Annotated in this window: 226 protein-coding genes, 5 tRNA genes and 2 riboswitches (1 of these 233 running past the window's edge); of the genes, 132 read left to right on the forward strand and 99 right to left on the reverse strand. The window is 60.8% G+C overall.

Going from position 1 to position 222,518, the window contains the following annotated elements; all coding sequences use genetic code 11:
* The first annotated feature begins 16 nt into the window (after positions 1-16).
* Positions 17-93, forward strand: a tRNA-Met gene (locus tag ACTRWK_RS06220).
* A gap of 224 nt (positions 94-317) precedes the next feature.
* On the opposite strand, the gene ACTRWK_RS06225 is transcribed toward ACTRWK_RS06220, so the two are convergent.
* The gene (locus tag ACTRWK_RS06225) at positions 318-1,454 is read right to left on the reverse strand and encodes a Hint domain-containing protein (protein ID WP_037942903.1); all 1,137 of its coding nucleotides are present in this window, start codon (positions 1,452-1,454) and stop codon (positions 318-320) included.
* 456 nt (positions 1,455-1,910) lie between these two features.
* On the opposite strand from ACTRWK_RS06225, the gene ACTRWK_RS06230 reads away from it, so the two are divergent.
* The 12 genes from ACTRWK_RS06230 (at position 1,911) to ACTRWK_RS06285 (ending at position 10,723) form a co-directional block, all read left to right on the forward strand.
* Positions 1,911-3,098: a tyrosine-type recombinase/integrase gene (locus tag ACTRWK_RS06230; RefSeq protein WP_462843829.1), complete on the forward strand. Its 1,188-nt coding sequence runs from the start codon at positions 1,911-1,913 to the stop codon at positions 3,096-3,098.
* 73 nt (positions 3,099-3,171) lie between these two features.
* The gene (locus ACTRWK_RS06235) at positions 3,172-3,360 is read left to right on the forward strand and encodes a helix-turn-helix transcriptional regulator (RefSeq protein ID WP_462843830.1); all 189 of its coding nucleotides are present in this window, start codon (positions 3,172-3,174) and stop codon (positions 3,358-3,360) included.
* Positions 3,357-3,905, forward strand: a complete 549-nt coding sequence (locus tag ACTRWK_RS06240; protein ID WP_462843831.1) for a hypothetical protein — start codon at positions 3,357-3,359, stop codon at positions 3,903-3,905. The genes ACTRWK_RS06235 and ACTRWK_RS06240 overlap by 4 nt, the downstream gene beginning before the upstream one ends.
* Positions 3,906-4,308: 403 nt before the next feature.
* Positions 4,309-4,647 (forward strand): hypothetical protein, encoded by a 339-nt coding sequence (locus tag ACTRWK_RS06245; protein ID WP_340246579.1) that lies wholly within the window; start codon positions 4,309-4,311, stop codon positions 4,645-4,647.
* 100 nt (positions 4,648-4,747) lie between these two features.
* Positions 4,748-5,188, forward strand: coding sequence for a hypothetical protein (locus tag ACTRWK_RS06250; protein WP_462843832.1), 441 nt, complete (start codon positions 4,748-4,750; stop codon positions 5,186-5,188).
* Positions 5,188-6,366 carry an AAA family ATPase gene (locus ACTRWK_RS06255; RefSeq protein ID WP_462843833.1) on the forward strand — a complete coding sequence of 393 codons (1,179 nt, stop codon included), beginning with the start codon at positions 5,188-5,190 and terminating at the stop codon, positions 6,364-6,366. The genes ACTRWK_RS06250 and ACTRWK_RS06255 overlap by 1 nt, the downstream gene beginning before the upstream one ends.
* Positions 6,367-6,553: 187 nt before the next feature.
* Positions 6,554-7,000 (forward strand): DUF5681 domain-containing protein, encoded by a 447-nt coding sequence (locus ACTRWK_RS06260; RefSeq protein WP_462843834.1) that lies wholly within the window; start codon positions 6,554-6,556, stop codon positions 6,998-7,000.
* Positions 6,997-7,248 carry a hypothetical protein gene (locus ACTRWK_RS06265; RefSeq protein WP_462843835.1) on the forward strand — a complete coding sequence of 84 codons (252 nt, stop codon included), beginning with the start codon at positions 6,997-6,999 and terminating at the stop codon, positions 7,246-7,248. Before ACTRWK_RS06260 ends, ACTRWK_RS06265 begins: the two co-directional genes overlap by 4 nt.
* Positions 7,249-7,280: 32 nt before the next feature.
* Positions 7,281-7,691, forward strand: coding sequence for a hypothetical protein (locus tag ACTRWK_RS06270; protein ID WP_462843836.1), 411 nt, complete (start codon positions 7,281-7,283; stop codon positions 7,689-7,691).
* Between the two features lie 31 nt (positions 7,692-7,722).
* Positions 7,723-9,375, forward strand: a complete 1,653-nt coding sequence (locus tag ACTRWK_RS06275; protein ID WP_462843837.1) for a hypothetical protein — start codon at positions 7,723-7,725, stop codon at positions 9,373-9,375.
* A 191-nt stretch (positions 9,376-9,566) separates the two neighbouring features.
* Positions 9,567-9,839 (forward strand): hypothetical protein, encoded by a 273-nt coding sequence (locus ACTRWK_RS06280; RefSeq protein WP_340246590.1) that lies wholly within the window; start codon positions 9,567-9,569, stop codon positions 9,837-9,839.
* A gap of 293 nt (positions 9,840-10,132) precedes the next feature.
* On the forward strand, positions 10,133-10,723 hold the full coding sequence (locus ACTRWK_RS06285) for an NAD(P)H-dependent oxidoreductase (protein ID WP_184584153.1): 591 nt from the start codon (positions 10,133-10,135) through the stop codon (positions 10,721-10,723).
* A 189-nt stretch (positions 10,724-10,912) separates the two neighbouring features.
* On the opposite strand, the gene ACTRWK_RS06290 is transcribed toward ACTRWK_RS06285, so the two are convergent.
* Positions 10,913-11,206, reverse strand: coding sequence for a helix-turn-helix domain-containing protein (locus ACTRWK_RS06290; protein ID WP_221227990.1), 294 nt, complete (start codon positions 11,204-11,206; stop codon positions 10,913-10,915).
* A gap of 35 nt (positions 11,207-11,241) precedes the next feature.
* On the opposite strand from ACTRWK_RS06290, the gene ACTRWK_RS06295 reads away from it, so the two are divergent.
* The 5 genes from ACTRWK_RS06295 to ACTRWK_RS06315 all read left to right on the forward strand — a co-directional run bounded on the left by ACTRWK_RS06295 (position 11,242) and on the right by ACTRWK_RS06315 (position 14,241).
* On the forward strand, positions 11,242-11,607 hold the full coding sequence (locus ACTRWK_RS06295) for a hypothetical protein (protein WP_462843838.1): 366 nt from the start codon (positions 11,242-11,244) through the stop codon (positions 11,605-11,607).
* A 137-nt stretch (positions 11,608-11,744) separates the two neighbouring features.
* Positions 11,745-11,963, forward strand: coding sequence for a hypothetical protein (locus tag ACTRWK_RS06300; RefSeq protein WP_462843839.1), 219 nt, complete (start codon positions 11,745-11,747; stop codon positions 11,961-11,963).
* The gene (locus tag ACTRWK_RS06305; RefSeq protein ID WP_462843840.1) at positions 11,960-12,511 is read left to right on the forward strand and encodes a hypothetical protein; all 552 of its coding nucleotides are present in this window, start codon (positions 11,960-11,962) and stop codon (positions 12,509-12,511) included. The genes ACTRWK_RS06300 and ACTRWK_RS06305 overlap by 4 nt, the downstream gene beginning before the upstream one ends.
* A 367-nt stretch (positions 12,512-12,878) precedes the next feature.
* Positions 12,879-13,097 carry a hypothetical protein gene (locus tag ACTRWK_RS06310; protein WP_462843841.1) on the forward strand — a complete coding sequence of 73 codons (219 nt, stop codon included), beginning with the start codon at positions 12,879-12,881 and terminating at the stop codon, positions 13,095-13,097.
* Between the two features lie 235 nt (positions 13,098-13,332).
* On the forward strand, positions 13,333-14,241 hold the full coding sequence (locus ACTRWK_RS06315) for an SDH family Clp fold serine proteinase (RefSeq protein ID WP_462843842.1): 909 nt from the start codon (positions 13,333-13,335) through the stop codon (positions 14,239-14,241).
* 545 nt (positions 14,242-14,786) lie between these two features.
* Here the strand turns inward: ACTRWK_RS06315 and ACTRWK_RS06320 are convergent.
* Both ACTRWK_RS06320 and ACTRWK_RS06325 read right to left on the reverse strand, forming a co-directional pair.
* On the reverse strand, positions 14,787-15,254 hold the full coding sequence (locus tag ACTRWK_RS06320; protein ID WP_462843843.1) for a Panacea domain-containing protein: 468 nt from the start codon (positions 15,252-15,254) through the stop codon (positions 14,787-14,789).
* A gap of 345 nt (positions 15,255-15,599) precedes the next feature.
* Positions 15,600-15,685, reverse strand: a tRNA-Leu gene (locus tag ACTRWK_RS06325).
* A 214-nt stretch (positions 15,686-15,899) separates the two neighbouring features.
* Between ACTRWK_RS06325 and ACTRWK_RS06330 the strand changes: the two genes are divergently transcribed.
* A complete protein-coding gene (locus ACTRWK_RS06330; RefSeq protein ID WP_184584167.1) occupies positions 15,900-16,883 on the forward strand; it encodes a complex I NDUFA9 subunit family protein in 984 nt (327 codons plus the stop codon).
* Positions 16,884-16,938: 55 nt separating this feature from the next.
* Here ACTRWK_RS06330 and ACTRWK_RS06335 read toward each other — a convergent pair whose 3' ends face one another.
* Positions 16,939-17,742, reverse strand: coding sequence for an undecaprenyl-diphosphate phosphatase (locus ACTRWK_RS06335; RefSeq protein ID WP_168593232.1), 804 nt, complete (start codon positions 17,740-17,742; stop codon positions 16,939-16,941).
* 229 nt (positions 17,743-17,971) lie between these two features.
* Between ACTRWK_RS06335 and ACTRWK_RS06340 the strand changes: the two genes are divergently transcribed.
* The 7 genes from ACTRWK_RS06340 to ACTRWK_RS06370 all read left to right on the forward strand — a co-directional run bounded on the left by ACTRWK_RS06340 (position 17,972) and on the right by ACTRWK_RS06370 (position 29,450).
* Positions 17,972-19,405 (forward strand): NAD(P)-dependent oxidoreductase, encoded by a 1,434-nt coding sequence (locus ACTRWK_RS06340; protein ID WP_037954057.1) that lies wholly within the window; start codon positions 17,972-17,974, stop codon positions 19,403-19,405.
* A 57-nt stretch (positions 19,406-19,462) separates the two neighbouring features.
* The gene (gene gltB, locus ACTRWK_RS06345) at positions 19,463-23,995 is read left to right on the forward strand and encodes a glutamate synthase large subunit (RefSeq protein WP_132997426.1); all 4,533 of its coding nucleotides are present in this window, start codon (positions 19,463-19,465) and stop codon (positions 23,993-23,995) included.
* 99 nt (positions 23,996-24,094) lie between these two features.
* Complete coding sequence (locus ACTRWK_RS06350) at positions 24,095-24,808, forward strand: SGNH/GDSL hydrolase family protein (protein ID WP_037942913.1); 714 nt, start codon at positions 24,095-24,097, stop codon at positions 24,806-24,808.
* A 27-nt stretch (positions 24,809-24,835) separates the two neighbouring features.
* Positions 24,836-25,582 carry a monofunctional biosynthetic peptidoglycan transglycosylase gene (mtgA, locus tag ACTRWK_RS06355; RefSeq protein ID WP_037942915.1) on the forward strand — a complete coding sequence of 249 codons (747 nt, stop codon included), beginning with the start codon at positions 24,836-24,838 and terminating at the stop codon, positions 25,580-25,582.
* Between the two features lie 60 nt (positions 25,583-25,642).
* Positions 25,643-26,308 (forward strand): FtsZ-binding protein FzlA, encoded by a 666-nt coding sequence (gene fzlA / locus ACTRWK_RS06360; RefSeq protein ID WP_005850934.1) that lies wholly within the window; start codon positions 25,643-25,645, stop codon positions 26,306-26,308.
* A gap of 15 nt (positions 26,309-26,323) precedes the next feature.
* On the forward strand, positions 26,324-27,382 hold the full coding sequence (queG, locus tag ACTRWK_RS06365) for a tRNA epoxyqueuosine(34) reductase QueG (protein WP_289081502.1): 1,059 nt from the start codon (positions 26,324-26,326) through the stop codon (positions 27,380-27,382).
* Between the two features lie 61 nt (positions 27,383-27,443).
* Entirely contained in the window at positions 27,444-29,450 is a 2,007-nt protein-coding gene (locus tag ACTRWK_RS06370) for a hydantoinase/oxoprolinase family protein (protein ID WP_289081503.1), read from the forward strand.
* Between the two features lie 51 nt (positions 29,451-29,501).
* Here the strand turns inward: ACTRWK_RS06370 and msrA are convergent, their stop codons facing one another.
* From msrA to ade, 6 genes are all read right to left on the reverse strand, one after another.
* Positions 29,502-30,011: a peptide-methionine (S)-S-oxide reductase MsrA gene (gene msrA, locus ACTRWK_RS06375; RefSeq protein ID WP_037942922.1), complete on the reverse strand. Its 510-nt coding sequence runs from the start codon at positions 30,009-30,011 to the stop codon at positions 29,502-29,504.
* Positions 30,008-30,457 (reverse strand): peptide-methionine (R)-S-oxide reductase MsrB, encoded by a 450-nt coding sequence (gene msrB, locus ACTRWK_RS06380; RefSeq protein ID WP_037954063.1) that lies wholly within the window; start codon positions 30,455-30,457, stop codon positions 30,008-30,010. The genes msrA and msrB overlap by 4 nt, the downstream gene beginning before the upstream one ends.
* A gap of 120 nt (positions 30,458-30,577) precedes the next feature.
* Positions 30,578-31,447: a DMT family transporter gene (locus ACTRWK_RS06385; RefSeq protein WP_037942925.1), complete on the reverse strand. Its 870-nt coding sequence runs from the start codon at positions 31,445-31,447 to the stop codon at positions 30,578-30,580.
* Between the two features lie 144 nt (positions 31,448-31,591).
* Complete coding sequence (locus tag ACTRWK_RS06390) at positions 31,592-31,882, reverse strand: HU family DNA-binding protein (protein WP_235183739.1); 291 nt, start codon at positions 31,880-31,882, stop codon at positions 31,592-31,594.
* A 129-nt stretch (positions 31,883-32,011) separates the two neighbouring features.
* On the reverse strand, positions 32,012-33,475 hold the full coding sequence (locus ACTRWK_RS06395; protein ID WP_005850943.1) for an AMP nucleosidase: 1,464 nt from the start codon (positions 33,473-33,475) through the stop codon (positions 32,012-32,014).
* On the reverse strand, positions 33,472-35,274 hold the full coding sequence (gene ade / locus ACTRWK_RS06400) for an adenine deaminase (RefSeq protein WP_289081504.1): 1,803 nt from the start codon (positions 35,272-35,274) through the stop codon (positions 33,472-33,474). Before ade ends, ACTRWK_RS06395 begins: the two co-directional genes overlap by 4 nt.
* 121 nt (positions 35,275-35,395) lie before the next feature.
* On the opposite strand from ade, the gene ACTRWK_RS06405 reads away from it, so the two are divergent.
* From ACTRWK_RS06405 to ACTRWK_RS06415, 3 genes are read left to right on the forward strand one after another with little or no spacing between them, the layout of a single operon-like run.
* Positions 35,396-36,661 carry a glycosyltransferase family 4 protein gene (locus tag ACTRWK_RS06405; protein ID WP_289081505.1) on the forward strand — a complete coding sequence of 422 codons (1,266 nt, stop codon included), beginning with the start codon at positions 35,396-35,398 and terminating at the stop codon, positions 36,659-36,661.
* Between the two features lie 12 nt (positions 36,662-36,673).
* Positions 36,674-37,528 carry an SDR family oxidoreductase gene (locus ACTRWK_RS06410; protein WP_009825799.1) on the forward strand — a complete coding sequence of 285 codons (855 nt, stop codon included), beginning with the start codon at positions 36,674-36,676 and terminating at the stop codon, positions 37,526-37,528.
* Between the two features lie 14 nt (positions 37,529-37,542).
* Positions 37,543-38,127: an exopolysaccharide biosynthesis protein gene (locus ACTRWK_RS06415; protein WP_005850947.1), complete on the forward strand. Its 585-nt coding sequence runs from the start codon at positions 37,543-37,545 to the stop codon at positions 38,125-38,127.
* Here the strand turns inward: ACTRWK_RS06415 and ACTRWK_RS06420 are convergent, their stop codons facing one another.
* From ACTRWK_RS06420 to thiB, 3 genes are read right to left on the reverse strand one after another with little or no spacing between them, the layout of a single operon-like run.
* Positions 38,128-38,820 carry a thiamine ABC transporter ATP-binding protein gene (locus ACTRWK_RS06420; protein WP_289081506.1) on the reverse strand — a complete coding sequence of 231 codons (693 nt, stop codon included), beginning with the start codon at positions 38,818-38,820 and terminating at the stop codon, positions 38,128-38,130.
* Positions 38,807-40,363 (reverse strand): thiamine/thiamine pyrophosphate ABC transporter permease ThiP, encoded by a 1,557-nt coding sequence (locus tag ACTRWK_RS06425; RefSeq protein ID WP_289081507.1) that lies wholly within the window; start codon positions 40,361-40,363, stop codon positions 38,807-38,809. The genes ACTRWK_RS06420 and ACTRWK_RS06425 overlap by 14 nt, the downstream gene beginning before the upstream one ends.
* Positions 40,339-41,316: a thiamine ABC transporter substrate binding subunit gene (thiB, locus tag ACTRWK_RS06430; RefSeq protein WP_289081508.1), complete on the reverse strand. Its 978-nt coding sequence runs from the start codon at positions 41,314-41,316 to the stop codon at positions 40,339-40,341. Before thiB ends, ACTRWK_RS06425 begins: the two co-directional genes overlap by 25 nt.
* Before the next feature lie 34 nt (positions 41,317-41,350).
* A riboswitch (TPP riboswitch) is annotated at positions 41,351-41,450 on the reverse strand.
* A gap of 92 nt (positions 41,451-41,542) precedes the next feature.
* Between thiB and aroC the strand changes: the two genes are divergently transcribed.
* The 3 genes from aroC (at position 41,543) to ACTRWK_RS06445 (ending at position 44,781) form a co-directional block, all read left to right on the forward strand.
* Positions 41,543-42,643: a chorismate synthase gene (gene aroC / locus ACTRWK_RS06435; RefSeq protein ID WP_005850951.1), complete on the forward strand. Its 1,101-nt coding sequence runs from the start codon at positions 41,543-41,545 to the stop codon at positions 42,641-42,643.
* Positions 42,644-42,744: 101 nt separating this feature from the next.
* Positions 42,745-43,722 (forward strand): DMT family transporter, encoded by a 978-nt coding sequence (locus tag ACTRWK_RS06440; RefSeq protein WP_037942940.1) that lies wholly within the window; start codon positions 42,745-42,747, stop codon positions 43,720-43,722.
* Between the two features lie 111 nt (positions 43,723-43,833).
* A complete protein-coding gene (locus tag ACTRWK_RS06445; RefSeq protein ID WP_037942942.1) occupies positions 43,834-44,781 on the forward strand; it encodes a cyclase family protein in 948 nt (315 codons plus the stop codon).
* Between the two features lie 82 nt (positions 44,782-44,863).
* On the opposite strand, the gene ACTRWK_RS06450 is transcribed toward ACTRWK_RS06445, so the two are convergent.
* Complete coding sequence (locus tag ACTRWK_RS06450) at positions 44,864-45,733, reverse strand: branched-chain amino acid aminotransferase (RefSeq protein ID WP_005850954.1); 870 nt, start codon at positions 45,731-45,733, stop codon at positions 44,864-44,866.
* Between the two features lie 160 nt (positions 45,734-45,893).
* Here ACTRWK_RS06450 and ACTRWK_RS06455 point away from each other — a divergent pair, with 160 nt between their 5' ends.
* The 5 genes from ACTRWK_RS06455 (at position 45,894) to dxs (ending at position 50,319) form a co-directional block, all read left to right on the forward strand.
* Positions 45,894-46,406, forward strand: a complete 513-nt coding sequence (locus ACTRWK_RS06455; RefSeq protein ID WP_005850955.1) for a MarR family winged helix-turn-helix transcriptional regulator — start codon at positions 45,894-45,896, stop codon at positions 46,404-46,406.
* Positions 46,403-47,104 (forward strand): response regulator, encoded by a 702-nt coding sequence (locus tag ACTRWK_RS06460; RefSeq protein ID WP_064216272.1) that lies wholly within the window; start codon positions 46,403-46,405, stop codon positions 47,102-47,104. Before ACTRWK_RS06455 ends, ACTRWK_RS06460 begins: the two co-directional genes overlap by 4 nt.
* Before the next feature lie 135 nt (positions 47,105-47,239).
* Positions 47,240-47,482: an exodeoxyribonuclease VII small subunit gene (locus ACTRWK_RS06465; protein ID WP_005850957.1), complete on the forward strand. Its 243-nt coding sequence runs from the start codon at positions 47,240-47,242 to the stop codon at positions 47,480-47,482.
* Positions 47,436-48,374 carry a polyprenyl synthetase family protein gene (locus ACTRWK_RS06470; RefSeq protein ID WP_051577597.1) on the forward strand — a complete coding sequence of 313 codons (939 nt, stop codon included), beginning with the start codon at positions 47,436-47,438 and terminating at the stop codon, positions 48,372-48,374. The genes ACTRWK_RS06465 and ACTRWK_RS06470 overlap by 47 nt, the downstream gene beginning before the upstream one ends.
* A 16-nt stretch (positions 48,375-48,390) precedes the next feature.
* Positions 48,391-50,319 carry a 1-deoxy-D-xylulose-5-phosphate synthase gene (gene dxs / locus ACTRWK_RS06475; protein ID WP_009825808.1) on the forward strand — a complete coding sequence of 643 codons (1,929 nt, stop codon included), beginning with the start codon at positions 48,391-48,393 and terminating at the stop codon, positions 50,317-50,319.
* A gap of 27 nt (positions 50,320-50,346) precedes the next feature.
* Here the strand turns inward: dxs and ACTRWK_RS06480 are convergent, their stop codons facing one another.
* A complete protein-coding gene (locus ACTRWK_RS06480) occupies positions 50,347-50,781 on the reverse strand; it encodes a 6,7-dimethyl-8-ribityllumazine synthase (protein WP_005850960.1) in 435 nt (144 codons plus the stop codon).
* 80 nt (positions 50,782-50,861) lie between these two features.
* Positions 50,862-51,020, reverse strand: a riboswitch (FMN riboswitch).
* A 66-nt stretch (positions 51,021-51,086) separates the two neighbouring features.
* Here ACTRWK_RS06480 and ACTRWK_RS06485 point away from each other — a divergent pair.
* The 5 genes from ACTRWK_RS06485 (at position 51,087) to ACTRWK_RS06505 (ending at position 55,337) form a co-directional block, all read left to right on the forward strand.
* On the forward strand, positions 51,087-51,710 hold the full coding sequence (locus tag ACTRWK_RS06485) for an FMN-binding negative transcriptional regulator (RefSeq protein WP_289081510.1): 624 nt from the start codon (positions 51,087-51,089) through the stop codon (positions 51,708-51,710).
* A 68-nt stretch (positions 51,711-51,778) separates the two neighbouring features.
* Positions 51,779-52,390, forward strand: coding sequence for a glutathione S-transferase (locus tag ACTRWK_RS06490; protein ID WP_037944875.1), 612 nt, complete (start codon positions 51,779-51,781; stop codon positions 52,388-52,390).
* Positions 52,391-52,566: 176 nt separating this feature from the next.
* Entirely contained in the window at positions 52,567-53,127 is a 561-nt protein-coding gene (gene petA / locus ACTRWK_RS06495) for a ubiquinol-cytochrome c reductase iron-sulfur subunit (RefSeq protein ID WP_037942947.1), read from the forward strand.
* 12 nt (positions 53,128-53,139) lie between these two features.
* Entirely contained in the window at positions 53,140-54,483 is a 1,344-nt protein-coding gene (gene petB, locus ACTRWK_RS06500) for a cytochrome b (protein WP_005850964.1), read from the forward strand.
* A gap of 5 nt (positions 54,484-54,488) precedes the next feature.
* Complete coding sequence (locus tag ACTRWK_RS06505; protein WP_037942948.1) at positions 54,489-55,337, forward strand: cytochrome c1; 849 nt, start codon at positions 54,489-54,491, stop codon at positions 55,335-55,337.
* A gap of 132 nt (positions 55,338-55,469) precedes the next feature.
* Here the strand turns inward: ACTRWK_RS06505 and ACTRWK_RS06510 are convergent, their stop codons facing one another.
* Genes ACTRWK_RS06510 through dapF form a run of 3 tightly spaced genes read right to left on the reverse strand, consistent with a single transcriptional unit; the run spans position 55,470 to position 58,051 of the window.
* Positions 55,470-55,829, reverse strand: coding sequence for a putative quinol monooxygenase (locus ACTRWK_RS06510; protein ID WP_005850966.1), 360 nt, complete (start codon positions 55,827-55,829; stop codon positions 55,470-55,472).
* A gap of 60 nt (positions 55,830-55,889) precedes the next feature.
* A complete protein-coding gene (gene mtaB, locus ACTRWK_RS06515) occupies positions 55,890-57,146 on the reverse strand; it encodes a tRNA (N(6)-L-threonylcarbamoyladenosine(37)-C(2))-methylthiotransferase MtaB (protein WP_132997444.1) in 1,257 nt (418 codons plus the stop codon).
* The gene (gene dapF, locus ACTRWK_RS06520; protein WP_462843876.1) at positions 57,143-58,051 is read right to left on the reverse strand and encodes a diaminopimelate epimerase; all 909 of its coding nucleotides are present in this window, start codon (positions 58,049-58,051) and stop codon (positions 57,143-57,145) included. Before dapF ends, mtaB begins: the two co-directional genes overlap by 4 nt.
* A 104-nt stretch (positions 58,052-58,155) precedes the next feature.
* Between dapF and ACTRWK_RS06525 the strand changes: the two genes are divergently transcribed.
* Positions 58,156-58,231 (forward strand) — tRNA-Lys (locus ACTRWK_RS06525).
* Between the two features lie 81 nt (positions 58,232-58,312).
* On the opposite strand, the gene ACTRWK_RS06530 is transcribed toward ACTRWK_RS06525, so the two are convergent.
* The 9 genes from ACTRWK_RS06530 to ACTRWK_RS06570 form a co-directional block, all read right to left on the reverse strand.
* Entirely contained in the window at positions 58,313-59,083 is a 771-nt protein-coding gene (locus ACTRWK_RS06530) for a LamB/YcsF family protein (protein ID WP_037942952.1), read from the reverse strand.
* The gene (locus tag ACTRWK_RS06535; RefSeq protein ID WP_037942953.1) at positions 59,084-60,112 is read right to left on the reverse strand and encodes a 5-oxoprolinase subunit C family protein; all 1,029 of its coding nucleotides are present in this window, start codon (positions 60,110-60,112) and stop codon (positions 59,084-59,086) included.
* Positions 60,109-60,846, reverse strand: a complete 738-nt coding sequence (locus tag ACTRWK_RS06540; RefSeq protein WP_005850971.1) for a 5-oxoprolinase subunit B family protein — start codon at positions 60,844-60,846, stop codon at positions 60,109-60,111. Before ACTRWK_RS06540 ends, ACTRWK_RS06535 begins: the two co-directional genes overlap by 4 nt.
* On the reverse strand, positions 60,843-62,153 hold the full coding sequence (locus tag ACTRWK_RS06545) for a TRAP transporter large permease (RefSeq protein ID WP_009825820.1): 1,311 nt from the start codon (positions 62,151-62,153) through the stop codon (positions 60,843-60,845). The genes ACTRWK_RS06540 and ACTRWK_RS06545 overlap by 4 nt, the downstream gene beginning before the upstream one ends.
* Before the next feature lie 4 nt (positions 62,154-62,157).
* The gene (locus ACTRWK_RS06550; RefSeq protein WP_005850973.1) at positions 62,158-62,682 is read right to left on the reverse strand and encodes a TRAP transporter small permease; all 525 of its coding nucleotides are present in this window, start codon (positions 62,680-62,682) and stop codon (positions 62,158-62,160) included.
* Between the two features lie 73 nt (positions 62,683-62,755).
* Positions 62,756-63,745, reverse strand: a complete 990-nt coding sequence (locus ACTRWK_RS06555; protein WP_037942954.1) for a TRAP transporter substrate-binding protein — start codon at positions 63,743-63,745, stop codon at positions 62,756-62,758.
* 39 nt (positions 63,746-63,784) lie between these two features.
* A complete protein-coding gene (locus tag ACTRWK_RS06560) occupies positions 63,785-65,029 on the reverse strand; it encodes an NAD(P)/FAD-dependent oxidoreductase (RefSeq protein ID WP_037942955.1) in 1,245 nt (414 codons plus the stop codon).
* Between the two features lie 164 nt (positions 65,030-65,193).
* On the reverse strand, positions 65,194-66,399 hold the full coding sequence (locus tag ACTRWK_RS06565; protein WP_462843844.1) for a winged helix-turn-helix domain-containing protein: 1,206 nt from the start codon (positions 66,397-66,399) through the stop codon (positions 65,194-65,196).
* Positions 66,396-67,433, reverse strand: a complete 1,038-nt coding sequence (locus ACTRWK_RS06570; RefSeq protein WP_132997449.1) for a LacI family DNA-binding transcriptional regulator — start codon at positions 67,431-67,433, stop codon at positions 66,396-66,398. The genes ACTRWK_RS06565 and ACTRWK_RS06570 overlap by 4 nt, the downstream gene beginning before the upstream one ends.
* 156 nt (positions 67,434-67,589) lie before the next feature.
* Here ACTRWK_RS06570 and ACTRWK_RS06575 point away from each other — a divergent pair.
* Positions 67,590-67,666, forward strand: a tRNA-Arg gene (locus tag ACTRWK_RS06575).
* A 253-nt stretch (positions 67,667-67,919) separates the two neighbouring features.
* Here the strand turns inward: ACTRWK_RS06575 and ACTRWK_RS06580 are convergent.
* Complete coding sequence (locus ACTRWK_RS06580; protein WP_462843845.1) at positions 67,920-68,990, reverse strand: alcohol dehydrogenase family protein; 1,071 nt, start codon at positions 68,988-68,990, stop codon at positions 67,920-67,922.
* An 81-nt stretch (positions 68,991-69,071) separates the two neighbouring features.
* Here ACTRWK_RS06580 and ACTRWK_RS06585 point away from each other — a divergent pair, with 81 nt between their 5' ends.
* The 17 genes from ACTRWK_RS06585 to ACTRWK_RS06665 all read left to right on the forward strand — a co-directional run bounded on the left by ACTRWK_RS06585 (position 69,072) and on the right by ACTRWK_RS06665 (position 92,301).
* Positions 69,072-69,584, forward strand: a complete 513-nt coding sequence (locus ACTRWK_RS06585; protein WP_289084193.1) for a TetR/AcrR family transcriptional regulator — start codon at positions 69,072-69,074, stop codon at positions 69,582-69,584.
* Positions 69,585-69,831: 247 nt separating this feature from the next.
* Positions 69,832-70,416 (forward strand): ANTAR domain-containing response regulator, encoded by a 585-nt coding sequence (locus ACTRWK_RS06590; RefSeq protein WP_407474219.1) that lies wholly within the window; start codon positions 69,832-69,834, stop codon positions 70,414-70,416.
* The gene (locus tag ACTRWK_RS06595) at positions 70,413-71,558 is read left to right on the forward strand and encodes an ABC transporter substrate-binding protein (protein WP_462843846.1); all 1,146 of its coding nucleotides are present in this window, start codon (positions 70,413-70,415) and stop codon (positions 71,556-71,558) included. The genes ACTRWK_RS06590 and ACTRWK_RS06595 overlap by 4 nt, the downstream gene beginning before the upstream one ends.
* Positions 71,559-71,807: 249 nt before the next feature.
* A complete protein-coding gene (locus ACTRWK_RS06600; RefSeq protein ID WP_037942965.1) occupies positions 71,808-73,178 on the forward strand; it encodes a CmpA/NrtA family ABC transporter substrate-binding protein in 1,371 nt (456 codons plus the stop codon).
* Between the two features lie 85 nt (positions 73,179-73,263).
* Entirely contained in the window at positions 73,264-74,337 is a 1,074-nt protein-coding gene (locus ACTRWK_RS06605; protein ID WP_289081514.1) for an ABC transporter permease, read from the forward strand.
* Between the two features lie 5 nt (positions 74,338-74,342).
* Positions 74,343-76,028, forward strand: coding sequence for an ABC transporter ATP-binding protein (locus tag ACTRWK_RS06610; RefSeq protein ID WP_289081515.1), 1,686 nt, complete (start codon positions 74,343-74,345; stop codon positions 76,026-76,028).
* Between the two features lie 4 nt (positions 76,029-76,032).
* Positions 76,033-78,459: a nitrite reductase large subunit NirB gene (gene nirB / locus ACTRWK_RS06615; RefSeq protein ID WP_289081516.1), complete on the forward strand. Its 2,427-nt coding sequence runs from the start codon at positions 76,033-76,035 to the stop codon at positions 78,457-78,459.
* Positions 78,456-78,791, forward strand: coding sequence for a nitrite reductase small subunit NirD (gene nirD, locus ACTRWK_RS06620; protein ID WP_289081517.1), 336 nt, complete (start codon positions 78,456-78,458; stop codon positions 78,789-78,791). The genes nirB and nirD overlap by 4 nt, the downstream gene beginning before the upstream one ends.
* A complete protein-coding gene (locus ACTRWK_RS06625) occupies positions 78,788-81,364 on the forward strand; it encodes a nitrate reductase (RefSeq protein ID WP_289081518.1) in 2,577 nt (858 codons plus the stop codon). Before nirD ends, ACTRWK_RS06625 begins: the two co-directional genes overlap by 4 nt.
* Positions 81,361-82,296 carry a glycosyl transferase family protein gene (locus ACTRWK_RS06630; protein ID WP_289081519.1) on the forward strand — a complete coding sequence of 312 codons (936 nt, stop codon included), beginning with the start codon at positions 81,361-81,363 and terminating at the stop codon, positions 82,294-82,296. Before ACTRWK_RS06625 ends, ACTRWK_RS06630 begins: the two co-directional genes overlap by 4 nt.
* A complete protein-coding gene (gene cysG, locus ACTRWK_RS06635; protein ID WP_289081520.1) occupies positions 82,293-83,711 on the forward strand; it encodes a siroheme synthase CysG in 1,419 nt (472 codons plus the stop codon). Before ACTRWK_RS06630 ends, cysG begins: the two co-directional genes overlap by 4 nt.
* A gap of 102 nt (positions 83,712-83,813) precedes the next feature.
* Positions 83,814-84,716, forward strand: a complete 903-nt coding sequence (locus tag ACTRWK_RS06640; protein ID WP_289081521.1) for a helix-turn-helix domain-containing protein — start codon at positions 83,814-83,816, stop codon at positions 84,714-84,716.
* Between the two features lie 102 nt (positions 84,717-84,818).
* Positions 84,819-86,957: a TonB-dependent siderophore receptor gene (locus ACTRWK_RS06645; RefSeq protein ID WP_289081522.1), complete on the forward strand. Its 2,139-nt coding sequence runs from the start codon at positions 84,819-84,821 to the stop codon at positions 86,955-86,957.
* Positions 86,958-87,010: 53 nt separating this feature from the next.
* A complete protein-coding gene (locus ACTRWK_RS06650) occupies positions 87,011-87,832 on the forward strand; it encodes an ABC transporter substrate-binding protein (RefSeq protein ID WP_243251051.1) in 822 nt (273 codons plus the stop codon).
* On the forward strand, positions 87,829-89,811 hold the full coding sequence (fhuB, locus tag ACTRWK_RS06655; protein WP_289081523.1) for a Fe(3+)-hydroxamate ABC transporter permease FhuB: 1,983 nt from the start codon (positions 87,829-87,831) through the stop codon (positions 89,809-89,811). Before ACTRWK_RS06650 ends, fhuB begins: the two co-directional genes overlap by 4 nt.
* Positions 89,808-90,572, forward strand: a complete 765-nt coding sequence (locus ACTRWK_RS06660) for an ABC transporter ATP-binding protein (protein ID WP_289081524.1) — start codon at positions 89,808-89,810, stop codon at positions 90,570-90,572. Before fhuB ends, ACTRWK_RS06660 begins: the two co-directional genes overlap by 4 nt.
* A 31-nt stretch (positions 90,573-90,603) precedes the next feature.
* The gene (locus tag ACTRWK_RS06665; RefSeq protein WP_288960802.1) at positions 90,604-92,301 is read left to right on the forward strand and encodes an ABC transporter ATP-binding protein; all 1,698 of its coding nucleotides are present in this window, start codon (positions 90,604-90,606) and stop codon (positions 92,299-92,301) included.
* Positions 92,302-92,359: 58 nt separating this feature from the next.
* Here ACTRWK_RS06665 and ACTRWK_RS06670 read toward each other — a convergent pair whose 3' ends face one another.
* The 4 genes from ACTRWK_RS06670 to ACTRWK_RS06685 form a co-directional block, all read right to left on the reverse strand.
* Entirely contained in the window at positions 92,360-93,718 is a 1,359-nt protein-coding gene (locus tag ACTRWK_RS06670; protein ID WP_289081525.1) for a histidine kinase dimerization/phospho-acceptor domain-containing protein, read from the reverse strand.
* The gene (locus ACTRWK_RS06675) at positions 93,715-94,371 is read right to left on the reverse strand and encodes a response regulator transcription factor (RefSeq protein WP_037942989.1); all 657 of its coding nucleotides are present in this window, start codon (positions 94,369-94,371) and stop codon (positions 93,715-93,717) included. Before ACTRWK_RS06675 ends, ACTRWK_RS06670 begins: the two co-directional genes overlap by 4 nt.
* A gap of 112 nt (positions 94,372-94,483) precedes the next feature.
* A complete protein-coding gene (locus ACTRWK_RS06680; protein ID WP_009825846.1) occupies positions 94,484-94,885 on the reverse strand; it encodes a diacylglycerol kinase in 402 nt (133 codons plus the stop codon).
* Positions 94,882-96,480, reverse strand: a complete 1,599-nt coding sequence (locus ACTRWK_RS06685; protein ID WP_289081527.1) for a phosphoethanolamine transferase — start codon at positions 96,478-96,480, stop codon at positions 94,882-94,884. The genes ACTRWK_RS06680 and ACTRWK_RS06685 overlap by 4 nt, the downstream gene beginning before the upstream one ends.
* Positions 96,481-96,644: 164 nt before the next feature.
* Here ACTRWK_RS06685 and ACTRWK_RS06690 point away from each other — a divergent pair, with 164 nt between their 5' ends.
* Positions 96,645-97,277 (forward strand): DUF998 domain-containing protein, encoded by a 633-nt coding sequence (locus ACTRWK_RS06690; RefSeq protein WP_289081550.1) that lies wholly within the window; start codon positions 96,645-96,647, stop codon positions 97,275-97,277.
* Between the two features lie 117 nt (positions 97,278-97,394).
* Here the strand turns inward: ACTRWK_RS06690 and leuB are convergent, their stop codons facing one another.
* From leuB to ACTRWK_RS06720, 6 genes are all read right to left on the reverse strand, one after another.
* Positions 97,395-98,501 (reverse strand): 3-isopropylmalate dehydrogenase, encoded by a 1,107-nt coding sequence (gene leuB / locus ACTRWK_RS06695; protein WP_009825849.1) that lies wholly within the window; start codon positions 98,499-98,501, stop codon positions 97,395-97,397.
* A 65-nt stretch (positions 98,502-98,566) separates the two neighbouring features.
* On the reverse strand, positions 98,567-99,511 hold the full coding sequence (locus tag ACTRWK_RS06700; protein ID WP_289081528.1) for an endonuclease/exonuclease/phosphatase family protein: 945 nt from the start codon (positions 99,509-99,511) through the stop codon (positions 98,567-98,569).
* A gap of 32 nt (positions 99,512-99,543) precedes the next feature.
* Positions 99,544-100,389: a hypothetical protein gene (locus tag ACTRWK_RS06705; protein WP_005851026.1), complete on the reverse strand. Its 846-nt coding sequence runs from the start codon at positions 100,387-100,389 to the stop codon at positions 99,544-99,546.
* Positions 100,390-100,711: 322 nt separating this feature from the next.
* Complete coding sequence (gene leuD / locus ACTRWK_RS06710; protein WP_005851028.1) at positions 100,712-101,317, reverse strand: 3-isopropylmalate dehydratase small subunit; 606 nt, start codon at positions 101,315-101,317, stop codon at positions 100,712-100,714.
* 30 nt (positions 101,318-101,347) lie between these two features.
* Positions 101,348-102,757, reverse strand: coding sequence for a 3-isopropylmalate dehydratase large subunit (gene leuC / locus ACTRWK_RS06715; protein WP_037942994.1), 1,410 nt, complete (start codon positions 102,755-102,757; stop codon positions 101,348-101,350).
* A gap of 76 nt (positions 102,758-102,833) precedes the next feature.
* On the reverse strand, positions 102,834-102,932 hold the full coding sequence (locus tag ACTRWK_RS06720; protein ID WP_289081529.1) for an isopropylmalate isomerase: 99 nt from the start codon (positions 102,930-102,932) through the stop codon (positions 102,834-102,836).
* A 185-nt stretch (positions 102,933-103,117) separates the two neighbouring features.
* On the opposite strand from ACTRWK_RS06720, the gene ACTRWK_RS06725 reads away from it, so the two are divergent.
* The 3 genes from ACTRWK_RS06725 to rlmH all read left to right on the forward strand — a co-directional run bounded on the left by ACTRWK_RS06725 (position 103,118) and on the right by rlmH (position 105,813).
* Positions 103,118-104,473: a mechanosensitive ion channel family protein gene (locus tag ACTRWK_RS06725; protein WP_005851033.1), complete on the forward strand. Its 1,356-nt coding sequence runs from the start codon at positions 103,118-103,120 to the stop codon at positions 104,471-104,473.
* A gap of 479 nt (positions 104,474-104,952) precedes the next feature.
* Positions 104,953-105,321 (forward strand): ribosome silencing factor, encoded by a 369-nt coding sequence (gene rsfS, locus ACTRWK_RS06730; protein WP_005851034.1) that lies wholly within the window; start codon positions 104,953-104,955, stop codon positions 105,319-105,321.
* A 21-nt stretch (positions 105,322-105,342) separates the two neighbouring features.
* On the forward strand, positions 105,343-105,813 hold the full coding sequence (rlmH, locus tag ACTRWK_RS06735) for a 23S rRNA (pseudouridine(1915)-N(3))-methyltransferase RlmH (RefSeq protein WP_037964714.1): 471 nt from the start codon (positions 105,343-105,345) through the stop codon (positions 105,811-105,813).
* A 35-nt stretch (positions 105,814-105,848) separates the two neighbouring features.
* Here rlmH and ACTRWK_RS06740 read toward each other — a convergent pair whose 3' ends face one another.
* Positions 105,849-106,205, reverse strand: a complete 357-nt coding sequence (locus ACTRWK_RS06740; protein WP_064216286.1) for a hypothetical protein — start codon at positions 106,203-106,205, stop codon at positions 105,849-105,851.
* A 33-nt stretch (positions 106,206-106,238) separates the two neighbouring features.
* On the reverse strand, positions 106,239-106,940 hold the full coding sequence (locus ACTRWK_RS06745; RefSeq protein WP_037944882.1) for a DUF599 domain-containing protein: 702 nt from the start codon (positions 106,938-106,940) through the stop codon (positions 106,239-106,241).
* Between the two features lie 81 nt (positions 106,941-107,021).
* Between ACTRWK_RS06745 and ACTRWK_RS06750 the strand changes: the two genes are divergently transcribed.
* The 7 genes from ACTRWK_RS06750 (at position 107,022) to ACTRWK_RS06780 (ending at position 114,329) form a co-directional block, all read left to right on the forward strand.
* A complete protein-coding gene (locus tag ACTRWK_RS06750; RefSeq protein WP_005851041.1) occupies positions 107,022-108,470 on the forward strand; it encodes an FAD-linked oxidase C-terminal domain-containing protein in 1,449 nt (482 codons plus the stop codon).
* A 60-nt stretch (positions 108,471-108,530) separates the two neighbouring features.
* Entirely contained in the window at positions 108,531-109,649 is a 1,119-nt protein-coding gene (locus ACTRWK_RS06755) for an FAD-binding protein (protein WP_289081530.1), read from the forward strand.
* Complete coding sequence (locus ACTRWK_RS06760) at positions 109,646-110,011, forward strand: hypothetical protein (protein ID WP_184583358.1); 366 nt, start codon at positions 109,646-109,648, stop codon at positions 110,009-110,011. Before ACTRWK_RS06755 ends, ACTRWK_RS06760 begins: the two co-directional genes overlap by 4 nt.
* A gap of 45 nt (positions 110,012-110,056) precedes the next feature.
* Entirely contained in the window at positions 110,057-111,448 is a 1,392-nt protein-coding gene (gene glcF, locus ACTRWK_RS06765) for a glycolate oxidase subunit GlcF (RefSeq protein WP_289081531.1), read from the forward strand.
* Positions 111,449-111,554: 106 nt separating this feature from the next.
* Positions 111,555-112,343, forward strand: a complete 789-nt coding sequence (locus ACTRWK_RS06770) for a trypsin-like serine peptidase (protein WP_462843877.1) — start codon at positions 111,555-111,557, stop codon at positions 112,341-112,343.
* 157 nt (positions 112,344-112,500) lie between these two features.
* Positions 112,501-112,971: an Hsp20 family protein gene (locus tag ACTRWK_RS06775; RefSeq protein WP_005851048.1), complete on the forward strand. Its 471-nt coding sequence runs from the start codon at positions 112,501-112,503 to the stop codon at positions 112,969-112,971.
* 137 nt (positions 112,972-113,108) lie between these two features.
* Positions 113,109-114,329: an aminotransferase-like domain-containing protein gene (locus tag ACTRWK_RS06780; RefSeq protein ID WP_462843847.1), complete on the forward strand. Its 1,221-nt coding sequence runs from the start codon at positions 113,109-113,111 to the stop codon at positions 114,327-114,329.
* 60 nt (positions 114,330-114,389) lie between these two features.
* On the opposite strand, the gene ACTRWK_RS06785 is transcribed toward ACTRWK_RS06780, so the two are convergent.
* On the reverse strand, positions 114,390-115,865 hold the full coding sequence (locus ACTRWK_RS06785) for an NAD-dependent succinate-semialdehyde dehydrogenase (protein ID WP_037964723.1): 1,476 nt from the start codon (positions 115,863-115,865) through the stop codon (positions 114,390-114,392).
* Between the two features lie 94 nt (positions 115,866-115,959).
* On the opposite strand from ACTRWK_RS06785, the gene ACTRWK_RS06790 reads away from it, so the two are divergent.
* From ACTRWK_RS06790 to ACTRWK_RS06810, 5 genes are all read left to right on the forward strand, one after another.
* On the forward strand, positions 115,960-116,751 hold the full coding sequence (locus tag ACTRWK_RS06790) for an alpha/beta hydrolase (protein ID WP_180828596.1): 792 nt from the start codon (positions 115,960-115,962) through the stop codon (positions 116,749-116,751).
* 120 nt (positions 116,752-116,871) lie between these two features.
* Entirely contained in the window at positions 116,872-118,095 is a 1,224-nt protein-coding gene (locus ACTRWK_RS06795) for an aminopeptidase P family protein (protein ID WP_037943009.1), read from the forward strand.
* A 215-nt stretch (positions 118,096-118,310) separates the two neighbouring features.
* On the forward strand, positions 118,311-119,396 hold the full coding sequence (locus ACTRWK_RS06800; RefSeq protein ID WP_462843848.1) for a histidine kinase dimerization/phosphoacceptor domain -containing protein: 1,086 nt from the start codon (positions 118,311-118,313) through the stop codon (positions 119,394-119,396).
* Positions 119,397-119,431: 35 nt separating this feature from the next.
* Complete coding sequence (locus ACTRWK_RS06805; protein WP_037943013.1) at positions 119,432-119,698, forward strand: hypothetical protein; 267 nt, start codon at positions 119,432-119,434, stop codon at positions 119,696-119,698.
* Positions 119,699-119,710: 12 nt separating this feature from the next.
* Positions 119,711-120,337 (forward strand): DUF1523 family protein, encoded by a 627-nt coding sequence (locus tag ACTRWK_RS06810; protein ID WP_005851059.1) that lies wholly within the window; start codon positions 119,711-119,713, stop codon positions 120,335-120,337.
* A 54-nt stretch (positions 120,338-120,391) separates the two neighbouring features.
* On the opposite strand, the gene ACTRWK_RS06815 is transcribed toward ACTRWK_RS06810, so the two are convergent.
* Positions 120,392-120,772, reverse strand: coding sequence for a histidine triad nucleotide-binding protein (locus tag ACTRWK_RS06815; protein WP_260004627.1), 381 nt, complete (start codon positions 120,770-120,772; stop codon positions 120,392-120,394).
* Between the two features lie 9 nt (positions 120,773-120,781).
* A complete protein-coding gene (locus ACTRWK_RS06820; RefSeq protein ID WP_037964727.1) occupies positions 120,782-122,359 on the reverse strand; it encodes a DUF5928 domain-containing protein in 1,578 nt (525 codons plus the stop codon).
* A 159-nt stretch (positions 122,360-122,518) separates the two neighbouring features.
* Here ACTRWK_RS06820 and ACTRWK_RS06825 point away from each other — a divergent pair, with 159 nt between their 5' ends.
* From ACTRWK_RS06825 to ACTRWK_RS06840, 4 genes are all read left to right on the forward strand, one after another.
* The gene (locus ACTRWK_RS06825) at positions 122,519-123,337 is read left to right on the forward strand and encodes a sulfotransferase family protein (RefSeq protein ID WP_037943017.1); all 819 of its coding nucleotides are present in this window, start codon (positions 122,519-122,521) and stop codon (positions 123,335-123,337) included.
* A 94-nt stretch (positions 123,338-123,431) separates the two neighbouring features.
* Entirely contained in the window at positions 123,432-123,920 is a 489-nt protein-coding gene (smpB, locus tag ACTRWK_RS06830; protein ID WP_009825868.1) for an SsrA-binding protein SmpB, read from the forward strand.
* A 143-nt stretch (positions 123,921-124,063) separates the two neighbouring features.
* On the forward strand, positions 124,064-124,918 hold the full coding sequence (gene sseA, locus ACTRWK_RS06835) for a 3-mercaptopyruvate sulfurtransferase (RefSeq protein ID WP_009825869.1): 855 nt from the start codon (positions 124,064-124,066) through the stop codon (positions 124,916-124,918).
* A complete protein-coding gene (locus ACTRWK_RS06840) occupies positions 124,918-126,102 on the forward strand; it encodes an amino acid aminotransferase (RefSeq protein ID WP_037943020.1) in 1,185 nt (394 codons plus the stop codon). Before sseA ends, ACTRWK_RS06840 begins: the two co-directional genes overlap by 1 nt.
* A gap of 163 nt (positions 126,103-126,265) precedes the next feature.
* Here ACTRWK_RS06840 and ACTRWK_RS06845 read toward each other — a convergent pair whose 3' ends face one another.
* The gene (locus ACTRWK_RS06845) at positions 126,266-127,567 is read right to left on the reverse strand and encodes an ammonium transporter (RefSeq protein WP_005851078.1); all 1,302 of its coding nucleotides are present in this window, start codon (positions 127,565-127,567) and stop codon (positions 126,266-126,268) included.
* A gap of 25 nt (positions 127,568-127,592) precedes the next feature.
* Positions 127,593-127,931, reverse strand: a complete 339-nt coding sequence (locus ACTRWK_RS06850; RefSeq protein ID WP_005851080.1) for a P-II family nitrogen regulator — start codon at positions 127,929-127,931, stop codon at positions 127,593-127,595.
* A gap of 256 nt (positions 127,932-128,187) precedes the next feature.
* Here ACTRWK_RS06850 and ACTRWK_RS06855 point away from each other — a divergent pair, with 256 nt between their 5' ends.
* The gene (locus ACTRWK_RS06855; RefSeq protein WP_180828601.1) at positions 128,188-130,359 is read left to right on the forward strand and encodes a transglycosylase domain-containing protein; all 2,172 of its coding nucleotides are present in this window, start codon (positions 128,188-128,190) and stop codon (positions 130,357-130,359) included.
* Positions 130,360-130,493: 134 nt separating this feature from the next.
* On the opposite strand, the gene ACTRWK_RS06860 is transcribed toward ACTRWK_RS06855, so the two are convergent.
* The 3 genes from ACTRWK_RS06860 to ACTRWK_RS06870 all read right to left on the reverse strand — a co-directional run bounded on the left by ACTRWK_RS06860 (position 130,494) and on the right by ACTRWK_RS06870 (position 133,258).
* On the reverse strand, positions 130,494-131,348 hold the full coding sequence (locus tag ACTRWK_RS06860) for a DUF481 domain-containing protein (protein WP_005851082.1): 855 nt from the start codon (positions 131,346-131,348) through the stop codon (positions 130,494-130,496).
* A 156-nt stretch (positions 131,349-131,504) separates the two neighbouring features.
* A complete protein-coding gene (locus ACTRWK_RS06865; protein WP_289081534.1) occupies positions 131,505-132,404 on the reverse strand; it encodes a LysR family transcriptional regulator in 900 nt (299 codons plus the stop codon).
* Between the two features lie 104 nt (positions 132,405-132,508).
* A complete protein-coding gene (locus ACTRWK_RS06870) occupies positions 132,509-133,258 on the reverse strand; it encodes an MlaA family lipoprotein (protein ID WP_289079599.1) in 750 nt (249 codons plus the stop codon).
* 189 nt (positions 133,259-133,447) lie between these two features.
* On the opposite strand from ACTRWK_RS06870, the gene ACTRWK_RS06875 reads away from it, so the two are divergent.
* The 4 genes from ACTRWK_RS06875 to ACTRWK_RS06890 are packed head-to-tail and all read left to right on the forward strand — an operon-like array spanning position 133,448 to position 136,210.
* On the forward strand, positions 133,448-133,906 hold the full coding sequence (locus ACTRWK_RS06875; RefSeq protein ID WP_009825875.1) for a RidA family protein: 459 nt from the start codon (positions 133,448-133,450) through the stop codon (positions 133,904-133,906).
* Entirely contained in the window at positions 133,903-134,664 is a 762-nt protein-coding gene (locus tag ACTRWK_RS06880) for a glycerophosphodiester phosphodiesterase family protein (RefSeq protein ID WP_289081535.1), read from the forward strand. Before ACTRWK_RS06875 ends, ACTRWK_RS06880 begins: the two co-directional genes overlap by 4 nt.
* Before the next feature lie 50 nt (positions 134,665-134,714).
* The gene (locus tag ACTRWK_RS06885) at positions 134,715-135,902 is read left to right on the forward strand and encodes a GNAT family N-acetyltransferase (protein ID WP_289081536.1); all 1,188 of its coding nucleotides are present in this window, start codon (positions 134,715-134,717) and stop codon (positions 135,900-135,902) included.
* Complete coding sequence (locus ACTRWK_RS06890) at positions 135,899-136,210, forward strand: 4a-hydroxytetrahydrobiopterin dehydratase (RefSeq protein ID WP_260004645.1); 312 nt, start codon at positions 135,899-135,901, stop codon at positions 136,208-136,210. The genes ACTRWK_RS06885 and ACTRWK_RS06890 overlap by 4 nt, the downstream gene beginning before the upstream one ends.
* 87 nt (positions 136,211-136,297) lie before the next feature.
* Here ACTRWK_RS06890 and ACTRWK_RS06895 read toward each other — a convergent pair whose 3' ends face one another.
* Entirely contained in the window at positions 136,298-136,786 is a 489-nt protein-coding gene (locus ACTRWK_RS06895) for a peroxiredoxin (protein ID WP_005851093.1), read from the reverse strand.
* A 92-nt stretch (positions 136,787-136,878) separates the two neighbouring features.
* On the opposite strand from ACTRWK_RS06895, the gene ACTRWK_RS06900 reads away from it, so the two are divergent.
* The 4 genes from ACTRWK_RS06900 (at position 136,879) to pssA (ending at position 140,149) form a co-directional block, all read left to right on the forward strand.
* Complete coding sequence (locus ACTRWK_RS06900) at positions 136,879-138,087, forward strand: NAD(P)/FAD-dependent oxidoreductase (RefSeq protein ID WP_289081537.1); 1,209 nt, start codon at positions 136,879-136,881, stop codon at positions 138,085-138,087.
* Positions 138,084-138,635 carry a 16S rRNA (guanine(966)-N(2))-methyltransferase RsmD gene (gene rsmD, locus ACTRWK_RS06905; protein ID WP_462843849.1) on the forward strand — a complete coding sequence of 184 codons (552 nt, stop codon included), beginning with the start codon at positions 138,084-138,086 and terminating at the stop codon, positions 138,633-138,635. Before ACTRWK_RS06900 ends, rsmD begins: the two co-directional genes overlap by 4 nt.
* 91 nt (positions 138,636-138,726) lie before the next feature.
* On the forward strand, positions 138,727-139,386 hold the full coding sequence (locus ACTRWK_RS06910; RefSeq protein ID WP_174226618.1) for a phosphatidylserine decarboxylase: 660 nt from the start codon (positions 138,727-138,729) through the stop codon (positions 139,384-139,386).
* Between the two features lies 1 nt (position 139,387).
* On the forward strand, positions 139,388-140,149 hold the full coding sequence (pssA, locus tag ACTRWK_RS06915; RefSeq protein ID WP_037943030.1) for a CDP-diacylglycerol--serine O-phosphatidyltransferase: 762 nt from the start codon (positions 139,388-139,390) through the stop codon (positions 140,147-140,149).
* 3 nt (positions 140,150-140,152) lie between these two features.
* On the opposite strand, the gene map is transcribed toward pssA, so the two are convergent.
* Positions 140,153-140,968: a type I methionyl aminopeptidase gene (gene map / locus ACTRWK_RS06920; protein WP_037944888.1), complete on the reverse strand. Its 816-nt coding sequence runs from the start codon at positions 140,966-140,968 to the stop codon at positions 140,153-140,155.
* A gap of 34 nt (positions 140,969-141,002) precedes the next feature.
* On the reverse strand, positions 141,003-141,740 hold the full coding sequence (gene sfsA, locus ACTRWK_RS06925) for a DNA/RNA nuclease SfsA (protein WP_289081538.1): 738 nt from the start codon (positions 141,738-141,740) through the stop codon (positions 141,003-141,005).
* 46 nt (positions 141,741-141,786) lie between these two features.
* Between sfsA and ACTRWK_RS06930 the strand changes: the two genes are divergently transcribed.
* Genes ACTRWK_RS06930 through ACTRWK_RS06945 form a run of 4 tightly spaced genes read left to right on the forward strand, consistent with a single transcriptional unit; the run spans position 141,787 to position 144,745 of the window.
* On the forward strand, positions 141,787-142,506 hold the full coding sequence (locus tag ACTRWK_RS06930; protein ID WP_132997486.1) for a competence/damage-inducible protein A: 720 nt from the start codon (positions 141,787-141,789) through the stop codon (positions 142,504-142,506).
* A complete protein-coding gene (locus ACTRWK_RS06935) occupies positions 142,503-143,213 on the forward strand; it encodes a GNAT family N-acetyltransferase (protein ID WP_289081539.1) in 711 nt (236 codons plus the stop codon). Before ACTRWK_RS06930 ends, ACTRWK_RS06935 begins: the two co-directional genes overlap by 4 nt.
* Positions 143,214-143,225: 12 nt before the next feature.
* Entirely contained in the window at positions 143,226-143,795 is a 570-nt protein-coding gene (locus ACTRWK_RS06940; protein ID WP_037943036.1) for a peroxidase-related enzyme, read from the forward strand.
* Entirely contained in the window at positions 143,792-144,745 is a 954-nt protein-coding gene (locus ACTRWK_RS06945) for an OmpA family protein (RefSeq protein WP_289081540.1), read from the forward strand. Before ACTRWK_RS06940 ends, ACTRWK_RS06945 begins: the two co-directional genes overlap by 4 nt.
* Positions 144,746-144,836: 91 nt before the next feature.
* On the opposite strand, the gene ACTRWK_RS06950 is transcribed toward ACTRWK_RS06945, so the two are convergent.
* The 3 genes from ACTRWK_RS06950 to ACTRWK_RS06960 all read right to left on the reverse strand — a co-directional run bounded on the left by ACTRWK_RS06950 (position 144,837) and on the right by ACTRWK_RS06960 (position 148,982).
* Positions 144,837-145,742, reverse strand: a complete 906-nt coding sequence (locus tag ACTRWK_RS06950) for a LysR family transcriptional regulator (protein ID WP_005851116.1) — start codon at positions 145,740-145,742, stop codon at positions 144,837-144,839.
* Between the two features lie 136 nt (positions 145,743-145,878).
* Positions 145,879-146,820: a zinc transporter ZntB gene (locus ACTRWK_RS06955; RefSeq protein WP_009825887.1), complete on the reverse strand. Its 942-nt coding sequence runs from the start codon at positions 146,818-146,820 to the stop codon at positions 145,879-145,881.
* Positions 146,821-146,954: 134 nt separating this feature from the next.
* Positions 146,955-148,982 carry an NADPH-dependent 2,4-dienoyl-CoA reductase gene (locus tag ACTRWK_RS06960; RefSeq protein ID WP_289081541.1) on the reverse strand — a complete coding sequence of 676 codons (2,028 nt, stop codon included), beginning with the start codon at positions 148,980-148,982 and terminating at the stop codon, positions 146,955-146,957.
* Between the two features lie 167 nt (positions 148,983-149,149).
* Here ACTRWK_RS06960 and ACTRWK_RS06965 point away from each other — a divergent pair, with 167 nt between their 5' ends.
* Together ACTRWK_RS06965 and purU are read left to right on the forward strand one after the other, a co-directional pair.
* Positions 149,150-149,641 carry an RNA pyrophosphohydrolase gene (locus ACTRWK_RS06965; RefSeq protein WP_005851121.1) on the forward strand — a complete coding sequence of 164 codons (492 nt, stop codon included), beginning with the start codon at positions 149,150-149,152 and terminating at the stop codon, positions 149,639-149,641.
* A gap of 211 nt (positions 149,642-149,852) precedes the next feature.
* On the forward strand, positions 149,853-150,737 hold the full coding sequence (purU, locus tag ACTRWK_RS06970) for a formyltetrahydrofolate deformylase (protein WP_005851123.1): 885 nt from the start codon (positions 149,853-149,855) through the stop codon (positions 150,735-150,737).
* Between the two features lie 12 nt (positions 150,738-150,749).
* Here the strand turns inward: purU and ACTRWK_RS06975 are convergent, their stop codons facing one another.
* The 3 genes from ACTRWK_RS06975 to nth are packed head-to-tail and all read right to left on the reverse strand — an operon-like array spanning position 150,750 to position 152,970.
* Positions 150,750-151,340 (reverse strand): GNAT family N-acetyltransferase, encoded by a 591-nt coding sequence (locus tag ACTRWK_RS06975; protein ID WP_037943042.1) that lies wholly within the window; start codon positions 151,338-151,340, stop codon positions 150,750-150,752.
* Positions 151,340-152,329, reverse strand: a complete 990-nt coding sequence (locus ACTRWK_RS06980) for an adenosine kinase (RefSeq protein WP_037943043.1) — start codon at positions 152,327-152,329, stop codon at positions 151,340-151,342. The genes ACTRWK_RS06975 and ACTRWK_RS06980 overlap by 1 nt, the downstream gene beginning before the upstream one ends.
* The gene (gene nth / locus ACTRWK_RS06985; protein ID WP_037943046.1) at positions 152,326-152,970 is read right to left on the reverse strand and encodes an endonuclease III; all 645 of its coding nucleotides are present in this window, start codon (positions 152,968-152,970) and stop codon (positions 152,326-152,328) included. Before nth ends, ACTRWK_RS06980 begins: the two co-directional genes overlap by 4 nt.
* Before the next feature lie 140 nt (positions 152,971-153,110).
* Here nth and ACTRWK_RS06990 point away from each other — a divergent pair, with 140 nt between their 5' ends.
* Positions 153,111-154,004 (forward strand): bifunctional helix-turn-helix domain-containing protein/methylated-DNA--[protein]-cysteine S-methyltransferase, encoded by an 894-nt coding sequence (locus ACTRWK_RS06990; protein ID WP_289081542.1) that lies wholly within the window; start codon positions 153,111-153,113, stop codon positions 154,002-154,004.
* A gap of 126 nt (positions 154,005-154,130) precedes the next feature.
* Positions 154,131-154,799 carry an OmpA family protein gene (locus tag ACTRWK_RS06995; protein ID WP_005851133.1) on the forward strand — a complete coding sequence of 223 codons (669 nt, stop codon included), beginning with the start codon at positions 154,131-154,133 and terminating at the stop codon, positions 154,797-154,799.
* Between the two features lie 94 nt (positions 154,800-154,893).
* Here the strand turns inward: ACTRWK_RS06995 and ACTRWK_RS07000 are convergent, their stop codons facing one another.
* Positions 154,894-155,925: an NAD(P)/FAD-dependent oxidoreductase gene (locus tag ACTRWK_RS07000; protein ID WP_289081543.1), complete on the reverse strand. Its 1,032-nt coding sequence runs from the start codon at positions 155,923-155,925 to the stop codon at positions 154,894-154,896.
* Between the two features lie 59 nt (positions 155,926-155,984).
* Here ACTRWK_RS07000 and mnmC2 point away from each other — a divergent pair, with 59 nt between their 5' ends.
* Both mnmC2 and ACTRWK_RS07010 read left to right on the forward strand, forming a co-directional pair.
* Positions 155,985-156,656: a tRNA (5-methylaminomethyl-2-thiouridine)(34)-methyltransferase MnmC2 gene (mnmC2, locus tag ACTRWK_RS07005; RefSeq protein WP_037943053.1), complete on the forward strand. Its 672-nt coding sequence runs from the start codon at positions 155,985-155,987 to the stop codon at positions 156,654-156,656.
* Entirely contained in the window at positions 156,653-157,561 is a 909-nt protein-coding gene (locus tag ACTRWK_RS07010; protein WP_051577598.1) for a DMT family transporter, read from the forward strand. Before mnmC2 ends, ACTRWK_RS07010 begins: the two co-directional genes overlap by 4 nt.
* Here the strand turns inward: ACTRWK_RS07010 and ACTRWK_RS07015 are convergent.
* Positions 157,517-159,490 (reverse strand): lytic transglycosylase domain-containing protein, encoded by a 1,974-nt coding sequence (locus tag ACTRWK_RS07015; protein ID WP_081858765.1) that lies wholly within the window; start codon positions 159,488-159,490, stop codon positions 157,517-157,519. The two genes, ACTRWK_RS07010 and ACTRWK_RS07015, sit on opposite strands and share 45 nt — an antisense overlap.
* A 119-nt stretch (positions 159,491-159,609) precedes the next feature.
* On the opposite strand from ACTRWK_RS07015, the gene dapA reads away from it, so the two are divergent.
* Positions 159,610-160,485, forward strand: a complete 876-nt coding sequence (gene dapA, locus ACTRWK_RS07020; RefSeq protein ID WP_289081544.1) for a 4-hydroxy-tetrahydrodipicolinate synthase — start codon at positions 159,610-159,612, stop codon at positions 160,483-160,485.
* Positions 160,486-160,633: 148 nt separating this feature from the next.
* Here dapA and ACTRWK_RS07025 read toward each other — a convergent pair whose 3' ends face one another.
* From ACTRWK_RS07025 to ACTRWK_RS07105, 17 genes are all read right to left on the reverse strand, one after another.
* The gene (locus ACTRWK_RS07025) at positions 160,634-160,891 is read right to left on the reverse strand and encodes a glycine zipper 2TM domain-containing protein (RefSeq protein WP_037944890.1); all 258 of its coding nucleotides are present in this window, start codon (positions 160,889-160,891) and stop codon (positions 160,634-160,636) included.
* A 96-nt stretch (positions 160,892-160,987) separates the two neighbouring features.
* Positions 160,988-162,385, reverse strand: a complete 1,398-nt coding sequence (locus tag ACTRWK_RS07030) for an aminotransferase family protein (RefSeq protein ID WP_009825899.1) — start codon at positions 162,383-162,385, stop codon at positions 160,988-160,990.
* A 272-nt stretch (positions 162,386-162,657) separates the two neighbouring features.
* Positions 162,658-164,853: a DEAD/DEAH box helicase gene (locus ACTRWK_RS07035; RefSeq protein ID WP_037964758.1), complete on the reverse strand. Its 2,196-nt coding sequence runs from the start codon at positions 164,851-164,853 to the stop codon at positions 162,658-162,660.
* Between the two features lie 164 nt (positions 164,854-165,017).
* Complete coding sequence (locus ACTRWK_RS07040) at positions 165,018-166,586, reverse strand: gamma-glutamyltransferase (RefSeq protein WP_289081545.1); 1,569 nt, start codon at positions 166,584-166,586, stop codon at positions 165,018-165,020.
* Between the two features lie 85 nt (positions 166,587-166,671).
* Entirely contained in the window at positions 166,672-167,292 is a 621-nt protein-coding gene (locus ACTRWK_RS07045) for a CHAP domain-containing protein (RefSeq protein WP_462843850.1), read from the reverse strand.
* Positions 167,293-167,424: 132 nt separating this feature from the next.
* Positions 167,425-168,054, reverse strand: coding sequence for an urease accessory protein UreG (gene ureG / locus ACTRWK_RS07050; RefSeq protein WP_462843851.1), 630 nt, complete (start codon positions 168,052-168,054; stop codon positions 167,425-167,427).
* Positions 168,051-168,686: an urease accessory protein UreF gene (locus ACTRWK_RS07055; protein WP_462843852.1), complete on the reverse strand. Its 636-nt coding sequence runs from the start codon at positions 168,684-168,686 to the stop codon at positions 168,051-168,053. The genes ureG and ACTRWK_RS07055 overlap by 4 nt, the downstream gene beginning before the upstream one ends.
* A gap of 12 nt (positions 168,687-168,698) precedes the next feature.
* Positions 168,699-169,151, reverse strand: coding sequence for an urease accessory protein UreE (locus ACTRWK_RS07060; RefSeq protein ID WP_005851160.1), 453 nt, complete (start codon positions 169,149-169,151; stop codon positions 168,699-168,701).
* 9 nt (positions 169,152-169,160) lie between these two features.
* Entirely contained in the window at positions 169,161-170,870 is a 1,710-nt protein-coding gene (ureC, locus tag ACTRWK_RS07065) for an urease subunit alpha (protein WP_009825906.1), read from the reverse strand.
* Positions 170,871-170,894: 24 nt separating this feature from the next.
* A complete protein-coding gene (locus ACTRWK_RS07070; RefSeq protein WP_260004689.1) occupies positions 170,895-171,200 on the reverse strand; it encodes an urease subunit beta in 306 nt (101 codons plus the stop codon).
* Positions 171,197-171,382: a hypothetical protein gene (locus tag ACTRWK_RS07075; protein WP_005851166.1), complete on the reverse strand. Its 186-nt coding sequence runs from the start codon at positions 171,380-171,382 to the stop codon at positions 171,197-171,199. The genes ACTRWK_RS07070 and ACTRWK_RS07075 overlap by 4 nt, the downstream gene beginning before the upstream one ends.
* A 27-nt stretch (positions 171,383-171,409) precedes the next feature.
* A complete protein-coding gene (locus tag ACTRWK_RS07080; RefSeq protein ID WP_037943068.1) occupies positions 171,410-171,712 on the reverse strand; it encodes an urease subunit gamma in 303 nt (100 codons plus the stop codon).
* A 1-nt stretch (position 171,713) separates the two neighbouring features.
* The gene (locus ACTRWK_RS07085; protein WP_037943071.1) at positions 171,714-172,586 is read right to left on the reverse strand and encodes an urease accessory protein UreD; all 873 of its coding nucleotides are present in this window, start codon (positions 172,584-172,586) and stop codon (positions 171,714-171,716) included.
* Between the two features lie 153 nt (positions 172,587-172,739).
* Positions 172,740-174,053, reverse strand: coding sequence for a TRAP transporter large permease (locus ACTRWK_RS07090; RefSeq protein WP_005851171.1), 1,314 nt, complete (start codon positions 174,051-174,053; stop codon positions 172,740-172,742).
* Positions 174,050-174,616 (reverse strand): TRAP transporter small permease subunit, encoded by a 567-nt coding sequence (locus ACTRWK_RS07095; RefSeq protein ID WP_037943073.1) that lies wholly within the window; start codon positions 174,614-174,616, stop codon positions 174,050-174,052. Before ACTRWK_RS07095 ends, ACTRWK_RS07090 begins: the two co-directional genes overlap by 4 nt.
* A gap of 112 nt (positions 174,617-174,728) precedes the next feature.
* On the reverse strand, positions 174,729-175,766 hold the full coding sequence (locus ACTRWK_RS07100; RefSeq protein ID WP_037943075.1) for a TRAP transporter substrate-binding protein: 1,038 nt from the start codon (positions 175,764-175,766) through the stop codon (positions 174,729-174,731).
* A gap of 196 nt (positions 175,767-175,962) precedes the next feature.
* Entirely contained in the window at positions 175,963-176,817 is an 855-nt protein-coding gene (locus ACTRWK_RS07105; RefSeq protein WP_005851175.1) for a helix-turn-helix domain-containing protein, read from the reverse strand.
* 93 nt (positions 176,818-176,910) lie between these two features.
* Between ACTRWK_RS07105 and pobA the strand changes: the two genes are divergently transcribed.
* Positions 176,911-178,080, forward strand: coding sequence for a 4-hydroxybenzoate 3-monooxygenase (gene pobA, locus ACTRWK_RS07110; protein WP_289082210.1), 1,170 nt, complete (start codon positions 176,911-176,913; stop codon positions 178,078-178,080).
* A gap of 101 nt (positions 178,081-178,181) precedes the next feature.
* On the opposite strand, the gene ACTRWK_RS07115 is transcribed toward pobA, so the two are convergent.
* Positions 178,182-179,162, reverse strand: a complete 981-nt coding sequence (locus ACTRWK_RS07115; protein WP_462843853.1) for a zinc-binding dehydrogenase — start codon at positions 179,160-179,162, stop codon at positions 178,182-178,184.
* 20 nt (positions 179,163-179,182) lie between these two features.
* The gene (locus tag ACTRWK_RS07120) at positions 179,183-179,776 is read right to left on the reverse strand and encodes a TetR/AcrR family transcriptional regulator (RefSeq protein WP_462843854.1); all 594 of its coding nucleotides are present in this window, start codon (positions 179,774-179,776) and stop codon (positions 179,183-179,185) included.
* A 121-nt stretch (positions 179,777-179,897) separates the two neighbouring features.
* Here ACTRWK_RS07120 and ACTRWK_RS07125 point away from each other — a divergent pair, with 121 nt between their 5' ends.
* A complete protein-coding gene (locus tag ACTRWK_RS07125) occupies positions 179,898-180,152 on the forward strand; it encodes a hypothetical protein (RefSeq protein WP_184583300.1) in 255 nt (84 codons plus the stop codon).
* A gap of 148 nt (positions 180,153-180,300) precedes the next feature.
* Here ACTRWK_RS07125 and ACTRWK_RS07130 read toward each other — a convergent pair.
* Positions 180,301-180,376: transfer RNA gene (locus tag ACTRWK_RS07130), tRNA-Ala, on the reverse strand.
* Between the two features lie 116 nt (positions 180,377-180,492).
* On the reverse strand, positions 180,493-180,819 hold the full coding sequence (locus ACTRWK_RS07135) for a TIGR02300 family protein (RefSeq protein ID WP_005851186.1): 327 nt from the start codon (positions 180,817-180,819) through the stop codon (positions 180,493-180,495).
* Between the two features lie 112 nt (positions 180,820-180,931).
* Between ACTRWK_RS07135 and ACTRWK_RS07140 the strand changes: the two genes are divergently transcribed.
* On the forward strand, positions 180,932-181,630 hold the full coding sequence (locus tag ACTRWK_RS07140) for a M48 family metallopeptidase (protein WP_132997508.1): 699 nt from the start codon (positions 180,932-180,934) through the stop codon (positions 181,628-181,630).
* 55 nt (positions 181,631-181,685) lie between these two features.
* A complete protein-coding gene (locus ACTRWK_RS07145) occupies positions 181,686-182,336 on the forward strand; it encodes a GntR family transcriptional regulator (RefSeq protein ID WP_005851189.1) in 651 nt (216 codons plus the stop codon).
* Positions 182,337-182,357: 21 nt separating this feature from the next.
* Here ACTRWK_RS07145 and ACTRWK_RS07150 read toward each other — a convergent pair whose 3' ends face one another.
* From ACTRWK_RS07150 to ACTRWK_RS07160, 3 genes are all read right to left on the reverse strand, one after another.
* Positions 182,358-183,320 carry an acetyl-CoA carboxylase carboxyltransferase subunit alpha gene (locus tag ACTRWK_RS07150; protein WP_005851191.1) on the reverse strand — a complete coding sequence of 321 codons (963 nt, stop codon included), beginning with the start codon at positions 183,318-183,320 and terminating at the stop codon, positions 182,358-182,360.
* A gap of 64 nt (positions 183,321-183,384) precedes the next feature.
* Positions 183,385-184,014 carry a LysE family translocator gene (locus ACTRWK_RS07155; protein WP_289084191.1) on the reverse strand — a complete coding sequence of 210 codons (630 nt, stop codon included), beginning with the start codon at positions 184,012-184,014 and terminating at the stop codon, positions 183,385-183,387.
* A 74-nt stretch (positions 184,015-184,088) separates the two neighbouring features.
* Positions 184,089-185,048, reverse strand: a complete 960-nt coding sequence (locus ACTRWK_RS07160; RefSeq protein ID WP_037943086.1) for an L-malyl-CoA/beta-methylmalyl-CoA lyase — start codon at positions 185,046-185,048, stop codon at positions 184,089-184,091.
* 249 nt (positions 185,049-185,297) lie between these two features.
* On the opposite strand from ACTRWK_RS07160, the gene dgcN reads away from it, so the two are divergent.
* From dgcN to ACTRWK_RS07175, 3 genes are read left to right on the forward strand one after another with little or no spacing between them, the layout of a single operon-like run.
* Positions 185,298-186,299 carry an N-acetyltransferase DgcN gene (gene dgcN / locus ACTRWK_RS07165; RefSeq protein ID WP_180828630.1) on the forward strand — a complete coding sequence of 334 codons (1,002 nt, stop codon included), beginning with the start codon at positions 185,298-185,300 and terminating at the stop codon, positions 186,297-186,299.
* Positions 186,300-186,344: 45 nt separating this feature from the next.
* A complete protein-coding gene (dgcA, locus tag ACTRWK_RS07170; RefSeq protein ID WP_289084190.1) occupies positions 186,345-187,310 on the forward strand; it encodes an N-acetyl-D-Glu racemase DgcA in 966 nt (321 codons plus the stop codon).
* A gap of 3 nt (positions 187,311-187,313) precedes the next feature.
* On the forward strand, positions 187,314-188,174 hold the full coding sequence (locus ACTRWK_RS07175; protein WP_005851201.1) for a D-amino-acid transaminase: 861 nt from the start codon (positions 187,314-187,316) through the stop codon (positions 188,172-188,174).
* A gap of 31 nt (positions 188,175-188,205) precedes the next feature.
* On the opposite strand, the gene ACTRWK_RS07180 is transcribed toward ACTRWK_RS07175, so the two are convergent.
* Positions 188,206-188,520 carry a DUF1244 domain-containing protein gene (locus ACTRWK_RS07180; RefSeq protein ID WP_009825922.1) on the reverse strand — a complete coding sequence of 105 codons (315 nt, stop codon included), beginning with the start codon at positions 188,518-188,520 and terminating at the stop codon, positions 188,206-188,208.
* Between the two features lie 280 nt (positions 188,521-188,800).
* On the opposite strand from ACTRWK_RS07180, the gene pyk reads away from it, so the two are divergent.
* The 4 genes from pyk to rplT all read left to right on the forward strand — a co-directional run bounded on the left by pyk (position 188,801) and on the right by rplT (position 191,231).
* Positions 188,801-190,246, forward strand: coding sequence for a pyruvate kinase (gene pyk, locus ACTRWK_RS07185; RefSeq protein ID WP_037943093.1), 1,446 nt, complete (start codon positions 188,801-188,803; stop codon positions 190,244-190,246).
* Between the two features lie 44 nt (positions 190,247-190,290).
* Positions 190,291-190,518, forward strand: coding sequence for a hypothetical protein (locus tag ACTRWK_RS07190; protein ID WP_005851207.1), 228 nt, complete (start codon positions 190,291-190,293; stop codon positions 190,516-190,518).
* Between the two features lie 131 nt (positions 190,519-190,649).
* Entirely contained in the window at positions 190,650-190,850 is a 201-nt protein-coding gene (gene rpmI, locus ACTRWK_RS07195) for a 50S ribosomal protein L35 (RefSeq protein ID WP_005851209.1), read from the forward strand.
* Between the two features lie 15 nt (positions 190,851-190,865).
* Positions 190,866-191,231, forward strand: coding sequence for a 50S ribosomal protein L20 (gene rplT, locus ACTRWK_RS07200; protein ID WP_005851211.1), 366 nt, complete (start codon positions 190,866-190,868; stop codon positions 191,229-191,231).
* A gap of 72 nt (positions 191,232-191,303) precedes the next feature.
* Here the strand turns inward: rplT and ACTRWK_RS07205 are convergent, their stop codons facing one another.
* Positions 191,304-192,527 carry a YbfB/YjiJ family MFS transporter gene (locus ACTRWK_RS07205; RefSeq protein ID WP_289080366.1) on the reverse strand — a complete coding sequence of 408 codons (1,224 nt, stop codon included), beginning with the start codon at positions 192,525-192,527 and terminating at the stop codon, positions 191,304-191,306.
* 138 nt (positions 192,528-192,665) lie between these two features.
* Here ACTRWK_RS07205 and pheS point away from each other — a divergent pair, with 138 nt between their 5' ends.
* The 6 genes from pheS (at position 192,666) to mscL (ending at position 198,486) form a co-directional block, all read left to right on the forward strand.
* Positions 192,666-193,739, forward strand: a complete 1,074-nt coding sequence (gene pheS, locus ACTRWK_RS07210; protein ID WP_037954562.1) for a phenylalanine--tRNA ligase subunit alpha — start codon at positions 192,666-192,668, stop codon at positions 193,737-193,739.
* A gap of 65 nt (positions 193,740-193,804) precedes the next feature.
* Positions 193,805-194,086: a YrhK family protein gene (locus ACTRWK_RS07215; RefSeq protein ID WP_260004718.1), complete on the forward strand. Its 282-nt coding sequence runs from the start codon at positions 193,805-193,807 to the stop codon at positions 194,084-194,086.
* Positions 194,087-194,094: 8 nt separating this feature from the next.
* Complete coding sequence (locus tag ACTRWK_RS07220; protein ID WP_289081828.1) at positions 194,095-194,946, forward strand: CE1 family esterase; 852 nt, start codon at positions 194,095-194,097, stop codon at positions 194,944-194,946.
* A gap of 83 nt (positions 194,947-195,029) precedes the next feature.
* Positions 195,030-197,429, forward strand: a complete 2,400-nt coding sequence (gene pheT / locus ACTRWK_RS07225) for a phenylalanine--tRNA ligase subunit beta (protein ID WP_289081827.1) — start codon at positions 195,030-195,032, stop codon at positions 197,427-197,429.
* 16 nt (positions 197,430-197,445) lie between these two features.
* Positions 197,446-197,895 carry a YtoQ family protein gene (locus ACTRWK_RS07230; RefSeq protein WP_009825928.1) on the forward strand — a complete coding sequence of 150 codons (450 nt, stop codon included), beginning with the start codon at positions 197,446-197,448 and terminating at the stop codon, positions 197,893-197,895.
* Between the two features lie 159 nt (positions 197,896-198,054).
* Positions 198,055-198,486: a large conductance mechanosensitive channel protein MscL gene (gene mscL / locus ACTRWK_RS07235; RefSeq protein WP_005851224.1), complete on the forward strand. Its 432-nt coding sequence runs from the start codon at positions 198,055-198,057 to the stop codon at positions 198,484-198,486.
* A 72-nt stretch (positions 198,487-198,558) separates the two neighbouring features.
* On the opposite strand, the gene ald is transcribed toward mscL, so the two are convergent.
* Positions 198,559-199,677: an alanine dehydrogenase gene (gene ald / locus ACTRWK_RS07240; RefSeq protein ID WP_132997517.1), complete on the reverse strand. Its 1,119-nt coding sequence runs from the start codon at positions 199,675-199,677 to the stop codon at positions 198,559-198,561.
* Positions 199,678-199,818: 141 nt separating this feature from the next.
* Between ald and ACTRWK_RS07245 the strand changes: the two genes are divergently transcribed.
* Entirely contained in the window at positions 199,819-200,280 is a 462-nt protein-coding gene (locus tag ACTRWK_RS07245) for an Lrp/AsnC family transcriptional regulator (RefSeq protein ID WP_005851227.1), read from the forward strand.
* On the opposite strand, the gene trhA is transcribed toward ACTRWK_RS07245, so the two are convergent.
* Positions 200,277-200,927 carry a PAQR family membrane homeostasis protein TrhA gene (gene trhA, locus ACTRWK_RS07250; protein WP_009825931.1) on the reverse strand — a complete coding sequence of 217 codons (651 nt, stop codon included), beginning with the start codon at positions 200,925-200,927 and terminating at the stop codon, positions 200,277-200,279. The genes ACTRWK_RS07245 and trhA overlap by 4 nt on opposite strands.
* 155 nt (positions 200,928-201,082) lie before the next feature.
* The gene (gene rpsU, locus ACTRWK_RS07255; RefSeq protein ID WP_005851231.1) at positions 201,083-201,289 is read right to left on the reverse strand and encodes a 30S ribosomal protein S21; all 207 of its coding nucleotides are present in this window, start codon (positions 201,287-201,289) and stop codon (positions 201,083-201,085) included.
* A gap of 115 nt (positions 201,290-201,404) precedes the next feature.
* On the opposite strand from rpsU, the gene ACTRWK_RS07260 reads away from it, so the two are divergent.
* The 4 genes from ACTRWK_RS07260 (at position 201,405) to ACTRWK_RS07275 (ending at position 204,578) form a co-directional block, all read left to right on the forward strand.
* Positions 201,405-202,103: a COQ9 family protein gene (locus tag ACTRWK_RS07260; RefSeq protein ID WP_289081825.1), complete on the forward strand. Its 699-nt coding sequence runs from the start codon at positions 201,405-201,407 to the stop codon at positions 202,101-202,103.
* Between the two features lie 84 nt (positions 202,104-202,187).
* Positions 202,188-202,913 carry an energy-coupling factor ABC transporter ATP-binding protein gene (locus ACTRWK_RS07265; RefSeq protein WP_037943104.1) on the forward strand — a complete coding sequence of 242 codons (726 nt, stop codon included), beginning with the start codon at positions 202,188-202,190 and terminating at the stop codon, positions 202,911-202,913.
* Positions 202,888-203,484, forward strand: a complete 597-nt coding sequence (locus ACTRWK_RS07270; protein ID WP_462843855.1) for a CbiQ family ECF transporter T component — start codon at positions 202,888-202,890, stop codon at positions 203,482-203,484. The genes ACTRWK_RS07265 and ACTRWK_RS07270 overlap by 26 nt, the downstream gene beginning before the upstream one ends.
* 101 nt (positions 203,485-203,585) lie before the next feature.
* A complete protein-coding gene (locus tag ACTRWK_RS07275) occupies positions 203,586-204,578 on the forward strand; it encodes an NAD(P)H-quinone oxidoreductase (RefSeq protein ID WP_184583287.1) in 993 nt (330 codons plus the stop codon).
* A gap of 67 nt (positions 204,579-204,645) precedes the next feature.
* Here ACTRWK_RS07275 and ACTRWK_RS07280 read toward each other — a convergent pair whose 3' ends face one another.
* The gene (locus tag ACTRWK_RS07280) at positions 204,646-207,198 is read right to left on the reverse strand and encodes a hybrid sensor histidine kinase/response regulator (RefSeq protein ID WP_289081824.1); all 2,553 of its coding nucleotides are present in this window, start codon (positions 207,196-207,198) and stop codon (positions 204,646-204,648) included.
* Positions 207,199-207,216: 18 nt separating this feature from the next.
* The gene (locus ACTRWK_RS07285) at positions 207,217-207,696 is read right to left on the reverse strand and encodes a putative pterin-binding protein (RefSeq protein WP_009825937.1); all 480 of its coding nucleotides are present in this window, start codon (positions 207,694-207,696) and stop codon (positions 207,217-207,219) included.
* A 213-nt stretch (positions 207,697-207,909) separates the two neighbouring features.
* On the opposite strand from ACTRWK_RS07285, the gene ACTRWK_RS07290 reads away from it, so the two are divergent.
* Complete coding sequence (locus tag ACTRWK_RS07290) at positions 207,910-208,530, forward strand: response regulator transcription factor (RefSeq protein WP_005851242.1); 621 nt, start codon at positions 207,910-207,912, stop codon at positions 208,528-208,530.
* Here the strand turns inward: ACTRWK_RS07290 and ACTRWK_RS07295 are convergent.
* Entirely contained in the window at positions 208,523-209,167 is a 645-nt protein-coding gene (locus tag ACTRWK_RS07295) for a ribonuclease T2 (protein WP_289081822.1), read from the reverse strand. The genes ACTRWK_RS07290 and ACTRWK_RS07295 overlap by 8 nt on opposite strands.
* Positions 209,168-209,295: 128 nt before the next feature.
* Here ACTRWK_RS07295 and ACTRWK_RS07300 point away from each other — a divergent pair, with 128 nt between their 5' ends.
* From ACTRWK_RS07300 to aspS, 4 genes are all read left to right on the forward strand, one after another.
* A complete protein-coding gene (locus ACTRWK_RS07300; RefSeq protein WP_037943117.1) occupies positions 209,296-210,057 on the forward strand; it encodes a DUF1013 domain-containing protein in 762 nt (253 codons plus the stop codon).
* Positions 210,058-210,271: 214 nt separating this feature from the next.
* Positions 210,272-211,270 (forward strand): endonuclease/exonuclease/phosphatase family protein, encoded by a 999-nt coding sequence (locus tag ACTRWK_RS07305; RefSeq protein ID WP_278374861.1) that lies wholly within the window; start codon positions 210,272-210,274, stop codon positions 211,268-211,270.
* Positions 211,271-211,516: 246 nt separating this feature from the next.
* Positions 211,517-212,695: a type III PLP-dependent enzyme gene (locus tag ACTRWK_RS07310; RefSeq protein WP_005851249.1), complete on the forward strand. Its 1,179-nt coding sequence runs from the start codon at positions 211,517-211,519 to the stop codon at positions 212,693-212,695.
* Positions 212,696-212,888: 193 nt separating this feature from the next.
* The gene (gene aspS / locus ACTRWK_RS07315; RefSeq protein WP_289081821.1) at positions 212,889-214,739 is read left to right on the forward strand and encodes an aspartate--tRNA ligase; all 1,851 of its coding nucleotides are present in this window, start codon (positions 212,889-212,891) and stop codon (positions 214,737-214,739) included.
* 127 nt (positions 214,740-214,866) lie between these two features.
* Here aspS and ACTRWK_RS07320 read toward each other — a convergent pair whose 3' ends face one another.
* Positions 214,867-215,028 (reverse strand): hypothetical protein, encoded by a 162-nt coding sequence (locus tag ACTRWK_RS07320; protein WP_260004746.1) that lies wholly within the window; start codon positions 215,026-215,028, stop codon positions 214,867-214,869.
* Between the two features lie 165 nt (positions 215,029-215,193).
* Between ACTRWK_RS07320 and ACTRWK_RS07325 the strand changes: the two genes are divergently transcribed.
* Positions 215,194-215,919, forward strand: a complete 726-nt coding sequence (locus ACTRWK_RS07325; RefSeq protein WP_132997524.1) for a GNAT family N-acetyltransferase — start codon at positions 215,194-215,196, stop codon at positions 215,917-215,919.
* 7 nt (positions 215,920-215,926) lie between these two features.
* On the opposite strand, the gene ACTRWK_RS07330 is transcribed toward ACTRWK_RS07325, so the two are convergent.
* Complete coding sequence (locus ACTRWK_RS07330; protein ID WP_005851256.1) at positions 215,927-216,646, reverse strand: response regulator; 720 nt, start codon at positions 216,644-216,646, stop codon at positions 215,927-215,929.
* Between the two features lie 134 nt (positions 216,647-216,780).
* Between ACTRWK_RS07330 and mce the strand changes: the two genes are divergently transcribed.
* Entirely contained in the window at positions 216,781-217,185 is a 405-nt protein-coding gene (gene mce, locus ACTRWK_RS07335) for a methylmalonyl-CoA epimerase (RefSeq protein ID WP_005851258.1), read from the forward strand.
* A gap of 2 nt (positions 217,186-217,187) precedes the next feature.
* Positions 217,188-217,481, forward strand: coding sequence for a DUF1467 family protein (locus ACTRWK_RS07340; RefSeq protein ID WP_289081819.1), 294 nt, complete (start codon positions 217,188-217,190; stop codon positions 217,479-217,481).
* Here ACTRWK_RS07340 and ACTRWK_RS07345 read toward each other — a convergent pair.
* From ACTRWK_RS07345 to trpS, 4 genes are all read right to left on the reverse strand, one after another.
* Positions 217,414-218,148: an EI24 domain-containing protein gene (locus tag ACTRWK_RS07345; protein WP_289081818.1), complete on the reverse strand. Its 735-nt coding sequence runs from the start codon at positions 218,146-218,148 to the stop codon at positions 217,414-217,416. The two genes, ACTRWK_RS07340 and ACTRWK_RS07345, sit on opposite strands and share 68 nt — an antisense overlap.
* Positions 218,139-218,711 (reverse strand): nitroreductase family protein, encoded by a 573-nt coding sequence (locus tag ACTRWK_RS07350; protein ID WP_289081817.1) that lies wholly within the window; start codon positions 218,709-218,711, stop codon positions 218,139-218,141. The genes ACTRWK_RS07345 and ACTRWK_RS07350 overlap by 10 nt, the downstream gene beginning before the upstream one ends.
* Positions 218,712-218,722: 11 nt before the next feature.
* Positions 218,723-219,829 (reverse strand): class II histone deacetylase, encoded by a 1,107-nt coding sequence (locus ACTRWK_RS07355; RefSeq protein ID WP_289081816.1) that lies wholly within the window; start codon positions 219,827-219,829, stop codon positions 218,723-218,725.
* Positions 219,830-219,966: 137 nt separating this feature from the next.
* On the reverse strand, positions 219,967-220,983 hold the full coding sequence (trpS, locus tag ACTRWK_RS07360; RefSeq protein ID WP_005851266.1) for a tryptophan--tRNA ligase: 1,017 nt from the start codon (positions 220,981-220,983) through the stop codon (positions 219,967-219,969).
* 75 nt (positions 220,984-221,058) lie between these two features.
* Between trpS and ACTRWK_RS07365 the strand changes: the two genes are divergently transcribed.
* On the forward strand, positions 221,059-221,745 hold the full coding sequence (locus ACTRWK_RS07365; protein ID WP_037943134.1) for a rhomboid family intramembrane serine protease: 687 nt from the start codon (positions 221,059-221,061) through the stop codon (positions 221,743-221,745).
* 87 nt (positions 221,746-221,832) lie between these two features.
* Here the strand turns inward: ACTRWK_RS07365 and murJ are convergent, their stop codons facing one another.
* Positions 221,833-222,518, reverse strand: partial view of a murein biosynthesis integral membrane protein MurJ gene (gene murJ / locus ACTRWK_RS07370; RefSeq protein WP_074636055.1) — the 3' portion only. It continues 907 nt past the right edge of the window; only the last 686 of its 1,593 coding nucleotides appear in the window; its start codon lies beyond the right edge, outside the window — the gene reads right to left on this strand; the stop codon is at positions 221,833-221,835.

The raw sequence follows: 222,518 nt of genomic DNA on the forward strand, positions 1-222,518 counted from the left end.
TAACATTGGCACCCGGCGCGGGATGGAGCAGCCCGGTAGCTCGTCAGGCTCATAACCTGAAGGTCGTAGGTTCAAATCCTACTCCCGCAACCAGATTTAAAGAACTTTAACTAGCACCAACCGCTGGCATCGCCTGCGGGCCTTTTGGCGTTTTGAGCCAACGTGATGGTGCGACGGGTGACCTGATAGGAACGCAGGCCCCACGACCTGTACCTGAATTTTCGGAAGTGGGATGCTTCGGAAACACGAAAATTCGCGCAGAGACACCTCAGCGAGAGCGCAAACTGTAACCGCGCCACTCCATAAACCAACCCGCCCTAGAACCGAAGTAGGCGTGCTTCATGGCGTTTCAGCGTGTTACGCGCGGCGTTGTAATGCTTAATCCCGATCTGCTCTGAAAGCGCGGGGAACAGGGCCAGGATCTCGTCGCGTTGCGCTTGGCCGATGCTTTGAAGTGTTTCTACTCCCGGCTGAAAGCTTTCTGTCCATGCCCCGTCTGACAGCACAAGCTGATGGCTTTCGAACATCAGGTGCACGTATTGTACAGAAGATGGCGTGAACGTCCGGATCGTGTCACCATTCACCAAGTGCTTTGCGGCGACGAGGACCTCGTCCTGACCAAAATGTAGCATCGATCGCGCATCGGAAAGCAATATTCGGTGGTTGGGTGAAACGATAAGGTCCCGTTCCGGCGTTCCAGCGCCGAGAGCGCCCGCCGTGATCAAAACGGGACGCAGGTGTGGATAGACGACCAGCTCCGCCGCTGTCAGCTGACGTGCACCGACCCAAGAGACTTTCTGCATTCCGTGGTCGCGTGTGATGACAGCGTCACCGGCTTTCAAGTGCTCTACAGGGGTTTCGCCTTTTGCAGTGGCGATCAGGCTGCCCGCGGTGAAACATGGGACGGTATTCCCGACATAGAACTTGCCGTTGCCATCCTCCAACGTACCGGATGCGATGGAGCCGTCGCCGTCAAAATCCTGATCCGTATTGCGGTCGATCTTGAGTGTGCCGATATTGTCGCCCGCTTTGGTACCTGGTGCCACCAGTAGATTCCCAAATGTCGGCGCGCTTGGGTCGTTGGCACCGCTTTCAGTGCGGGGCACCAGAACGTTGGCGTTGAACCGCACGTAGGTGTCGCCAAGTCCGCTGACATCGCTTTGGATATTCGCCGATTGGCCGGGGTTCATCGGAACGTAATTATATTGGACGATGCCGGCGTTATAGTCGGCAGCACTGGCATAGACCTTGATCCCGATGAAGGACGAGCCCCCGTCAAGTTCACCGTCTGCCGTTTCATTCTGTGTGATGAATTCGATGATGGCATCGTCAGCGAAGGGCTGGCTGCCACCGGAAAGTGTCATCTGACCAGCGCCGTCTTGGCCTGCGCTGGAGTTTGTGGACACAGCGGGATTATTGATAACATCGATACCAAACGCAAAAAAGCTCGCCATGTCTTTACCCTCTGGTGGCCTGTGGGTCGGTCAAATGATCCGGACCGGCCTAGTTTATAGTAATTTCTGCAAACTCATTAGCGATAAGTGGCGACAAATCGACTTAACTTTTGACATATCACATGGATGTGAAGCGGGCCTGACGCCAGTGGGGCGTCTTTATTGGCGCTGTCGATGGTGGCGGGTATGCCGCAGATGCGATGCTGATTTGAAAGGGCAGTTCGATGGGCAGGGACAACGATCGCCAAGGCAGCACTAGGTAGCAGTGAAACAAAACAGCGACTTATCGGGGATAAGTGGTGCCCAGGAGAGGCCCCGAACTAACGTGTCATCTAGTGTCAGCCTATATCATCATAATCGTAACCGGTTGTTTTTAAGTCATTTGATTGTGTCATGGTATATCATCCGGTCCCAAACCATGCTACATATAGGGGTGGATTAAAAGGTGGATGAAAAATGCCAGCGCTTCATAAGCTCTCATCAGCGAAGGTAAGAACCGCCCCACCCGGAAAGTACTCAGACGGTGGGGGGCTTTGGCTCGTTAAGCGGGTTGATGGCGGGGCGCAGTGGGTGCTGCGGCTGACTGTTCATGGACGGCGTCGTGAGATGGGGATCGGAAGCCTTCAAGCCGTCACCCTTAAAGAAGCGAGGGTAGCTGCTGAGAAGTGGCGTGCGGTAGTCCGTGATGGCAAAGACCCGATAAAGGAGCGCGACCGCCAAAAGCGATTGGCCGCAAGGGGTGACCATACCTTGACGTCAGTTGCTGTAGAGGCATTCGAGGCTCGTAAGGCTCAATTAAAAGGTGATGGGAAAGCAGGCCGCTGGTTTTCCCCGCTCGAACTGCACGTCCTTCCCAAAATCGGCAAAGTTCCTGTGGAGGAAGTCGATCAGCAGGATATCAAGAACACCCTCGAACCTATCTGGCACGAAAAAGCAGAGACGGCACGAAAAGCCATGAACCGGCTGAATATCGTCTTAGGTCACGCGGCAGCGATGGGCCTCAATGTGGATTTACAGGCAACCACAAAAGCGAAAGCACTGCTTGGAAAGACACGTCACAAGCCCAAGAATATCCCTTACATGCCGTGGCCTGAGGTGCCCAACTTCTATGCCAGCTTGGAGGAGCATACCCCGACGCAGCTGGCATTGCGGTTACTCATCCTGACGGTCACGCGGTCTTATTCCATTCGATTTTGTCATTTCGACCAAATTCAAGGTGACGTTTGGACTGTACCGAAAGCGAACATGAAGGGGCAAGAAGGGGTGGCTACTGACTTCCGCGTTCCGTTATCTCGTGAAGCCTTGTCAGTGATCGAATTGGCGAAGCCCTTGGCTCGTGACGGCTTCTTGTTTCCCGGGGAGCGAAAGGGCGTCATTTCCGATGCTGCGATGCTCAGCCATTTGAATAGACAAAAGATAGAAGCGCGTCCTCATGGCTTCCGGTCCAGCTTTAAGACATGGTGCGATGAAACAACCGACATACCTGAGGCAATCGTGGAAACCTCACTGGCACATGTGGTCGGAAACGAAGTTGAGCGCTCCTATAGAAGAACGGACTTTTTAGAGCGCCGTCGGCCTCTGTTGGCACGATGGGCAGATCACGTGACGGGTAAGAACGCGAGCGAGGTGATAAAAATTGCCTGATTCCCGTACCTTAAATCTTGTTGAAACCATGTGCTGCTACGAATGGAATCATTCATTAAACAAAGAGATAAAGATGACTGATAAAATTCTACGCTGCCAAGACGTTCAGGAGGTGACAGGTCTAAGCAGGTCCACGATTTACCGTATGATGAACCGGGATGACTTCCCGAAGGCCACCAAGCTGGGCATTCGGGCCATTGGCTGGCGGCAGAGCGCTGTGCATAGCTGGATTGAGGGGCGAACGTCAGGGGGAATGCAGTGAGGCTTGAAGAAAATGAAACGCGGTTCTTAAGGCAATTGCGCGCAAGAATGGTCCAGTTCTGCGAAAGAGTTTCAGCTGGGAAATTGCCGGCAGCCTACGCTAGCTTCGAGTTACTTTCGGCTCTGTATTCGGCCAAGGAGATTGAACAGAAGAAGCTATCCGAGACCTTTCCATCACAAAACTGGAGAGATGACACGGTCGAAGTGCCTCGGGCGCTTTTAGCGCCGCTCGCGCAGGGGTGGCTTAGACACCGAGAGGGTGAAGTTGATTTGTCAGCAGCTTTTGAGCTAGCCGCATCAAGCAAAGGCAAGAAGCCTTCTGTAAAGGCCGAGCTCACGCGCGAACGGGACATACGCCTTTCAAACATGGTCGTTATAGAGCTAATCGAGGCGGAGCTTAGTGGCTCTACTATTAGCGTGGACGCAGCCTGCGCTACGGTACAGGAGAAACTGGAAGCTGCGGTAGGTTACAGGGTTATCGAGAGAGCATACCGGACCTACGGCTATGAAGCGAAAAAGGCTGTGCACAAGGCAATTTCCGAATAGAGCCAAAACGTGCCGACCTTTTGGCATAAGCCTTTAATTTCATTAATTAAAGTTACGACATACTGTCAGCCTATCGCAAACAAGCCGAGGGCCAACAGATGCAACCCACCGACCCCCTTATCCGTGATCGCGAAGCCGCTGCAATGATTGGCGCGTCAGTGTCTACTTTTTGGCGACGCGTCCAAGAAGGCATGATCTCCCGCCCAATTAAGATTGGCGGTATGAGCCGCTGGCGTCAGAGCGAGATTGAAGCAGTTATCGCAAGGGCCGAAGCGGCCCGTTCCCAAGCCGCCTAAAAGAAAACCCCAGCCGTACGAGGACGAGCCGGGGCGAAATTTCTTTTCAGCGGTGAACAAGAGATAGCGCGTTTGGCCCGTCCTTTCAACAAGAAAGGAAAACGGCAATGACCAACCAATTTAACTCCGAGCCAAAACCACGATGGATTCTCTCGGCAGCTGATCTGCCCGAAGCCCGTGGGCGCGCCCGATATAGGGTGACTGATACCGACGGGAGAGCCGCAGAGGTCGTGCTGGATAAACGAAAGCGCCAGGTAGTGGACGCGCTACTTGCTGGCGAATTGTACTGCGCTTCGACCGTGCGCATTGGCGATATTGTATTTCGGCTGAAAGAGGACAATCGCCTCCACGCAGAGACGAAAACACTGTCGAACGGTCGCAAGTACTACACCCTTCAAGGCAAGGTCCAGTTCTTGGGTTCAGTCAGCAAGGAGGGTGTATGCTGATGGCCCTTAAAATCCAAGTTGCCCGTCTACAGCGCCTCTATGGCTTGACCTCAGCCCAAGCTCGCCTCGTGGCTGGCTTGCACTACGGGGAGGGCGTGTAATGAACGGGTTGCATATTCCCGCGAACGACCAGGGCCAAAGCGCCTCGGTCAACCGTATGGCCTACCGTATCGAAAGAGTATCCCGGTCTCTGGGCTACTGCTTGCAGCTGGATGACACCGACGCATGGCTTGGCCTTTCCACAATCCTGCGTGCCCAACTCAGCACGACTGAGCGCTCAGCTTTGGCTTACGTCGCGTTGAAGGCATTGCCGCTACAGCAGTCACAGCTTGTCGCTGAGGCTGTTCTTCGAGGTCCGATACCAACGGCAGCAGGCCAACCCATCGCACCGCTGTTCAACCAGATGGACGAAGCCGCATTCTGGGCTGATATGACGGACGCGGACGAGCGAGAGGCGTATTGCCTCGCCAGCTTCAAGGCGATGACATTCGAGCGCCAGTCTGCCTTCCTCGACTTCGTACAGGGGAGGCAAGCGGCTTGATGCGCGATTTCTCCAGTATGGCAGTGCAATTGGATCAACACCGAGCGGAGCATCCGACCGGCACCCACCGCTTGCCAACTGCTTTCAAATGGCAAGACCCGAACTGTCTGCCGCGCCGCCCGTGGGTCTATGGGCGGAACCTTCTACGCAAACAGGTCGCGGTGACCGTCGCGCCCGGTGGGGTCGGCAAGTCATCTCTGACCATTGTGGAAGGGCTGGCAATGGTTTCTGAGCGCGAACTACTTGGTGAGTGGACCGCCACGGGATTAAACGTTTGGCTCTACAATCTCGAAGATCCTCGCGACGAGATGAACCTGCGCATCACAGCGGCCATGCAGCATCACAACGTCCAACCGGGCGAAGTGGAGGGTCGTCTGTTCGTCGATACTGGCCGAGAACGTGAACTTTGCACTGCTGTACAGACCCGTGACGGCGTTGTGATCGTGAAGCCTGAGATTGACGAACTGGCGCGGGAGATCACTGAACGCCAGATTGACGTACTGATTGTTGACCCTTTCGTCTCATCCCATCAGGCGGGCGAGAATGACAACGTCGCCATCGACCTCATTGCCAAGGAATGGGCGCGGCTTGCGGATCGTTGCAACTGCGCCATTGAACTGGTTCACCATACCCGCAAGACCAACGGTATAGAGGCTACCACTGAGGACAGCAGGGGCGGTTCGGCACTCTTAGCTGCTGCGCGGTCTGGTCGAGTTCTTAACCGAATGACAGCGGACGAGAGAGAGCAGGCAGGTATCTTGCCTGGCGACCTTACCACATATTTCACCGTGACCCGTGATAAGTCCAACCTCGCTCCTGTGGGAAAGCGCACATGGCGGCGCATGGTCTCTGTCGAATTGGCCAACGGTGAGAGCGTCGGCGTTGCTGAGGCTTGGGAGTGGCCGGATACCTTCGATGGATTCACCAGCAAAGACCTGTTGGCAGTGCAACATGCCATCGATGGAAAGCACCCGCGCTACTCGGATCAGGCAGGCAAAGAATGGGCCGGCGTGATCGTTGCAGAGGTTCTGTGTCTTGATGCCACAAAGGACAAGCGCCGTATCAAGAAGATGATTGAGGCTTGGCTGCAATCTGGGGCGCTTATCAAGCTGTCGGTTATTGATGGAAGCAGACGTCCTCGCCCCTGCTTGGAGGTAGGCGAATGGGCAACCGAGTGACCTGCTCCACCACCCCTGAAAACGTAGTGGAGCAAGGTGGAGCAAACACCCCCCTAAACCACTGCTCCACCACCCCTCCCCCTAAAGGGGGGGAGGGTGGTGGTGGAGCGGCTAGTGGTCTCCCTGAAGTGGTGGAGCAGGTTAGTAGGTTCAGGGCCCTCAACCGTTCTCAGAAAAGGTATGCAAGATGAGCAAGAGCAACGACCGTAAAAACGGGTCAAAAACGGAGGGGCGCAATCCAGACGGCACGTTTGCATCCGGAAACCCCGGCAGGCCACGAGGTGCGCGCCACAAGGTCACGCAGGCTATTGAGGCAATGCTAGAGGGCCAGCAGGAGGCGTTGACGCAAGCGGTCATAGACAAGGCGCTGGAAGGCGATGTGACAGCTCTACGCCTCTGCCTCGACCGCATAGCACCTGCCCGTAAAGATGCGCCGGTTTCGTTTGCCATGCCAGAGATTGAAACGGCAGAGGACGCAGCAAAGGCCGCGCGAGCCATCCTTAAAGCAATTGCAGAGGGTGACGTCACTCCACTTGAGGCAGCGAGTGTCATGGCCGTGGTCGAGCAGTTCCGCCGCACGCTGGAAACCACAGAAATTGAGCGCCGCATCGCGGCTTTGGAGGCAGGCAAATGACACTATCGAACCGCTTAAAGAAAATCGAAACGGTCGCTGGCTTGAACCCAGCTGCGCCACCAAACTGCATCTATCTCTGTGCAATGTCCCAAGACCCGCAAGGGCTGCCCGATCCGCAGGTAGCAATGCTTATGCGAGGCAAGTTGCACGATGATGTTACTCGCCATCCCGGTGAGAGCGCCGACGCCTTTAAAGCGAGGGTCGAAGAACGCTTCGTTTCCGAAGCCGATCCCGCCTTCAGTCTTTAATCACCTCCACACCCAGAAAGGGCACCGCCACCATGTTTCAAAGAAATAAAGGTCCCGGATTTTTCAACCTCGATATTGATCCGAACAGCACCCCGGAAATGCTGGACAACCAACGCGCGCTAATAACGTCGCTGATGGGAGGCATGGGGCGGGCACAAAGCACCGGTGAAGGGCTCGGACAACTCGCCACAGGTATCGTCGCCGGTATCCAAAGGCGAAAGATGAATGAGTTTCAAGGAGGCAAGCACGAAGAGGCGAACGACCTCTTTAGCCGAATCTCGAATAGTTTCTCAAACCCACCGCAGCAGCCACTTAGCCTCTTTGACTTTGGTCAAAACAGCCAAGTGGCATCGCCTAGTAACCCTGAGAAAAAGCGTGACCCGAACAAGGTAAAGGGTCCCTTCCCGGGCTTCTTTGGCGGTGGATGGGGCCGCAAGCAATGAGCAAGCAATCGCACAGCAGAAAGATAGCAAAATGAATGACCAATTGTCAGAAAGACGAACTGAATTGCGACGCCGCCAGCTTATGGCTCGTCAGGAAATGGCGAAAAGGAGCCAAGCCGGAATGACTGATATGGATTTGATCGGGATCGCAGAAGCCGAAGCGATGGCATCGCAAGGAGGGGAAATTGATATGAATACACCCGAGAAGGCCAGACTTCGTGCTGAATTACGCCGCAGGCGGGCCCGGGACCAGCAGCCCCAAACAAACCTGCAGGAACAGACCATGAGCGGCGTCAATGAAGGCATCGCTGGAATGCTCGGTGCTCCGGTTGATATGGCCACCAAAGTTGTGAACGGCATGTTCTCCAAGCCAAAGTATGCGCCCGAGATGGTTCCTGGGCCCAACGGGATGCCCGTCCCCAGTCCCGATGCGCAAATTGAACAAGGTCCGCAAATTCAAAGCCCAGTTGGTGGCAGTGATACATTTCTGAACCTTTTGTCCCCAACAATATCGGACGTAGCCCCCCAGAATGTGGCTCAACGCTATGGCCGTCGGATTGGGCAAGAAGGGGGCGCAATGGTGATCCCCGGCGGCGTAGCAATGCGTGCAGCAAAATCGCCCCTTATGCTCGGAGCTGCAGAAGCGGCGAGTGCTGCGGGGTCTGGCATCGCGGGACAAACATCGCAAGAGGTATCCCCAGGTAATGCCGTAGCGGATACTATCGCATCTATGGCTGGTGGACTATCACCCGTTGGCATGGCGCGCAGTTTGCGGCCTAGCGCTCAGCCACCGACGATAGATGAGCTTAAAGCGCGCCAGAGCGCTGCTTACGGTGCAGTTGAAGCATCTCCTGCGCAGTTAACACCCGAAGCCACCCAGCGCCTACAGGCGGTCGTTTCTGACCGCTCTTCTCGTGACGGGATGGACCCCTACCTTGCTCCTAAGGCATCGCGCACCGCGGATAAGATCAAACAGATGATGACACCCCGCATTGCGGAAGTTGAAAAGTCTCGTCGCCTCGTCGGACGAGATGTTGCCGGCGCGCTAGATCCGACTGAAAGCGGCATCGGAATGGGCATGAAAGAAGAAATCACGCGCTACCTCGATAATATCAGTCCGCAGGACGTCACTGGGGGAGACCCTACGGCTGCGGTTGCATCGCTGCGGGAAGGTCGAGACATGACGCGGCGCATCAAGAAAAGTGAGGATATTGATCAGCGGATGTACAAAGCTGAAAACCGCGCCGCCACAAGCGGTACGGGCGGCAATGAGATCAACGCGATCCGCCAGAACATTCGACAAATCCTAGATGATCCCCGAAAGAAGCGTAACTACAGCGCAGAAGAAATCAAAGCCATGGAAAGCATCGTTCGCGGTACACCAACACAGAATGCACTGCGAATGTTTGGGCGGTTCTCACCTACGTCAGGAACGCTTCCCGCAATGGCTGGTGGGGGGATGCTTGCCGGCGCAGCGAGTTCAGCAAATCCACTCCTAGCGATACCGTCACTTGCGGCGATGGCTGCAAAAGGTGGAGCTGAACTATCGACAAAACGCGCTGTCTCCGATTTGGGCAGCATGATCCGGAACGGTGGCCCCATGCCTAAGAAGCAGACTAGTCAGGACGAGAAACGCGCAATGATTTCTTCTTTGCTCGCCCAGACTGCCGCACAGCCACAATAGCGTAGATCCATGATGCGCCGATGCAGCCAGCCAAATAGGGCCAAGCCGCAGGCCATAGCAGACCGGCAACGACGGCCAATAAGCCGCCGATGCCGGCGATCAATTCGATGTTCCAATATCTCATGAATACGGTCCTCATCATCTTTCACTAGCATGGGGTGCCTCAACCTCCAAAGCAAGGACAAGCCTCAATGCGATATGAAGGCCAAGAACCATTTCAGCGCCCAATGCGCCCCGACCGCGTCGAGATGATCCGTCAGACTGCGATGGCCGTGGCTCGTGATGAAGTAGGGCAAAAGCTCGCTAACAAGTCCGAGAGCTTCGATGATTACGTGAGTTGCATCACATGGACGGTTTACGGCGCGCTGGCAGAGCAATGGCCAGATACGATGATAGCTGAGTTGCAAGCCGGGCTAACCGAAGCGGAACAAGTGTGCCGATCAGAGTTCGAGCGTTGCCGGTGACCGTTTTCTAACGGGGAATAGCGGTATGCTCGCTGCTGTTAATTCAGCGGAAATTCAGGGTTGTAGACACGTCTGTAAAAATTGAGGCTTAGCAGCGTTGGGCGTGCACAACCATACAATGGGTCAATGAATTTCCGGTATTAGTGGTATTCGAACTGCACTACGGTACACAAGATTTGCGAACACTATTGGCCCCTAGTAGCTGTCTGACAGAGCCCCCCCCAAATTAAGTGCGCGGAACAATTTGGATCACCTTTCAGTTTTCAAAGAGATGACTGCGAAAGGGAACCCTCATGACGCCTAAGATCACAGTTCTATTTTATTCGACTTATGGCACCAATCACGGTGTCGCACTTGAAGCTGCCCGCGCTGCCGAAGCTGCGGGTGCCGAGGTAAGGTTGCGTCGGTGCAAAGAAACGGCTCCAATCGAGGTGGTCAATGGGCAAGATGCTTGGCGGGATCAGCTCAAAAAGTTGGAAGACATACCGGAAGTCACGCCGGATGATATGGAATGGGCAGACGGATATTTCATCTCTGTGCCAACTCGGTTCGGGGTGCCAGCCAGCCAGTTCCGCGCGTTCGTGGATACTCTGGGGCCACTATGGCAGAATGGCGCTCTAGCAAACAAAACTATCACCGCGACCACATCCGCACAAAATCCGCAGGGTGGGCAGGAAATGACGATTCAGTCGGTCTATACGACTGCGATGCACTGGGGGGCGATCATTGTGCCACCAGGCTACGCCGATCCAATTAAGTTTGAGGACGGGGGAAACCCTTATGGATACTCCTGCACACCTGGTGAGCTGAGCGAGACCGGGAAGAAATCTGTGGCCTTCCAAGCAGAAAGACTTGTGAAGTTCACTAAGAAACTGATGGGATAAGCAAGAACTGACATTGCCCTCAGTTATTGATGCGTAACACATTTCTCGCATCTCGTTAGAAAAACACCGGAGAAAAGTATCGAAACATTGGAGAGAATTAGCTTCCAATGTTGTGTTACACTCCTCCGGTGTTGATGTACTCATTTAGGGAGTAACGGGTAGAGATGGCCCTAAATCGCAATCGGCATCCTAAACCTCTCTGCCGATGGCTACGCCGAGACCCGTAGCGACCTCCCCACTTGCCATAAATTGGATGCCATGACTTTCGAACGCTTTGCGGATCGCGTCATGCGTATCGGCGTATCCAGCCAGAGGGCCGTCCCTGCTCTCTAACCGTTGAATGGTTGGGTAGCTTACTCCGCTCACTTCAGCGAGCTTTTTCGCTGACCACTTCAGCAGTGCCCTTGCCGCTCGAACTTGCTCACCTGTCATGTACTTACCTAACTTGATAGAAAATCTATTGACTTTGTTTGCGGTCAACATTATAGTATTTCTATCAACTACGAAAGGCAACCGCCATGACAATCGCAGCACCCTACGACCGCAAGGCCATTATGACCGCAGCTTGGGAAATCGTTCGTAAGGCCAACGTGGCACTATACGGCTTTCGAGTGATCATGCGTCGGGCGCTGAAGGCTGCTTGGGCGAATGCAAAGCATCGCCGCACTATGGAGGCGCTGCGGGAAAAGCAGGAGCAAGCTTCTCCCCAAGTGTCTCGCATCCAAGAGTCAATCGCAGCCCTCGAAGGTAAAGAGCGCTGGGCACAAACAGACTATGCTCGAATTGGCGTGCTGCGTGCAGCTTTAAGGGCCGCCCAACAAAACGGCCAGGTACGTCAGACTGTGCCTGCTTCTCCTGATCGACGGGTTTCGCAAGCAGCGTAACTTTCCGCATCGCCAATAATCCGACGTTTTCTTCTAACACACTGGATGCGGTGGTTTGTCAAAGCAGACAGCACCCTGCTCAAGCAAGACATGTGCGGGCGACACCGCCATCTGAACTTAAATGAAAGGACTACATCATGACCACGAAGGAACTAAAAACCCGCCAAGATATGCAGGATGCTGCGACGGTACTGCACGGCTTGCTGCAAGGATTGGAAATCTTGATCGATCAGACAACGGAATCCAGCCACCTGCATAACGCGATTTACACTCTCTGCGGCCAATCCGTGAAAGCCGCTGATGTTCTCGCTAGTGCGCTTGACAGCACAAATTTTGAACGCGGAGCCGACGCATGACACGTTCAATTTTGGATACCGATTTGCCTGACACGCCAGACAGCCGCTTGGTGACAGGCATTAACCGTCTTTATTCATTGGCCCGCGTTGGAATGGCAGCAAGCGATACCGCTATTTCTGTGGATCTGCAGAAGGCTGGGTATACCGAACTATTCGGGACAATGGGATGTATTGCCGAAGGTATGTTCGACGACATGGAAAAGCTGGAAAAAGCAGCGGGTGTTGAGCAGTTCTACACTGATCCTGATCAGAAAATTGCCAGCCGCCTCGCTCACTGGAAAGCTCTAAGGGTCAGCATTTCAAAAATTGAAGGTGACGACGATGCTGGCGAGTTTGCTGCGTTAGAAAATGAGATAGAGGCCGTGGGCGCAGAGATTGCGAATGGCTGCCCGTCCTCCCATAGCGACGCCGCAGCAATGCTTGAGTGGGCCGAAATCGATAGCGCCGGTGCCATTCAATGCGAACAATACACTCAGGCACGCCGAGCGGTTGCTGACTATCTGCGCAAGCGCGCCGAATACGTCGCCGCTAAGCCACGCGAAAGCTGACCTGAAGTTTGAACCATACACATTCGCCCGCGCTTCAATCACGAGGCGCGGGCTTCGCGGTGGGGGCCGTAATGGAGACTCAGAAAAAATGAACTGCTATGCCACTAACAGAAACTGGTCTGACAGGTTCTTGCCTGAAATAAAGCAGCTAATCGGCGGGCATCTCTTGGAAACCTCCCCAGATCCGTTTGACCACATGGAAGCCACTGACCTAATGATGCTGGATGCCCGCGACATGCGCGTAGCAGCCCGCGTGCGTCGTCCTGGCTATGCTCGCCGGTACCCCCACCAGTTCACAGTCCGCTCCGCTGTGGCGTCGGGTAGGCAGACTGAGCTTTCCAAAATTGTGAATGGCAACGGCGATTGGATGTTCTATGGGCACTCGAACGCACAACAGACTGGTTTGGAAGCGTGGTGGCTGATCGACTTGCGGGCCTTCCGTGCTGCGCTGATCCGCAACCGAGTGAACTCTCCGCAGATTGTGATGGGCGACCAGCGCAATGCGGATGGGACGCGGTTCAAATGGTTTGACGTCCGGAGCTTCCCTGCGGAACCACCGCTTGTAGTCGCAAGTTCTACCACGTAGGAGCCGAAGTTGGGGATTCCCAGTGGAATCGGTCCATGCTAGGGTGATTCGATAATTAATGGGAGCGAACCAATGACCAGTCTCGCGCGTAAGTTTCAAGAGTTTCAAGCTAACGAAAACTTGCATGCTTTTCAGTATAATAGCGCTGTAGCGCGCCTGGAGACGCAAGATCCATCGGTTGCATATCCTGTTATGGCCCCAAGCCATACTGAGTACCACACAGGGATACCGCAGAATGCCGAACTGGCAAATTATTCAGAACGAGATTAATGCAAACCAAAGTGCCTTTAGCTCCATTGCGCAAAATTCAGTAAAGAGCGTTAGGCAGAAGTATTTAAGCGAACTACATCAGCACACTGGTCGAAACGTGATCGGATACTACTCTGGATTTCTGTCTAAGGGTGGTATTGCTGGCTCCGAGGTGACGGCGGACGACAAGAATGGCTTCATGTTGGCTATCCATGAGATGGATCGCTCAAAGGGGCTGGATCTGATTGTTCACTCCCAAGGTGGCAGTATTGGTGCGGCCGAGAGTATCGTAGATTACCTGAGAAAAATGTTCGGTAACGATATTCGGGCGTTGGTTCCCGGCGTGGCTATGTCTGCGGGGACCATGATTGCTTTGTGCTGCAAGAGTGTCATGCTTGCAAAGCATTCGAACTTGGGGCCGATAGACCCCCAAATTAATGGTGTTCCTGCCCTGGGTGTAATTGAGGGGTTCAAGCGCGCATTTGAGGAAATCAAAGAAGACCCTCTTAAGGCGCATATTTGGGCCCCTATCATTTCGAAATACTCTCCTAGCTACCTGTCTGACTGTGAGAACGCGGTGAAGTGGTCTCGGCAATTTGTTGAGCGGGAGCTGCAAGCCTGCATGTTTCACGGTGAAGCCGACGCAGAGGCAAAAGCTACATTTATTGTGGACGCTCTCAGCGACTATGAGAGAAACAAGCGTCACGAGCGCCCGATACATATCGAGGAATGTCTTGATCTCGGTATTAAGGTTGAAAAAATCGAGGATGATAAGCAGTTTCAAGACCTACTTCTTTCGGTCCATCACTGCTACATGCATGCTCTATCTAATACTAGCGCGTTCAAAATTATCGAAAATCACCTTGCAATAGGCTTTACGAAGACTGCGGCTTGATTTGTTAAAATTTGTGCTAGTCAGCATAATTTAGCATGCATGCCCGTTGGGATGTCTTCGGCCAGTTGGAGGCTAATGCTGGATTATTCTATCCTGCATCCTTACTGCTGCTATGCTTTTGTATAAAACAAATTTGTTAAGAATAGACATTATGGTTGCAGTCTAACCAGATGACGTGAAAGCAGTCGTCTATCAAAATTCCCATAACGCGACCATGTTTGCTTTTGCTTACGGAAAACTGATAGGGTGTATAGCTCTCATACTGTTCGTTGAGCTGGCTAAACCCATTCGGTTTTGTGGTCTTTGTCCAGTCAATTGGATGGCTGCGAACAGACTTTCCGCGAGCGCTAGTGAATTCGCTTGCGGTCCACTGCGAAAGACTTTGGAGGCGCTCCATCAGAGAGCGCGTGTAGCCGGCAGGAAAGTTCTCGGGGCAAACGTCTGAGTCTGTTCCGTCGAACAGCCTGAACGAAAAGCTAAGGTTGCGCGTCGGACCTTGTGAGGTTCTAACCCCTGAAGAGCCTTTCTTGCTGATCTGACTTTTTTTAATCTTCGGCAAGGCTTCGGTAGAACTTTCTAGTGGTGGATTTCTTTATGTAGGTGTTTGACGGCGCGTGGTCGGGTGTGCCTGCTCGCGCCTCGATCCAAGGTAGTTCTCTATGGGTCATGCTCTCTAAGGCGACGGCCGTTTCAGATCCAAAGACGTCAATAATCTCATCTAGAAACTCTTGGATTATCTTCAGCAGTTTCGGTTTCCGAATCTCTTCCATGATAGGTCGCCACTGATAGTCGCGGAAACGTTGGTACTGAGATGGGGCAACTGGCCCATGGACCCAAGCCTGAAATTTCTCAGAGATTAGCTCGTCATCGTGCAAAGCCATGTGCCATGCATCCGAGTAGAACATCAGCTTTTGCAGCTTGAGAGGGGTAAGTATTTCTCCGCGCTCACGGCTCTCTGCTATGAGATAGTCTGCGAGTTGATGTGAGGTGATATTTGCGGGCGTTTCTACCATTGGTCTGACTCCTGTAGGCTTTTCCTACGTGCTGTATCCATTACATTCAACATACAAGATATGGGCCAATCACGTCCTTCATTGGGAAACAATAGCATTGAAAGCGCTAGGTGTGCCAACCAATCCAGCCATCCAGTGATGTTGGTCTGCTCAGAAAACTTGATCCAAAAGTTGTCAGCGCGCATTCATTGCGCCCCGTTATTATTGGTTTCCCCGCGAATGTGCCAGAGGCTTAACGCCACCTATGTCAACTGGTAGCTTAAGACGTGGGGTGGATAGCAGGGTGGACTGAAGTGAGGTTTTCACCGACTTCTTAATAAAAATCAATAACATACTGCGGATAAGTGGTGCCCAGGAGAGGACTCGAACCTCCACACCGTTGCCAGTACTAGCACCTGAAGCTAGCGCGTCTACCATTCCGCCACCTGGGCACAGGGGGGTTGTGAGGGAGCGTTTATTGTTGTGGGGCGGGGGTGTCAATTGGATTCTCGCAACAAAATGAAACGGCGTGAAAATAAATCCGGAAAACCGAGGTTTGGTGCGGTGGGTCGGGCTTTCGAGGCGATCTCTGCCGGAATTGCTGCTTGTTCCCGAGGGGGGCTGGATGTATCTGTAGCGCTAGATTTTCTGGTCAGGGGTATCATCATGGCAAAGCTGGTCACGGTTTACGGCGGCTCCGGGTTTGTGGGGCGGTATATCGTTCGTCGCATGGCGTTGGCGGGATGGCGTGTGCGCGTCGCGGTGCGTCGCCCGAACGAGGCGCTGTTTGTGCGCACCTACGGCACCGTCGGCCAGGTCGAACCGGTCTTTTGCAACATCCGTGATGACGCGTCGGTACGCGATGCGCTGCAGGGCGCTGATGCGGTGGTGAACTGCGTCGGTATTCTGGCCGAGGCGGGGAAAAACACCTTTGACGCCATTCAGGCCGACGGGGCAGAACGCATTGCGCGCTTGGCCGCCGCCGAAGGGATCGCGCGTTTGGTGCAAATCTCTGCCATCGGGGCGGATGCCGAGGCGGATAGCGAATATTCCCAGACCAAGGCGATGGGGGAGGCCGGTGTGCTCCAGCATATGCCGCAGGCTGTTATCCTGCGCCCCTCGATCGTGTTCGGCCCCGAGGATGACTTCTTTAACCGTTTCGCCGGTATGACGCGGATCAGCCCCGCGATCCCTGCTGTGGGGGCGGATACGCTGTTCCAGCCCGTCTATGTAGATGACGTGGCCCACGCGGCGGAGCTTGCGGTGACAGGCAAGGCCCCTGCCGGTATTTACGAATTGGGTGGCCCCGAGGTCGAAAGCTTTCGCGGCCTGATGCAGCGTATGCTTGACGTGGTGAACCGTCGCCGCATGGTTGTCGCCTTGCCGACTTTCGTGGCGAAGGTGATCGCCTTTGGCCTTGATGTGTTGCAATCGGTGACGCTCGGCCTGGTCAAGAACAACACGCTGACCCGTGATCAGGTCAAGAACCTGGCGCATGATAATGTCGTGGGCGAGGGGGCGCAGGGCTTTGATGCTTTGGGGATCAGCCCCGTGTCCATGGGCTCCGTCCTGCCCGAGTACCTGTGGCGGTTCCGCCCCTCGGGCCAGTATGACGAGATCAAGCAATCCGCGAAGAACCTGCGGACCTAACGATTTCGATGTCGAATTTGGAAAGGCCCTGCCGGCGACGGCGGGGCCTTTTGCGTTAGCTGTAGGCGTATACCAAAAGCGCTGTCCCCAGCAGGATGCGATAGATGACGTAGGGGGTGAAATTCACGCTGCGCAACAGGCGCATCATCAGGACCAGTGCCGCCAGTGCGGCAACAAAGGCAAAGCCCGCAGCGATCGACGCGTCGCGCGCGAGTTGCGCGTCGGCTTGCCCGATCACATCCAGTGACAAAAGCGCGCCAGAGGCGAGGATCGTGGGAATCGACATCAACATGGACAGCGTTGCGGCGCTGGCGCGGTCGTAGCCCAGTTTGCGGGCGGCGGTGATGGTGATGCCCGACCGCGACGTGCCGGGGATCAGCGCAAGCGCCTGCGCCAGTCCCATCCAGACGGCACCTTTGACATCCCAGTCGCCAGTATCCCGATCGCTGCGTCCCGTGTGATCAGCCCAATAAAGCACGATACCGAAAAGCAGCATGGTCCAGCCGATCACCGCGACAGAGCGGAGCATTTCGTCAATCCCCAGCAATTTGATCACCAGCCCGGCGACCAGCACCGGAAGTGTTGCGAGGATCAGCAGGGCGGCCAGCCTAGCGCCGGGGGTGTCCATCTTGCCGCGCAGCAGGCGACCAAGCCCGATGGTGGCTTCTGCGACCTCGGACCGGAAATAGAGCACGACCGCGAGAAGCGTGCCCACATGCACCGCGACATCAATCGCAAGCCCCTGATCCGGCCCGCCGGTCAGCGTGGGCAGCAGGATCAAATGACCCGAGGAAGAGACGGGCAGAAACTCTGTCAGACCCTGAATGATTGCGACAAGCAGCAGTTGGAACAGGGTCATAAGGGGGCCGGCCTTTGGGTCATTTGCGATGCCACAGGCGTATAACTTTGGGGGGCTGGAAGGGAAGTCCGTTGTTGGGTCCGAATCGGACATAAATATATGGTAAATTTGCGGGATTTTTTGGGTCGATATGAAATAAACCGCATATAGGTCAGCAATGCTGCCTTTATAATCGTTTAGCCCCTGTGTATAAGGGGGCAGCAACGTGTTTCAGGCGGAGAGATCCAAGATGGCAAAGCAGCCAATGCTCAAGTTTACAACGGTTTCCCGGGATATGCCCGAAAAACGGATGCCGAATCTGCGTCGTGAAGACTTTAAAGAGATTTACGCGGAATACGCGGATGAGAAAGCGCAGGAGCAGTCCAGCCGCTGTAGTCAATGTGGCGTTCCCTATTGCCAGACCCATTGCCCGCTGCACAATAACATTCCCGACTGGCTGCGCCTGACCGCCGAAGGGCGTCTTCAAGAGGCCTATGAGGTCAGCCAGGCCACTAACACCTTCCCCGAAATCTGCGGCCGCATCTGCCCGCAGGACCGTCTGTGCGAAGGCAACTGTGTGATCGAACAATCCGGCCACGGCACTGTGACCATCGGCTCGGTCGAGAAATACATCACCGATACCGCGTGGGAAAATGGCTGGGTGCAGCCGATCAAGCCCAAGACCGAACGCGCCGAATCCGTTGGTATCATCGGCGCGGGCCCCGGTGGTCTGGCCGCGGCGGATGTGCTGCGCCGCGCGGGTGTGCAGGTCACCATCTATGACCGCTATGACCGCGCGGGTGGCTTGCTGACCTACGGCATCCCCGGTTTCAAACTGGAAAAAGATGTGGTCATGCGCCGCAACGACCAGTTGGCCGAAGGTGGCGTTAACTTTGAATTGAACTGCGATGTGGGCGTCGACATCAGCTTTGCCGATATCCGCGCCAAGCATGACGCCGTGATCATCGCGACGGGCGTCTATAAAACACGTGACATCCAGGCCCCCGGCGTGGGCGGCGTTGGCCTTGAGCGCGCGATTGATTTCCTGACCGTGAGCAACCGCAAAAGCTTTGGCGACAAGGTAGAGGAATTCGATTCCGGCCGTTTCAATGCCGAAGGGAAGCGCGTTGTCGTGATCGGCGGCGGGGATACCGCGATGGACTGTGTACGGACCTCGATCCGTCAGGGGGCCACCTCGGTCAAATGTCTGTACCGCCGTGACCGCGCCAACATGCCCGGCTCGCAACGTGAAGTGCAAAACGCCGAGGAAGAAGGCGTGGTCTTCGAATGGTTGTCCGCGCCCAAAGGGTTCGTCGGTGATCCGGTGACCGGCGTCGTCGTGCAAAAGATGCGCCTTGGCGCGCCGGATGTCTCGGGTCGTCAGGCCCCAGAGGTGATCGAGGGCGCCGATTATGTCGAAGAGGCGGATCTTGTGATCATGGCGCTTGGCTTTGAACCCGAAGACCTGCCCACGCTGTGGAACACGCCCGAGCTGCCGGTCAACCGCTGGGGCACGGTCAAGGCCGACTATATCACCGGCGCGACCGAGCTGGATGGCGTCTATGCCGTGGGCGATATCGTGCGCGGTGCGTCGCTGGTGGTCTGGGCCATCAAGGACGGGCGCGACTGTGCGCAGGCGATCCTTGAAAAGATGGGGGCCAGCGTGGCCATCGCGGCCGAATAAGCGCCCCTTTCAACTGATATTTCGCGCCTCGGGCGCGCCCGATTTAGGAGATTCCAAATGACCAAGTACGATGACGCCTGGGTAGCACGCGAAGAAGCAAAACGCGCCTTCATGGCAGAAAACGGTCTGTATTCCGAAGAAGAAGAGCATTCATCCTGCGGGGTGGGTCTTGTTGTGAACATCGACGGCTCCAGCAGCCGCGCGGTTGTCGAAAACGGGATCAAGGCGCTCAAGGCGATCTGGCACCGTGGTGCGGTGGATGCCGATGGCAAGACCGGCGACGGTGCGGGCATCCACGTGCAGATCCCCGTCAATTTTTTCTACGATCAGGTGCGTCGCACCGGTCACAGCCCCCGCGAAGGTGAATTGATCGCCATCGGTCAGGTCTTTCTGCCGCGCACCAACTTTGCCGCGCAGGAAACCTGCCGGACCATCGTTGAAACCGAAGTGCTGCGGATGGGCTACTATATCTACGGCTGGCGCCACGTGCCCGTCGATACGTCGGTTCTGGGGGAAAAGGCCAACGCGACCCGTCCCGAGATCGAACAGATCCTGATTTCCAACGCCAAGGGCGTGGACGAGGAAACATTCGAGCGCGAGCTTTACGTCATCCGTCGCCGCATCGAGAAAGCCGCGCTGGCCGCTCAGGTGCCGACGCTTTACATCGCGTCGATGTCCTGCCGGTCGATCATCTACAAGGGCATGATGCTGGCGCAGGATGTTGCCAACTTCTACCCCGACCTGATGGACGAACGCTTTGAATCCGCGTTTGCGATCTATCACCAGCGTTATTCCACCAACACCTTCCCGCAGTGGTGGCTGGCGCAGCCCTTCCGCATGCTGGCCCATAACGGCGAGATCAACACGCTCAAGGGTAACGTCAACTGGATGAAAAGCCACGAGATCCGCATGGCGTCGGGCACCTTTGGCGACATGGCCGAAGATATCAAACCGATCGTCGCCGCGGGGTCGTCCGACTCTGCCGCGCTGGATTCGGTGTTCGAAGTCCTGGTGCGCGCGGGTCGTTCGGCCCCGATGGCGAAAACCATGCTGGTGCCTGAAAGCTGGTCCAAGCAGGCGGTCGAGCTGCCCCAGGCATGGCGCGACATGTATTCTTATTGCAACTCGGTGATGGAGCCTTGGGATGGTCCCGCAGCGCTGGCCATGACCGATGGCCGCTGGGTCTGCGCCGGTCTTGACCGGAACGGCCTGCGCCCCATGCGTTTCGTCGTCACCGGTGACGGCATGCTGATCGCGGGTTCCGAGGCGGGGATGGTCCCGCAGGACGAGGCGAATGTCGTGCGCAAAGGCGCGCTTGGCCCCGGTCAGCTGCTGGCGGTCGACATCGAAGAAGGCAAGATGTTCGGCGACACCGAGATCAAGGACAAGCTCGCCGCGTCGCGTCCCTTTGGTGAATGGGTCGGCAAGATCAACGAGCTGGACAAAGCGCTTGGCGATGTCGAGGAAAAGGCCCTGTTCTCGGGCGATGAGCTGCGTCGCCGTCAGGTGGCAGCGGGCTATACCATCGAAGACCTCGAGCAGATCCTCGCACCGATGGCCGAAGATGCGAAAGAGCCCTTGGCATCCATGGGCGATGACACCCCGTCGGCGGTTCTGTCGAACCAGTACCGCCCGCTCAGCCATTTCTTCCGCCAGAACTTCAGCCAGGTCACCAACCCACCCATCGACAGCCTGCGCGAATTCCGCGTCATGAGCCTGAAAACGCGGTTCGGGAACCTCAAGAACGTGCTGGATGAATCCAGCGCCCAGACTGAGATCCTCGTGCTCGACAGCCCGTTCCTCGCGAACGCGCAGTTCGATCAGTTGATGACCGAATTCAACGCGAATTCCGTCACCATCGACTGTACGTTCGAGCCGGGCGGCAACAACCTGAGCGAAAACCTGCGCCGCATCCGGGACGAGGCAGAAGACGCCGTGCGCTCGGGCGCTGGTCACATCGTGCTGACCGACCAGTTCAGCGATGCGACCCGCGTGGCGATGCCGATGATCCTTGCGACATCTGCCGTGCACAGCCAGCTGACCCGTAAGGGCCTGCGGACCTTTACCTCGCTCAATGTGCGCTCGGCCGAATGTGTGGACCCGCATTACTTTGCCGTACTGATCGGCTGTGGTGCCACCGTGGTGAACGCCTACCTTGCCGAGGATTCGCTGGCGGATCGTATCGGGCGTGGTCTGCTGGACATGACACTGACCACCGCGATGGCCCGCTACCGCGAGGCGATTGATCAGGGCCTGTTGAAAATCATGGCGAAGATGGGGATCAGCGTCATGTCCTCCTACCGTGGCGGCCTGAACTTCGAAGCCGTAGGGCTGAGCCGTGCGATGTGCGCGGAATACTTCCCCGGCATGACCAGCCGCATCAGCGGGATCGGTGTGACCGGTATCCAACGCAAGGCCGAGGCGGTCCACGACCGTGGTTGGCAGGGTGATGGCGTCGTCATGCCCATCGGCGGCTTCTACAAGGCGCGCAAATCCGGCGAGACCCACGCATGGGAAGCATCGTCGATGCACATGCTGCAAATGGCCTGCAACAAAGCGTCCTACCAGATGTGGAAGCAGTATAGCGCCAAGATGCAAAGCAACCCACCGATCCATTTGCGCGACCTGCTGGATATCAAGCCGCTGGGGGCCCCAGTGCCCATCGAAGAGGTCGAATCCATCACCTCTATCCGCAAGCGTTTCGTGACGCCGGGCATGTCCCTTGGCGCGCTGTCGCCCGAAGCACACAAGACCCTGAACGTCGCGATGAACCGCATCGGGGCCAAGTCCGACTCTGGCGAGGGTGGCGAAGATCCGGCGCACTTCGTGCCCGAGGCCAACGGTGATAACCCGTCGGCCAAGATCAAGCAGGTGGCGTCGGGCCGTTTCGGTGTGACTGCCGAATACCTGAACCAGTGCGAAGAGCTTGAAATCAAGGTCGCCCAAGGGGCCAAGCCCGGCGAGGGTGGTCAGCTTCCGGGCATGAAGGTCACCGACCTGATCGCCCGTCTGCGCCATTCGACCAAGGGCGTGACCCTGATCTCGCCCCCGCCGCACCACGATATCTATTCCATCGAAGACCTTGCGCAGCTGATCTATGACCTCAAGCAGATCAACCCGCGCTGTAAGGTGACCGTGAAGCTGGTGGCGTCCTCGGGCGTTGGCACGATTGCGGCCGGTGTGGCGAAAGCCAAGGCGGATATCATCCTGATCTCGGGCCACAATGGCGGCACGGGCGCATCGCCTGCGACCTCGATCAAATATGCGGGTCTGCCGTGGGAGATGGGCCTGACCGAAGCGCATCAGGTTCTGGCGATGAACAACCTGCGTGACCGCGTCACCCTGCGGACCGACGGTGGTTTGCGCACAGGGCGTGACATCGTGATGGCCGCGATGATGGGGGCCGAGGAATACGGCATCGGCACTGCCGCGCTGATCGCGATGGGCTGTATCATGGTGCGTCAGTGCCAGTCGAACACCTGCCCCGTCGGCGTTTGTACACAAGACGAAGCGCTGCGTGGCAAGTTCACCGGCAACGCGGATAAGGTCGTGAACCTGATCACCTTCTACGCCACCGAAGTGCGCGAATTGCTCGCCTCTATCGGGGCGCGTAGCCTGGATGACGTGATTGGCCGTGCTGATTTGCTGGCACAGGTCAGCCGTGGGTCTGCGCATCTTGACGATCTGGATCTCAACCCGCTGCTGATCACCGTCGATGGCGCGGCAGAGATTGTCTATGACCGCAACAAGCCACGCAACGCTGTGCTGGACACGCTGGACTCTGAAATCGTGCGCGACGCCGCGCGCTTCCTTGAAGATGGCGAGAAGATGCAGCTGAGCTATGCGGTGCAGAACACGCACCGTACCGTGGGCACCCGCGTCTCAAGCCACATCATCCGCAACTTCGGCATGAACAACCAGCTGCAGCCCGATCACCTGACGGTCAAGCTGACCGGTTCGGCAGGGCAGTCGCTGGGGGCCTTCGCGGCACCGGGGCTCAAGCTTGAAGTGTCCGGCGATGCGAATGACTATGTCGGCAAGGGTCTGTCGGGCGGCACCATCGTCGTGCGCCCGTCTATGGCCAGCACCATCGTCGCCTCTGACAACACCATCATCGGCAACACGGTGCTTTATGGCGCGACCAAGGGCTTTTTGTTCGCAGCGGGCCGTGCCGGTGAACGTTTCGGCGTTCGGAACTCGGGCGCGCATGTGGTGATCGAAGGCTGCGGCAGCAACGGGTGTGAATACATGACCGGCGGTGTGGCCGTGATCCTGGGCGAGATCGGCGCGAACTTTGGCGCGGGTATGACGGGCGGTATGGCCTATCTCTACAACCCCGATGGCAAGGCCGACAAAATGCTGAACCGCGAAACGCTGGTGACCTGCCCTGTCACGGTCGAGCATTGGGAAAACCAGCTGAAGGGCCTGATTGAACGGCACCTGCAGGAAACCAACAGCCGCAAGGCCGAAGACATCCTGCAGCACTGGGACATTGAAAAGGATAACTTCCTGCAGATCTGCCCCAAAGAGATGCTGGTCCATCTGCCCGCCCCGCTGAGCGTCGAAGAACACGCGATCCCGGCGGAGTAAGCAAAACGGATAGATCGGGCGCGGGGGAAACCTCGCGCCCGATTTCTTTTGTGCGTCGCCCACGCTTTACCGGGGCCGCAACCGGCCTATAGTTACGGGATGATCAAAACACTTACCTCTCGCGTCCGGCTGATGGCGCTTTTGCTGGTGGGGCTCGCGCTTGCGGCCTGTACCGATGCTGCGCCCAAGGGCGGCGGCGATATTCTGGTGATTGGCGACTCCGTCATGGCGTGGAACGGATCAAGCGATCAGGCGATCCCCGATGCGATGGCAGCAAGCCTTGGCCGCAATGTGGTCAGCAAGGCCGTCCCCGGGGCGCAGTTCAGCAATGACAGCACGCTCTTGTCCGCTGTTGGTTTCGATATTCAGGATCAGTACCCCGGCGGGCGGTGGAACTGGATCGTGGTGAACGGCGGGGCCAATGATCTGGGGTTCAACGACTGCAAATGCGCGGCCTGCACGCCTGTGGTCGACACGCTGATCGCTGCGGATGCCGCTACTGGGGAAATCCCCGCCTTTCTGACGCGTTTGCGCAGCACGGGCGCGCAGGTGATGTGGATGGGGTATTACGCCGGCAATGGCAAAGGGTCATTCGAAGGCTGTCGCGATGATCTGGTGCTGCTGGAACGCCGCATCGCGCGGTTTGCGGCACAAACCCCGGGGGTGACATTCCTTGATTCAGAAACCGTCATCGACCGTCAGGATCCGAGCCTGTTTGCCAGCGATAACACCCACCCGTCGCCCAAGGCCTCTGCGTTGATCGGGGCTTATCTTGCAAAAGGGATTTCCGTCCGCAGTGCCCGTTCACAATAAGCCATTGCCACGATATAGCTGATGGCTATGGCAAAACGCGCATCCTCCAAATCCAAGGGCAAAGCCAAGTCCAAGACCCCGTCCCCTGCGGCGCAGCTGCGGTCGCTCAAGCGGCGTGTGGTTCGGGGCGCGTTCAAGCTGGTGCTCGCCGTGCTTGGCCTGTTGATCGCCCTGGTGTTGCTGTTTGCGGTGATCAACCCGCCGACGACCCCCTATATGTTCAGCGAAGGCCGTAGGCTGGGGGGCGTGGACCAGCAATGGGTCGCGCTGGAAGACGTGGCCCCTGTCATGGCGCGGTCTGTCGTGGCGGCGGAAGATGCGAATTTCTGCCAGCACTGGGGCTTTGATCTGGCCGCGATCAAACGCGCCATCGCCGAAGGATCAAACCGCGGGGCATCCACCCTGTCGCAGCAGACGGTCAAGAACGTCTATCTCTGGCATGGTCGCACATGGTTGCGCAAAGCGCTTGAGGCCGGGATCACGCCGCTGGTTGAAACCGTCTGGACCAAGCGGCGCATCATCGAGGTCTATTTGAATGTGGCCGAGTTCGACGAAGGCATCTTTGGTGTCGACGCCGCGGCACAACATTACTTTGGGGTGATTCCCGCCAAGCTGACCGCAACCCAAGCGGCGCGGCTGGCCGCGATCCTGCCGTCTCCGAAAACCCGTTCGGCCGCGCGCCCCTCTGCCGCGGTGCGCAAGCGCAGCGCCCAGATCCGCGATGGTGCGGCGACAATCAGCAAGGACGGACGGGCAGCCTGTTTCGAGAGTTGAAAAACCCAACCAAGACGGGCATGAGGATGAAACCCCTGTTTGTTAGTACCGGAACCCCTTATGGCTCGCCTGTTTCACGTCCCGCTTTCGCCGTTCTGCCGCAAAGTCCGGCTGAGCCTCGCTGAAAAGAAGATCGAGGTTGAACGCGTCGAAGAGCGGTATTGGGAGCAAGACCCAGATTTCATGCGCCGCAATCCGGCGGGCAAGGTGCCCGTATTGCAGCTTGATGGCATCATCATGTCCGAAAGCGCAGCGATCTGCGAATATATCGAAGAGACCCGCCCCGAACCGTCGCTGATGCCCTCTGATCCGGTCCAGCGGCTTGAAGTGCGTCGTCTGGTCAGCTGGTTCGATGACAAGTTCCACGACGAGGTCACCTCGAAGCTGCTGTATGAACGGGTGAACAAAAAGGTGATGAAGCAGGGGTTTCCCGACAGCCGCAACGTTAAGGACGGGGCCAAGGCGATCAAGTATCACATTGATTATATGGCATGGCTGCTGGACCACCGGCGCTGGCTGGCAGGCGACGTGATGACGCTGGCCGATTTCGCGGCGGCGGCGCATCTGTCCTCGCTCGATTATATCTCGGATGTGGACTGGAACCGGTCCGACGTGGTCAAGGACTGGTACGCCAAGATCAAGTCCCGCCCCGCGTTCCGGTCGTTGCTGGCCGATCAGGTGCCGGGTTTCCCGCCGCCGAAGCATTACAATGACCTTGATTTCTGATCCACGCCGCGGCCGATGTCTGTGACACCGGCTGCCGATACGGACGCCCTGCGGGGCCGGTTGGTGGCGCAGGCGCTGGACGAAGGCTTTGTCTCCTGCCGGATTTGCCGCCCCGACGCGGTGCCTGATGTGCCGGAACGGCTGCAGGCGTTTGTTGATGCAGGCTATCATGGGCAGATGGCATGGATGGCCGACCGTATGGCGTGGCGCGGCGACCCTGCCGCACTTTGGCCCGAGGCGCGGTCGGTGATCATGCTGGCCGAAAGCTACACCCCCGAATACGACCCGACCGAGGTGCTGAACCACCCCGACAAGGCGGGCGTATCTGTCTATGCGCAGGGGCGAGATTACCACGACATCGTCAAGAAACGGCTCAAGCGGGTGGCGCGATGGCTGGTGGCGCAGGAACCCTGCGAGGTGAAGGTCTTTGTCGACACGGCCCCCGTGCCGGAAAAGGCGCTTGGGCAGGCCGCGGGGCTGGGCTGGCAGGGCAAGCACACCAATCTGCTAAGCCGCGACTGGGGGAACTGGGCCTTTCTGGGCGCGATTTTCACCACGTTGGATTTCACCCCCGACACGGCAGAGGTGGATCACTGCGGGTCGTGCCGGTCCTGCCTCACGGCGTGCCCGACGAATGCCTTCCCCGCGCCCTATCAGCTGGATGCGCGGCGCTGCATTTCCTATCTGACGATTGAACACAACGGGCCGGTCGATCTTGAGCTGCGCAGCAAGATGGGCAACCGCATCTACGGCTGTGACGATTGCCTTGCCGCTTGCCCGTGGAACAAATTCGCCGTCGCGGCGAGCGATTTGCGCTATCACGGCGGTGTCGGAGCCCCCGATCTGGCAGAGCTGGCGACGCTGGATGATGCGGCCTTTCGTCTGCGGTTCAGCGGGTCTCCGATCAAGCGGATCGGGCGCAACCGGTTCATTCGCAATGTGCTTTATGCCATCGGCAATTCCGGTCAGGCGCGTCTGACCCCTGTGGCGCAGGGCTTGTTGGACGATCCGGACGCGACTGTCGCCGACGCGGCGCAATGGGCCGTGGCCCGTCTGCGCGAAAACCAAGGCTGACAGGGCTGGACCGCTGCGCCGGAACAGGTAAACCCTAGGAAAACGGTGCAAGGATAGTTGAATGGCGCTTTTGCTTGGGGTTGATACGGGCGGCACCTATACGGATGCGGTGCTGATCCGCGATGAAACCACGGTGGTCGCATCGGCCAAGGCGCTGACCACCCGCGCCGATCTGGCCATTGGTGTGGGGCAGGCCGTGCGCCGCGTGCTGGCGGCGGCCGATGTTTCAGCGGGTCAGGTGGCGATGGCGTCGCTGTCGACCACGCTGGCAACCAATGCGCTGGTCGAAGGGCAGGGCGGGCGCGTCGCGTTGATCTATGTCGGCTTCAAGGAACGGGATCTTGAGACGCACGGGCTGGCAGGGGCGCTGAACGGTGACCCCTATCTGATCCTTGGCGGTGGTCATGACCACGCGGGCGCAGAGCGTGCCCCGCTGGACGAAGCCGCGCTGATCTCCTTTTTGACCGAGCAGCGTGAACAGGTCAGCGGTTTTGCCGTCGCCAGCCAGTTCGCCACGCGCAACCCCGCCCATGAACAACGCGTCGCCGCCTTGGTGACGCAGGTGACGGGGCGGCCTGTGTCGGCCTCGCATCAGTTGTCGGCCAAGCTCAACGGGCCGAAACGGGCGCTGACGGCGGTGCTGAACGCGCGGCTGATCGGGATGATCGACCGGTTGATCGGGCGGGCCGAAGATGTGTTGACCGACATTGGCGTCACCGCCCCGCTGATGGTCGTGCGGGGGGACGGGGCGCTGATCTCTGCCGCGCAGGCACGGGAACGGCCGATTGAAACGATCCTCAGCGGGCCTGCGGCCTCGATCGTGGGGGCGCGGTGGATGACCGGTGCGGCCCGTGCGTTGGTCAGCGATATTGGCGGCACCACCACCGATGTGGCCCTGTTGCGCGATGGCCGGCCCGCGATCGACCCCGCAGGGGCCCGCGTCGGCAGCTACCGCACGATGGTAGAGGCCGTTGCCATGCGCACCACTGGTCTGGGGGGCGACAGCGAGGTGCATTTCCTGACCGAAGGCTTGCATGGGGGGGTGACGCTGGGGCCCAAGCGGGTCTTGCCCATTGCCCTCATCGCGACGGAGGCACCCGAGGTGGCTCATGCCGCGCTTGATGCGCAGCTGCGCAGCACCACCCCCGGCGAATATGACGGACGCTTTGTGCGTGCCGTGGCAGGTCAACCGCGCGAGGGGATCTCGGCGCGTGAACAAATGCTGCTGGACCGTATTGGTGACGGGCTGCACCCGATGGCCGACATCCTGCGCGCCCGCATAGAGACAGGCGCGCTGAAACGTCTGGTAGAGCGTGGCTTGGTCCAGCTGGCTGGCGTTACGCCATCGGACGCAAGCCATGTGCTGGGACGGGTCGCGGCGTGGGACGCCGAGGCCGCAGGCAAGGCGCTGCGGTTGTTTGGGCGGCGACGCACAGGCGCGGGGCAGATGCTGGCCCCTGATCCTGCCGCTATGGCGCAGATCATCGTGGATCAACTGACCGAACAGACCGCGCTGGCCATGCTGGAAGCGGCGCTGGCGGAAGAAGAGCCCGCCTTTGATACAGAACCCGAAACGCTGGCCCGCCACGAGCTGTTGCAGCGCGGGTTGCGCGGGCACGCGGGGCTTGTGCGGATCGAGGCGGCGTTGAACCTGCCGGTGATCGGGCTGGGGGCCTCTGCCGCGGCTTATTATCCGGCGGTGGGGGAACGGCTTGGCACGCAGATGATCCTGCCCGAACACGCCGCGGTGGCAAATGCCATTGGTGCAGTCGTGGGCCGGGTGACCATGCGGGAAAGCGGCACGGTGACCTCGCCCGCAGAGGGGCGGTTCAGGGTGTATCTGGCCGACGGGCCGCAGGATTTCACGGATCAGACACAGGCGCTGAGCACGCTTGAGGCAACCCTGCGCGACAAGGCAGAGGTGGCGGCGCGGGCGGCGGGGGTGGTCGATGTGCAGATCGATGTGCAACGCGACATCCGCCATGCAGAGGTCGAAAGCCGCAAGGTCTTTATCGAAGCGCTGCTGACGGTCGAGGCGACAGGCAGGCCAAGGGTCGCATCGGCCTGACGCTGCACAAAAGAAAACGGCGCAAACCCGAGGGGCTGCGCCGTTTTGCGTTTATTCTGCTGCCGCGCGCTTGGGCAGGACCCAATCGGGGCGCGGGAAGTGGCAGGTATAGCCGTTTGGAATACGCTCCAGATAATCCTGATGCTCGGGCTCTGCTTCCCAGAAATCGCTGACGGGTTCTACCTCTGTCACGACTTTGCCCGGCCAGATGCCCGATGCCTCTACATCGGCAATCGTGTCCAGCGCCGTGGCTTTCTGGTCTTCGTCGACATAGTAGATCGCCGAACGATAGCTCAGCCCGCGGTCATTGCCCTGACGGTTCAGCGTTGTCGGGTCGTGGATCTGGAAAAACAGTTCCAGCAGATCACGATAGCTGATCACGTCGTCGTCAAACATCACCTCGATCGCCTCGGCATGGGTGCCGTGGTCGCGGTAGGTGGCATTGGGCACATCGCCGCCCGAATAGCCCACGCGGGTCGATAGAACCCCCTCGCGTTTGCGGATCAGGTCCTGCATGCCCCAAAAGCATCCTCCGGCCAGTACTGCGCGTTGTTCGCTCATGCTACATCCTCCACTTGGTTGATATAATCGCCATAGCCTGCGTCTTGCATGTCGTCACGATGAATAAAGCGCAACGAGGCGGAATTGATGCAATAGCGCAGCCCGCCACGATCCGCGGGACCGTCGGGGAAGACGTGGCCCAGATGGCTGTCCCCATGGGCGCTGCGCACTTCGGTGCGGATCATCCCCAGCGACGCGTCACGCAGTTCGGCGACATGGGCGGGTTCGATGGGTTTGGTAAAGCTCGGCCAGCCGCAGCCGGAGTCGTATTTGTCCGAGGACGCGAACAGCGGCTCGCCAGAGACGATGTCTACGTAGATGCCCGGCTCTTTGTTATCAAGCAGCTTGCCCGTGCCCGGCCGTTCGGTGCCGTTCTGCTGGGTGACACGGAATTCTTCGGGGGACAGAGCGTTAATGGCGGCGTCGGTCTTTTCATAGGTCGGCATGCGAGGCTCCTTTGCGGTTTGATACATTAAATGGGGCCTGCGCGGGTTTTTCAAAGGGGTAATGCACCGACGCACCGATCTGTGACCGCCCGCCTGTCGTCCAACCCCTTGGCTTGCAGGTCAGGCCCTGCGCTGCCGCGAGACCTGAACCGCAAGAATACCCAAGGCAATCACAGCGACACCGATGATATCCTGAACCCCCAGCGGTTCGCCCAGCAACAGCCAGGCAATCGCCACCCCAAAAAACGGATTGAGGAAATGGAAGGTCGCGGCGCGGGTGGCTCCGATACGGTTGACCAGCCAGAACCAGACCACCGTCGCCAGCAGCCCCGGCACCAGACAGGTATACAGGAACGCCAGCGCCAGTGGCCAGCTTGGGCTGATGTGCGGCGTCTCGAACAGCAAGGTCGCAATCGACAGCGCGACGCAGCCGACAAGCATCTGCAAGCCCACCACCATCAGGAAGTTCCCGCCAGAGGTCGCACCGCGCACCAGCAGGGTCGCCGCTGATAGCGCGACCACACCGACGCCGCACAGCACCAACCCCGTCAGATCGACGCCTCCGTTGATCCTTGCACCCATAATGATGGCCACCCCGATCACACCTGCGATCAGCCCTGCAATGCCCAACGGCTTGAGCTTTTCCCCCAGAAACAGCCATGTCGCCAGACCGACCAGCAACGGCATGGTCGAGGCGATGATCGCCGCCAGTGACGCCTGTACGGTCTGCATCGCGACAAAGTTCATCCCCAGATAGACCGCGTTTTGCAGCACGCCGAAAATGATCGTTGCCCGCCATTGCGCGCGCGTCAGTCGCCACGTCTGACCAAGCGCCAGCGCGACCCCCACGCCGATCAGGCCAGAGATCAGATACCGCGCCGACAAAGCCATCAAAGGGGACGCATCCGCGACGATGATCCGCGCCGACGTAAAGGCCGAAGACCACATGACGGCGAAGGCCAGCCCCATGAGAATTGCACGTATATCCATGAGCGGGCCTTTCAGGTTTTCCAGTGGGCGGAGACTTCCGCAGTTGTCCGACAGGGGCAAGCGCATTCAGCGCAACGCAGACCTGCGTCAAACGCAAAGGGCCGCCCGTGGGCGACCCTTTGTCAGAACAGACTGTGATCAGTCTTATTCGTTAACGCTGTCTTTCAGCGCTTTCGCGATGGTCATCTTAACAACCTTGTCCGCGTCTTTCTTGAACTGTTCGCCGGTGGCAGGGTTGCGCACCATACGCTCGGGGCGTTCGCGGCAGTAGATTTTGCCAATGCCGGGAAGTGTCACAGCGCCACCGCCGGAGACTTCTTTGGTGATCAACGCGCAAACCGCGTCCAGTGCCGCGCTTGCTGTTTTCTTGTCTTCGCCCATTTCCTCAGCCAAAGCCGCGACGAGCTGGGTTTTTGTCATTGGTTTAGTTGCCATCTTGTTTTTCTCCTTCGTCCGCCCGGATTAGGGCCTCACGCGCAGAATGTAACGGTATGTTGTGGCTGAACACAACGAATAGGTCGCAAGAAACCGCGAAAACATGCTATTTTCAGCCGATTTCGGCCTTTAGAGAAAGGCAGTTTCGTCAAACGAGCGCAATTTTCGGCTATGCAACCGCTCTAGCGGCATATCGCGCAGCTGTTCCATCGCGCGAATACCGATCATCAAGTGTCGTGCGACCTGCGTTTTGTAGAAATCAGACGCCATACCGGGCAGCTTCAATTCACCATGCAAGGGTTTGTCCGAGACGCATAGAAGCGTGCCGTAGGGCACCCGGAAGCGGTAGCCGTTGGCCGCAATCGTGGCGCTTTCCATATCCAGCGCCACGGCGCGCGACTGGCTGAGCCGCTGCACCGGACCGGATTGATCGCGCAATTCCCAGTTGCGGTTGTCGATGGTGGCAACGGTGCCCGTGCGCATAATCCGCTTCAACTCGTAGCCCTCAAGCTGGGTGACCTGTTCAACGGCGTCCTCCAGCGCGATCTGGATCTCGGCCAGCGCGGGGATCGGAACCCAGACCGGCAGGTCGTCGTCCAGCACGTGATCCTCGCGCAGATAGCCATGCGCCAGCACGAAATCCCCAAGCGCCTGTGTGTTGCGCAAACCGGCACAGTGGCCGACCATCAGCCACGCATGGGGCCGCAGCACGGCGATGTGGTCGGTCGCGGTTTTCGCGTTGGATGGGCCGACGCCGATGTTAACCAGCGTGATCCCGGACCCGTTCGCGCGCTTCAGGTGGTAGGTCGGCATCTGCGGAGTTTTGACCGACGCAGGCAGCGGCGCGTCGCCGTCCGAAATCTCGACATTGCCGGTAGATACGAAGGACGTGTAGCCGCTATCGGGGTCGCGCAACATGGCGCGGGCGTATTCCTCGAACTCGGTGACGTAGAACTGGTAGTTGGTGAACAGCACGTGACTTTGGAAATGTTCGGGATCGGTTGCGGTGTAATGCGTCAGCCGTGCCAGCGAATAATCGACGCGCTGCGCGGTGAAGGGGGCCAGCGGGCGCACGTTGTCCAGCGGCAGATAGGTGCCGTTGACGATGTCGTCATTGGTTGTGCTCAGGTCCGGCACGTCAAACACATCGCGCAGGGTGAAATCCGCGGCACCTTCCTGCGGGATCGTCACGCTGTCGTCATTGCTGACCGCGAAATGCACGGGGATCGGCGTGTCGGATACCGCGATGGTCACGGGCTGGCCGTGGTTTTCGATCAGCAGACGGATTTGTTGTGTCAGGTAATGTTTGAACAATTCTGGCCGCGTAATCGTGGCCGAGAAGGTGCCGGGGGACGATACATGGCCGAACGACAGCCGTGAATCCACCTGCGCATAGCTGGAGGTGGTAAACCGGATCTCGGGGTAGAAGGCCCTGATCCGCGTTTCCGGGGCGGCGCTGTCCATCGCCTTCTGGAAATGCGCGCTCAGGAAGCCTGTCGCTTGGCTGTATAGCTCTATCAGCCGTGCAACGGCGGCAGCGGCATCGGTGAACTGTTCGGCGGGGCGGGCGTCTGGGGTCAGGATTCTGGTCATGAAACAGGCTCTAACAAAGGAATAAATTCAAAACTGCGCACATCGACCAAGCCGAGGTCAGAGATGCGCAATTCGGGAATGACAACAAGCGCCAAAAGCGAATGTTGCATATAGGCGTTGTTCAGCGTGCAGCCACAGTCGCGCATCGCCTGCATCATGGCTTGGGTCTTGGCGGCGACCTCGGAGGCGGGGTTGTCGGACATCAGGCCAGCGATCGGCAGCTCGACCATGGCCAGCTCTGCCCCGTCCTTGAAGATGGTGATCCCGCCGCCAACCTCGCGCAGACGGTTCGCGGCCATCGCCATATGCTTGGTATCGGTGCCCACCACGATCATGTGGTGACTGTCATGTGCCACGGTGGACGCCATCGCCATCGGCCCCTGATAGCCAAAGCCCGAGACCAGCGCGTTGACCACAGTGCCGGTGCCGCGGTGCCGTTCGACCAGCGCGATCTGGCACACTTCGCCCGTGGACTGCACGCGGCCTTCGGTCACCGGCAGTTCGAATTTCAGCGCGCGGGTGGGGGCCTGATTCTCGACCACGCCGATCACATTCGCGGTGACGGCATTGGCCCCCGCAGGTGCGGTGATCTGGAAATCATCCGCGCCAAGGGCTTTGCCCATGTTGACGGTCTGCCGCGCATGGGGCGGCCAGTCGTAATGCGGGCAGTCTACCAGACACACGCCATCCTCGGCCACGATCTGCCCCCGCGCGATCACCGTCTCGATGGGGAGCGTTCTGAGGTCAGAGGTCAGGATCACATCTGCCCGCCGCCCGGGCGTCAGTGACCCGATCTCGCGCTCAAGCCCAAAGTGGGTCGCGGTGTTGATCGTCGCCATTTGCAGCGCGACCAACGGGTCGCAGCCGCAGTCGATGGCATGGCGCACCACGCGGTTCATATGACCGTCATTCACCAAGGTGCCGGAATGGCAGTCATCGGTGCACAGGATCATATTACGCGAATCCAGCCCTTTTTCGGTGATCGCGGTGATCTGTGTTTCAACGTCATACCACGCGGACCCCAGCCGGATCATCGACCGCATCCCCTGACGCATCCGCGCAATGGCATCCGCCTCGCAGGTGCCCTCGTGATCATCCGCAGGGCCGCCCGCGACATAAGCTGCAAAGGCCGGCCCCAGATCGGGGGAGGCATAGTGCCCGCCCACGGTCTTGCCCGCGCGTTGCGTTGCGGCAATCTCGGCCAGCATCTTGGGGTCACCCGCGGTCACACCCGGGAAGTTCATCATCTCGCCCAGACCGATGATACCGGGCCAGTGCATGGCCTCGGCGACATCCTCTGCCGTGATTTCAAAGCCGGTGGTTTCCAGACCGGGCGCGGATGGCGCACAGGACGGCATCTGGGTGAAGATGTTCACCGGCTGCATCAGGGCTTCGTCATGCATCATGCGCACGCCTTCCAGCCCCAGCACATTGGCGATCTCATGCGGGTCGGTGAACATCGACGTGGTGCCATGGGGGATCACAGCGCGGGCGAATTCCGCCGGAGTCAGCATACCGCTTTCGATGTGCATATGCCCGTCACACAGGCCGGGGATCATATAGCGGCCCTTTGCCTCGATCACCTTGGTCGTGTCGCCTTTGCAGTGGCTGGCGTCCGGCCCGACAAAGGCAACGCGCCCCGCCTTGATCGCGATATCATGGTCCGGCAGGGTTTCGCGCGTGTGCACGTTGACCCAGATACCGCCGGTGATAATCGTATCCGCAGCGCTGCGTCCTGCCGCAACAGCGACCAGTTGATCGGCCACATCGGGCCATGAGGGGAATGTGTGTTCTTTCATACCTGACGTTGACACGAAGATCGCCCGAGGTTCAAGCCAGAGCCGTCCAGCGCCGTGGCGTTTGCACTGTCCGTGCCGACTGGGCTAACTGTCTGCAACCGACAGGACATAAGGCGACCCCATGAAGATCATGTTTGTGCACCAGAATATGCCCGGCCAATACCGCGAGCTGGTGCAATGGCTGGCCGATCAACGCACACACCAGATCTATTTCCTGACGCAACGCAAAAATCCGCCCCGTTTTGAGGGCGTCGAGACACGGGTCTACAAGGCGCATCACAGACCGGCAGAGACTGCCTATGGGCTGTCGAAGAACTGGGAGGAATCGACCGGCAACGGCTTGGGGGCCGCCCGCGCGGCGAAACAGATCGAGACCCGCGAAGGGTTCAAACCCGATATCGTGGTGGGGCATGTGGGCTGGGGGGAGCTGACGTTTTTCAAGCAGATCTGGCCCGATGTCCCGATCATCGGCTTCTTCGAGTATTACTACAGCGATACCGGCGGCCCTGTGGGGTTCGATCCCGAAGACCCCGTGACCGAGAATACCCCCTTTCTGTTGCACGCGCGTAATGCCGTGCCGCTGGCCAATATCGAAACCGTCGATATCGGGCTCAGCCCGACCTACTGGCAGCGCGACCGTTTTCCGCAAAGCTTTCACCGCAAGCTCTATGTCTGCCACGACGGGATACGCACAGACCAGCTGCGCCCCGATCCGGCGGTGACGCTCAAGCTGGGGCGGATGGATCGCGCCCTGACCAAGGATGACGAGGTGCTGACCTTTGTGTCGCGCAACCTTGAACGGACGCGGGGTTTTCATGTGTTCATGCGCGCATTGCCACGTATTCTGAAACAACGCCCCAACGCGCGGGTGTTGGTGGTAGGGGGCAACGACACCTCTTATGGCGGCAAAAGCAAACACCCCGGGGGACTGCGTGCCGAGATGGAGGCAGAGGTGGGCAAGCACGTCGATTGGTCGCGGGTGCATTTTCTGGGCAAGCTGTCCTACGAGGATTACCAGAGGGTTATTCAGATCAGCCGCTGCCATCTTTATCTGACGATGCCATTTGTGCTGTCGTGGTCCCTGCTCGAAGCGATGGCGATGGGCGCGACGATCGTCGGCTCTGACGTGGCCCCCGTGCGCGAGGCGATTACCCATGGCGAAACCGGTCTGCTGTGCGATTTCTTCGATCCCGATGCGCTGGGCGATCAGGTGGCGGATGTGCTGGGCAATCCGGCGGCCTATGCGCATCTGGGGCCTGCGGCGCGGGCGCATGTGGTCCAGACGTACGACTTCCTGAGCAAATGCCTGCCGGAACATATCGCGCAGATGAATGCATTGGTCCCCGAGGGGCAGCGGATCGCCTTGCCCCGGACCCCCACCACATAGAAAGGACGCCTCATGGAGAAAACGCTGCTGTCGATTGGGCATGGCTTTAGCGCGCGCGCCCTTGCCGCACGGCTGGTGCCGCAGGGCTGGCGCATCGTCGGCACCACGCGCAGTCCCGACAAGGCAGATGCCATCGCGGACACAGGCGTTGAACCCGTCGTCTGGCCGGGGGCCGATCTGGGGGCGTTGATCGCGCAGTTTCCCAATGTGCTCGTCTCGGCCGGACCGGACAGCGCAGGCGATCCGGTCTTGAATGCGGTCGAGGATGCGGTCACCCGCGCCGCGCCCGATCTGCGGTGGGTCGGCTACCTGTCGACAACAGGGGTTTACGGCGACCACGACGGCGATTGGGTGGACGAGGACACGCCGCTGACGCCATCGACCAAGCGCGGGCGCGCCCGTGTCACGGCAGAGGCACGGTGGCAGGCGATCCCCGATCTGCCGCTGCATATCTTTCGCCTCGCAGGGATCTATGGCCCCGGACGCGGCCCCTTTGCCAAGGTGCGGGCCGGAACGGCGCGGCGGATCATCAAGCCGGGGCAGGTCTTCTCTCGTATCCATGTCGAGGATATTGCCCAAGCGCTTGAGCTGTCCTTGCAGCGGCCCGACCCGGGCGCGGTTTATAATCTATGCGACGATGACCCCGCGCCGCCGCAAGACGTGATCGCCCACGCGGCAGAGCTGCTTGGCCTGCCCGTGCCCCCCGCGATCCCCTTTGATCAGGCCGATATGACCCCGATGGCCCGCAGCTTTTACGCGGAAAGCAAGAAGGTTCGGAACGACCGTATCAAGCAGGCGTTAGGCTGGGCACCGCAGTTCCCCACCTATCGGGCCGGGCTGGCGGCATTACTTGCACAAGACAGCTGACCTTTGGGGGGTATATGCACAATATCGAGGAGCGTAGCCTCACCCATCTGCTGGACGGGATGGAGCAAGCGGCCAGCCGCGAGACGGTCACGATCAACGATGTGCTGAACGAATTCGGAGAGCGGTCCCTGCTCCCGTTCATTCTGCTGGCCGCGCTGCTGTTGGTGTCGCCGCTGTCCGGTGTCTTTGGTGTGTCCAGTTTCATGGCGATGGTGATCATCGTGCTGTCGGCGCAGGCGGTCTATGGGCGCAAACGTCTGTGGTTGCCGCAGTTCCTGCTGCGCCGCGAGGTCAAGTCATCGCGGTTGCTGTTCTGCGTGCGGTGGCTGCGCAAGCCTGCGGCGTTTTTTGATCGCCACTCCGGCAAAAGGCTCCAGTTTCTGACGACAGGGCCGATGCGTCTGCTGACGTTGGTGACCTGCGTGATCCTGCCTGTGGGTTGGCCTTTGCTTGAATTCGTGCCCTTCGCGTCGTCCTTCGGGGGCGGAACGGTGGCGCTGTTCGCCTTTGGTCTGTTCACCCGCGACGGGCTTTATGTGCTGCTGGGGTATCTGACAATCCTGCTGACATCGCTGACCTTTTACGCCGTCATTTTCTGATTACCCCAGATAGGCGCGCAGCGCGTCGGGCGGATTGTCCATCAGCGCTGCGGCAGGCTGCGGCGGATGCGCGGTGCCAGCTTCGACAAAGATCACCTGATCCGCGATGCGGCGCACGTCCTCGGGGGCATGGGTGACCATGATCAACGCGGCTTTGGTCTCTGCGGCGAGGGCGGCCACCAGATCCAGCATGTCGTTGCGCAGGGCGGGGCCAAGTGCGGCAAAGGGTTCGTCGAGCAGGACAAGCGGGCGGGCTTGCACCAGCACCCGTGCGAGGGCCACGCGGCTTTGCTGCCCGCCGGAAAGCTCGGCAGGCTTGCGGGCAGCCATCCCCTGCAGCCCGACGCGATCAAGCGCCTCGTGTACACGGGTTTGTTCCGCAGAGCCGAGCCGCAGGTCGGGGCGCAGCCCCAGCCCCACATTCTGCATCACGCTGAGATGGGGAAAGAGGTTGTTGTCCTGAAAAAGCATCGTCATCGGCCGCGCACCGGGGGCGGCTTGGGTGATGTCCTTGCCCTGCCACAGCAGCCTGCCGGACCTGAGCGGAATGAACCCGCAAAGCGCCCCCAGCAGGGTGGATTTTCCCGCACCCGAGGGGCCGATCACCGCATAGGTCTGCGCGGGCGCAAGGGTCAGGTCGGCGTGCAGGGTAAAGCTGCCTTGGGTGATCTGCGCGGTCTCAAGTGTCAGCATGCCAGCGCCCTCCCTTGTCGAATATCCAGAAAATCCCAAGTGACAGCGCCAGCAGGATCAGGGCCGCACCGGCCGCGGCCTCCATCCGGTAGGCCCCCATCAACCGGTACATCTGCAGCGGCAGGGTGGCACTGTCGGGGTCGGCGAACAAGGCAATGACCCCCAGATCCCCCATCGACAGGGCACCGGTCAGCCCCGCGGCAAAGCCGATCTGCGGGCGCAAGCGTGGCAGGATCAGCCAGCGCCAAAGCGGCCATCCACTCAGCCCCAGCATCTGCGCCTGCCGGCCATAGATCTGCACCGTGTCGCGCAGCCGGGGCACCAGAATACGCAGGGCAAAGGGCAGGGCCATCAGCGCATTGACCAGCGCCGTGACGGGAAGGGCCAGCGCAAAGGGGCTGGCGACAGGGTTGATCAGAATGAACCAGCCGGTGCCGATCATCAGCGGAGAGGCCGCAAGCCCCAAGAGGCCCACGGCCTCTACCCCGCCGCGGGCACGGGTCGCGATCCATCCGGCAAGGGGCAGGGCCAAGGCCAGCAAGACCACCACGCTGATCAGCGCTACGGTGAGTGAGGTGCCCGCTGCCTGCCACACGCTGGCGGGCATTTGCGGCAGGCCGATCACCCCGCGCATCACGACCGAGGTCAGGGGCAGCAGCAGAAACCCCGCCGCCAACGTGATGAACAGCGCGTCGAGCCACCGTTGCAGCCCACCACGTGCGTCCCAGCGGTGCAGGGGTCGGTCCTGCCCGCCACCCAGACTGATCGCGGGGATGATCCACAGCGCCAGCGCGGCGGTGCTGCCCGCAAGCCCAAGCTGCACCAGCGACAGCAACGCTGCACGGTTCAGGTCAAAGTCGAAACGGAACGCCTGATAGATCGCAAGCTCGATCGTCGTGGCGCGGGGGCCGCCGCCGAGGGTCAGCGCTACGGCAAAGCTGGTCAGGCAGATCACAAAGATCAACGCTGCGGTGCCGGGCAGGATTTGCCGCAGGAGGGGAAGCTCGATGCTGCGGAATACCGCGCGCGGGGTCAGGCCAAGCTGTGCGGCCAGCCGGAACCGTTCCGCGGGCACGGTCTGCCACGCCTGCAACAACAGCCGCGTGGCCAGCGGGAGGTTAAAGAAGACATGCGCCAGCACCACGCCGTGCAGCCCGTAGATCGTGATGCCGGGCAATCCGACCGCCGCCAGCGCCGCATTGAGCCAGCCCGCGCGGCCAAAGACCGCAAGCACCCCCAGCACGGCGACAATCACCGGCAGGATGAACGGTGCCCCCAGCAGCGTGACCAGCAGCCCGCGCCCGACAAAGCGCCGTCGCGCCAAGGCGCGGGCGACAGGGATCGCCAGCACGGTAGACAGCAGGGCGGAAAGCGCGGCCTGTAGCACGGTAAACCGGATCGCGGACCAATCGGCCGGGCCAAGCCCGCTGCCGAACTCGGCCCGCCACAGCACCGCCCCCACCGCAGCAAGGATCAGCGCCGCAACCAGAATGGCGGCGCTGATGCCGGTTTTCGTGCTTATTGCGACAGTGCGGAGAGCCATTCGGCCAATGCTTCCTCGCGCAGGGCGGGCACGTCATCGTTCGGGATCAGCAGCGCCTTGCCCGGTTCGATCAACTGCTCAAAGCCTTCGGGCAGCCCGCCTTGGGGCGTGACGGCGGGGTACATCCAGTTGGTCGTGGGCAGCACCGATTGCGCCGCGTCCGATACCATGAACTGCATGAACTGATCGGCCAGCTCGGGCTGGTCGCTGCCCGCTAGTTTGCCGACCACTTCGATCTGCATGTAGTGGCCTTCGTCAAAAGCGGCAGCGGCTTTGGTCGCGTCCTCTTCGGCGATCAGGTGGTAGGCGGGGGATGTGGTATAGCTCAGCACCATGTCGGCTTCGCCCTCAAGAAACAGGCCGTAGGCTTCGGACCAGCCCTTGGTCACGGTCACGACGTTATCCGCCAGACCTTCCCAGATCGCAGGGGCCTCGTCGCCATAAGCGTCCTTGACCCACATCAGCAGGCCCAGACCGGGGGTAGAGGACCGCGGGTCCTGGATCACGATCTTGAGGTCACTGTCGGCCAGGGCGCGGAAATTCGCGGGCGGGGTCAGATCGGCGTTATGGACAAAGGCGAAATAGCCCCAGTCATAGGGGGCAAAGCTGTCATCCTCCCATGTGACCGGCAGGTCATAATCCGCGTTCACTGTGGCGGGCGCGAACAACCCTGTCTCCTTCGCTGCGGCGATCAGGCTGGTATCAAGCCCCAGCACCAGATCGGCGTCAGACCGCGCGCCTTCCAGCTTGAGCCGCGCCAGCAGCGCCGCGCCATCGCCCATGCCGACGAATTTCAGATCGCAAGCGCATTCGGCCTCGAAGGCCGCTTCGATCACCGGGCCGGGGCCCCATTCGGCGACAAAGCTGTCGTAGGTATAGACCACCAGCTCGGGCGTATCGGCCCATGCTTGCGTGGCGAAAAGCGTGGTGGCAGCAAGTGTAAGATACTTCATGGCATCCTCCAAAATGCGGCGTCAGAAAGCGTTGGAGGTGTATCCAGACCTTCCCTCCGCCGGTGTTAACCGGTTCAGGTTCAACGGGTCCGTGCGCGCACATCTCAGCCTGTCAGGCCCCCCGAGGTGTCTTATCGGTAGAACGCCTGTCGCCCGCGCGCAAGGTGAAACCCCTTGAGGCATGGTGCAGCCCCCGTTAAGGATCACCGCCAAAGGAGCACCGCCCATGTCGATCAACAGCTTTGGCCATCTTTTCCGCGTGACCACCTGGGGCGAAAGCCACGGGCCTGCTTTGGGGGCCACGGTGGACGGCTGCCCTCCCGGTGTGACGATCACCGAAGAGATGATCCAGCACTGGATGGACAAGCGCAAACCCGGCCAGAACAAATACACCACACAGCGCCGCGAGGCGGATGAGGTGCGGATCCTGTCGGGCGTGTTCGAAGGTGTCACCACCGGCACGCCGATCCAGCTGATGATCGAGAACACCGACCAGCGGTCAAAGGACTACGGTGACATCAAGGACAAGTTCCGCCCCGGTCACGCCGACATCACCTATTTCCAGAAATACGGCATCCGCGATTATCGCGGGGGCGGGCGGTCCTCGGCACGTGAAACCGCATCGCGTGTGGCGGCGGGTGGATTGGCACGTGAAGCGATCAAGGCGATTGCGCCGAATGTGCAGATCACCGGCTACATGGTGCAGATGGGCCCTCACAAGATCGACCGCGATGCGTTCGATTGGGACCAGATCGAACAGAACCCGTTCTGGGTGCCCGACGCCAAAGCGGCAGAAGAGTGGGCGGCGTATCTGGACGGTCTGCGCAAATCCGGATCCTCCGTCGGTGCGATCATCGAGGTGACAGCGCGCGGCGTGCCCGCGGGCCTTGGCGCGCCAGTCTATGGCAAGCTCGACACCGATCTCGCCGCCGCGATGATGAGCATCAACGCCGTCAAAGGCGTGGAGATCGGCGAAGGCATGTCCGCCGCCATGCTGACCGGAGAGCTGAACGCGGACGAGATCAGCATGGGCCCCGACGGCCCTGTCTATTCGTCGAACCACGCGGGCGGTATTCTGGGCGGCATCAGCACTGGTCAGGACATCGTGCTGCGTTTTGCGGTCAAGCCGACGTCAAGCATCCTGACCACACGCAAGACAATCACCAAGACCGGCGAAGACACAGAGATCATTACCAAAGGCCGCCATGACCCTTGCGTTGGCATCCGCGCCGTGCCGGTGGGCGAAGCGATGATGGCCTGCGTCCTGCTTGACCATATGCTGTTGCACCGCGGTCAGGTCGGCGAAAACCGCGGCATCATCGGCTAAGTCGCGCGGAACGCTCGGATCTTTTGCATGTTGGCGGGAATACGACGCGCAAGTTGACGCGGGGTCTTGCAACTTGAAACCTGCAGGCGCAAGCATGCGCCATGCAAAGCACCACGACAGAGCACCGCCCCGGCCGGGCCATCGCCCTTAAACTGGGGGCGGTCTTTCTGTTCTCGGTCATGGCGGCCCTCATCAAGATTGCGACGGCCACCGTGCCCGCCGCCCAGGCCGTGTTCTACCGGTCGTTCTTTGCCTTCCCGATGATCATCCTGTGGCTATGGCAAAGCGGCGACCTGCGCGACGGGCTGAAGCCAAGCAATCTGATGGGCCACGTCTGGCGCGGCGTTTTCGGGACCACGGCGATGGCGCTGACCTTTGCCGGGCTTAGCCTGCTGCCTCTGCCAGAGGTCACCGCGATCGGCTATGCCACGCCGCTTTTCACGGTAATCTTCGCCGCGATATTCCTGGGCGAACAGGTGCGTGTGTTCCGACTGTCTGCGGTGGCCGTGGGGCTGATTGGCGTGCTGATCGTTCTGTACCCCCGCTTTACCGTAGGCGGGGATAGCGTGTCGCAGCTTGCCATGCTGGGGGCGATGATGGTGGTTGCCGCGTCGATCATGCGCGCGCTTGTGCAGATCCACGTGCGCCGATTGGTGCAAACCGACAGCACGGCGGCCATCGTGTTCTATTTCTCGCTCACCGCAACCTGCCTTTCGTTCCTCACGCTGCCCGCCGGCATGGTGATCAACTGGGAGCCGCTTTGGTGGGTGAACCCCGGGTGGCAAGTCTCGGCGCTTCTGATCCTGTCGGGCATGATCGGCGGGGTATCACAGATCATGATCACGGCCTCTTACCGCTTTGGCCCGGTGTCGATGCTCGCCCCGTTCGACTATGCCTCTATGCTGTTCGCGGTGTTGATCGGCTGGGTGCTTTTCAGCGAAATCCCGACGCCTGCGATCCTGATCGGTGCGGGTCTGGTCATCGCCGGCGGTGCCGCGATCATCTGGCGGGAACGGCAGTTGGGACTGGATCGATCCAAATCCAAGGCCAGCAGCACGCCACAGGGGACACCCAGCTGATCGGTTGAAACTACGTGCCCTGATTGAATTTCATGTTAACCTAACCCTCTAGGGTGTGGAGCAGCGGGTATCCCGTCGGTGCTGCACCCTGTTTTCTGGGAGGGAAGAAAGATGAAATTTACCAAGATTATCGCAACTGCCGTGTCCATCGGTGTCGGGGCATCTGCCGCATGGGCGCAAGACTGTGACCATTCGCATTGGGGCCCTGAAGACCAGCTGGGATCGGCGAACCTGATCTCGACCGAGCGCACGTTGCAGGCCGCCAAGCTGATCAAGCAGGGCAAATCGATGCCGCTCGGGATCGTGATCGGGCCGGATACACCTGCCTTCCCGCCCCGTTCGCTCAGCCTTCAGGTGGTCCAGCCGAACCAGCACGGCGGCCAAAAGCTGTCGTCCTTTGGCTATGAGGGCAATTATAACGACGATCTGCTGCAAACCTGGATCGGTATCGGGTCGCAGTTGGACGGGCTTGGGCATCTGGGCGAAGACGGGATGTATTATAACTGTTTGGACGAAAAGGAAATCTCGGCGATCAGCGGCCTGACCAAATTGGGGACGCATGCCGTGCCGCCCTTGGTCGGGCGCGCTGTGATCATCGATATGGCCAAGCACATGGGCAAGGATGTGTTGGCCGCCGGTGAGCATTTTGGCGAGGCAGAGATTACCGCCGCGATGGAGGCGCAGCAGATCACGGTAAACGAAGGTGATATCGTGCTGTTTCACACGGGCTGGACCGACGGCATGATGGAAAGCGACCCGACGGCCTGGGGGTCCACCGAACCGGGGCTGAATAACGAAGGCGCGGTGTTTATGGCGTCGATGAACCCGATGGCCGTGGGTGCAGACACATGGGGCCTAGAAGCGATTCCACCGAAAGAGGGGGACAAGGTGTTCTATGGCCACGTCACGCTGCTCAAGGACAACGGCATCTATATTCTGGAGACGATGAACACAGGACCGCTGGTCGCGGAAGGCGTGCAAGAGTTCATGTTTGTGCTCGGGCAGCCGCTGATCAAGGGCACGGTACAGGCGATGATCAATCCGGTCGCGCTTTACTGACACGACGTGCTGCACCGCAGGTGCGGACATGAAAACGGCGCGGGGGGAGATCCCCTCGCGCCGTTTGTTTTGATGGCGCAGTTCAGGACCGGACGAGCTTTTCGTAGTCTTCCGAAATCTCGCGGGTGAGCGCGCCAACCTCGAAGGTGTAGTCGCCGATCTGTCCGACGGGTGTGACCTCGGCCGCGGTGCCGGTCAGCCAGCATTGCTCGAAGCCTTCCAGCTCTTCCGGCATGATGTGGCGTTCGTGCACGGTCAGGCCCTTTTCCTTGAGCATCCCGATGACGGTCTGACGGGTCAGCCCGTTGAGGAAGCAATCGGCCAGTGGCGTGTGCACTTCGCCGTCCTTGACGAAAAAGATGTTCGCGCCGGTCGCTTCGGCCACATAGCCACGGTAGTCCATGAACAGCGCGTCGGAACAGCCCTTGGCCTCTGCCGCGTGTTTGGAGGTGGTGCAGATCATATACAGGCCCGCCGCTTTGGCGTGTACGGGGATCGTTTCGGGCGACGGGCGCTTCCACTTCGAGATGTCGAGCTTGGCGCCCTTCATCTTGGCGTCGCCGTAATAGTTGCCCCATTCCCAGCCCGCGATGGCCAGACGTACAGGGTTGCGCGCCGCCGAGACGCCCATGTCGGGGCCGGCTCCACGCCACGCGACCGCACGGACATAGGCATCGGTCCAGCCGTTCGCCTTGAGCATTTCGTATTTCGCGGCTTCGATTTCGTCCACGGAATAGGGGATTTCGAAATCGAGGTATTGCGCCGATTTGCGCAGCCGTTCCGAATGCTCGCGGCCTTTGAAAATCTTGCCATTGTAGCAGCGTTCGCCCTCGAACACCGATGACGCATAGTGCATGGCGTGGGTCAGGATGTGGACATTGGCGTCGCGCCAATCGACCATTTTACCGTCCAACCAGATTTTGCCGTCGCGATCGTCGTATGCGCCGTCCATGATGTATCCTTCCTCAAAGCACCTCGGGATTTATGAAAATTGCGTGAAACCCGCTGCGTGCAGACATATAATTACGCAAAACATGGGATTCGATAGCCTTTGACTCTTGGAAAGTCAATAACGCTGACGTAAGCTCTTGGCGCAGCAAGGGGAGAGTATAATGGCAGACGGACGCGGCCCATCATCACACACGGGCGAGAACCTGCTGTTCCTGACGGATGAACAGCTGCGGCAGGGGATCGAGGCGATGTTCTTTGCCTACCGCGGTTTTACAGCCGACCCTGACAAGATCCTGGTGGATATGGCCTATGGTCGTGCGCACCACCGTGCGATCCACTTTATCAACCGGGCACCGGGCACGACGGTAAACAACCTTCTGGGGATTTTGGGTGTTACAAAACAATCCCTTAATCGTGTATTGCGCACGCTGATCGCCGATGGTCTTGTCAAAAGCCAAGTGGGAAAAGCAGACAAGCGGGAGCGGCACTTGTATCTGACTGACGCCGGGCGCGCGCTCGAACAGACATTGTCTGATGCACAACGGATGCGGATGCGCAGTGCGTTCCGCGACGCGGGCCCCGAGGCGGTCGCCGGTTTTCGCACCGTGCTAGAGGCGATGATGGACCCCGAAATGCACCATTGTTACACCCGTCTGAAGGAAAACGGCGCGTGAACGAGGCCGACGCACACCTGCTGATCGTCGATGACGACGAACGTATTCGCACGCTGCTGCAGAAGTTCCTGATGCGGCACGGGTTCCTTGTGACCTCGGCCCGCGACGCGGCCCATGCGCGGCGTATTCTGGCGGGGCTGGATTTTGATCTGATCGTGCTGGATGTGATGATGCCGGGCGAGGATGGTCTAAGCCTGACCCGCAGCCTGCGCGAAGACATGCAAACGCCGATCCTGCTGCTGACCGCCAAGGGCGAGACAGGCAACCGGATCGAAGGGCTGGAAGCGGGGGCGGATGATTACCTTGCCAAACCGTTTGAACCCAAAGAGCTGCTGTTGCGGATCAACGCGATCCTGCGGCGTATGCCCGACACCCGCGTGGCTGATACCGCCCCCAAGGTGCTGTCGATGGGGCCGATCCGCTATGATATCGAACGCGGAGAGCTGTGGCAGGGCGACGATCTGGTGCGGCTGACCGCCACCGAAATCCAGCTGATGCGCATTTTTGCGGCCCAACCGGGTACCGCGCTGAGCCGGTCAAAACTGGTGGAGGAACTGGGCCGTGACCGCGGGCAGGCGCAGGAACGTGCTGTCGATGTGCAGATCACCCGATTGCGCCGCAAGATCGAAGACAATCCCAAACAGCCCCGCTATCTGCAAACCGTGCGCGGCGCGGGCTATATGCTGGCCCCCGACTGACCACGCGCTGCCTTGGCGGTAAATGTGGTATCGTGGCGTAAGAGAATTTGCGCCCAAGAAATCGGCACGGTCACTGGAAGCCATGGCGCGGGCGGGCTATGGTCAGGCCAAGTTTGATTGATGGGATTCACGGCAATGACGGATACTCCGGTAGAAGAGATGAGCTTTGAGGCAGCGATGGCCGAACTGGAAAAGGTTCTGGGCCAGCTGGAACGGGGCGATGTGGCGCTGGATGAAAGCATTTCGCTTTACGAACGCGGGGCCAAGCTCAAGAAACGCTGCGAGACCAAGCTGAAGGAAGCCGAAGAGAAAGTCGCGCAGATCACGCTGGATGGCGACGGCAACCCTGTCGGAGTGGCTCCCGTTGGCGGGGTTTGACATCTCGCTTGAGACAGAGCTGACGCGCAAACCGTTTCATGCGGCCATGCCCCATGCTGCGGATCTGGCGATTGGCCAGATCCTGCACGGGCTTGGCGGGTTGGACGGCACCGTGGCCGAGGCGATGCGCTATGCCGTGACAGGCGGCAAGGGCCTGCGGGCTTTTCTAGTGATCGAAAGCGCGCGGTTGCACGGGGTGATGGACGCGCAGGCCGCCCCCGCCGCCGGCGCGATCGAGGCGCTGCACGCCTATTCGCTGGTGCATGATGACATGCCTTGCATGGATGATGACGCCCTGCGTCGGGGTCAACCCACGGTACATGTGAAATGGGACGAGGCGACGGCGGTTCTGGCGGGCGATGCGCTGCAGACATTGGCGTTTGAACTGGTCGCGGCAACGGGCTGCGGCGACGCTGAACGGGTTGCGCTGGTCACGGGGCTGGCGCGGGCTGCCGGTGTGCGCGGCATGGTGGGCGGGCAGGCGATGGACATCGCCGCCGAAACCGCGCGCCAACCGCTGACCCTTGACCAGATCACAACGCTTCAGGCCGGCAAGACCGGTGCGCTGATCGAATGGGCCGCGACGGCGGGGCCGGTGATGGCGGGCGATGACGCCGCCGCGCTGCGCAGCTATGCGCGCAACCTCGGGCTGGCGTTCCAGATCGCGGATGACATTCTTGACGTCGAAGGCGATGCCGCCACGGTGGGCAAGGCCGTGGGCAAGGATGCCGATGCGGGCAAGGCGACCTTTGTGTCGCTGCTGGGGCTGGACCCCGCCCGCGCCCGTGCCCGTGATCTTGTCGATGCTGCCTGTGATGCCCTGTCCCCCTACGGCAGTGACGCCGAAACCTTGCGAGACGCGGCCCGCTTCGTTATTGCCCGCAAAAGCTGATCCGGTGGAGAGCCAGATGACCGATAGACCAGATACGCCCCTTTTGGACCGGGTGAACCGCCCTGCCGATCTGAAGAATTTCTCGGATGCAGAGCTGGTGAAACTGTCCCATGAACTGCGGGCAGAGACGATTTCTGCCGTATCAGAGACGGGCGGCCATCTGGGCGCGGGTCTGGGCGTGGTTGAACTGACGGTCGCGATCCATTCGGTGTTCGATACGCCGAAGGACAAACTGATCTGGGATGTGAGCCACCAGTGCTACCCGCATAAGATCCTGACCGAACGCCGCGACCGTATCCGCACCCTGCGTATGAAAGACGGGTTGAGCGGATTTACCAAACGCAGTGAATCCCCCTACGACCCTTTTGGTGCGGCGCATTCGTCGACCTCTATCAGCGCGGCTTTGGGCTTTTCGGTGGCGCGTGATCTGGGCGGCAATGTCCCCGAAGGTCTGGGCGATGCGATTGCGGTGATCGGCGATGGGTCGATGTCGGCGGGCATGGCCTATGAGGCGATGAACAACGCGGGCCATCTGAAAAAACGGATGTTCGTCATCCTGAACGACAACGAGATGTCGATCGCGCCGCCGGTGGGGGCGATGTCGACCTACCTCAGCCGTCTTTATGCCGAAGAGCCGTTTCAGGATTTCAAAGCCGCGGCCAAGGGCGCTGTTAGCATGTTGCCCGGCCCGTTCCGCGAAGGGGCCAAGCGCGCCAAGGATATGCTCAAGGGCATGGCCGTGGGCGGTACGTTGTTCGAACAGCTTGGGTTTTCCTATCTCGGGCCGATTGACGGTCATGACCTGAATCAGTTGCTGCCGGTGTTGCGCACGGTCAAGGCGCGGGCGACGGGGCCGGTGCTGATCCATGTGATCACCAAAAAGGGCAAGGGCTATGGCCCCGCCGAAGCAGCCCGTGACAAGGGCCACGCGACCGCCAAGTTCAATGTGCTGACGGGCGAGCAAAAGAAAGCGCCGTCAAACGCGCCCAGCTATACCCGCGTCTTTGCGGACAGCCTGATCGCCGAGGCCGCAAAAGACGACAAGATCTGCGCCGTGACGGCCGCGATGCCGGATGGGACAGGGCTGAACCTTTTCGCCGAACGCTACCCCAGCCGGTGCTTTGACGTGGGGATCGCGGAACAGCACGGTGTGACATTCTCTGCCGGATTGGCGGCAGGCGGGATGAAGCCGTTCTGCACGATGTATTCGACCTTCCTGCAGCGCGGCTATGATCAGGTGGTGCATGACGTGGCGATCCAGCGCTTGCCGGTGCGCTTTGCGATTGATCGCGCGGGGCTGGTCGGGGCGGATGGGGCCACTCATGCCGGTGCCTTTGACGTGGCGTTTTTGGCGAACCTGCCCGATTTCGTCGTGATGGCCGCCGCGGATGAGGCAGAGCTGGTGCATATGGTGGCCACGGCGGCAGCCTATGACGACGGGCCGATTGCCTTCCGCTTCCCGCGAGGTGAAGGCGCGGGCGTGACCATGCCCGAACGCGGCGAACCGCTGGAGATCGGCAAGGGGCGCATCATCGCCGAGGGCAAGCGCGTGGCGCTGCTGTCTTTTGGCACACGCCTGTCAGAGGTGGAAAAAGCCGCCGAGGCGCTACGGGCCAAGGGGATCACGCCGACCATTGCCGACGCTCGCTTTGCCAAGCCGCTTGACCGCGAGATGATCCTGTCGCTGGCCGCCGATCACGAGGCGCTGATCACCATCGAAGAGGGTGCAGTCGGCGGCTTTGGCAGCCATGTGGCACAGCTTTTGGCGGACGAGGGTGTGTTCGACGCAGGGCTGAAATACCGGTCGATGGTGCTGCCCGATATCTTTATCGATCAGGCGAGCCCTGCGGATATGTATGCGGTCGCTGGGATGAACGCCGAACATATCGAGGCCAAAGTGCTGGATGTGTTGGGCATCGCCAGCATCGGGGCGCAGCGGGCCTGACGCACAGGCCCGCGCGGTAAACCCGTCTTACGCGTCAAGCAGTTGACGCGCCGCGACGATGCCAAGCGCTGCCGAAGCGGCCTCGCGGCCCTTTTCGACGAAATGCGCGCGGTAGATCGCATTGTGGTGGTCGGTTTCCTGATAATGGTGCGGCGTCAGCGATACGGATAGCACGGGCACGCCCGTATCAAGGCCTACGCGCATCAACCCGTCAACCACGGCTGTCGCCACGAAATCATGCCGATAGATGCCGCCATCGACCACGAAGGCCGCGCAGATCACCGCGTCGTATTTGCCGGATTTGGCGAGGGTCTGCGCCATCAGCGGCATCTCGAACGCGCCGGGGACATCGACAACATCGATCTGGCTTGCGGGGATGGTTTCAGAAAACCCGTCATAGGCACGATCTACAATATCGGCGTGCCAGCGTGCTTTTACAAAGGCGTAGCGGGTGTGTGTCATAGTGATCTCCTTTTTTACGTCAGCGACACAAGTCACCCAAGGCGATCACGATTGCGGACGGCCCCGAGGGGTCGCAACAAACGCATTCTCTTTCATCCGGACTATGACCGTCGGCTCTGGCATCTCACCAGATCTGCTGACCCGGCGCATCCCGAAGGGATGTCGCCAGCGCTCGCGGGCTCGTGGCACTGGGGCCACATACCGCCGGTGGGGAATTGCGCCCCGCCCTGAGAATAGGGATACGTTGCCAAGGCAGGGGCGCGTCTGCAATACCAAAAGCGCGTTTGCAGTTTGGACCCTACGTTATGCACCCGAATCCCGTTTACCACGACGCCGACACCGCCAAGAACATCGCTTTTGCCCGCGACCGCAGCTTTGGCGTGCTTGCCGCCAATGGCAGCGACGGCCCGTTGATCAGCCATGTCCCGTTTTTGCTGAACGAAGCAGGGGATCAGGCGGATCTGCATCTGGTCCGGTCAAACCCGATTGCGCGGGCACTCAAACCCGCGCTGCCGGTTAAGCTCGCCATCAGCGGGGGCGATAGCTATGTCTCGCCCGACTGGTACGACATCGACGATCAGGTGCCGACGTGGAACTATGTGGCGGTGCATCTGACCGGCACGCTAGAGCTGCGCCCGCAGGAAGAGCTGCTGGACCTGCTGGATCGCCAGTCTGCCTGGTTCGAGGATCGTCTGCTGCCCAAGCCGCCGTGGACCACCGCCAAGATGAACCCCCTGACCATGCAGAAAATGATGCGCATGATCGTGCCCTGCCGGATGCGGATCACCGGCGTCGACGGGACGTGGAAGCTGAGCCAGAATAAACCCGATGCGGTGCGACTGGCCGCTGCCGACGGGGTAGAGGCGCACGGCTTTGGCGCGGGAACAGGCAGTTTGGCCGACCAGATGCGCGCGGCAAAAGGCGCCTGATCAACAAGCGATTGCACCGCGCGCGGATGACGGTGATAGTTCGCCCGAACCCCGAGGAGGAGACACCCGTGAAACTATCCTATTCCCCGACATCACCCTATGTCCGCAAGGTCATGGTATTGCTGCATGAAACCGGCCAGATCGAAGATGTGACGCTTGAAAATATCTCGACGACACCGCTGGCGCCTGATGCCGCGCTGCTGCCGAACAACCCGCTGGCCAAAGTACCGGCACTGGTGCGCGACGAGGGGCCCGCGCTGTATGATAGCCGTGTGATTTGCGCCTATCTGGATGATCGCGCGGGCGGCAAGCTGTACCCGACCGGCAGCCGCCGCTGGGACACGCTGACGCTTGAGGCAACGGCGGATGGTATGCTGGATGCGGCGCTATCGATGGTCTACGAGGGCCGGATGCGCCCCGAAGGCAAGCAGATGCCAGAATGGGTCGAGGGTCAGTGGTCCAAGATCGAACGGGCGTGCGCGGCGCTGAATACACGCTGGATCAGTCAGCTTTCCGGTCCGCTGGATATGGGGCAGATCGCCGTCGGCTGTGCTTTGGGATACCTTGATTTCCGGCATGACGCGCGTAATTGGCGCAAGGGAAACGACGCCTTGGCCGATTGGGCGCGCCGCTTTGATTCGCGTGCATCCATGCAGGCCACTGCCCCTCCGGCAGGATAAAAGCGCAAAAAATCCGGTCTGCACCCTTGAAGGAATGCAACACTGCGACGGTTTGCGCGACAAAGGTATCTGGACGTGCGCGACGCAGCCCGCTAGTAACCAAAAGAATTGTGGGAGGTGCGTCAGCGCCGCCCCTTGATTTAATGGCCGTCAGGCCCTCGATTTGGAGTTAACCCGTGTCCCAAGCAGAAGATCACGCAGGCACCCGGAGGGATTTCCTCTATTACGCCACAGCTGGTACAGGTGCGGTCGCCGTCGGCGCGGCAGTCTGGCCATTGGTCAATCAGTTGAACCCATCCGCAGATGTGAAGGCGCTGTCGTCCATCCGCGTCGATGTGTCCGCTGTTGAGCCAGGTACACAGCTCACGGTCAAATGGTTGGGTAAGCCGGTGTTCATCCGCCGCCGTACCGAAGAAGAAATCGCCAAGGCACGTGACGTTGAAATGTCCGAGCTGCCCGATCCGGGCGCCGAGAACGCCAACATCGCAGCCGGTGCCCCCGCGACGGATGAAAACCGCGCCATGGCCGGTAAAGAAGACTGGCTGGTGATGATGGGCGTCTGTACCCACCTGGGCTGCGTGCCTTTGGGCGACGCAGGTGACTTTGGCGGCTGGTTCTGCCCCTGCCACGGGTCGCACTATGACACTGCGGGCCGTATCCGCAAAGGGCCAGCACCGCGCAACCTGCCGGTGCCAATCGCAGAATTCGTGGATGAAACCACGATCAAACTAGGTTAAGGGAGAACGGGAATGGCTGGAATTCCTCACGACCATTACGAGCCGAAATCTAACGGAGAGAAGTGGCTGCACACCCGTCTTCCCGTTGTCGGACTGCTGTATGACACATTGATGATCCCGACACCGAAGAACCTGAACTGGATGTGGATCTGGGGCATTGTTCTGACGTTCTGTCTGGCACTGCAAATCGTGACCGGCATCGTGCTGGCGATGCACTACACACCCCATGTCGATGTCGCCTTCTCGAGCGTTGAACACATCATGCGGAACGTGAACGGCGGCTACATGCTGCGCTATCTGCACATGAACGGCGCGTCCCTGTTCTTTGTTGCGGTCTACGCGCACATCTTCCGCGGCCTGTACTACGGGTCGTATAAAGCGCCACGTGAAATCACGTGGATCGTCGGCATGCTGATCTACCTTCTGATGATGGCAACCGGCTTTATGGGCTATGTTCTGCCTTGGGGTCAGATGTCGTTCTGGGGCGCTACGGTTATCACCGGTCTGTTCGGTGCGATCCCGTTCATCGGGGAAAGCCTGCAAACGCTTCTGCTGGGCGGGCCTGCGGTCGATAACGCCACGCTGAACCGTTTCTTCAGCTTGCACTACCTGCTGCCCTTCGTGATTGCCGGTCTGGTGATCGTGCACATCTGGGCCTTCCACACCACCGGGAACAACAACCCCACAGGGGTCGAGGTCCGTCGCACAAGCAAGGAAGACGCAGAGAAAGACACGCTGCCCTTCTGGCCCTACTTCGTGATGAAAGACCTGTTCGCGCTGGCCGTGATCCTGGTTGTTTTCTTTGCGATCGTGGGTTTCATGCCGAACTATCTGGGCCACCCCGATAACTATATCGAGGCGAACCCGCTTTCGACGCCTGCACACATCGTGCCTGAATGGTACTTCCTGCCGTTCTACGCGATCCTGCGTGCCTTTACTGCCGAAGTCTGGGTTGTTCAGATTGCGTCCTTCGTGACCGGTGGCATCATCGACGCCAAGTTCTTTGGTGTTCTGGCGATGTTCGGTGCGATTGCGGTGATGGCGCTGGTGCCTTGGCTGGACACATCCTCGGTGCGTTCGGGCCGCTATCGTCCCATGTTCAAGTGGTGGTTCGCGCTGCTGGTGATCGACTTCTTCGCGCTGATGTGGCTGGGTGCCATGCCTGCGGAAGAGCCCTATGCCAGCTTCTCGCTGATCGCTTCGGCCTATTGGTTCGCATACTTCCTGGTGATCCTGCCGCTTCTGGGTGTGATCGAGAAACCAGCGCCGCAGCCTGAAACCATCGAAGCCGACTTTGACGCGCATTACGCGCCAAAAACCGGCGGCACCAAGACGCTGGTCAAGCCAGCAGAGTAAGGACCATGACAATGATCAAGAAAACCTTCCTTTCGGCTGTTGTCGCCTTGGGCTTTGCAGGTTCCGCTGCTTTCGCCGCCGGTGGTGAAGCGCATGTCGAAGACTTTGACTTCTCTTTCGAAGGGCCTTTCGGGTCCTTCGATGCCAACCAGCTGCAACGCGGTCTGCAAATCTATACCGAGGTATGCTCTGCCTGCCACGGGATGAAGTTTGTGCCGATCCGTACACTTGCGGATGAAGGTGGCCCCCACCTTCCCGAAGATCAGGTGCGTGCCTATGCCGCGAACTTTGATATCTTCGACCCCGAGCTGGACGACACACGCCCCGGCACGCCGGTTGACCATTTCCCTGAGTCCGCGTTGGATACTGCGCCCGACCTCAGCTTGATGGCCAAGAAGCGCGCCGGTTTCCACGGGCCTTATGGTCTGGGGATCAACCAGTTCTTCAAAGGCATCGGCGGACCCGAATACATCGCGTCCCTGATGGTCGGCTATGAAGAAGCGCCTGCCTGTGCCCCCGAGGATTTCCCCGGTCACTACAACACAGCGTTCCCAAGCGGCGGTATCCCCGAGTCCTGTAAGGACGAGAATGGCCACGCCACTATCGAAGGCAGCTGGATCGCCATGGCACCCCCGCTGTACGGCGACGACGTGACCTATAACGACGGCCACGATTCTGACCTGCACCACGAAGCCGAAGACGTTGCGGCCTTCCTGATGTGGACAGCCGAGCCCAAGATGATGGCACGCAAGCAAGCCGGTTTTGCTGGCGTTCTGTTCCTGACGCTGTTGTCGGTACTCCTGTACCTGACCAACAAACGTCTGTGGGCGCCTGTGAAACACAAGGAAGACTGATCTTCCTTCACACGGCCAATGCCTGAATATAGCCCCCCGATCCATTGTGGTTCGGGGGGTTTTCTTTTTTTGCGGTAGTCGGCTGGTCGCCAAACGCGCGGGTCAAATACCGCGACAGACGGTGCCTGTGGCTTAGCGGTGGAACCCTGCCACGCGGTCCAGCCGCACACCGCCATAGCCCGCAAGCACGGACATCACCGCGGCGGTGGCAGGGCCGTAGACGGTTAAACGCACCGGCATAAACAGCTCTGTAAACCGGTCAGCAAAGCGGCCACCGAACTGCGCAAAATGCGCCATCACGGCTGCATTGTCCGCATAACGTTCCAGCACAGTGCAGGTGCGTCGGTCGTCGGACATGTAGAATTCGCAATGCAGCGTACGCGGTTCGTCTGCCTCTGCAGCCTGTACCATTTCCTCAAGCAACGGTTGGACATTGTCGCCCTGACCATCCCGCACGTCCATCTCGAGGACCCATTCGATAATTTCGCTCATGTTAACCCTTTCTCGCTAGGGAATCACCCTAGAGGAGAAAGGTTTACAATCTGCAACGTCTCACACAGCCAGCAGATGCCCTGCGTTCTGGCCGGTGATCGTGGCCGAAATGATCGCGCCCTCGGTCTGGGGGGTGGCAAAATGGGTTTCGGTAAATTGTTCGGTCCGGCCCATGGTGGGGCTTTCCATCAACACCTGATGGGCGCGACCTTGTTGGGCCGCCAAATGGCGCGCGACCTGCGCGTCACCCGCAGCACGCAGCTGCGCCGCGCGTTCCTTGATGAGCGTGCCGTTCACTGCTGGCATCCGTGCCGCGGGCGTGCCTTCGCGCGCCGAATAGGGGAAGACATGCAGCCATGTCAGATCGCAGTCCGTCACCAGCTTGAGCGAGTTTTCGAACATCGCGTCGGTTTCGGTGGGGAAACCGGCGATGATATCGGCCCCAAAGGTCATGTCGGGACGCAGTTTGCGGGCCTCTTGGGCAAAACCAATCGCATCATCGCGCAGGTGGCGGCGCTTCATCCGTTTCAGGATCATGTCGTCGCCGTGCTGCAAGGACAGATGCAGGTGCGGCATCAAGCGGGGCTCGGTGGCGATGGCCTGCATCAGGTTCTCGTCCACCTCGATCGAATCGATGGAGCTGATGCGCAAGCGGGGTAGGTCCGGCACCAGCCGCAGGATGCGCATTACCAGATCCCCCAGCTTGGGCGTCGCGGGAAGGTCCGCACCCCAACTGGTTAGATCGACGCCGGTCAGAACGACTTCGTTAAAGCCCTTGTCGACCAGTCGCTTGATCTGATCCACCACGACCCCCGCGGGGACCGAGCGGGAATTGCCGCGGCCATAGGGGATGATGCAGAAGGTACAGCGGTGATCGCAGCCGTTCTGGACCTGCACATAGGCCCGGCTGCGCGTGCCGAAACCGTCGATCAGATGCCCCGCCGTTTCGGTCACCGACATGATGTCATCGACCTGCAGCGCCTCTGTCTCGCCGATGAAATCAGCCGCCAACCCCTGCCACGTCGCGCCCACCATCTTTTCGGTGTTGCCGATGACGGCGTCGACCTCTGCCATCTTGGTAAAGGTCTCCGGTTCGGTCTGGGCGGCGCAGCCGGTGACGATCAAACGCGCGTCGGGGTTGGCCTTACGAAGCTTGCGGATGTCCTGACGCGCCTTGCGCACGGCCTCGGCGGTGACGGCGCAGGTGTTGACGATTACCGCGTCTTTCAGGCCGGCCTGTTCGGCCAGTTCTTTCATCGCTTCGGTCTCATAGGCGTTCAGGCGGCAGCCGTGATTCGAGAAGATCGGGGCGCTCATGTCAGGCTTTCCAGAAACGAAGGGGTCAGCACGCCGCTGAAGACATGGGCCGAGGGGCCGGTCATCCAGACGCCATCCTCGCGCCAGTCGATGTGCAGCATGCCACCGTCCAGATCAATGCGCACGGCGTGGCCTGTCAGCCCTCTGCGTGCCGCTGCCACGGCCGTCGCACAGCTAGAGGAGCCGGAGGCCAGCGTGATGCCCACACCCCGTTCCCACACGCGCATACGGATGTGATCGGGGCCGATGATCTGGGCGATCTGCACATTGGTGCGTTCGGGGTAAAGCGCGTGATGCTCGATACCGGGGCCAAAACCGGCCAGATCAATCGCGTCGACATCATCAACAAAGAAGGTGCAATGGGGGTTGCCCATGCCAGTGGCTGTCGGCGCACCGTCGATCGGCAGCTCAAGCGTATCCATCTGGCGAGCAAGCGGAATTTCGTCCCAGTCAAGCTGTGGATGACCCATGTTGACCGATGTCAGGCCATTGCCTGCATCCCGCGCCGCCAGATCGCCGCGGTCGGTGGTCAGGTGCAGTTGGGTCTTGCCTGTTTCCTCCATCAGGAACCGCGCGATGCAGCGCGTAGCATTGCCGCAAGCGGCAGAGGTAGAGCCGTCGGCGTTGAAGAACGTCAGATGCGCATCAGCCGCGCCATCGGTGATCACGGCCAGCTGGTCGAAGCCCACGCCGAACTGGCGATGCCCGATGGCCTGCGCAAGGGCAGGGGTCACCTTCGTGAGCGCCGGGGGCGCGTCGGCACGCGCATCAGTTTGGCGCGCATCCAGCACGACCTTTTCGCGTGCATCCAGCACATCTTTCTCGCGCGCATCCAGCACGACAAAATCATTGCCCAGCCCATGCATCTTCATGAAGGGCAAACCGTTGGTCAGATCACTATACATTCGGCGCATATAACGCGGCATTTGAAACTAATCCAGCGAGAGTGAAATTTTTCGTAAGTTTCCGCTTGACCCCAAGGCCGCACCTTTTTAGATACCCGCCTAGTGGGCCGTTAGCTCAGTTGGTAGAGCAACTGACTTTTAATCAGTAGGTCGATGGTTCGAACCCATCACGGCTCACCACTACTTTCCAGTCTGACTGGAACGGATAAAAACAGCGCCCCTCGGGGCGCTGTTTTTCGTTTCAGGTGTTGGGTTTAGGACTTAGCCCGTATGGCCTTCAAAACATTTCAGCGCGATCCCTGCTTCTTGCAGGGATGATTTGACAGCGCGGGCAATATCGACGGCTTCGGGGGTGTCGCCGTGCAGACAGATCGTATCGATCGCGGCAGGAATTGTTTGGCCGCCCTCGGTCAGAATCGCACCGGCTTTTACCATTTTGACCATCCGTTCGCCCGCCAGTGCCGCATCGTGAATCACCGCACCGGGTTTAGAGCGGTCGACCAGCGTCGCGTCGTCATTATAGGCGCGGTCGGCAAAGATCTCTCCGGCCCACTTACAGCCAAGCGATTGCACCGCGCCCTGCTGCGCCGTGGCGGCCAGCACCATGACGATCAGATCAGGCGCGACGCTGAGCGCGGCCTCATAAAGGTCACGGGCCAGTATCTCGTCCTCTGACGCCATATTGGCGAGCGCGCCGTGCAGTTTCAGGTGCCGCACCGATGTGCCAAGGCTGCGCGCCATGCCGACGCTGGCGGCGACCTGATAGCGGACCTGATTTTGCAGCGTGCCCCGTGGCACCGACATGCGGTTGCGGCCAAAACCGGCCAGATCCATGAAACCGGGGTGCGCACCGATACCGACGCCATTGTCACGCGCCAGCGCCATTGTGGCAGACATCACATCGGCGTCACCCGCATGGCCGCCACAGGCGATGTTGGCAGAGCTGATGATTTGCAACAAAGCGGCATCATCGCCCATTTTCCACGGGCCAAAGCTTTCGCCCATATCGGCATTCAGATCGACGGTCGGCATTTAATGCTCCTCTTCAAAGGGGTTGTCGGTGGCAGAGATCGCGCCCCCCACCAGCTGATAGGCCAGCAGGTTGCGGATTTTGGCAGGGTCGCGGACCAGCGGCGTGACCTGCCCGCCAAGCGCTTTGATGTCTTGGCGGTGCTGCGTCTCGAGCGTGATGGCCTGTTCCAGCGTGATGAATTCGAACCGGATCGCGGTGCCCGATGCGGCCTGCGCCACGCGGGGCAGGTCGCGGGGAATCACGGTCCCGATGCGGGGATAGCCGCCGGTGGTCTGGCACTCGCCCATCAGCACGAAAGGTGCGCCGTCCCCGGTGATCTGGATGTCGCCGGGCACGATGACCTCGGACAGGATGGACAGACCGCCCTCGGCGCTGAAACCGTCGCCGTCGTGGTCCATGCGCACGCCCATGCGGTTGGCACGCGGGTCGCGGGTAAAGGCGGTGGTTTCGAAGCGTTCGCGTTCATCAGCGGTAAAGTGGTCGGTCTGCATGCTGGCCACGACGCGCACGGTGCCGCCGTCAAAACGACTGTCGCGGGGCAGTTGCAGCCCCGTTTCGCGCGACTTATCCGCCCCAAGGGGCAGCGCGTCGCCCGCAGCAAGCGGCTGGCCCAGACCTGCGCTTAGGTGGCTGGCCCGTGCCCCCAACAGTGTGTCAGAGGCGATGCCCCCGCCCACATGCAGATAGCCATAGGTGCCGCCCGTGGTGCCGCCAATGGTCAGCTTTGCGCCCGCGGGCAGCATGTGGCTGGCGTTCCAGACGATGGCATCCCCGTCGATGCTGGCGGCCATGGTGGCCCCTGTCAGGGCGATACGGATGTCGGCGTCAGCCGTGAAGGTCCCGCCGGTGCCTGTCATCTCTATCACCGCAAGCTCGGGCGATTGGCCAAGCAGGGCGGCCCCTTCGTAAAGCGCCACGGGATCGGCGGCACCGCCCTTTGTAAGCCCTTGGGCACGCCAACCGGGACGGCCCATATCCTGTATGGTCAGGGCGGGACCGGCTTGGGAAATGGTGAGGGTCGCGCTCATGCCAGCACCTCTGTCTCTGCGCCGCCCTGGCCGGTTTCATCTGTCGCGGTGATCTTGTCATATTCGGCGCGCGATATGGAGGGGAAGCACAGCTCGTCCCCCGGTGACAGGGCAAAGGGTGTGTCGCTGCGCGGGCGGAAGGTCTTGAACGCGGTCTGCCCGATGTGGCGCCAGCCAGTGGGGGAGGCATTGGTGAAGATAATCAGCTGCCGGATCGCCACGATCAACGCGCCGGCGGGGACGGATTTTGTCAGCCCCTGCTGGCGCGGAATATCCCAGTTCTGCGGCAGTTCGCCCATATAGGGCTGGCCGGGGGCAAAGCCGATGGTCAGCACCCGTACGCGCGCCTGCGACAGCTGTGCAATCGCCGCATCGGGGTCCAGCCCCGCAAGCTCTGCCGCTTCTTCAAGCTGTGGCGCAAGGTCGGTGCCATAGACCGTTGGCACATGCCACAGCGTCCGCCCCGTCGGCAGGTCAGAGGTGTACCAGTCGCGCGTTGCCAGAAGGTCGTGCAGCCGGTCCAGCAGGGTGTCCACCGAAGCCGCCACCAGATCGATCTGCAGGAAGGTGGACACCAGCGATGTGCTCGTCTCTGTCACCTCGGGCCAGTCGGCGGCATCCACGGCGGCGCGAAACGACAGGGCGGCGCGGTTCGCGGGCTCTGACATCGTGTCCGCAAAACGCACCAGCACGCCGGACAGGCCAACGGTCTGGATCAGGGGGAAGTCGGTCATTGGGGCACCTGCCTTAAATTTTCGGGCAGCCAGGTCGCGATGTCGGGGAAGAAGATCAGGACAAAGACCATCACCACCATGATCAGGAACATCGGCAAGGCGGCTTTGGTGATATATCCCATCTCGTGATCCGTCATGCCTTGCAGCACGAACAGATTGAACCCGATCGGCGGCGTGATCTGCGCCATCTCGACCACGACCACAACAAAGATTCCGAACCAGATCAAGTCGATCCCCGCACCGCGCACCATCGGCTCAACCACAGCCATGGTCAGCACGACCGACGAAATACCATCAAGGAACATGCCCAGTACGATATAGAATACCAGCAGCGCCATCAGCAGTTGAAAGCGCGTCAGTTCAAGCGCTGCAATCCCGTCCGCCAGCGCACGGGGCAGGCCGGTAAAGCCCATCGACAGTTTAAGAAAGGCAGCACCCGCAAGGATCAATGCGATCATGGCAGAGGTGCGCATCGCCCCCATCAGGCTTTCCTGAAAGCTGGTCCAGTTCAGCGACCCCTGCATCAACGCCAGCGCCAGCGACCCCAGCACACCGATGGCCGCCGCCTCTGTCGCGGTGGCGTAGCCCAGATACATCGACCCGATCACCACCGTGATCAGCCCGAAGACCGGCAGCAGAAAGCGCGAGTTGCGCAGCTTGGCGGCAAAGCTCATCCCTGTCTCGACGCTGGGGTTCCAGTCCTTCGAGGTCAGCGCGATAAAGGCGACATAGGCCATGAACATCAGCGCCAGAATAAGCCCCGGCAGGACGCCGGCAAAGAACAGTTCGGTGATGCTTTCGTTCACGGTGACGCCGTAAACGATCAGCGCGAGCGAGGGCGGGATCATCAGCCCCAGCGTGGCGGCACCGGCCAGCGTGCCGATGATCATCTTTTCGGGATAATTGCGCGCCCGCAGTTCGGGGATCGACATTTTGCCCACGGTCGACAGCGTCGCGGCAGACGACCCTGACACGGCGGCAAACACGGTGCAGCCGACGATATTGGTATGCACCAGCCCGCCGGGCAATTTCGCCAGCCACGGCGACAGCCCTTTGAACATATCCTCGGATAGCCGCGTCCTGAATAGAATCTCACCCATCCAGATGAACAGCGGCAGCGCGGTCAGCGTCCACGAGCTGGACGAGGCCCAGATCGTCGTGACCATAGCATCGCCAACCGGGCGGGTGGTAAACAGTTCCATCCCGAACCAGGCGACGCCCATCAGCGCCAGGCCAACCCAGACGCCGGTGCCCAGCAGGAACAGCAGCACAGTGATAAACAGAATGATCGCGTAAAGTTCCGTCACAGCGTCACTCCCCAAAACTTTGATCGACAAGATCGCGGGTGAGACGGTGTTCGCCTTTTACGATCAGATAGAGCAGGTTATCGGTCAGCGCGATGGCGAGGATGCCACCGCCCACAACCATCACCGACTGCGGAATCCACAAGGATGTGGCGTCTTGCGACTGGCTGACTTCGTTGAATTTCCACGACCAGTAGACGAACCAATAGGCGTAGTAGGTGAAATACCACGCAATCGCCGCGGCAAGGCCGAAGCACCATATTTCAAGAAGCCGTTTCGGGCCTGCGGGCAGTGCGTTCAGCAGCACCGATACGCGGATATGCGCGCCACGGTTCAGCGCGTTGGCGAATGCGAGGAAGCTGGCGGCGGCCATCGCATAGCCGGCATAGCTTGCCGCACCGGGGAAAACCTCGCCGGTCCAGCGGGCAACCATCTGCACCACGATCAGCAGCAGGATCGCGACAAGACTGACGGCAGCCAGGGCACCAGATGCGAAATAGATGAAATCAAGCAGGCGTCGCAGGATGTTCATGGGAAAGGTCTCCGGATTGGCGGATCGAACGTCAAACGGCGGCACCTGTGGGGGGGGGCCGCCGTTCGTTGATTTACTGCATGGATTTGTAGCTATCGACGATCGCCTGACCGTCCTCGCCCGCATTCTCCAGCCATTCGGAGGTCATGGTGCCGCCAATGTCGCGCAGGCCGGACATCAGCTCTTCGCTGGCGGGTTCCACGGTCATGCCGCCTTCGCGCAGCCCGTCATAGGTGAACTGCGTATAGTCCTTGGAGGCTTGCAGCCCGCGCGTTTCCGCATCGCTGGCACAGGTGGTGATGATCGCCTTGTTTTCCTCCGAGACATCGTTCCACACGTCATTGTTGATCATGATGTAGTTGCGCGGCAGCCAAGCGTCGACCTCGTAGAAATGGGTCAGGCTTTCCCAGACTTTCTGGTCATAGCCGGTCGCACCGGACGAGATCATCGATTCCGCAACGCCGGTGGCAAAAGCCTGGCTCAGCTCGGCGGCTTCGATGGTGACGGGCAGCATGCCTGTCAGCTCTGCCAGACGGCTGGTGGCGTTGTTGTAGGACCGGAACTTGACGCCCTTCATGTCCTCGATCGTGTTGACCTCTTTCTTGAAGTACAGACCCTGTGGCGGCCATGGCACGTTATAAAGCAGCGTCAGGTTCTGCTCTGCCAACAGCTCTTCGATCTTGGGTTTCGCGGCTTTCCACAGCTTGTCGGACGCCTCGAAGGACGGCGCGAGGAAGGGGATGGAATCAAAGCCGAAGATCGCGTTTTCATTCTGGTGCCCCGACAGGATGCGTTCGCCCAGCTGGACCTGACCGGTCTGGATCGCGCGTTTGATGTCGGCACCCGCGATCAGCGACCCGCCGGGGTGCACGGTGATCTCGATCTCGCCCGCGGTGCCTTCGGTCACGCAGTTGGCAAATTCAACGCCGTTCTCGGAATGGAAGTTCGACGCCGAATAGGCCATCGGCATGTCCCATTTCTCAGCCGCGAAAGCGGGTAGGGCGGCGGTAACCGTCAGGGCGGCGGTTGCGACGCCTGTCATCAATGTGGTGGTCCGTTTCATGTGGTTCTCTCCTTGTTGGTATGTCTTTGGTTTGCGGGGTTAGCCCCTGCTAAACCGTTGTGGTGCATAGGGCTGCAGGTCGGTGTTGACGGGTTGCCCCATAACCAATCCTGCGACGAGGCGGCCTGTTTTGGGCCCGCCTGTCAACCCGATGTGGTGATGCCCGAAGGCGGTAAAGACCCGGCTTGTGCCAACCTGTCCGATCAGGGGCAGGCTGTCGCTGGGGGCAGGTCGGTGCCCCAGCCATTCGATTTCGCGCGTGGCCTCAAGCTGTGGAAAGGCCGCCTTGGCCTGTCGCCGGAGCAGCGCCAGCGGGGCCTTGGAAGGGGCTGCGTCAAGCCCGCCGAATTCCAGAATACCCGCGCAGCGTAGGCCCTGCGCCATGGGGGTGGCAACGAATTTCCCGCTGGCGATCATCACGGGGCGCGCGGGCCCGCCCGTCGCGCCCTCGAATATCACATGATAGCCGCGTTCGCTTTCCAGCGGGACGTTCAGCCCCAGCTTGGCCATCAGCGGTTTTGACCAGACGCCGGTGGCCAGCACGATATCGTCACAGGCCACGCGGCCTTGGGTCGTCTCGACCCCGGAAATCGCGCCGCCGGGCAGGTCGAAATCCTTGACCTCGGCCTGCAGGATCGTGCCGCCGCCCTGTTCGAACGCCCGCGCCAGGGCGCCGACATAGCCGCCGGGGTCGCGGATAAAGCTGTGGTCCTTCATGGTGGCAAGCAGGTGGATGTCCGGCCCGAGCGTCGGTTCATACTCGTGTATCTGCGGCCCCTCGATCAGCTCTGGCGCGAACCCCGCCTCCGCCCGCAGCGCCCAGGTGTAGGCTTCGGCGTCAAACGCGGCGCGGTTTCGGTAGGCGAAAACATAATCGCTGTCCCTCACCCAGTCGGACAGGCCCAAATCAGCGGTCAGGCTTTTGTGTTGGTCCACACTGTCGCTGACAATAGGCGCGAGCCCCTGCGCAATCCGGCGGGTGTCGCGGTCGTTCGCGACCCGCAGATACTTTGCCAGCCACGGCAGCAGACGCGGCAGATAGGGCAGGCGCAGGTAAAGCGGCACATCCGGGTTCAGCAGCATCGCGGGGGCTTTGGCGATCAGGCCGGGGGCGGTGACAGGTGCCACGGCGCAGGCCGCTAGCACGCCCGCGTTCCCATGTGACGTGCCTGTTCCCGGTGCCGCGCGGTCAATGATCGTGACCTGCGCGCCTGCGCGTTGCAGCCAGATCGCCGATGACACACCGACGATACCCGCCCCCACGACGACCACATGGCGCGTCATGGGCGACCCTTGGGGTGAAAACAAAGACGGTTCGACATGGTTCTTGATTCCTTTCCGCTCACTTTGGCAGGGAAAAGCAATACGTCAACAAAATGTTTACAAATTGTCATCGTTGTCGCCTGCGCAAGCATGTTCCGCCAATTCGTTCATCGAAACGGAGTGGGTTAACGAAGCCAGCCGTCTTCGAAAGCGATCTGACTGACGCCTGCCAGACGGATGATGCGGGCCAGCTCTGCCTCGAAGGCGGCTTGTTTGCCTTTGCCCCACCGGCTGCCCGGCTCTGGCCAAAGGGCGCGTACCACCAGCGTATCGCGGTCACGGTGTGCTTTCATATCCACCCGGGCGACGATGCTGTCGCCCTGCAGGATCGGAAAAACATAATAGCCATAGACCCGTTTGGGCGCGGGCACGAACATCTCTATCCGGTAGCGGAAGCCGAACAGACGTTCGGCGCGTTTGCGATCGCGCAAGGCCGGGTCAAAGGGGCTGAGCACGCGCAGCCGTGCGGTCGGAGCCATGTCTCTCGCGGGGTCGCTTGCCAGACCGGGACGGGCAAAGCTGCGATGGACTGTGCCGTCGGCGCCCGCGATCTGCACCTGCTCGACACGTCCGACGGCCTGTTCACGCTGGACCCATGCCTTCGCCTCTGCCGGAGAGATATGCGCCCAGAATGCCGCCAGCTCCCCCGGTGTGGCAAAGCCCAGACGATCCAGCGCGCCGTTGCAGCACCAATCGATGGTCTGCGCCTCATCCGGTGCCTGCGACGGGTCGCATAGCGCCGCGTCAATCACCCGCTCTGTCAGGTCATAGCGTTTCTGGAAGCCGTCCCGCCCTACAACGCAAAGCGCACCGGCGCGCCACAGATATTCCAGCGCGGTTTTGGAGGGATGCCAATCCCACCACCCGCCGTTCGAGCGCGGTTCATCCTGCCCGACATCAGACGACGACACCGGCCCCTGTGCGCGGATCTGGTCCAGCACGGTCTGGAACCGCCCCTCGAAATCATGTTGGTGCCAGTTCTTGTACCGCTGGCGCAGCATCTGCGCGTCTCGCTGGCGGCGCAATTCCCAATGGGGGTAGTATCCCATCGGGATCACCGCGGCGTCATGGGTCCAGTGCTCAAACAGCGCCCCATCGCGTTCATACAGTGTCTTCAACGCTTGCGGGCGATAGCGTTGGCGGCGCGAGAACAGGATCAGGTCATGCGCCCGCGCCACGGTATTGATGCTGTCCAACTGCACAAAGCCCAGCCCCTGGATCAGCTGCAACAGGTCTTTCCCGCTGGCGGGCCCTTGGGGCGCATCGCTTAGCAGATGGCGATGCAGAAAGATGCGACGGGCGTCGCGGTTGCCGATCAGCGGCAGCGTCATACCTTGCGGTTGCGGCGCAGCGTGTCCCCCAGCGACAGGGTCGGTGTCAGGGTAATCTGCGTTTGCAGGTCGGGGTCCGGTTCATCCAGTGTATCGTTCAGAATGATACGCGCCGCGGCCTGTCCGATCTCGAGCCGACAGGCGTCCATCGTGGCAAGCTGACGGGGCAAGCCCTGTAGCAGTTCGACGTTGTTGAAACCGGCAAGGCCGATCTGGCCCGGAATATTGATGCCCTGATCGATCAGATATAGCAATCCGCCCGCGCCGATCATGTCGTTTGAATAATACAGGAAATCCAGCTCGGGCGACCGCTCAAGCATGTCTTGCGTCATCTCGCGCCCCTTGGCCAGCGCAGAGCCGCCAGAGTAGAACGCGCGGTCCTCGATCTCTATCCCGGCTTTGGCGAGCCCTTCGGTAAACCCTTCGAACCGTTTGCGGGCGCGGTGGTCAAGCGGCATCTTGGTGCCCATGAAACCGATGTGCTCATAGCCTTCCTTGAGGATCGCCTTGGCCATTTCCTGCCCCGCACGGCGGTGCGAGATGCCGACCATCGCATCGATCGGGCGCCCGTCAACATCCATGATCTCGACCACGGGGATGCCCGCGTTCTTGAGCATGGCACGCGTCGCATCGCTATGTTCCAGTCCCGCGATGATCACGCCCGAGGGCCGCCACGACAGCATTTCATAGAGAACACGTTCTTCTTTTTCGGGCATATAGTCGGTGACGCCCACGACCGGCTGCAGCGGCGTGTCTTCAAGCACCTGATTGACGCCGTTCAGCACCTCGGGAAAGACCATGTTCGACAGCGACGGGATAATCACCGCAACAAGGTTCACCCGTTGGGACGCCAGCGATCCGGCAATCTGGTTGGGCACATACCCCAGCTCTTTCGCCGCAGCCAGCACCCGCCGGCGCGTCGCTTCGGACACGTCGCCGCGTTTTCGCAGAACCCGGCTGACCGTCATTTCCGACACCCCGCAGGCATCGGATACATCACGAAGGGTCAACGGGCGTTTCGGAGGCTGTGTCAAAGGCGCTTGTCCTGCTTGAAAGTGGTATTCTATCAACAGCGTAGTGCGTCGGTCGGGCGCAGGCAATCACCATATCAAGCCCCCCACCACAGCGCTGCCATACCACCGTGCAGTGTGGCTGGATCACCACCCCGTTTTGCGCTAAGCCAAACCCGTGGCCCCGTGGCTCAACTGGATAGAGCAGCCCCCTCCTAAGGGGCAGGTTGCAGGTTCGAATCCTGCCGGGGTCGCCATTACTACCTGAGAACGTGACCTATTTGCGGGGAAAGCCGAACGCGTGGAGGTAAGGGGGCGGCCTAACGTCATCGGCCAGCAGGACGTATTCGACACGGCGTGCAGCGATTGCGCATTTAATGATGGCAGAATGCGAGACGTTCTCACGGTCTGCGCGAAACCGGACCTCGACGCCATCAGCGGCGAAGGTCCGGAGCGATACTTGTGAGCAGACCGTGCCTTATGCAGGCTGTAACCTGTGCCTCGTGTCTGTCAGTCTGCGATTGTCACGCCGATTTTGCCCATATGCGACTTTTCCAGAAATGCCTTCTGCGCCGCGTGCAAGTCAGCCAAGGGATAGGTTTCGGCGACCACGGGCTTGATCTCGCCTGCTTCGATGTAGCTGACCAAATCAGTGAATACGCTTGGGGCTTGCCGGGTGCTCCCGATGAGGGTCAGATCCTTGAGGTAGAGGGTCCGCAGATCAAGTTCGACGATCGGACCGGCAATCGCGCCCGACGTGACGTAGCGCCCCCGTGGCACCAAAGCATCAAGCAGTTCGGGCCAGCGCGGCCCCCCTACAAGGTCGAGCACGACGTCGAAGGCGTCATCCGGATAAGGCTCATTGCGGTCGATCACCGCATCCGCGCCGAGGGTTTTCAGCGCCTCCATTTTCGCCGGGCTGGTAGAGGCTGTGACATGGGCACCGCGCCGCTTGGCCAGTTGCACCGCCGCCGACCCGACGCCGCCGGATGCGCCGGTGATCAAGACGCGCTCGTCCCCCAATCCGGCGCGTTGGATCATGCCTTCGGCGGTGGAGAATGCGCAAGGAAAGGACGCGAGCTCGACATCCGAAAGCGGGCTTTCGATCCGTAGTGCGTTTTCCTCGCCCACGGTGGTGTATTCCGCGAAGCCGCCATTGCGCTCGGAGCCGAAGGTCACAAGCGCATCTGGTCCGGCACCAGCAGGATGATACATCGGCCGCACCAGCACGCGCTGACCGATCCGCGCAGCGTCCACACCGCCCCCGACCGCAACGATCTCTCCGCAGCAATCCGCGCCCTGGATGCGCGGAAAGCTGAGCGCACCGGACCATCCGCCGTCGGCATCAGACGCCCCCGCGTAGCCCTCGGTTGCGGCCGACCCTGTGTCGCCCCGCACCGCTTTCGAATACCAGCCGGTTCGGGTGTTGACGTCGGTGTTATTCACCGCCGATGCGCCCACACGGATCAAGACCTCGCCAGCGTCGGGTTGCGGAACCGGAACGTCGTCACACCACTCAAGCTTGTCCAGCCCGCCATGGCCGGTGAGGCGTACAGCTTTCATCGTTTCAGGAAGTGTCATAGGGAAATCTCCGATGTAGAATGATTGCTCTACTTGCGTAGGTAGAGGGATCGCTCTACATCGTCAAGCATGACCGATATGATGAGCAAGATATCCGCAGGGCTTGAACGCGCCTTCGCCAATCGGGGCTTTGCCGAGCCCAGCGTCGAGGATCTGCGGGATGCTGCGGGCGTGAGCCTTCGCACGCTTTACAAATACACGCCGTCGCGGGCGGAAATGGTGCTTGCTGCGTTGGAGAACCGGCATCAACGCTATCTCGCCCGCGTGTTTGATGACCTGCCAGAGGCGCCGAGCGAGGCGCTTGATACGATACTGACTCGCGTTGGAAACTGGATGGTGACCGAGAGCGCGCATGGCTGCCTCTTTCATGCTGCAGTGGCCGCTGAACCGGGCAGTCAGCCGCTGCGCGAATTACTGGAACGTCACAAGGCAGAGGTCGCGGAAAGGGCCGCAGCGGCGACCGCGTTGAAGGGGGCCGATACCGCGCTGTTGTTGATCATCGAAGGGCTGACGCAAGCATGGCCCCTGCATCATGAGGCCGCGCTGGATGCGGCCAAGCGATTAGGTCTGTCGCTGCTGCCACCGGATCATTGACGGCCCCCCAGCCGAATGTCGTGGCTGTATCACGTTCCGGCCCTCGGGTGTTTTTGCGGGGGCTGCCCGTAGCTCTGGTGTAAACCTGCATGGCTGGCACCGCTGTGGTCGTGCGGCTGTTTTATTCTGCACAACAGATTGGCACATGCGTCTTTTCTGCTCGCTGTTTGGGCTAAGCGTGTCGTAAGCCGCTGGCGCACGAGGGATGCCGGATTGAAGTTGCACCGATGATCGCGGATCAAAATGCATGAATGCAGATCTGCGTATCCTGGTTGTAGAGCCAAACCCCGAACGCGTGCGTGACATCGTGGATGCACTGCGCGAAGCGGGTTGGTCTGACGTCAAGGCTTTGCTGCAGATGTCGGAACTGAACCAGACGGTGAGGGAATTTTCACCGGACATCGTTCTTATCGACCTGACAAATCCGGACCGCGATACGCTTGAACATATCTCTCACGCGACCGAGACGACCAAGCGGGCGGTCGCGCTGTTTGTGGACCAAACGGATGAGAACCTGACGCAGGCGGCGCTGAATGCCGGGGTCAGCGCCTATGTGGTGGATGGTCTTCAGATGGACCGGATAAAACCCGTGCTGCAAACGGCCATCGCGCGCTTCAAAATGATGCGTCAATTCCACTTCGAACTGAATGCTGCCAAGCAAGCGCTGGAGGATCGCAAGACGATCGACCGCGCAAAGGGGATCTTGATGCGCCAACGCGGCATGTCCGAGGATGAAGCCTATAAGCTGCTGCGCACCACCGCGATGCGCCAGAATCGCAAGGTCATCGATGTGGCGCAAGCATTGGTGACGGCAGCGGATCTGTTGTCATGAGCGAGGTTGTTCTGAACTGTGGCTATGTCCCGTTGGTTGATTGCGCCCCGCTGGTCATCGCGAAAGAGCTGGGATTTGCTGCCGAGCAGGGTCTCGCGCTTAATCTTTTGCGTCAGCCTTCGTGGTCTGCGCTGCGCGATATGCTGGCACTGGGTCATCTGGATGCGGCGCATATGCTGTCGCCAATGCCCGTGGCCATGTCCATCGGGATGGGCGGACTGCCCGCGCGGGTAGATGCGCTGATGGTCTTATCCGTGAACGGCACGGTGTTCGGCGTCTCTAACGCTGTTGCTTCCGCATTGGAGGAGGTGCGCTTTGGGGACACGACTGCATTGCTGTCGGGGCTCAGCGCGCGCGGTGCCAAACCGCTGCGTGTGGGTATCCCCTTCCACTATTCCATGCACCGGCTGCTGCTGTCCTATTGGGCCGCGCAAGCGCCCGACCTGCAGATCGAGGAAGTCACCGTGCCGCCGATGCGTATGGCGGATGCAGTCTCGGACGGGTTTGTCGACGCCTTTTGGGTGGGCGAGCCCTGGGGCGGTGTGGCCGTGCAGAATAATGTGGCCAAGCTGATGATGGCGGGCCGCGATGTCTGGCAGTTCGCGCCGGAGAAGGTGCTTGCCGCGCGACATGAGTGGGCCTCGCAGAACGAGGACAGCGTGCGTCGCCTGATGCGGGCGGTATACCAAGCGTCGGCCTGGCTTGATGCGCCGGGAAACAAGCCGCTTGCGGTCGAGATTTTGGGCCGCAGTGAACACCTGAGCATGTCGCCCGATTTGATCGATCCGGCGCTGACCGGGCATATCGTCCCCCGAACGGGGGCCTCTCCGATCACGGTGGATCGTTTCTTGCAGTTCCACAGCCATGCCGCCTCTTTCCCGTGGCGCAGCCAGGCGGCGTGGATCGCGCATCACTTAGGCGCCGACGCCGCGGGAATCGAGAAAGCCAAAACCTGTTTTCGCGCCGATCTTTTCCGCCAGAATCTGTCTGATATCGGCGCTGATATGCCCCAATCCTCCGGGAAAACCGAAGGGGCGATGACGTTGCCAACATCTGTAGCATCTGCGCGGGGAGAGATGATTCTTTCGCCCGACGCCTTTTTTGACGGCAGAACGTTTGATTTCACCGCAGCTGTGCGATGAATTCTTAAGCGGCTTCTGCATGGGCCTCTGAAAAGCTGCCGCAATGCAGAAAATTCGTTGCGTGAAGCCGCGTCTATGAGCCACCTTTGATGCCAAGGGACAACGTTGTCCGACCTATACCGCTGACCAATGCTGGTCGCACATCACTCAGAGCAATGCCGCTCGTACGGAACACGGATTTCTTCCCCGTGAACCATACGTGCGGCTTTTTTCGTTTCTGCCCTTCGGGGCCATGAAAGGACATGACCCATGAAAAATACATTCGCACTCCTGCTCGCCTCGACAAGTCTGCTGGCGACGGCGGCGTCGGCCGAAATGCTGGCGCTCGAGAAAGAGGAGCTGACCTTTGGCTTTATCAAGCTGACCGATATGGCACCTTTGGCTGTGGCCTACGAGCTGGGATATTTTGAGGACGAGGGGCTTTTTGTCAGGCTTGAGGCGCAGGCCAACTGGAAAGTGCTGCTGGACGGCGTGATCGACGGCCAGCTGGACGGCGCGCATATGCTGGCGGGCCAACCGCTGGCGGCAACGATCGGCTATGGCACCAAAGCGCATATCATCACGCCCTTCTCGATGGACCTGAACGGCAATGCGATCACCGTTTCCAATGACATCTGGGACGAGATGAAGCCGAACGTGCCCACGATGGACGATGGTCGGCCGCAGCATCCCATCAGCGCCAGTGCTTTGGCTCCGGTGGTCGAGGGCTATAAGGACCGCGGCGAGCCGTTCAATATGGGCATGGTCTTTCCCGTTTCGACCCACAACTACGAGATCCGGTACTGGCTTGCGGCGGGCGGACTGAAGCCCGGCTACTATAGCGCGCAAGATATTTCCGGCCAGATTGATGCGGATGTGCTGCTGTCCGTGACGCCGCCACCGCAGATGCCTGCGACAATGGAAGCGGGAACGATATCGGGCTACGCCGTGGGTGAGCCTTGGAACCAGCAGGCGGTTTTCAAAGGGATCGGCGTGCCGGTGATCACCGACTACGACATGTGGAAAAACAACCCCGAGAAGGTCTTTGGCATTACCGCCGAATTTGCCGAGGAAAACCCCAACACCACGCTGGCCTTGACCAAGGCACTGATCCGCGCGGCAATGTGGCTTGATGCCAACGACAACGCCAACCGCGAGGAAGCGGTGGAGATGTTGTCGCGCTCTGAATATGTGGGCGCGGATGCGGATGTGATCGCCAACTCCATGACCGGCTTTTTCGAGTTCGAGAAAGGGGATGTGCGCCCCGCCCCCGACTTCAACGTCTTCTTCCGCTACAATGCGACCTATCCGTTCTATTCAGACGCGATCTGGTACCTGACCCAGATGCGTCGCTGGGGCCAGATCGACGAGACAAAGCCGGATGAATGGTATTTCGAGACGGCTGCAGACGTGTATCGCCCGGACATCTACCTGCAGGCCGCAAGGCTGCTGGTGGACGAGGGTATGGCCGACGAAGCGGCGTTTCCTTGGGATAGCGACGGCTTCAAAGCACCGACACCGGCTGCCGATATCATCGACGGGATCAGCTACGACGGGCGCGCGCCGAACGCCTATATCGACAGCCTGCCCATCGGTCTGAAGTCCGGCCAAACGGTCGTCGACAGCAAGGTCGAAGGCTAAACCCCGCCCCCGCGCGCTTTGCCACACCGCAAAGCGGAAGGGGGAGGGAGCCACTTTCATCAAAAGCAGCAATTGGACAGCCGATATGACCGCGATTGACACAAACACACTCGATATCGAAGCCCGCCGCGCGCGGCGCTTTGCCCGGATCAATAAGGCCGACGCATGGTTCAGCGTCTTTGGCCTGTCTTGGGTGACACCGATTCTTAAGGCCGCCGCGGGGGATAATCCGCGCGCGCAGGCGGGCGAGATCTGGCGGCTTCTGGGCGTGCCGCTCTTGGCGATTGCGATCTTCCTGACCCTCTGGGCAAGCCTGGCCCCCAAGGTTCAAACCTCTCTCGGGGCTGTGCCCGGCCCTGCCCAAGTCTGGGAGCAGGTGGGCGAGTTGCATCAGGACGCCATCCGCGAGGGCGAACGCGAAGCCGCCTTCTACGAGCGGCAAGAGGCGCGCAACGCCAAGCATATCGCAAGTGGCAACGCAGACCGTGTGCGTGATCGCGCCTATACAGGCAAGCCAACCTACTACGACCAGATCTGGACCTCGATCAAAACGGTGCTTTTCGGTTTTCTCATTGCGTCGATCGTTGCCATCCCGTTGGGCATCGCTGCGGGCCTGTCTGTAACGGCGAATGCGGCGCTGAATCCGCTGATACAGATCTTCAAACCGGTCTCGCCACTGGCATGGCTGCCCATCGTGACCATGATCGTATCAGCCGTATATAGCACCAATGACGGTATGTTCTCCAAGTCGTTCCTCATCTCGGCGATCACCGTGACGCTCTGCTCGCTCTGGCCCACGCTGATCAACACATCCCTTGGCGTCGCCAGCATCGACAAGGATCTTGTCAGCGTCAGTCGCGTGCTGAAAATGAATACCTATACCAAGATCACCAAACTGGTGCTGCCCTCGGCGCTGCCATTGATCTTTACCGGGCTGCGGCTGTCGCTTGGTGTGGGCTGGATGGTTTTGATCGCGGCAGAAATGCTGGCGCAGAACCCCGGGCTTGGAAAATTCGTCTGGGATGAGTTCCAGAACGGCAGCTCGCAAAGTCTGGCGCGGATCATGGTCGCGGTGCTGACCATCGGCATCATCGGCTTCCTTCTTGACCGTGTGATGTATGCGCTCCAGTCCATGTTCACCTTCTCGAATAACCGGTGATCGATATGGGTATCTTGAACTTCACCAATGTCACCAAAACCTATGGCACCCAACCCGTTCTCAAGGACATCACCCTTGAGGTTGCCGAAGGTGAATTCGTCGTCATCCTCGGGTTCTCGGGCACCGGCAAGACGACGTTGATCAATCTGATGGCGGGGCTGGAGCAGCCGACCTCGGGCAGCGTGACCTACAAGGGGAAGCCCATCACCGAACCGGGCCGCGAACGCGGTGTGATCTTTCAGAACTATTCTTTGATGCCGTGGCTGACGGTGCAGGGCAACGTCAGGCTTGCTGTCGATACGATGTTCCCTGATCTCTCCAAACTCGAACGGGCGGCCAAGGTCGATCACTATGTCAACATGGTGGGCCTGTCCCATGCGGCCACGCGCCGCCCTGCTGAATTGTCCGGTGGGATGCGCCAGCGGGTCAATGTGGCACGCGCCCTGGCGATGGACCCCGAAATGCTGCTGCTGGATGAGCCGCTGTCGGCGCTCGACGCCCTGACCCGCGCCAATCTCGCGGATGAGATCGAGGCGATCTGGGACGAAGACAAGAAAACCTGCGTCCTGATCACCAATGATGTGGATGAAGCGATCATTCTGGCGGATCGGATCATCGCCCTTAATCCGGACGGCACGCTTGGGGAGGCATTCAAAGTCGACATTCCCCGCCCCCGCGACCGGATTGCGATGAACAATGACGCGGCATTCAAGGCGCTGCGCGGGCAGGTCACGACCTATCTGATGGACATCGGTATCGCCGCGAAAGTCGAAGAGACGCGTATGCTGCCCAATGTCACGCCGATCCATTCAGTGCCCGCGGCAGTCTCCAAGGCGCAGGAAGGTGCGATCCAGGAAAAATTCCTGAATTTCTCGCAGCTCGACAAGGTGTATCCGACGCCGAAAGGGCCGCTGACCGTGGTCGAGAACTTTGATCTCAAGATCAACAGGGGCGAATTTATCTCGCTGATCGGGCATTCGGGCTGCGGTAAATCCACTGTGCTGACGATGGCTGCGGGGCTGAACCCGATCTCGAAAGGGGCGATCCGTCTGGACGGGTGGAACGTCCAAGGTGCAGACCCCGAACGCGCCGTCGTGTTCCAGTCGCCCAATCTGTTCCCGTGGCTCTCGGCCAAGGAGAACGTCGCGATTGGTGTCGACAAGGTCTATCCCCGCGCGTCGCAGGCGGAACGTCAGGATGTGGTGGAATATTACCTTGAACGCGTCGGGCTGGCAGACAGTATGGACAAGAATGCCGCCAGCCTGTCGAACGGGATGAAACAGCGCGTCGGCATTGCCCGTGCCTTTGCCCTATCGCCCAAACTGCTGCTGCTGGATGAACCTTTCGGCATGCTCGACAGTCTGACCCGCTGGGAATTGCAGGAAGTGCTGATGGAAGTCTGGTCGCGCACCAAGGTGACGGCGATCTGCGTGACCCATGATGTGGACGAGGCGATCCTGCTGGCCGACCGCGTGGTGATGATGACCAACGGCCCCCAAGCCACCATCGGCAAGATCACCGACGTAAACCTGCCGCGTCCACGCACCCGCAAGGCGCTGCTCGAACACCCCGAATATTACAGCTACCGGCAAGAAGTGCTCGATTTCCTTGAGGAATACGAACACGGCAATGCGCCGAAATCACCTGCCTCCGGCGGGACACCGAAACCCAAAGCAATCGCGGCGGAGTGAGACCATGAAACAGAAACTTGTCGTAATCGGTGCCGGTATGGCCTCCGGTCGGGTGCTGGAGCATCTTCTGGAACAGGACCGCGATGCCTATGACATCACCCTTTTCAACGCAGAGGCACGGGGCAACTACAACCGCATCATGCTGTCCCCGGTCCTATCGGGAGAGAAGACCTATGCCGACATCGTGACCCATGATGCTGGATGGTACGCCGAAAATGACATCACCTGTCGTTTTGGCGAAAAGGTGCTGGAAATAGACCGTGCAGCAAAGACGGTAACGGGCGAGAACGGCACGGTGTCCTATGACAAGCTGGTTCTGGGCACCGGATCGAACCCCTTTATGATCCCTTTGCCGGGTCACGATCTGGAAGGCGTCATCGCCTACCGCGATCTGGAAGACACCGAACGGATGATGGGGTTGGGCGAAGGCAGTCGATGCGTCGTGATCGGCGGCGGGCTGCTGGGGTTGGAGGCGGCGGCAGGCATGGCGGCCCGTGGCGTCGACGTGACCGTTGTGCACATCATGGGGCATTTGATGGAGCGGCAATTGGACGAGGCCGCAGGATATCTGCTGCGCCGCGCCCTGACGGATAAGGGCATCACCGTCAAATGCGCCGCAAACTCCAAGCAGATCTTGGGCGAGAACGGAAAGGTCCGTGCCTTGCTGCTGGATGACGGGACGGAACTGCCCTGCGATTTGCTGGTCATGGCCGTGGGCATCCGCCCCAACGTGGCACTCGGGCAGGGCGCAGGCTTGGCCGTTGGAAAGGGCATCCATGTAGATGACCAGATGGTGACCTCCGACGCCGATGTGCTGGCTGTCGGGGAATGTGTGGAACATAATGGCGCGCTGTTCGGTCTGGTGGCACCGCTGTACGATCAGGCAAGGGTGGCGGCGCAGACCCTGCTGGGGCAGTCATCGACCTTTGTCCCGAAAGAGCTGTCGACCAAGCTCAAGGTGACGGGCTGCGATCTGTTCAGTGCGGGCGATTTTGCCGATGGTGAGGGGCGCGAGGATATCGTCTTTCGCGATCCGGCGCGGGGTGTCTATCGCCGTCTGGTGATCAAGAACAACGTGGTTATCGGGGCGGTGATGTATGGCGACACCGCCGACAGCAACTGGTTCTTTGGCCTGATACGCGACAAGACCGACATCGCGGACATGCGCGATACGCTGATTTTTGGCCCGGCCTACCAAGGGGGGACCCCCCTGGACCCTTTAGCAGCTGTTGCAGCCTTACCGCGTGACGCGGAGATCTGTGGCTGCAACGGTATCTGCAAAGGACAAATCGAAGACGCCATCGCGGCGGGCGCCTCTGATCTGGGCGCGATCAAAGCGACGACCAAGGCCAGCGCATCCTGCGGGACGTGCACCGGGCTGGTCGAACAGGTATTGGCGGTCACGCTGGGGGATGATTTCGTCCTGCCTGCCGCGGCGTCGATCTGCGGCTGCACCGACATGACCCACGAAGACGTGCGGCGGATGATCAAGTCGCAGCGACTGACCTCGATGCCGGCGGTCTGGCAGGAGTGCGGGTGGAAGACGCCCGACGGTTGCCATGTCTGCCGCCCCGCGTTGAACTTCTATCTGCTTGCCGATTGGCCGCTGGAATACCGCGACGATCCGCAATCGCGTTTCATCAACGAACGCAAACACGCCAACATCCAGAAGGACGGCACCTACAGCGTCGTGCCCCGCATGTGGGGTGGGATCACCACGCCCGACGAACTGCGTGCCATTGCCGATGCGGCGGATAAATACAGGGTGCCGACGGTCAAGGTCACCGGCGGGCAGCGGATCGACCTATTGGGCGTAAAAAGCGAGGATCTCCCCGACATCTGGGCCGATCTGAATGCGGCCGGCATGGTGTCGGGACATGCCTATTCCAAAGGGCTGCGCACGGTCAAAACCTGTGTCGGTACGGATCATTGCCGCTTTGGCACCCAGGACAGCACCGGACTGGGCATCCAGCTTGAGAAAGAGCTCTGGGGGGCCTGGACGCCGCATAAGCTGAAACTCGGGGTGTCGGGCTGCCCGCGCAATTGCGCAGAAGCGACCTGCAAGGACATCGGGGTCATCTGTGTCGACAGCGGATACCAGATCAGCATCGGCGGGGCGGCCGGTATGGACGTCAGGGAAACCGAATTGCTGATCCAGGTGCCGACCGAGCAAGAGGCGATCCTTGTAATAAAGGCGGTGACGCAGCTTTACCGCGAGAATGCCAAATACCTTGATCGCATTTACAAATGGATGGCCAAGGTCGGTCTGGACTGGATCAAGGAACGGGTTGCTGCCGAAGGCGACGCTTTGGTTGATCGCTTCGAGCTGAGCCAGACGATTTACCGCAAAGACCCGTGGGCCGAACACGTGACCCAGCAGGCCGAGCGCTACAAACCCCTTGCAACCCTGTCACTGGAGGCTGCGGAATGACCAGCTGGATCGATATCGCAGCACTTGATGATGTGCCACAGCGCGGTGCGCGTATGATCAAGACCACGATTGGCTGTGTCGCGGTGTTCCGCACGGCCGAGGATGAGGTCTTTGCGCTTGATAATGCCTGTCCGCACAAGGCGGGGCCGCTGGCCGAAGGCATCGTGCATGGCAAATCCGTAACCTGCCCGCTGCACAACTGGGTATTCTCTCTCGAGACCGGAGAGGCGCAGGGCGCGGACGCGGGCCGCGTCGCGACCTATCCGGCGCGGGTGGAAAGCGGGCGCATCCTGCTGGACCGGACGTTCCTGCACGCGCGGAGCGCCGCATGACCCTCACGCGCACCACTTGCCCTTATTGCGGTGTAGGTTGCGGTGTGCTGGCGGCCGCCGATGGTACAATCAAGGGGGATCCGGATCATCCGGCCAACTTCGGGCGGCTCTGCTCCAAAGGCGCTGCCTTGGGGCAAACCATCGATCTGGACGGGCGGCTTTTGCATCCGCAGATCAACGGGGTACGGGCAAACTGGGATGCGGCGCTGGATATGGTGGCGCAGAGGTTCAGCGATGCCATCGCGCAGCATGGGCCGGAAAGCGTTGCCTTCTACGCCTCGGGCCAGATGCTGATCGAAGACTATTATGTCGCCAACAAGCTGATGAAGGGGTTCATCGGGGCGGCCAATATCGACACGAATTCACGTTTGTGCATGGCCTCCTCTGTCGCGGGTCACAAGCGTGCCTTCGGCACCGATACCGTTCCCGGCACCTATGAAGATCTGGAGCAAGCCGATCTGGTTGTGCTTGTCGGGTCCAATCTGGCGTGGTGCCATCCGGTCCTGCACCAGCGTATTGCCGCCGCAAAGCAGGCGCGCCCCCATATGCGGATCGTCAATGTCGATCCGCGCCGGACGGCGACCACCGATCTGGCGGATGTGCATCTGAGGATAGCCCCGGACGGGGATGTTGCCTTGTTCAATGGGTTGCTGGCGTATCTGGCAGAGACCGGAAAACTCGACACGGCCTATACCGAAAACCATGTGAACGGGCTGGACGCGGCGCTGGCGGCGGCACAGGCCAGTGATCCGGCGGACAGCGGGTTGAACGCTCGGGAATTGGCCGATTTCTATGCGCTTTGGGCAAACACGCCCAAAGTCGTCACCGCGTACTCCCAAGGCGTCAACCAATCGGTCTGCGGCACGGATAAGGTGAACGCGATCCTGAATTGCCATCTTGCCACAGGGCGCATCGGCAATCCGGGAATGGGCCCGTTCTCATTGACCGGCCAGCCCAATGCCATGGGGGGACGCGAAGTGGGCGGTCTGGCCAATATGCTGGCAAACCACCTAGAGATCGGGGATGAAGCGCACCGCAGCGTGGTGCAGAATTTCTGGCAAAGCCCGACGATCTGCACCAAACCGGGACTGAAGGCTGTCGATCTGTTCGAGGCCTGTGCCAACGGCCAGATCAAGGCACTGTGGGTTATCTCGACCAACCCCGCGGTGTCGTTGCCTGATGCCGATGGCGTGGCGGCGGCAATTGCAAATGTGCCCTTTGTTGTTACGTCTGACATCATGGAGAAGACGGATACCAACGCGTTGGCAGACGTCCTGCTGCCCGCCACCGGTTGGGGTGAAAAAGACGGGACCGTGACCAATTCCGAACGGCGCATTTCGCGCCAACGCGCCTTTCTGCCCGCCCCCGGTGATGCGCGGCCCGACTGGAAGATCATCAGCGACGTGGCCACGCGTATGGGGTTTTCGGGTGCCTTTTCCTATGGCTCATCCGCGGATGTCTTTGCCGAATATGTTGCGCTTGATCAGGCTGCTTCGGCCTTCCCGCGCGATCTTGATCTGAGCATTTTTGCCGATGCGGATTACGCGAAAATGGTGCCGACCCAATGGCCGCGAAACGGGGCGCGTTTCTTTGCGGACGGGCAATATTATCATCCTGACGGCAAGGCGCAGATGGTTGCCGTGACATCCCCTGTGTCGCTGAATTCACGCTTTACGCTCAATACCGGACGGAACCGCGACCAGTGGCACACGATGACGCGCACGGGCAAATCGGCGCGGCTTGGGGCACATCTGGCCGAACCGTATGTAGAAATTAACCCAGTTGATGCCGCCGCATTGGGCGCACTCCCCGGTGCGTTGATCGCGCTGCAAAATAGCCGTGGTCGCGTTTTGATGCGGGCGCTGATCACCCCGCGCGTCGCCCAAGGCGCGCTGTTCGCGCCAATGCACTGGACACGTCAGCGCAGCACCGCGGGCACGGTCAATAGCATCATGACGCCGCTGACCGATCCGATTTCAGGTCAACCCGCCTTGAAGGCCAGCGCTGTCACTGCCGAGGTTTTCAAGGCGAAATGGTACGGCTTTCTGGCAAGCATCGCGGAACCCGCCCCGCGCACCACCTATGCCGCCGTGGCCCGCACCAATACCGGCTGGCAGGCAGAGCTGGCGGGCAGCAAAAACCCCGAGGATTGGGAGGCAGAGGCCCGCCTTCTGACGGGGCAGGCGGAGGGTGATCTCTCGCTCCAGTCCGACGCGGCAACCGGCGGCGTCCGGATTGCGATAACCCAAGGTGGGCGGATCACCGGGCTGCTTTTCGTATCCCCCAATCCGGTGGTTGTCTCGCGCAGTGCGATTATCGCGCTGATCGGGACGGACACATCGGCGTTGGCGGCGCTCGCCGGGCGCAATGCCTCTGACCGGCCGGACCCGGGTGCTACGGTCTGTGCCTGTTTTGATGTGGGGCGCAACACCTTGCTGGCCGCTATCGCCGGCGGGGCCTCTACCGTCGCGGCCTTGGGCGACGCCACCTGCGCGGGGACAAACTGTGGGTCGTGCAAACCCGAACTCGCCGCCCTGCTGGATCAGACCTTGCAACGGATGGCCGCAGAATGAGCCTGGCCCCCTATGTCCGGATCGTCGCACGCGGCAAGGGGCGTGCCCGCGCTATGACCTTGGCCGAAGCTCAGGACGCCATGGCGCTGATCTTACGCGGTGATGCTGCCCCCGAAGCGGTCGGCGCGCTGTTGATGGTCATGCGTCTGCGCGGCGAAACCCCCGAAGAGATTGCCGGTTTCACCGCAGCATTGCGCGCGCATGTGGTGGGCAAACTGCCCAAAGCGGATCTGGACTGGCCGTCCTACGCCGCAGGCCGCAGCCGGGGGGTGCCGCTGTTCCTCCTTGCTGCGCGGCTGGTGGGGCAGGCCGGTTACAGCATTTCGATGCACGGGTGGAATTCGCATCAATCGGCCAATGCATCGGTGCGCGAGGTGATTGATCTTGCCGGGCCGCAGGTGGCCTATACCCCGCTAGAAACCCTAAGCCCTGCGGCATTCAGCATCTTGAACCTGCGCGATACACTCGGCCTCAGATCGTGCTTCAATACGGTATTGCGGATGTGGAACCCGTCCGAGGCCCCGGCGACGGTGCAAGGCGTGTTTCACCCGTCCTACCGCAGCCTGCAGGCCCAAGCCGCGCAGCTATTGGGCCAGCATGATCTGAGCATCATCAAAGGGGGCGGCGGCGAATTCGAGCGTCATCCCTCCAAGGACATCACCCTGTTCGGCCTGCGCGACGGGGCGCATATCCAGCAGACCGCCGCGCCAATCCTGGATGACACCCGGCGTTTGCATGAAACAGGCGATATCATCGACCTACACGGCCTGTGGCAGGGGCGCGTGGACGATCCTTTCGCAATCGCCACGGTGACCGGCACTGCGGCACTTGCGCTGTGGACGCTGAAGGCGTCTCCGACGCTCTCTCAAGCCGACCAAATGGCGCGCAGCCTTTGGGACCAGCGACACCAGTCAAAGGAGCAATCCGCATGAAGACATTTCCAATGTTCCTGCAAATGGCGGGCCGCCGCGTCGTGATCATGGGCGGAGGCGAACAGGCCGCCCAGAAGGCGCGACTGATCCTGAAAACCGAAGCGACGGTCGAGATTTGGGCCGCTACATTCGATGCCGAACTGTCGGACCTTGCTGCATCGGGCCGTGTCACACTTCACGACGGTCCAATCACCCCGAACAGCTTTTCAGACACCGCGCTGGCCTTTATCGCCACTGGCTGCCCTGGTGCGGACATGGCGCTGCATGTTTTGGCCAAAGAGGCCGGGGCGGTTGTGAACGTCGTCGACCAGCCACAGCTTTGCGATGCGATCACGCCTTCGATCGTGGACCGTGATCCGGTGGTCGTGGCCATCGGCACCGAGGGGACAGCCCCGGTGCTGGCCCGCCAGATCAAGACGAAAGTAGAGGAAATGCTCGAGCCGCGGCTGGGGGATCTTGCTGCTCTTGCGGGCCGGTTGCGGGGGAAAGCGTCTGCGCGCCTTGATCCGCGCGCGCGTCGCGATCTGTGGCGTTGGGTTTTCAACGACAGCCCGCGCTGGATGTTTGCCGCCGGTGCCGAACGCGCGGCGGCCAAGCGTATCAAGTCGGCCATTGAAACGGGTGATTTCGGCACCGCTGCGGGCGGCAGTGTCAGCCTTGTCGGCGCAGGACCGGGGGCGAAGGATCTGATCACCCTGCGCGGCGTGCAGCGTCTGCAAGAAGCAGATGTGATCTATTATGACCGGTTGCTTGACCCTGAAATCCTTGAATTGGCCCGTCGTGACGCCGAGCGCATTTACGTTGGCAAGGCTCCGGGCTGTCACAGTTGGCCGCAAGAGAAAATCACGCAGACCCTGGTGATGGCTGCCAAACGCGGCCAGCGCGTCGTGCGGCTGAAATGCGGTGATCCGGGGGTGTTCGGGCGCAGCACAGAAGAAGTCGATGCGCTGAAAGCCAGCGGTATCGCATTCGAGATCATTCCCGGCGTCACCGCGGCCTGCGCCGCGGCCGCGAGCATCGGTGAAAGCTTGTCGGATCGGGGCAAGATCGACACCGTGGTGCTGACGACCGGCCATCGCCAAGATGGATATGCGGTGCCCGAACCGATCAAGGATATCAGACCCGGCACATGCGTGGCGCTTTACATGGCCGTGGGGGCTGCGCCACAGATTGTAGATCACCTAAAGACAGCGCATCCGGGGGTTCAGTTCGACCTGCAAATCGCCGCGAAAGCGCAGCGCAAGGATCAGAAGGTTTTGCGCTGCTCCCTTAAAGATCTGGAAGCGACGCTGAGCGTCAATAAGATCGCAGGCGAGGCCATGCTGTTCATCCGGTGGCCTCGGGAGGCACAACAGGCTCATATGCCCTTGGCGCAAAGCACAGTTGGGCGCGTCGTATCGATGGTGCAAGACTGACCCTTGGTGAAGATCCCCGCGGGGATGTTGCGGAATTGACTTATCCGAGTAAATTTGTCAGAAAATGGTTTCAGAATTCTGGAGCTGTCTCAGCGCGTCGTCATGTCATCCGCCCCTTTATCAAAATCCTATGTGCCACAGGTTTTTGTCCCTCGTATGGAGGCGCAGACCCGGAACCTGCGCACGATCAAGCCCTTGCGGTTTCGGCCCTTGTCGGGGGCTATCGCAGATGTCTGGCATGTCGACGGGGACCAAGGGGGCGGCGGGTATTACACCGCACCGGATCCGCGCCTTGTCGTCTTTCTGGATGACCACCCGCCGCTGATCGCGCTTCGAACGGGCGAGGGGGCGACGGCCCAATTCGGAACGCGCGCTTTCTTTGTTCCGGCAGGCACCCCGTTGTGGAGCAAGCTGGGCAAGGCCCAAAGGCTCAGCCATATCGATTTCCATTTTGACGCGGCGGCATTGCAGACACGGCTTGGTGCGATCGGCGTATCAGAGCTGCCTCGCCGCGTGATGTTTGCGCCGGAGGATAGCGTGCTGCTGACCCTTGGCCGTCTGGCGGCCAGCGAAGTGGAGACCCCTCAACGTGGGACGATGGTCTTGGAAGGCCTGCTGCAATCGCTTTTGGGCGCAGTGATGGACCCGGCGTCGCAAAACGCCCTGCCTGCGTCCGGCGGGCTGTCGCCTCAGCATATGACGGCCGTGCGGCAGTACATGGCGCAGAATATATTTCGCCCCGTCGGTGTGGGCGAACTGGCAGATTTGGCGGGGCTCTCCGAAAGCTGGTTCAGCCGCGCGTTCAAGCAAACCTCGGGTCTGTCGCCCCAACGCTGGATCGCCGAGTGTCGCGTCGTCGCCGCCAAGGAGATGATGGCCGACCCCGGACGCCCCCTTGCCGACATCGCCGCGGCAACCGGTTTTTCCGATCAGGCCCATCTGTCACGGGTCTTTCGCCGGTCTGTCGGGGTGCCGCCATCGCAGTGGCGACGCGATATTCAGTGATACGTTTACAGCGGATTGGGACAAATGACGGCGGATGCGTTCAAGACGTCGCCTTATAGCTGAGTTAAATACTCGGAAAAATAAACAGCGGGACGTATATCCATGAAGTTCACCTTTTTCTTGATGCTGGGGACCAGCGCGCTGGCCCTGTCTGCCGGTGTGGCGACGGCGCAGGACGCCGTTGATCTGGGCGAGATCATCATCCAGTCCGAAGAAGACCCGACCGGCCCGGTGGTGGGCTATGCCGCGGGCACCACGGCGTCGACCAAAAGCGGGCGGTCCTTGCTGGAAACGCCGTCCTCCGTCACGGTGGTCACCACCGACCAGATCGAGGATACGGCCGCCAACAATCTTTCAGAGGCGCTTGGCTATGCGGCGGGTGTCGTGACCGAAGCCTATGGGGCCGATCCGCGGTTTGATTCAATTTCGGTCCGCGGGGCTGACCTGCAAAACCAGATCTACCTCAACGGGTTGCAGTTCAGCCGCTCTACGCGCCCGAACTATGGCGCGCCCTCGCTTGATCTTTACGGCATGGAACGGGTGGAGCTTCTGCGCGGCCCAAATTCGGTGCTATACGGGGCAGGGTCGCCCGCCGGGCTGGTGAACCTGATCCAGAAACGCGCGCAATCTGATGGCGACACGACCGAGCTGGGCCTGCATGCGGATGGCAACGGGTCTTATTATGTCTTTGGTGATGCCAACCGCGTGGTCGATAACCGCTTTGCTTACCGCATCGTCGGCAAGGCGGGCAATCGCGTTCTGGGGATCGATGAATACGACAACCCCGGGGCCTATCTGGGCTTTGCCGCGAAATACCAGGCGACCGATGCAACGACGGTGGAATTCCTGCTGTCCTATCAGGATGACGACCCGGATTCCCCCTCGGGCGTGCCCAACGGGCTGGTCGGCACCCGTTCCGACGAAGACCTGCGCGACTTCTACTTTGGCAATGAGGCATTGGAATACGGCGACCGCAAAGTGCTTAATCTGGGCGCGCAGGTCACCCACACGTTCGATAATGGCTGGCGGCTGGTCAGCAACACGGGCGTGACGAAATTCGACTGGTCCTATTCCAACCTTTCTGTCGGCGGCGTGACCGGCACCGATGTGGCGCGCACACAGCTGTTGCAAGACGAAGATGTGACGTCTTATGCCACGGACCTGCGGCTTGAAGGCTCGGCGCTGACCGGCGATGTGCTGCATAATCTCGCCTTTGGTATCGATGCCAGCCGGTTCGAAGAAACTGCGCTCAGCGTGTTTTACTATGGTCAGGACAGCATTGATTTTGCCGCGCCAGACTACAGCCCGATCACGCCGGTGCGCGACGGGGCAAGCTGGTATGCGAACAAGAATGTGACCGTGGAACAGGTCGGCATCTACGCCAGCGACGAAATCGAATATGGCCATTGGCGCGCGGGTCTGGCCTTGCGCCATGATCGAAACAAATCCGAAGGGCAGTCCAACACCCTTTACACCGTTCCGGGCTCTGGCGGCACGCCCGGCACCGTTGATCTGACACGCGACGACAGCGCCACCACCGGTCAGGCAAGCGTTGGCTATGTCTGGGACAATGGCGTGTCGGCCTATCTGTCCTATGGCACCTCGTTCCAAAGCTTTGCAGAGCCGGGCGATACGGGCACAGCGCTTGACCCGACCACGGGCGAGCAATGGGAAGTTGGCGCGAAATACCTACCCGCCACCCTTGATGCGTATCTGTCGGCTTCGGTCTATCAGCTCGAGGAAAAGAACCGCCCCGTCTATGTACAGAATGGGGCCGGGGTGCGGGCCTATGATCAGGTCGGCAAATCCCGCATCCGCGGGATTGAGCTGGAAGGCCGTGCCAATCTGGCCGACGGCTGGAGCGTGACGGGCGGCTACTCCTTTACCGACAGCGAGATCATCGGCGGTGACAACAATGGCAACGAACTGGGGCTGACCCCGAAACATACCTTCAAGCTGTGGGCATCGAAAGAGATCCAGGGCGGACGGCTTGCCGGGCTGACCGTGGGCGCAGGCGCGCGGTTCATCGGGGAACGCTATGCGTTTAACGCCAATGCCAATCAGCTCGACTCTGTGACGTTGCTGGATGCGGCTGTGTCCTATGACTTTGACGACGGCACGGAACTGCAGGTCAATGTGACCAACCTGACAGACGAGGCCTATGTATCGTCGGTGGGCTATTTCTCGACCTACTATGGCGACGGGCGCACGATCTCTGCGACGCTGTCCAAGAAGTGGTAAAGCGCCTCGCCCTCACGCGCCGCGCGATCATTGCCACAGGAGCCTGCGCTCTTGTGGCATCTCCCGCGCGCGGCGCGCGCGGTTGGGGGGGATCGCGCCTCGCCGCGATTGACTGGGCGATGGCGGAAACCGCTGCCGCGCTCGACCTGCCGCTGGTTGCCGTAGCTGAGAAACGTCAATTCCTGCGCGGTACGGCGGTGACGCTGCCCCCGAACTGTGCGGATGTCGGGTTGCGCGGCAGCCCCAACCTCGAAGCGCTGAGCCTTGTCGCCCCTGACCTGATCCTGTCGTCGAATTTCTACAGTTTCGTTGAACCGCAGCTGGGACGTATCGCACCGGTGTTCACGCAAAATATGTTCATCCCGACCGAACCGGCGCTGCCCAAGGCGCTGTCGGCGCTGGAAACGTTGGCAATACAGCTGGACCGCGGAGAGGTGGGCCACCGGGTGCGTCAGGACTTTGAGGCCGCTTTCGATGCGCTGAGCGCACGGGCGACAGGCTTTGCCGCGCGCCCCTTTGTGGTGATGACGGTGGGGGATGCGCGTCATGTGCAGATCTACGGCAGCGACAGCCTGTATGGCGGGGCGCTTCGCCGGATCGGCCTGACGAATGCCTGGGGCGGCGATACTGAATTCGGATTCAATGCCCCGGTCCCTCTGTCCAGATTGATCGATTTTCCGCAGGCCCATCTGGTCATCGCGGGCGCTTTGCCGGTGACTGCACGGCGCGCGATTGGCCAAAGCGCGCTTTGGTCCGCGCTGCCGGCCGTGCGGGCGGGGCGCGTGTCGTATCTGCCCGATCAGATGCCCTTTGGCGGCGCGCCTTCCGGGCTGCGTTTTGCCTCCCATCTTGTGACCGCGCTGGAAGCCGCATGATCCGTCCGCCCTTTTTAACGCTGCCCCTTGTGGCCGCCCTCGGCGCGGCGTGCCTATGGACCATCGCAGCGCTTGCCGCCCTGCCCGCTGCGCAATGGGTGCTGCCCGTCGCAGGTCCGCAAGACCTGTCACCCGAACAGATCCTCTTTGCCTTCGGGTTGATGCCGAGGGCCGTGATTGCCCTGCTGATCGGGGCGCTTCTGGGGCTGTCGGGTGCCTTGATGCAGGCGGTGCTGCGCAATCCGCTGGCTGATCCAACGACCCTTGGCGTGGCCTCGGGTGCACAGCTGGCGCTGGTCTGCGCCACGCTGCTCTGGCCGAATATGCTCGCCCTTGGTCCCGGCCCTGTCGCATTGGTCGGAGGCGGGCTTGCAGCGCTCATTGTCATGGCGCTTGGCGCGCGGCGTGGCTTTGCGCCTGTTACGGTCACCATCGCGGGGATGCTGGTGGGCATGCTTGCTTCCGCCATCTCTACCGCGCTCACACTGGGGCAGGGGCATTACCTGCTGTCGCTGGTGATCTGGAACGGCGGGGCGCTTTCACAAGACAGTTGGCACGGGGTGACCCGACTGACTGTGGTGCTGGTGCTGGGGGCGGCAGGAGCCGCCTTGCTGGTGCGGCCACTGGTGGTCCTAAGTCTTGGCGGGGCCACGGCCAAGGCGCTTGGGGCGCAGGTCGGGGCGATACGGGTCGCGGCGCTGGCGTTGGCGGTGTTCGTCTCGGCCATGGTCTCTGCCGAGGTGGGGCTGGTCGGGTTTGTCGGGCTGGCGGCACCGGCCCTGGCACGGCGTTTGGGCGCGCGCAGCGTGGCACAAGTCCTGCTGGCCGCACCACTGGCAGGCGCGCTGCTGCTGTGGCTGGTGGACAGCGCGCTGCTGGCGCTTGCCGCCTTTGGGCTGCCAGAACTGCCGACGGGCGCGTTGACCGGGCTGATCGGCGGGCCGCTTTTGATCGCTTTGCTCCCGCGGTTGCGCAACATTGTCCCGCCCGACGCCGAGCGTAACGACACCCTGCCACCGCGCGCGCCGCACCCGTGGCGGCGGGTTGCTCTGCTGGCCTGCGCGACGGTCGCCTTTGCCGTGCTGAGCCTGTTTGGCACCCGCGGACCCGAGGGCTGGGGCGTGATATCGGGCGCGATTGCGGCGAGTTTCGTGCCATTGCGGGCCACGGCCATTCTGGCGGCTGCCGCTGCCGGAGCGCTGCTGGCGCTTTCGGGGGCGGCATTGCAGCGGGTGACGGCAAACCCGATGGCCGCGCCCGAGGTTCTGGGTGTGACCGGTGGTGCCGCGCTTGGCTATGCGGCAACGCTGTTCCTGCTGCCTGCCCCGTCGCCATTGACGCTGGCGCTCGGGTCTTCTGGCGGGGCGGCGGCGACGCTGATCATCCTGTCCGCCTATGCGGCGCGCAGTAATATGGCACCGGCGCGGCTGTTGCTGGCAGGGCTGGCGATCGGAGCCTTCGCTTCGGCCCTTCTGGCAGCGATTATGGCGTCGGGCGATCCCAGAGCATGGTCCCTGCTGGGGTGGCTTGCGGGAAGTGCGACACGGGTCACGGTCGCAGGGGCGATGGCGCTTGCCGCAATGGCGGTGGCGGCGCTTGGCGCGGCGCTGTTGCTGTCGCGCTGGTTCGACATCCTGCCGCTGGGATCGGGTGTCGCGCAGGGTCTGGGGGTGCCGCTTGGCGTCGTGCGGCTTGCCGTTGTGCTGGCGGCAGGGCTGGCCACTGGCGCGGCAAGCGTGCTGGTCGGCCCGGTCAGTTTCGTTGGCCTGATGGCCCCCCATATCGCCCGCAGCCTTGGCCTGCTGCGCCCTGCGCCGTTTCTGGCTGCCAGCTGGTGTCTGGGTGCGTTGCTCATGAGCCTCGCGGCCTTTGGGGCGCGCACCGCCAGCTACCCCTACGACCTGCCGCTGGGGCTTTTCGCGACGCTGATCGGCACGCCCTGGCTTTTCATTGCCCTGCTCGGACGGAGACACGCATGACCCTCTTTACGCTCGAAAATGTCTGCTTTGACGTGCCCAAGCGGCGGCTGGTCGATCACCTTTCCTTGGCGATCAAGCCGGGGATCACGGCGCTTGCCGGGCGCAACGGGTCGGGCAAATCAACGCTGCTGAAAATGCTCGCCGCGCAAACCCGGCCGAGCGCCGGAACCATCCAATATGGCGGCCAGGACCTGAGGGACTGGAAGCCGCGGGATTTTGCCCGCGATCTGGCATTTCTGCCGCAGGTGACCCCGCCGACCGAAGGGCTGTGGCTGGAGGAGTTGGTCGCGCTTGGTCGATACCCCTGGCGCGGCGCCTTGGGTCGATTGGGCCCCGAGGATCGCTTTATGATTGATACGGCGATTGCGCAATGTGGGCTAGAGCACAAGCGCGGCCAGATGGTCGACACTATGTCAGGTGGGGAAAAACAGCGGTCGTGGATAGCGATGATGCTGGCGCAGGGGGCGCGTAGCTTGCTGCTGGATGAACCGATTTCGGCGCTGGATGTGGCCCATCAGATCGACGTGCTGGGGCTGCTGCGTGAAACGGTCAACGCCGGTGCGCTTTCTGCCGTGGTGGTGCTGCATGACGTGAATATGGCGGTGCGCTTTTGCGATCATGTTATCGCGCTGGATGCCGGGCGCGTGGCGCTTGAGGGCGCTGCGCACTCCTTGCTCGACCCCGACGCGCTTCAGCGGATCTACGGACTGCCCATGCAGGTCATCGACACAAAGCCCAGCCCGGTCGTTCACCCGATTTGACCCCGACCATATTCATCCGAAAGCCAGCCATATGCTCCGCCAATTTTTCGAATACTATCGTCCCCACACGCGCCTGTTCTGGGTCGACTTCGGCTCTGCCGTGCTGTCCGGCTTGCTGGAGCTTGCCTTCCCGCTCGCCATCACCGCCTTCATAGATCACCTGCTACCGCTTGGCGACCTGAGGCTGACCATACTGGCCGCGATTGGGCTGTTGCTGGTGTATCTGGTCAATACCGCCCTGATGGGGGTGGTGATCTATTGGGGGCACCGTCTGGGGATCGAGATCGAGACCGAGATGCGCCGCCGCGCTTTTTCGCATCTGACCCGGCTGTCTTGGCGCTGGTATGACCGGGCGCGCACCGGCAAGCTTGTCGCCCGAGTGACCCGCGACCTTGAAGAAATAGGCGAGGTCGCGCACCACGGGCCCGAAGATCTGTTCATCGCGGTGGTCACCTTTGTCGGAGCCTTTGCGTTGATGATCAATCTGCATGTCACGCTCGCCCTGATTACGGTCGTGATCGTGCCGCTGATGGTCTGGGTCGTGGCCGTTTACGGGGCGCGCATGACACGGTCTTGGCGCGATATCTATGCGCGTGTGGGGGCCTTTAACGTGCGCCTGGAGGAAGCCATCAGCGGCATCCGGGTCGTGCAGGCCTTTGCCAATGAAGATCACGAAGAAACGTTGTTCGCGCGTGACAACGCAGCCTATCGCAGGACCAAACTGTCGGCCTATGCGATCATGGCGAAGGCCAGTGCGATCCACTACATGGGCCTGCGTTTCGTGCAGGTTGTGGTGATGGTGGCGGGTGCTGGTTTTGTGCTGGAAGGGTCGCTGACCACGGGCGGCTTTGTCGGCTTCCTGCTGCTGGTCAGCGTCTTTTTCCGCCCGCTGGAGAAAATTGCCGCTGTGATCGAAACCTATCCCCGCGGTATCGCCGGTTTCCAACGCTACACCGAATTGTTGCAGACCGACCGCGATGTCAGCGATCGGCCGGATGCCGTCGCAGTGACCGTCACGCAAGGCGAGGTCGCTTTTGAAGATGTGTCGTTTGCCTATGACAGCCCGTTGCCCGTTCTGCATAACGTCACCTTGACCGCCAAAGCCGGTGAGACAGTGGCTTTCGTTGGGCCGTCGGGTGCAGGCAAGACAACGCTTCTGGCATTGCTCCCGCGGTTTTACGACCCTTCCGGCGGGCGGATTACGATTGATGGGATCGACATTGCGGATATGACCCTGAACAGTCTGCGCTCTCAGATCGGGTTGGTCTCTCAGGATGTGTTCCTATTCGGGTCCACCCTGCGCGAGAATATCCTGTACGGAAAACTCGATGCCACGGCGGCGGAACTGGATGCCGCGGTCGAGAATGCCCAGTTGGGCGCGCTCGTCTCCGCACTGCCCGAGGGGCTGGAAACCATCGTGGGCGAGCGGGGTGTCATGCTGTCGGGCGGGCAGAAACAGCGCGTCGCCATCGCCCGCGCTTTCCTGAAAAACCCACCGATCCTGATCCTGGACGAGGCAACATCGGCGCTGGATCGCGAGACGGAGCGCGACATCCAGCAGGCGTTGGAGCGGCTTTCAAAGGGCCGCACCACGCTCATTATCGCGCATCGGCTTGAGACGGTGAAACATGCCGACCAGATCATCGTCATGGAGGCAGGGCGCAAGGTCGAAGCCGGAACGCACGACAGCTTGCGCGCGCGCAATGGCCTTTACGCGCGGCTGACCTGACACGCATTTTATAACGCTTGGTGCTGCTTGGGCTCGCTTCCGGATCAGTTGGGGAAAGTCACCTTAGGCCGTTCGTCGTCTCGGGCAGGCGCAAGACGGCAGCAAAACCGCGCGGGCTCAGTTCCCGGGGTACGTAAATTTCAAGTTGGCATCCGGACTGGGCGCATAGATCTTGTATGATCGACAGTCCCAGCCCGTATCCGTCTGACAGCGCGCCACGCCGGTTGAACCGCTGCTTTATGCGGTCGAGGTCCGCGGGTGAGAGAGGGGCGCAATCGTTCACGACGGCAACTCTCCCCGATTGGCTGGCGTCTACAACCGTGGGCAAAGGGCCGCTAGCGTGCTTCAGGGCGTTGTCGAACATATTGTTCAGGATGATCCCAAGGGCATCCGGATCAACGCGCGTTGAAAAATGTGTTTCGGGAAACTTCAATTCGATCTTTTCCGGGGTGCGGCTTCGGCTGCGCATCTCGGACATCAAAAGCGTGATCACCGGGGAAACATCCGTCGCGACCGCATTGAGGCCCAGTCCTGATTGCGCCCTTGATAATTGCAATAGGCGCTCGATCAAGCGCTCAAGCCGCTTCAGACCTGTTTCGATTTCGACGATATTGTCGATCTTTGCGGGGTCGCTCAGCTTTGCCCGCAGCCGCTGCGCCTGCGCCAGACAAATGGCAACGGGGGTGCGCAATTCATGCGCGGCATTCGTGGCAAAGGCACGTTCTGCGGTGATGGCGCGGTCAAGTCGCCCCATGAGCCCGTCAAGCGTATCAATCGCCGGGGTTATTTCGGAAAAGACATTCTCGCGTTCAATCGGGGAAAGGTTGTGTTCGTTCTTTTCTGCGATGTTCCGGCTGAGCTCGGCAATCATCGCGACTGATCGTCGAACCGCCCAGAAGGAGGATACCGCAAAAAGCGCCCCCAACAGGCCAAAACCGATCGCCACAGCGATCACCACATCGGTTATCGCCTCATTGCGTTCCACCATCGGCTCGGCCACCACGACGCTGCCCGTCTCGGGCTGATCTGAACGGAGCATGATAAAGCGATGCCCGGCGGCGGTGCTTAGCCCGGTGGCCAATGGCGTGGGAAGCGCGAAAGCACCAACGCTTTTTGACTGCGCGTAGACCTGACCATCCGGATCCAGATACCACATCAACGCGCGTTCATCCGGCTTACGCAGTTTGCTTTCAAAATCCAGCAAGCCGCCCACGTCAAAGCCCGCGTCGCCTTGAGTCGTTTCGATGAACTCCACCAAGAGATGCGCCTTGCCAATCAGGCTGGCATCAAGCAGCTCGTCATACTCGTCCTTGAAGATATGCTGGACGATCAAAACGCCAATCACCATCACCGCCAGCCCGGGCACAAGCAGCGACCCGAGCAGCGACTGAACCAGACTTTTGCGGCGGCGTGTCATGAGGTCAAGGCGTAGCCTAAACCACGGTGCGTGGCGATAAGGTCTTTGCCTAACTTCGTGCGCAAACGGCTGATATGTGCCTCGATCGCGTTGCTTTCGACTTCTTCGCCGTAGTCATAGATGGCAGCTTCAAGGCTCTCCTTCGGTACGATCTGGGGTTTGCGGCGCAGTAGCGTTTCGAAGACACCCCATTCCTTAGCGGTCAGACGTACGGGCTGTTCAGCGCGCATGACGGTGTGATCGGACAGATTGACCACCACATCGTGCAACTGAACCGTTTGGGCAAACTGGTTGGCGCTGCGTCGACAGACGGTATGGATGCGCGCTTTGACCTCATCTAGGTCAAAAGGCTTAATCACATAGTCATCAGCACCCCTGTTCAACCCCTCTATTCGGTCCGACACCTTGTCGCGGGCAGTGAGAATGAGGATCGGCGTGCGTATGGCCTTTGCCCGCAGTTTGCTTAAAAAGTCCAACCCGTCGCCATCAGGCAACTGCAGGTCCAGAAGTACCACATCATAGGATAGCGTACGCAGCGCGGCGTCTGCCTCGTCCAGGGTGCAGAACCATTCGACAATGTGAAGATCCGCTTCCAGATGCTCTTTCAGCGGCCGCGCCAAAGCTTTTTCATCCTCGATCAAGAGTATGCGCATAATGTTACTGTCCAGTTCCGAGACGCGGCTTAGCCAATTCGGCTGATGCTGACATGATCATAGTTTCAGGCTTAGGGCATTCTATTTTCTGCGGCCGGTGCATCGGCATATCTCAGGCCATCCCGAAATAGCGCAAAGCGACCACAGCCATGAAAAAACCGTTCGCGAAAAGCAAACACATGGTCGCGAGCGAACCAAGGTCTTTGGCGTCACGGGCGAAAACTTCCCACTGTGGAGCAAGGTGGTCGACGATACATTCGATCGCCGTATTCAGAGCCTCGACCGCGACAAGAGCGGAAAAGAGGACCAGAAAGACCAGAAAATCAGCGACACCCGCATCCATGATGTAGAGCAGAACACTACCGATTGGCAGCGCCACAATAATATGCCTGAACGCGGTTTCCATCCAAAGACGTCGCAGCCCGCCAATCGAATAGCCCGCAGCGGCAAACAGATGGGCGACCCCCGTAACGCGTTCGGGTTTCTCAAGCGGTTTGATAATTTCCGGCTTCATATCTTGGCCACCTCAGTATTTGTTTTGCAGGAAGCAAAGATATCCAGATCGGGGTTACGCTCTGCGGTGTTGATGTCGAGCATCCCAAGTAGGGAATGGAACAGGTTGTCGTGTGACAGCGGCTTGTCCTTCTGTTCCGCCACACAGCTTTCATCGATGCCAAAGCGGGTTCGGAATGCGTCTGACATCCATAGGAGCATCGGGACATGGGTCTGCGTGTCCGGGGCCATGAAATAGGGTGCCCCGTGCAAATACAGCCCGCGTTCGCCAAGCGATTCACCGTGGTCGGACACATAAAGCAGTGACGTGGCCAAAGCTTCATTCGCGGCAAGCATTTTTATCGTCTGGGCAAGGATCTGATCCGTATAGGCGATGGTGTTATCATAGGCATTGGTGATCTCCTGCGGGGTGCATTTCTTGAACTCCGCCGTACGGCATGCGGGCGTGAAGCGTTCGAATGCCGCCGGATAGCGCTGATAATAGGTCGGCCCGTGACTGCCGATCTGGTGCAGAACCAAGACCGTGTCCTGCTTGATCGATGCGATGTAGTCTTTCAACGGCTCAAGGAATATGCCGTCGATACATTCACCCGTTGCACAGAACTCCGGGTCGGTCAGATCGTTGAACCTGCGTGTCTTGAACCGTGCGGCAATCGCTTTGTCGCCGGTGTTATTGTCCCACCATTCGACCTGCAGCCCGGCATGCCCGAAGACATCTAGCACATTCTCGGTCGAGGTGCCTTTTTCAAAGCTGTAGTCATCTCGGCTGTATTTTGAGAACATACAAGGCAGTGACACCGCCGTGGCAGTGCCACAGGACTGGATATTGCTAAAGTTGATAATTGGCAGCTTGGACAGCTCTGGGTTCGTGTCGACGCCGTATCCGTTCAAGCTGAAATTCTGCGCCCGCGCGGTTTCCCCCGCAACGACAACGGTCAGCATAGGCTTTTGCGGCGCGTCATAGGCAGAACCGCCCCTTGCATTCGTTCCGGTGCTGGTGAGGACCAGATTGGCCGAACGCGACATCATCTTGGCGTATCGGATCGCGCCTACCAACGGGGCACCGGGCTGGTAGCTGCTCATGAAATCCTTCCGCTCGCGCAGGATCGAAGCATAGGATTTCAGGTCTGACATCAGCAATCCTGCGGCCAATGCAAGGCTGACAACAAAGGTCAGTATCGGCGTTACAGCCGCCCTGATCCGCGTCTGGGGTCGAATGGGCACCCAGATCACGACGAGCGCGGGCAACACACCGAAGACAATAATATGGGTGATGTAGCCAGGTGTTATCAGATGCCGGGATTCCGCGACGGTGGTCACCATGACATTTTGTATCATATCGCGGTCAACGATAATGCCAAGTGTATCGACGTAATAAGACGTCATGGCGGCCAGTATGAGCATCGAGACCAGAAACGGTTTAACCGTCCACGGGTATGCGAACAGGCTGAAGGCGGCCAACGTCAAACAGAACACAGCCCCCATAAAGCCCACGAGCGACAATAGGTGGCCCGAGAAGACATCCCTTGAGATGTCCCAGAATGTGCTATTATCGACACTGAACACGAATGCGATGGAAAGAACGGTCAGCAGCACGGGGGAGATGCTTATCCGTTCACGCAGAACGGCTAGCCGGGATAAAAGGGTCTTCACAGAGGCCATAATAGAGCTTTCGCAGATTTAGATGCGTGCTCATGACCAGCGTAAGCTTACGAAAAGCTTACGATCGGAATTTTTCATTTTTAAAAGGTAAATTGTACATGGAGAACGAAATCGGCGACGCAGCAGTTCGAGAAAGGCCCGGGCTCGTGCGCCTCCTTGCGTGGTACGCGATATTTGGCTGCATCCTGTTTTCGGTGATGATCCTGATCGCGGATTTTGTTGTTCCGGGCCACGACTGGATCGCCGACACCATCAGCGATCTTGGTGCGGGTGAATATGAATATATTGTCGATATCGGCATCTATGCGTTTTCGGCTTCACTGATATCGGTCGCTTTACTTGCCGCGCATATTCATCTGGGCAATTGGCGCTGGAGCGTCGGGATCGTGGGCTTCACCGTCTTGGGGCTGATTGTCTTCCTTGTTGGCGCGCGGAATGAATACGGCGACAACGACAGCGATGGCGTCGTGATCCATAGCTACTTGGTCTATGCTCTTGGCCTTCTTATGGCGATCTTACCGTGGTCCATGTCAGAAGGGGCGCGCTGCTGCGGTGCAATATACGCCAGAATCCTTGTCGGCCTCTCCGCGCTCTGGACCGTCTCGGCACCGGTCTTTTTCATGCTACCCACCGATGTTGACGGTCTTTACGAACGGTATCTTGGTGTGATTGCGATGGCGACGGTGATCACTCTGGCGGTATTGTTTCTGCGCCGGCAGGGGCGCGGATAGGGTCACGGCTGCTGCATTCGCTTATGCCCGCTTCAACGGGCGTGGCTGCGGCATGCTGCAGCTCTGGCGAAAGCAAAGCAGCCCCGCCGGTCATCCGGCAGGGCTGCTCTTTAGGTCTTACAGGCTCGCATCCAGCGCGGCGAGGATTGCGTCGCCCATTTCGGAGGTCGAGATGGGTGAGCCGCCTTCGGGGCCCATCAGATCCGCGGTGCGTGCCCCATCGGCGAGCACTTTTTCAACGGCTTTTTCCAGACGCGCGGCTTCATCGCCTTGGTCGAAGGAATAGCGCAGCGCCATTGCAAAGCTGAGGATACAGGCGATGGGGTTCGCCTTGCCTTGCCCCGCGATATCGGGGGCAGAGCCGTGGACGGGCTCGTACAGCGCTTTGGGGCGGCCATCGGCATTGGGCGCACCCAACGAGGCAGAGGGCAGCATCCCCAGCGAGCCTGTCAGCATCGCGGCACAATCGGACAGGATATCGCCGAACAGGTTGTCGGTGACGATCACGTCGAACTGCTTGGGCGCGCGCACCAGCTGCATCGCGCCGTTGTCGGCGTACATGTGGGACAGCTCGACATCGGGGTAGTCTTCGTCATGCACTTTCTGCACGACTTCGCGCCACAGGATGCCGCTTTCCATGACGTTGGCTTTCTCCATCGAGCAGACTTTGTTGCCCCGACGACGCGCCAGTTCAAAGGCAGACCGTGCGACACGGTCGATCTCGGATTCGGTGTAGCGCTGTGTATTGATGCCGACGCGTTCGTTGCCTTCCTCGAAAATACCGCGGGGTTCGCCAAAGTAGACACCCGATGTCAGTTCGCGCACGATCATGATGTCGAGCCCGGCAACGAGGTCTTTCTTCAGCGAGGAGAAATCCGCCAGCGCGTCAAAACACTGTGCCGGACGCAGGTTCGAAAACAGGTCCATTTCCTTGCGTAGGCGCAGCAGGCCGCGTTCGGGTTTCACGGAGAAATCAAGCTCGTCGTATTTCGGCCCGCCAACGGCACCGAGCAGAACAGCATCCGCCGCCAGTGCTTTGGCCATCGTGTCGTCATGCAGGGGGGTGCCGTGTTTGTCATAGGCGGCACCGCCGACCAGATCGTGATCCACGTCAAAGGCCAGATCGCGCTTGTCGCCAAACCAGTCGATGATGCGAACAACCTGGCCCATGACCTCGGGGCCGATGCCGTCACCGGCGAGGATTAGCAATGTGGGGTTGGCCATGCGATGTCTCCTGAAAAATACGTTGATAGCGGGGTAGCGCGGGGAGCCAGAGGGGTCAAGAACGGCTAGCGGTCAAGATCGGCCCAGACCACGCCATGGCGGCTGGCAGCAGGGTCGCGGGCCACGCCAGCGGCGACGACGCGCCAGTCGGTTGAAGGCAGTAGATAGTCGACACGCATATCTCCCAAACCGTCGAAGGTGACGGTGGGCTGGCCCGCCAGCGGGTCGTGGAGCGCGGGGTGATCCAGCAGCGTCTGGATCGCGGCGCGCAGCCCTTCGCCTTTCGCCGGATCAAGATTTGCATCCCCCAGCAGGATAAAACGGTCTGTTGGCGGCGGGCCGAAGGTGCCCGCCAGATAGTGATCCCAGAACAGGATTTCATCATGGTTGCGTTTGCCGTTGCGGTCCTCTGGTCCGTCGAACACAGGGGGCGTCGCATAAAAGGTCAACAGGGTCAGGGGCGCTTGATCTGGGATGTCGAAGGGCACGACCCATGCCCCGTGCGAGGCAAGCCGCTGCACCTCTTGCGCCGCGGCAGAGGGGAAGGGGGCACCGTCCGTCTGCGGCAGTAGCGCATCGGGCAGGTCACGCCACAGGAAATCGCTGTAATCCTGAACATCGGTGCGCAGCACGGGATAGCGCGACAGGATCGCCATCGCGCCCGCGCCGAAGAAGCGGCCATAGCCCTGACCATCGCGCGCGCCGCCCGTTTTACCGTCGCCGTCCATATCCAGACCCGTAGGCCGTCCCGCATTCGGGGGCAGCGCGAAACGGTAGGGGTAGCTGGGGCCAGCCTCGCCAACCCTGTCAGCCAAAGCGCCAAGCGTTGTGCCGCCAAGATCGTAATCCACCCCCTGCAGCACGATGATATCGGCAGCGACATCCGCCAGCAGGCGCGTCACAGCGGTAACCTGCGGGTCCGCCCCTTTGGCAATGTCGCGCAGCAGCAGACCCGGTCCGGCCCGCGATAATTCGGTGTTGAAGGTGGCGATGCGCAGAGGCTCTGCCATCGCGGGGGATGCGGCCAGCAGGACGCCTGCGATCAGGCTGGCTGCAAGCCGTGATCTTTCTCCGCCTCGTCGGCATAGGCGCGACGGCGTTTCTCTTCGATCATCTCGGCGATCTTGCCCATGGCAATGCCGCGCATGATGATGCTGGCAGGAAGGAAGGCCCATGCGGCGACTGTCCAGATCTGGGTATGCGGGTTCTGCAATGTAATCGGGTCTAGCAGATCGGCCGCCGCTTTGACTACTGCGGGGATCAGGAAGGGCAGAAGGAAGCCAAGCGCGATATTGATCCGTGCGTCCCGTTGCAGACGATAGATGACATCCCCGCCCGCGGTCGGGTCGAACAGCGGCAGGTTCACCCAGACGTTAAAGGCCCCCTGACGTACGGGCCAATTCATGATGCGCACCAGCACCAGAAACGCCCCCATCGAGATCAGCGAGATCAGATAGGCCATGCCCGCGGACGTACGGACCGATGTCACCAGTGCGTCGCTGGCGCTTTCGGGCAGCATCAGGACAATCATGCGCACCGGCGAAAAGGGGAAATCCATCGCATTGCCAAGGATCGTCCCGATAGAGGTCATGGCACCGCCCAGAACCGAGGGGCTGACCTTTTGCTTCAGGATCAACGTCAGCAGGATGATCGTGACCAGCAAGCAGACATAGCGCAGCCGGTTGAAGGGGGCCGCGTCGCGGAATTCGATGATGCTTGGGAAGTTCGAGTTGTATTCGATAAACGTGAGGAAACAGGCGATCAGCGCCACCAGCATTGTGATCTGGCTGGAATCGTTCAACGCATCGGGTAACATGAGGGCGGGCGTTGCAATCAACAATGCCACCAGAATGCCACGCGCTGCCGCGCCGGATATACGTGCAATCACAAAACTACCCTTCCAAACTGGCCAGCCACGATTCTTTGCCGCGTGCTTGTTCCAACTTGATGCCCTCGGGTGTCGAAGGCCTGCCTCAGAATTGCCTCAATTGTGTCTTCTTTCGCCACATTCCTCAAGCCCGTTCCTGACGATGCGCGCGGATCTGAGACATTTTGAGCGCAGGTGTGGTGCGATATTGCATCATAGCTGCGGCGAAAATGACGCAACCCGCGGTCTGTTGTGGGCAACAAAGCGGTGCCCACAACCATGTATAAAACTCAACCCGTGGTTAGGTCAAGCGCGCCAGCCCGTCGGGCCGGGCCCGTGGGGATCAGACCCAGGGGCGTGCCTGTGCAGCGGCAGATTCGAAGCTGTCGATAGAGGCCGCTTTTTCCAGCGTCAGACCAATATCGTCGAGCCCGTTCATCAGGCAGTGCTTCTTGAACGCGTCAACCTGGAAGCTGATGACTTCACCGTCAGAGCTGGTGATCGTCTGCGCCTCAAGATCCACTTCGATCCGCGCGTTAGAGCCTTTTTCAGCGTCTTTCATCAACAGGTCCACCTGCTCTTGCGGCAGGGCGATCGGCAGGATGCCGTTCTTGAAACAGTTGTTGTAGAAGATGTCCGCAAAGCTGGGCGCGATGACACAGGTGATGCCGAAATCGGCGATGGCCCAAGGCGCGTGTTCCCGCGAAGAACCACATCCGAAGTTATCGCCCGCCACAAGAATCTGCGCGTCACGGTATTGCGGTTTGTTGAGCACGAAATCCGGTACTTCGTTGCCGTCGCGGTCATAGCGCATCTCGTCAAACAGGTTCACGCCAAGGCCCGACCGTTTGATCGTTTTCAGGAACTGCTTGGGGATGATCATATCGGTGTCGATATTCACCATCGGCATGGGGGCCGCGATCCCGGAAAGTTTGTCGAATTTGTTCATGGTTTTGTTGTCCTTTGATCTGATGGCCGCTTACGCGTCGAGCTTGCGGATATCGGTCAAACGTCCGGTAAGAGCGGCAGCGGCAGCCATCGCGGGGGACATCAAGTGGGTGCGCCCCTTAAAGCCCTGACGGCCCTCGAAGTTGCGGTTCGATGTCGATGCGCAGCGTTCACCCGGTGCCAGTTGGTCGGGGTTCATCGCCAAACACATGGAACACCCCGCAAGGCGCCATTCGAAACCGGCATCCTTGAAGATATCGGCAAGCCCTTCTTCCTCGGCCTGCGCCCGCACAAGGCCGGAGCCCGGGACGATCATGGCGCGCATGCCGTCCTTGATCTTCTTGCCTTTCAGAACCGCCGCCGCAGCGCGCAGGTCTTCGATGCGGCCGTTGGTGCAAGACCCGATGAACACGGTATCGATCTCGATATCGGTCAGCGCCATGCCTTCGGTCAGGCCCATGTATTCGATCGCGCGTTTCGCCGCGTCGACCTTGCCGCCGGTGAAGTCGGATGCCGCGGGCACTTTGGCGGTGATGGGCAGAACATCCTCGGGCGAGGTGCCCCAGGTGACGGCTGGTGCGATGTCTTCGCCCTTGATCGTGATGACCTTGTCCCAATGGGCGTCGTCATCGGAATACAGAGTTTTCCACCAATCCATCGCGGCTTCCCACTGGGCACCCTTGGGCGCGTGGGGGCGGCCTTTGCAATATTCGAACGTCTTGTCGTCCGGCGCGATCAGGCCAGCGCGCGCGCCGCCCTCGATGGCCATGTTGCAGACGGTCATGCGGCCTTCCATCGACAGGTCACGGATCGCCTCGCCGCAATATTCGATGACATAGCCGGTGCCGCCCGCCGTGCCGGTTTCACCGATCACGGTCATGGTGATGTCCTTGGCGGTCACACCGGGGGCAAGCTTGCCGGTGATCTCGACCTTCATGTTCTTGGATTTCTTCTGGATCAGAGTTTGCGTCGCCAGCACGTGTTCCACCTCCGAGGTGCCGATCCCGTGGGCCAGCGACCCGAAGGCCCCATGTGTCGCGGTGTGGCTGTCACCGCAGACAACGGTCATGCCGGGCAGGGTCCAGCCCTGCTCGGGGCCGACGATATGCACGATGCCCTGACGCACATCGGACACGGGGTAGTAGTGCAGGCCGAATTCCTTGGCGTTTGTATCAAGGGCGGCCACCTGAACGCGGCTGTCTTCGGTCATCGTCGCGGCGTTGGCGCGGTCCAGCGTGGTCGGCACGTTGTGATCGGGCACAGCGATGGTCTGGTCAGGGCGGCGCACGGTGCGGCCCGTCATCCGCAGCCCTTCAAAGGCTTGCGGGCTGGTCACTTCGTGGACGAGGTGACGGTCGATGTACAGAAGGCAGGTGCCATCGTCGGCCTCGTGCGCGACATGGGCATCCCAGATTTTATCATAGAGCGTTTTGGGGGACATGTGGTCCTCTCCCGTATGTTATGTAAGCGAAGTATAGGGGTGTACGAAAGACGAGCGCCAAGGCGCGGGCGGGCGTTTATAGTCGCGCCAGCACGGTGTGGGTTGCCCCGAAAAAGCGTTCGCGCAAGCGGGCGCGGTCGCAAATGTTGAACAGATCGTCTGAAATATGTGTCATAGCGGCTTAGCTAGACGCTTTCGCCCATGTGATCAAGGATTCTGACGGTGTGCGGTGGTGCCACGGTGGTGGCGCGGCTGCATCGGATCACGTGCTTGTGCACGGGCACGGGTATCCCTTCTTGCGCGGTGCGCGGGATTGTCCCACCATTGAAACCCTGTACAAGTTTCTTGCCTTGAAAGTTCATGATGACCCCAGACCCCTTTGCCCATTTCCTTGAGAGTATCCAGGCGTTGATCGCAGGGGGGATCGGATTGGCGGAAAGCCTGATGCAGCCCGGCTGGCGTCAGTACCAGATGTTCATCCTGCTCGGGCTTGCGCTGATATCATGGGGGCTGCATCACGCCACGGGCAACTGGCTGCAAAACTGGGTCCGCTCGCGCGAGGGGTGGTCCAAGTGGCAGTTGCGCATGGTGGTGCAGGTCAAGCGGCGTCTGGGGCTGATGTGGTTCGCCCTGCTGGCAGGGACAGTCTATCTGGTGATGCAGAACATCACCTGGCCGTCGCGGTCCTATCTGATCGGCATATTCGCAACGCTGGTGGCTGTTTGGGTCTGTATCGCCTTCGCAGCGCGGCTGGTGCGCAACCGCCCCATGCGGCGTCTGGTGACATGGGGGCTGTGGATCTACGCCACGCTCTATGCGCTGAACGTGGTCGATGATGTCTCGGCGTTTCTGGATTCGGTGGCACTGTCGATCGGGGATTTCCGACTATCGCTGCTGACGGTGATCACCGCGCTGGTGGTGATCGGCCTGTTCTTCTCTGTGGCGCGGATCATCAGCCAGACCAGCGCTGCCACGATCCGCAAGAACGAAGACATCAGCCCCTCTATGCAGGTGCTGGCGGTGAAGGGCGTACAGCTGACGCTTTATGGCATCGCGTTTTTTATGGGGGTCAAGGCCGTCGGGATTGACCTGACCGGGCTTGCGGTGCTGTCGGGGGCGATTGGTGTGGGCCTTGGTTTCGGCCTGCAAAAGGTCGTGTCGAACCTTGTGTCGGGGATCATCATCCTCATCGACAAGTCGATCAAGCCGGGGGATGTGATCAGCCTTGGCGATACCTTTGGCTGGATCCAGACCTTGGGCGCGCGCTATGCCTCTGTCGTGACGCGGGACGGGAAGGAATATTTGATCCCGAACGAGGACCTGATCACCGGTCAGGTGGTGAACTGGTCCCACTCCAACGATTTTGTGCGGCTCGATATCTATTTCGGCACGGCTTACGGGGATGATCCCCATGTGGTGCGCAAGCTTGCGGTAGAGGCCGCAAGCGGGGTCGAGAGGGTGCTGAGCTTCAAGGCGCCGGTCTGTCATATCGTGGGCTTTGGGGATAGCAGCGTCGATTACATCCTGCGCTTCTGGATCAAGGACCCGACAGGCGGTCTGACCAATATCAGGGGCAATGTTTATCTGGCGCTTTGGGATGCGTTCAAAGAGCACGGCATTTCGATCCCCTTCCCGCAGCGCGAGGTCAAGGTTCTGGACGACAGCAAGCTCGCCCTGTCCCGCGCGGGTGCAGGTGCCGGATCAACACAGGAATGAGCGGCGGGAATCAGCGGGGCCGGGATCCTGTCGTGACTTCACCTATCCCCCTGTCGCGGGCGCATGGCAGCTTTGCGACGCTGTAGCACGACTGCCAACTCGAGCCGGACGGATGGCATATGTGCCTTTCGGCCAGACCTTCATGGCGCTGCGAGGAGGGTGGTCGTCGTACCCCCTGACAACGCCAGTGCCGTCAGTAAAAATGCACACCGGACAAGAGTTTGCCCGTCAGGGCGTGCCATTCTCTGGCCGCGTCACGGGCGGCCCGTCAAAGCGGTGGTGTCGCGGCTCTCGGAGCGGGCCCGACTGGCGCGCGCCGGTAAATGCCGGTCATGGCCGCTTGTCATTGAAATTTCACTTCGGCGTGCCTATTCTAGGACATCCCCAGCGCCGGGGGACTGTCGGCGCGTCTAAAGGAGGACAATGTCCTGTCAACGCTTTCAAATGCAGTTCCGACTGCTACCCCGCAGGCAGCCCTGATGACTGCTGAACAAAACACAGCCACAAGCGACGCTCTGCTGGCTTCAATCCTTTCCCAACTTGACGACGACAAAGCCGAAGAAGTTGTGCAGATCGATCTGCGCGGCAAAACGGCGATTGGCGACTATATGGTTGTGTGCTCCGGCCGGTCTTCGCGTCAGGTTTCGGCGATCGCTGAAAAACTGGCCCAGATGGTCAAGGACGACTATGGCCGTTCGCCCAAGGTCGAAGGCAAGGAAACAGGTGACTGGGTGCTGATCGACACAGGCGATGTGATCGTTCACGTGTTCCGTCCGGAAGTCCGCGAATTCTACCAGCTGGAGAAGATGTGGATGACCACAGAAGCCCCAGCCGTGATGCCGCATTAAGCTGCCTTTCAGGCAGGGATCATGCGTGTTCACATCTGTGCGGTCGGGCGTTTGCGCGCCGGACCGGAAAAAGACCTCATTGATGATTATCTGAATCGGTTCGATCGAACCGGTCGCGCGCTGGGCCTAGGGCCCGCGCGCGTGATCGAGGTTGAGGATAAGAAAAATGGCGGTATGCCCGCCGAAGCCGCGTTGCTGCGCCGTGCCATTCCTGCGGGGTCGTTGATCTGCGTGATGGACGAACGAGGAAAGGTCGAAACCTCACCGGATTTCGCCAACCGTCTAGGGGGCTGGCGCGATCAGGGGCGGGGGGATCTGTGCTTTGTCATCGGCGGCGCGGATGGCATCGACAAAGAGCTACGCCGCGAGGCGGATCATGCGCTGTCATTCGGCAAGATGGTCTGGCCGCACATGCTGGTGCGCGTCATGCTGGCAGAACAGCTGTATCGCGCCGCCTCGATCCTGTCGGGCGGCCCATACCACCGCGAATAAATCCGCCAGCTCTGGCGTCGAGCCACGCCCAAACCTTACTTGATCTGGACCTTCTTGATCTCCTTCCCCCAACCGGACTGCGTATCGCGGGCCTGAATGCCGACCTCTGTCGTGCCTGCGGGCAGCTCAACGCCGGACAGGGAACGGGTTAGCGGTTGTTCGTCCACGTGGGGGTGGATCAATTCGCGGATCGCCAGCTGGTTGCCATCGGCATCCAGAATGCGCCACGCGTCCGAAAAGTGGTCCCAGCCGGTATCATTATGGCTGATCGTCACGTCGAATTTATAAAGGCCGCCCTCTTTCGACACGCGCACCGAATTGATGGAGGTCGGGTCAGCCGCAGCGACCTGTGCTGCAACCAGCAGCGGAATGGAAAGGATCAATTTGTACATGAATACACCAATGTCTGAAAACAGACATATAGACTAGCCTTGCTCATTTTCCAATAGAATGCGCCGTGACAGTGACGTGAACTCGCGCCGCCAGATGATGATGACGGTGACCATGGCCGCGACGGTGAGGGGGATCGGGCCGACGATCCAGCCCAGGCTGGCCAGCGCAAAATAAAGTGATCGCAACCCCCGATTGAAACTGCGTGCGGCGGTGATGTTGATCTCTGCCGCCTTGGACGCCAGCGGGGGTGCGCGGCGGTCCTCGGGGTCATTTGGGACGGCGGCCATGAGCACCGAACAATAGCCAAACAGCCGGTTTGACCAGACGAATTTCAGAAAACCGTTGGTCAGAAAGAACAGTGGCAGCAGCATTTTGAATTCCCACACCACGGTGGGCAGCTCGGTCAGGGCAAGGTCTTCGACCACCGTCGACAGACGCTCGCTGTTGCCCAAAAGCGCCAGTGTCCCGCCCAAAGCGATCATGCTGGTAGAGGCGAAGAAAGCCGTGCTTTGCCGCAGGGTGCTGATCATCTGCGAATCAAAGATACGCGGCTGGCGGGTGATCATCTGGGTCATCCATTCGCGCCGGTATTGCGCCATGATCAGCGACACAGAGGGCTTTGCGGGGTTCGGGTGTTCGATGCGCCAGCCAATGGCCAGCCAGGCGCAAAAGATTATCGCCAAAGCGGCATAATCCAGCGGTTGAAACAGGGCGATGCGATCCATCCAAGTCATGCTAAGCTGCATACGCCGACGGGTTCTATGTTGCCAATGTCTTTAATTGGTCATATTATTTTACCAAACTGGAGGTTCGCCATGGAAATGCCCATTCCCAGCCAAGCCGTGATCGCGCGCAAGACGCGCGTGGTTGATCGGCTGCGTCAGGTTTTGCCGGCTGATGCTGTCATCTCGGATGAACGCGAGACGCGGGCCTATGAATGTGATGCGCTGACCGCCTATAAATGTGCGCCGATGGTGGCGGTGTTGCCCTATACCACACAGCAGGTGTCGGATGTGTTGCGCATCTGCCACGAAGAGGGCGTGCCCGTCGTGCCGCGCGGGTCCGGTACGTCGCTGGCGGGGGGCGCGCTGCCCACGGCGGACTGCGTGATCCTTGGCGTGGCGCGTATGAACGAGGTGATCGAAACCGATTACCCCAACCGCATCATCAAGGTGCAAACCGGGCGTACCAACCTGAGCGTCACAGGCGCGGTCGAGGAAGACGGTTTCTTTTACGCGCCCGACCCTTCAAGCCAGCTGGCCTGTGCCATCGCGGGCAATATCGCGATGAATTCGGGCGGGGCGCATTGTCTGAAATACGGGGTGACGACCAACAACCTCATGGGCGTTACGATGGTCTTGATGGATGGCGAGGTGATCGAGGTCGGCGGCGCACATCTGGATGCGGGCGGGCTGGACCTGCTGGGGCTGATCTGCGGCTCTGAAGGGCAGCTGGGGGTCGTCACCGAAGCCACGCTGCGCATCCTGCACAAACCCGAAGGCGCGCGGCCCGTGTTGATCGGGTTCGACGACAACGAGGTCGCGGGGGAATGTGTCTCTGACATCATCAAGGCGGGTGTCTTGCCCGTCGCCATCGAATTCATGGACCGCCCCTGTATCGAAGCGACGGAGGCCTTCGCCAAGGCTGGTTATCCCATGTGCGAGGCGCTGCTGATCATCGAGGTCGAAGGCTCCGACGCGGAGATTGACCACCAGTTGGGTCTGATTTCCGACATCGCGCAGCGGCACAATCCGGTGGAGCTGCGGCAATCCAAATCCGCTGAGGAAAGCGCCAAGATCTGGCTGGGTCGGAAATCGGCCTTTGGCGCGATGGGGCAGATCAACGACTACATGTGTCTGGATGGCACCATCCCTGTGTCCTCGCTGCCCTTCGTGCTCAAACGCATCAAGGAACTCAGCGATCAGTTCGGGCTGAAGGTCGGCAATGTGTTCCATGCAGGCGACGGTAATATGCACCCGTTGATCCTGTTTGATGCCAACAAACCGGGCGATCTGGAGCTGTGCGAGGAATTCGGGGCCGAGATCCTCAAGCTCTGCGTCGAGGTGGGCGGCTGTCTGACCGGCGAACATGGCGTCGGGATCGAGAAACGCGATCTGATGCATGTGCAATACGCCCCCGACGATCTGGAGGCGCAGATGGCGGTGAAGGATGTGTTCGACCCCGCGTGGCTGCTGAACCCAGCCAAGGTCTTTCCGCTGGATGCGTCAGAGACACGCCGCGCCGTGGCGCTGGCGGCGGAATAACCCGCGCCTGATTAACTGCTGATCTTCAACAGATCACACGCACGACGAAGGAGCCGAGACATGGCCATCACATCCGAAGAGGCGCTGGTCGAAGCGGTCAAAGGTGCCGCTGGCCCGATCTCGGTTCAGGGGGGCGGCACGCGCGGCCTGCCCGCGACAGGTCAGATCATGCGCGTTGCGGGGCTGCAGGGGATCACGCTGTATGAACCCGGTGCGCTGACGCTGGTCGCGAAACCCGGCACCCCCGTGGCCGAGATCGAAGAGGCGCTGGCCGCCGAAAACCAGCGTCTCGCGTTCGAACCGATGGACCATCGCGGGTTGTTGGGCACCAGCGGCACGCCGACGATCGGTGGGGTGATGGCCGGCAATATCAGCGGGCCGCGGCGGATCTCGGTCGGGGCGGCGCGGGACTTTCTGCTGGGGGTGCGCTTTGTCGACGGGCGCGGTGCCGTGGTCAAGAACGGCGGGCGCGTGATGAAGAATGTCACCGGCTATGATCTGGTCAAGCTGATGGCGGGGTCTTACGGCACTTTGGGTGTGCTGAGCGAGGTGTCGATGAAGGTGTTGCCACGCCCTGAAACGCAGGCGACCTTGGTGTTGCACGGGCTGGACGATGGGGCCGCTGTGGCCGCGATGGCCCGCGCCCTTGGCAGCCCGTTCGAGGTGACAGGTGCCGCCCATGACCCTGCCACCCGCGAAACCGCACTGCGCATAGAGGGGTTCGAGGCATCGGTCAGCTACCGTCTGAGCCAGCTTCAATCGTTGCTCGCCGGCGCGGGGGCAGAGGTCGAGCAACGCGATGCAGCGGCGACGCAGGCGCTTTGGTCCGGCATCCGTGATGTGGCGGCGTTTCACGACGGGCAGGGTGATGTGTGGCGCGTGTCGTGCAAACCCTCTGACGCGCCGGGGATCGCGGCGCGGTCGGGGGCAGAGCGCTGGACCTATGACTGGGCGGGCGGGCTGATCTGGCTGCGCAGCGCCGCGGGCCATGATCTGCGCGCGGCCATCGGGCCGATGGATGGGCATGCAACGCTGGTGCGGGCTGATGCGCAGACCAAGGCGCGCTTGGGCGTGTTCCACCCCGAAACCGCCGGTGTGGCACGGCTGACAGCGGCCTTGCGGGCGCAGTTCGATCCCAAGGGCATTTTTAACGCGGGCCAGCTGGACCGTGCGGCATGAGCTTGCTTGCGGTCTTCCTTGTCGTCTTTATCGGCGGGCCGTTGGTGTTCCGCCTCTTGACCCGTGGCAAGCCTGACCGGCGCAGCCTGCGTGCGCTGGTGCTCTTGGCTTTTCTCTGTGCCGTGGCGGGGATGGCGATACGCTATGGCGTGGCGCAGTATTGGGGCGAAAACCTGCTGGCGTCGATGGGGGCGATTGCCTGTATCTGGCTGGGCTGGATCGCCGTTCTGGCCTTTGTCGCGCAGGTGTTGCGCCGCGCCTATCCCGGCCCCGTCACGCGGCGCTGGACCAATGTGCTGGGGATCTTGGCCACCACGCTGCCCTGGTTCGGCCTGATCTGGGCCAGCACCGTCGCCGCTTAACTCTTTACCTCGTCAGGGTCTCGTGCCCGCAACGCCGGAGCTTTCATGCAAACCACATTCACCGCAGAACAGTTGAAAAACCCCGCGACGGCGCGCAGCAACGAGATCCTGCGCGCCTGTGTGCATTGCGGCTTTTGCACCGCCACATGCCCCACGTATCAGGTGTTGGGTGACGAATTGGATAGCCCGCGCGGGCGTATCTATCTGATCAAGGACATGCTCGAGAACGACCGCGATCCGGATGAAAAGACGGTCAAACACATCGACCGCTGCCTGTCCTGTCTGGCGTGTATGACGACCTGCCCCTCGGGCGTGCACTATATGCATCTGGTGGATCATGCCCGCGATTACATCGAAAAACGCTACAAACGGCCCTTCAGCGATCGTGCCCTGCGGTGGATTCTGGCGCGTATCCTGCCCTATCCGGCGCGGTTCCGGTTGGCACTTCTGGGGGCGAAGATCGGGCGGCCCTTCGCGCGGTTGATGCCCGACGCGCGGTTGCGTGCGATGATCGAGATGGCCCCCAAGACGATCCCGCCGGTCAGCCGCAACGACGACCCGCAAAGCTTCCCCGCGCAGGGGGCACCGCGTAAACGGGTGGCGCTGATGACGGGCTGTGCGCAAAAGGCGCTGAACACCGACATCAACGACGCCACCATCCGCCTGCTGACGCGGCAGGGCTGCGAGGTGGTCGTCGCCGAAGGCGCGGGCTGCTGCGGGGCGCTGACCCATCACATGGGCAAAACCAGCGAAAGCCACGCCACCGCGGCGCGCAACATCAAGGCATGGTGCGCCGAGATGGACGGGCAGGGGCTGGACGCCATCGTCATCAACACTTCGGGCTGTGGCACCACGGTGAAAGACTACGGCCATATGTTCCGCAACGACCTGCTGGCGGCGGATGCGGCGCGTGTGTCGGCGATCGCCAAGGATGTGTCCGAGGTGCTGCACGATCTTGCGGGGGACGCAGACCCTGTCGCCATGCCCAACCCCGCCAAGGGGGATATCGCGGGCATCGACGCGCCAACGGCCCCCACGCCCGCCCATCACGGACTGACCGTGGCCTATCATGCCGCTTGTTCCCTGCAACACGGCCAGCAGATCAAAAGCTACCCCAAGGATTTGCTGAAACGCGCAGGCTTTACCGTGGTCGAGCCTGCGGATTCACATCTGTGCTGCGGGTCGGCGGGGACGTATAACCTGATGCAGCCCGAAATCTCTAAGCAGTTGAAAGACCGGAAGGTCAGAACCCTGCAGGCCAAGAACCCCGACGTGATCGCGGCAGGCAATATCGGCTGCATGATGCAGATCGGATCGGCGGCGGGCGTGCCCGTGGTGCACACGGTAGAGTTGCTGGATTGGGCGTCGGGTGGGCCGAAGCCTCCGGCGTTGTCGCAAGAAAAAGGCGCAAATTTGCAGATTCCTCGCCTCCGCTAAGGTTTTCGCCGCATTTTCGCCTTATCTCGCGGCTAGGAGAGGCTAAAGACCAGACCTCACCGAAGTAGGAGCGATATCCGTGCGCCGTTGGGTAGCCATCTCTATCATGTGCCTGACCGTTGCGACGGCCGGGCTTGCTCAGGATGCGCGGTTGCGCAGGCTGGACACGGGGGTGGATGCCGGCGCGTGGGAGGCCGTGGGCCGTCTGGATATCGGCGGTAAGGGGTTTTGCACCGGCGCGTTGATCGCGCCCCGTTTGGTGCTGACGGCGGCGCATTGTCTGTACGACAGGGAAAGCAAGCAGCGCATTGATCATGGCGAGGTAGAATTTCTTGCCGGTTGGCGCAACGGGCGGGCGGGGGCCTATCGCAATGTGCGCCGTGCGGTGGTGCATCCCAATTATGTCTACGACGGCGTCGTATCCTCGGACCGTGTGCGCAACGATCTGGCCCTGCTCGAACTTGACCGGCCGATCCGCAATACCACGATCAAACCCTTCGACACCGCCCGCCGTCCCCGCCGCGGCGACCAGTTAGGGGTGGTGAGCTATGCCAAAGACCGGTCAGAGGCACCGTCCCTGCAAGAGGTCTGCAGCGTGCTGGCCCGCCAAGAAGGCGTGCTGGTGACCACATGCTCCGTCGATTTCGGGGCCAGTGGTGCGCCGATCTTTACCTTTGAAAACGGGGTGCCGCAGATTGTGTCTGTCGTATCCGCCAAGGCCCATGTCGAGGACAAGGAAGTGTCCCTTGGTACCGCGCTTGGTGCACCGCTGGCGCGGCTTCAGGCGGACCTGGTGGCAGGCAAGGGTGTTTTCCAAGGCGGAGGTGTTGTCAGCAAGCGCATCACGTCAGAGGATCGCCGCCGCACCACCGGCGCGAAATTCGTCAAACCCTGACCTTGTCATCAGGGGTGATTTTGTCCCCTTGAAACGCGATTTGTCCATCCCCACATGCATGTCATCGGAACGCCTGTTGAGGGTTCCGGCAGACAACCCAGGGTCTGTCCATGGTGGAAGGCCTGAATGATTATCGCTCAAACGAGGATGAATACCTATGCGTAGTTTTGATTTTGCACCGCTGCACCGTTCGACTGTCGGCTTTGACCAGATTGCCAATCTGATGGATCGCGTGATGGCCAACGACGCACCGCAGCCAAGCTATCCCCCTTACAACATCGAAAAACTGGACGATGATTCCTATCGTATCAGCATCGCCGTCGCCGGCTTTACCGAAGGCGACCTGAGCGTTGAAGTCCGTGAAAAATCGCTGATCGTCTCGGCGCGCAAAGCTGATGAAGATACGGATAAGACCTATCTGCATCGTGGCATCGCGACCCGCGCGTTCGAACGCCGCTTCCATCTGGCGGATCACGTGCAAGTGACCGGCGCGGCCCATGCCGACGGTATGCTGCACATCGATCTGGAACGTCAGGTGCCCGAAGCGCTGAAGCCGCGCCAGATCCAGATCGCGCGTGCGCCAAAGGCGATTGAAAAGGATGTGGTTGACGCGAACACCGTCAACTAAGCGACACCTCAGTGACAGACGAAGCCCGGTGCATTTGCGCCGGGCTTTTTTGTGCGCGTGGGGGCTAGGTCACAGTTGTTGACTTAAAATAGCGCAATGGGCACAGTGCCCCGATCCAGTCGGGGGAGGAACGCCGGATGTCACTGCAGGAAATATTTGCCACACGCGCCAATCGCATGAAGGCGTCGGAAATTCGCGAGCTGCTCAAGCTGTTGGACCAACCGGATATCATCTCTTTCGCCGGTGGTATTCCTGACCCTGATCTGTTTCCAAAAACGTCGTTTCAGGACGCTTTTGCCGAGGCGCTGAACGGGCCGATGGCGGCGCAGGGGTTGCAGTATTCCACCAGCGAGGGGCACAAACCGCTTCGTGTCTGGATTGCCGCGCAGATGCAGGCGATCGGTATTCCCGCGACGCCGGACAACATCCTGATCACCTCGGGCTCGCAGCAGGCGCTGGATTATCTGGGCAAGCTGTTCCTGTCGCCGGGGGATACCGCGCTGGTGGGCTGGCCGACCTATCTGGGGGCTTTGGGCGCCTTTAACGCCTACGAGCCGCGCTACGACAAGCTGGACCCGCTGAGCAACCGCAGTGGCGCGGATTATACCGCCGCCGTGAAAGAGGCAGGCGGCGCGGCCAAGTTCGCCTATCTTTCCGTTGATTTTGCCAATCCGACAGGGGCCACGGTCAGCCGCGCCGCGCGCGAGCGGGTGATTGATCTAGCCGAGGAAATGGACATCGCCGTGATCGAAGACGCGGCCTATCAGTCGCTGCGCTTTGACGGCGACGCGATCCCCCCGATCCTTGCGCTTGAGGCCGAACGCCGGAACGGTGATCTGGAAGCCTGCCGGACGATCTATTGCGGCAGCTTTTCGAAAACACTGTCGCCGGGGCTGCGTGTGGGCTGGGTCTGCGCCGCGATGCCGGTGATCTCGCAACTCGTGCTGATGAAACAGGCGGCGGATCTGCACAGTGCCACACTGAACCAGATCGCCGTGGCCTCGGTTGCGGAGCAGCATTTCGACAGCCACATCGACACGATCCGCAGCGCCTACCGTGCACGTCGCGATGCTATGCTGGAAGCGCTGCAGGCGCATATGCCCGAAGGGGTGAGCTGGACCAAACCCGAAGGCGGCATGTTCATCTGGGTGACACTGCCCGACACGCTGGACGGGGCCGATCTGCTGAAACAATCGCTGGAAAGCGAACGGGTCGCCTTTGTACCGGGGCACGCGTTTTTCGCGGACGGGTCGGGGCGCAATACGTTGCGGCTCAGCTACTCCACCTCGACCGAAGGCAAGATCGCGGAAGGGATCGAGCGCTTGGGCCAGTTGATCACCCGCGCGCTGAACGGCTGATACGAAAACGGGCGGCAGGATGATCCCGCCGCCCGTTTCTAATGCCAGATGATCCGCAGGTCAGACCGACATGCAGATGTACTTCATTTCCAGATAATCCTCGATCCCGTGGTGGCTGCCTTCGCGGCCCAGACCGGACTGCTTGACGCCGCCAAACGGCGCGACCTCGGTCGAGATGATGCCGGTGTTCACACCCACGATGCCATATTCCAGCGCCTCTGCGACCTTGTACACGCGGCTCAGGTCTTTGGCGTAGAAGTAGGACGCGAGACCAAAGATCGTGTCATTCGCCATTTCGATCACGTCGTCTTCGTTATCGAACTTGAACAGCGGGGCGAGCGGGCCGAAGGTTTCCTCTTTCGAGACTTTCATATCCTGCGTCACACCGGTGATGATGGTCGGCGCGAGGAAGTTGCCCTCCATCTTCTCTTCTTTGCTGCCCAGCAGGATTTCGGCACCTTTCGACACCGCGTCCTCGACATGTTCTTTCACCTTCTCGGAGGCATCGCCGTTGATCAGCGGCCCCAGCTCTACGCCGTCTTCAAAGCCGTCGCCGACCTTCATCTTTTCAACGCGGGCTTTCAGCTTTTCAGCGAAGGCGTCATAAACACCGGCCTGCACATAGATGCGGTTCGCGCAAACACAGGTCTGGCCGTTGTTGCGGAACTTGCACAGGATCGCGCCTTCGACGGCGGCGTCCAGATCGGCGTCGTCAAAGACGATGAACGGCGCGTTGCCCCCCAGCTCCATCGAGCATTTCATGACCTGATCGGCAGCCTGTTTCAGCAGGATGCGGCCCACTTCGGTCGAACCGGTAAAGGTCAGTTTGCGCACTGCGGGGTTTTCGCAGAACTCCTTGCCCACGGCAGAGGAGGACGACGACGGCAGCACGTTGAACACGCCTGCGGGGATGCCTGCACGTTCGGCAAGCACACCCATCACGATCGCCGACAGCGGTGTTTCCGCAGCGGGGCGCGCCACGAAGGCGCAGCCGGCGGCCAGCGCGGGCGCGGCCTTGCGGGTGATCATCGCGTTGGGGAAGTTCCAGGGCGTGATCGACGCGGCCACGCCGATGGGCTGCTTGATCACGGTGATCCGCTTGTCGCGCTGGTGGCCGGGGATGGTCTCACCGTAGACGCGCTTGGCCTCTTCGCCGAAGAATTCGATAAAGGACGCGCCATAGGCGATTTCGCCTTTGGCCTCGCCCAGAGGCTTGCCCTGTTCAGCGGTCAGGATGGCCCCCAGATCGTCTTGGTTTTCCATCATCAGGTCGAACCATTTGCGCATGACGCCGGCCCGTTCCTTGCCAGTCCAGCTGGCCCATTCCTTCTGTGCCTTTTCCGCCTGGGCGATGGCACCGGCCACCTGCGCACGGCTGAGGTTGGCGACCTTGGCAATCACATCGCCGCGGGCGGGGTTCACCACATCAAAGGTGCCATCGTCGCCATCCACCCATTCGCCACCGATATAGGCGCGGGTCTCTAGCAGGCTTGGATCCTTGAGCATTGATTTCAGGTCAGTCTTTGCGTCAGTCATTTTGATCTCTCCGCTTTTGTCTGTGGTTACCCAAAGCAACAAACGCTATGATTGTCTAGTTCCAGTTCGTATCGGGACGCTGACGGAGGACCACATGCAGCTAGACGACGCCTATGCCAACGCCGCTTATATCGATAACGCAGAGGCATATCCGCCCCGCTGGAAAGACGCCGCAGCGGCATTCCGCAAGAAGCTGGGGTTTCGTGCGCAAAAGAATATCTCTTACGGGCCGACCGACCGCGAAGTCTATGATCTGTTTGAACCCGAAGGCGTGTCGCGGGGCACGGTGATCTTTGTCCACGGTGGCTATTGGAAAGCGTTTGCTCCTGCCGATTGGTCCCATCTGGCGGCTGGCCCCCTGGCGCGCGGCTATGCGGTTGCGATGGTCGGCTATGACCTGTGCCCCGATGTGCGGATCAGCCAGATCACCGGACAGGTCGCTCGCGCCATTTCCGAGATCGCCAAACGCACCCAAGGTGCGCTGGCGCTTGTCGGCCATTCCGCAGGTGGGCAGCAGGTTGCCCGCATGACCGACCCGCTGATCCTGTCCGGCGATGTCCGCGACCGGATCGAGAATATCGTGTCCATCTCGCCTGTGGCAGACCTGATGCCGCTGTTGCAGACCTCTATGAACGACATCCTTCAGCTGGACGAAGCCGAAGCGACGGCGGAAAGCCCCGTGAACATGACGCCGCCCCATGGGGTGAACGTCACGATCTGGGTCGGGGCCGATGAGCGCCCCGCCTTTCTGGAGCAGGCCGAACAATTCTCGCGCGTGTGGGGGGCCAAGCAGTTCGTCGTCGAGGGGCGGCACCATTTTGACATTATCGATCTGCTGGAAGACCCCGACAGCGATATGGTGAAAGCGCTGCTTGGCATAAAGTGAGCCTTGATCGGGCCGCGCAAATCGGCGAGACAGGGGGCGGGTTGGGACGATGGCGTCGTCCTGCATTTCACGGCCCTTGCGTCCTGCACGCCGGGACCTTTCTGAGAAGGAGGGTCTGATATGACCAATACATCCAAAACCGCCCGTCCCGATATGTACCGTTTCCACAACGGCACGAAGTCTCCGCTGCCGTTTGACACCGCTGAATACGAAGCGCGTCTGGAAGAGCTGCGCGAACGGATGGATGCGGCCGGAGCGACGGCGGCGGTCTTCACGTCGATGCACAATATCGCCTATTATTCGGGCTTTCTGTATTGCGCCTTTGGTCGCCCCTATGGGCTGGTGGTGACTGAGACAGACTGTGTGACGATTTCCGCAGGCATCGACGCCGGTCAGCCGTGGCGCCGTAGCTTTTGCGACAACATCACCTATACCGACTGGCAGCGCGACAATTATTGGCGCGCCGTCGCCTCGGTTACGGGCAAGGGCGCGGTGATCGGCTATGAGGGGGACCACCTGACGCTAATGCAGCGCGACAAGCTGGAAGATTTCCTTGAGCCGGTGGTGATGATCGACCTGTTCGAGACGACCATGCGCCAGCGGATGCATAAGTCTCCGGCAGAGATTGCGCTGATCCGTCAGGCCGCTCAGGTTGCTGACGTAGGCGGCTATGCGATCCGCGATGCGGTCAAGGTCGGCGCGCGCGAGATCGACATCGCAATGGCAGGCCGCGATGCGATGGAGCTTGAGATTGCCAAGCGGTTCCCCGACGCCGAATACCGCGACACCTGGGTGTGGTTCCAATCCGGCATCAACACCGATGGTGCGCATAATCCGGTCACTGCACGGCAGCTGGAGCGCGGCGATATCCTGTCGCTGAACACCTTCCCGATGATCTCGGCCTATTACGTGGCGCTGGAACGCACCATGTTCGCCGGAGAGGTGGACCCCGCAAGCCTGAAAATCTGGGAGGCTAATGTCGCTGCCCATGAATACGGGATGAGCCTGCTGAAGCCCGGTGTCAGCTGCGCCGATGTGACCCACAAGATCAACGCCTTCCTCGAAGAGCGTGACCTGCTGCAATACCGCACCTTTGGCTATGGTCATTCGTTCGGCGTGCTGTCGCATTTCTATGGCCGCGAAGCAGGGCTGGAGCTGCGCGAGGACATCGACACGGTGCTTGAACCCGGCATGGTCATCTCGATGGAGCCGATGCTGACCCTTCCCGAAGGTCAACCCGGCGCGGGCGGCTACCGCGAACATGATATTCTGGTGATCACAGAAGACGGCAACGACAATATCACCGGCTATCCTTATGGCCCTGATTTCAACGTCGTAGGCTGATTGCGCTGCCCCCTTTACGGGGGGCAAACGCCCTTTTGGCGGTTGGGGATGACCGCGAGTACAAACAGGGAATATGGCTTGACGTACCCTGTCACGTCGATATCTTGACGCATCGCTGTCGCGGGATGGGGGTGTCAGGCCATATCCGTGCCTATCGCCTGCATCCTTAGTCTTGTTAAAAGTGCTTTCCGCACGCTGTTTCGTGAGTGTTCCCGATGAAAGCATCTTTGATAGAACAAGAAGAAATGCGCCTCGCGTTGCTGCGGGGATATAATATTCTGGATACCGCCCCCGAAGAAGGGTTCGACGACATCACGCGCCTCGCGGCAGAGATTTGCGAGGTGCCGATCGCGCTGATCTCTTTGGTGGATGAAGACCGCCAGTGGTTCAAATCCAAGGTCGGACTTGAAATTGACGGCAGCGACATCACCGACAGTATTTGCGCCCATGCCATCGCGGGCGATGACTACCTGGAGGTGACCGACACCACCGCCGATACGCGCACCACTGACAATAATTTCGTCACCGGCGAGGATTCGATTCGGTTCTATGCCGGTGCCTTGCTGGAGGATGACAAGAATCTGCCGCTCGGGACGCTCTGCGTGCTGGATAAGAAACCGCATCAGTTGAATGATTTCCAGCGCCGTGCGCTCAAGGTGCTGGCGGGGCAGGCGATGCGCCAGATCGAGCTGCGCAAGGCACTGGCCGATGCCGAGGTGCTGCGCAAAGAGGTCGACCACCGCGTAAAAAACTCGCTCCAGTCCCTGGAGGCATTGATCCGTATCCAGATCCGCAGCGAAAAATCCCCCGAAGCCCGCGCCGCGCTGGACACCATTCAGGGCCGCCTGTCGACCATCAGCAGCCTGCATGAAGCGTTGTACCTGACTGAAACCGGTGCCGCGGTGGATATCGCAGCCTTCCTGAAGAAGGTCGCCCATTCCACCAGTGAGCAATTGCCCGACGGGGTGCAGGTGAACATAGAGGTCGATCAGGCGCATCTGTCGTCCCGCTCTGCGTCATCCGTGGGGATGATCGTGAACGAGGCGATGACCAACGCTGCGAAATACGCCTATGAGGGCCGCAAGCGCGGGACACTCGACCTGCGCGGCGAGCGCAAGGGCGGCTTCTACCACCTCAGCTGCATTGACGACGGCCCCGGTATTCCCAAAGATCGGACCACGGGCACGGGGCTCGGCATGCGCATCCTGCTTGCAGCCGCGCAGCAATTGGGCGGTGAGCTGGAAACGCCAGAACGTGAAAGTGGCGGCGAGATCAAGATCGTCTGGCCCGTCACCGACTGACACCCGGCCCGGGACACAAGAGAGGCGCTGGGATTATGCTGGCTTTGTTAAGGTTGATCGTCATCGGGTTCGTCGTTCTAACGATCATCTATATCGCCCTGTCGATCTATTCGCGTCGGGTACGGCGCGGCAAGCTCTACCAGAAGTGGGCGCACGGGCCGCGTCTTGTGGATCGCGACATTTTCGTGCAACGAGGGCTCAAACGATATGACGGGTCGATCCGTCGCAAGCTGATCCTTGGGGTCTATATTGTCCCGGTGGGGCTGGTCATCCTGACCGTCTACCTCACCAACTTTAACTAAGGGGTAACGCCGATGGCGATCATCAAATGGACCTTCTGGGGTGTGATCTGGCTGATCATTGCCGCGTTCTTTCACTATACGCTGCCCCAGGTCGATATCGTGCGGATCACCGACACCTATGAAAAGCGCATCGACTTTGGCGAGAACTCGATCTTCTGGTCGCATGCGGATGTGGGCAACAGCACCGCTTTGGGTAACCGCGATGTTTTCTTCATCCAGACGCGTCGGGCCAAAGGCGACGTCATGGTTTACCGCAACGAGGATACCGGCTGGGGCTGGCCGCCGTATTTCAAATTCGACACGACCAACCTGCAGGCCGAGGCATCTGATCTGAAATCCGCCGCCGGTACGCCGCAGTATGTCGCGGTCAAGCATTACGGCTGGCGCAACGAGTTCCTGTCGATCTTCCCCAACGCGGTGTCCGTGCGCGTGGTGGACGGGCCGGATGCGAGCAAGGGAATCCCGTTCCTGAATATCATCATCCTGATCCTGTTTGCCGCGGTGGTCTATGCGATCTGGGTCCGCTGGCGTCGGTTCAAACGCGCGCGCATCGATCCGACGTTAGAGCGGCTGGAAGATGACATCGCCGAAAAGCAGGGCCGTTTCGCGCGCTGGCGGGCGGGTCGTAAAAACAAATAAGCGCGGCGCAAGATCACGCCGCGCCTTTTGCGCACTGATTGATGTCGTGACGGGTTAGCTGGGGCGCGCCACCATGCGCCCCATGGGCCGACCGCCCAGAATATGCACATGCAGATGCGGGACTTCCTGAACCCCATGCGCGCCGGCATTGGCGATCATACGAAACCCTTCGCCCGCGTCCAATGTAACCCCTTCGGCTTTGCAGACTTCCGAGATGGCGCGCACATAGCCCACGATTTCGGCATCGCTTGCCTCTGCCGCGAAGTGGTCAAAACTGATGTAGGGGCCCTTGGGGATCACCAGCACATGCGTCGGCGCTTGGGGTTCGATATCGCGAAAGGCAAGCGCGTGGTCGGATTCATAAACGGTGTTGTTCGGGATGTCGCCGCGCAGGATTTTGGCAAAGATGTTCTGGTCGTCGTAGCTGTAAGCCATGGGATGTCCTTAATCGGTGAAAAGATAATGTGTGTCGGCAATGGGCTGCGCCTGTTCCGGAGAGATGCGCAGGAAAGCGGCCAGCGCCTCGGCATTGTCCTGCGCCGAGGCTGTTTCGCGCATCCGGGCGTAGTTTTCAAACTGCGCGTCGCGGATGCGGTCGGATTCAAGGGTCAGGTCGTTCCGGATGGTGGGCAGCAGCCGTTCCAGCGTGTCGGCCGAGGTGCGTTCGCCCGCCAGCCCCACGCGCATGGCGTGGCCGATCAGGTAGTCATCCGAGAACTGGCATTCGATCTCGAGAACCCGTGTCATCGACCGGTCAGAGGCAAAGTCGTTCAGCAGGTCGATATCGCCGGGGTCCATGCAGACGATCAGCCGGTCGGCCTCGTAATAGTCGAACAGCATCCGCATCAGGGACCGCCGGTGGCGGGTGCGCTTGCCCAGACTGTTCTGGATGCCGCCAAGATCGGGCAGGGGGGTGTCCTGTTCGCTGAAAAGATATTCGATCGCGGGCAGGTTGGTGACCTGACGCATCTGCTCTAGCACGCGTTTGGCGACATGCCACTTTTTGCACACGACAATCAGCAGCTCGCGCTCGCGCCCCAGCGTGCTCTCCGTCTCCCAGAAACGGGTAGAGAACCGCCGCCCGATCCGGCCCCGACCGGTCAGGAACTTGAACAGGTTACGCCCTTCGTTGCTGATCTGCAGTTCGACATCCTTGGCCGAATAGAGCAACCCCAACCGGCGCTTGAGGTCCGTCGCCTCGCTGCTGATCTTGCGTGCGAACAGATAGTCTTGGGCCAGCAGCAGATCGTAGTGGTCGTTATAGAAGGTCACCGGCATGCCGTAGTCGGTAAACATCAGGAACGTCAGCGTGCGCGCACGAATTTCATTGTCGGGCACGATATGGCGCACGATGGTCTGAAAAAACGTCTCGTCCGGAATCCAGGTGGTCCGGAAAAACCGCATCACGTCTTTGCGCTTGCGGGTGAAGGCCATCACCGCCTCTATGGTCTGGCGGCGCAGGCACCACCACTGGCTGCCGATCTGGATTTGCAGGTCCGCAGGAATGTCGCGCGTCAGGCCAAGGCGTTTCTGCAGCTCGAACATGCCGTAGAACCGCTTTTTCTGGGTGCGCTCGTTGAACCAGTGACGGTAGATCAGCCGCTCTTCCTTCCAGCCGGTCTTGATCCAGTCGCTTTCGAAGTAGTCAAAGCTTTCGATGAAATCGACGTCGTTATCATCAAGGTAGTCGTGGATGTATTCGGCGGATTTGATTGCCATGCAATCGCCCGACAGCATGTAGAAATGTGTGGCACGCGGAAAGGCATCAATCGCGCTTTCGACGGCGTTCAGCGTTGCCTGCACCAGCGACCATTCTCCCCAACCGCAGCGGATGCGTTTGCTTGCGAAGGTCACATTGGGGTTCTTGCCAAGCGCTTGGGTGATCTGTGCAAAATCGGTCGGGCTGGCCGAGGCGTCAAAGTGGATCGACATGTAATCGCCAGACGCCGTCAATCTCTCCGCCTGCTTGATGATTGCAACGGGGTCTTTGTGACACAAAAGGATATAGGCAATTCTGGCCATCGCGAAACACGCATCCCCTCTGCTCTGGACGAGTTTGTTAGATAAAGGCGAACAGCGATTGAATAAACCGCGAATATTTGCTTTTTCTATATTTCAGGCCATTCTGTCGCCATAAATGGCAGCATAAGTGCGAAAAAAATTTAGGAGGCAGAGCCGATTATGGGTTTCCCAGGGACATGGATGACAGAAAGCGAAAGCGTGGTCTACCGCGTGGTGCCCAAATGCGCCTGTTCGACGATCGGGCAGATCATGTTCTATTCGGACCATGGAGAATTCTTTGACGGCGACATCCATGACGCGAAATCGGGCATGCACAAATGGGCGCATGACGACTCTCAGCCGTTGATCACGCGCAATGTGGAAAACCACAAATCCTACGCCTTCACCTGCGTGCGCAATCCATATACCCGCATCCTCAGCTCTTTCTTCGACAAGATCTGCGGCATCCAGCGCAATGGCCGGCGGTATCGCGGCAATCTGGTGCCGCTGCTCGTGCAGAAATACGGGATCGAGGTCGGCGGCGATGACGGCAAGCAAGAGTTTGACCAGATCGCCAGCTTCCGCCGTTTCCTGCTGTTTGCCCGCGACACCATCCGCTGGCGTCGCCCGATGGACCCGGACATCCACTGGTCCGCGCAGTCGGGGCATGTCAGCACGTTCATCGTGAACGGCGGCACCTATGACAAGATCATCTGGACAGAGAAGTTCAACGACGGCATGCAAAGCGTGCTGGATGCCATCGACACGCCCCATGCGGTGAACCTGTCCGACATTCCGCGGTTTAACGAATCCGAAGGCCACGGCCCCAAGCGCGCCCACCCGGTAGAGGATTACTTCGACGATCTGTCGATGCATCTGATGCGCGAGATCTTCAAAAAGGATTTCGAGCTGTTCAAATACGATTTCGACAATCCGGCAAACAAGATGCCCACGGGCGAGATCGACCTTGCCGAGGTGCACGCCAAGCTGGGCGACTAAGCGGGCAGGGCCGGCGCGCCCCGCCTGACGGTCCATGCGGTTATGCCCGCTGCGGCATCTTGCGCGCAGGGCCGCAACGCCCTACATCCTTGGCATGTCACAGGTTAAATCATCTTCCAAATCCGACCCGAACTACAAGGTCATCGCCGAAAACCGCCGCGCGCGGTTCGATTACGCGATCGACGATGATGTCGAATGCGGCATCATTCTTGAAGGGTCCGAGGTCAAATCCCTGCGCAACGGCGGTGCCAATATCGCCGAAAGCTACGCCGCCGTGGAAGATGGCGAGCTGTGGTTGGTGAACTCCTACGTCGCGCCTTACACGCAGGCCAAGACCTTCACCCACGAGGAACGCCGTCGCCGCAAGCTCTTGGTGTCCAAGAAGGAACTGTCGAACCTGTGGAATGAAACCCAACGCAAAGGCATGACGCTGGTCCCGATGGTGATGTATTTCAATCACCGTGGCATGGCTAAGATCAAGATCGGCATCGCCAAGGGTAAAAAGCTGCACGATAAACGGGAAACCGCCGCCAAGCGCGACTGGTCCCGTCAAAAGCAGCGTCTGCTGAAAGACCACGGCTGACGCCCCGTCCCGCTCTCGGGGTCTGAACGGAACACAATATGCCCATTTCCGGCCTGTGCTGCATGTGCACAGTCGCGGGCTCTTGCTTGCGGGGGCCGTCGCGGGTAGGCATTGAAAAACCTGTTCTAAAAGGGGGTGGACCCATGGCTGACAACCCGAAAACGCTTGTTTCAACCGATTGGCTGGCGCAGCACCTCAAGGATCCCGACCTGCGTCTGCTGGACGCGTCATGGTATTTGCCCGATGCAGGACGCGACCCCAAAGCCGAATATAATCAGGCGCATATCCCCGGCGCCCGCTTTTTCGACATCGACGAAATCTCGGATGGGCGGTCGGATATGCCGCATATGGCCCCGCCTGCTGAAAAGTTCATGTCGCGGATGCGCGCTATGGGTGTGGGAGACGGGCATCAGGTGGTGGTCTATGACGGGGCCGGCTTGCTGTCGGCCGCGCGTGTGTGGTGGCTGTTCCGTCTGATGGGGCAGGAAAATGTCGCCGTGCTGGATGGGGGCCTGCCCAAATGGGTCGCCGAAGGTCGCCCCACCGAAGACATGCCCCCGATCCCCCGCGACCGCCACATGACCGTGCGGTTCCAGAACCAACTGGTGCGTGATGTGACGCAGGTCGCTCAGGCGTCCAAGCTCAAGGCACCGCAGATCGTGGATGCCCGCGCAGCGGCCCGCTTTCGCGGCGACGCGCCCGAACCCCGCGAAGGCCTGCGCGCTGGCCACATCCCCGGGTCGCGCAACCTGCCCTACACAGAGCTGTTGAACGACGACAAAACACTGAAATCCGTAGCCGAGACCAAAGCGGCTTTTGAAGCGGCGGGCATTGACCTGTCGCACCCTGTGATCACGACCTGCGGGTCCGGCATCACCGCGGCGATACTCGCGCTGGCACTGGAACGGATGGGCCATACCGATTGGTCCCTTTACGATGGATCTTGGGCAGAATGGGGGATGTTCCCCACCGTGCCCGTTGCGACCGGAGACGCATAATGTTCGAAACCCTACAGGCGCAGCCCGCCGATAAAATCCTTGCCTTGATGCAGATGTACAAGGATGACCCCCGCGAGACCAAGATCGACCTTGGCGTGGGCGTGTACAAGGATGCCACGGGGCTGACGCCCGTCATGCGCGCGGTCAAGGCGGCTGAACACCAGCTGTGGGAAGCCCAGACCAGCAAAGCCTATACCGGTCTGGCGGGCGATCCTGCCTTTGGCGATGCGATGGTGCAGATGGTGCTTGGCGATGCGGTCCCCCGCGCACAGGTTGCCGCCGCCGCGACCCCGGGCGGGACCGGCGCGATCCGTCAGGCGTTCGAGCTGATCCAGATGGCCCGTCCGCAGGCGCGGGTGTTTGTGTCGAACCCGACATGGCCGAACCATCTGTCGATCCTGAAATATCTGGGGATGGAGATGGTCCCCTACCGCTATTTCGACGATGAAACCCGTGGCGTTGATTTTGACGGCATGATCGCCGACCTCAAGACCGCGCAAAAAGGCGATGTGGTCCTGCTGCACGGCTGCTGCCACAACCCGACAGGGGCCAACCTGAACGCCGCCGAATGGGACGCGGTGATCAAAGTGTTGCAAGACACCGGTGCCACCCCGATGATCGATATCGCCTACCAGGGCTTTGGCGACGGGCTTGACGCGGATGCGGCGGCCACGCGCAAGGTCGCGGCGGCGGTGCCGGAATGTCTGATCGCGGCAAGCTGCTCCAAGAACTTCGGGATTTACCGCGAACGCACCGGGATCCTGATGGCGCTGTCGGCAGACACTTCGGCGCAAAAGCTGAACCAGGGCACGCTGGCCTTTCTCAACCGCCAGAACTTCAGCTTCCCGCCCGATCACGGGGCGCGCATCGTCACCACCATCCTGAACGACGACGCCTTGCGCAGCGACTGGATGGCCGAGCTCGAAGACATCCGCAACACCATGCTGGGTCTGCGCAGCCAGCTCGCGGGCGAACTTCAGCGTCTCTCCGGCTCTGACCGCTTCGGTTTCCTTGCCGAACACCGCGGCATGTTCTCGCGCCTCGGAACCTCGTCTGACATGGTCGAGAAGCTGCGCGAAGACCACGGCATCTATATGGTGGGTGACAGCCGCATGAACATCGCGGGGCTGAACGCCGAAACCGTGCCGATCCTCGCCAAGGCGATCATCGAGGTCGGCATCTAACCCGCCGCTTCACCCTTTCAAAAATACTCAAACCGCCGCGCTGGCATCTGGCGCGGCGGTTTTTGTTTGGGCGCATTCTCAGCTCTGCCCAGCATAACACGCGCGCAGCAAAAAGCCCGGGCGCGAACGCCCGGGCCTCTGCCTGCCTGCAGGAGTTTAGACCTTAGCTCTTGGAGAACTCAGGGTAGGCTTCCATGCCCAGTTCGGATACGTCCAGACCAGCGATCTCGGCTTCTTCGCTGACGCGGATGCCGGTGGTGGCTTTCAGGATCATCCACACGATCAGCGACACGATGAAGACAAAGGCACCGATTGAGGCAAAGCCGATGATCTGTGTCACAAAGGATGTGCCGTCGGTGTAGACGGGAACAACCAGCGTGCCCCAGAAGCCTGCGATCAGGTGAACCGGGATCGCACCGACCACGTCATCGATCTTGAGCTTGTCGAGGAAGGGCACCGCGAAGACCACGATCGCACCGCCCACAGCACCGATCCAGAGCGCACCGAAGAGCGTCGGGTCAAGCGGGCCAGCTGTGATAGAGACCAGACCAGCCAGCGCGCCGTTCAGCACCATTGTCAGGTCGGGCTTTTTGTACAGCATCTGGGTCAGGACCAGCGCGGCGATGGCACCGGCAGCAGCAGCCATGTTGGTGTTGGCAAAGATCTGCGCCACAGCATCGGCATCGATCATCGACCCCATGGCCAATTGCGAGCCGCCGTTGAAGCCGAACCAACCCAGCCACAGGATGAACGTGCCCAAAGTGGCGAGCGGCAGGTTCGAACCCTGCATCGGGATCACACGACCGTCTTTGTATTTGCCGATACGGGGGCCAAGCACCAGCGCACCTGCCAGAGCCGCAAAGCCGCCCGCGGCGTGGACCAGAGTGGAACCCGCGAAGTCGCTGAAGCCCGCGTCAGACAACCAGCCTGCGCCCCACTGCCAGCTTGCTTCGATCGGATAGATAAAGCCGGTCAGCACGATGGTGAAGATCAGGAAGGGCCACAGTTTGATACGCTCGGCCAATGTGCCCGAAACGATGGATGCGGTGGTTGCGCAGAACATCAGCTGGAAGAAGAAATCCGACGCGTTGGAATAGCCGCCCGCGTCAATCGCCGTCTTGATGTCCTTGGTTGCAAAAGTGCCGAACACGCCGGGGATGATCCACGCGTCGCCGGGGTACATGATGTTATAGCCAACCAGCCAGTAGAGAATGGCGGCCAGTGCGAAAAGCGCGATGTTCTTAGTCAGCTGGGTGGTCACGTTTTTGGACCGCACCAGGCCGGCTTCGAGCATGGCAAAACCCGCCGCCATCCAGAACACCAGAAAGCCGCCGATCAGGAACAGGATCGTGTTGAAAATGAAAGCAGTGTCAGCCGCGGTTGCATACTCGGCCTCCTGCGCGAAACCCAAGGACGGCAGCAGCGTCGCTGCGGCGGCAAGGGGAATAAGAAGTCGTGATGTCATGTCGTCAATTCCTCGGACGTGGGGGTCAGATGGCGTCTTCGCCGGTTTCGCCGGTGCGCACGCGCACGGCTTGTTCAACGTCGAGGACAAAGATTTTGCCGTCGCCGATCTTGCCGGTATGTGCGGTGCGGGTGATCGTCTCGACCATCTGGTCGGCCAGCGCATCTGCGACCACCAGTTCAAGCTTCACCTTGGGTACGAAGTTCACGACATATTCAGCGCCGCGGTAGATTTCGGTATGGCCGGATTGGGCACCGAAGCCCTTGATCTCGGTCACCATCAGGCCACGCACGCCCGCTTCGGTCAGTGCTTCGCGCACCTCCTCGAGCTTGAATGGCTTGATTGTTGCGATAATGAGTTTCACCTATAATCCCTCTTCCAGATGGCAGGTACTTCCTGCGTTATGCCTTGGATAAAAGAGCGGCCGGTGCCCCTTGAAGGAAGAGTGCATCGCGCTTAGTGCCTCTCTGGGTGGGCGCGTTTGCCTGATTATTGGGCGCTGTGGGGAATGTGCCTAGTTATTGGGCGTTAATTAGACGGCGCAGCGGGGCGTCTGCGCTAAACAAACCGCGCTGTGCAGGATAGAGTGCGAAAAAAAAGAATGGTTCAGCGAGCAGCATATGAGTGATTCATCCAAACGGAAGCGGCCCTTGGTTGCCGATAAACGCACCGCGGGCAAAGGCGGCAAACCGCCCCGCAAGCCGGTCGCGAAAAAGGCTCCGGCCAAGCGCAAGCCGGCACGTCGTGCGCCTGCGCGCCCCAAGGGGCCTATTGGCTGGCTGGCCGCGCTGGTGCGGTGGGTCTTCCGTTTGATCTGGACGATCGTCTGGCGGGTGACTGCCGTGGCGGTGCTGATGGTTGCGTTGGCCGTCGGCTATTTCTACACCACGCTGCCGCCGCTCGAGGCGCTGCTGGATGGGCGTGCGCGAGGGTCTGTCACGCTCAAGGATCGCTATGGTGATGTCTTTGCATGGCGCGGGGATCAGTTCGGCGGCGTCGTCACCGCAGACAGCGTATCCCCCGCGCTTAAGAACGCGGTGATCGCGACAGAGGACAAACGCTTCTATCGTCACTTTGGTGTCAGCCCGCGCGGCATCGCTTCGGCGGTCAAGATCAACCTGAGCGAAGGCCGCGGACCCTTGTCCGGTCACGGGGGGTCGACGATCACGCAGCAGGTGGCCAAGCTGCTGTGTCTGGGTGAACCCTATGATGCGTCGTCGGGGCAGACGGAAAAGGAATACGAAGCCGAATGTCGCCGGTCCTCGCTGTCGCGCAAGGGCAAAGAAGCCCTGTTCTCCATGGCGATGGAAGCCAAGTATTCCAAGGATGATATCCTGTCGATCTACCTCAACCGCGCCTATATGGGCGGCGGTGCCTTTGGGGCCGAAGCCGCGGCGCAGCGTTTCTTTGGCAAACCGGCCGCCGCGTTGAAGCCTGCCGAGGGCGCGATGCTGGCGGGTCTGTTGACCGCACCGACCACGCTGTCACCGACCAATAATCTTGATCGGTCGCAAAGCCGTGCGGCAACCGTGATCCGCCTGATGGAGGATCAGGGCTATCTGTCAAAGGCCGAAGCGGATAACGCCATTGCCAACCCCGCAGAGCTGTCAGAAGCCGCAGAGGCCGAGGCGGGTGGCTATTTCGCGGATTGGGTGATGTCGTCGGGGCCGGAGTTCTTTACCCGCAACACGACCGAGGATGTGGTGATCAAGACCACCCTTGACCAAAAGATCCAGCGCGCCGCCGAGGAAGGTCTGAGCTGGGTGTTCGAAAACAAGGTCCGCGAAGGTTCCAAAGCGCAGGCGGCTGTGGTGATCATGTCTGCTGACGGGGCCGTGCGTGGCATGGTCGGTGGGCGCAAGACCAAGGTCGCGGGGGCCTTTAACCGCGCGACACAAGCGATGCGCCAGACCGGCTCTGCCTTCAAACCATTTATCTATGCCGCGGCGCTGGATCTGGGGTATTCGCCCAACGATCTGATCGAAGACGCGCCCTATTGTCTGAATGTGCCGGGGTCGGGCCAATGGTGCCCGAAGAACTATACCAACAGCTTCAAGGGCAACGTGACGCTCACCACCGCGCTCAAGGATTCGCTGAACATTCCGGCGGTCAAAGTCTCGGAGAGTGTCGGGCGCGATGTGGTCAGCCAAGTGGCAGAGCAGTTCGGCATCAAAAGCGATCTGGCCGTCGGTCCGGCGCTGGCGCTTGGGGCGTCCGAAAGCACGTTGCTTGAAATGACAGGTGCCTATGCCGGCATCCTGAACGGCGGGTCATCCGTTAAACCCTATGGGCTGATTGATCTGACGTTGCAGGGCGACACTGATCCGGTGATGGGCACGGGCGGCGGTATCGGCGAGCGGGTCATTCAGGAAGATGCCGCGCTGCAACTGGTCTATATGATGGAAAAGGTCGTGTCCGAAGGCACGGGGCAGCGGGCGCAATTTGGTGGTCGTGAACTGGCCGGTAAGACGGGCACGACACAGGCCAACCGCGACGCGTGGTTCATCGGTTTTTCCGCCGACTACGTGGCCGGTGTCTGGATGGGCTATGACGACAACACGCCGTTGACCGGTGTATCGGGGGGCGGGTTGCCCACCGAGATCTGGCAGCAGGTCATGATGCGCGTTCACGAAGGGCTGCCGAATACGCCGCTGCCGATGATCGTGCCGGAACCGCCAGTGGTGCAAGCCCCGCCGCAGCCTCAGCAACCGGCGCAGCCGCAGCGGGTGCCGCGTCAGGACAACCCACTGGGCGTCATCGACAGGGTGCTGCGCGATATCTTTGGCGGGTAAAGACCCTGCCTCTGCCGCAGCACAGCGCTATTGAAACGAAAGAAGGGAGGCCGGAATATTCCGGCCTCCCTTCCTTTTGTCGCATCCCCGAAGGCGGTACGAGGGGACCCGCCCCCGGGGTTTGACGGCCTGGCTTAGAAGCCCAGAACCAGCGACACACCCAGGGTGTTGTCAGTGGATTTCAGGCCCGCAACCGGATCGGTGTTGTAGTCGGTACGGTAGCTTACGCGTGTCGACAGGTTGTCGGACATCTTGTAGTTGATGCCAGCGTCGTTCGACACGATGGTGTTCACGTCAGAGCCGACAATGTCGGTGTCCATGGTGAAGGATACGATGTCGTTGAACGCGTAGAAGTAGCGCGACGAGGCGATGAAGCCGACTTCGGTTTCGGAGGTGCCGGTTGCGTCTTTAAAGTAGCGTACACCGGGGCCCGCTTGAACGCGCCATGTGTTGTCTTCTTTATTGATCGCGCGGTAACCCGGACCAAAGCCCAAGAATGCGTCTGTTTCGGAACCGTCAACGGCTGCACCGGATGTGTCGGTCAGGTAACCGTCATATTGGTAACGGGCCAGGCCGAACGCATAGAACTCGGGTGTGAAGTAGCGGCTGCCTTCATAGGTACCAAAGAACTTCTCTTCGCTCTTGGTGCCGTTTGCTTCGCCGTATTCTACCGCAAAACCAACCAGGTGGTTCCAGTCGCCGACACCGTATGTCAGGCGGCCAGCGCCCGATACTTCGCCGTTGTCTGTGTTGCCGCTGGTGCCCGATGCGGACAGGGCGAAAGACCCGCGCCAGCCTTGGGCAACGCCATTGGCGCCATAACGTTCTGCGTCGGTGCCGCGGGCCAGGTCGGTGTTCACATCATCGGTGATGTCGTCGATCTGGTCGTTCAGCGTTTCAATGCCAAGCGCACGTTGCTGCGCGAAAACTGGAGCAGCAGCCAAGAGTGCGATTACGGAAACCGCGGACGCTTTAAGTACTGTGTTCATTGGGGAATCCTTTCCCTTAGAAGTGACCCGCCTCGTTGATTGAGGCGAGAGCATCTCTGCTGAGAATGGATTTAAGATAGGGGGGCAGATAAGTGAAATTCGAATAAATCGTGCATGAAGCAAGAATTACTCGTGTTAACTACCCTTGAAGCGGATTTAAGGCGTGTTTTGCCCGTTATCCAAGCTCTCGATCAGAATATTCTGTTGATTTTCAGCCGCTTGAGCGAGGTCCATCAAACTACGCCGTGCGATCGACAGCATCTCGGGGTCCAGATCTTCGCGCCAGACCACCCATGCGGGGTACGCAAAGCGTGGGGAATTTGCCACAACATGCAGTTTTCCAACGTCGAGATACCGTTGCACTGCCCGTGCGGGCAGGTAGGCAGCGGCGCGACGGTTGACGATATAGTCGGCCGCAAGCCCGCCAAGGGCCAATGATCGCCCCGAATTGGTCAGATGGGGCAGGGCGCTGGCGTGCATATGCGTAAACTCGGGCCCCCAGTCGACCGCGACATACTCTTTGCCAAGATTTTTCACGTCCGTTTCAAAGGACGCGACGAGAATCAGTTCTTCCTCCAGCACGGGTTCGACGCGCAAACCGGGGCGCAGCTGCGGGGTGTAAAGCAAGGCGGCCTGAATAACCCCTTCGACCAGAAACCGCGTCAGCCGGTCGGACATGCCCATTTCGGCGTGAATACTCAGTTCGGGCATCATCGTTTGCATCGCGTCGATCCAGCGAAAGCCAAGCTTGTGCCAAAGGGCGTGCTGCGCGCCGAATGAAAAGCTGCGGCTGTATCCTTCGGGGATGGCGATCTGCTGGCGCGCTTCTTCCCATATCTTGAGAAGGCTCAGCGCATATGAGGTGAATTGTTCGCCTTCCGAGGTCAGCACCGCCCCCGCTTTCGATCGTTTGAACAGCGGGTGGCCCAGGCTGTCCTCAAGCCGTTGCACGCGCAGGCTGACAGCGGATTGGGTGACAAACAGCCGTTCGGAAGCAGCGACAAAAGAGCCGGTGTTGGCGACTTCGATAAAGGTTTTGATCAGGGTGATATCCATACCCTGATAATGATCCTCCGCAGACCCGTTGCCAAGCTGCCCTGACCTGAATCGCGCGCCCCTATCCGAAAGAGACCGGAAGGGAGGCGCGTGTTATTTGATGCTTAGTCAACCATGCGCGGGCCGGTGGTGGCGGCGATGCTGGTGGGGCGCGACAGATCGGCACGGCGCTTTTGCAGATAGTCCTGACGTGCCTGGGCATAGCTGTCGCCCGATGCGGAGATTGGCACTTGTTTGCCATTCACGATGCGGCGGTTTTTCTCGAATGCGCTATCGGCATAGCCGGTGACGGTGCCGACGTAGCTTTCGGGGCTATCAAGCGTATAGGACAGCGGGTTGGTGAACAGGTCCACCACGCGGCCGGCGGTGTCGCGGCGGGTCGATGGCCCGATCAGCGGAAGTTCGATATACGGGCCTTCGCCCACACCCCAGACATACAGTGTTTCGCCAAAGTCGGTATCATGCTCGGGCACTTTGAATTCGCTCGCGACGTCGAACAGGCCGCCCATCCCAAGCGTGCTGTTTACCAAGAAGCGGTAGGTCGACAGGCCAAAGCCCGCGAGATCCGCCTGCAAGGCGCTGTTAACGGCAGCTTGCGGCATAGACAGGTTCTCGGAGACGTTATGCACGACCGTCTGGAATTCGATCGGCACCGCCCCCAGCACGCGGTTGGGTTTGCCGGATCCGCCGATCTTCTGATTGAAGGCGTGGACCTTGCGGTTACCGGCCTCGTGCGGGTCATTGACCCCTGCGGGCTGGGGGCGCGATGCACCGCTACAGGCGGCAAGACCTGCAACCAAAGTGACACCCACAAGGGCGCGCAGCGATGTGGAGAGGGTCGTGGCCTTAAACATGGTATAAATCCCGAAAACGCGTGAAAAACATGGTTTGTTATGCGCAGCGTCCCCGAAATACGCAACATGAGTTTCCTTGGGCATCTCGCGTTGGTGGCAGGTGTTGCAGTTCCTCCCTCTTGGGTCTTTTCGTTTCGCCGTCGCATCGCTATCGTCCCGCCAAAGCCATTCATTCCAAGGAAGTCCCCCATGAGCATCACCAGCCGTCTGAACGATCTTGGCGTCACCCTGCCTGACGCACCTGCCCCTGCGGCGAACTATGTGCCCTTCGTGAAAACCGGCAACACGGTCTATGTCTCGGGTCAGATCTCGAACGGGCCGGACGGGTTCATCACCGGAAAACTGGGCGCGGATATGGATGTCGCCGCGGGTGCCGAAGCCGCCAAGACCTGCGCGATCAGCTTGCTGGCGCAGGTCAAAGCCGCATGTGACGGCGATATCGAACGGCTCAAGCGGGTGGTGAAGTTGACGGCCTTTGTGAACTCCACCGCCGATTTCACCGACCAGCCCAAAGTGGTTAACGGTGCCTCTGACTTCCTTGTCGAAGCTTTGGGGGATGCGGGGCGTCACGCGCGCTCGGCCGTTTCTGCCGCGTCCTTGCCGCTGGGTGTCGCGGTCGAGATCGAAGGCATCTTCGAAATCGAATGACCCTACCACAGGCGTTTTATACGACCCCTATTGCGCATCGCGGTTTTCATCACCGCGATGCCGGTCGGCCCGAAAACAGCTTTGCCGCCTTTCAGGCCGCGATTGATCGGGGCTATGGCATCGAGCTTGATGTGCAGCTGTCACGCGATGGTGTGGCGCTGGTGTTTCACGACTATGCGCTGGATCGCCTGACAGGCCAGACCGGTGCCATCCGGCAACGCGATGCGGATGACCTGTGCCAGATTACGCTCACTGGCGGCAGCGACACTATTCCCACCCTGCCGCAGGTGCTGGAACTGATCGCAGGGCGCGTGCCGCTGCTGGTCGAGATCAAGGATCAGGACGGTGCAATGGGTACGGATATCGGACCGCTGGAAGATGCGGTGGCAGAAGCCCTGCGCGACTATGCGGGCGATGTGGCGGTCATGTCGTTCAACCCCAACAGCGTCGCGCGGATGGCAGAGCTGCTGCCGCATGTGCCGCGTGGATTGGTGACCAGCGCCTATCGCTATGTCGAATGGCCGCTGCCCAAAGCCACCTGCGACCGCCTGCGCGAGATCCCCGATTACGACCGCACCGGCGCGTGTTTCATCAGCCACGAGGTCGACGATCTGCCCCGCCCCCGCGTGGCAGAGCTGCGCGAGGCAGGCGCAATGATCTGCTGCTGGACCGTGCGCAGTCTTTCAGTTGAAAACGGCGCACGCGAATTTGCGCATAATATCACCTTCGAAGGCTATGACGCGCCGCTGCAAGGTTGAACCGTCCGGCTTCGGCCACAGATAAGGCCTATGACAACGGGACATCCAGTATGAACGCGCGCGACGTCGAAATCAGAATTGCCTCGCGCATCGCGCAAATCGGTCAAGCGGAGTGGGATGCCTGTGCCTGTCCCGAAGCCGCCGGGGGCGGGCGGCCCGCGGACCCTTTCACCACCTTTCGTTTCCTTTCAGCGCTAGAGGAAAGCGGCAGCGTCGGCCCCGGTACGGGGTGGCAGCCACAATACCTCAGCGCTGCAATTGACGGTCAGATCATCGCGGTGGCGCCGATGTACGCCAAGTCACACAGTCAGGGTGAATACATCTTTGACCACAGCTGGGCCCATGCGTTTGAACGGGCGGGCGGGCGCTATTACCCCAAGCTGCAGATCGCCGTGCCCCATACCCCTGCCACGGGTCGCCGTTTCCTGACCCGTCCGGGGTTTGAAGAGACAGGCACCGCGGCCCTCATTCAGGGGGCGGTTCAGCTGACCGATTCAAACGGGCTGTCGTCCCTGCACATTACCTTTTGTACCCAACACGAGGCCAGCGCCGCAGAGCAACTGGGCCTGCTGGCCCGCAAAAGCCAGCAGTTCCACTGGCACAACGCGGGCTTTGAGGACTTCGACGGGTTCCTTGCCACGCTCAGCTCGCGCAAGCGCAAGAACATCCGCAAGGAACGCCAGCAGGCACAGGCCTTTGGCGGAGAGATAGAGGTGTTCACCGGTGACGATTTGCAGCCCGAACATTGGGATGCCTTCTGGCAATTCTATCAGGACACAGGTGCGCGCAAATGGGGCACGCCCTATCTGACACGCGCATTCTTCGACATCGCCCAGGACCAGCTACGCGACGACATGGCACTGGTGCTGGCCAAGCGGGATGGTGCATGGGTGGCGGGGGCGCTGAACTTTATCGGTGCCGATGCGCTTTATGGGCGCTATTGGGGCTGCACCGAACATCATCCGTTCTTACACTTTGAACTGTGCTATTATCAGGCCATCGATATCGCGATCAAACTGGGCCTCTCTACCGTCGAGGCAGGTGCTCAGGGGGAACACAAGCTCGCGCGCGGTTACCTGCCACAGGCGACGTGGTCGCTGCATTGGATGCGGGACGAGGGTTTTATGCGCGCTGTTGAAGACTATCTTGTACAGGAACGGGCAGCCGTTGACGAAGAGATAGACATTTTGACAGATTACGGCCCATTCAAAAGGGTCGAGGTTGAGGAACAGGAATGAGCGAAAGATTAAGCGAAGAGACGCGCAAAACCGTATTGGCCCCCTTGTTCAGCACAGGCTGGGCTATGGTGGAGGACCGGGATGCGATCGTCAAAACCTTCAATTTCAATGATTTCGCGGATGCTTTCGGCTGGATGACCCGCGCGGCGATCTGGGCCGAGAAATGGAACCACCATCCAGAGTGGGAGAACGTCTATAACAAGGTGATCGTTACCCTGACGACCCATGACGTGGACGGCCTAAGCTCGCTTGATGCCAAGCTGGCGCGCAAGATGGATGGATTGATGGGCGAGGTCAAAGCGGGCTAGGGCACCATTGATCGTCGCATTATCCAAAGAAAAACGCAGCCGCGGTGCCCCCGCGGCTGCGTTTTTCTATTTAAGGGTCGTGCAGGATTACATGTTGTCCAGCAGCGCCTCGCCGCCCGACATATCGCAGACGCCGGGTTGGACCTCGGCCTGGAATAGCGTGACCTTGCCGTCATCCACCAGCATCGCATAGCGTTTGGAGCGCGAGATCAGCCCCGCGGGCTCGGCCGAGAATTCCATGCCGATGGCTTTGGTAAAGGCGCTGTTGGCATCGGCGAGCATGGTGATGCCAGCCGCCGTCGCGCCTGTCGATTCACCCCAAGCGGCCATAACAAAGGGGTCATTGCAGGACACGCAGATGATCTCGTCCACGCCTTTGGCGTCGAACTGGTCCTTGGTGCGCACAAAGCTGGGCACGTGGGCGGAATCGCAGGTGGGCGTATAGGCACCGGGCACGGCAAAGACGACGACCTTGCGGCCCTTTAGCTTGTCAGCCATCTGCACAGGCTGCGGGCCGTCGGGCCCCATTTGCACCAGCGTTGCATCGGGCAGCGTGTCGCCTTGAGAAATCGTCATATGCGTGACCTTTCGTGTCATTGCGTTTGTCTTCACGGAAGATATAGGCTTTGCACGCAGGCAGGAACACGGTTTTTTCGAAAGGGGCAAGGATGGGTCATGTGGTGGTGATCGGGGCAGGGCAGGCGGGGTCATCCTGTGTGGCCAAGCTGCGCAACTCCGGCTTTGAGGGTAAGATCACGTTGATCGGGGCCGAAACCGTGCCCCCCTACCAGCGCCCGCCCTTGTCCAAGGCCTATCTGCTGGGCGACATGGCGCTTGAGCGGCTCTATCTGCGGCCCGAGAGTTTTTACGCCGGCCACGGGATTGACCTGATGCTGGGCACCACGGTCGACAGCATCGATCCGGCGGCGCAGACCGTGCGGGTGAATGGCGGGGATATGGCCTATGACGATCTGGTGCTGACCACCGGATCTTTCCCGCGCCGTCTGCCCGCGCATATCGGTGGCGATCTGGAGGGCGTGCATGTGGTGCGCGACCTCAGCGATGTCGACACGATGGGCCCGCGCTTTACCAAAGGCGCGCGGGTGCTGATCGTCGGCGGTGGCTATATCGGGCTAGAGGCCGCCTCGGTAGCGGCCAAGCTGGGGTTGCAGGTGACACTGGTAGAGATGGGCGACCGCATCCTGCAACGGGTCGCGGCCCCGCAGACCTCTGACTTTTTCCGCGCGCTGCATAAGGCGCATGGCGTCACCATCCGCGAAGGGGTCGGGCTTGAGCGTTTGACAGGCGATACCCATGTCACCGGCGCTGAACTGTCGGACGGCACGACGTTAGACGTGGATTTCGTGATCGTCGGCGTTGGCATCGGGGCGGCGACCGCGCTGGCCGATGCGGCGGGGATCGTGAATGACAACGGCATTATGACCGACAGCCATGGGCGCACTTCTGCGCCGCATGTCTGGGCTGCAGGCGATTGCGCGTCCTTCCCTTATCGCGGCGGGCGCATCCGGCTGGAATCTGTGCCAAACGCCATTGATCAGGCCGAGCTGGTCGCGGAAAACATCATGGGTGCGGATAAGGAATATGTCGCCAAGCCGTGGTTCTGGTCGGACCAGTATGACGTGAAACTGCAGATCGCGGGGCTGAACATGGGCTATGATCGCGTGATCACCCGACGCAGCGACGCCGATAGCGTGGCCTTCTGGTACTATCGCGGGGACGAACTGCTGGCGGTGGACGCGATGAACGATCCGCGCGGCTTTATGATCGGGCGCCGGTTGATCGAGGCGGGCAAATCCCCCGCGCCTGCGCTGATCGAAGACCCGAACACAGACCTGAAGGCGCTGCTGAAGTCATGAGGATCATCGCTGGCAAACACCGTGGCACCCAACTGGCCGACGTGGGCAAGGGCGATGCGGATGCGCATTTGCGCCCCACCTCTGACCGCGTGCGCGAGAGCCTGTTTTCGATGCTGACCCATCACAATGTGATCAACGGCGCGCGGGTGCTTGACCTGTTCGCGGGCACCGGTGCCCTTGGGCTAGAGGCGTTGTCGCGTGGTGCGCGCGAGGTGGTGTTCATCGAGAACGGGCGCGTCGGGCAAAAGCTGATCACCGAGAACATCAAGAAGCTGCGGGCCGAGGGCGCGACCACGCTGATGCGCTCCGACGCGACGGCCCTTGGGGGTTGGATCGCGGCACCGTTCGATCTGGTCTTTCTCGATCCGCCTTATGGCAAGGGGATGGGCCAGACCGCCCTGGTCAAGGCGCGCGCGGGCGGCTGGCTGACACCCGATGCCATGATCGTCTGCGAGGAAAACGCCTCGCTTGATCCGCCCCAAGGGTTCACGCGCGAGGACAAGCGCAAGTATGGCGACACCTGGATCACCCTGCTGCGCCAAGACTAGCCCAGTGGCCATAAACAGTTGCCGCTTTGCATTCGCTGCGCTGCGGCCTATGTGCTAACAAAGACGTAAAGGAAAGTAGACCGCCATGAGCCTGAGCATGACCAGCACCTTCATCAAGCCGATGCACCCCGAGGGGCGCAAGTTCGTGGCGATCTTTGCCGCGATCACGCTGGTGCTTTTTATCATCGCTGAACCACTAGGGTGGCTCGGTGTCGGCGCAACCGTCTGGTGCTACTACTTTTTCCGTGACCCTGAGCGGGTGACACCCAAGGGCGATAACCTTGTCATCAGCCCTGCCGATGGCATCGTATCGCTGATCGAACCTGCCGTGCCCCCCGCAGAGTTGGGAATGCCCGACACGCCGCTGACACGGGTCAGCGTGTTCATGAACGTATTTAACTGCCACGTGAATCGCGCCCCCGTCGCGGGCGAGATCACCGAAATCGCTTACCGCCCCGGCAAGTTTTTCAACGCCTCGCTGGACAAGGCGAGCGAGGATAACGAACGCAACAGCCTGCGCATCAAGATGGCCGACGGTCGCGAGGTCGCCGCCGTCCAGATCGCCGGTCTGGTAGCGCGTCGTATCGTGTGTTTCACCAAGAAGGGCGCGCATACGCAGGCGGGTCAACGCTTTGGTCTGATCCGCTTTGGATCGCGCGTCGATGTCTACCTGCCCGAGGGAGTCACCCCGCGCGTCAGCATCGGCCAGACGATGGTCGCAGGCGAAACCGTGCTGGCAGAGCTTTCCTGAGATGACCGATCATCCCCCCGTCGCGCCGGATAAGACGAAAACCGAATTCTCGTTGCTACAGCTGTTGCCCAACATGCTGACGATTGCCGCGATCTGTGCCGGTATTTCCGCGATCCGTTTCGCCGCCGAGGGGAATATCGCGCTGGCTGTGGCGCTGATCACGCTGGCGAGTATCCTTGACGGGATGGACGGGCGCACCGCGCGCTATCTGGGTTTCAACAGCAAGATCGGGGCCGAGCTCGACAGTCTTGCGGATTTTGTGAACTTCGGCGTTGCCCCGCCTTTGGTGGTGTATTTCTGGGGGCTGCAGGATTCCTATCGCGCGGGCTGGCTGGCGGTTCTGGTCTTTGCGATCTGTTGCGTCATGCGGCTGGCGCGGTTCAACGTCGATTCCCGGACCAAAGACCCGCTGGACGATGGCGGCTATTTCACCGGTGTGCCGTCGCCTGCAGGTGCAATGCTGGTGATGCTGCCGATCTATCTGCCCTATGCCTTCGGCCCCGGTGCCGCGCTGCCCGACGTGGTATCCAGCCTTTATATCGTGCTGGTCGGCTGGGTCATGGTCAGCCGCATCCCCACGTGGTCGTTCAAATCGGTCAGCTTCTCGCGCGCCAACGTGACCTATTTCCTGATCTTCTTTACCGGCTTTATCGCCTGCCTGGTCAGCTTCCCCTGGGCCACATTGGTGATCTGCTGCTTTGCCTATGCAGGCAGCGTGCTGTGGGCCGTGATCGAGCTGAAGCTGGCCAAGCGCCGGGGCTGAGGATCAGCCCTGGCTATAGGTCGGGTGGAACATACCGGCGGGGGATTCGGTAAAGATCTCGTATCCGGTTTCGGTCACGCCGATAGAGTGTTCAAACTGCGCTGACAGGGATTTGTCGCGGGTGACCGCTGTCCAGTCATCGGCCAAGACCTTGGTCTCTGCGCGGCCCAGATTGACCATCGGTTCAATGGTAAAGAACATGCCGGGTTCCAGCACGGCACCGGTGCCGGGGCGGCCATAGTGCAGCACGTTTGGCGGTGCGTGGAACACGCGGCCCAACCCGTGACCGCAGAAATCTGTCACAACGCTCATCCGGTGGGATTCCGCGAAGGTCTGGATCGCGTGGCCGATGTCGCCAAAGGTATTGCCGGGCTTCACGACCTCGATCCCGCGCATCAGCGCGTCATGGGTCACGTTGATCAACCGCTCTGCCTTGCGCGACAGCTTGCCCGCGACATACATGCGCGAGTTATCTCCGTACCAGCCATCGACAATCACGGTGACGTCGATGTTCAGGATGTCGCCATCCTTCAGCTTTTTGTCACCGGGGATGCCGTGGCAGACGACATGGTTCAACGAGATACAGCTGGCGTGTTGATAGCCCTTATACCCGATGGTGGCAGACTTCGCGCCGGCGTCTTCGATCATCTGCGTGATCACACCGTCAATGGCACCGGTGGTCTGTCCGACAAACACATGTTCGGCGATGTCATCAAGGATTTGCGCCGCCAGCTTGCCCGCCGCGTGCATCCCCGCGAAATCCGAGGGGTCGTAAATGCGAATGCCATCTTTGGTCTGGCGTCCTCGGTGTTCGTTCATCACCGCTGTCTCCGTCATATGAATTTGGTGCTGTCTAACCCGCTTGGCCCCCAAGAGCCAGTGCAGGCGGGTCGATTAGGGGGATTGCGCCCGCAACGCTGACCCCAAGGGGGCTGATATGGGTGCCGATGACATGGGTTTCCAGCCCTGCGGCGCGGGCGTCTGCAAAAGCGGCAGCATAGGCGGGATCGATATCGGCCGCCACGCTAAAGGTGCTGCAGTCGGTGCGCTGCACCAGATAAAGCAGCACAGCGCGGTGCCCGTCCCGTGCCATCTGCGCCAGCTCACCCAGATGCTTTGCGCCGCGTTTGGTCACGCTATCGGGGAATTCGACCAGCCCCTCGCGGCGCGACAGGGTGGCGGATTTTACCTCGACATAGGCGTCGGGCAGCCCGGGCTCGGCCAGCTGAAAGTCAATGCGCGAGTTTTCACCGTATTTCACTTCGGGCCGCACGGTCGTGTAGCCGGCGAGCGGGGCGATCTGCCGGCCCATTAACGCGGCCTTGATCGCACGGTTCGGCAGCGCGGTATCGACGCCGGTGAAATGCCCGTTCTCGTGGTCAACCAGCCGCCAGCCGTAATTCAGCTTGCGTTTGGGGTCATCATTGGGCTCAAGCCAGATTTTCATGCCCGCTGTGGCCAGCCCCATCATCGACCCGGGGTTGGCGCAATGAGCCGTCACCTCGGTGCCGTCCTCAAGCTGGCAATCGGCCAGAAACCGTTTGTAGCGGCGGATCAGGCGGGCGGGGACAAGTTCGGTTTGAAAGCGCATGGGGGGTGACCTATACCTCAATCAACGGCCCCTCAAGGAGACAGCCATGCCCAACCCCACTGCTGCGATGATCGTCATCGGCGATGAGATCCTGTCGGGGCGCACCCGCGATTCAAACATGCACCATCTGGCGGGGCAGTTGACCAGCGTCGGGATCGACCTGAAAGAAGTCCGTGTGGTGGGGGATGAAAACGGCACGATCATTGCCGCCGTGCAGGAACTGTCGCGCGTCTATGACAGCGTGTTCACCAGCGGCGGCATCGGGCCGACCCATGATGACATCACTGCCGATTGCATCGCCGCGGCCTTTAACAAGCATATCGACGTGCGCGAGGATGCCCGCGCCATTCTGGCCGACCACTACGCCAAAAGCGCGACAGAGCTGAACACCGCCCGTCTGCGCATGGCGCGTATCCCCGATGATGCCACGCTGATCGACAATCCCGTGTCGGCGGCTCCGGGGTTCAAGCTGGAAAACGTCTATGTCATGGCCGGCGTCCCCGCCGTGTTCGAGGCGATGGTCGCCAGCGTTCTGCCAACCCTGACCGGTGGGGCTCCCCTGATCAGCGCCACCCATCGCATCGAACGGGGAGAGGGCGACATCGCCGGACCGTTGGGAGAGTTGGCGCATAGCTATCCCAACCTCTCTATCGGGTCCTACCCCTTCCAGAAAGACGGCAAATACGGCGCGCATATCGTGATCCGTGGCAATGATCAGGCCGAGGTCGACGCGGCGATGGCAAAGCTCGCGCAGGTGTTCCCGTGACCGATCTGACGCAGCTTTATCAGGTCATCGACCACACATGGCCCGCCGTGAAAATCTGGACCGAAACCGGCTGGACCCTGCGGGACGGGCAGGGCGGGGGCAAACGCGTCTCTGCCGCGACGATGGCCGAACCCAATGCGGATATCGGTCTGGCCGAGGCCGCGATGCACGCCATGAACCAGCGCCCGATCTTCATGATCCGCGACGGCGACGACACGCTGGATACAGAGCTGGCTGCGCGCGGGTATGACATCGTCGATCCGGTGAATGTCTATATCGCGCCGGTCGGCAAGCTGACCGATGTGCCGATGCCGCGGGTGACCGCTTTCCAGATCTGGGAGCCGCTGGCCATCATGACAGAGATTTGGGCCAAGGGCGGCGTGGGCCCTGAACGGATCAACGTGATGCACCGCGCCGCGACGAAAACCGCGATCCTGACCCGCTGGAACGAGATGCCCGGTGGCGTCGCCTTTGCCGCGCTGCATGATGGCGTATGCATGGTCCATGCGGTCGAGGTGCTGGAACACCAGCGCGGGCAGGGTGTCGCCAAATGGCTGATGCGCAGCGCCGGTTTCTGGGCGCAGGCGCATGGGGCGACGCAGGTGGCGGTTCTTTGCACAAAGGCGAACGCGGCCGCGAACCGCCTGTATCAGGGACTGGGCTTTGATCTGGTAGGGCACTATCATTACCGTCAATCCCCTGACTGAAGGAGCCGCCCCATGGCGCATGATGCCCCCACTGCCCTGAACCTGCCGATGGTCGATCCGCTGCCCGAGGACACGCAGAAATACTTTGATGTCTGTCAGGAAAAGCTGGGGATGGTGCCGAATGTGCTGCAAGCCTATGCCTTTGACATCGACAAGCTGAACGCCTTTACCGCGATGTACAACGACCTGATGCTGGGCGCGTCGAACCTGTCAAAGCTGGAACGCGAAATGATCGCGGTCGTCGTGTCGTCCGTGAACAAATGCTACTATTGCCTGACGGCCCATGGCGCGGCGGTGCGGCAACTGTCGGGCAATCCGATCCTTGGGGAACAGATGGTGATGAATTGGCGCGTGGCTGATCTGGATGCACGCCAAACCGGGATGCTGGCTTTTGCCGAACACCTGACCGTCGCAAGCGCTAAAACCACCGAGGCGGACCGTCAGGCGCTGCGTGATGTGGGCTTTTCCGACCGCGACATCTTTGACATCGCGTCGGTCACGGGGTTCTTCAATATGACCAACCGCGTCGCCAGCGCGACCGAAATGAAACCGAACGACGCTTACCACGCGCAATTCAGATGATCCTCTGGCGTGCCGGGCTGATCTGGCTTTTACTGGCGGGCACGGCCCATGCGCTGGATCTGTCGCTGCCCGCTGCGGCGCGGCAGACCGTGACCCGCGATACCGACCCTGACAGCTATCTTGCCCCGACCTCTGCCTTTGAGAACGGCGGCTTTGCCAGCGTCAAAATCGAAGGGTCCATCGCGCGCTCTGCCTGGCGGTTAGAGGCTCCGGGCCTCACGCCCCTACAGATTATGCGGCCCCTGCGCACCCAGCTAGAGGACGCCGGCTACAGGATCGTGCTGGATTGCAGCGCCGAGGTCTGCGGCGGTTTCGATTTCCGCTTTGCGATCGAAACACTGCCCGCGCCGAACATGTATGTCGATCTGCGCCAGTACCAGTTTGTCACCGCCGTCAAAGGGTCGCTGCAATCACCTGACGCCGTTGCGACCCTTCTGGTCAGCACAACCGATACCTCTGCCTATCTGCAGATCGTTGAGGCGGATGCGCAAGGCCAGGCGTCCAGCCCGTCGGTGCCAGAGGTGGCGGAAAACACACAGACCTTGACCCCCGATGCCCCCGCGCAAAGCCAGTCAGAGATGGCTGCGGCGTTGCAGAATACCGGCCATGTGGTGCTGGCTGCGCTTGATTTCGGCACCGGCACCGCGGCCTTGGGGCAGGGGGAGTTTGATGCGCTGGCCAATCTGGCGGCGGTGCTGAAAGACCAGCCTGATCTGCGGATTGTTCTGGTGGGCCACACCGATAGCGTCGGCGGGCTGCAAAATAATATTGCCCTGTCGCGAAGCCGCGCGGCGGCGGTGCGGCGGCGGCTGATCACGGCGCATGGCATCGCGGGCGACAGGATCGAGGCGCAGGGCATGGGCTATCTGTCGCCAATCGCGTCCAACCAGACAAAAGCGGGGCGCGACGCCAATCGACGGGTCGAGGCCGTGCTTTTACCCGCGCCCTGACCCCGAACAGAAAAATCCCCGCATCCCTGAAAAGGGAGCGGGGGCAGCCACATGTGGGCTCAGTTCACCGAGGGCAGTTGGTGATCTCGCGTTACCAGTCCGTTGGACCTTTTTCGGCAAAGGTATGGGCTAGAAAATCAATGAAGGCGCGCACCTTGGGCTGGGTGAACCGGCCCGGAGGATAGACGGCGTAGATGCCTTGGGTCTCAAGCGGCAGATCGGGGATCGCGTCTTCGACCAGCCCTTTCTCCATCGCGTCGGCATACAGAAAGCTCGGCAGGTAGGCGATGCCAAGGCCAGAGATGGCGGCGTTCAGCAGCGATTGCCCGTCATTGACCGACAGCCAGCCAGCGGTGCGCACCTGACGCTTTTCGCCCGACGGCGAGGTCAGCTTCCACATATTGCCGCTGGACTGGTTGGAATAATGCAGCAGCTTGTGATCGTTCAGATCGTCGATCTTTTCGGGGCGGCCGTATTTCTCGAAATAGGCGGGCGAGGCGATCATGCGTTTGGTCGTCTCGGTCAGCTTGCGGGCCCGCAGGGTGCTGTCTTCCAGCTCTCCGATACGGACGGCCATGTCGAAACCTTCGCTGATCAGTTCGACGTAGCGGTTGTTCAGCACCATGTTGACGGTGATGTCGGGGAAATCGGCCAGAAACTCGGACAGGGCGGGCGACAGATGGTTCACGCCAAAGTCCGTCGCGACCGAGATCCGCAAAAGGCCCGAGGGCGCGGATTGCATAGAGGTCACAAGCGCATCGGCTTCGCCCGCGTCATTCAGCACGCGGCGGGCACGGTCGTAATAGGCAAGCCCGATCTCTGTCGGGCTGACACGGCGGGTCGTGCGGTTCAGCAACCGCGCCCCAAGCCGCGCTTCAAGCGAGGATACGTGTTTGGATACGGCGGATTTGGAGATACCCATCTTCTTGGCCGCATCGGTAAAGCCACCCTGGTCCACGACCGTGGCGAATGCTTCCATCTCTGTCAGGCGGTCCATACCCGTCCCCTTTCATCATCTGCGTCTGGAAAGGGTATGGCGGCCAAATCAGGCAGGATCACGGCAGCGGTGAGACAGTGGAGAGGTATTTATAGGGATCGTTCGCGGCGGGGAAACAGGGCGCGCCGTGCAGTGGCTAAATCCAGCGGACCAGTTTCAGGACCAGAAACATAAGCAGCGCCAGCCCCGCCATGCCGAGACAGAGGATGGTAAACGCCCAAGGATGGTCCACCCCCGGCATCCCGGCAACGTTGACGCCGAACAGACCTGTCAGAAACCCCAGCGGCAGAAAGATCGCCGCGGCGACCGACAGCACATAGCCGTGGCGCGCCTGGCGCTGCGCGATATTGGCGTCGTGCTCTTCCTGAACCGACACCAGTCGGTCGCGCAGCTCGTCCAGCTCTTCTACCGCGATCAGCGCGCTGTTGGCCTGCTCGCGCAGCTCAAGCTGGCTTTCGTCGGGGATCAGCGGAATATCAAAGGCGGCCAGCTTGGCCAGCGCCTCGCGTTGGGGGTCAAGATAGCGCCGCAGCCGGATCACGCTGCGCCGGATTTCGGGCAGCTCATGGGGCATCGGGGTGTTCTTGTCCTCCAGGTCATCCTCGAAGAACTCCGCCTGTTCATCCAGTGTTGCAACGTGTTCCTGCACCCGCAGGGTCAGGCGACCCACGAGCGCTTCGAGGAACTCGGCAGGGCTGGGAGGGGCCTTTTGCGCTTCGGCCTCGCGGCGGATGGCGTCTATGGCAAAGACCTTCTTGCGGCGCACGGTGATCAGCAGGTCGGAATCCACATACATCCGCACCGATACCATTTCATCGGCATCCTGCCCTTCGTTCATATTGATGCCGCGCAGGTTCAGGATCAGCCCGCCTTCAAAGCGGTCACAGCGCGGGCGGGTCTGTTTCTGGATCAGCGATCCGGCGGGGATTTCATGCAAGTGTTCGCGGACCCAGGGTTCAAGCATCGGGTCGGCCAGATCAAAGTGCCACCAGCGGTAGATGCCCGGCCCCGTAAGATGCGTGTCGGTGGGCACTTGGGTCGTGCCATCGGCAAAGATATCGAAAACGCAAATTGGCATGGCCACACCCTGAAACATCTATTGATCCGGGCATTTTGACAGACCGGCGCGGAGGCGCAAGATGTGCTGCCCTTGTGGCGCGGGCGAAAGACGGGGCAGGCCACGACAGCCTGCCCCGTTTTGGTCGACATACCTTACAGCGCAGCGGCCAGACGGGTGCCTTGGTCAATCGCGCGTTTCGCATCCAGTTCAGCCGCGACATCCGCGCCGCCGATAACATGGCACGGGATGCCCTTGACCTCTAGCGCGTCGGCTAGCGACCGGTCCGACAGTTGACCGGCACAAAGCACGATCGTATCCGCCGCGATCACCTGCGGCTTTTCACGCGCTTCGCCAAAGCTGATGTGCAGGCCCTCTGCGTCGATCTTCTCGTAGTTGACGCCCGCGATCATCTGCACGTTCTTCATGGTCAGGGACGCGCGGTGGATCCAGCCGGTCGTCTTGCCCAAGCCCTTGCCGACCTTGGTGGTCTTGCGCTGCAGCATGGTCACTTCGCGCGCGGGGGCGTGCGGCTGCGGACCTTTGGGCGCGAGGCCAGAGCGGTGATCGGCGGGGTCGGTGACGCCCCATTCCTTCATCCATTCGGGCAGGTTGGTGGTGGTGCTGTCCCCGTCATGCACCAGATGTTCAGACACATCGAAACCGATGCCGCCCGCGCCGATGACAGCGACACGCTGACCAGCGGTGACGGTGCCGTTCAGGATGTCAATATAGCTGACCACATTGCCCGCGTCCTGACCGGGGATTTGCGGGTCGCGGGGAATAACGCCGGTGGCGATAATCACCTCGTCATACGCGCCCAGATCATTGGCCGAGACTTCGGTGTTCAGCTTCACGGTGACGTCGTATTTCTTGACCATCGCCCGATACCAGTCGACGAGGCCCCAGAACTCCTCTTTGCCGGCGACCTGTTTGGCAAGGTTCAACTGGCCGCCGATTTCGGCTGCGCGGTCAAAGACGGTGACCTTATGGCCGCGCTCTGCCGCGGTGATGGCGGCAGAGAGCCCCGCCGGCCCCGCGCCCACCACGGCGATTGTCTTGGCCGCGTCAACCGGATCAACGCGCAGTTCAGTCTCGTAGCAGGCGCGCGGATTAACCAGACAGCTCGAGATTTTGCCGCCAAAGGTATGGTCCAGACAGGCTTGGTTGCAGGCGATACAGGGCGCGATCTCGGCCGATTTTCCGGCGGCGGCCTTGGCGACGAAATCGGCATCGGCCAGCATGGGCCGCGCCATCGACACCATGTCGGCGCAGCCGTCCACCAGCACCTCTTCGGCGACCTCGGGCGTGTTGATCCGGTTGGAGGTGATCAGCGGTATGTTCACCTGACCCATCAGCTTTTTCGTGACCCATGCAAAAGCCGCGCGCGGCACCGAGGTCTGGATCGTCGGGATGCGCGCCTCGTGCCAGCCGATGCCGGTGTTGATGATTGTGGCACCTGCGGCCTCTACCGCCTTGGCAAGCTGCACGACCTCTTCAAAGGTTGAGCCGTTGGGGATCAGGTCGATCATCGACAAACGGTAGATGAGGATGAAATCGGGGCCCACGGCCTCGCGCACGCGGCGCACGACCTCGACTGGCAGTCTCATGCGGTTCTCGTACGACCCGCCCCATTCGTCGGTCCGTTTGTTGGTGTGGGTGACGAGGAACTGGTTCAGGAAATACCCTTCGGAGCCCATCACCTCTACCCCGTCATAGCCTGCCTGTTTGGCACGCAGGGCGCAGGCGGCGATATCGCTGATCTGCTTTTCGATGCCTTCCGCATCCAGTTCTTTCGGGGCGAACATCGAAATGGGGGATTTGATCGCCGAGGGGGCCACGCAGTCGGGGCTAAAGGCATAACGACCCGCGTGCAGGATTTGCATCGCGATCTTGCCGCCTGCTTCATGCACGCGGTCGGTGACGATGCTGTGTTTGTCCACGTCCTTTTGCGACAGCATCATCGCGGCACCATGCGCGACCGACCCTTCGGGGTTCGGCCCGATGCCACCTGTCACCATCAGCCCCACATCGCCACGCGCGCGGGTAGCGTAGAATTCGGCCACGCGGTTCCAGTCCTGTGTTTCTTCAAGCCCGGTGTGCATAGACCCCATCAACACGCGGTTCTTCAACGTCGTGAACCCCAGATCAAGCGGGGCAAGCAGGTGCGGATAGTCGGACATTTGGCAAACCTTTCGAGGGCTGAATGTAGGGTACTGGACCGTTCTGTGCGGCAGTTCACCCCAAGCCTGCGGTTCTGTCACGCACAACGCTGCGTAAGCCAATATACATGGGCGCGGGATTCGTGCTAACGCCGGTATGACTTCTCTTGCCGCGAAAGGCCCCCGATATGACGCCAGAAGAAATCGCCCGACTGCCCTATCGCCCCTGTGTCGGGGTCATGCTGGTCAACGCCGACGGGCATGTGTTTGTCGGGCAACGTCGGGACCGGGATCAGGACGCATGGCAGATGCCGCAAGGCGGCGTCGAAAAGGGCGAACACGCCGAAGTTGCCGCCCTGCGCGAACTGGAGGAAGAGACAGGCATCCCGCCAAGTTCTGTCACGGTGGTGGCGCAGACCGAGGGCTGGTTGCCCTATGACCTGCCGATCGAACTGGTGCCCAACATCTGGAAAGGCCGGTTCCGCGGGCAAGAGCAGAAATGGTTCCTGCTGCGCTTTCACGGGTCGGATGACGAGATCAACCTGGACACCGAACACCCCGAATTCTCGGACTGGCGCTGGTTGCCGGTGCGCGAACTGGTCGACAACATCGTCCCGTTCAAGCGTGAGGTCTATACCGCTGTGGTCAACGCCTTTGTCGAGCATTTCGCCGACGCCTGACAAAGGGGCGGGCCGCGTTCACCGTCTGCCCGATTGCGTAGCGGATATGGGCCAATGTGCATGATCGGAAACCGATTGTGCTGATTTGACCGACCGCGCGGGCGTCGCGTGTCTTTTTCGGCTGTCGCGAACTTGACGGGGCGGGGGCGGATAGGAAACAGGTGGCTATCGGCGCGCGACGTCGGACCGCTTTGCCACAGGAAAAATCCCGATGAAGACATATGCCCTGACCGTGACCTGCCCCTCTGCGCGCGGGGTTGTTGCGGCGATTGCGAATTATCTGGCCGATCAAGGCTGCAACATCTCGGACAGTGCGCAGTTCGACGATAAGGAAACCGGCGGTTTCTTCATGCGCGTCAGCTTTGAAAGCGAAGCCGAAGTTGATCTGGCGACCCTGTCAGACGGCTTTGCCGATGCGGCGCGGCCCTTTGACATGGCCTATGAGTTCCACGACGAGGCGGTGAAGATGAAGGTCGTCATCATGGTCTCGCGCTTCGGGCATTGTCTGAACGATTTGCTGTACCGCTGGCGTATCGGCGCGTTGCCGATCGATATTGTCGCGGTGGTGTCCAACCATATGGACTATCAAAAGGTCGTCGTGAACAACGACATTCCGTTCCACTGCATCAAGGTCACGCCGGAAAACAAAGCCGACGCCGAGGCGCGGATCATGGCTGTGGTCGAAGACGCGGGGGCCGAGCTGATCGTGCTGGCGCGCTACATGCAGATCCTGTCGGACGAGATGTGCCAGAAGATGTCGGGACGGATCATCAATATCCACCATTCTTTCCTGCCCAGCTTCAAGGGGGCGAACCCGTATAAGCAAGCGTTCCAGCGCGGGGTCAAGCTGATCGGGGCAACATCGCATTACGTGACCGCCGATCTGGATGAAGGGCCGATCATCGAACAGGACATCGTGCGCGTCACCCATGCGCAATCCGCCGAAGACTATGTCTCGCTCGGGCGGGATGTCGAAAGTCAGGTATTGGCGCGGGCCATTCACGCGCATATCCACCGGCGCGTGTTTGTGAATGGCAACAAGACGGTGGTCTTCCCTGCCTCGCCGGGGTCTTACGCCTCTGAACGGATGGGGTGAGCCACGGGGGCGCTAGCCGATGGTCGGCACATGCGCCCCTGCGTCCTTGTCCAGCAGATCGATCAGCCGCGGATCATCCGCGACCTCGACCTGCCGCTTGAACGGGGTAAACCCGCTGCGGATGTAAAAGGACAGCGCCTGCGGACTGTCGAGCGTGCAGGTATGTAGATGAAACCGCGAGATCGGCCGCGCCCAAGCCGCGCGGATCGCGTGGTTCATCAGGTAGCGCCCGGCACCCGACCCGATCAGCGCGGGGGTCAGTCCGAAATAGGCCAGCTCGCACGTGCCATCAGCCGTGAACTTAAGCTCGAGCAGCGCCTCGTCGCTACCGTCCTTGGTCAGCGTGAAAAACTGCGTGTCCGCATTCGACAACAGCGCCTGCAATTCGGCGTCGGTTTTTGTGAGCCGCCCGAACCACAGCCAATCCTGTCCGACCCGCCGAAAGATATCACGGTACCAGTCCAGTGTCGGGGTCAATGCGCGCAGGGTCACGCCCTCGGGGGCGGGGACATCCCGCAGGGGGGCGGCCTCGCGCATCTCAAGATGTGTGACAACCATCGCCAGTTTGCCAAGCGGTACGTCGTGATATCCGTCGGTCAGCATCAGACCAGCCCTTTTTCCTTGAACAGCTCCATCATCGAGGTCTGCGGGCGCGGGCCGATGTGGCTGATAACCTCGGCTGCACAGATGTTGCCCATCTTGCCGCATGTCTCGAGGTCGCGGCCCGTGGCCATGCCATAGAGGAACCCCGCCGCGAATTGATCGCCGGCACCTGTGGCATCCACGGGGGTCACCTTGGTCACCGGTACGTCGACACGTTCGCCCTTGCGGATCAGCGTCACGCCGTCGCCGGACCGGGTGCAGACGACCGTGTCACAGATCGCCGCCGTGCGGGTCAGCGCGTCTTCCAGATCGTCGGTTTCCCACAGGGCGCGGATCTCGGCCTCGTTGCCGATGACGTAACCCAGATCGTTTTCGATCAGCGCGAGGAAGTCATCCCGATGGCGTTCCACGCAGAAGGGGTCGGAAATCGCGATCCCCGCCATGCCGCCGCCCGCCGTCGCCGCGCGCGCCGCTTCGCGGAAGGCGGTTTTGCCGGCGTCGTGGTCAAAAAGGTAGCCTTCGAGGAACATCAGCTTGGCGCTGGAGGCCACCGCCTGCGGAACGTCGTCCGAGGTAAGCCCCGTGGAGATCCCAAGATAGGTGTTCAAAGAGCGTTCCCCGTCCGGGGTCACAAAGATCATGCAGCGCGAGGTCGGGTTCTCGCCCCCGGTCACAGGCGCGTTGACAAAATCAATGCCGATGTCTGTCATCGCCTTGGCATAGAATTGCCCCAGATCATCGTCATTCACCCGCCCGATAAAGGCCGTGGGCAAGCCAAGCGCGCCGATGCCCGCAATGGTATTGGCGACCGACCCGCCGGGGGTCTGCAGACGGTCTTGCATTGTCGCATACAGGTTTTCGGCGCGGTCACGCTCGATCAGCTGCATAATGCCTTTTTCGATGCCGTTATCTTGCAGAAACGCGTCATCCGCATGCGAGATCACATCGACAACAGCGTTGCCGATGCCAACCACTTCGTATTGGGTCATTCGGTTTTTTCCTCATAGGGGCAAAGGTCACGGATGATGCAGGTTCTGCATAGGGGTTTGCGTGCTTTGCAATGGTATCGCCCGTGCAGGATCATCCAGTGGTGGGCATGGTGTTGGAAATCGACAGGGATATTATCCTCGATCGCGCGTTCTACGGTATCGACGGTTTTGCCGGGGGCGATGCGTGTGCGATTGCCGACGCGAAAGATATGCGTGTCCACCGCCTGCGCCGGATAGTGCCACCACATGTTCAGCACAACATTCGCCGTCTTGCGGCCCACGCCGGGCAATGATTGCAGCGCCGCGCGGCTGTTGGGTACGACCCCGTCATAGTCATCCACCAGAATCTGGCTCAGCTTCATCACGTTCTTGGCCTTCTGGCGGAACAGGCCGATCGTCTTGATATGTTCGGTCAGCCCTTCCAGCCCGAGGTCCAGCATCTGCTGCGGGTGCTCGACGATCTCGAACAGGGATTTGGTAGCCTTGTTTACCCCCGCATCCGTGGCCTGCGCGCTCAGCGCGACAGCGACCAGCAACGTATAGACGTTGGTGTGATCCAGCTCGCCTTTCGGTTCCGCCTCGGCGTCCTGAAAGCGGGTGAAGATCTCGCGGATCGTGTGATAATCAAGGGTTTTGGCCATGCGCCAAGGGTATGCGTGGTTTCGCCTCTCAGGGCAAGCCGCGCGCGGCGGATTTTACGGGCGTCGCTGCGGCAGGGGGCTGCGTCATTTGGCGCATGTTTCGGGTCGCGCGGGGGCGGGGCCTGCCGTAGTCTGCCCCTATGACACATGCACAGCACACGCCCCAAACCACCGCCCCCGAAGATGCCGCCATCGCGGACGGCAGCGCCTATCACTACGGTGTGATGCGGCGGGCGATTGATCTGATCGATGCCGCCGCGGACCCGCTGGCACTGGATCAGATCGCGGGCGAAATGGGGATGAGCCCGGCGCACTTCCAGCGGCTCTTCTCGCAGTGGGTGGGGGTGTCGCCGAAACGCTATCAGCAATACCTGATGCTGGATCACGCCAAATCGCTGCTGCGCGACCGTTTTACCACGCTCGACACGGCGCACGAGCTGGGGCTGTCCGGCTCTGGCCGGCTGCATGACATGTTCCTGCGGTGGGAAGCCATGAGCCCCGGCGATTTCGCCCGCAAGGGCGACGGGCTTGTGATCTCGTGGGGGTGGTTCGACAGCCCCTTTGGCCCGGCACTGGTCATGGGCACGCCACGGGGGATCTGCGGGCTGGCTTTCTCGGCCGAGATGGGCACCGAGGCCGCGATGGAGGATCTATGCCGTCGCTGGCCGGGTGCGACATTCCGCGAGGATCCGGCGGTGCTACGCGACTGGGTGCAGATTGCCTTTGGCCTACAGGGAGACGGGACCGACAAAGCCCCGATGTATCTGATCGGCGCGCCCTTCCAGATCAAGGTGTGGGAGGCTTTGCTGGCGATCCCGTCGGGTCATGTGACCACCTATTCCGAAATCGCCCAGACCATCGGCACGCCCAAAGCGGTCCGCGCTGTGGGCACGGCGGTGGGGCGTAACCCGATCAGCTGGTTGATCCCCTGCCACCGCGCCCTGCGCAAATCCGGTGGGCTAGGGGGCTATCACTGGGGGCTGCCGGTCAAACGCGCCATGCTGGCCTTTGAATCCGCCCGCGTCGACGCGTGAGGGTATCGGCGGGTTGCTGCCTATGGGTTTGAAGCTGCCGGTTCAACGGGAACAAAGGCTGGTGTAAAGCGTTATGTGACGATTGCCTCGCCCGAACGGGGCCACAACTTAAAGGCAGAATAAGATATGACACTTTCGAAAACCTCCATTGCTGTAGCTCTGACAAGCGTTCTGGCGCTGGCTGCTTGTGAACCCGGTCCGATTGGCGGCAACCCCAACGACCCGAACGCCAACACACGTAACGGTGCGCTGATCGGTGCAGGTACCGGTGCTGTGATCGGTGCGCTGTCCAAAGGCGACGGCAACCGTGCGCAAGGTGCCTTGGCCGGTGCGGTCGCTGGCGGTGCATTGGGTGCTGGCTATGGCTATTCGCTGGACAAGCAAGAGGCCGACCTGCGCCGTCAGCTGGATTCCGACGTGATCATCACCAACACAGGTGACCGTCTGATCGTGACCCTGCCGCAGGACATCCTGTTCGCGACAGACAGCACGCAGGTTCAGGCCGGTATGCAAAACGATCTGGCCGCACTGGCGCGGAACGTGAACGTCTACAGCAACTCCACGCTGCAAATCGTCGGTCACACCGATAGCGATGGCGAAGCGTCTTATAACCAGCAGCTGTCCGAAGGCCGTGCGCGCGCCGTTGCGAATGTGCTGGTGTCGAACGGCGTTCCCGGTAGCCGCATCCAATCCGTGGGCCGTGGCGAAAGCCAGCCGGTGGCAAGCAACCTGAACGCAGCGGGCAAAGCGCAAAACCGCCGCGTTGAAATCGTGATCCTGCCAAACGCTGCCTAAGCCTTGGCGACATGAACGTGAAAGGGCCTCGGCATCTGCCGGGGCCCTTTTGCGTTTAAGAGGTGCCTTAGGGGGCTGACGGGCCGCCGCGGCGCTAGAGGTTGTCTTCGACGCGGAACCCATCGGGGATGGTATCGCGCCCGTCCAGCATCAGATCGGCCATGACATCGGCCACTTTGGGGGCCATGCCGAACCCGATCTTGAACCCGCCATTGGCCACGAACTGCCCCGGAGCGTCGGGCAAGGGCCCCAGCATCGGGGCACGGCTGCGGCTGCGCGGGCGCACGCCGGCCCAGCGGGTGATCACCGGCGCATCTCGCAACACGGGCACTGCAGCGTGTGCGGCGGCGATCACATCATCAAGCTGCGCGTCCGTCTCGGTGGGCGAGGTATACGCGCGCTCTGTCGTTGATCCGATGGCGGTGGTGCCATCGCTATGCGGGATGATATGCACACCGCCCGCAAAAAGCTGTGGCAAGCCGCGCGCGTCATAGTCCAGCAGCGCTGCCTGACCCTTGACGCCTGCGCCGACCAGACGGCTGTGATTGGCGGTCATTTGCGTCAGCCCCGCGACGCCCGTCGCCCACAGCACCTGTCCGCGATCTTCGCCTTCCGACTGCACGGTCACGCCTTTGGCCGCCAGTGCCCGCACCAGCGCGTCGCAGGCGTGGCGGGGGTGGATCAGACCGCTTAGCGTGTCGTGGATCAGCCAGCCGGTGGGGCTGTCGGGCTGCCACGGGGTGTCACTCGCGCGGATCACGGACCATGTGGCCTGACCCTGCCACAGCGCCTTGGCGGTTTCGGCCCGCTGCTGTGCCAGTGCCAATGCCGCGTCATCGGCCACGGGTTGCAGGCGCCCCTTGCGGGCATAGCCCGCGTTGCCACCGCCTGCCTGTTCAACCGCTTGCCAGAACCCTTCGGCCATCAGCAGGCTGTCGCGTTGAAAGGCTTTCTTGGCGTTCCAGTTTTCAGGCACATGTGGGGCCAGTGCGCCGACGATGCCGCCGCTGCTGCCTGCGGCGGGCCCATTCGGATCGATCACCTGCACAACCGCGCCGCGTTGCACGCAGGCCCATGCCACGGATAGCCCGAATATCCCCGCGCCGCGTATCGTGATTTCGGCCATTGCCAATCCTTGCCCTTTTTGCGCAGTGTTCGGCATCGCCCATAGCACAAGGCCATCCCATGGAGAACCAGACAGCTGATATCGAATGGAAAGACAGCGGTGTGCCCGTGTCCTCCAAGTTCGACGACCCGTACTTCAGTCTCGACAACGGGGTAGAGGAAACGCAGCATGTCTTTATCGACGGGAATGACCTGACCAACCGCTTCCGCGACGGGTTCCGCATCGGAGAGTTGGGTTTCGGCACGGGGCTGAACTTTCTCGTGGCTTGGGACGCGTGGGCGCGGCACGGCGCGAAGGGCACGCTGCATTTCACCTCCTTCGAAGCCTTCCCGATGTCGTCCGAGGATATGGCCCAAGCGCATCGGTCCTTTCCTGACTTCGATGGCAAGCGCGACGCGCTGCTGGACGCCTGGTCGCCCGAGGGTGGAGAGATGCGCTTTGGTGATGTGGTGCTGACTGTTGTCATCGGCGATGCGCGACGTGCGGTGCCCGCGTGGGACGGTCTGGCAGATGCGTGGTTTCTTGACGGGTTTTCCCCCGCCAAAAACCCCGAGCTGTGGGAGCCAGAGCTGCTGCACGATGTAGCACGGCACACGGCACCGTTCGGCACGGCCGCGACCTATACCGCCGCTGGCGCAGTCCGTCGTGCGCTGGAAAGCGCGGGCTTCGCGGTTGAGCGCACAACCGGCTATGGACGCAAGCGGCACATGACGCGGGCTGTGCGCGTATGAGCATGGCCACCAACCGCGCAGCGGCTGCGGCGCAGTCGAACAATATCCCGCTTGGCATCACCTTGATGGTGATCACGACCTTTGTGTTTGCGGTGCAGGACGGGCTGTCGCGGCATCTGGCCTCTGAATACAACGTGATGATGGTGGTGATGATCCGCTACTGGTTCTTCGCGGCTTTTGTGATCGCGCTGGCCAAACGCCATGCAGGTGGGCTGCGGGCGGCGGCGCGGACCAGCCAGCCGGTGCTCCAGATATTCCGCGGTCTGCTGCTGGCGGCCGAGATCTGCGTGATGATCGTCGCCTTCACGATCCTTGGCCTTGTGGAAAGCCATGCGGTCTTTACCTGTTATCCGCTGCTGGTTGCCGCCCTGTCCGGCCCCGTCCTAGGGGAAAGTGTCGGCTGGCGCAGATGGGCGGCGATCGGGGTCGGCTTTATCGGGGTGTTGATCATTCTACAGCCGGGGATGAGCGTCTTTGACCCCGCCGCCGTGATCCCGCTGGTGGCGGCCGCGATGTTCGCGGTCTACGGGCTGCTGACCCGCTATGTCGGGCGCAAGGACAAGACCGCCACCAGCTTTTTCTGGACCGGCGTCACGGGGTCAGTGGCGATGACAGCCACGGGGCTGTGGTATTGGGAGCCGATGATCGCCAGTGACTGGCTGATCATGGGGTGCCTGTGCATCACCGGTGTCACGGGTCACTGGCTGTTGATCCGCTGCTACGAAGTGGCCGAGGCGAGCGCGGTGCAGCCCTTTGCCTATTTGCAACTGGTCTTTGCCGCGATCATCGGCATCAGCGCCTTTGGCGAAACCGTGCGCCCCAATGTCGCCATCGGGGCGGCGCTGATCGTCGCGGCGGGGCTATTCACCTTTTGGCGCGAACGGCAAAAGGGTCGTGCCCGTTAGTTCCTCGGTAAAGGGTTGGGGCAGGGGGTTTTTGCCCATGCGCGCGCGGTAAACGGGCAGGCTTTCGGTCACCCGCATCACATAGTTCTGCGTCTCGCGAAAAGGGATCATCTCTATCCAGTCGACGATATCGATGTCGCCCTCGCGCGGATCGCCATAGGTGTCCATCCAGCGCGTCGGACGCGAGGGGCCCGCGTTATACGCGGCCGAGACCATGACCACATTCCCGTTAAACCGGCCCGCCATCTGCGACAGGTATTCGGACCCCAGCAAAGCATTGTATTCCGGGTCGGCGGTCAGCCGGTCGGTGGTGTGCAGCGCGCTGATCTCCAGATCGCGCGCGACATCCTTGGCCGTGGCGGGCATCAGCTGCATCAGACCGCGTGCGCCCACATGGCTTTGGACCACGGGATCGAATTCGCTTTCGCGGCGGGCGATGGCCAACACCATCTCGGGGGCCATGTTCAGGTCCAGCTTGATCGCATCATGCAGCGCGTAATAGGGGCCGGCGATGGTGATGCCCCGTTGCGCCACACGTTTGCCGATCATCACGGCCAGATGCGGCTGGCCCACGTCAATCGCGGCCTGTCCCAGAAGGGCAGCGTCTTCGGTGATCAGCTGCTCTGCCAGATGGGTCCAGAACCGTTCGGCGGTCGACAGCTCGCCCGAGGCTTGCAGCAACAGCCCCGCCTGAAACAGCGGTGCCTGTGCCAGCGCCGATGTGCGCCAGTCCTGTTCAGGGGGCGCGCCTGCAAGGCTTGTGTCGAAGGGCAGATTGCCCCGCTCTGCCGCAAGCAGACCGTAGAAAGAGGATTGGAACTTCGCGCCTTGGGCATAGGCTTTGGCCGCGCCCTCGGCATCGCCCATGGCCTGATACGCGCGGCCCTGCCAATAGCCCGCACGCCCTTGACTGATGGGGGATTCGACCGCGCCGTCATGGGCCTGAAAGTGACCAAGCGCCAGCTTGGGGTCTTTGAGGAACCGCAGGGCGATATAGCCCGACAGCCATTCAAGGTCCGCGAAATGTGACCCTTCGGACAGGAAGTGTTTCGACGCCATCTGATAGGCCCGCGCCGGATCGCCATTGCGCATTTCATCCCGCGCCAGCGCGCGGCGGCGGTTGGCCCATGCGGCGGGCTGACCAAGGGCCGCAGCGCTGACCGATTGCGACAGCATCAGATCCTTGGCGCTGTCGCCGTAGCCTTTGCGGATACGCCATTCGAAGCGGTCGGCCTGTAGCCCCGGATCACCGGCCTTGCTGGCGGGCAGCGCGTCGATCAGGGCGTTTACGTCGCCGTCCAGATTTTGCAAGGCGATGCGGGTTTCGGCCAGCGCCTTGTCGGCATCACTGACCAGATCGAACATCTGGCGGGCTTCGGCGTGTTCCCGTTGCCATAGCATCTCGTCCAGACGGGCGGCGTGGTGCGGTTTCAGCAAAGGCCCATGGGCGTCAATGAACTTTGCCTGATCATTCCCGCTCATGGGCAGGGTACGCCACGCCAGCACCAGCCGCGCCTGCGCCTCGCCCAGACGATCCGCACGCAGCAGCGCTGCGGCATGGGCCAGCACACCCTCGGGCGTCTGCGGGCCCTGACCGGTAAAGAACTCCAGTATCGCCTTGTCACCCTCGCGGATCACGGCCTCTTCGGACTGTCTGCGCAGATAGGCCTCGCCCGGCCAATCAGGGCGGCGGCGAAGGAAATCTGTCACCTCGTCATAGGTGCCCCGTCCGGCGCGCAGACGGTGCCATTCGATCACATCTACCGCAACGGCCCCGTCACGGCGCGCGATCAGGGCGGCATTCTCCCAGCTGCCCGCGCGCATGGCGTCCATCGCCCATCCCAGCGGACGCGGCCTTTCGGCATGGGCCGGAAGGGCGAGGGCAAAAACCATCGTCAGCGTCGCCAAGGCGCGTCTCATCACTTGCATTTCCTACTGGTCAAAGGCTACAGCCTTGCAACATACGGCGCGGCGCGGGGGTTTCAACTCAACTTGCCGCTATCAGCAATTGGGCGCTTGCCCAGCAACGCAAGAATAGGAGCGTGCATATGCTACAAGGTTCACTACCTGCACTCGTCACGCCGTTCACGGACGGCGCGCTGGATTTGGCCACGCTCAAGAAGCTGGTGGAATGGCACATCGCGGAAGGATCGAACGGGCTGGTGCCTGTCGGGACCACCGGTGAATCGCCCACCCTGACCCATGCCGAGCATGAAACCGTTGTCGCCGAAGTCGTCAAAGCCGCCGCGGGTCGTATCCCCGTCGTTGCAGGTGCCGGTTCGAACAACACGACCGAAAGCATCCGTCTGGCCAAACACGCCGAAAGCGTCGGTGCCGATGCGGTTCTGGTGGTCACGCCCTATTACAACAAGCCGACCCAAGCCGGTCTGATCGCGCATTTCACCGCGATCCACGAGGCCTGCGGTCTGCCGATCATCATCTACAATATCCCCGGCCGTTCGGTCGTTGATATGCTGCCCGAAACCATGGCGGAGCTGGCCAAACTGCCGCGCATCATCGGTGTCAAGGATGCCACCGGCGATCTGGCGCGGGTCTGTGACCAGCGGATGCTGTGCGGGCCGGATTTTGTCCAGCTCTCGGGCGAGGACGCCACAGCGCACGGGTTCAACGCCCAAGGCGGCGTTGGCTGTATCTCTGTCACGGCGAATGTCGCGCCCAAGCTGCTAAGCCAGATGCAGGCGTTCTGCCTTGCGGGGGACTATGCCGCGGCGCTGGAAATCCAGGACAAGCTGATGCCGCTGCACAACGCGATCTTCACCGAGCCGGGCCTGGTGGGTGTGAAATACGCGATGGCGCGTCTGGGGTTGTGTTCAGACGAGGTGCGCCTGCCGCTGGTGCCGCTGACCGATGCCACCAAAGCGCTCGTGGATCACGGGTTGCAGCACGCGGGTCTGCTTGACTGATCACGCGGTAAAATCACGGTTAAGACGGGGCGGCATCTAGCCGCCCTTTTTTGTGGGCAAGACCCAGCCAATCGGTCAGCGCATAAAAAAGGCCCCGGCGAAACGCCGAGGCCTAATGTGAATATCTGCCTTCGGGAGCAGAAAACGCTTATGGGCAAGCAGCCGTGTAACGCTGACCTGCGGAGTTCTGGTAGACGCACTGGCCGTTTTTGCCGCGGCCCAGGTATGCACCTGCAGCAGCGCCAGCCAAGCCACCCAGAACGGCGCCTTTGGTTTTGTCATCGTCGCCCGAGACGACAGCACCCAGAGCCGCACCAGCAGCAGCGCCGGTGACAGAAGATTGAGTCTGCGTTTCGCAAGCGGCGAGTGCGCCAACCATAGGCAGGACCAAAAGTAGCTTTTTCATGATATACTCCATACTAGCTTCAGTACTTAACGCTATGTGACGGGTTTGGTTCCAGTAAGATTATTTTGATCGGCAACAAAGTGCCGGAGCGGCAGCCTATTTGCTGCCGAACACCCGACCCATTGCCCCATCCACAGCCGCGATGATCTGATCAATATCGTCCTTCTTCGCGATCAATGCAGGGCTGAAGCAGAGCGTGTTGTTCTTGCCCGGCACCGACCGGTTGGTCGCCCCGATGATCACGCCCTGCGCCATACAGTCTGCGACGACCGCCTGAATCTGCGCTTCGACAACGGGAACCCGGGTGCTGCGGTCTTGGACCAGCTCTGCGCCAAGGAACAGACCCTTGCCGCGCACCTGACCGATCACGTCATATTTGTCGGACAGCTCTTCAAGCTCTTCGAGCATGTACTGCCCCATGTCGCGGGTGTTTTGCAGCAGGTTTTCGCGCTCGATAATCGCCATGTTTTCAATCGCGGCGGTGGGGCCAGCAGTGCAGCCGCCGAAGGTAGAGATATCGCGGAAGTAGTTCAGCGGGTCGCTGGCGTCGTCCTTGAACAGGTTAAAGACCTCTTCCGTCGTCACAAGACAGGCAATCGCCGCATAGCCCGAGGCCACACCCTTGGCCATCGTGACCATATCGGGCTGGACGCCGAAATGCTGGTAGCCGAACCATTCGCCGGTACGCCCGATGCCGCAGACGACTTCGTCAATGTGCAGCAGCACGTCATACTTGCGGCAAATCTCTTGCACCCGTTCCCAATAGCCGTCCGGAGGCGTGATAACTCCACCGCCCGCCGTGACGGGTTCAAGACACAGCCCGCCCACGGTGTCGGGCCCTTCGGCGAGGATGATCTTCTCGATCTGGTCCGCGGCCCAAACGCCGTAGTTATCCTCTGGCGCGCCGTCTTGCTCGAACTTGCGATACTCCAGACAGTGGGGGACGCGGACGAACCCGTCGGTGAAGGGGCCGTATTGCGCATTGCGTTCTTCCTGACCGCCCGCAGACAGACACGCGATGGTCGTGCCGTGGTAGTCGCGGTCGCGATACAGGATTTTGTGCTTCTTGCCGCCATAGCGTTTGTGGGCGATCTGGCGGATCATCTTGAAGGCTTTCTCGTTCGCCTCGGAGCCGGAGTTGCAATAGTACAGGCGGCTCATGCCCGGCATCTTGTCGATCAGCTTTTCCGCAAAATGCGACCCCGGAATAGACCCGGCAGACCCCGCGAAATAGTTCAGCTTGATCAGCTGGTCGCGCACGGCGTTGGCAATGCTTTCACGGCCATAGCCGACGTTGACGGTCCAGACCCCACCGGACACCGCGTCCAGATGCTCTTTGCCCTTTTGGTCCCAGACACGCATGCCTTTGCCTTCGACAATGATCCGTGGGTCCGTGGTTTCATAGGCTTTGTGCTGGCTGAGGTGGTGCCAGATGTGCGCGCGATCTGCCTCGACCACACGGGAGATATCGTTTTCGCTAAATGTACCATCCATGTGCGTGACCTTTCCGAGGTTGGGATTGGGGGCGGGTGGCAAAGCACCCTGTTTTCAAGGCCCCATCGCAAACGCGCCACGCGTCTGTTTCGGCCCATATGCAGTGATTGTTAGGAGCAACTTCCCCCTCTGAAAAGGAAAAACCTGCCACATAGGGGGGCGGCACGGGGAAGATAGACGCAAAAAGGGCCGGAATTGATTAAAATTCCGGCCCCTAAGCGATTGATTGATCTGTATTTCCCCGTTTTTAGACCGGGGGTAGGTCTTGCGGCTTATTTCGGGCGAAAGCTCGACTTGCCGCGTTTGGGGGCTGCATCGCCGCCACCGGCTTTGCCCGAGGGTTTGCCGCCCTTGGGTTTCGCGCCCACTTTACCCGGTGGGACAAAGCGCTTCGACGGGTCAGCGGCGCGGGCCTTGAACGGTTTATCCGCTGGTTTGCCGTCGCCACGGGGGCGGTCCGCCCCACGATCCGCTGGCTTTTCCTTTTTCCAGACGGCTTTGGCTTTGGGCTTTCCGCCGGGTTTGTCGAAGCTGTCGGGCTTGCCCGCAGACTTGGGTTTAGGCGTGGCACCGGGCTTCATCGGAGACCGTTCGGTCTTGTGCGACTTGGGCGGGCGTTCGCCTTTGGGGGCTTTGGGCTTGTCAAACTTCGGCTTGTCGCCGCGCGGTTTGTCGAACCCTTTGTCGGGGCGCGGGCCGCGAGGTTTGTCGTAGGTAACCGATGCTTCTTCGGTGCTGGCCGCACGTGGTTTGCGCGGTGCACGTGGTGCGTCGGGGTCATAGGGTGCGCGGTCGGGGCGTGGGCCACGATCGGGGCGCGGGCCGTTGTCGGAACGGGGGCCGCCGCGGTTCGGTTTGGGGCCACGGCCGCCGGGCTTGGGCCCGCGCGACAGATCGGGGGCCTTGTCCAACTTGGTCACAACCGCGCCGTCTTCGACCTTCATGTCGGGGCCAAGCGCGTTGGTGAATTTATCTGCCGAGGTCGCGAGGATCTCGACAAAGGTATGGCTGGGCTGCACGCGGATCGCGCCCACGTCATCCTTGGTCAGATCGCCCATGCGACAGATCATCGGCAGGATGGTGCGGGGTTCGGCGTCATCGTTGCGCCCGATCGAGATCGAGAACCAGACCGACGGGCCAAAGTCGCCACGGGGGCGTTCGTCGGCAGGGGTGCCGGGCTCTGCCAGCTGCTCGGGCGCGGACTGGCGTGCACGGTACAGGTTCACAAAGGCCGTCGCCAGTTGCTCGGCGCTGAACTGTTCGACCAGATTGGCAACAAAGCCCGCTGCATCATCGGGGATCGGATCAGACCATGCGGAATCGGCCAGCAAACGCTTTTCGTCTTCGGCGTTCACTTCTTCAGCAGAGGGCGGGTTGGCCCATTCGACCTTCAGCTTGGCGCCGCCCAGCAGACGGTTTGCCTTGCTGCGCATCTTGGCGGGAACGATCAGCGCGGACACACCCTTGCGACCGGCACGACCGGTACGGCCCGATCGGTGCAGCAACGTGTCAGAGTTCGACGGCAGATCGGCATGCACCACCAGTTCGAGGTTGGGCAGGTCGATCCCGCGTGCGGCAACATCTGTTGCGATACAGACGCGCGCGCGCCCGTCGCGCAGCGCTTGCAGGGCGTTGGTGCGTTCGGATTGCGTGAGCTCGCCCGACAGTGCCACGACCGAAAAGCCGCGGTTGGTAAAGCGGGTGGTCAGGCGTGCGACGGCGGCGCGGGTGTTGCAGAAGACGATGGCGTTTTTCGCCTCGTAAAAGCGCAGCACGTTGATGATCGCGTTTTCAGTGTCGCGCGGGTGCACGTTCAGCGCACGGTATTCGATGTCGGCGTGTTGTTTCTTTTCGCCCACGGTTTCGACGCGCTGCGCATCACGCTGGTAGGATTTGGCCAGCTTGGCGATCGCTGCAGGCACGGTGGCCGAGAACAACAGTGTGCGGCGCTCTTCCGGCGCTTCGGAGAGGATGAATTCCAGCTCTTCGCGGAAACCCAGATCAAGCATCTCGTCCGCTTCATCCAGCACCACGGCACGAATGTCGGACAGGTTGATGTTGTTGCGTTTGATGTGGTCGCACAGGCGGCCCGGTGTCGCGACGACGATATGCGCGCCACGGTCCAGCGCTCGACGTTCGGTGCGTGTGTCCATGCCGCCAACGCAGGTGGTCACGACCGCACCGGCCTTGCCATAAAGCCACGTCAGCTCGCGGCTGACCTGCATGGCCAATTCGCGCGTCGGTGCGATGATCAGCGCCAGGGGTGCGCCGGCGTGTCCGAATTTTTCATCATCGCCCAAAAGGGTCGGTGCGATGGCCAGACCAAAGGCCACTGTCTTGCCGGACCCCGTTTGGGCTGACACCAGAAGGTCGGCTTCGACCAGATCTGGGTTGGTAACCGCCTCTTGGACGGGGGTAAGCGAATCATAGCCTTGGGTGGCAAGCGCGTCTGCGATGGTTTGGATCAAGGGATTGTCCTGTCTGAGAAAATGTCGCGCTACAAATACGCGCGTCGCGGCAAAAGCGGATACGCCAGCCACGTGTTGCGCCCGTCCCTAGTCGGTTGTGACGCAAATGTACATCTCTTTGTCAGATGCGCAGGGCAAGGCAGCTATGCTTGCCCGTCGCTCTTTCAGGCGCTGACGGCATCCCCCCAAGCGGACATCACCTCTGTCACGCCGGTATTTTCGTCGCCTGCGCGCCCGACGGCAGAGGGGCAAGCGAAGTGATAGGGGAAGATCGTGCGCGGCGCGGTCACCACATTGTCCAGCGTGTCGTGCAGCGTCGCGATCACCTGCGGCGGCAGCGCCTGATCCACGATGGTCACATCGGCAAGGCTCATATCCGTGCGCGGCGCATGAAAGGCGGCTTCCAGATCCATCCCGTAGTCCAGCAGCAGTGAGGTCAGTTCGACCACAGCGGGCATGATCTTGCGCCCGCCAGACGCCCCAAGCGCGAATTGCGCACCGTCGGCACGCTCCAGCAGGGTGGGGCACATATTCGCAAGGCAGCGTTTATCCGGCCCAAGCGAGTTCGGCTTGCCCTGTTCAGGGTCAAACCACATGATCCCATTGTTCATCAGGATGCCCGATTGCGGCAGCATCATCCGCGAGCCAAAGATCGACAGCAGCGTTTGGGTGACGGCGACCATATTGCCCGCCGCGTCAACGACGCTGAAATGTGTGGTGCAGGACGGATCGGGTTCATGTTCGATATCGCCCATCGTGTCATAGCGTTCCTGGTTGGCCTGCCGGATGGCACGGTCATAAGCGATGAACGCTTCGGCGTCGGGGGCGTCTGTGCCGGGCTGCCACGCGGTCATCAGATCAAGGGCGCGGCGCATGGTCGGGCCAGCGGTCAGGGTCGGTGTGGCGATGACCTCGTGCCCGCGGTAGGCATAGTGCATCGCGTCGACCAATGTCGCCTGATACTGCGCCAGATCCTCGGCCGTATGGTGCCCGCCGGCGGCTTGCAGATCGGCGACGATGGACTGCGCCAAAGGCCCCTCATAAAAAGCGCGCGGTCCGTCCTTGGCGACGGTGCGCAGCGACGCGGCAAGACGGCCAAGGTCGCATTTCGTCTCGCCCAAGGCGGTCCAGCCAGAGGATTTGGGAAAGCCGTCTTCGTCCAGAAACGTCTCGGCCGAGGCGGGGAAGGGGGCGAGGTCTTTGGCCGAACCACCAAGGATCAGCTGCGTGTACCAGTCCACAGGAAGACCATCATCGGCAAGCTTGATCGCAGGGGCCAGCAGATCGGCCCAAGGTTTCGTGGCAAAGCTTTCATGCGCCAGACCCATGCCAGCGACCTGACCGGGAACGGCAATCGCCTTGGCCCCGAAAACATTGCGGTCTTCCAGCACCGAAGGCCAGGGGAACAGATCGCCCGCCTTGCCGCCGACGATGGGATAGTCCGCGACATCCAGCCCCTTGGGGGATTTCATCCCGAATTCGATGACCTTGGCCGTCTTTTCGCCCGCCATGCGCACGACCATAAAGCCGCCGCCGCCCATACCGCTCATCCAGGGTTCAGCCGCGCCAAGCGCAAAGGAGGTGGCAATTGCCGCATCCACCGCATTGCCGCCCTGCGCCATGACATCCGCCCCGACCTGTGCCGCGACACGGCTTTGCGAGGCGACGATCCCCTTGCGGCTGCGGGTCGCGGGTTTGGTGATTTGCCAAGAGGCATTCTGCTGCTGGGTCATTGGGGGCATCCTGATGTTTAGATGTGCCTACCCAACGCCAGTGTCAGCAGATTTGCAACCTTGAGGGGCGCTGCGGCCCCATTGGTCAGTTGCTTTGTGTCGGTGCCGCTGAAAATGCGAACACGGGGGGCTGCGTCATCTCGTTCGACGGCGCGGATTTCGCATCGGGATAGATGAACCCGTTGATCGGATAGATGCTGCCGTAGGACCCGGCCTGGCTTTCAAGGCGCACATCGGACCAGTCGTTCAGCGGAGATACGTCTTGTACGCTCATCCCAAGCGAGATCTTGTTGCGCTTCCAATTGGCGTGATCGACCTTGATCTCGCGCGGGGAAACGACTTCGGAGACGACGGCAACATGGCCCATAGGGTTCCGGCTGGTGCCTTTGAACGCCATGACCGACCCGACGACGGGTTCTTTGCCGCGCTCGTACAGGCCGTTGGCTTGCGCCCACCACGTATTGGCATTGCCGCGGATTTGAACGCCGCTGGCATTGCGTGCGAAGGGCACGCACCAGACGCGCTGCCCTTTGGATTGCAAAACGCGCACCTCGCGGATTGCCATGGCGTGCAGGTCGGGGTTGATACCCGCCTGACCAATGGTCTGAATTTCAGACGGGCCGCGGGCGCAGGCTGCTGTCATCAGCAGGGCCACACACAAAAAAGGAACTCCGACTTTCGATGACCACTGGCGTTTCACGCTCATTTATCTGTCCTGCTGCCCGTTTCACTCACCTTACTGTCCCAGTAAAGTCCGGCAGACATTCCGCGATTCTCGGCCAAAAACAAAGCGTCAGGATTTTTGTGGGCAAAATTCCGCCGTTATTATTGCAAATTGTTAATTTTCGGGAACCGGGCGGAGGCCGCCGATTTTGACAATCAGGTCCAGCAGCTCTGCCACACCCTTATCGTGTTTCATCTCGGCAAAGAGATAGGGCAGATCGCCGCGCATCCGTTTGGCGTCACGGTCCATCACCTCTAGCGACGCGCCCACATGCGGGGCGAGGTCGGTTTTGTTGATGATCAGGATATCCGACTTGGTGATCGCTGGCCCGCCCTTGCGCGGAATCTCTTCGCCCGCAGCCACGTCGATGACATAAAGCGTCACATCCGCCAGTTCGGGGCTGAAGGTCGCCGACAGGTTATCGCCACCGGATTCGATGAGCACGCAGTCCAGATCGGGGTGGCGGTCGCGCATCCGGGCGACGGCGGCAAGGTTGATCGAGGCATCCTCGCGGATTGCGGTATGGGGGCAGCCGCCGGTTTCGACCCCGATGATCCGGTCCTGCGGCAAGACCTGAAGCCGCATGAGCGCTTCGGCGTCCTCATGGGTGTAGATATCATTGGTGATCACGCCGATCGACCAGCGGTCGCGCATGGCACGGCACAGGGCGGCGGTCGTTGTCGTCTTGCCCGCGCCAACGGGGCCACCAATGCCAATACGAAGCGGTCCATGGGGGGAGGTCATGTCTGGAACATCCTTGAGTAAAGCGTTTCATGTCGCATCGACGCGATATCTGCCAGAAAGCAGGCGCTGCCGATGTCGTCGATGGTTTGGGTCAGGGCCAGCGTCACCGTGTCGTGGCACAGCGGGGCAAGGACGGTGATCACCCGCTGCCCGTCCGTTTGCCCCAAGGGCACCGCGCGGATCGCGGCAGAGACCAGTGCGCTGACGAAGGCGTGCAGGAACAGCTGCGCGCCTTGTTCGACGGGCAGCCCCTGCGCCGCGCAAGCCGCGCCAAAGGCGACGGGCAGCGTCAGGTCGGGGAGGTCATGCCCCCAGACGTCATTGACCACCCGCACAAAAGCCGCGCCCTGTTGGGTCATCTCGGTCAGCCGCTCTGACGAGGGGGCCAGCGCGCGCGCCAGCGCATCTACCTCGTCCACCCCCTTACCCGCAAAGCCAGCGTTCAGCAGGATCGCATCGGTCCGGCCCGCACCGTGGGTGATGATATCCGACAGCCACGCCTGAAGGCTGGCCGCATCGTGAATGGTGCCGTCCTGCACGGCCATTTCCAGCCCGTGGCTATAGCTGAACGCGCCGATGGGAAAGCTGGGCGACAGCCATTGCGCGAGCGTGATCAGGGCTTGGGTTTGCATCGTCCGGCGGGCCTAATGTGCGTGGCTGTGGGTGCGCCCGTGGCCATAGGCACCGCCCTCGGGAATGAACGGTTCGGACACATCTCGCAACGTCGCGCCGAGCTTTGTCAGCATGTCGCGGATCACGTGGTCGTTCTGGATCAGCAGGCGGGCGGGTTCAAGCTGGCAGGGGCAGTGCCGGTTGCCGATATGCCATGCCAGCCGCACCAGATCGTCGCCGGTGATTTCCAGCAAGGCTTCCTTCGCCGCGATGACCTCGATGATCTGCCCGCCTTCAAGCTCGAACGCATCGCCGTGGTTCAGCGATTCCGTATGGGCGAGGTCCACGAGGAACCCGCGGTTATGGCTGGTCAGCAGGCGTTTGCGGCGCAGGAAGCGATCGTCATAGGTCAGCACGCAGCTGTCGTCCGCATGGTCCCACTGGCCGTGGCGCTTGATCGTATGGGCGGGAGGAAGGTCGGTCATCTAGGGGCCTCAGAACATGAAATAGCGTTGCGCCATGGGGACGGTCTCAGCGGGCGCGCAGGTCAACAACTCGCCGTCCGCGCGGACTTCGTAGGTTTCGGGGTTCACCTCTACCTTGGGGGTGGCCGCGTTATGGATCAGATCGGATTTGCCGATATTGCGGGTGTTTTGCACGGCGATGGTCTGTTTGCGCAGGCCAAGGCTGTCGCGCAGCCCGTTCGATTGCGCGGCTTCCGAAATAAAGGTCACCGCGCAATGTTGAAGCGCGCTGCCATAGGCCCCGAACATCGGGCGGGTATAGACCGGCTGCGGTGTGGGGATCGACGCATTCGGATCACCCATCTGCGCCACGACGATCATGCCCGACATCAATACCATTTCGGGCTTCACACCAAAAAAGGCGGGGTTCCACAGCACCAGATCGGCTTTTTTGCCCACTTCGATCGAGCCGACCTCGCGGCTGACACCATGAGCAATGGCGGGGTTGATCGTGTATTTCGCGATATAGCGTTTGACGCGGAAGTTGTCGTTGTCGCCGGTTTCTTCCGGCAAGCGCCCGCGCTGCTTGCGCATCTTGTCAGCGGTTTGCCATGTGCGGATCAGCACCTCGCCCACACGGCCCATGGCCTGACTGTCAGAGGCGATGATCGAGAAAGCACCGATGTCATGCAGGATATCCTCGGCGGCAATCGTCTCGCGTCTGATCCGGCTTTCGGCAAAGGCGACGTCTTCGGGGATGGATTTATCAAGGTGGTGACAGACCATGAGCATGTCCAGATGCTCTTCGAGCGTGTTCACCGTGAAGGGGCGTGTCGGGTTGGTCGAGGACGGCAGCACATGCTCTTCGCCGCAAATCTTGATGATGTCGGGGGCGTGGCCGCCGCCTGCGCCCTCGGTGTGGAAGGCGTGGATGGTCCGGCCCTTCATCGCGCCAAGCGTATGTTCGACAAAGCCGGATTCGTTCAGCGTGTCGGTGTGGATCATCACCTGCACGTCCATATCGTCGGCGACCGACAGGCAGCAATCGATAGCGGCAGGGGTGGTGCCCCAATCCTCGTGAAGCTTCAGCGCGCAGGCCCCGCCGTTCACCATTTCAACCAGCGCGCCGGGTTGGCTGGCGTTGCCCTTGCCCGAGAGACCGATGTTCATCACCACACCGTCCATCGCCTGCAACATGCGCCCTATGTGCCACGGGCCGGGGGTGCAGGTGGTGGCAAGCGTGCCATGCGCCGGGCCGGTGCCGCCGCCAAAGCAGGTGGTTACACCGGAATGCAGCGCGTCCTCCATCTGCTGGGGGGCGATAAAGTGGATGTGGCTGTCGAAACCGCCCGCGGTGAGGATGCGTCCTTCGCCTGCGATGACCTCGGTCCCCGGTCCGATGATGATGTCGACGTTTGGCTGGGTGTCGGGGTTGCCCGCCTTGCCAATCGCCGCAATGCGCCCGTCTTTCAGCGCCACATCCGCCTTGTAGATGCCCGAATGATCCACGATCAGTGCGTTGGTGATCACAGTATCCACCGCACCGTTTGCCCGCGTGACCTGCGACTGGCCCATCCCGTCGCGGATCACCTTGCCGCCGCCGAACTTCACCTCTTCGCCATAGGTGGTCAGATCGCGTTCCACCTCGATGATCAGATCGGTGTCGGCCAGTCGCAGCCGATCCCCCGTCGTGGGGCCATACATCGCTGCATATTCAGAGCGGGGGAGTGTGGTGGTCATAGGTCTCTCTTTCCTCGAAGCGCCTTAGAGCGCGCCCATCACTTCAGCGTTGAACCCGTACACTTTGCGGTCGCCCGCGAGCGGGATCAGTTGCACCTCGCGGCGTTGACCGGGTTCAAAGCGCACGGCGGTGCCGGCGGCGATGTCCAGCCGGTGACCACGCGCGGCGGCGCGGTCAAAGTCGAGCGCGGGGTTGGTTTCGGCAAAGTGGTAGTGACTGCCGACCTGCACGGGCCGGTCACCGGTATTGGCAACCATCAGGGTGATGGCCGTGCGATCGGCGTTCAGGGTGATGTCCCCCACGGCGCACAGCACCTCTCCGGGGATCATTTGCGCGCCTTGCGAGGGGCCTTAACCCGCCCGCGCAGGGCGATGGCCGCGGCGGTTGCGATGACGGCGAGGCCCATGAAGACAGGCATCCATTCGGCCCCGTGAGGGGCGATATGCACACCGGGGTGGGCAAGGGCAGGGCCGGCCATCAGGGCGGCGGGCAGGATCATCAGATGTTTCATAGCAGGGGCCTTTCTTGCGAATGGGGGCTAGCGGATAGGGTTGTGCACGGTGACCAGCTTGGTCCCGTCGGGGAAGGTGGCTTCGACCTGCACGTCGTGGATCATCTCGGCGATGCCCTCCATACAGTCGTCGCGGGTGATGACTCGGGCACCGGCCTGCATCATCTCGGCCACGCTGCGGCCATCGCGCGCGCCTTCGACGACGGTGTCGGTGATCAGGGCAATCGCCTCGGGGTGGTTCAGCTTGACGCCACGGGCCAGACGCTTGCGCGCGACTTCGGCCGCCATGGCGATCAGCAGTTTGTCTTTTTCACGGGGGGTCAGCTGCATGTCAAAGCATCCATGTTTTAGGAGGGGCCGCGCCGTGCAGGCGGGCGATGATCGGCACCAGAGACTGGCGCAGGATGTAACTGTCGGGCGCGAGGAGCCGCGCATAAAGCACGCCGTCGCGGATCAGGCTGGCACCGGCGCTGGCAGGCAGCAGCGCGCGCAGGGGGGCAAGCAGCGCTTCGGCATCGGGGGCGGCGTAGATCACGCTGGCCATGGCGCAGTTGCCGCCCGCCGTGGCGGTGCCTGCAAGCTGTGCGTGGATATCGCCGGACAGACGCACGGCATCTGCAAAGATAGGCTGCCCGTCGCGGCGGATCGTGATGTTCTCGGCAAAGCGCGCGTCGCGCAGCGTTTCGCCCATGGAGACGCGGCCAAATACCAACGGCTCTACGCCGAAGAAACAGGCATCGCCCGACAGGTCCACCTCCAGATTGCGGCGCAGGGCGGAGCCGTTGAACAGGATCGTTTCCTGCGGCAGCCAATCGACCCGTGCCCCCGCTTCGGCATCCAGCCGCGTGGTCATCTGCGCCATCGGGCCGGGTTGCGCCAGATAGACGCGCTCGGCCGCTTGGCTGGTCAGGGTCAGCCGGCTGCCCGCACCCGCCGTGGCAGTGATCGACAGTTCATCGCCGCCCGTCATCCCGCCCGAGGTATTGAGGAAAACCCCCGTCAGCCCGCCCGCCGCCGCGCGCGGAAACAGCGCCTTGAAGCAGCCTTGCTGGTAGAGATCGCCAATCACGGACGCGCCGCCATACGTCTTGCTGCTGATGCGCAACGCCCCGCGGGCGCGGGGTTGCATCGGCACGGCAACGGCCTGATCGGTATGGGCGGCGATGTTGATGGGGGACCTCGTCCAGCTGAAAATAACTCCCATCTGGATAGCGTGATTCCCGTCGGGTGCGATCCGAAACGGGCATTTTTGGCGCAATTTCAGGCTGTATTTCGACGGCTGCCTATTATTTGAGCATATCCCGTCAGGGGCTTTGACCCGCAGCTGTGCCGCGGGTCAAGGCAGGTGTTTACAGGTCTACCCGTAGAAATACTTGGGCAGATAGGTCGCGATCTCGGGGATCAGAATGATCAGCAAGACCCCGATCAGCGTCACGATCACGTAAGGCGTCACAGAGGCATAGATATCGCCCATTGTGACATCCGGCGGGGCCACCCCTTTGAGGTAAAAAAGGTTAAAGCCGAAGGGCGGGGTCATATACCCGACCTCCATCATGATGATGAAGAGGATGCCGAACCAGATCGGATCAAAGCCATAGCTCTGCACAACGGGCAGGAATACAGGCAGGGTGATCAGCATGATCCCCACCGGATCCAGCACCATGCCAAGGATGAAGAGCACCGCCAGCATAAACACCAGCGACCCCCAACGCCCACCGGGCACAAGGTTCATCATGTCCTGAATGAGGCTTTGTGCTCCAAGCGCGGTATAGGCCGTGCTGAAGGCGTGGGCCGCGAAAAGGATCCACATGATCAGCGCGGTCAGTTTCAGCGTCGCGACAGAGGCGTCGCGGATCACGGCCCATGACAGTTGCCGGTTGACGCCCGTAGCGACCATTGCGCCAAAGACGCCGATGGCGGCGGCTTCGGTCGGCGTCGCGTAGCCGCCGAAGATGGCCCCCAGCACGATCACCACGATCAGGATCGGCAGGATCACCGCCTTGAGAGACCGCAGCTTCTGCCCCCAGTTCGCGCGTTCCTCTTTCGGGAGGGCGGGGCCCAGTTCCGGCTGCATCCAGCACCGCCCGCCGATATAGACGGAGACGAGGAAGAACAGCAGCAGCCCCGGTCCGATACCGGCCGCGAACAGACGCCCGACCGACACTTCGGTCAGCAGAGAATACAGCACCATCAGGATCGACGGCGGGATCAGGATGCCCCAGCCTCCGCCCGCGTTGATCGCCCCAAGCGCGAGCTTCTTGTCATAGCCGCGTTCCAGCATCTTGGGCAGCGCAATGGTCCCCATCGTGACAACCGCCGCACCCGAGATGCCCGACATGGCGGCAAAGATCACGCAGATCAGCACCGTGCCGATAGCCAGACCGCCGCGCAGCCCGCCCCACCATTCGTGCATCATATCGTAAAGATCATTCGCGACCCCCGATTTTTCAAGCAGGATCGCCATGAATACAAACAGCGGAATTGCCATCAGCGTCGGGGATTGCATCGTTTCCCACATTTTGGAGGCAAGCAGATAGAACCCCAGATCGCCCATTTCCGCATAGAGGAAGATGACCGATATCCCCCCAAGGGCAAAGGCCAGCGGCGTGCCGAGCATCACAAACAACAGCAGCGCGCCAAAGAACAGCATGGTCAAGATTTCAACGCTCATGACTGGCCTCCTGCGGCTTGGGCGGCTTGGGTGTCGCCGGTGGCCGGTTGTCCAAAGATCGCGGGATCATTGGGCAGCCCCATCAGGGTGCGCACATCGGCCCAAAGGCGTACGAAGCCCTGCAACAGCAGCAGCAAGGCGGCGACGGGGATCAGCGATTTTGTCGGCCACAGCGGGGCCTTCCAGACAGAGTTAGACCGCTCCATATCCGCGATGGCCTCGGACGCGATGTCATAGCCTTGCCACAGCAGCACGCCAACAAATATCAGGAACAGCGGCCATGTCACGATGTCCACCAAGGCTTTGCGTTTGGGGGAAAACTGGCCGTAGATGATATCGACGTTCACGTGGCCTCGTTCGGTCAGCAGATAGCCGCCCCCGATGATCGCATAGACACCAAAGATCAGCGTTGCCAGCTCGGCAGTCCAGATCGCGGGCTGCCCGATCAGATAGCGCATGACCACATCGGCCAGCAGCAGGGCAAAGATGATCAGCACGCAAAAGCTGATCCAATAGCCGATCATGCGGTTCAATTGCGTGATGAAGCGCGCAAGTTTAAACAAAACGTTTCTCCCTCAAGACATAAAAGAAGCCGCCCGAAATGCAGGGACATGTCAGGCGGCTACATTGATTTTCACTGTGGCATCACCGGGGTTTAACCCCCGGATCAGGCCCCTAGAGGTAGCCGAGGTCGGTCATCAAGGTTTTGTAGATATCCGCCGCCTTCGCCGCGCGTTCGCCTTTCTGCGCCTCTGTGTCGAGGATCTTGGCCGAGGCATCGGCAAGGATCGCCAGAACGTCGTCGGGCAGTTCGGACACCTCGATATCGTTCTCGGCGATGCCCGAAGAAATCGCGATAGCTTCGGCGTGCTGGTATTCGGCCGACCGCTGGAAGAACCGCGTTTCCATCGTGTCGAGCAGGGCAGTGCGCAGATCGTCCTCCAGCCCGTCGACGGCCTCCATATTCAGGATAAAGGCGTCGGTGGTCTGACCAAGCGCGGGTTTGTAGTGGTATTTGCAGACCTCCCAGAGGGACATGGATTTCGCCCCGACGGCAGCGCCCCAATGCGCGCCATCCACAACGCCCGAGCTGAGCGATTGATAGAGCTCGGACCCGGGGATGTATTGCGGCGCGGCACCGGCGGATTGCAGGTAATCCAGCATCGTGCCCGACGACCGCAGCTTGAGCCCTTTGAAGTCTTCGGCGGATTCGATCTTCTTCGACACGACGATTTCGACGGGCAGGACCTTTTCTGTCTTCATCATCACGCCATCGGCGTTCAGGTCTTCGTTCACCAGCGCCTCAAGGCCAAGGTTCTTGACCGCGTGCTCCATTTCCCAAGCCTGACGGAAGGTGCCGGGGATGCCGAACAGGAAGGACGCGGCCTGCGCCTGATCTTGCACATAGGACGGGCTGACCGTCCCCATGGGCACCACGCCCTTGCGCACGATATTGTAGATGTCGGGACCTTTGGCGAATTCGCCAGCACCCAGCAGATCCATTTTGAACGCGCCTTCGGTGCGCGCCTCAAGCACTTCGGCCAGTTTGCCAAGGCTGTCGGTGAAAGAGCTGGACGCTTTGGGCCAATGCGCTTGCACGCGCCAGTTGACCTTGCCCTGCGCGATCCCTTTGCCGACCAGCGCCGGTGTCGCCAGCGCGCCAAGAGCAGCGCCGCGCAGCATGGTGCGACGGTTCATATTGCCTTTTGTCATTCTATTTCCTCCCAGAAACTTCGGTTTCTCTTATTCTGCGCGGCACGGGTTGCGCAGGCTCCCTAACGTCACCTTCACGTATCATTTGGGGTAGGTCAAACGGCTGTTAGCGATAACGGTTAATAATTCTGACATTTGTCAGTTTTGTGAGCACGGATTTGCCCAGCTTTCAACCTGTGGTCCTTTGGCCGCGATCTCAGGTTACGAATTGCTGGCGGTATTGCGATGGGGTCACCCCCTGCACGGTGCGGAAACGGCGCGAGAAATAGGACGGATCGGCAAACCCCAGACGATAGCCAACCTCGGCCACCGACAGGCGTGTAAAGGCCAGCATGCGGCAGGCTTCCTCGACATGGCGGGCTTCGATGTAGGCGGTGGCGGACAGCCCCTTTGCCGCGCGACACAGGCGCGACAGATGTCCGGTGCTGATCCCGAGGGTGCTGGCAAAGTCCTTGGCCGTCCAGCCGGCACTGTCGGGATCGCCGATAAGCTGGTCGAGCCGCGACAGGCGATCATCCTGCGGTGCGTCGTTGCTGCGGTTTTGCGTGGTCCCCCATGCCGCGATGCTGGCCAGAACCGCATGCCCCAGCCCCACGGCAATCTGCGCCCGAAACGGTGCCCCCGTCTGGGCCGCCACGGTTTCCAGCTGGGTCATCAGGGCGATCAGCGGGCCCGCGGCGCGACCAACCGTCGGCTTGGTCAGCGCCTGTGCGACCTCGGCATTGACGGGCCCGATGCTGTGCAGGATCGCAATGGGAAAGGATTGCACCATGCCTTGGGTATTGGGAGCAAAGTCGAAACTATGCACCATGCGGGGCGGGATAAAGACGACCGATCCCTGCGTCAGGGCAAATCGGTCGCCATCTATATTCGCCGTGCCACCCCCCGAAAGGATGTAGAGCACCTGCGCCAGCTGCGCGTGCCGATGCGGCGCGATGTGCCACGCGTGATCCGGCGCGCGGTCCTTAATCCGTTCGCAATGGAGAACATCGGGAAAGCCTTTGGTTTCGCCAAAAAGCGCATAGCTGGGGATCGGTGAAAGCTCTGTCATGCACGGATTGTACCAGCAATTGCGCTAACGATCCATTCATCATGCACGTTCCGTACAATAGGTTAACCCGAAAATCGGGCAGGGAGCAGCTATATGAAAACGGAAGTCGTCATTATCGGCGGCGGGCCATCGGGCTTGCTGCTGTCGCAATTGCTGAACGACGCAGGCGTCAGCACTGTCGTGCTTGAAAGGACCACCCGGGAACACGTGCTGTCACGTATCCGCGCGGGCGTGCTTGAGGACGGCACAATGAACCTGCTGCGCCATGCCGGTGTCGGTGCGCGGATGGACCAGCAAGGCTTGCCGCACAAAGGCTGCTACCTGACCGACAACGACCTGATGGTGCATATCGATTTCCACAAGCTGATCGGCAAGAAGGTCATGGTCTATGGCCAGACAGAGGTCACCCGCGATCTGTACGACGCACAAGACCGGATGGGTACCACGATCATTCACGAGGTCGAGGATGTGGTGATCGACGGTGCGGACAGCAATGCGCCCACGGTATCCTTCACCAAAGACGGCCAGCGGCAACAGATCAGCTGCACTTACGTCGCGGGCTGTGATGGGTTCCACGGTGTCAGCCGCGCGACGATCCCCGCCGCCAAACGTCGGGAGTTTGAACGGGTCTACCCCTTTGGCTGGCTGGGGATTCTGTCGCGCACGAAACCGGTGAACGATGAATTAATCTATGCCAGTTCGGCGCACGGCTTCGCCCTTGCCTCCATGCGTAGCGCAAGCCTGAGCCGTTATTACATTCAGGTGTCGTCGACCGAAAAGGTCGAGGATTGGAGCGATGACCGCTTCTGGGAGGCACTGAAGCAACGTTTGCCGCGACCTGTATCAGAGGCGCTCGTGACCGGCCCGTCGATCGAGAAATCCATCGCGCCGCTGCGCTCCTTCGTGAGCGAGCCTTTGCGGTGGGGAAACCTGTTTCTGGTGGGGGATGCCGCGCATATCGTACCGCCCACCGGTGCCAAAGGGCTGAACCTCGCGGTGTCCGATGTCTTCTATCTGCATGACGCGCTGATCGCCGCGCTGAAGCGTGGGGATCACGGCGGGATTGACGGCTATTCCGCCCACGCGCTGTCGCGGATCTGGAAGGCGATGCGGTTCAGCTGGCAGATGACAACAATGCTGCATCAGTTCGAGGGTGAAGACAGTTTCGCCCCGCAGATGCGGCGGGCGTCGCTGGCCCATCTGGCGCAAAGCGAAACAGCACGGCGCGATCTGGCAGAGAATTATACGGGGCTGCCGTTCTAAAGACCGCGGCCGCCCAAAATAGAGTGCCGAAATGAAAGCAGGGCGGCCCTTGATCCCGGATCAAGGGCCGCCCTGTTTGGTGCTGTGGTATTCGGCTGCGTTTAGCCGCGGATCATCACCTTGCCGGGGCGGCCCGGTGTCAGCGAGGCTTTCAGCGCACCCGAAAGATCATCCAGCCCGAACTGCCCACCGTCTTCCAACACCAATTCGCCTTTGGCGACCAGCGTGACCAGTTCAGTGATCAGGCGCTTGCGCTCTTCGGGGTCCATGTCGCCGCTCACCCGGGAGCCCCAGAAGCCTTTGACGGTGATGTGCTTCATGATCAGCGCGCCAGAGTTCAGCGGCATCGGCGCACCGGTCGCGGTCCCGAACACGACAAGCTCTCCGTCCAGTCCCAGCAGATCGACCAGATCAGCCGAGATATTGCCCCCTACGGAATCGATCGCGGATGCGGCCCCTTTTTCGCCAATGATTTCGCGCGCTTTATCCTGCCAGCCCGCTTCCGAGGTCGACAGCACGTTGTCGATGCCCAGATCCGTCAGCTCTTTCACAGCGTCTTCGCGCCGCACGAGGTTCAGCAGGTTGATGCCGCGGCTTTTGGCGAGCGTGGTCATGATCTTGCCGACGGCCCCGTTTGCAGCGGTCTGGACGATCCAGTCGCCTTTCTGCGCCTTGAGCGTTTCCAGCAGAGAGATGGCGCTGAAGGGCATCGCGATCAACTGTGCGCCAGCAACATCCGAGATCGCGTCGGGCAGGGGCAGAACACCAGTGGCGGGGGCGACGAAGTATTCAGCCCAGGTGCCATGCACGCCCGCGATCGACACACGCTGGCCGATCATCGCGTCGTCCACGCCTTCACCGACAGCCTCGACGGTGCCAAGCGCTTCGCTGCCGGCAATCGCGCCGGGAAGCTCGGGCTTGTAGCCGTAGTTCCCCCGGATGGTCCAAAGGTCGTGGTTGTGGATTGGCGACAGGGTCATCTTGACCAGAACCTCGCCCGCCCCTGCGGTGGGGGTGTCGACATCGGTCGCTTTGATGACGTCGATCGGTTCGCCAAAGCTGTTGTGCACGGCTGCTTTCATGGGGATCTCGCTTTCTTTGTTTATCGTATGGTTAGAAAATCGGTGGTTTCTGACAAAGCCTGCTGCAACGGGACCTGGTCCTGCGACAGTTTCGACAGGATCGCGGCCCCCAGAAACTTGGCGTAGAGCATCTGCGCTGTCGCACGTGGGTCAGCGACCGGCGGGACGGAGCCTTCTTCGGCCCCGGCAACCAGAAGCTGCGCAATGCGGCCGACCAACTGTGCCACGCCATCATCCAAGATGCGGCGCATGTCGTCGGACAGATCGGCAACCTCGGCCCCAAGCTTCACAACGAGGCACTGGTTGGCGATGCCTTCGGAATGGGCATGGGCCAGCCACGCCGACCAGAAGGACAGCAGCTTGTCACGGGCAGAACCCGACCCGCTGCACAGCGCATCCATGCGCGCCAGATAATCGTCGACATAGTCGTGCAGCAAAGCCTGACCAAAGGCATCCTTGGACGGAAAGTAATAGTAGAACGACCCCTTGGGGACATCGCTTTCCCTCAGGATGCGCGCCAGCCCGACCGCGCCAAACCCGTGCTTGCTGATCAGCGCACGTCCGGCGGTCAGTATCTTTTGCCGCGTTTGATCTGATTTCTTTTGCTCTGTCATACGGGGGAGGTAAGAAGTAATAGACCGGTCGTCTAGTAGCGCGGCCAATTTAATTTTGTGCGCGGCTGTTCCTTGCCGTACAGCTTGAGATGGGGCGGCGTTTCAAGGGGCAGGGTGCGCAATGGGAAAGGTGACGGACCGAGCGGTCATATGGGTGTTTTGCGTCTCAGGCGTGCTTTGTCTCGGGATCATCGCATTCCTTGCGGTGCAGCACTGGGTCGAAAGCATCCCCTACACCGACACATGGGCCTATTTCCGCAACTACCACCCGATCCGGCACAAGCTGCTCGTGGCGTTCGGATGGGTCTTCGCCGCCGTCAGCGTGACCGCGGGCTTTGTATATGTAGGTAGGCTTGCGATGCGTCGAAAACGCTGACGCATGACATCTGTGCTGGCATGTTCGGTGAAGGTTTGGTGGAGCCTAGCGGGATCGAACCGCTGACTCAGAGTGTCCGCCTCGCGGGCGCGCGTCAGTCAGCCCCGCGTGGTGCGTGACGTGTGTGCTGGAATGTAGGGGGGGGATTTGGTGGAGCCTAGCGGGATCGAACCGCTGACCTCCTGCATGCCATGCAGGCGCTCTCCCAGCTGAGCTAAGGCCCCATCGTGGATCAGAGATCCGGGAAGTGTATCAACCATTCAAGGCCGATGCGCCGCTGAATAGGCGGTCGCGAAGGCGGGATCAAGAGGAAAATCTATCCCGCCCTCGCAAAATTCAATCAATCTTCGTCGTCGGATGCAACGTCGGCGATTTCTTCGAGTGGAACGGTATCATCATCGTCGTCGTCATCGTCCAGGATGTCGTCGTCCAGATCCACATCTACATCGTCGTCATCTACCAATGTCTCGTCATCATCCACATCGCCCTTCTTGGCTTTGGCGGTGACGGCATCTTCGGCGTCTGCTGCGATCATGCGGGATTTGGAGTTATCCACCTCGACCACTTCGCCGGAGTAAGGGCTGATGATCGGATCTTTGTTCAGGTCGTAGAACCGCTTGCCCGTTGTGGGGCACAGGCGCTTGGTTCCCCATTCTTCATTGGGCATCGAAGTCCCCTTTTTGAAAGTGTTGTTGCGTATAGATGATTCAGGCCAAGTGCCATATGAGATAGGCACTGTCAAAGGCAATCGCCACCCCATCGCGACCCGGAACCCTGAAATGCCTGATCCTGTCCTGCCCGGAAACCCGCCTATCCCGCTGATCCTGCGCCGCTCTGCGCGGGCGCGGCGGATATCATTGCGGATATCGCAGCTGGATGGGCGGGTGACGCTTACCATGCCGAAGCGCTTGAAAGAGGCAGAGGGAATCGCCTTTGCCCGCGAGAAAGAGGCGTGGATTCGCCAACATCTGGAAGCGCGTGGCGCTGATGTTCTGGTGGGCATCGGGGCAGAGTTTCCCTTGGGCGGTCGGATGCTGCGGGTTGAGGCCGGTCAGGGCAGACGGGTGGTGCTGGGGACCGATACGATTTCCGTGCCCGGTCCGGCGGCGCGTGTGCCGACCCGGCTCGCCGCGCATTTGAAAGAGCTCGCGCGGGACCGGCTGACTGGGGCCTGCGACGATTATAGTGCGCTGCTGGGGCGGCCGTACAGCAAGCTAACCTTGCGGGATACGCGGTCGCGGTGGGGGTCTTGCACCTCGGACGGGGGGCTGATGTTTTCGTGGCGCTTGATCCTGACGCCGCCCGATGTGCTGGATTACGTCGCCGCCCACGAGGTCGCGCATCTGGCGCAGATGAACCATTCGCCCGCCTTCTGGGCCGAGGTCGAACGGATTTACGGCCCCTATCAAGAGGCGCGCGGCTGGCTGCGCACCCACGGCAGCGACCTGCACCGGTTCAAGTTTACCGCGCAGGCATAGGGCGCGCCCGCGTTGCGCCATTGACGCAGCGGCGATTCGTGATCACAACGGCGATATGAACCTGAACCCTCGCCCCCTTGATGCGCATCCTTTGGCCCATGACCGTGTCTATCGGCAGTTGCGGACCCGCATCATGCACGGCGATCTGGCCCCGGGACAGGCGCTGACCCTGCGGGGAATCGGGAAGGAATACGAGGTGTCGATGACCCCCGCCCGAGAGGCCGTGAGACGGCTGGCGGCAGAAGGGGCGCTGACCATGTCGGCCTCTGGCCGGATATCGACGCCGGAGCTGAGCAACGAACGGATCGAGGAACTGGCCGCCTTGCGTGCCCTGATCGAGGTGGAGCTTGCGAGCCGCGCCCTGCCGCGGGCCCACCTTGCGCTGATCGACCGGATGCAGGCGATCAACAATGCCATCTCGGATGCGGTGATCCACCGTGACGCGGTGAGCTATATTCGCACCAATCTGGAGTTTCATCGCACGCTATACCTGCGGGCGCAGGCCCCTGCGATGCTGGCAATGGCGGAAACGGTCTGGCTGCAGATGGGCCCGACGATGCGGGCGCTTTACGGGCGGCTCAGACGGACAGAGCCGCCGCATTTTCACAAGCTGATTATCGCGGCGCTGCGCGCGGGCGACGAACCCGGTCTGCGACTGGCAGTGCGCACCGACGTGACCCAAGGTCTGCGGATGCTGGCGACGTGATGCGCCAGCGGGCGGCGTAGATTACGCCGCCAGCCCCTTGGCCCCGAGGTCGAGGAATTTCTTGCGGCGATCTGCCACCAGCGCCTTTGGGTCTTTGCCCGACAGGTCATCCAGCATCGCGGCAATCGCCTTGCGCACCGATGCAATCGCCTCTTTCCGATCCCGATGCGCGCCGCCACGGGGTTCGGGGATGATGCGGTCGTTGACGCCCAGTTGTTTCAGATCTTGCGCGGTCAGGCGCAGCGCTTCGGCGGCCTCGCGCATTTTCTCGGCATCTTTCCACAGGATCGATGCGCAGCCCTCGGGCGAGATCACAGAGTAGACGGAATGTTCCAGCATGGCGACGCGGTTCGCCGTGGCAAAGGCAACCGCCCCGCCTGACCCACCTTCACCGATGATGACAGACACCAGCGGCACACCGATCTGCAAGCATTTCTCGGTCGCGCGGGCGATGGCTTCGGATTGGCCACGCTCTTCCGCGCCTTTTCCGGGGTAGGCACCGGGGGTGTCCACCAGCGTGATCACTGGTAGCCCGAACTTGTCGGCCAGTTCCATTAGGCGCACGGCTTTGCGGTAGCCTTCGGGGCGGGCCATGCCGAAATTGCGTTCGATGCGGGATTTGGTGTCGTTGCCTTTTTCATGGCCGATCACGACGACAGGCGTGTCGTTGAACCGTGCCAGACCGCCCATGACCGCAAGATCATCGGCAAAGTTCCGGTCCCCCGCCAGCGGGGTGTATTCGGTAAAAAGGGCCTCGATATAGTCTTTGCAATGGGGCCGGTCGGGGTGACGTGCCACCTGACATTTGCGCCACGGCGTTAACGACTTGTACAGATCGTCAAGCATTTGGTGGGCTTTTTCGTCCAGCGTTTTGGCTTCGGCGCTCACGTCCATCCCTTCGGAGGACCGCGCAAGAGCGCGCAGCTCTTCCGCTTTGCCTTCCACTTCGGCCAGTGGTTTTTCGAAATCCAGATACTGTGTCATCACCTGCTCCGCGCTTTGTTCAGGGCTATATGGCGTTGATTTGCGGTCTTTGCAACGGAACCTGTCAGCTGGCCGGCCAAAGGGCAGGCAGCAGCGACGCCACAAGCAGCGCGGCCATGGTCACGTTAAACACCCGCAAACGCCGGGGATTGGTTAGAAAACGGGCCATCTGCCCGCCAAGAAGGGTCCAGAGGGTGACCGACGGCAGCGCCATCACCGCCACGACAAGCGCCGTGATCACCAGCGGCAATATGCCGGCAGAGGGCACGTAGATCGTGATGACGCTGAGCCCGAAGGCCCAGGCCTTGGGGTTGACCCATTGAAACCCCGCCGCTTGCAGAAAGCTCAGCGGTTTCGCGTTCGGGTCTGCGCTTTGCACCGGGGCGGCGGTGGCGATCTTATAGGCAAGGTAGATCAGATAGATCAGGCTCAGGATCTTGAGCACCGTATAGATGACGGGAAAGGCGTCAAACACGCGGATCAGGCCAAAGCCCACCAGCAGCAACATGACCATAAAACCAAGGGTGATGCCCATCATATGCGGGACCGTGCGCGCAAAGCCGAAGTTCGCGCCCGATGCCATCAGCATCAGGTTGTTCGGCCCCGGCGTGATAGAGGTGATCAGCGCGAAAAGCGCGAGCGCAGAGAGGACATCGATGGTCATGCCGCCTTGATGCCCCAAGCCGCGGGGCATGCCAAGTCCGCTTTGCTGCGGGGGAGATGGCGCGGCGCGAGGGTCGCCTCGCGCCGCTGTTCAGTATCGCGGGGTTAGCGCGAGGCGATCATCTCGGACTGGCGCACGATGACTTCGGCCTGTTTGATGCTGGCGATATCGACCAAACGGCCCTTGTAGACGGTCGCACCCTCGCCGTTGGCCTTGGCTGTTTCCATCGCGGCCAGAATCTCGCGCGCTTCGGCGACGGCTTCGTCGGAGGGGGTGAACACCTCGTTCGCGACGGCGATCTGCTTGGGGTGGATGGCCCATTTGCCGACCATGCCCAGGGTCGCCGACCGGCGCGCCTGCGCGCGGTAGCCTTCGTCGTCCGAAAAATCACCGAACGGACCGTCGACCGGCAGCACGCCGTGGGTCCGGCAGGCGGCGACGATGGCGGTCTGCGCCCAATGCCACGGATCGGACCAATGCTTTGCCCCGTCGCGCAGCATGTAATAGTTTTCCTGCGTGCCACCGATGCCGGTCGTCTGCATCCCCATCGAGGCGGCAAAGTCGGCGGCACCAAGGCTCATCGCTTGCAGGCGCGGGCTGGCGGCGGCGATCTCTTCGACGTGGGCGATGCCTGCGGCCGATTCGATAATCACCTCGAACGAGATTTTCTTGGTGCGGCCCTTCGCGGTTTCGATCGCCGTGACCAGCGCGTCGACAGTATAGACGTCAGCGGCGCAGCCGACTTTGGGGATCATGATCTGGTCCAGACGCTCGCCCGCTTGCTCCAGCAGGTCGACGACATCGCGGTACCAGTAAGGTGTATCCAGCCCGTTGATCCGCACGGACAGTGTTTTGTCGCCCCAGTCTACATCGCTGATCGCCTTGATGATATTCGCGCGAGCGCTGTCCTTGTCTGTGGGGGCAACGCTGTCTTCCAGATCAAGGTTGATCACATCGGCGTCAGAGCTTGCCATTTTTTCGAAGATTGCCGGGCGCGAACCGGGACCGAACAATTGGCAGCGGTTGGGACGTGCAGGTGCTGTAGGCTGGATGCGAAAGCTCATATGCGGAATCCTTGAGTAATAAAGTTACGACTTGCTTGCCTTGGGTGGTATTAAATTGCGCTGCGCCCTGCAAGGGTGATCTCGCACCTGCAGCATCGGCGGCTGAATTTCTGTGCACAGTTCTTGCTCGCATCGGCAGATACCCGCAAAATTCCCGCGCCATCTCTTGCGCCCACCACTCATTTGCAACCTTATCGCGCCGAAAGGCTGCGAAACTGAGCCAAAGCCAAATTGCAGGAGCATGTGATCATGATCAAAACACCTTATCTTCTTTTTCTGGGCGACGCGCCGGATCACCTTGCGGTTAAAGTGGCGCAGGGCATCAAGGACTGGCGTCCTGAAAATGCCGTCGGTCAGCTGCGGCTGGACGGCTGCAAGGCGGATCTGGGTCTGACCGATATGACGCTTGCGCAAGCGAAAGAGGCAGGCGCGCAGACCCTGGTGATTGGCGTCGCCAACCGCGGGGGCACCATCAGCGCCACATGGCGCGCCGTGCTGGTCGACGCGCTGGAGGCCGGTTTCGATCTGGCATCCGGCTTGCATAACCTGCTGCGCAACGAGCCAGAGCTCGTGGCCGCCGCCGAGAAACACGGGCGCAGCTTGCATGACGTGCGTATCCCGTCGGTGCAGTACCCGATTGCGAATGGCGTCAAACGCAGCGGCAAGCGCGTGCTGGCGGTCGGCACGGATTGTTCGGTCGGCAAGATGTATACCGCGCTGGCGCTGGACGCGGCGATGAAAGAGAAGGGGCTGAAAAGCAGCTTCCGCGCGACGGGCCAGACCGGTATCCTGATCACCGGCGAAGGTGTGCCTTTGGATGCCGTGATCGCGGATTTCATGGCCGGCTCGATCGAGTATCTGACCCCCGACAATGACGATGATCACTGGGATATCATCGAAGGGCAGGGCAGCCTGTTCCACGTGTCCTATTCCGGCGTCACCATGGCGCTGATCCACGGCGGCCAACCCGATGCGTTGATCCTGTGCCACGAGCCGACCCGCAAGACAATGCGCGGTCTGCCCGACTACACGCTGCCCACGTTGGAAGACGTGCGCGACGTGGCACTGACGCTGGCAAAGGTCGCCAACGCAGGCTGTCAGGTGGTCGGTATCTCGATCAATACCCAGCATCTGTCGGAGGCAGAGGCAGACGCCTATCTGGCCGAGGTCGAACAACGCTTGGGCTTGCCAGCCGTGGACCCGTTCCGCCAAGGTGCCGCGAGATTGGCGGAGGCTTTGGCAGCCCTCTGATCGGCCCTTCGGGGAGAGTTTAAGTGGCAAAATGAAGGAGCGGATATGCGTATTGAGGTAAGCCGGGATGTCTTTCGGCTGGCGCAGGTCTTTACCATTTCGCGTGGATCGCGGACCGAGGCGCAGGTGCTCACGGTGCGGATCACCGATGGCGGCGTGACGGGGTGGGGCGAATGTGTGCCCTATGCCCGGTATGGCGAGACGCTGGAGTCGGTTTCGGCAGAGATCGAAGCGCTGAGTGGGCCGCTGACGCGTGATGCGCTGTATGATTTGCTGCCGGCCGGTGCCGCGCGCAATGCAGTGGATTGTGCCCTGTGGGATCTGCAAGCCAAGCAGGCTGGTAAACCTGTGTGGGAACTGGCGGGGCTGGCGCGACCGGGACCCGAGATCACGGCCTTTACCCTCTCGTTGGATAGCCCCGAAAAGATGCGCGAACAGGCCGCCTTGCATGCGCATCGCCCGCTGTTGAAGATCAAGCTGGGCACGCCGGATGATATGCCCCGCCTTGAGGCTGTGCGTGCCGGTGCGCCTGATGCGCAGATCATTATCGACGCGAATGAGGGCTGGTCGGCCGGGGTATACGCCGATCTTGCCCCGCATCTGGTGCGGCTGGGTGTGTCATTGGTTGAACAGCCTTTGCCCACAGGGGATGACGATGCGCTCGTCGGGATGGAGCGGCCCGTGCCGGTCTGTGCCGATGAAAGCTGCCATGACCGTGCGAGCCTTGCTGCGCTGAAAGGCAAATACGATGTGGTCAACATCAAGCTGGACAAGACCGGTGGTCTGACAGAGGCGCTGGCGCTGCGCGATGCGGCTGTCGCGCAGGGCTATGAGGTCATGGTGGGATGTATGGTCGGGTCATCGCTCGCGATGGCGCCGGCGGTGCTGGTGGCGCAGGGGGCAAAGGTCGTGGACCTTGACGGGCCGCTGCTTCTGGCCGAAGACCGCGACAACGCTTTGACATTTGACGCCGCCGGGGTGCATCCGCCTGCGGCCAAGCTTTGGGGATAAGACATGCGGACTGTATATGTGAACGGCGAATACCTGCCCGAGACCGAAGCCAAGGTTTCGATCTTTGATCGCGGGTTTCTGATGGCGGACGGGGTCTATGAGGTCACCAGCGTGCTGGACGGCAAGCTGATCGACTTTGACGGCCATGCCATCCGGCTCAGCCGGTCGTTGAACGAGCTACAGATGCGCAACCCGATCTCGAAGGAGGACCTGCTGGAGGTCCACCGCGAACTGGTGCGCGTGAACGAGATCGACGAGGGGCTGATCTATTTGCAGATCACCCGCGGGTCGGACGGGGACCGCGACTTTGCCTTCCCCGATCCCGAGACGACAGAGCCGACGATTGTCTTGTTTACCCAGTCCAAACCCGGTCTGGCCGACAGCCCCGCCGCCAAGAAAGGTGCCAAGATCATCAGCATCGAAGACATCCGCTGGGGCCGTCGCGATATCAAGACGGTGCAGCTGCTGTATCCGTCGATGGGCAAGATGATGGCCAAGAAAGCGGGCTGCGATGATGCCTGGATGGTCGAGGACGGCTTTGTCACCGAAGGCACCAGCAACAACGCCTATATCGTGATGGGCAACAAGATCATCACCCGCGCCCTGAGCAACGAGATTTTGCACGGCATCACCCGCGCTGCGGTTCTGCGTTTCGCCAAAGAGGCGCAGATGGTGGTGGAAGAGCGTAACTTTACCATCCACGAAGCGCAGCAGGCGGATGAGGCGTTTACCACCTCCGCCAGCGCCTTTGTCATGCCCGTGGTCGAGATCGACGGCGTGGCCTTGGGCGATGGAACACCGGGCAAGGTCGCGCCGCGTCTGCGCGAGATCTATCTGGACGAGATGCGCAAGGCGGCGGTCTAACCCGCCTTGCCAAGGGGCTGGCTGCGCGCGGTCAGCCCTTTTCGCCGACGTTCTGTTCGAAGGCGACCTTGAACGCCTCTTTCTGCGCGTCCTTGGCGTCGGTCTGATAGTTGGCTTTCCATGCGTCCATGGTCATGCCGTAGAACAGCTCGCGCGCTTCTTCCTTGCCCATGTCGATCCCGCGCTCGTTTGCGGCTTCTTGATACCAGCGCGACAGGCAGTTGCGGCAAAATCCGGCCAGGTTCATCATGTCGATGTTCTGCACGTCCGTGCGGTCTTGCATCAGGTGCTGTTGCAGCCGGCGAAACGCCGCAGCCTGAAGTTCGATTTCCTGTTGTGTGGGCATTATGCTCTCCTGCGTGTGGGGTGGGGCCAAGCTATGGGTTGGCCGGTGCGGGTTCAAGGCGGCGGGCCGTGAATGAGGCGCTGCCTTCCGCTGCCCGCTGTCATCGTGCTGTCATACTGTGGTGGGCATAGACGGGGCAGGCGATCTTCGCTAAGTGTTAACGCTAACACATGTTAACGCTAACTTATTTACTATCCACTCTGACCGCTGCGCGTGTTAGACCCGTGGCAATGAGCGCAGGGGCTGCCAAAGCCCGCAGATGAAAAGGGACGTCACCAGTATGAAACGCACGCGGAATGTCAAAGTAGTTGCCACCTTGGGTCCGGCCTCGGACACGCACGAGACGATATCGGCACTGTTTCACGCGGGCGCGGATGTGTTCCGGTTGAACATGAGCCACGGCAGCCATGACGAAATCCGAATCAAGCACCAGATCATCCGCCAGATCGAAGAGGAAACGGGATCCACGATCGGTATTCTCGCGGATCTTCAGGGGCCAAAGCTGCGTGTGGGCGTCTTTTCGGGGGACAGCGAATTGCTGGTCGAGGGCGCGTCCTTCCGGCTGGATCTGGACGAGGCAGAGGGCAATGCCCGCCGCGTGAGCCTGCCGCACCCCGAGATTTTCCAGGCGCTTGAACCGGGCGCATCGCTGTTGGTCAATGACGGCAAGATCCGTCTGAAGGTCAAGGAATGCGGCCCCGATTTCGCGGAGTGCGAAGTGATGATCGGCGGCGTGATCTCTAACCGCAAAGGCGTGAACGTGCCGGATGTGGTGCTGCCGCTGGCCGCCCTGTCGGAAAAAGACCGCGCCGATCTGGAATTCGTGTGCGAGCTGGGGGTCGACTGGCTGGCGCTGAGCTTTGTGCAGCGTCCCGAAGATGTGACCGAGGCGCGCGAACTGGCCAAGGGCCGTGCCGCATTGCTGAGCAAGATCGAAAAGCCTTCGGCCGTGGACCGGTTCGAGGACATCCTGGCGGTGAGCGACGGTATCATGGTCGCGCGTGGGGATCTGGGGGTTGAGCTGCCGGTGCAGAACGTACCGCCGATCCAGAAACGACTGGTGCGCAAATGCCGTGCGGCGGCAAAGCCGGTGATCGTGGCGACGCAGATGCTGGAATCGATGATCGAAAGCCCGATCCCCACCCGGGCCGAGGTATCAGATGTCGCGACTGCCATTTATGAAGGGGCCGATGCGGTGATGTTGTCGGCGGAATCCGCGGCCGGTGCCTATCCGGTCGAGGCGGTGCGCACGATGGATAACGTGGCCACCGAGGTAGAGCAGGATCCGACCTACACCCAGATTATCGAATCGTCGCGCAAGGTGGACCGCATGACCGTGGCGGACGGTATCGTTGCCGCCGCACGCGAGATTGCCGAAACCGCGAATATCAAGGCGATCTGTTGCTTTACCCAAAGCGGGACCACGGCGCTGTTGACCGCACGTGAACGCCCGCGGGTGCCGATCATCGCGTTGTCACCCCTGGTCAAGACCGCGCGCCGTCTGGCGCTCACCTGGGGCGTAAATTGCGTTCAGACCGGCACGCTGGAACGCTTCAAGATGGCTGTGGTCAGCGCTGCACGCGTTGCCCGTGACGAAGGCTATGCCGGGCCGGAGGATATGATCGTTGTCACCGCAGGCGTGCCTTTCAACGTCGAGGGCAGCACAAATATCCTGCGCGTCGCACCCTGCGACGAACGATTGATTTTTAATACCGATCCGGAATAACCTCTGGTCAGGTAACAAGAATATATCGAGCAAGGGCAGGAATAATGGATACTGATCTGATTTTGGTGATTGGTCTTGCCCTTGCTGTGCTTTCTATCCCCTCTGTCGTGTCGGCCTTCTCTGATGGACGTGCGCCGCGCGCGTCGGCGTTGACTGTGCTGATCGCGGGCGGGATGATCGTCTATGCCATCAACACCCATCCGGGCGGCTATGCGTTGGAAGACGTGCCAGACGCCGTTTTGCATGTGATTGCGCGCTACAAGTTCTGGTAAGCGCAGGCGTTTCGCGCTTTTGCCCTTGCTTTGGGCCCCTGTCCCTCCTATACGCCAGCTTCGTTCCGCGCGTCCGGCCTTCGTGGCATGCCGAGTCGCGCACTTACCGAACTCAAGTTAAGGAGACGGAAATGCCCAAGATGAAGACGAAATCGAGCGCCAAGAAGCGCTTTAAGATCTCGGCGACCGGCAAGGTCATCGGCGGTCAGGCTGGCAAACAGCATGGTATGATCAAACGGACGAAAAAATTCATCCGTGACGCGCGTGGGACAACAGCTTTGTCTGCACCCGACGCCAAGATCATCAAGGGCTTCATGCCCTACGACCGCTAAGATAGGAGAGCCGATATGTCCCGTACAAAAGGTGGTGTCGTTACCCACGCCCGTCACAAAAAGGTAATCAAAGCAGCCAAAGGTTACTATGGCCGCCGCAAGAACACCTTTAAGGTCGCCCGCCAGGCGGTCGACAAAGCCAACCAATACGCCACGCGCGACCGTAAGAACCGCAAGCGGAACTTCCGCGCATTGTGGATCCAGCGGATCAACGCCGCTGTGCGCAGCCACGACGAAGCACTGACATACAGCCGCTTCATCAATGGTCTGTCCCTTGCTGGTATCGAAGTGGACCGGAAGGTTCTGTCCGACCTGGCCATCAACGAGCCCGAAGCATTCGGTGCCATCGTGAAGCAAGCACAAGACGCACTGGCCGCGTAAGCGCCCTTTGCCGACCCCAAGTTTTAGAACGCCGCCCTGACATCGGGGCGGCGTTTTTCGTTTGTGCGGTGATCAGCTGGGGTCTTGTTGCGGCAGCGGTTTTTGAAACACCACCACAGCGGCCCCTGTCAGCAGGATCGCAGCGGCAGCCAGCAGGCTGGACCCGATATTGCCCGTCAGGTCGCCCAAGGCACCGGCGGCGAAGGGGCCTGCGGTCTGCGCGATGGCAAAGACCACGGTGAACAGGCTCATCGCGGCGGCCCAGCTTTCGGCAGGCAGGTTCTGGCGGATAAAGCTGGTGATCGCGCCGGGGGCCATGAAGACGCAAAGCCCGAACACCACGGCTGAAATCACCACGGCCCCACCCGCAGGCAGGACGAGCGGCAGCGCCGACCCGATTGCGATGCCGGTCAGGATCATCGCCAAGGGCTTGCCCGAAGCGTGCCGCGCCAATACCCCGCGCCAGACGAAGGGCGAGGCGATCAGCGCCACCCCCATGATGATCCACACCGCCGAGATCAGCAGCGCCGGTGCCTGTTGATCCGTCATCCACGCAGACAGGAACGTCAGATAAACGATATAACCCATGGCAAAACCGACGTAGCCTGCAAGCTCTCTCCAGATCAGGTGCAGCTTGATGCCGCCGGCTGCTGTATTCCGCTGTGCAGGGACCGACAGGCGCGCCGCGGCCCATAGGGACAGGGGCAGGCAGGCGACGCTGATCACGCCGATGATATACCAGCCATAGCGCCATGATCCGGTGCCCCAGAACTCTATCATCAGGGGCAGGGACGCGCCTGCGAGCATGATCCCGATACCGCCGCCCGCGCCGAACAGGATCGCGATTGCCAGGGCATTGCGGCGCGCGTCGCCGGGAAACAGCCGCGCGGTCAGAACCCCTGCGGTGGAAAAGGACATTGCCCCGAACACCCCCGCCGCGATCCGCCAGAAGGTCTGCCAGCCCATCGTCGCCTCGTACCCCGTCGCCAGCAGCGTCAGCGTCGTGGTCACCATGCCGAACCCGAACAACCGCGCAGGCGCGATGCGCCCGATCAGCAGCAGCGTCAGCACCGCGCCGATGATATAGCCGATGGCATTCGCCGTGTTCAGCCAGCCCGCCTGCGCATAGGTCCAGTCCAGCTCGGTCTTCATCGCGGGCAGGATCAGCCCGTAGGCAAAGCGCGCGAACCCGTTGGTGACCGTCACCCCCAGCGTCAGGCCAAGCAGCGCCAGCCAGGGCCGTGTGACAGGTCGGGGCAGGGACGGGTTGCTGTCGGGTTGTAAAATCTCTGCCACGCGCGGCACCCCCTTGATGGTTTGCGCCACTATGTGCCCGCGGTTTCAGCATCACAAGACCCGCTTCAAATGGCCCTGCCGCTTGTATTCGGGGCCAATTCTGCTAGCACCAGCCCGAGCAAAAGACATGAGGCCGATATGGACGACCTGAAAGCGAAATATCTGGGCCAGATCGCTGGTGCCGCCGACGAAGCCGCGTTGGAGGACATCCGTCTGGCCGCCGTGGGTAAAAAGGGCGAAGTCGCCCTGAAGATGCGCGAGCTGGGCCGTATGACGCCCGAAGAACGCCAGACAGTCGGCCCCGCGCTGAACGCGCTCAAGGACGAGATCAACTCCGCCATTGCCGCGAAGAAAGCAGCACTTGGGGATGCGGCCCTTGATGAACGTCTGCGCAGCGAATGGCTGGACGTGACACTGCCCACGCGCGCGACGCGTCAGGGCACGATCCACCCTGTCAGCCAGGTGACCGAGGAAGTGACCGCGATCTTCGCCGAGCTGGGGTTTTCGGTCGCCGAAGGGCCGCGCATCGACACTGATTGGTATAACTTCGACGCGCTGAACATCCCCGGCCACCACCCCGCTCGCGCCGAGATGGACACGTTCTATATGGCCCGTGCCGAGGGCGACGACCGTCCGCCCCACGTGCTGCGCACCCACACCAGCCCCGTGCAGATCCGCACGATGGAGGCCGAAGGCGCGCCCCTGCGCATCATCTGCCCCGGTGGCGTCTACCGTGCCGACTATGACCAGACCCACACGCCGATGTTCCATCAGGTCGAAGGTCTGGCGATCGACAAAGACATCTCTATGGCGAACCTGAAATGGACGCTGGAGGAATTCTTTAGCGCGTTCTTCGAAGTCGAGGGCATCAAGACCCGCTTCCGCGCATCGCATTTCCCCTTCACCGAGCCTTCGGCAGAGGTCGACATCCAGTGTTCCTGGGTCGACGGGCAGCTGCGCATCGGTGAAGGCGACGGCTGGATGGAGGTGCTGGGCTCCGGCATGGTCCACCCGAAGGTGCTGCAAGCAGGCGGGATCGACCCGAACGAATGGCAGGGCTTTGCCTTTGGCATGGGCATCGACCGTATCGCGATGCTGAAATACGGCATTCCTGATCTGCGGGCGTTCTTTGATTCAGACCTGCGCTGGTTGCGGCATTACGGGTTTGCAAGCTTGGACCAGCCGACGCTGCATGGTGGTTTGAGCCGCTAATCGATCGGCGCGGTGTCCGTCGCTGGGCACCGCGTCGCTTGTCCGGTGAACAAGGGCAGGGTCCCATGAAAATATTTCGCAATGAACGTCGGGACCAATCCGAGGCGCACCGCAGGCTTTATGCACGGTTCGAGTTGGCCCATACGGTTGTCGATTTCATGGCCGCTTTTTGCTTTATTGTCGGGTCGGTCATGTTCTTTAGCGACGCTTGGCTTACGCCGGGCACATGGCTGTTCCTGATCGGGTCGCTGCTGTTTGCTGCCAAACCAACCCTGCGTCTGATCCGCGAGATCAAGCTTTATCGCATGGGCGATGTGGACGATCTCGCGCATCGGTTTGAGGATTAAAGAAACCCGTGAGCCTCTCCGCATTTTTCTACGCCATGACCGCGCGGCCAAAAGCACTTGTACAGGCCGCGATGCTGGCCTGCGTGCTGTCTGCGGCGCCAATGGTTGCCACCGCCCAAACCCTCCCGCCCTGCGGCGGCGACATCCCCTGCAAGCTCGGCAACCGCAGCTACAATATCCTGATGCCCGACGATTGGGACGGCGTGACGCCTCTGCCTGTCATGATGCATTTTCACGCTTTCCTGCGGCGCGGGCGCACGGTGATCCATCATCCGCGTATCGGGTCCGAGACAAAGCCCCGTGGCGTGATGCTAGTAGCCCCGTCGGCACAGCATCGGGCGTGGCGGTTCTGGCAGGATGACCCTGCGGATATCGCCTTTGCCGACGCGGTGCTGGCGGATGTGGCGAAACGCTATCCGGTGGATCAAAGCCAGATCTATATTTCGGGGTTCAGCTTTGGCGCGGCGATGGCGTGGCGCTATGCCTGCGCGCGCGGCGACCGGATCGCGGGGCTGATGACCATGTCGGGCACGATCAAACAGGCCAGCACCTGCGCCAACCCGCCGCGTCAGGTCCGCCATGTGCATGGGCTCAACGACCTGTGGATGAGCCTGCCGCGCGGGCCTGACCATGACACCACCAATGTCGTCGCGCTGTGGCGCAAGGCGTTCCGCTGCGGCAAGGGCCGGCTGGATGGTGCGCTGACCCTCGCCCCGGGGGTAGAGTTCGCTCATTTCACCTGGGACAATTGCGCCGGCGACCGCAGCGTGACGCTGGACATCCATACCGGCGGACATTTTATCCCGACCGGATGGCTTGGCTACCAGCTGGACGGGTTGATGCCCAAAACACCGGGCTAGGCGCAAAACGCCGCCGCACCGCATTGAAACCGCGCCGATTAAACGCTACGCCCTAGCGCAAGCATTGCATGAGGATCACCGCCATGAAATTCACACTGTCCTGGCTGAAGGAACATCTCGACACCACCGCGTCGATCGATGAAATCACCTATGCGCTGACCGATCTGGGGCTCGAGGTCGAAGGCGTCGAAGACCGTGGCGCGAAGCTGGCGGATTTTACGCTGGGCTATGTGCAATCGGCAGAAAAGCACCCCGACGCGGATCGTTTGCAGATCTGTCAGGTGGATACCGACGAAGGCGTGCAGCAGATCATCTGCGGTGCCCCGAACGCGCGTCAGGGCATCACCGTGGTTGTGGCGAAACCGGGCGTTTATGTGCCGGGCATTGATACCACTATTGGCGTTGGCAAGATCCGTGGCGTCGAAAGCTTTGGCATGATGGCGTCAGAGCGCGAGCTTGAGCTATCCGAAGAACATGACGGTATCATCGAGCTGCCCTCGGGCAATGTCGGCGACCGTTTTATCGATTGGCTGGCGGAAAACGACCCCGCCAAGGTCGACCCCGTGATCGAGATCGCGATCACCCCCAACCGACCCGATGCCTTGGGTGTGCGCGGGATCGCGCGTGATCTGGCGGCTCGTGGTCTGGGCACGCTGAAACAGCGCGATGTGCCTGCGGTCGAAGGGCAGTTCCCGTGCCCGATCTCTGTTTCGATCGACGAAGACACGCTGGACCAATGTCCGGTTTTCTACGGTCGTGTGATCCGCGGCGTCAAAAACGGCCCGTCGCCGGCGTGGTTGCAGGACAAGCTGCGCGCCATTGGCCTGCGCCCAATCTCGTTCCTCGTCGATGTAACGAACTTCTTCACCTATGACCGCAACCGTCCTTTGCACGTGTTCGACGCGGATAAGGTCGCGGGCAACAGCCTGCGCATCCACCGCGCCAAGGGCGGCGAGACCCTGATGGGGCTGGACGACAAGGAATACACCTTCAGCGAAGGCATGACCCTGATTTCGGACGCCGAAAAGGTCGAAAGCATCGCGGGTGTGATGGGCGGCGCGGAAAGCGGCTGTTCCATGGACACGGTGAATGTCTTTGTCGAAGCGGCCTATTTCGATCCGGTGCGCACCGCCTACACGGGCCGCGCGCTCAAGATCAACTCGGACGCGCGCTATCGCTTTGAACGGGGGATCGACCCCGAATGGACGCCCTATGCCATCGAACATGCGACCCAGATGATCCTGGACATCGCAGGCGGTGAGGCGTCCGAAGTTGTCGTCGCGGGCAAGGTGCCGGACTATTCTCGCGCCTACAAGCTGGACGCGGCACGCGTGCAGTCGTTGGTGGGGATGACCATCTCGGAAAGCGAGCAGCGCAAGACGCTGACGGCGCTTGGCTTCCGTCTCGAAGGCGACATGGCGCATGTCCCAAGCTGGCGCCCCGATGTGCAGGGCGAAGCCGATCTGGTCGAGGAAGTCGCGCGGATTGCGTCACTCACCAAGCTTGAAGGGCGCCCCTTGCCACGCCTGACGACCGGCGTGCCCAAGCCCGTCCTGTCGCCGATGCAGCGCCGCGAGGCCATCGCGCGCCGCGCCTGCGCCGCCTTGGGCTACAACGAATGTGTGTCCTACAGCTTTATCGATCAGGCGTCTGCCGCGCTGTTTGGTGGCGGCACCGATGACACCCGTCTGGAAAACCCGATCAGCAATGACATGAGCCATATGCGCCCCTCGCTGTTGCCCGCCTTGCTGCAGGCCGCGGCCCGCAATCAGGCGCGGGGCTTCCCTGACATGGCGCTGTTCGAGGTCGGCCCCGTCTTCACCGGCGGCGAGCCCGGCGATCAGCATCTGCAGATCAGCGGCCTGCTGACCGGCAACACCGGCCCCAAAGATGTGCACGGCGCATCGCGTCCGGTCGATGTGTTCGACGTCAAGGCGGATATCGAGGCGGTCTTGTCCGCCATCGGTGCCCCCGCCAAGGTGCAGATCAACCGCAATGGCGCTGACTGGTTCCACCCCGGGCGTCACGGGCAGATCTGCCTTGGCCCGAAAAAAGTGCTTGGCGTCTTTGGCGAAATTCATCCGCGGGTGCTGGCGGCACTGGATGTGAAAGGGCCCGCGATGGGCTTCACCATCTGGCCCGCCGAGGTACCCTTGCCGCGCAAGTCCGGTGCCACACGTCCCGCGCTGAACACCAGCGCGCTGCAAGCGGTGGAACGTGACTTTGCCTTTGTGGTGGACGCCGATGTTGACGCGCTGACGCTGGTCAATGCGGCGATGGGGGCGGACAAGGCCCTGATCGACGATGTGCGCGTCTTTGATGAATTCATCGGCGGTGCCTTGGGCGAGGGGAAAAAATCGCTCGCCCTCACGGTACGGATGCAGCCAAACGACAAGACACTGAAAGACGCGGATATCGAGGCGGTTGGCGCCAAGGTCATCGACAAGGTGACCAAAGCCAGCGGCGGCGTGCTGCGCGGCTAAAGCGAACGGAGGCGGTATGACACTGCATGTATATCTCTCGGGTGAAATCCACACCGACTGGCGCGATCAGATCATCGATGGCGCGGCAGGGTTGGATGTTGTGTTCACCGGCCCTGTCACCGACCACGCGGCCAGCGACGACTGCGGTGTGGCGATTCTGGGGGCCGAGGAAAACAAGTTCTGGCACGACCGCAAGGGCGCACAGCTGAACGCGATCCGCACCCGCAAGGGCATCGAAGAGGCGGATGTCGTCGTCGTGCGTTTTGGCGATCAGTACAAACAGTGGAACGCGGCTTTTGATGCAGGCTATGCGGCGGCTCTGGGGAAATCTCTGGTGATCCTGCATGGGGACGACCACGCGCACGCGCTGAAAGAGGTCGACGCCGCAGCTTTGGCTGTCGCCCAAGAGCCCGCGCAGGTCGTGCAAATCCTGCGCTATGTGCTGACGGGCACCCTGCCAGAGTAAGCACGCTTTGCACCGGATTGCGCGGTTTTCGCCTCTGTAAGGGGGAAAACCGTGCTTATCCGACAAAAATCCATCGTTATTTGGAAAACTTATGCTAACGCATGCACAGTATGTCGTGCGACGTAGCAGACACGGCTTTCAATCATACGAGGGACAGACATGATTCAAGAATTCAAGGATTTCATTGCCAAGGGCAATGTTATGGACCTGGCAGTCGGTATCATTATCGGCGCGGCCTTTACGGCTATTGTGACCTCGCTGGTCAGCGATCTGATCAACCCTGTGATCGGTCTGGTCCTTGGCGGCGTTGATTTCACCAGCATGTATGTGGTGCTGTCTGGCGATGTGCCTGCGGGTACCGGTCTGGACGCGGCGCGCGAAACCGGCGCGGCGATCTTTGCCTATGGCGCGTTCATCACGGCCTGCATCAACTTCCTGATCATCGCTTTTGTGGTGTTTATGCTGGTCAAATCCGTTAACCGGCTGAAATCGCTGGCCGAACGCCCCGATGATGTCGCCCCCGAAGTGGCAACTGGCCCCAGCCAGTTGGACGTGCTGCTGCAAATTCGCGATGAGCTTGCCAAGAAGTAAGCGTTTCAACGGCGTGAAACGAAAAGGCCCGCAGGTGCGCTGCGGGCCTTTTGCGTGGTGCGTAGGGGGTGGTTAACCGGCGATGGCCTGATCGGCGGTGATCGCCTCCATCCCGAGCGCTTCGGCCACGGCGGCGTAGGTCAGCTGACCTGCGTGCACGTTCAGACCTGCCTTGAGGTGGGGATCGTCGGCGCAGGCTTGCTTCCAGCCTTTATCCGCCAGTGCCAGCATGAACGGCATCGTGGCGTTGCCAAGCGCAATGGTCGATGTCCGCGCCACGGCACCGGGCATGTTGGCAACGCAGTAGTGCATGATGCCGTCCACTTCGTATACGGGGTCTTGGTGGGTGGTCGCTTTCGAGGTTTCAAAGCAGCCACCTTGGTCAATCGCCACGTCCACCAGCGCCGCGCCGGGCTTGAGCTCGGACAATTGCGCGCGGCTGATCAGCTTGGGGGCGGCGGCCCCGGGGATCAGGACGGCACCGATGATCATATCGGCCTCGCGCGCCAGTTCGATCGTATTGCCCGCCGAGGCGTAAGAGGTGTTGAACACGCCGCCATAGATGTCATCCAGATAGCGCAGACGGGGCAGGGACCGGTCAAGCACGGTGACATCCGCGCCCATGCCAGCCGCAATCCGTGCGGCGTGGGTGCCGACAACACCGCCGCCGATCACGACCACGCGCGCCGGACCAACGCCGGGGACGCCGCCCATCAGCACGCCGCGCCCGCCGTTGGCTTTTTGCAGCGTCCATGCGCCCACCTGCGGGGCCAGACGACCCGCGACTTCGGACATTGGCGCAAGCAGCGGCAAGCCACCATTGCGGTCGGTGACGGTTTCATAGGCGATACAAGTCGCGCCGGAGGCGAGAAGATCCTTGGTTTGTTCGGGATCGGGGGCGAGGTGCAGATAGGTGAACAGGATCTGCCCTTCGCGCAGCATCTTGCGCTCGACCGCTTGGGGTTCCTTGACCTTGACGATCATGTCGGCGCTGTCGAAGACCTCTTGCGCGGTGGCAAGGATCGTCGCGCCTGCGTCGGTATAGGCGGCGTCATCAAAACCAGCGCCGATGCCGGCACCTGCTTCGATAACAACCTCATGTCCCTTGTTCACCGCCTCGTAAGCGGCATTCGGGGTCATGCCGACGCGGAATTCCTGTGGCTTGATTTCTTTGGGGCAACCGATTTTCATGAGTTCATCCTATTGAGGGTGCATTTGAATTACGGTACGCCCCTCGATACGCAATTGGGCACGGATTATGGGCCGTTATCCCCCTTGCGCTTCGAATACTCTGCTGCATATTGGTCATTTCACGCGAAAGTATTGCGCCACATGAGTCTAGACGACATCGATCGCCGCATCCTTACTGCCCTGCAACGCAACGGGCGGATGTCGAACTCTGACCTGTCGGAAAAGGTACATCTGTCGCCGTCGGCATGTCACCGGCGCGTGCAGCGGCTGGAAGCCGAAGGGTATATCCGCGATTACGTCGCCCTGCTGAACCCGCGCAAGATGGGCGTCCCCACGACGGTGTTTGTCGAGATCACCCTGCAAGGCCAAGCGGACGAGGTGCTGGACGCCTTTGAGAAGGCGGTCGCGCGTATTCCCGATGTGCTGGAATGTCACCTGATGGCGGGGGCCGCGGATTACCTGCTTAAGGTCGTGGCCGAAAATACCGAGGATTTCGCCCGCATCCATCGCCAGCATTTGGCGCGGTTGCCCGGTGTGGGGCAGATGCAATCCAGCTTTGCGCTGCGCACGGTGTGCAACACCACAGCGCTGCCAGTCGGTTAAATCGCGGAGGGAAACAGCGCCATCCAGATGCCCGCGAACATCGCGATGCCGCCGATATTGACCCAAGCGTGCCACGTCGCATAGCGAAAGCGCATGGCCCGGCGCACGTAAAAGCCGACGCCGATCACATAGGCAAATGCCCCGCCGATGATGCACCAGAGTGTTGCCAGCGGCACCCCTGTCAGGTCCGGCAGTGCGCAAAGGCCAATGGCGCCCAGCCCCAGATAGGATGCGGTGGACCACTTGCCCTGAACCTGCGGGTCGGTGATCTTTTTGTACATCGCCACCAGCGCCAGCCCCCATGACACACAAAGCAGCGTGATCGTCCATGTCGTGCCGGCCTGCACGAAGAACGGCGTAAACGTGCCCGCGATACTGGGATAGATCGCCGCATGATCAATCCGCCGCATCAATTTGCGCGCATCGTGCCACGGCGCGAAGTGGTAGGCGCAGGATGCAAGGTTTGATGCCAGCGCGCAAAGCACATAGACCACCACCGCGACCGTCACCGCCGTTTGCAGCGATGTGGCCGATTTCATCACCAACGCGCCGCCAGCCCCCAGAATCAGCGCAAGCCCCACAAGGTGGACGATCAGATCAGCCCGCCGGTGGATCGGGGCAACGCTGGGGTAGGTGGGCTGGGTCATGGTCTGTCCTGTCTCTGGCCGCTTTGCGATACGCTCTGCCGCCGGGTCCTGTCTACTGTACCCATGCGTCACCACGCGCGCAGCGGCAGACAAAAGAAAACCCCCGGCACCGAAAGGTAACGGGGGTTCGTATTCTTATGCGTCGCTTGGATGATTTACATCATGCCTTCGCGCTGCAATTTCTTCCGTGCCAGTTTGCGGCTACGGCGGATCGCTTCTGCTTTCTCGCGTGCTTTTTTCTCGGAAGGTTTCTCGAAATGCTGCTTAAGCTTCATTTCACGAAACACACCCTCGCGCTGAAGTTTTTTCTTCAGGGCGCGCAGCGCTTGATCGACGTTGTTATCGCGAACACTAACCTGCATGTGGTTTTCACCACCTTTCTAGTTTGAAGTTGCAAGGATTTGCAGGAACTGGCCATATAGCAACCGAAACCTATATTGTCTAGAGCAAAGCCAATCACCCCTTCAGGAGGCCGCTATGACGAACACGTCCCAGACACCGAAAGAACAGCTGCTGGATGCCGCGCTGATGCATGTCGCGTTTGACGGCTGGTCAGAGGCGACGTTCAAGGCTGCGGTCAGCGATACCGGCATGGACCCGACCGTCGCGCGTGCTGTCTGTCCGCGCGGTGCTGTTGATCTGGCCGTCGCCTATCACAAACGGGGCGATCAGCAGATGATCGACCGGATGAAGGCCGAAAACATGACCGAGATGAAATTCTCGGCCAAGGTGGCAGCTATGGTCCGCTTCCGTCTTGAAGCCGCCACGGATAAAGAGGCCGTGCGTCGTGGGACAACCCTGTTTGCCCTGCCACAATATGCGCCGGAGGGGGCCAAACTGGTCTGGGGGACGGCGGATGCCATATGGGCGGCCTTGGGGGATACGTCCGAAGACGTGAACTGGTACACCAAACGCGCCATGCTGAGCGCTGTCTATTCCTCGACCGTGCTGTTCTGGCTGGGCGACACCAGCGAGGGCCACGCAGAGACATGGGCCTTCCTTGATCGGCGGATCGAGAATGTGATGCAGATCGAAAAGGTCAAGGCGCAGGTGAACAGCAGCCCGACGCTCAGCATGTTGATGGCCGGGCCCAACTGGTTGCTTTCCCATGTGAAAGCCCCCTCGCGCCTGAACCGTAGCGATCTTCCCGGTAGCTGGGGCAGCCCGCGTCCCTAGGCTGGCTTTCCTCGCCAGACCAGACCTGCTAGGTGCTGCGGCGTCCGCATCCGGCGCGGGCGCGGCTTACTGGTACTCACGCATATGCACCCGTTTCTGATCGATCTGGACAAGGTTTCCTACACCCCCGAAGGAACCTCGGTGCTATGTGATGTGACACTGCAGGCATCCGAGCGGCGGATTGGTATTGTCGGACGTAACGGGTCCGGCAAGACATCTCTGGCACGGGTGCTGGCTGGGCTGGTGGCCCCGTCGTCGGGCAAGCTGCGGATCAACGGGGTGGATGTGGTCAAGGATCGCAAGGCGGCCTTGCGGCAGGTCGGCATCCTGTTCCAGAACCCCGATCACCAGATTATCTTCCCCACGGTGGAAGAAGAGATCAGCTTTGGCCTGACCCAGCTGAAACACACCCCAAAAGAGGCCGCAGAGAGAACGGCGGATATCCTCGCCCGCTTTAACCGCAGCCATTGGGCAAAGGCGGCGATCCATCAGCTATCTCAGGGGCAGCGGCAGCTGGTCTGTCTGATGTCGATCCTTGCCATGCAGCCGCGCCTGATCATCCTCGATGAACCTTTTGCGGGGCTTGATATCCCGACGATGATGCACCTCACGCGCGTGCTGCACGCAGTAGAGGCGCATCTGGTGCACATCACCCATGACCCCGCGCATCTGGCGACCTATAACCGGATGATCTGGATCGATCAGGGTCGGATCGTGCAGGACGGCGCGGTGCCTCAGGTGACCCAAGCCTTTGTGGCACAGATGCAAGAGATCGGGGAAAGCGATGATTTCACTCATCTCCCCGGTTGAGACCCGCGCCCACGGTTGGCCTGCGGGGGCAAAGCTGGCAGCGCTTTGCGTGGCGACGATGGGGCTATTCAGCCTGACCCACCCCGCGCTGCAGGCGGCGGCCTTGGCGGTGACCCTGCTGCTTTATGCGCTGCCGGGATGGCGGTTTTTCAAGGTGGGGCTGGCGCGCTTGCGGGTGCTGCTGCCCTTCGTTGTGCTGATCATGGTCTGGCATATCGTGACCCATGACATCATGGCGGGTGCGACCGTGACGTTGCGGATGATGACAGCGGTGGCGCTGGCGAATCTGGTGACCATGACGACCAAGCTGGCACAGATGGTGGCTGTGGTGACATGGCTGACAACGCCGCTGCGCCGTCTTGGCATCCAGACCCGCGCGATCGAACTGGGCATCGCCCTCGTCATCCGCTTTACCCCCGTTCTGGCGCAAAAGGGCCAGTTGCTGGCGCAGTCATGGCGCGCGCGTTCCACCAAGCGGGTCGGCTGGCGGATGATCATCCCGTTTACCGTGCTGGCGATTGACGACGCCGAACATGTGGCCGAGGCCCTGCGTGCCCGTGGCGGACTTTGACGTGAGACCTTCCGCGACCTGACGCCTGTCAGTTCGCATTGTGTGTGCCGAAAACCGTGCCTATGGTGCGGCAACACTGATTTACGGAGGAGACGTAGTCGATGACAGAAACCATGCGTGCGATAGAGATCACCAAAGCCGGCGGACCCGAAGTGCTGCAACCCACCGACCGCCCCATGCCGCAGCCGGCTCACGGGCAAGTGGTGATCAAAGTGGCCTATGCCGGTGTGAACCGCCCCGATGCGCTGCAACGTGCGGGCATGTATGCGCCGCCCCCCACTGCCAGCGATCTTCCCGGGCTTGAAGCCTCGGGCGTGGTGTCCGCCGTGGGTGAAGGCGTCAGCGATCTGGCAGTCGGCGACAAGGTCTGCGCGCTGCTGCCCGGTGGCGGCTATGCGGAATATGTCGCGACGCCTGCGGCCCATTGTCTGCCGGTGCCCAAGGGCATGGACATGAAGGAAGCCGCCTGCCTGCCCGAGACATTCTTCACCGTCTGGTCCAATGTGTTCATGCGCGGTGGCCTGAAAGCGGGCGAACGGTTCTTGGTGCATGGCGGGTCGTCGGGCATCGGGACGACTGCGATCCAGCTGGCGCGCGAATTCGGCGCACGGGTTTTTGCCACGGCAGGGACCGACAGCAAATGCGACGCCTGCGCCAAACTCGGGGCCGAGGCCGCGATCAACTACCGTGACTCGGATTTCGTTGATGTGCTGAAAGCCGAGGGCGGGGCAGACCTGATCCTTGATATGGTCGGCGGCGACTACATCCCGCGCAACCTGCAAGCGCTGGCCGAAGACGGCCGTCTTGTGCAGATCGCCTTCCTCAGCGGGCCCAAGGTAGAGGTGAACTTTGCCACGCTGATGACACGCCGTCTGACGATGACCGGTAGCACCCTGCGTCCGCAAAGCGATCTGGCCAAGGCCAAGATCGCCGAAGAACTGCGCGAGAAGGTCTGGCCACTGCTGGACGCGGGCAAGATCGCACCGGTGATGGACAGCGAATACGCGTTCGAGGACGCGAGCGAGGCGCATGCCCGCATGGAGACAAGCGGCCATATCGGCAAGATCGTGTTGAAGGTTGACGCCAACGCCTAAGCGGCGGGCAATAATATGAGGCAAGGGGCGCTCTGATATCAGGGCGCCCTTCGTCGTTCAGAGGGCGTTACGCCGACAGGCGCGCCTCCCACGCATCAAGGGTTTCGGCCCATGCCGCGGGCACTTTGGCGACCTGATCACGGGCTTTGTCCACGTCGCCTTGTTTGCAGTCCTGTTCGATGGTGGCAAGCAGCGCGTGCATACGCTCTGCGCCGAACATGCCGCACAACCCGGCAAGGTCGTGGGTCTTGCGTTGCAGATCGTCGCGGTCCTCGGCAGAGGCTAGGGGCGGCAATTGCCCCTCTACACGTTGGCGCAGATTGCCAATGCGATCGGCAAGCTTTTCAGGGCCAAGCAGTTCGAACAATTCGTTCACCTGATTGGCGTTCAGTACCGGATGCTGCGGCTCGGCGTGCGTCGCTTCAGTCGCATCAGAGGCACCCTCAGCGGCGGGCATCACAAGCTCGCTTAGCGCGGTTTTCAGGCGGCGCGTGTTGATGGGTTTTTGCAGAAAGCCGGTCATCCCGCCCGCGGTAAAGGCCGCGCGTTCGTTGGGCAGGGCGTGGGCGGTCACGGCCATGATCGGGGTATTGGCATTGGGCCCGCCCCCTTGAAGGATCACCTGCGTGGCCTGTAGCCCGCTCATCCCCGGCATCGAAATATCCATCAGGATCGCGTCAAATCTCTGTTCGGCCGCACGATCAATGCCTTCGGGGCCGCTGCTGGCAAGGGTGACCTCGTGACCCAGACGGCCCAGCATTGCCTTAAGCAGATCGCGGTTGATCTCGTTATCGTCGACGACCAGCAAGTTCATCGCGGGGGTGTCTTCGGTATCAAGCTGGGGTTGGGCGACGGGCTGCGGGGCTTCTGTCTGCACGAAGTCTGCTGGCAGTCGCACGATAAACCGCGCGCCTTTGCCAACCTCCGAGACGCAGGTGATCGTGCCGCCCAGACGGTGCACCAGCCGCCGCACGATGCCCAGCCCCAGACCGGTGCCCCCTGTGCGCCGCTCGTAGCGGCTGTCGAGCGATACGTAATCCTCGAAAATCCGCTTGAGGTCGTCGGGCGGGATACCGGGGCCATTGTCTGCCACTTCGATATGCAGCATCGGCGCATTGTCCGTTTCCATGTCATAGGTCGCGCTAAGCACAATATCGTCGTCGGGGCTGAACTTGATCGCGTTGCTGATGAGGTTGACCAGAATCTGCTGCACCGCGCGCGGGTCTGTCAGGATGGGTGTGTCGGTCAGCCCGTCCTGATCCAGATGCAGCCGCGTGTCCGATGTCTTGGCCAGTGGCGTCATGGTGTTGACCATGCCGGCGGTCAGCGCGACCATATCACTGGCTTGCAACTCGTTGTCGTTGGTTTCGGCCTCACTGCGTTCGATGGCTAGCACGTCGTCGATATGGCCCAGCAGGATGTCACCGGATTTCAGCGCCGCTTCGACGTATTTGCGCTGTTCGGCGTCCAGCTTGTCGTCATGCAGCAAGTGGATGGCAGAGAGGATGCCGTTCAGCGGCGTGCGCATCTCGTGGCTCATCATCGCGAAGAAACGCGATTTTTCCTGATAGGCATCCAGTGCCTCGTCGCGGGCGCGGATGATCTCCTGCTCTTTTTGCAGTTTGTCGGTGATGTCGCGGATATATGTGACGAAAACCGGCGCGTCGTTTGACCGCGCCAGCGACACGGAAAGTTCGACAGGGAAGATGCGCCCGGTGCCGTCGATCATCTCTGTCTCGTGACGGCCGGTTTCGGCCAGCCGCGTTTTGCCGGTCTCGTTGAAATGGGCGAGGTTATCCCGTTGGCGATGGCGCAATTTAGGGGGGACCAGCAGTTCGATGTAGCTGCGCCCAAGCGCATGATCGCGCGAGATGCTAAAGACCTCTTCGGCAGAGCCGTTGAAATCGATAATCTCGCCATCTACCGACAGCACCATCACCGCATCAAGCGAGGCGCGTAGCATGGTTTCAAGCTGCGAGTGGTTGCGTTCGACCTCGCGCGAGGCTCGGTTGAGCGTGATCGTCTGGCGCGACAGCCGCAGGATCGCCCCCAGCAGCGCAATGGTCACGGTCACCACGATCACCAGCAAGATCTCGATCAGCTGCGCGATCTCTTTGCGCTCGGCCTCCGCCGCTTTGGCGGCAAAGGAGATGGAGGCAAGCCCGATGTTGCGCGGCATATCCTCGACCGTGTCCAGCGCTTCCGACAGGGCGGGCACACCGGCGGCGAGCGCCTCATCGCTGCCGTCGATCAGGGGGATCTGTGTGTCCAGAACCGCTTGTATCTTCTGGATTTCGCGGGTCAGGTCGCCGCTTTGCTGTACGCGTTCGGCGACTTCGGTGCGGCTGTAGAAGATGTCGAACCGTTTGCGCAGGTTCGCCAGATCGTTTTCATCACCGGACCGCGCCTGTTCAACGGCACCATCCAGTTTGAGAAAGTCGATTTCAAGCTGCGAGAACACCCATTCGGCATGATCCTGCTGCGCGCTGCCAAGGGCGCGCACGCGGTCCCAGACGTTGAACGCCAGGTAACCGGCAAGCAGGATGCCGACCATCAGCGCCAGGGCAAGAATATATCTTACCCTGTTGCGCTGTGGGCCGTCCTGCATCAAATCGGCCATGGTAAACATGCCTTGCGGTTACTTGATCGCCAGCCGGTTCAACTGCCAGATAGAACGGCTATAGATCGTCTCTGTCTGGTACTTTACGTCGCTGTCATAGGGATAGACAATCCATAGCGGACCTTTCCCGCGGCGCGACATCTCTTTGTCGTTGTTGGCATAGGCGATGATCGGCCCGTCGGACACCGCATCCTCCATCGGGATTTCGACCGCATAGTCGTTGATCGCGGTTGCTTCGATCATACCTTCGGACACGTCCAGCGTGTCCATCAGATCCTTGAGCGATACGCCCTGAAAGGTCTGCGCGCCTTCGGTCCAGATGGTTTCGGTCTCGAAGCTGGACGACGGCAGTTCTTTCAGCTGCTCCATCGTATAGGTGTGTTCCATGTCGCCTGCCGTGACGGTCAGAACGGCGTCTTCTTGTGCACTTACAGCAGTGGCCAATGCGGCACCGCACAGTGCGGCGGTGATTGTCTTGGTGAAAGCTTGAAACGTCATTACTCGGTATCCTTCCCCTGTGTTTGTACATCAACCTTAGGTTAACGCCGATTGGAGAGCGACTGAGATTAAGGGTATTGTTACTATACGAAGGTATAGCCGTCAAAAATTCGACACAGTTATCCTATCCTCATGTGTGCTATTATTCGCCCATAAGTTGGTCTACGACTACTTAAGCAGCATTGAGGTGGTGGCGAGGGAAGGAAAGAACTTATGGCATTACGGATACTGATTGCGGACGACCACGATATGGTCCGCGAAACGATTGCAATGTTTCTGGACGCCGATGGCGGGACAGAGACGGTTGCAGCAAGCGACCTGCCCGAAGCGATGGCCAAGATAGAGGCAGAGGGGCCGTTTGATCTGGTACTGCTCGACTATACGATGCCCGGCATGAAGGGGCTTGAGGCGCTGCCTAAGGTCATGAAAGCCAACGAGGAAAAGCCTGTCGGTCTGATTTCGGGCACGGCAACGCGGTTGATCGCGGAACAGGCGCTGGCCATGGGCGCGATCGGTTTCCTGCCCAAGACGCTGCCTGCGAAATCATTGGTCAACGCGGTCCGCTTTATGGCCGCGGGCGAGATTTACGCGCCGGTCAACTTTATGTCTGGCAAGGACGATCCCGAAGAAACCGATTTTGAAAAGGCCCTGTCAGAGCGGGAGCGTCAGGTTCTGCGCGGCTTGATGGAGGCGAAATCGAACAAGGAAATCGCCCGCGACCTAGAGTTGCAAGAGGTCACGATCAAGCTGCACGTCAAAACGCTGTGCCGCAAGCTGGACGCCCGCAACCGCACCGACGCCGCAATGATCGCACGTAGTGCGGGGTTTATCTGATCGGGGTAAACAGCGCGTCGTCCAGCGTGCAATCCTTGATCACGTCGCGCCCGCAAGGCACCGGCTCCAGCGTTTTTGACAGGCATAGACGCACTTCTTGAATGTAGCCGCTTTTGCAGGTGACGGTAACGCCATCGGCCTCCATCGTCGGGTTTGCTTTCAGAAACGCTTCCTCCACCACCGAGGCGGGCAGGCGGATGTCGCCCGTGATCTTGCGAAAGACCGCAGGGCGGGTCACGGCATCATAGGCCTGACGCGACAGATCGAAATATCCGGTGGCAGACAGGCCGGTACAGCTGCCGTGTTTCTTCCATTGATGCCACGCCAGACCGGGCGTTCCCATAATGTCAGCCATGGCGGCGGTCATGCCACGGGTGGGGGGCCGTTCGGCGGTGCGGCAGTAGGAGGGAAACCCTCGATGCAGCTGCGGCCAAAGCCCGTGCATGATCCAGCCGTGGTCGTGGCGCGCGTCGCATTGCGCGGAATCGCGCGCATCGCCTTCCAGCGCGCACCAGTTGGGCGACCAGCTGAGCGCCAGCATGTAATAGTCGAATTCCCCTGCAATTTCGCCCTTGGCCGCCGCGGGGCGGGGCATCGGGGCCAGCAACAGACACAGGCACAGGATCAGCAATCGCATTGGGGTCTTTCCTTATTTTGCCGGTCCGAGTATAAGGCGTTCAAGTTCCCCCACAATGGAAACCGTTCTGCCCCGCAGGACCGCCTATTTCAGGCGACGGGGAAAGTGCGTTTTAAGGAGAGACCGACATGGCAAAACCGATTATGGCCCGCGCCACTGCCGTATGGCTGGTGGACAACACAACCTTGAGCTTCAAACAGATCGCGGATTTCGTGGAAATGCACGAGCTTGAAGTGCAGGGCATCGCGGATGGTGACGTGGCGCAAGGCGTGAAGGGCTTTGACCCGATTGCCAACAACCAGCTGACCGAAGAAGAGATCGAAAAAGGGCAGGCGAACCCGCTGCACAAGCTCAAGCTCAAGTTCAACGCGTCAGCCCAAGGCGAAGAGAAACGTCGCGGCCCGCGCTATACGCCGCTGTCCAAACGTCAGGACCGCCCCGCATCGATCTACTGGCTGGTCAAGTTCCACCCCGAACTCTCCGACGGTCAGGTCAGCAAGCTGGTCGGCACCACCAAGCCAACCATTCAGGCGATCCGCGAGCGGACGCACTGGAACATTGCGAACATCCAACCGATCGATCCCGTGGCTTTGGGGCTGTGCAAACAGTCCGAACTGGACGCCGCTGTCCAGAAAGCCGCTGCCAAGAAAGCCGCCGAAGGTGGCTTGATGACCGATGACGAACGCCGCCGTCTGGTCAGCACCGAACAATCGCTTGGCATGGATACGGAACCGAAGATGCCGACCTCTATCGAAGGTCTGGAAACGTTCACCCTGTCCGGCAACCCTGCGGATGACGAAGAAAAAGACCACGGCGACTATTCTGACGCCGACAGTTTCTTCAAGCTGCCCGAGGGCGGTTCCGACACGGATGAAGACGAGGACAAGTAATTCGGTTCCGCCCTTCTGGCGGCTTCGGAACAAATCCGCTTAACCTTGTGTTGAGCTAGGGGTGCAGGGCAACCGCTCTGCGCCCCTTTTTTTGACGTAGGGGGCATGCATGCTGGCGACGATATTACTCGGTCTGTTTTGGGGCGTTGTCGCACTCGTTTCGGCGATCAGCGTGCTTCCCTTTAGCAAGATACCGCACGGCGCGATCCGGGGAATGGCATTCCCCCGTGAGCAGCTGTTTGTGTTGACCGTGGCGCTGGCTGCCGTGGCGCTGGTGTTTCTTGAACCTGACCATCGCAACCCGGCGCTGGCGATCCTCGCTGTGATTGCGGCGATCCACACGGGCTACATCCTGAAATTCACACCGCTCTGGCCGCGCCAATCGGTGGATGCGACCGAGGCACAGGCCGCTGATGCGGAAAACCGTGTCACCATCCTTGCGTCAAACGTGAAACAATCCAATCGCCAGTATCAGCGTCTGATCGACCTGATCCGCACCGAAGACCCGGATATCGCCGCCGCGCTTGAGGTGGACCCAGACTGGGTCGATGCGCTTTATGACGCGCTGAAAGACCAGTATCCCCATTGGGTGAAAGTGCCCAAGGATAACTCCTATGGCGTGGTCATGATGTCCAAGATGGAGCCGTCAGAGACGCAGGTGCGGGACCTGCTGGTTGATGATGTGCCGTCGATCCGGACCAAGGTCGCGATGCCGTCAGGGCGGATGTGGCGTTTGTATATCGTGCACCCCGAACCCCCCGTGCCCTATCACGACACCAAGGGCCGCGACGGAGAGATCGCGTTGGTCGGCATCGAAGCCAGCAAGGACGATCTGCCCGCGATCGTGACAGGCGATCTGAACGACGTTGCTTGGTCCACCACTACCCGCCGGTTTCAGCGGCTATCGGGATTGCTGGACCCACGGGTCGGACGTGGGTTCTATAACACATTCCATGCGGGTATTGCCGTCATGCGCTGGCCGCTTGACCATCTGTTCCATGATGCAGAGTTCCGCCTGATCCGTATGTCGCGCTTGCCCAATATCGGGTCCGACCACTTCCCGATCCTGTTCTCGCTTGCCCTGACAGGGGAACCACAGTCGAATTCCACGCCCGAACAAAGCGACGCCGAAGAGCGCGCCGAGGTGCGGGAAATGGCAGCCGAAGAACGCGAAAAGGACCGCGAAGCCATCGGCACGGATTGGGAAAAATAGCCCCGATCCGTCACCGCTCACCGGTACGCAGCGCTTTGCGTGCCTCCTTGAAAAACGAATTGTCGTATCAAGTATTTTGCCACTTGCGCGAATCTGAAAACAGCGTAAATGCGCGCTTACAGACGCCAACGCACGCGCCTCTGGCCGGTCCGTCTGTCCGCGGATTGACCCCGCGCCTATGCAGCGACGGTAACGTCTCTTGAAACGACATGTTAGGGTACTCCCGCCCTTCCTTGCTCTTTGGAGATGACCATGAACGCCACAGCTACCGCCACCGTGAACACATCCGCAGCATCGAACTATGACGAAGCGGCTGATTACATCTGGAACAACAGCTTCGACAAACCGACTCTCGTCGTCAGCCGCGCCCGTGTGGGTGTTCAATACGACGCGCTGCAAGCCGGTCTGGGCGATGCGCGAATCCACTATGCGGTAAAGGCGAACCCCGCCCCCGAGATCATTCGTATGCTGGTCGAACGCGGCTCGGGCTTTGATGCGGCGTCGCGTCAGGAGATCGAGCTGTGTCTGTCCCAAGGGGCGGATCCTGCGAAAATCTCTTTCGGCAACACCATCAAACGCGGCGTTGATATCGCCTTTGCCCATTCCATCGGTGTGACCATGTTCGCCGCCGACTGCGAGGCAGAGCTCGACAAAATCGCAGAGCACGCCCCCGGCGCCCGCGTCTATATCCGTCTGATCGTCGAGAATTCCATGGCGGACTGGCCGCTGACCCGCAAGTTCGGCTGCGCGGGCTCGCTGCTGCCAAGTCTGCTGGAGTACACCAAATCCGTGGGTCTCGTGCCTTATGGTCTGTCGTTTCACGTCGGTTCGCAAACCCGTCGTGCCGAATACTGGCACCCCGTTCTGGATCAGGTCGCCCCGCTATGGCACGCTGCGAAAGAAGCAGGGCACGACCTGCAACTGCTGAACATCGGCGGCGGTTTTCCTGCCTATCACGGTGATCCGGTGGATGCGCCGCGCGGCTATGCCGCCGCAGTCGTTGCCGCTGTCAAAGAACGCTTTGGCGAGATTCCGGTCCTGATGGCAGAGCCGGGCCGCGGCATGGTGGCAGAGGCAGGGCATATCGCGGCCGAAGTGTTGCTGGTGTCGCGCAAATCGGCAGAGGCGGCGCGCCGTTGGGTGTATCTGGATATCGGGCGTTTTTCCGGTCTGGCCGAAACCGAGGGCGAAGCGATCCGCTATCAGTTCGTGACCCCGCATGACGGCAAGCCCGTCGGCCCCTGTGTGCTTGCTGGCCCGTCCTGCGACAGTGCCGATGTGCTTTATGAAAAAAATCCGGTTGACCTTCCACTTGACCTAAGGGACGGTGACAAAGTCATGATCAAGAACTGCGGCGCTTACACAAGCTCGTACAGTTCGGTCGGCTTTAACGGGTTTCCGCCGCTTGATGTATTGGTCCTGTAAGAGGATCATCAACGTCGCGCGGGAAGGGCCGTCTGCTTTGGGAGGAGCAGGCGGCCCATCTATTTTCAGCCCCACGGTTTAACGCGGGGGTTTTACCCGCGGTTTGTGCCGTTTTTACGGGAAACTCTTGACTTCCGCGGCCCCAAACGGTGTACCTGCCCCGAACAATTCTAGCCCTCGAAAGGGACCCGTCATGCACGCATATCGCAGCCATACATGCGCCGATCTGAGCAAGGAAAACGTTGGCGACAAGGTTCGCCTGTCCGGGTGGGTGCACCGTGTGCGCGACCACGGTGGTATCCTGTTTATCGACCTGCGCGACCATTACGGCATGACCCAAGTGCTATGCGACCCTGATTCCCCCGTCTTTGCCGAGGTGGAAAAGGTGCGGTCCGAATGGTGTATCCGCATCGATGGCGAGGTAAAGGCCCGCGACGCCGATCTGGTCAACACCAAGATCCCCACCGGCGAGATCGAAGTTTTCGTGCGCGACATCGAAGTGCTGGGGCCCGCGAAAGAACTGCCTTTGCAGGTCTTTGGCGATCAGGAATACCCCGAGGAAACCCGCCTGCGCTATCGCTACCTCGACCTGCGTCGCGAAAAAATGCAGGACAACATGGTGCTGCGGTCCGATGTTGTGTCGTCGATCCGCAAGCGCATGTGGGACCAGAACTTCAAAGAATTCCAGACGCCGATCATCACCGCGTCTTCCCCCGAAGGCGCGCGCGACTTCCTCGTGCCGTCGCGTCTGCACCCGGGCAAGTTCTACGCTTTGCCGCAGGCCCCGCAGCAGTTCAAACAGCTGCTGATGGTGTCCGGCTTTGACAAGTATTTCCAGATCGCGCCGTGCTTCCGGGACGAAGATCCGCGCGCTGACCGGTCGCCCACCGATTTCTACCAGCTCGACCTCGAGATGTCCTTTGTCGAACAGCAAGACGTGTTCGACACCATCCAGCCCGTGCTGACTGGCATTTTCGAAGAATTCGGCGGCGGCAAGGCTGTGGATCAGGAATGGCCGCAAATCTCTTATAAAGATGCGGCGCTGTGGTATGGCTCTGACAAGCCCGACCTGCGCAACCCGATCAAGATGCAGGTCGTGTCCGACCATTTCCGCGACTCCGGCTTTGCGATCTTCGCGAAACTGCTGGAACAGGAAGGCACCGAAATCCGCGCCATTCCCGCGCCCACAGGCGGCAGCCGCAAGTTCTGCGACCGCATGAACGCCTTTGCGCAAAAAGAAGGGCTGCCCGGCATGGGCTATATCTTCTGGCGCGAGAAAACCGCCGACAGCGTGGCACAGGAACTGGGCATCACGGTGAAAGAAGCCCAAGTCAAGCTGAAAGCCGGTGAGGTCGAAGGTGGCATGGAAGCAGCGGGCCCGCTGGCCAAGAACATCGGGCCAAAGCGTACCGAGGCGATCCGCCAGCAATTGGGTCTGGACGTGGGCGATGCGGCGTTCTTCCTTGGCGGCAAGCCCAAGTCCTTCGAAGGTGTCGCGGGCCGTGCCCGTAACGTCATCGGTGCCGAATTGGGTCTTACGGACGAAAACCGTTTTGCCTTTGCCTGGATCGTCGATTTCCCGATCTACGAGAAAGACGAAGAAACCGGCAAGATCGACTTTGAACACAACCCGTTCTCTATGCCACAGGGTGGGATGGACGCGCTGATGGGCGATCCGCTTGAGGTGCTTGGCTATCAGTATGACCTTGCGTGCAACGGCTACGAACTGGTGTCTGGCGCCATCCGGAACCACAAGCCAGAGATCATGTTCAAGGCGTTCGAAATCGCAGGCTATGGCAAGGACGAAGTCGAAAAGCGGTTCGGCGGCATGGTGAACGCGTTCCAATACGGTGCCCCGCCCCACGGTGGGTGTGCGGCCGGTATCGACCGGATCGTCATGTTGCTGGCGGAAGAGGCGAACATCCGCGAGGTGATCCTCTTCCCGATGAACCAGCGCGCCGAAGACCTGATGATGAACGCGCCAAGCGAACCACAGTCGGATCAGTTGATGGAACTGGGTCTGCGGGTCATCCCGCAGGACTAAGCCCTGCAACATACCCATAGAAAAGCCCGTCTTGGATATGCCAAAGGCGGGCTTTTTCGTTTGAACGCGATGGAAACGCGTTGGTGTCGGGGTGGTAGTCTATCTCAGGCCGGCCTACGCCCAAAGGTCAGAAACCGGCGTGCGCAACCTCTACCACAGTCTGCGCGCCAAAGTCGCGCGCATGGGCAAAAGCCAGTGCCACGATCGCCACACCCACCACATTTGCCGCAAAGACGGTCCAGTCAAAACTGGTTTCCTTGGCGTAGATGCGGCGCAGTTTGGTGAACATGATGTGCCCCTTGGAATGGGTGACGTGGGTAGGTTGGTGGTTGCGGATGCCATCAGCCTCGCAGGGGTTTGTGGCAAAAACAGGACTTTTCTGCGCTCCAGTTTGGGTGATGTCATATGACATTCGGGTCTTGGCGCTGACAGCGCTTGGCCTTAACGTAAGCGCATGAAACAAGATGACCAGCCCCCCGGCCCACTTGGTGCCCCTGTTGCAGATTTTTCCGTCCCGCCGCGCCCGCCGCGGACGGTAATGACGGGCCGCTACGCCCAGCTTGAACCGCTGAACGCCGAGGCCCATGCCGCCCTGCTGTTCCGCGCCTTTGAAGGGCAGGATCAGCTGTGGCATTATATGTATGACGGGCCGTTCTCATCCTCTGCCCAGTTTCACCGCTGGGTGCGCGAGGTCGAAACCAAAGACGACCCGCTCTTCTATGCGATCAAGAACCTAGAGACAGGGCATATCGAAGGGGTGGCAAGCTATCTGCGCATCGCGCCAGAGGCCGGATCGATAGAGGTCGGGTCAATCACCTTTGGGCCCGCGTTGCAGCGCACGCGGGCGGCAACGGATGCCATGTATCTGATGATGAAATGGGCATTCGAGGCGGGATACCGTCGGTATGAATGGAAGTGTAACGCGCTGAACATGCCGTCGCGCCGTGCCGCGCAACGCTTGGGCTTCAGCTACGAAGGCATCTTCCGGCAGGCGGCTGTCGTTAAAGGGCGCAACCGCGATACGGCGTGGTTTGCGGCGATTGACGCCGAATGGCCGGGCCTGCGTGAAGCCTTCGAGGCGTGGCTTTCCCCTGCAAACTTTGACGCAGAGGGCAAGCAGCGCGAACGGTTGGGCGATCTGACCAGCCTCGTGCGGGTGTCCAGTGACCCGCTGACGTGACCCGCGACTAGATCGCGATTTGCCGCATCAGCCGTTGGCGCAGGACCGACCGGATCACCCGTTGTTCTTCTATCGCGGGCAGGCCCAAGGTGCTGCGTGCTGCCAGCGCTGTCGCCGCCTGTTCCAGTGCTGCGTCCCGTGCGCTGCGCGCCACGCCTGTCAGAAACTGCGCGACATATTCCAGCGTCTGAGGCGTACAGGGGCCGGACAGAACGTCATCCATATGCGCCATGTCATCCTGCAACGCGATAGTGTCGGGCGTGATCGTTTCATCGGCAAGCACGGACAGCCCCAGCGGACGGTGATGCTGGGGCAGGGCGGCCAGCACGACCTGTTGAAACTGTGACAAAGACTGCAACGGTTTGCTCATGAAACGGTCGGCCCCTGCGGCCAGCGCATCCGCCGCCAGATGGGTGTCCCCCGAAATCGCCAGTAGCGCATCCACGCGGGGCTGCGATTGTGCCAGTTCCGCAATCAGATCAATGCCGTTTCCGTCTGGTAACCCCAGATCGGCAATCACGATCGACGGGCGGTAAACCTGCAAATGCCGCCGCGCCGCGCGCAGGCTGTCGGCCCGTCTGATCCGCGCGCCAGAGCGAAGACAGAGCAGGCGCATCGCCTCGCAGGCAAAGCGGCTGTCTTCGATCACCAGAACGGTAAGCCCCAAAAGCGGGCGGTCGGCCGTGGGGGCGGGCAGGCTTTGGGCCTGATGTTCAAGCGTATCCATGATTCCTCCGTTATGCTTTGTGGGTGACCTATGGTTAGGCGCGCTTCGCTAATACGGTGTTAACGTGACGCATTGCTCTTGCGGCAGCGGCAGCCCATAAACCGGGTCAAATGTTGATTTGAGGGAGAAGAATGATGATCGGTCGCCTAAACCACGTAGCTATCGCCGTGCCGGACCTTGAGGCCGCTGCGGATCAATACCGCAACGCTTTGGGTGCGAATGTTGGCCCCGCGCAGGATGAACCCGACCACGGCGTCACCGTGATCTTTATCGAACTGCCCAATACCAAGATCGAACTGCTTTACCCGCTGGGGGACGATAGCCCGATCAACGGTTTTCTGGAAAAGAACCCCGCCGGTGGCATCCACCACATCTGCTATGAGGTCGAAGACATCATCGCGGCGCGGGATCGCCTGAAGGAAAGCGGCGCGCGTGTTCTGGGCAACGGTGAGCCCAAGATCGGTGCCCACGGCAAGCCGGTGATTTTCCTGCACCCCAAAGACTTTAACGGCGCGCTGGTCGAGCTGGAGCAGGTGTAACCATGGCCGTCATGTCAGGTATCGTTCTGTTCACCGTGATCTGGTCGATGGTATTCATGATCCTGCTGCCAGTACGGGTGCAGACCCAGGGGGATCTGGGCCAGATCGTCGAGGGCACCCACGCGGGGGCCCCCGAACATCACCACCTTAAAAAGAAAGCGCTGTGGACGACCGCTGTGTCGATCGTGCTTTGGGCGATCATCGCGGGGATCATCCTGTCGGGCTGGTTCACCGTGGCGGATGTGGAGCAGTGGCTCCACGGGACACCGACACCAATTGGTGGAACAAATGGGTAAAGGTCGCCGCCCCTAGGATCGGAATCACCAGATTCAGCAGCGGCACCGACAGGGGAATCGCCATCAACACGCCGGCGGCCCAGATTGTAAGGCTATGTTTCCCGCGCAGACGCTTTGCCTCGGTCCGGCCCACCCGCCGGATCGCGGCAAGAGTGAAATACTCGCGCCCCAGCAAGAAACCGTTCACGCTCCAGAAGATCAGGGGCGCGAAGGGGGCGAACATCAGGTACAGCACCAGCGCCACGACGTTCACGCCGATCAGCACCCCCATGAAGTTCACCGTATCGCGCAGCGCATCGCCAAAGGGCACAGGCGTGGCGGGGGGCAGATGGGGGTAGTGTTCGGCCTCTACCGCGTCGGCCACATCATCCAGAAACATCGACGTGATGGCCGAGGCGACGGGCACCATCAGGAACACCGACAGCACCATCAACAGCAGCGCTGCCCCCCAGCTGAACAGATCGTCAAGCCACGAGACCTCGCCCAGAACGGGCAGCCAGTTGTCCTCTCCGGTCAGCCAGTCGATCAGCCAGACAAAGCCCGCAGACGCACCGACGAGCAGCAGCAACGCCAAGCCGACACCCAGCAGCAGCACGCGGCGAAAGCTTGGATCGCCCACCTGTCCAACAGCCAGCCCGAAGGCGCGAAAAATCTGTGCTATTGCCATGTGGTGATCGCCGTGATGTCGGGGCGCCCGCGCTCTGGCGGGGCGGAGGTTTCGGTGCCGATATGGATGATGCCTGCGATGCGTTCATGCTCCGCGAGGTCGAAAGCCTCGGTCATGAAGGCGCGGTCGTGGCTGACCCAACCGCTTAGCCAGTTCGCGCCCCAGCCAGAGGCGAGCGCGGCATTGACCAGCGACAGGCAGACCCCGCCCACGGCATAGGTCTGTTCCAACGGCGGGATCTTGGGCGAGGGTTTCTGCACCTCGACCACCACAACCGCCAGATCGCCCTGATCAAATTGCCCGCGGCCCTTCTGGATCTGCTCGGCGTCAAGCGCCAGGGCGGTGCCGCGTGCCTCGGCGATGTCGGCCAGACGCGCCATCGCGGGCTTTTCGATCACGATAAATCGCCACGGCTCCAGCATCCCGTGATCCGGCGCGCGCGAGGCCACGGTCAACAGCTCGGTCAGCATGTCGCGGTCGGGGACCGGTGTGGTCAGGGTTTTGGCGGGGCGCGAACGGCGGGTTTGCAGGAAGTGCAGCGCGTCGGGATTGGGTGTCGGCATCGGGGTCTCTCTTATAGGTTCAGCTCTTGCGCCATGTCGTCAATGGACGCGCGCAGGAAAGCGTCGAATGCGGGGCTTGGCTGGCGAATGCGAAAGTTCTTCGCATGGGGATCTGGCGCTGTGATGTCACTGTCTGCGAGGGCTGCGATGGTGGCGTGGCCACAGAAGGGAACATAGGCCTCTGAATAGCCGCCTTCATGAACGAGCACCAGCTTGCCGCCGCAAAGTTTTTGCGCCGCGGCTTTGATCCGCTGTGTCATCTCGGCAAAGGTTTCCGCTGTGGCCTGCATGCGCGCCAGCGGGTCCACGATAGAAGCATCGAAACCGCAGGCGACGATGATCATATCGGGTTGATACGCGTCGAGCGCGGGGATCACGACGCGGTCGAGCGCGTGCAGATAGGCCGTATGCCCCGACCCCGCGTGCATCGGTAGGTTGATATTGTAACCGGCTCCCGCGCCGTTGCCTCGATCCGCCAGCGCGCCGGTATCAAGCGGGTAATTCCCTTCTTGATGGAGCGAGATCGTCAGCACGTCGTCGCGGTCATAAAAGATCGCCTCGGTGCCATTGCCGTGGTGCACATCCCAGTCCAGCACGGCAACGCGGCGCACCAGCCCCTTGGCCTTTGCTGCCTCGATCGCGATGGCGATATTGGCGAGCAGGCAGAAGCCGTTGGGAAAATCAGGCAGCGCATGGTGCCCCGGTGGACGGCTGAGCGCATAGGCATTGTCGAGGTCACCTTTGGCGACGGCCTCTACCGCGGCGATGGAGAGGCCCGCGGACAGCGCCGCAATCTCGAACCCGCCCGCGGCGAAGGGGGTGCGCAACCCCAGCTCTCCACCGCCCGCGTCGGAAAGGCGCTTGAAGTCGTCGAGATAGGCAGCCGGATGGACCCGCAGCAGATCCTCGCGCGATGCAGGTGCCGCGCTGCGCAGGTCGAGCTCGGCCATCAGGCCGGTGACCTCCATCAGATTGCGCAGGCGGCGTTTGGTCTCGGGGTTTTCCGGCAGGCCGCCCGCCGCCAGCGGCTGCACCAAGCCGCCCACGGGCATGGTAAAGGCATAGTTGCCACCTGCGTGCCAAAAGCAGCGTTCATCCATGAAAAAACCGGTGGTCATCGTCTATCCCCTTCGTGGTTCGGGCGAAGGCTGGCAAAACGCTAAAGGATTGTCCATGGGGGCAAGGCCCGCAGCCTTGGTGCTGCGGGGGGACCTGTGGAGTGAGTATTTGGGAAAGGGTGAAGGGGCGGGCTGGTTTAGCCCACCATGCCCACAATCTCGTAGGTTTTCTTGAGGATCGGCGCGGTGATCTCGCGCGCTTGGGTGGCACCGTGGGCCAGAATGCGGTCGATCTCTGCCTCGTCGGCCATCAGCTCTGCCATGCGGGTGCTGATCGGGGCCATTTTGGCGACGGCGAGTTCAGCCAGTTTGGGTTTGAAGGTGCCGAACTGCTGGCCGCCCACATCGGCCAGAACCTGTTCAACGGTCTGGTCGTTCAGCGCGGCAAAGATATTCACCAGATTGCGCGCCTCTGGCCGGTCCTTGAGGCCGTCCACTTCGGAGGGGAGCGCATCGGCGTCGGTCTTGGCCTTGCGGATTTTCTTGGCGATGGTGTCGGCATCGTCGGTCAGGTTGATACGGCTGGCATCGGAAGGGTCGGATTTCGACATCTTCTTGGACCCGTCGCGCAGGGACATGACGCGGGTCGCAGCCCCTTCGATCACCGGTTCGGTCAACGGGAAGAAATCGACGCCGTAGTCATGGTTGAACTTGGCCGCGATGTCGCGGGTCAGTTCAAGGTGCTGTTTCTGGTCCTCGCCCACGGGCACATGGGTCGCGTGATAGATCAGGATGTCGGCGGCCATCAGCGCGGGATAGGCAAAGAGCCCCAGCGAGGCAGCTTCGGCGTTCTTGCCGGCCTTGTCCTTCCACTGGGTCATGCGGCCCATCCAGCCCATACGCGCCACGCAGTTGAAGACCCAGGCCAGTTGCGCGTGTTCGGGCACCTGGCTTTGGTTGATCAGGATGGATTTATCGGGGTCGATACCCGAAGCGATGAAACCGGCACAAAGCTCGCGCGTGCTGCGCTTGAGGTCCGCAGGGTCCTGCCAGACGGTGATGGCGTGCAGATCTACCATGCAGTAGATCGACTGTACCCCCTTGTCCTGCGCATCGGCGAAACGTTTGAGCGCGCCCAGGTAGTTTCCAAGATGCAAATCGCCCGACGGCTGGATGCCGGAAAACACACGCGGGGTGAAAGAGGTGTCGGTCATTGGATGCTCCGATAAGGCTGGAAACTACGGCCAGATGGGCTTACCCATGCGCACCATGCCCGTCAAGGAGGCCCTATGGAAGACCCAGATTTTCACCCCCCCGTGAACCCGATGCCCGCAACCGTCACGCTGCTTTTTCTGGCGCTGGCGGGGATAGAGGTCGTGCTGTCGCTGGCCGAGGCCGGGATCATCGGCGGTCCTGCTGCTGTGGGCTGGCGTCTGGCCTTGATCCGCGACTTCGGGTTTTCGGGCGATGTCTTCGACTGGATGGTCGCCAACATGCAGTTCCCCCTGCGCGACCTGTCGCGGGTGGTGAGCTATAGTTTCATCCATCTGGGGTTCACCCATGCGATCTTTGCCTGCGTGCTGTTGCTGGCGCTTGGCAAGATGGTGGCCGAGGCGATGGGGCAGGTGGCGTTTCTGGCGATCTTCTTTGTGTCGGGCATTTTCGGGGCGGTGGTCTATGCGCTGGTGCTGGATGATCCGGTCTGGCTGGTCGGTGCCTACCCGTCGGTTTATGGGCTGATCGGCGGCTATTCCTTTGTCATGTGGCGCAAGCTGGCGGGGCAAGGGGAACAGCAGTACCGCGCGTTTTCCCTGATTGCCGTGCTGATGGGGTTGCAACTGATCTGGGGCGTGTTCTTTGACGCGGGAACCCAGTGGGTGGCGGAGCTTTTGGGCTTTGCCTGTGGTTTCGCGCTGAGCTTTGTTTTCGCGCCGGGCGAATGGGGCAGGCTGCGGGAGCGTATTCGGCATCGGTGAGGCTTGCAGGCGGGACAGGCAGGCGTGACAGGCAGGGGGCCAGCCCCCTGACCCCCGGGATTTAATGCCATTTGGAAGCCGGTCGGGTTAGCCGCGTTTTAGGGCGCGTTTGAATTCGGCCAGTTTGAACGCACCGATGAGCTGGCCGGTGCCGAAGTAGCTGACGGCCGCCAGGGCAATGAGGATCACCAGGGCGACCCCGCGCCACCAGGGTTCGGCGAGCAGGGGTTGCAGGGCCAGGTTGCCGATCCAGAGCGCTCCGCCCATGACCGCCGCCGCCGCCATGATGCGCCAGATGCGTTTGTGAAAACGCGCATCGAATTTCGCGGCCAACCCGAAGCCACGTGCGCCATAGGCCAGCAAGGCAAACATCGCCCATCCCGCCAATGTCGTCGCGATGGCAGGGGCAATCCAGCCGATCACGGGGCTGAGGCCGACGGCCAGTACCACGTTCACCACCATTGCGACCACGGCAAAGTAGAACGGGCGGCGGGTGTCTTCACGCGCGTAGTAAAGCGGTTGCAGGATCTTTTGCAGCACGAAGGCCGGCAGGCCGAGCCCGTAGATTGCCACCGCAATGGCGATGGCTGCGGCGTCATCTGTGGTTGTGGCCCCGCGTTGGAACAGCACCGTGGCCAGCGTGAAGGGGATCACCATCAACGCAACCGCCGAGGGGATGGTCAGCGCCAGCGACACCTCGGCGGCGCGGCTGATCTGGGTGTGCGATCCCTGTTCGTCTCCGGCCTTGAGCCGTCGTGACAGGTCGGGCAGCA

This window comes from Sulfitobacter sp. G5_S2_6_S6 (assembly GCF_054968505.1).

Coding starts and splice junctions, on each gene's coding strand:
- ACTRWK_RS06225 (WP_037942903.1), bottom strand. CDS start 1,454: ATGGCGAGCTTTTTTGCGTTTGGTATCGATGTTATCAATAATCCCGCT.
- ACTRWK_RS06230 (WP_462843829.1), top strand. CDS start 1,911: ATGCCAGCGCTTCATAAGCTCTCATCAGCGAAGGTAAGAACCGCCCCA.
- ACTRWK_RS06235 (WP_462843830.1), top strand. CDS start 3,172: ATGACTGATAAAATTCTACGCTGCCAAGACGTTCAGGAGGTGACAGGT.
- ACTRWK_RS06245 (WP_340246579.1), top strand. CDS start 4,309: ATGACCAACCAATTTAACTCCGAGCCAAAACCACGATGGATTCTCTCG.
- ACTRWK_RS06250 (WP_462843832.1), top strand. CDS start 4,748: ATGAACGGGTTGCATATTCCCGCGAACGACCAGGGCCAAAGCGCCTCG.
- ACTRWK_RS06255 (WP_462843833.1), top strand. CDS start 5,188: ATGCGCGATTTCTCCAGTATGGCAGTGCAATTGGATCAACACCGAGCG.
- ACTRWK_RS06260 (WP_462843834.1), top strand. CDS start 6,554: ATGAGCAAGAGCAACGACCGTAAAAACGGGTCAAAAACGGAGGGGCGC.
- ACTRWK_RS06265 (WP_462843835.1), top strand. CDS start 6,997: ATGACACTATCGAACCGCTTAAAGAAAATCGAAACGGTCGCTGGCTTG.
- ACTRWK_RS06270 (WP_462843836.1), top strand. CDS start 7,281: ATGTTTCAAAGAAATAAAGGTCCCGGATTTTTCAACCTCGATATTGAT.
- ACTRWK_RS06275 (WP_462843837.1), top strand. CDS start 7,723: ATGAATGACCAATTGTCAGAAAGACGAACTGAATTGCGACGCCGCCAG.
- ACTRWK_RS06280 (WP_340246590.1), top strand. CDS start 9,567: ATGCGATATGAAGGCCAAGAACCATTTCAGCGCCCAATGCGCCCCGAC.
- ACTRWK_RS06285 (WP_184584153.1), top strand. CDS start 10,133: ATGACGCCTAAGATCACAGTTCTATTTTATTCGACTTATGGCACCAAT.
- ACTRWK_RS06290 (WP_221227990.1), bottom strand. CDS start 11,206: ATGTTGACCGCAAACAAAGTCAATAGATTTTCTATCAAGTTAGGTAAG.
- ACTRWK_RS06295 (WP_462843838.1), top strand. CDS start 11,242: ATGACAATCGCAGCACCCTACGACCGCAAGGCCATTATGACCGCAGCT.
- ACTRWK_RS06300 (WP_462843839.1), top strand. CDS start 11,745: ATGACCACGAAGGAACTAAAAACCCGCCAAGATATGCAGGATGCTGCG.
- ACTRWK_RS06305 (WP_462843840.1), top strand. CDS start 11,960: ATGACACGTTCAATTTTGGATACCGATTTGCCTGACACGCCAGACAGC.
- ACTRWK_RS06310 (WP_462843841.1), top strand. CDS start 12,879: ATGTTCTATGGGCACTCGAACGCACAACAGACTGGTTTGGAAGCGTGG.
- ACTRWK_RS06315 (WP_462843842.1), top strand. CDS start 13,333: ATGCCGAACTGGCAAATTATTCAGAACGAGATTAATGCAAACCAAAGT.
- ACTRWK_RS06320 (WP_462843843.1), bottom strand. CDS start 15,254: ATGGTAGAAACGCCCGCAAATATCACCTCACATCAACTCGCAGACTAT.
- ACTRWK_RS06330 (WP_184584167.1), top strand. CDS start 15,900: ATGGCAAAGCTGGTCACGGTTTACGGCGGCTCCGGGTTTGTGGGGCGG.
- ACTRWK_RS06335 (WP_168593232.1), bottom strand. CDS start 17,742: ATGACCCTGTTCCAACTGCTGCTTGTCGCAATCATTCAGGGTCTGACA.
- ACTRWK_RS06340 (WP_037954057.1), top strand. CDS start 17,972: ATGGCAAAGCAGCCAATGCTCAAGTTTACAACGGTTTCCCGGGATATG.
- gltB (WP_132997426.1), top strand. CDS start 19,463: ATGACCAAGTACGATGACGCCTGGGTAGCACGCGAAGAAGCAAAACGC.
- ACTRWK_RS06350 (WP_037942913.1), top strand. CDS start 24,095: ATGATCAAAACACTTACCTCTCGCGTCCGGCTGATGGCGCTTTTGCTG.
- mtgA (WP_037942915.1), top strand. CDS start 24,836: ATGGCAAAACGCGCATCCTCCAAATCCAAGGGCAAAGCCAAGTCCAAG.
- fzlA (WP_005850934.1), top strand. CDS start 25,643: ATGGCTCGCCTGTTTCACGTCCCGCTTTCGCCGTTCTGCCGCAAAGTC.
- queG (WP_289081502.1), top strand. CDS start 26,324: ATGTCTGTGACACCGGCTGCCGATACGGACGCCCTGCGGGGCCGGTTG.
- ACTRWK_RS06370 (WP_289081503.1), top strand. CDS start 27,444: ATGGCGCTTTTGCTTGGGGTTGATACGGGCGGCACCTATACGGATGCG.
- msrA (WP_037942922.1), bottom strand. CDS start 30,011: ATGAGCGAACAACGCGCAGTACTGGCCGGAGGATGCTTTTGGGGCATG.
- msrB (WP_037954063.1), bottom strand. CDS start 30,457: ATGCCGACCTATGAAAAGACCGACGCCGCCATTAACGCTCTGTCCCCC.
- ACTRWK_RS06385 (WP_037942925.1), bottom strand. CDS start 31,447: ATGGATATACGTGCAATTCTCATGGGGCTGGCCTTCGCCGTCATGTGG.
- ACTRWK_RS06390 (WP_235183739.1), bottom strand. CDS start 31,882: ATGGCAACTAAACCAATGACAAAAACCCAGCTCGTCGCGGCTTTGGCT.
- ACTRWK_RS06395 (WP_005850943.1), bottom strand. CDS start 33,475: ATGACCAGAATCCTGACCCCAGACGCCCGCCCCGCCGAACAGTTCACC.
- ade (WP_289081504.1), bottom strand. CDS start 35,274: ATGAAAGAACACACATTCCCCTCATGGCCCGATGTGGCCGATCAACTG.
- ACTRWK_RS06405 (WP_289081505.1), top strand. CDS start 35,396: ATGAAGATCATGTTTGTGCACCAGAATATGCCCGGCCAATACCGCGAG.
- ACTRWK_RS06410 (WP_009825799.1), top strand. CDS start 36,674: ATGGAGAAAACGCTGCTGTCGATTGGGCATGGCTTTAGCGCGCGCGCC.
- ACTRWK_RS06415 (WP_005850947.1), top strand. CDS start 37,543: ATGCACAATATCGAGGAGCGTAGCCTCACCCATCTGCTGGACGGGATG.
- ACTRWK_RS06420 (WP_289081506.1), bottom strand. CDS start 38,820: ATGCTGACACTTGAGACCGCGCAGATCACCCAAGGCAGCTTTACCCTG.
- ACTRWK_RS06425 (WP_289081507.1), bottom strand. CDS start 40,363: ATGGCTCTCCGCACTGTCGCAATAAGCACGAAAACCGGCATCAGCGCC.
- thiB (WP_289081508.1), bottom strand. CDS start 41,316: ATGAAGTATCTTACACTTGCTGCCACCACGCTTTTCGCCACGCAAGCA.
- aroC (WP_005850951.1), top strand. CDS start 41,543: ATGTCGATCAACAGCTTTGGCCATCTTTTCCGCGTGACCACCTGGGGC.
- ACTRWK_RS06440 (WP_037942940.1), top strand. CDS start 42,745: ATGCAAAGCACCACGACAGAGCACCGCCCCGGCCGGGCCATCGCCCTT.
- ACTRWK_RS06445 (WP_037942942.1), top strand. CDS start 43,834: ATGAAATTTACCAAGATTATCGCAACTGCCGTGTCCATCGGTGTCGGG.
- ACTRWK_RS06450 (WP_005850954.1), bottom strand. CDS start 45,733: ATGGACGGCGCATACGACGATCGCGACGGCAAAATCTGGTTGGACGGT.
- ACTRWK_RS06455 (WP_005850955.1), top strand. CDS start 45,894: ATGGCAGACGGACGCGGCCCATCATCACACACGGGCGAGAACCTGCTG.
- ACTRWK_RS06465 (WP_005850957.1), top strand. CDS start 47,240: ATGACGGATACTCCGGTAGAAGAGATGAGCTTTGAGGCAGCGATGGCC.
- ACTRWK_RS06470 (WP_051577597.1), top strand. CDS start 47,436: ATGGCGACGGCAACCCTGTCGGAGTGGCTCCCGTTGGCGGGGTTTGAC.
- dxs (WP_009825808.1), top strand. CDS start 48,391: ATGACCGATAGACCAGATACGCCCCTTTTGGACCGGGTGAACCGCCCT.
- ACTRWK_RS06480 (WP_005850960.1), bottom strand. CDS start 50,781: ATGACACACACCCGCTACGCCTTTGTAAAAGCACGCTGGCACGCCGAT.
- ACTRWK_RS06485 (WP_289081510.1), top strand. CDS start 51,087: ATGCACCCGAATCCCGTTTACCACGACGCCGACACCGCCAAGAACATC.
- petB (WP_005850964.1), top strand. CDS start 53,140: ATGGCTGGAATTCCTCACGACCATTACGAGCCGAAATCTAACGGAGAG.
- ACTRWK_RS06505 (WP_037942948.1), top strand. CDS start 54,489: ATGACAATGATCAAGAAAACCTTCCTTTCGGCTGTTGTCGCCTTGGGC.
- ACTRWK_RS06510 (WP_005850966.1), bottom strand. CDS start 55,829: ATGAGCGAAATTATCGAATGGGTCCTCGAGATGGACGTGCGGGATGGT.
- mtaB (WP_132997444.1), bottom strand. CDS start 57,146: ATGAGCGCCCCGATCTTCTCGAATCACGGCTGCCGCCTGAACGCCTAT.
- dapF (WP_462843876.1), bottom strand. CDS start 58,051: ATGTATAGTGATCTGACCAACGGTTTGCCCTTCATGAAGATGCATGGG.
- ACTRWK_RS06530 (WP_037942952.1), bottom strand. CDS start 59,083: ATGCCGACCGTCGATCTGAATGCCGATATGGGCGAAAGCTTTGGCCCG.
- ACTRWK_RS06535 (WP_037942953.1), bottom strand. CDS start 60,112: ATGAGCGCGACCCTCACCATTTCCCAAGCCGGTCCCGCCCTGACCATA.
- ACTRWK_RS06540 (WP_005850971.1), bottom strand. CDS start 60,846: ATGACCGACTTCCCCCTGATCCAGACCGTTGGCCTGTCCGGCGTGCTG.
- ACTRWK_RS06550 (WP_005850973.1), bottom strand. CDS start 62,682: ATGAACATCCTGCGACGCCTGCTTGATTTCATCTATTTCGCATCTGGT.
- ACTRWK_RS06555 (WP_037942954.1), bottom strand. CDS start 63,745: ATGAAACGGACCACCACATTGATGACAGGCGTCGCAACCGCCGCCCTG.
- ACTRWK_RS06560 (WP_037942955.1), bottom strand. CDS start 65,029: ATGACGCGCCATGTGGTCGTCGTGGGGGCGGGTATCGTCGGTGTGTCA.
- ACTRWK_RS06565 (WP_462843844.1), bottom strand. CDS start 66,399: ATGACGCTGCCGCTGATCGGCAACCGCGACGCCCGTCGCATCTTTCTG.
- ACTRWK_RS06580 (WP_462843845.1), bottom strand. CDS start 68,990: ATGACACTTCCTGAAACGATGAAAGCTGTACGCCTCACCGGCCATGGC.
- ACTRWK_RS06585 (WP_289084193.1), top strand. CDS start 69,072: ATGAGCAAGATATCCGCAGGGCTTGAACGCGCCTTCGCCAATCGGGGC.
- ACTRWK_RS06590 (WP_407474219.1), top strand. CDS start 69,832: ATGAATGCAGATCTGCGTATCCTGGTTGTAGAGCCAAACCCCGAACGC.
- ACTRWK_RS06595 (WP_462843846.1), top strand. CDS start 70,413: ATGAGCGAGGTTGTTCTGAACTGTGGCTATGTCCCGTTGGTTGATTGC.
- ACTRWK_RS06600 (WP_037942965.1), top strand. CDS start 71,808: ATGAAAAATACATTCGCACTCCTGCTCGCCTCGACAAGTCTGCTGGCG.
- ACTRWK_RS06605 (WP_289081514.1), top strand. CDS start 73,264: ATGACCGCGATTGACACAAACACACTCGATATCGAAGCCCGCCGCGCG.
- ACTRWK_RS06610 (WP_289081515.1), top strand. CDS start 74,343: ATGGGTATCTTGAACTTCACCAATGTCACCAAAACCTATGGCACCCAA.
- nirB (WP_289081516.1), top strand. CDS start 76,033: ATGAAACAGAAACTTGTCGTAATCGGTGCCGGTATGGCCTCCGGTCGG.
- nirD (WP_289081517.1), top strand. CDS start 78,456: ATGACCAGCTGGATCGATATCGCAGCACTTGATGATGTGCCACAGCGC.
- ACTRWK_RS06625 (WP_289081518.1), top strand. CDS start 78,788: ATGACCCTCACGCGCACCACTTGCCCTTATTGCGGTGTAGGTTGCGGT.
- ACTRWK_RS06630 (WP_289081519.1), top strand. CDS start 81,361: ATGAGCCTGGCCCCCTATGTCCGGATCGTCGCACGCGGCAAGGGGCGT.
- cysG (WP_289081520.1), top strand. CDS start 82,293: ATGAAGACATTTCCAATGTTCCTGCAAATGGCGGGCCGCCGCGTCGTG.
- ACTRWK_RS06640 (WP_289081521.1), top strand. CDS start 83,814: ATGTCATCCGCCCCTTTATCAAAATCCTATGTGCCACAGGTTTTTGTC.
- ACTRWK_RS06645 (WP_289081522.1), top strand. CDS start 84,819: ATGAAGTTCACCTTTTTCTTGATGCTGGGGACCAGCGCGCTGGCCCTG.
- fhuB (WP_289081523.1), top strand. CDS start 87,829: ATGATCCGTCCGCCCTTTTTAACGCTGCCCCTTGTGGCCGCCCTCGGC.
- ACTRWK_RS06660 (WP_289081524.1), top strand. CDS start 89,808: ATGACCCTCTTTACGCTCGAAAATGTCTGCTTTGACGTGCCCAAGCGG.
- ACTRWK_RS06665 (WP_288960802.1), top strand. CDS start 90,604: ATGCTCCGCCAATTTTTCGAATACTATCGTCCCCACACGCGCCTGTTC.
- ACTRWK_RS06670 (WP_289081525.1), bottom strand. CDS start 93,718: ATGACACGCCGCCGCAAAAGTCTGGTTCAGTCGCTGCTCGGGTCGCTG.
- ACTRWK_RS06675 (WP_037942989.1), bottom strand. CDS start 94,371: ATGCGCATACTCTTGATCGAGGATGAAAAAGCTTTGGCGCGGCCGCTG.
- ACTRWK_RS06680 (WP_009825846.1), bottom strand. CDS start 94,885: ATGAAGCCGGAAATTATCAAACCGCTTGAGAAACCCGAACGCGTTACG.
- ACTRWK_RS06690 (WP_289081550.1), top strand. CDS start 96,645: ATGGAGAACGAAATCGGCGACGCAGCAGTTCGAGAAAGGCCCGGGCTC.
- leuB (WP_009825849.1), bottom strand. CDS start 98,501: ATGGCCAACCCCACATTGCTAATCCTCGCCGGTGACGGCATCGGCCCC.
- ACTRWK_RS06700 (WP_289081528.1), bottom strand. CDS start 99,511: ATGGCAGAGCCTCTGCGCATCGCCACCTTCAACACCGAATTATCGCGG.
- leuD (WP_005851028.1), bottom strand. CDS start 101,317: ATGAACAAATTCGACAAACTTTCCGGGATCGCGGCCCCCATGCCGATG.
- leuC (WP_037942994.1), bottom strand. CDS start 102,757: ATGTCCCCCAAAACGCTCTATGATAAAATCTGGGATGCCCATGTCGCG.
- ACTRWK_RS06720 (WP_289081529.1), bottom strand. CDS start 102,932: ATGACACATATTTCAGACGATCTGTTCAACATTTGCGACCGCGCCCGC.
- ACTRWK_RS06725 (WP_005851033.1), top strand. CDS start 103,118: ATGATGACCCCAGACCCCTTTGCCCATTTCCTTGAGAGTATCCAGGCG.
- rsfS (WP_005851034.1), top strand. CDS start 104,953: ATGACTGCTGAACAAAACACAGCCACAAGCGACGCTCTGCTGGCTTCA.
- rlmH (WP_037964714.1), top strand. CDS start 105,343: ATGCGTGTTCACATCTGTGCGGTCGGGCGTTTGCGCGCCGGACCGGAA.
- ACTRWK_RS06740 (WP_064216286.1), bottom strand. CDS start 106,205: ATGTACAAATTGATCCTTTCCATTCCGCTGCTGGTTGCAGCACAGGTC.
- ACTRWK_RS06745 (WP_037944882.1), bottom strand. CDS start 106,940: ATGACTTGGATGGATCGCATCGCCCTGTTTCAACCGCTGGATTATGCC.
- ACTRWK_RS06750 (WP_005851041.1), top strand. CDS start 107,022: ATGGAAATGCCCATTCCCAGCCAAGCCGTGATCGCGCGCAAGACGCGC.
- ACTRWK_RS06755 (WP_289081530.1), top strand. CDS start 108,531: ATGGCCATCACATCCGAAGAGGCGCTGGTCGAAGCGGTCAAAGGTGCC.
- ACTRWK_RS06760 (WP_184583358.1), top strand. CDS start 109,646: ATGAGCTTGCTTGCGGTCTTCCTTGTCGTCTTTATCGGCGGGCCGTTG.
- glcF (WP_289081531.1), top strand. CDS start 110,057: ATGCAAACCACATTCACCGCAGAACAGTTGAAAAACCCCGCGACGGCG.
- ACTRWK_RS06770 (WP_462843877.1), top strand. CDS start 111,555: ATGTGCCTGACCGTTGCGACGGCCGGGCTTGCTCAGGATGCGCGGTTG.
- ACTRWK_RS06775 (WP_005851048.1), top strand. CDS start 112,501: ATGCGTAGTTTTGATTTTGCACCGCTGCACCGTTCGACTGTCGGCTTT.
- ACTRWK_RS06780 (WP_462843847.1), top strand. CDS start 113,109: ATGTCACTGCAGGAAATATTTGCCACACGCGCCAATCGCATGAAGGCG.
- ACTRWK_RS06785 (WP_037964723.1), bottom strand. CDS start 115,865: ATGACTGACGCAAAGACTGACCTGAAATCAATGCTCAAGGATCCAAGC.
- ACTRWK_RS06790 (WP_180828596.1), top strand. CDS start 115,960: ATGCAGCTAGACGACGCCTATGCCAACGCCGCTTATATCGATAACGCA.
- ACTRWK_RS06795 (WP_037943009.1), top strand. CDS start 116,872: ATGACCAATACATCCAAAACCGCCCGTCCCGATATGTACCGTTTCCAC.
- ACTRWK_RS06800 (WP_462843848.1), top strand. CDS start 118,311: ATGAAAGCATCTTTGATAGAACAAGAAGAAATGCGCCTCGCGTTGCTG.
- ACTRWK_RS06805 (WP_037943013.1), top strand. CDS start 119,432: ATGCTGGCTTTGTTAAGGTTGATCGTCATCGGGTTCGTCGTTCTAACG.
- ACTRWK_RS06810 (WP_005851059.1), top strand. CDS start 119,711: ATGGCGATCATCAAATGGACCTTCTGGGGTGTGATCTGGCTGATCATT.
- ACTRWK_RS06815 (WP_260004627.1), bottom strand. CDS start 120,772: ATGGCTTACAGCTACGACGACCAGAACATCTTTGCCAAAATCCTGCGC.
- ACTRWK_RS06820 (WP_037964727.1), bottom strand. CDS start 122,359: ATGGCCAGAATTGCCTATATCCTTTTGTGTCACAAAGACCCCGTTGCA.
- ACTRWK_RS06825 (WP_037943017.1), top strand. CDS start 122,519: ATGGGTTTCCCAGGGACATGGATGACAGAAAGCGAAAGCGTGGTCTAC.
- smpB (WP_009825868.1), top strand. CDS start 123,432: ATGTCACAGGTTAAATCATCTTCCAAATCCGACCCGAACTACAAGGTC.
- sseA (WP_009825869.1), top strand. CDS start 124,064: ATGGCTGACAACCCGAAAACGCTTGTTTCAACCGATTGGCTGGCGCAG.
- ACTRWK_RS06840 (WP_037943020.1), top strand. CDS start 124,918: ATGTTCGAAACCCTACAGGCGCAGCCCGCCGATAAAATCCTTGCCTTG.
- ACTRWK_RS06845 (WP_005851078.1), bottom strand. CDS start 127,567: ATGACATCACGACTTCTTATTCCCCTTGCCGCCGCAGCGACGCTGCTG.
- ACTRWK_RS06855 (WP_180828601.1), top strand. CDS start 128,188: ATGAGTGATTCATCCAAACGGAAGCGGCCCTTGGTTGCCGATAAACGC.
- ACTRWK_RS06860 (WP_005851082.1), bottom strand. CDS start 131,348: ATGAACACAGTACTTAAAGCGTCCGCGGTTTCCGTAATCGCACTCTTG.
- ACTRWK_RS06865 (WP_289081534.1), bottom strand. CDS start 132,404: ATGGATATCACCCTGATCAAAACCTTTATCGAAGTCGCCAACACCGGC.
- ACTRWK_RS06870 (WP_289079599.1), bottom strand. CDS start 133,258: ATGTTTAAGGCCACGACCCTCTCCACATCGCTGCGCGCCCTTGTGGGT.
- ACTRWK_RS06875 (WP_009825875.1), top strand. CDS start 133,448: ATGAGCATCACCAGCCGTCTGAACGATCTTGGCGTCACCCTGCCTGAC.
- ACTRWK_RS06880 (WP_289081535.1), top strand. CDS start 133,903: ATGACCCTACCACAGGCGTTTTATACGACCCCTATTGCGCATCGCGGT.
- ACTRWK_RS06885 (WP_289081536.1), top strand. CDS start 134,715: ATGAACGCGCGCGACGTCGAAATCAGAATTGCCTCGCGCATCGCGCAA.
- ACTRWK_RS06890 (WP_260004645.1), top strand. CDS start 135,899: ATGAGCGAAAGATTAAGCGAAGAGACGCGCAAAACCGTATTGGCCCCC.
- ACTRWK_RS06895 (WP_005851093.1), bottom strand. CDS start 136,786: ATGACGATTTCTCAAGGCGACACGCTGCCCGATGCAACGCTGGTGCAA.
- ACTRWK_RS06900 (WP_289081537.1), top strand. CDS start 136,879: ATGGGTCATGTGGTGGTGATCGGGGCAGGGCAGGCGGGGTCATCCTGT.
- rsmD (WP_462843849.1), top strand. CDS start 138,084: ATGAGGATCATCGCTGGCAAACACCGTGGCACCCAACTGGCCGACGTG.
- pssA (WP_037943030.1), top strand. CDS start 139,388: ATGACCGATCATCCCCCCGTCGCGCCGGATAAGACGAAAACCGAATTC.
- map (WP_037944888.1), bottom strand. CDS start 140,968: ATGAACGAACACCGAGGACGCCAGACCAAAGATGGCATTCGCATTTAC.
- sfsA (WP_289081538.1), bottom strand. CDS start 141,740: ATGCGCTTTCAAACCGAACTTGTCCCCGCCCGCCTGATCCGCCGCTAC.
- ACTRWK_RS06930 (WP_132997486.1), top strand. CDS start 141,787: ATGCCCAACCCCACTGCTGCGATGATCGTCATCGGCGATGAGATCCTG.
- ACTRWK_RS06940 (WP_037943036.1), top strand. CDS start 143,226: ATGGCGCATGATGCCCCCACTGCCCTGAACCTGCCGATGGTCGATCCG.
- ACTRWK_RS06945 (WP_289081540.1), top strand. CDS start 143,792: ATGATCCTCTGGCGTGCCGGGCTGATCTGGCTTTTACTGGCGGGCACG.
- ACTRWK_RS06950 (WP_005851116.1), bottom strand. CDS start 145,742: ATGGACCGCCTGACAGAGATGGAAGCATTCGCCACGGTCGTGGACCAG.
- ACTRWK_RS06955 (WP_009825887.1), bottom strand. CDS start 146,820: ATGCCAATTTGCGTTTTCGATATCTTTGCCGATGGCACGACCCAAGTG.
- ACTRWK_RS06960 (WP_289081541.1), bottom strand. CDS start 148,982: ATGTCCGACTATCCGCACCTGCTTGCCCCGCTTGATCTGGGGTTCACG.
- ACTRWK_RS06965 (WP_005851121.1), top strand. CDS start 149,150: ATGACGCCAGAAGAAATCGCCCGACTGCCCTATCGCCCCTGTGTCGGG.
- purU (WP_005851123.1), top strand. CDS start 149,853: ATGAAGACATATGCCCTGACCGTGACCTGCCCCTCTGCGCGCGGGGTT.
- ACTRWK_RS06975 (WP_037943042.1), bottom strand. CDS start 151,340: ATGCTGACCGACGGATATCACGACGTACCGCTTGGCAAACTGGCGATG.
- ACTRWK_RS06980 (WP_037943043.1), bottom strand. CDS start 152,329: ATGACCCAATACGAAGTGGTTGGCATCGGCAACGCTGTTGTCGATGTG.
- nth (WP_037943046.1), bottom strand. CDS start 152,970: ATGGCCAAAACCCTTGATTATCACACGATCCGCGAGATCTTCACCCGC.
- ACTRWK_RS06990 (WP_289081542.1), top strand. CDS start 153,111: ATGACACATGCACAGCACACGCCCCAAACCACCGCCCCCGAAGATGCC.
- ACTRWK_RS06995 (WP_005851133.1), top strand. CDS start 154,131: ATGACACTTTCGAAAACCTCCATTGCTGTAGCTCTGACAAGCGTTCTG.
- ACTRWK_RS07000 (WP_289081543.1), bottom strand. CDS start 155,925: ATGGCCGAAATCACGATACGCGGCGCGGGGATATTCGGGCTATCCGTG.
- mnmC2 (WP_037943053.1), top strand. CDS start 155,985: ATGGAGAACCAGACAGCTGATATCGAATGGAAAGACAGCGGTGTGCCC.
- ACTRWK_RS07010 (WP_051577598.1), top strand. CDS start 156,653: ATGAGCATGGCCACCAACCGCGCAGCGGCTGCGGCGCAGTCGAACAAT.
- ACTRWK_RS07015 (WP_081858765.1), bottom strand. CDS start 159,490: ATGCAAGTGATGAGACGCGCCTTGGCGACGCTGACGATGGTTTTTGCC.
- dapA (WP_289081544.1), top strand. CDS start 159,610: ATGCTACAAGGTTCACTACCTGCACTCGTCACGCCGTTCACGGACGGC.
- ACTRWK_RS07025 (WP_037944890.1), bottom strand. CDS start 160,891: ATGAAAAAGCTACTTTTGGTCCTGCCTATGGTTGGCGCACTCGCCGCT.
- ACTRWK_RS07030 (WP_009825899.1), bottom strand. CDS start 162,385: ATGGATGGTACATTTAGCGAAAACGATATCTCCCGTGTGGTCGAGGCA.
- ACTRWK_RS07040 (WP_289081545.1), bottom strand. CDS start 166,586: ATGACCCAGCAGCAGAATGCCTCTTGGCAAATCACCAAACCCGCGACC.
- ACTRWK_RS07045 (WP_462843850.1), bottom strand. CDS start 167,292: ATGAGCGTGAAACGCCAGTGGTCATCGAAAGTCGGAGTTCCTTTTTTG.
- ureG (WP_462843851.1), bottom strand. CDS start 168,054: ATGACCTCCCCCCATGGACCGCTTCGTATTGGCATTGGTGGCCCCGTT.
- ACTRWK_RS07055 (WP_462843852.1), bottom strand. CDS start 168,686: ATGCAAACCCAAGCCCTGATCACGCTCGCGCAATGGCTGTCGCCCAGC.
- ACTRWK_RS07060 (WP_005851160.1), bottom strand. CDS start 169,151: ATGACCGACCTTCCTCCCGCCCATACGATCAAGCGCCACGGCCAGTGG.
- ureC (WP_009825906.1), bottom strand. CDS start 170,870: ATGACCACCACACTCCCCCGCTCTGAATATGCAGCGATGTATGGCCCC.
- ACTRWK_RS07070 (WP_260004689.1), bottom strand. CDS start 171,200: ATGATCCCCGGAGAGGTGCTGTGCGCCGTGGGGGACATCACCCTGAAC.
- ACTRWK_RS07075 (WP_005851166.1), bottom strand. CDS start 171,382: ATGAAACATCTGATGATCCTGCCCGCCGCCCTGATGGCCGGCCCTGCC.
- ACTRWK_RS07080 (WP_037943068.1), bottom strand. CDS start 171,712: ATGCAGCTGACCCCCCGTGAAAAAGACAAACTGCTGATCGCCATGGCG.
- ACTRWK_RS07085 (WP_037943071.1), bottom strand. CDS start 172,586: ATGGGAGTTATTTTCAGCTGGACGAGGTCCCCCATCAACATCGCCGCC.
- ACTRWK_RS07090 (WP_005851171.1), bottom strand. CDS start 174,053: ATGAGCGTTGAAATCTTGACCATGCTGTTCTTTGGCGCGCTGCTGTTG.
- ACTRWK_RS07100 (WP_037943075.1), bottom strand. CDS start 175,766: ATGACAAAAGGCAATATGAACCGTCGCACCATGCTGCGCGGCGCTGCT.
- ACTRWK_RS07105 (WP_005851175.1), bottom strand. CDS start 176,817: ATGACAGAGCTTTCACCGATCCCCAGCTATGCGCTTTTTGGCGAAACC.
- pobA (WP_289082210.1), top strand. CDS start 176,911: ATGAAAACGGAAGTCGTCATTATCGGCGGCGGGCCATCGGGCTTGCTG.
- ACTRWK_RS07115 (WP_462843853.1), bottom strand. CDS start 179,162: ATGAAAGCAGCCGTGCACAACAGCTTTGGCGAACCGATCGACGTCATC.
- ACTRWK_RS07120 (WP_462843854.1), bottom strand. CDS start 179,776: ATGACAGAGCAAAAGAAATCAGATCAAACGCGGCAAAAGATACTGACC.
- ACTRWK_RS07125 (WP_184583300.1), top strand. CDS start 179,898: ATGGGAAAGGTGACGGACCGAGCGGTCATATGGGTGTTTTGCGTCTCA.
- ACTRWK_RS07135 (WP_005851186.1), bottom strand. CDS start 180,819: ATGCCCAATGAAGAATGGGGAACCAAGCGCCTGTGCCCCACAACGGGC.
- ACTRWK_RS07140 (WP_132997508.1), top strand. CDS start 180,932: ATGCCTGATCCTGTCCTGCCCGGAAACCCGCCTATCCCGCTGATCCTG.
- ACTRWK_RS07145 (WP_005851189.1), top strand. CDS start 181,686: ATGAACCTGAACCCTCGCCCCCTTGATGCGCATCCTTTGGCCCATGAC.
- ACTRWK_RS07150 (WP_005851191.1), bottom strand. CDS start 183,320: ATGACACAGTATCTGGATTTCGAAAAACCACTGGCCGAAGTGGAAGGC.
- ACTRWK_RS07155 (WP_289084191.1), bottom strand. CDS start 184,014: ATGCCCCGCGGCTTGGGGCATCAAGGCGGCATGACCATCGATGTCCTC.
- ACTRWK_RS07160 (WP_037943086.1), bottom strand. CDS start 185,048: ATGAGCTTTCGCATCCAGCCTACAGCACCTGCACGTCCCAACCGCTGC.
- dgcN (WP_180828630.1), top strand. CDS start 185,298: ATGATCAAAACACCTTATCTTCTTTTTCTGGGCGACGCGCCGGATCAC.
- dgcA (WP_289084190.1), top strand. CDS start 186,345: ATGCGTATTGAGGTAAGCCGGGATGTCTTTCGGCTGGCGCAGGTCTTT.
- ACTRWK_RS07175 (WP_005851201.1), top strand. CDS start 187,314: ATGCGGACTGTATATGTGAACGGCGAATACCTGCCCGAGACCGAAGCC.
- ACTRWK_RS07180 (WP_009825922.1), bottom strand. CDS start 188,520: ATGCCCACACAACAGGAAATCGAACTTCAGGCTGCGGCGTTTCGCCGG.
- pyk (WP_037943093.1), top strand. CDS start 188,801: ATGAAACGCACGCGGAATGTCAAAGTAGTTGCCACCTTGGGTCCGGCC.
- ACTRWK_RS07190 (WP_005851207.1), top strand. CDS start 190,291: ATGGATACTGATCTGATTTTGGTGATTGGTCTTGCCCTTGCTGTGCTT.
- rpmI (WP_005851209.1), top strand. CDS start 190,650: ATGCCCAAGATGAAGACGAAATCGAGCGCCAAGAAGCGCTTTAAGATC.
- rplT (WP_005851211.1), top strand. CDS start 190,866: ATGTCCCGTACAAAAGGTGGTGTCGTTACCCACGCCCGTCACAAAAAG.
- pheS (WP_037954562.1), top strand. CDS start 192,666: ATGGACGACCTGAAAGCGAAATATCTGGGCCAGATCGCTGGTGCCGCC.
- ACTRWK_RS07215 (WP_260004718.1), top strand. CDS start 193,805: ATGAAAATATTTCGCAATGAACGTCGGGACCAATCCGAGGCGCACCGC.
- pheT (WP_289081827.1), top strand. CDS start 195,030: ATGAAATTCACACTGTCCTGGCTGAAGGAACATCTCGACACCACCGCG.
- ACTRWK_RS07230 (WP_009825928.1), top strand. CDS start 197,446: ATGACACTGCATGTATATCTCTCGGGTGAAATCCACACCGACTGGCGC.
- mscL (WP_005851224.1), top strand. CDS start 198,055: ATGATTCAAGAATTCAAGGATTTCATTGCCAAGGGCAATGTTATGGAC.
- ald (WP_132997517.1), bottom strand. CDS start 199,677: ATGAAAATCGGTTGCCCCAAAGAAATCAAGCCACAGGAATTCCGCGTC.
- ACTRWK_RS07245 (WP_005851227.1), top strand. CDS start 199,819: ATGAGTCTAGACGACATCGATCGCCGCATCCTTACTGCCCTGCAACGC.
- trhA (WP_009825931.1), bottom strand. CDS start 200,927: ATGACCCAGCCCACCTACCCCAGCGTTGCCCCGATCCACCGGCGGGCT.
- rpsU (WP_005851231.1), bottom strand. CDS start 201,289: ATGCAGGTTAGTGTTCGCGATAACAACGTCGATCAAGCGCTGCGCGCC.
- ACTRWK_RS07260 (WP_289081825.1), top strand. CDS start 201,405: ATGACGAACACGTCCCAGACACCGAAAGAACAGCTGCTGGATGCCGCG.
- ACTRWK_RS07265 (WP_037943104.1), top strand. CDS start 202,188: ATGCACCCGTTTCTGATCGATCTGGACAAGGTTTCCTACACCCCCGAA.
- ACTRWK_RS07270 (WP_462843855.1), top strand. CDS start 202,888: ATGATTTCACTCATCTCCCCGGTTGAGACCCGCGCCCACGGTTGGCCT.
- ACTRWK_RS07275 (WP_184583287.1), top strand. CDS start 203,586: ATGACAGAAACCATGCGTGCGATAGAGATCACCAAAGCCGGCGGACCC.
- ACTRWK_RS07280 (WP_289081824.1), bottom strand. CDS start 207,198: ATGGCCGATTTGATGCAGGACGGCCCACAGCGCAACAGGGTAAGATAT.
- ACTRWK_RS07285 (WP_009825937.1), bottom strand. CDS start 207,696: ATGACGTTTCAAGCTTTCACCAAGACAATCACCGCCGCACTGTGCGGT.
- ACTRWK_RS07290 (WP_005851242.1), top strand. CDS start 207,910: ATGGCATTACGGATACTGATTGCGGACGACCACGATATGGTCCGCGAA.
- ACTRWK_RS07295 (WP_289081822.1), bottom strand. CDS start 209,167: ATGCGATTGCTGATCCTGTGCCTGTGTCTGTTGCTGGCCCCGATGCCC.
- ACTRWK_RS07300 (WP_037943117.1), top strand. CDS start 209,296: ATGGCAAAACCGATTATGGCCCGCGCCACTGCCGTATGGCTGGTGGAC.
- ACTRWK_RS07305 (WP_278374861.1), top strand. CDS start 210,272: ATGGCATTCCCCCGTGAGCAGCTGTTTGTGTTGACCGTGGCGCTGGCT.
- ACTRWK_RS07310 (WP_005851249.1), top strand. CDS start 211,517: ATGACCATGAACGCCACAGCTACCGCCACCGTGAACACATCCGCAGCA.
- aspS (WP_289081821.1), top strand. CDS start 212,889: ATGCACGCATATCGCAGCCATACATGCGCCGATCTGAGCAAGGAAAAC.
- ACTRWK_RS07320 (WP_260004746.1), bottom strand. CDS start 215,028: ATGTTCACCAAACTGCGCCGCATCTACGCCAAGGAAACCAGTTTTGAC.
- ACTRWK_RS07325 (WP_132997524.1), top strand. CDS start 215,194: ATGAAACAAGATGACCAGCCCCCCGGCCCACTTGGTGCCCCTGTTGCA.
- ACTRWK_RS07330 (WP_005851256.1), bottom strand. CDS start 216,646: ATGGATACGCTTGAACATCAGGCCCAAAGCCTGCCCGCCCCCACGGCC.
- mce (WP_005851258.1), top strand. CDS start 216,781: ATGATCGGTCGCCTAAACCACGTAGCTATCGCCGTGCCGGACCTTGAG.
- ACTRWK_RS07340 (WP_289081819.1), top strand. CDS start 217,188: ATGGCCGTCATGTCAGGTATCGTTCTGTTCACCGTGATCTGGTCGATG.
- ACTRWK_RS07345 (WP_289081818.1), bottom strand. CDS start 218,148: ATGGCAATAGCACAGATTTTTCGCGCCTTCGGGCTGGCTGTTGGACAG.
- ACTRWK_RS07350 (WP_289081817.1), bottom strand. CDS start 218,711: ATGCCGACACCCAATCCCGACGCGCTGCACTTCCTGCAAACCCGCCGT.
- ACTRWK_RS07355 (WP_289081816.1), bottom strand. CDS start 219,829: ATGACCACCGGTTTTTTCATGGATGAACGCTGCTTTTGGCACGCAGGT.
- trpS (WP_005851266.1), bottom strand. CDS start 220,983: ATGACCGACACCTCTTTCACCCCGCGTGTGTTTTCCGGCATCCAGCCG.
- ACTRWK_RS07365 (WP_037943134.1), top strand. CDS start 221,059: ATGGAAGACCCAGATTTTCACCCCCCCGTGAACCCGATGCCCGCAACC.